Raw genomic sequence first — 176051 nt, forward strand, 5'->3', positions numbered from 1 at the left:
CCTTTTTTTGTCGATTGGATGGGGAGCCTTAGGGATATGCTTGTCGAGCATGCAAAAGGTTCAGAATTTCTATCCGGTCAGTTACCCGATAGACCACGACGTAGTTGGGGTGGACAACAATTTCCCGGGTCCCGGTGACTCGGTCAAATCGATAAAGATAGGGGTGTCGAGGTAGGGCCGAGGTAGCCACTTCGATGGCTGCGTTCAGTTGACTGGCCGCAATGGCGTTGCGGTCAGCGATGTAGTTCAGGGTTTGCCAGAGTTGAGTGCGAGCTTCAGGTCGCCAGTCAACCCGCACTGTTTTTGTTGAGTTTCGATTCGATGAGGGCGCGCATCTCGGCCATCACCAGCTCGTGGGGGATATTGGGCCGTGGATCATCCATCGAGGCCTGCACCTGGGCCCGGAACCAGCGATCGTAGCTGGCGGCCTGCTCTGGGGTTTCGAAGTCTGAAACGATGGGGAAAAGTTCGGCGCTCATAATGACCTCCATGATCAATGTGAAGCAGTCTAAGGGGGATGGGGCTCGCTGTCGTCACTGGCAAGACGAAGTACCCAGTATCCCGAAGCGCTGGCGGGAAAGATGTCGGACGTTTCCTTTGCCCATAAGGGAAAAACGACGGACGTTGTCATCGGATTCGCCCACAACACCGTCCCCCGTGTAGGAGCTGTCGCAGGCTGCGATCTTGCTTTCAAAAAACAAAGTCAAAAGATCGCAGCCTGCGGCAGCTCCTACAGGGGACAACAACGATCAGAAGGCGTAGGGGATGCTGACTTTTGCCCAGAGCATCTCGCCTTCGGGGCGGTTCTCCACGTCAAACTCCTTGGCCCAGCGAATCTCTGCGCTGGCGTACTTGAGAAAGGTGAAGTGCAACGCCGGACCAATCGCGAACACTTGTCCGCGTACGCCGTCGTCCACGTCCTGGCCGGCAAACTGCACGGTGTGGCCGTACTGCTTGTCGTCAGTGGTCTGCTTGAGGTAGTAGCCGTTGAGACCGAGCATCAGGTCGTCGGTGATCTTGTAGCTGGCCGAGTAATCGAAGTGGAAGATCTGCCCGGACTTGTAGTCGGTGTCCTTGTTCTTCTCGTTGAAGCTGTAGGTGGTCTTCATCGACACTTCGGTTTTGTCGGTCGGCAGCCAGGTGAACGAGAACAGCGGCTTGTAGGTGTAGAAGTTGTTGCTGGTGTTGGCCAGCCGATCGACGCTGTACTCGCCGGTGGGCACGGTGATTTCCACGGCGGCGGCGAGGGTCAGGTTCTTGCCCATGTCCCACAGGATGATCGGCGCGATGGTGGTATCGCCCATGCCTTCGCGGGTATCGCTGAGGCCGTAAACCGAGACTTCCTGCTTGAGCCAGGGCTGGGCGATGTAGCCGGCCAGGCGACCGCCCAGTACCCGCACCGGGCTCAGGTAATCGAGGCGCGGAATGACCGCAGTGGATTCGATTTCGACATTCGGCACTTTGCCGCCCAACGAGCTGATGTTGAGCTTCGTCGCTTTGTAATGGTTGTAGTAGAGGTTGAACGCGACCATGTTCTGCGGAAGGCTGTCGACTTCCAGCGGCAACATGAAGAAACCGTCGGTGCCGGTGCCGATGTTGTCGACGCCGGCCTCGGTGGCCAGGGCTGGCAACGTCAGGGCGCAACCCGCCATGAAAAGGGCGAGCGGCAAGAAGGAGGGCGCACGGTTCGGGCTCATAACTGTCCTCATTATTATTGTGATTGGGACCTGGCACCGGTCGCACGGGGCGCCGGTACGATAGAAATAAGCGTTTGGCGTACATTGGGGCAGGGTATTGGCGGACATCGAGGGGGGCTTCTGCGGACAGTCCGCGTCCCCTGTGCTAACGTCCTTCGACATAACCGGTTACAAAAATAACAATCAAGCGTGATCCGGAATGTCAGCCCCCATGAACGTAAAAGTCCAAGACCCGACCTTCGAACTGGCGCTGGTGTCGCCGTTCCTCCTGCAAACCCTCGCCGAAGTCGTGCACAACAAGGGCATCGACCCGCAAAGCCTGTGCCGTGGCCTGGGTTTCACGCTTGAAGATCTGCAGGATCCGGCGCAACGGATTTCCTATCGCCAGGCCGTGGCGATGATTCAGCGCGCGCTCAAAGTGCTGCCCAATCAGGGCCTCGGTCTGTGGGTGGGCGCACAGAATGTGCTGGGTACGCTGGGGCTGCTCGGGCATGTGTTGTCGCTGTGCAAGACCTTGCGCGATGCCTTCGCTCTGGGGATCCGCCACCAGCACACTTCTGGCGGGATTGTGGTGTCCAGTGTCGATGTGGTGGGCGGGCAGGTGCACCTCGATGCCGAGTGCCGCTTGCCGTTCGCCGACGTGCAGGTGTTCGCGGTCGAAGAGTTTTTCGCCAGCCTGCTGGTGTACGGTCGGGCATTGGCCGGCAGCGAATTCAAGCCGATCGCCGTGGAATTCGTGCACGCCGCGCCGGATTATCTGAGCGAATACCAGCGCCTGCTCGGGCCAGATGTGCGCTTCGGCTGCCTGCACAACCGCATGCTGATCGACGCGCAATGGCTGGACGTGAACCTGCCCAATCATCATTCCCTGGCGCTGCGTCAGGCCGTTGCCTTGCTGGAGCTGGAAGCTGCGCAGGTGCACCAGAAACTCGATCTGATTCAGGCGGTGGAACGGGCGATTGCCCGGGACCTGAGCCGGGGCAGCCACATCGAAAAGATCGCCGGCGACCTGAACATGAGCAGCCGCACCTTGCGCCGGCGCCTGACCGAGCACGCACTGACCTTTGAGGCGCTGCTGGAACAGGTGCGCCAGGCGCGGACGATGAGTCTGCTGGCCAATCCGGACATGCCGATCGAGCGCATCACCGAAGAAGTCGGCTACAGCGACGTGCGCAGTTTTCGTCGGGCGTTCAAGCGCTGGACGGGAATGAGCCCGAGTGCGTGGCGGCAGGAGAGCGCCGTTAGCCTTTGAAGATCAAAAAATCGCAGCCTGCGGCAGCTCCTGCACCGATCCCTGTAGGAGCTGCCGAAGGCTGCGATCTTTTGACTTTCAGAGCCCCCACAAATCCTCCGGCTACAGGTAAACTCCCGCGCACTTTCCCAAGGAGTTCACATGAGTTACTACCAGCCGGGCATTCTCGCCACCCCAGTTCCTGCGCAAGCACGTCACCTGTTTTTCGCCCTTGAATCGGTAGAAGCATTGCCGCAGGCGATCGACAACCTGCTGAACCTGGTGGACGGCAAGTCGGCGGTGGTCGGTTTCGGTGAATCCCTGGCCAAGGCCCTGAACGTGCAGATCGACGGCCTGCGCAGCTTCCCGGCCATGACCGGCGTCGGCGTGGAAAACCCGTCGACCCAGCACGCGCTGTGGGTCTGGCTGCACGGTGTCGACCGCGGCGAACTGCTCAACCGCTGCGCAGCCTTCGAAGCCGCACTGGCCCCGGCCCTGCGTCTGGTGCAGGCCCAGGAAGCCTTCCGCCACAAGGACGGCCACGACCTGACCGGTTACGAAGACGGCACTGAAAACCCGCACGACGAAGCCGCCATCGCAGCCGCGTTGCTGGGCGAGGGCGCCGAAGGGCTGGTCGGCGGCAGCTTCGCCGCGATTCAGCAGTGGCAGCACGACCTCAAGGGCTTCCATCAGCTGTCCGCCGAAGACAAGGACAGCATCATGGGCCGTCGCCTGAGCGACAACGAAGAGATCGACGACGCGCCAGTTTCCGCCCACGTCAAACGTACCGCCCAGGAAAGCTTCGCCCCTGAAGCCTTCGTCGTGCGCCGTTCGATGCCGTGGATCGAAGGCGATCGCGCCGGCCTGATGTTCCTCGCGTTCGGTTTTTCGCTGGATGCCTTCGAGGCACAACTGCGCCGTATGAGCGGTCTGGAAGACGGCATCACTGACGGTCTGTACCGCATCAGCCGGCCGATCACCGGCGGCTATTACTGGTGCCCGCCGCTGAAAGACGGCCACCTCGACCTGCGCGCTCTGCGTATTGGCTGAGGCTTTTCAAGCAAACGGAGGGGATGACCATGGACGTGGTGCGTTGGGGCATGATCGGTTGCGGCAGCGTCGCTGAGCGCAAGAGTGGGCCGGCCTTCTACAAGGCGCCGGGTTCGGCGCTGGTGGCGGTGATGGGGCGGCGCCTCGAAGCCGTCAGCGATTATGCGGCGCGCCATGGCATCGCCCGGGTTTATACCGATGTCGATGCGTTGATCAACGACCCCGAAGTCGACGCGGTGTACATCGCCACGCCGCCCGACAGTCACCACGCCTACAGCCTGAAAGTCGCCGCCGCTGGCAAGCATTGCTGCGTCGAGAAACCGATGGCGCTCAACGCCGGGCAAAGCCGCGAGATGCAGCAGGCGTTTGCCGATGCCGGTCTGCACCTGTTCGTCTCCTATTACCGCCGTTCGTTGCCGCGTTTTGCGCAAGTGCGGCACTGGCTGGCGCAGGGCCGCATCGGTGAAGTGCGACACCTGAGCTGGACGTTGACCAAGGCACCGTCAGCGGCGGATCTGGACGGCAGCGCCAACTGGCGAACCGACCCGAGCGTGGCCGGCGGTGGTTACTTCGCCGACCTCGCCAGCCATGGTTTTGACCTGTTTCAGTACCTGCTTGGCGATATCGTCGAAGTTGCCGGATTCACCGCGCGACAGGCCGGTCTGTATGCCGCCGAAGATGCCGTCAGCGCCAGTTGGCGGTTCGCCTCCGGGGCGCTGGGCATGGGCTGCTGGAGCTTTGTCGCGGATCGCCGCGAGGACCGGGTCGAGATCATCGGCAGCCAGGGGCGGATCGGCTTTTCGGTGTTTGACGAGCATCCGGTGCAGCTGTTCGCCGATGAACAGATCAGCCTGGACATCCCGCATCACGAGCATATTCAGTGGCATCACGTGCTGGGCATGAATGCGCATATTCGTGCTGAGTCAAATCATCCCGCAGTCGCCGAACAAGCCCTCAAGACCGACTGGGTCATGGACCAGATCCTCAAACGCCACTAGCGCACAGTTCCTGTGTAGGCGTGAGCCGGCTCGCGATAGCGGTATGTCAGGTGCAAATCAGGTGTCTGACACTCCGCTATCGCGAGCAGGGCTCACTCCTACAAGGAGATTTGTGCTGTCCGGGTTATTGCGCGGCCGTCATGGAAGGCCGGCAACCCTGAAAAATATCCAGCCCCGGCTGATACAGCGAGGTCTTCACCTCGAACAACCCCAGCACCGAGTGGAACAGGTTGTCATGGCTCAGATCTGCCTGGTCGGCCTTGCCTTGCAGACAACCCCGATCGATCCCTTCATGGGTCAGCGTGGAGTCTCCAAACCACATCATCATCGGCACATGGGTCTGCGCCTCGGGCGCCAGCGCATACGGCGCCGCGTGCAGGTACAGGCCGTTTTCGCCCAGTGATTCGCCGTGGTCGGAGACATACACCATCGAAGTATCGAGGGTGTCCTGATTGCGCTTGAGCAACTCGATCACCTTGGCGAGGAAGTGGTCGGTGTAGAGGATCGTGTTGTCGTACACGTTCACCAGCTCATCGCGGCTGCAACTGCCCAACTGGTTGGTGTGGCAGATCGGGGTGAAACGCTCCATGGTTTTCGGGTAGCGCTCGTAGTATTCCGGGCCATGGCTGCCGTCGGCGTGCAGGACAATGATTGCGTGGCCCTTGAGGCTGTCGATGTAGTTCTGCAGGTCGGCCAGCAGCGCTTCATCGAGGCAGTTGCTGCCGTCGCAGAACGGCCCCGGCTGGTTCTTCGCGATGTCGCGGTGCGGCACGCGCAGGCAGGTGCCCTTGCAGTCGCTGTTGTTGTCCAGCCACAGCACCTGCACGCCGGCGCGTTGCAGGATGTCGAGCAGGCCTTCGTAGGTTTTGCCTTTCTTGTCGCTGTAGTCCTCTCGCGGGAACATCGAGAACATGCACGGCACCGACACCGCCGTGGACGTGCCGCAGGAATGCACCCGAGTGAAGTTGAGGATGTCCAGCTTGCTCAGTTCGGGATTGGTCTCGCGTGCATAGCCATTCAGCGAGAAGTGATCGGCGCGGGCGGTTTCGCCAACCACAAAGACCATCAGCGACTTCTTCTCGCGGCTGGCGGCCTTCGCGCTCATCACCGCGTCTTCACCGATGGCCTGCACCACGAAGTGCTTTTTGATGCCCAGGCGTTGCTTGGTGTACTTGCTGATGGCGTAGATGTAGTTGGTCGGGTTGATGAAGTGGGTGAGCTTGTCTTCTTCACGGAAGATCGGCGCGTAGGTCGAATAGAACGCGCCCACCGAGGCACCGATCACCAGCACGCAGGCGGCGATCACCAGCACCTTGTTGAGCAGGCCGCGAAAGAACGGCCGATAACTCACCGGCCAACGCCAGATCAGCACCGCCGGCAGCACGCCGAGCAGCAGCACGTAGGCCAGCAGTTTGCCGTTGAACAGCGCGGCGGCTTCGCCCGGGTTGGTTTCGAACACGTTCTGGATCATCACCGTGTCGATGGTGATCCCGTATTCATTCATGAAATACGCGGCGCAGGCCGAGAGCAGGGCGACCACGGTCAGCGCCGGTTTCAGGGTCCAGCGAAACGACACCAGGGTCAGCAACAGCGTAATGGCGGCCCACAGAAACAACCCGAACGAGGCAAAAAACGCCAGTTTGTGCGCGCCTTGCAGGGTGATCAGCGTACCCAGTGCCTTCCAGGTCGCCAGGTTGTACAGCGCCACCAGTGCCAGGGAAAACAGCAGCACCAGACGGGTTGAAGTGATGGACGATAAACGCAGTCCTTTGCCCAAAGCCATTGCAGACATTCCTCTACTCGATAGAAAACACGCGCGATAACGCGCGTAACTGTAGAAGAACAATAGTAAAAATTTTGTAAACATCCTGTAACAACTACAGCCGCACCCACGCATTCCCCTGTAGGCGCTGCCGAAGGCTCGGGCCGACTGGCGGTGCTTGTCAGTAAAATTCCACAGGAGTACAAATGTACTCCATGACCAATCTCACTCCCCGCCGTACCGCCATCCTGACCTTTATCCGCGAACGCATCGCCGAACACGGTCAGCCCCCAAGCCTCGCTGAAATCAGCGAGGCTTTTGGTTTTGCCTCGCGCAGCGTGGCGCGCAAGCATGTGCTGGCGCTCACCGAAGCCGGGTTTATCGAGGTCAATCCGCATCAGGCCAGGGGCATTCGTCTGCTTGGGCAACCGGCGCGACCGGAGCTGCTCGATATTCCCGTGCTCGGCCGGGTCGCCGCCGGTGCGCCGATCGGCGCCGATGCCGACATCCATAGCCGCTTGATGCTCGACCCGGCGCTGTTCTCCCGCCCGCCCGACTATATGCTGCGGGTGCAGGGCGACTCGATGATCGAGGACGGCATTCTCGACGGTGATCTGGTGGGGGTGAAGCGCAATCCCGAGGCGTTCAACGGGCAGATCGTGGTGGCGCGGCTCGACGGTGAAGTGACGATCAAACGCTTCGAGCGTGTCGGCGCGACGGTGCGCCTGCTGCCGCGCAACCCGGCGTACCAGCCGATTGTCGTGCGCGACGATCAGGACCTGGCCATCGAAGGGGTGTTCTGCGGTCTGGTGAGGCAAGGCTGATGGGCGCCGTCGTTGCACTCGATACGCTGTTCAATGGCGGCCAGGTCTGGAAGGGCCGGCCTGCGCCCCCGGCTGCCAGCCCGCAACCCACGGGGCATGCCGCGCTCGATGCGGCATTGCCCAGCGGCGGCTGGCCGGAAGCGGCGCTGAGCGAAATCCTTCTGGCCGGCCCCGGGGTTGGCGAACTGCAACTGGTCTGGCCGACCCTGGCGCGGTTGTCGGCGGCGGGCGAGCGCATCGTGCTGGTGGCGCCACCGTTCGTGCCGTACCCGCAGGCGTGGGAGAACGCCGGGATCGATCTGCGTCAGTTGTCGGTGATCCAGGCCAGCGAACGCGAGGCCTTGTGGGCGGCGGAACAATGCCTGCGCTCGGGCAGTTGCGGCGCGGTGCTGTGCTGGCCGCACAAGGCCGATGACCGCGCGTTGCGGCGCCTGCAAGTGGCGGCGGAAACCGGCCAGACCCTGGCCTTTGCCTGGCGCCCGCTGAGCGAGGCGGTCAACCCGTCGCCGGCGGCGCTGCGCATTGCCATCGACGCCAAACCTGCCCAGTTGCGCGTGCTCAAATGCCGGGGTGGACTGGCGCGCACGGCGCCGATTGCGTTTGCCGTGGGGCACTGAGGTCGTCATGCGCTGGGTCTGTATTCTATTCCCGCAATTGGCGCTCGACGCGGTGCTGCGTCAGCGTCCCGATCCCGATGAACCGTTGGTGCTGCTCAGCGGCCCGGCCCAGCGCCGGGTGCTGCAAGCGGTGAATGCCCCGGCGCGTCAGCTCGGCCTGCGCGCTGGCCAGTCGATGACTGCCGCGCAGGCTTTGAGCAAAGGTTTTGCCACCGCCGACTACGACCTCGCCGAGGTCGAGCACTGGCAGCAGTTTCTTGCGGCGTGGGCCTATCGGTTCAGCGCGCAGGTCAGCGTGCATTACCCGCGTACCGTGGTGTTCGAGATTGAATCCAGCCTGGGCCTGTTCGGCTCCTGGGCGCAGTTCGAAGCGCGGCTGCGCAAGGAACTGACCGAACTGGGGTTCCGGCATCGCATCGTCGCCGCACCGAATCCGGTGGCGGCGCGCGTGCTGGCCAACGCCTACGACGGTCTGGTGGTGCCCGACGGTGAGGCCTTGCAACATCACCTCGGGCAGTTGCCCGTCGACCGCGTCGGGCTGGAGCCGCCAGTCGCTACGGCGCTGGCGCGCATGGGCCTGCGCAATCTGAGCCAGGTGCAGAGTCTGCCGCGTCAGGCCCTGGCCCGGCGTTTCGAAGCGTCGATGCTCAAACACCTCGATACCCTGTTCGGCGCACGCCCACTGGCCTTGGCGTTCTATCTGCCGCCGGATCGCTTCGATGTGCGCATCGAGCTGAATTTCGACGTGCAATCCCATCAGGCCTTGCTGTTCCCGTTACGCCGGTTGACCGGTGATCTGTCGGCGTTCCTCTGCGGACGCGACAGTGGCGTGCAGCGTTTCGACCTGCACCTGGAGCACGCCGGGCTGCCGGACAGCGTGATCAAGGTCGGCCTGCTCAGCGCCGAGCGCGATCCGGCGATGCTCTTCGAACTGGCCCGGGGGCGACTGGAACAGGTGCAGGTCGAGGCGCCGGTGCGTGGTTTGCGCCTGCGCGCCGAAGATCTGCCGAGTTTCGTGCCGCAGTTTCAGGAGCTGTTCGATGAGCGTCCGCAACAGACCTTGCCCTGGGAGCAATTGCGCGAGCGCCTGCGCGCACGGCTCGGCGATGACGCGGTGCAGGGCCTGCGCTTCCAGGCCGACCATCGCCCGGAATGTGCGTGGCAGAACGGCGTCGACAAGCAGCGCTGCAGCGGGTTGCCGAGCGTTCAGCGCCCGGGCTGGCTGCTCGGCGAACCGCAAAGCGTGCCGGAAGGCTCGGCGCGAATTCTCATGGGCCCGGAGCGCATCGAGTCCGGCTGGTGGGACGGCGACGATGTGCGCCGCGATTACTACCTGATCCAGAACCGCGCCGGTCAGCAGGGCTGGGCCTATCGGGCCGTGGGCGAGGGCGGTCCGTTGTGGCTGCAGGGCTGGTTTGCATGAACGACGGCTATGCCGAGTTGCACTGCCTGTCGAACTTCAGTTTCCAGCGCGGTGCCTCCAGTGCCCTTGAACTGTTCCAGCGGGCGAAAAAACACGCTTACCAGGCGCTGGCGATCACCGACGAGTGCACGCTGGCCGGGATCGTCCGTGCCTGGCAGGCGGCGAAATCGGTTGAACTGCCGCTGATCATCGGCAGCGAAATCCGCATCGACAACGGCCCGAAACTGGTGCTGCTGGTGGAGAACCTCGCGGGTTATCAGGCCTTGTGCGGCTTGATCACTCAAGCTCGACGGCGTGCGCAGAAAGGCCAGTATCAGGTAATGCGCGAGGATTTCAGCGAGCCGTTGCCAGGGTTGCTCACGCTGTGGGTGCCGGACACCGTGGATGACGTGGAGGAGGGCCGCTGGCTGAAACAGACCTTCGGTGCGCGGCTGTATCTGGCAGTGCAGTTGCATCGTGGGCAGGACGACCAGCGCCGGTTGGCGGCGCTGCTGAATCTGGCGGAGCAACTGCAGATTACCGCCGTGGCCAGCGGTGATGTGCACATGCACGCCCGTGGCCGGCGAGCCTTGCAGGACACCATGACCGCGATCCGTCATCACGTCCCGGTGGCCGAGGCCGGGTTGCGCCTGCACCCCAACGGCGAGCGCCATCTGCGCAGCCTCGATGTATTGCGCGAACTGTATCCGCCGGCGTTGCTCGACGCGTCGGTGCAACTGGCGCGGCGCTGCACTTTCGATCTGGGTGAGTTGTGCTATCAGTATCCGAAAGAGCTGGTGCCCGAAGGGCATACCGGTAGTTCGTGGTTGCGCCAGTTGACTAAAGAGGGCATCGCCTGGCGCTGGAAAAAAGGCGCGCCCTTCAAAGTGCTGAGGCAGATCAACAAAGAGCTGAAACTGATCGCCGAACTCGGCTACGAAAGCTACTTCCTCACCGTGCATGACGTGGTGCGCTTCGCCCGCGAGCAAAAAATCCTCTGTCAGGGCCGGGGTTCGGCAGCCAACTCGGCGGTGTGTTTTGCCTTGGGCATCACTGAGATCGACCCGGACCGCACCACGCTGCTGTTCGAACGCTTCATGTCGAAAGAGCGCAACGAGCCGCCGGACATCGACGTCGACTTCGAGCACGAACGCCGCGAAGAAGTCCTGCAATACGTGTTCCGCCGTTATGGTCGCCGGCGTGCGGCGCTGACGGCGGTGGTCAGCACCTATCACGCCGCCGGTGCGGTACGCGACGTGGCCAAGGCCCTCGGCCTGCCGCCGGATCAGATCAATGCGCTGGCCGATTGCTGCGGTCACTGGAGCGATGAAACGCCACCGCTGGCGCGCTTGCTCGAAGGCGGGTTCGACCCCGACAGCCCGGTGCTGCGTCGGGTGCTGAGCCTGACCGGGCAACTGATCGGTTTCCCCCGGCACCTGTCGCAACACCCTGGCGGTTTCGTGATTTCCGAGCAGCCGCTGGACACGCTGGTGCCGGTGGAAAACGCTGCCATGGCCGAGCGCACGATCATTCAGTGGGACAAGGACGACCTCGACGCGGTCGGGCTGCTCAAGGTCGATATCCTCGCCCTCGGCATGCTCAGCGCGATCCGCCGTTGCTTCGACTTGCTGCGCCGTCATCGCCATCGGGATCTGAGCCTGGCGACGATACCGGCCGAAGACAAACCGACCTACGAGATGATCAGCCGCGCCGACACCATCGGTGTGTTCCAGATCGAATCACGGGCGCAGATGTCGATGCTGCCGCGCCTGAAACCGGCGAAGTTCTACGATCTGGTGATCGAGGTCGCCATCGTTCGTCCGGGGCCGATCCAGGGCGGGATGGTCCATCCGTACCTGCGCCGCCGGAACAAGGAAGAAGAGGAAACCTATCCTTCGGAAAAGCTCAAAGTGGTATTGGAGCGCACCCTCGGCGTGCCGCTGTTTCAGGAACAGGTGATGCAGATCGCCATCGTCGCCGCCGACTACAGCCCCGGCGAGGCCGATCAGTTGCGCCGCTCCATGGCCGCATGGAAACGCCACGGCGGGCTGGAACCGCACAAGGAACGCCTCGCCGCCGGCATGAAGAAAAACGGCTACACCCCGGAATTCGCCGCGCAGATCTTCGAGCAGATCAAGGGTTTCGGCAGCTACGGCTTTCCCGAATCCCACGCCGCCAGTTTCGCCTTGCTGACCTACGCCAGTTGCTGGCTCAAGTGCCACGAACCGGCGGCGTTCGCCTGTGCGCTGATCAACAGCTGGCCGATGGGTTTCTACAGCCCGGATCAGATCCTTCAGGACGCGCGCCGCCATCAATTGCAGATCCGTCCGGTGGACGTGCGCGCCAGCGACTGGGATTGCAGCCTGGAACCGATCAGTGGTGCGCAACCGGCGATCCGCATGGGCCTGCGGATGATCAAGGGGTTTCGCGAGGACGATGCCCGGCGCATCGAAGCGGCGCGGGCACGGGGCGCGTTTGTCGATGTCGCCGACCTGGGCGAGCGGGCTGCGCTCGACAGTCGGGCCCAGGCGTTGCTTGCCGATTCCGGGGCGTTGCGCGGGATGGCCGGGCATCGGCATCGCGCCCGCTGGGAAGTGGCCGGGGTACAGAAACAACTGGGCCTGTTTGCCGGGTTGCCGAGTCAGGAAGAGCCCGATGTGCTGCTGCCCAAACCCAGTGTCGGTGAAGACCTGCAGGCCGACTACGCGACGCTCGGCACCACGCTGGGGCCGCATCCATTGGCGCTGCTGCGTGGCGAACTCAAGGCCCGGCGCTGCCGCAGTTCGCAGGAGCTGATGGACGTCGAGCACGGGCGACCGGTGAGCATCGCCGGGCTGGTCACCGGCCGGCAACGACCGGGCACTGCCAGCGGCGTGACCTTCGTCACCCTGGAAGATGAATTCGGCAACGTCAACGTGGTGGTCTGGCGTGATCTGGCTGAACGGCAGCGCCAGGTGCTGGTCGGCTCGCAACTGCTCAAGGTCGATGGCCGCTGGGAGCGTGAAGGCGACGTCCGGCACCTGATCGCCGGGCGGCTGAGCGACCTGAGTTCGCTGCTCGATGGCATTCGCGTGCAGAGCCGCGACTTTCATTAACACCAATCCCCTGTAGGAGCTGCCGAAGGCTGCGATCTTTTGACTTTGATTTTATAAAACAAGGTCAAAAGATCGCAGCCTTCGGCAGCTCCTACAGGGTGGGGGCGGCAGCCAATTCATTGGCGTCAAAAATTCCTGTCACGAATGATGGCACTTTGTCATAATGCCGCCCCTTTTCCCGCTCCCCACCGCGTTGCCGTGCCGGGATACACCGTTTTTTCAGAAGGAATGCACAGTGAGAATGATCTCCCGGATGTTGGTCTCAGGCGTTGCAATTGCCGTGCTTGGCACCCTCGCCAGCTCCCTTGCCGGCTGCGCCACCGAAAGCTCCCGCGCACTGCCGGTGGCCAAGGTCGAGAGCGCCACTCAGGTCTGGACCGGGGCTCGCGTGCCGATGGCGGTGGGCAAGTTCGACAACCGCTCCAGCTACATGCGCGGGATCTTCTCCGACGGCGTCGATCGCCTCGGCGGTCAGGCCAAGACCATCCTGATCACCCACCTGCAGCAGACCAACCGTTTCTCCGTACTGGATCGCGACAACATGGGCGAGATCCAGCAGGAAGCGGCGATCAAGGGCCAGACCCAGCGTCTCAAAGGCGCCGATTACGTGGTCACCGGTGACGTCACCGAATTCGGCCGCAAGGAAACCGGCGACCACCAGCTGTTCGGCATTCTCGGCCGTGGCAAAACCCAGGTCGCCTACGCCAAGGTCAATCTGAACATCGTCAACATCAGCACGTCCGAAGTGGTCTATTCGACCCAGGGCGCCGGCGAATACGCCTTGTCCAACCGCGAAATCATCGGCTTTGGCGGCACCGCTGCGTACGACTCCACCCTCAACGGCAAAGTCCTCGATCTGGCCATGCGCGAGGCGATCAATCGTCTGGTTGATGGCATGAACGCCGGTGCCTGGAAACCGGGTAACTGATCGCGATTGATTGCAAGGAGCAATACCCCATGAACTTGACTTTGTCGCGGTCGTTGCTGGCCCTGACGCTGGCCGCCAGCGCCTTGCTGGCCGGTTGCAGCAGCCCGAAAACCCTGTACCAGTGGGAAGACTACCAACCGCAGGTCTACGAATACTTCAAAGGCGAAGAGCCGAAAGAAGCCCAGGCCGAAGTGCTGGAGCGTGACCTGCAGAAGATCCGTTCCACTGGCAAGGCCGTGCCGCCGGGCTACCACGCACACCTGGGCCTGCTGTACCTGAGCATGGGCAAGGACGATCAGATGGTGCAGCAGTTGCGCACCGAGAAAGCGCTGTTTCCCGAGTCCGGCCCGTACATGGATTTTCTGCTTAAAAACGCCAAGACCGGAGACGCCCAATGATCTCGCGCACCCTGAAACTGTTGGCCGTCGGTCTGGCTCTGACCGTGCTCGGCGGTTGCGTTGCGCCGAAAACCGTCGACTATTCGGCGTACAAACAGGCGCGCCCGAAGACCATTCTGGTGCTGCCGCCGCTGAACACCTCGCCCGACGTGAAAGCTTCGTACAGCCTGTTGTCGCAAGTGACGTTTCCATTGGCCGAGGCCGGTTACTACGTGCTGCCGATCACCCTGGTGGACGAAACCTTCCGCCAGAACGGCCTGACCACGCCGGATGACATCCATCAGGCACCGGCCAACAAACTCAAGGAAATCTTTGGCGCCGACGCTGCGTTGTACATCACCGTGACCGAGTACGGTACGCGGTACATGGTCATCAGCAGCGAAACCGCGGTGACCGCCACCGCCAGACTGGTGGACCTGAAGTCCGGCACCACGCTGTGGACCGGTTCGGCGCGTGCGTCGAGCGAAGAGGGTGGCAACAACAGCGGTGGCGGCCTGGTCGGCATGCTGATCACTGCCGCGGTGAAGCAGGTCATCAACAGTTCGACCGACGCCGGTTACCCGATTGCCGGTGTGGCGAGCAATCGACTGTTGTCGGCGGGTCAGCACGCCGGCCTGTTGTACGGCCCGCGCTCGCCGAAGTACGGCACTGACTGAAGATCAAAAGATCGCAGCCTTCGGCAGCTCCTACAGGGCAATGCATTCCAAAATGTAGGAGCTGCCGAAGGCTGCGATCTTTTTTGCTTATTTGGATATAGCCCAAAACCGCTCGCCCCCCCGGCGCTTGCAACGAGCGCACCGACCAGGCTCCATTTGCATCATCACGGGCCTCTCGTTCACTTGATCCCATTCAACTGGCAATCCAGACCCTGCATCTCGACGCCGAAGGCGATATCCTGCGCCACACTTATGTGCACAAATGGCGCATAACGCTGGAACACCGTGTGTGCCCGAGGCTAAAGGAGTGTTCGAATGACCGAGAAGAAACTGGAAACCACGGTCGACCGCGTCTACCAAGGGGTTTACCAGGCGATCAGCAAGCGTTCGTTGCGTCCGGGGATGAAGCTGGGCGAAGCCTCGCTGGCCGAACTGTTCAATGTCAGCCGCACGTCGGTACGTGCCGCGCTCAAGCAACTGGAAGCCGAGGGACTGGTCACCACCGAACCCAACAAAGGCGCGTCGGTGTCGTTGCCCGGCAACGAAGAGATTCGCTCGCTGTTCGAAACCCGACGACTGATCGAGATCGGTATTGTCACTGAGCTGTGCCGACGCAAGGACACGGCAGCCATGCAGGACTTGCGCGAGCATCTGCTGCTGGAAAACGAGGCCCGCGCGGCGGGCGATCACCAGCGACTGATTCATCTGCTCGGTGAGTTCCACATCAAACTGGCGCGCAGCCTGAACAATCCGGTGCTGCTCGACTGGTTCCAGAAACTGATTTCCCGTGCCTCGCTGTACGTCGCCGCGCTGGATGACGACAGCCATGAAGCCTGCCGCGACAATGAGCATCTACGCCTGATCGAGCATATCGAAGCGGGCGACCAGAGCGCCGCCATCGAGCTGACCTGCACGCATTTGAACGGTATCGAAAAGGCCATTCTCGACGTCGCCGCGAAGATGAAAACTGGCTACCATCCGCTCAAACACCTGATCGGGGTCTGATCCGGGCCCGCTGTGAAATCGGCTATACCTCTAATGAAACCAATAAGCTTGGCGACGCTCGAAACAGACGGGCGTCGCGTCGTTCTGGCGTCGCGATGTATCGGGCAAACATCACAGGACACCGAGTCAATCGATGCAGTTTTTATCCGATAGCCACGGTTGTGACGGCTGGAAAGGCGAGATGGCCGGGCGCATTTGCGCGTTCGACTGGCGCCAGACCGAACTCGGCCCGCTCGATACCTGGCCTGCCAGCCTGTGCAGCGCCGTGCAATTGATGCTGGCCTCACCGTTGCCGATGGTCATGCTCTGGGGCCGCGCCGGCTACATGATTTACAACGACGCCTACTCGCAGTTCGCCGGTGGCCGCCATCCGTACCTGTTGGGCGCGCCGGTGGAACTGGGCTGGCCGGAAGTCGCCGACTTCAACCGGCACGTGGTCGACACCTGCCTGGCGGGTGGCACCTTGTCCTACCGCAACAAGGAACTGGTGCTGTTGCGCGATGGCGTGCCCGAAGACGTCTGGATGGATTTGTATTACAGCCCGGTGGCCAACGATGACGGCGTGCCGGCCGGGGTGATGGCAATGGTGGTGGAAACCACCGAGTTCATGCACTCCGAACGCTTGCGCCAGGCCGCTGAAGATGCGTATCGGGCGGACAACGAACGGGTGCGCCTGGCGCTGAATGCCGGGGCCTTGCTCGGCTCGTTTGTCTGGGACGTGAAGAACAATGTGTTGTCGGCCGACGAGCGTTTCGCCCGGACGTTTTCGTATCCACCGGATCAGGACCTGAGCAACCTGTCGCAGTCCTTCACCGAATCGCGGATCCACCCGGACGATCTGGCGTGGGTCCAGGATCGGGTCAATCATTCGTTGCAGACAGGCGAGCCGTATAACGCCGAGTACCGCGTATTGCGCGCGGACGGCAGTTATCTGTGGGTACTCGCCAGTGGTGCGTGCGAGTTCGATGAACACGGTGAGCCGTTTCGTTTCCCCGGCGTGTTGATCGACATCCATGAACGCAAGAGCGCCGAAGAATCCCTGCTCAAATTCACCCGCAACCTGGAACAGCGCGTGGCCGATGAAGTGGACGCGCGGCTGGCCGCCGAAGAGCAGTTGCGCCAGTCGCAGAAGCTTGAAGCCATCGGCGGACTCACCGGCGGCGTGGCCCATGACTTCAATAACCTGTTGCAGGTGATCGCTGGCAACCTGCATTTGCTGGCGCGGCATGAGCCGGGCAATGCCAACGTGCAACGTCGGGTCAACGCCTCGCTGGCAGCGGTCGAACGCGGGGCCAAGCTGTCGTCGCAACTGCTCGCATTCGCCAGGCGTCAACCGTTGTCGCCGGCGGTGTGCGATCCACGGCAGATCTTCGATGGCGTGGGTGAGTTGCTGCAGCGTGCGCTGGGTGAAACCATCCAGATCGACGTGCAATTGCCGCAAGAACCGTGGCACATCAACGTCGACCGCAATCAACTGGAAAACGCCATTCTCAACCTGGCGATCAACGCCCGGGACGCGATGAAGGGCGAGGGCACCATTGTCCTCAGCGCCCTCAACACGCGGCTGGACAGCACCTTTTGCGCCGGCAAAGGCATTGTCGCCGGTGATTTCGTGCGTGTGGCGGTCAGCGATACCGGCGCCGGCATCCCGCCGCAAATGCTCGAGCAGGTGTTCGAACCGTTCTTCACCACCAAGGCCGACGGCCAAGGCACCGGGCTTGGCTTGAGCATGGTGTTCGGCTTCGTCAAACAAAGTGGCGGGCATGTCGAGATCGACAGCACCCTGGGCGAAGGCACGCGCGTGCAGTTGTATTTTCCGCGCAGCCTGCGTCCGCTCCTTGATGAGGCGCCGAGTCTCGACAAGCAGCAGGGCGGCGGCCACGAAACCATTCTGGTGGTCGAGGACAACGACGCGGTGCGCGCCTCGGCCGTGGAGCTGCTGCGCGAAGAAGGTTACCGCGTGCTGACCGCCGGCAATGGCGACGTGGCGATGCAGATGCTGCTGGAAGGCACCGAAGTGGATCTGATTTTCACCGACGTGGTCATGCCGGGGCTGATCAAAAGTTCTGATCTGGCAGCCTGGGCCAAGGTGCAGGCGCCACCGGTGGCGGTGCTGTTCACCTCCGGCCACACCCGCGACATCATCTCGCGCAACCACCAGTTGAGCCCGGACACGCACTTGCTGGGCAAGCCGTACGGCCCGGAAGCGTTGTTGCAAATGATCCGGTCGGTGCTCAGTGCCTAGCTGGCTAATTCCCAAGTCCCTGTGGCGAGGGAGCTTGCTCCCGCTCGGCTGCGCAGCAGTCGTAAATCCGGGAACCGCGGTTTACCTGCCGGGTTGATTCGTCCGGATTTGGGGCCGCTTCGCAGCCCAGCGGGAGCAAGCTCCCTCGCCACAGGTTTTGTGTTCGACTCACATTTTCTGATCAAGGCCCGCCAATGACTGCCAAACGCACCTCCAAAGCACCCGCCGGCATGGTTCGCGTGCGTGGCGCCCGTGAACACAATCTGAAGAACGTCGACGTCGACATTCCTCGTGATGCGCTGGTGGTGTTCACCGGGGTGTCCGGTTCGGGCAAGTCGTCGCTGGCGTTTTCGACGCTGTATGCCGAAGCCCAGCGACGCTATTTCGAATCGGTGGCGCCGTATGCGCGGCGGCTGATCGATCAGGTCGGCGTGCCGGATGTCGATTCCATCGAAGGTTTGCCGCCGGCCGTGGCCTTGCAACAGCAGCGCGGCACGCCGAGCACGCGTTCGTCGGTGGGCAGCGTGACCACATTGTCGAGCCTGATCCGCATGCTCTATTCGCGGGCCGGCAGTTATCCGCCGGGGCAGCCGATGCTGTACGCCGAGGATTTCTCGCCGAACACCCCGCAGGGCGCCTGCCCTGAGTGCCACGGCCTCGGACGGGTCTATGAGGTCACCGAAGCACTGATGGTGCCCGACCCGAACCTGACCATCCGCCAACGCGCCGTGGCCTCCTGGCCGCTGGCGTGGCAGGGGCAGAATCTGCGCGACATCCTGGTGACCATGGGTATCGACGTCGACATCCCCTGGAAGAAACTGCCGAAAAAACAGCGCGACTGGATTCTGTTCACCGAAGAAACCCCGACCGTGCCGGTGTACGCCGGGCTGACGCCGGAAGAAACCCGCGTCGCCCTCAAGCGCAAAATGGAGCCGAGTTATCAGGGCACCTTCACCGGCGCCCGGCGCTACATCCTGCACACCTTCACTCATTCGCAAAGCGCGTTGATGAAGAAGCGGGTTTCGCAGTTCATGCTCGGCAGCCCGTGCCCGTTGTGCGACGGCAAGCGCCTCAAGCGCGAGGCGCTGTCGGTGAGGTTCGCCGGTTACGACATCGGTGAGCTGTCGCAGATGCCGTTGCTGCAGGTAGCCGAAGTATTGAAACCCGTGGCAGCGGCAGCGTATCTGGAACACGCCGAAGATACCGGCGAAACCCTGAGTCACGCGCAAACCCGTGAGGCTCGCCAGCAACGCGTCGCCCACGGTGCCAGCGGTCATGTCAGCGCGCCGGATGTACGCCATACGCCGAACCTGTCGCTGGAGAAGCGTCTGGCGGCGCAGCGCATTGCCGAGGATCTGCTGGAGCGAGTCAGCACCCTGACTGAGCTGGGCCTGGGTTATCTGGCGCTGGAGCGCAGCACGCCGACGCTGTCGTCCGGCGAGCTGCAACGTTTGCGTCTGGCAACGCAATTGGGTTCGCAGCTGTTCGGCGTGATTTACGTGCTCGACGAACCGTCCGCCGGCCTGCATCCGGCTGATGGCGAGGCGCTGTTCGAGGCCTTGCAGCGGCTGAAGGCCGACGGCAACACGCTGTTTGTGGTCGAGCATGATCTGGAAACCATGCGCCGCGCCGACTGGCTGATCGATGTCGGCCCGGCGGCGGGCGAGAAGGGTGGCCGGGTGCTGTACAGCGGTCCGCCGGCAGGGCTGGCCGAGATCGACGAATCGCAGACCCGGGCCTACCTGTTTGCCGAAGCCCGAGGCACCTCGCGCACCGCACGCCAGCCGCGCGGCTGGCTGCAACTCGATGGCATCAGCCGCAATAACCTGAACAACCTCAGCGCCGAATTTCCCTTGGGCTGCTTCACCTCGGTGACTGGGGTTTCCGGCTCCGGCAAGTCGAGTCTGGTCAGTCAGGCGCTGCTGGAACTGGTGGGCGCGCAGCTGGGGCGGCCAGCGGTTGAGCAGGAGCCTGAAGAGCTCAGCCTCGAAGACGACGCACCGCAGGCCAGCAGTGGCCAGGTGACGGCGGGGCTGGAATCGATCAAGCGGCTGGTGCAGGTGGATCAGAAACCGATTGGCCGTACGCCGCGTTCGAACCTGGCGACCTACACCGGGCTGTTCGACAACGTGCGCAAACTGTTCGCTGCCACCGCCGAAGCGCGGGCGGCGGGGTACGACGCCGGGCAGTTCTCCTTCAACGTCGCCAAGGGCCGTTGCCCGACCTGCGAGGGTGAGGGTTTTGTCAGCGTTGAATTGCTGTTCATGCCCAGTGTGTACGCGCCGTGCCCGACCTGCCATGGCGCGCGGTACAACCCGCAGACGTTGGCGATTCAGTGGCAAGGCTTGAGCATCGCGCAGGTGTTGCAACTGACAGTGGACGAGGCGGTTGAGGTGTTCGCCGAACAGCCGGGGATTCACCGCTCACTGCAAGTGCTGCGTGACATCGGCCTGGGCTATCTGCGGCTCGGACAACCGGCCACCGAGCTGTCCGGTGGCGAGGCGCAGCGCATCAAACTGGCCACCGAGCTGCAACGCAATCAGCGCGGCGCGACGTTGTACGTGCTGGATGAACCGACCACTGGATTGCACCCGCGGGATGTCGACCGGTTGCTGGAGCAACTGGACAACCTGGTCACGGCGGGGCACACGGTGATCGTCGTCGAGCATGAAATGCGCGTGGTGGCGCAGAGCGATTGGGTGATCGACATCGGCCCGGGGGCCGGGGATCAGGGCGGCAAAATTGTCGCCGCCGGCACACCGCAGAAAGTCGCCGCGAGCAAGAAGAGCCGCACGGCGCCGTTTCTGGCCCGGGCCTTGAGCCGATAACTGCGGTGTCCCGAACGGCCCTTTCGCGAGCAGGCTCACTCCTACATGTTTATGGGTGTATTCAGAAGATGAGTACACCGTAATCCCCTGTAGGCGTGAGCCTGCTCGCGATAGCGGAGTATCAGCAAAGCAGGAGTTGGCTGACTTGACGCCATCGCGAGCAGGCTCACTCCCACACGTTTATGGCTGTATTCAGAAGATGAGTACACCGTAATCCCCTGTAGAAGTGAGCCTGCTCGCGATAGCGGAGTATCAGCGAAGCAGGAGTTGGCTGACCTGACGCCATCGCGAGCAGGCTCACTCCTACACGTTTATGGGTGTATTCAGAAGATGAGTACACCGTAATCCTCTGTAGGCGTGAGCCTGCTCGCGATAGCGGAGTATCAGCAAAGCAGGAGTTGGCTGACCTGACGCCATCGCGAGCAGGCTCACTCCTACAGGGTCTGGAGTCGACTCATCTTCTGAAAACTGTCGCGTGTTCGAAACCAGCGATGTTTTGAACGTTGGCGCTACCCAGGCTTCGAATCTTCAAGGCCGGCCGGTTTCAGTCGCGCCGGTAGTGAAAAACGAGGTGGTTATGAACGACCAAACGAAGCAGCAACAGACCGATGGCGATCAGGCACAAAGTGCCGATCCGGCGGTGGATCAGAAGAACAAGCATACCGACAATGACAATGACTTCAGCCCGGGCTTCAAACCGCAGCCTGATCGTGCAAAGCCGGGTGAGGAGACGGACGCCGATATTGACACGGACGGGGGCTAGTCCACGGTAGAAACGATAAGGCCGCATTCAATGAATGCGGCCTTTTTGGTGCGCCGTTACTTGCCTGGATGCTTGGCCTGCAGCTCTTTGGCGGCCGTCAGGTGTTTTTCCAGCGCCGGCAGCATTTTCTGCGCGAAGGCTTTCAGCTCGGTAGCGCCCTTGGTCTTGTCGTCGGTCACGGTGTTGGCTTCTTTCTTGAACAGTTCGATGGTTTCTTCGTGGGCCTTGACCTGGTTGTTGGCGTAGGCCGCGTCGAAGGACTCATCGCGCATGTCGAGAATCTTTTCCTTGGCCTGTTTGACCAGGGTGGTGGTGTCCGGGACCTCGATGTCATTGGCCTTGGCAATGCTGGCCAGTTCGTCGTTGGCCTTGCCATGGTCGGTGATCATCATGTTGGCGAACGCCTTGATGTCGGCCGACTGGCTTTTCTCCAGAGCGAGGCGGCTGGTCTCGATCTCCGAGATGCCACCGGCAGCGGCGTTGTCGACAAAACTGTTCGAGGTGGCGGCGAAGGCACTGCCCATACCACTGCTCAAAGCGACAGCCAATACGAGATGACGCAGGTTGAATCCGTCCATTGGTGTTTCTCCACTCAGGTTTTTGTTGACGTTATTCAATGGAGGGAGCGACGCGGGTAAAGGTTTGATCGCGTTTACGACAGGGCGACGAACGGCCACCGCTGGTCTGACAGGTGGTCGACAGAACGGCCTAACCAAGGCCATTCTGATACTCGCTGACGCAATCGGTCGCGTCGGCTGCCGATCAACTGACGGAGGTGTTCCATGCCGGTTCCCCATGACCTGTTTCAGGACTTGAGCTGCACGAAGGAAGAGATCCAGCAAAAACGCACCCAGGATCCACGACTGGATTCACTGATCAACAAGTATTCCCAGGCTGACGCTGAGGTGGTCAAGGCCGAAACGGCCACCTCGGACGCCCCCAGCGACGACGCACTCAAAAAACTCAAAGAGAAGCGTCTGAAGGTCAAGGACGAAATTGTCAGCCATTTGCAGGCTCCGTCCTGATCGTCGGGTGATCCGCCGACCCACGGTTGCGGATTGATTGGAACGACAGCCACCACCGGCACCTCGAATGTTCAGAGTCTTCATTCAGCGACTCTTTACGAGGTGCCTTATGAACAAACCCAGATTCCCCAGTGAAGAGCAGGGCGCATTCGACCCGGTTCCAACGCATCCGGAGCCCAACAGCCCGGCCCACACCACGACGCGGCCTGAAGAACCGGACGAGGATCTTCCCGAAGACGAAGATCCCGACAAGTTCGACAGGTCCGGAAACTGACAGATCGCTTTCGCGAGCAGGCTCGCTCCCACAGTTGAAATGCAATCCTCCGTAGGAGTGAGCTTGCTCGCGAAGAGGCCAGCACAGTCGATATCGTCATCGCCTGACGCACCGCGTTCGCGAGCAAGCTCGCTCCCACATTTGCCAGGCATCACTTCAACGCATCCGCCAACGGCAACCGCGCCATGTGCGAAGCCTTCAACGAACCCAGATACAACCAGTCTCCATACTCGCGCGCCGTGGTGATCGGCGAGTAATTGCCGCTGCTGGCATCCTGCAGATTGGCGATCACCTTGCCCTCCAGATCCAGCCCCAGCACAAACCCGCGTTTCTCCACCGGTTTGGGCAGCACGGTCAGTGCCCGCACGATCATCTTGCGCAGCAACGGATGCCCGGCGGTGCCATCGAGCAAGGCGTTGCGTGGCGCGTAGAGCGCGACCCAGAAGCGGTTGCTGCCATTGAACGCGAGGTTGTCTGGCAGGCCCGGCAGGTTGTCGATGAACAGGTCGTGGGTTCCTGCCTTGGGGCCGCTCAGCCAGTAGCGACTGATGCGATAGGCGCCGGTTTCATTGACCAGCACATAGGCGTCATCCGGGCCGAGGGTCACGCCGTTGGCGAACTGCAGCTTGTCCAGCAGCACGCTGGTCTTGCCGGTCTGAAAGTCGTAGCGCAGCAAACGCCCGTCGCCACCGTGCTCGATGATCGCCTCACCGTCATGGCCGTAGCCCCAGCGGCTGCTGGCATCGCTGAAATAGGCATAATGCCCGGGCTTGTCGATGGCCACATCGTCGGTGAAGCCGAACGGCACACCGTTGGCTTCCGTGGTCAGGGCGGTCAGTCGCCCTTGGGCGTCGAGTGACAGCAAGCCCTTGACCCCGTCGGCGATCACCAGCAAACCGTTGGGATGCCGCGCCAGACCGAGAGGGCGGCCGCCAGTGTCGCTCAGAACTTTGCGCGTCTTGCCGTCGAGGCTGGTGCGGATCAGCCGGCCGTCATGCAGGCCGGTGATCAGGAAGTCGCCTTCCAGCAGCAGTGCTTCCGGGCCATCGATGTCGCCCGGACCGACCTGTTCGACAGCCTTTAGCCGCTGGTTTTCGGCGTACAGCCCTTCGCTCAACGACGGTGCCGGTGGCGGCTTCCAGGCCACCGGTTGCACCTTGGTCGGCATCAGCAGCAGAAACGCGATGATGAGGATGACCAGCAGCAACAGCAGTCGCTTCATGAGTGATGCCCCGTCAGCGCCAGGTGTTTGAGCGTCATGTCGCGCAGGGCCTGCATCGACGTGGCGGACTCACGCTCGATGCGCCGCTTCAACAGCAACAGATTGGCAACACGCATGCCCAATCCGTCGAACCGATAATCCAGCGTGCGCACAAATCGCGTGCCGTCGGACTCGGCTGTGCATTCGTAGGTCAGCAGCAACGACAAACCATTATCGCCCTGCGCTCGTGCGCACCAGCGCCGACCGGGCAGATACTCGGTGACTTCCCAGCTCAAGTGACCGGCGCGCCCGCCGGCATGAATGTCTTCTTCGAAGCGCGCGCCGGCATGCAGCGGGCCTTGCGGGCCGTCGATCTTCAGTGACGACGGGTGCCATTCGGGCCAGTGGCTGACGCTGGCGGCGTAGCGAAGCACGGCGATCGGTTCGCCGGCGATGTCGATCTGGTGCTGCATGCGGGTCATGGGCGCTCTCGAATAACGCAACGGGGTGGGTTGCGGCTCCCAGTACAGGGTGCCGAACAGGTAGTCCATCAGCGGAAAAACGATATTGAAATTGCGCTCCTGCATGCGCTCGCGGCGGTGATGCAGTTCGTGCAGATGGCGCATCTGGTGGATCCACGGCAGGCGGGTCAGCGGATTGTTCGGCGGCAGATGCTCACAGGCGTGAAACACCTCGTAGGTCAGATAACCCAGGACCATGCAGCCGCCGAACAGGCCGGCAACGTTGGCGTTGACCTGCGCAAGCAGCCACCACAGCGGCAGCGTGATCAGCAGCGTATGCACGACGACCAGCCAGGCCGGAAACAGGATCACCCGCCAGTCGCGGGCGCCGTCATAGGTCATGTGGCCGGGGGTGAAAAAGCTGTGGTGGTCACCGGCATGCCGCGCATAGAACAGTTTGGCGAAGGTCTTTTTGTGGTGGCCGAGATGGCGATGGACCATGTACACGCCGAAATTGAAGAACAGCAGGGTCAATGGCACGGTCAGCCATTCCAGCGCCTGCACCTGCTGCACGCGGCTCCAGAACGCGCCGATCGCCAGCACGCCGAACAGCAGCACGAACGTTCCGTGCAGCCACGGGTTGTACAGCGGATGGATGGCCGCACGGTAGCGGCTGCGAAATGCCTCGGTGGTCTGCCTCACTGCGTTCACCTGTGGGTATTGTTGTTATACCCGGCAGATTAGCCGATCCGGCCGTTTGTGCAGGCCGCCGCTTGAGGTCACTTGCGCCATGCTCCGGTGTAACGCGGCCGATTCAGCTCAACGGGTTCCAGCGTTGCGACCAGTCGTCATCGGTCGCGATCACCTGCCGCAGCAGATCGAAGGCCTGCTGCAGCGTGGCCGAGTCACGTTCGCGGGCGTACACCAGATAGGTCGGGTAGCCGAACTCCGGGGCCTTGGTCACCGCTTCGAGCGCGCCGGTTTCCAGATAGCTGCGCACCACGCGCGTGCGGAAGTAGCCGCTGCCGCCGTGCTCGAGGATGTATTGCAGGGCCAATGGGCCGAGGTTGAAGCTCAGCGCGGCCTTGGCTTTGTCCGGCAGGGCGGCGTCGTGCTGCCGCCGGAAGTCCGGACCCCAGTCGATGTAGACATAGGGATCGGGGCGGTTCGGGGCGCGCACCAGAATCAGTTTTTCTTCCAGCACCTGCTCGACTTGCAGGCCGGGCCAGTATTCCGGCTGATAGACCAGCGCGGCATCGAGCACGCCGAGCTCGAGTTGGCGCAGCAGGTTTTCGCCGTCGCGGATCTCCATGCGCAGGGCATGTCCGGGGATTTTTTCGCGCAGTTCAGCCGCCCAACTGAGCATCAACGGGTTACACAGGCTGACTTCACCGCCGATGTGCAGCACGTTGTGATAACCGTCCAGCAGCGGCAGGTCTCGCCGCGCCGCTTCCCAGGTCTGCACCAGTTGATTGGCGTAGACCACGAAGGCTTCGCCATTGGCCGTCAACTTTGCCCCGGCGCGGTTGCGCACGAACAGCGTACTGCCCAGCTGACTTTCGAGTTTCTGCACCCGGGCGGTGATCGCCGTTTGCGTGACGAACAGCTTCTGTGCCGCCGCAGCCAGGCTACCGTGGCGGACGATTTCCAGAAAAGTGCGGGCGAGGTCAATGTCCATGGGCGGGCCGGGGTCTGAGGGGCTGACATTGTAAGTGCCGGCTCGACACCGCGTCATCGTTCATCGCGAGCAGGCTCACTCCTACAGGGTTCTGCAGTGGACATGGATTTTGCGAACGACACAAATCCCTGTAGGAGTGAGCCTGCTCGCGATGGCGGTCAGTCTGTCAAACCATTGTTGCCTGACACACCGCTTTCGCGGGCAAGCCCGGCTCCCACAGTGCTTGGTGGTGGACATGGATTTTGCGAACGACGCAAATCCCTGTAGGAGTGAGCCTGCTCGCGATGGCAGTCTGCCTGTCAAACCATTGTTGCCTGACACACCGCTTTCGCGGGCAAGCCCGGCTCCCACAGGGTTTGGCGGTGGACATGGGTTTTGCGAACGACGCAAATCCCTGTAGGAGTGAGCCTGCTCGCGAAGAGGCCCGCCCGGTCACCTCACATTCAGCCCGCCAACTCAACCTTGCGCACCCGCGCCCAGTCCGCCACCAGCCGCGCCGGCGTGCCGCAGGCTTTGCGCTTGTAGACGAAGTGACTGCACTTCTCGGCGAACTGGTTGCGGTTGTAGAGCATGTCTTCCTGCATTTCCTGCAGTTCGCTGTCCCGGCATTGCTGAATCAGCACCTGATCAACCCGCAACTTGCGTTCCCGCACGGCGACATAGGTCGGATCGGTCAGTGCCGCGTTGGCCCGTTGCAGCAGCCACAGCGAGAACTCGTCCGGGCAGCGCGGGCCGATTTCCTGGACCATGCCCAGTTGCAGCGCCTGCGTGGCGCTGACCGGCAGACAGGCCTGAGTCAGTTGCTCGGCCATCGCCGGGCCGACCGCACGGGGCAGGCTGTAGGTCCAGTATTCGGAGCCATACAGGCCCATGCTCTTGTAATGCGGATTGAGCACAATATCGGCCCGGGCAAACACAATGTCGGCGGCCAGCGCCAGCATCACGCCGCCGGCCCCGGCATTGCCGGTCACGCCGCTGACCACCAGTTGTCGCGCACTGAGCAGCTCGGCGCAGACATCGTCGATCGCCTGAATGTTCGCCCAGGCCTCGGCGCCCGGGTCCTGTGCGGCCTGAATCACGTTCAGGTGCACACCGTTGGAAAAGCTGCCGCGTCCACCCTTGATCAACAGCACGCGGGTGTCACGGGACTTGGCCCAGCGCAGCGCTTCGACCAAGCGCTGGCACTGTTCGGTGCTCATCGCGCCGTTGTAGAACTCGAACGTCAGTTCACCGACATACCCGGATTCGCGATAGCGGATCGGCTGATACGCCTCGTCGTTGAACGGCTCGCTGGCGATCGACCAGTCGAGGGTCGGCACGCCGGCCAATTGCCCGGCCAGCACATGCCGCGCCGGTTGTTTGAAGGTTTCTTCGCCGGGTTGCGGTTTGCGCCGCAGCGAACCGATCCACAAACTGTGATCGCCGGTGGCGACCAGCACCGCATCGTCATGCACCGCGAGGATCTTGCCGGGAATGCCGGTGCGCTGATCGGGGTGCGCGTCGTACACGTAATACTGCCCGCCGACCAGACTCGCCAACACCCCGGGCTGGCCGTCGGCGGCGTCGATGCAGCGTTTGATAAAGCGCGAACAGTCGTGCCAGCTGAAGGTGCGGTCGGCCTGTTTCATGTTCGGTTGCAGGCGGCCACGAACTTTGCGGTCGGTGTAATCCAGTGCGACGGGAACAAAGCCTTCCATGAATTTCTCGACCACTTCGCGAATGCAGCGAATCGCTGCATCGCTGACCCGGCCGTTGTACAGCTCGGACTTGCGCAAGCCCGGTGGCAGGTTGAATTCGCAGGTGGCCCAGACCGGGCCGGCGTCCATTTCTTCCACCGCTTGCAGGGCGGTCACCCCCCAACTCGTCAGTTCGTTGGTGATCGCCCAGTCCAGCGCACTCGCGCCACGGTCGCCGACGATGCCTGGGTGAATGATCACCACCGGACGCCGGGCATTGCTCCACAGTGCGTGGGGGACGCGGTCCTTGAGGAACGGGCAGATCACCAGATCGGCGCCGCTGTGTTCGATTTGTTCGCACACCGAGGCTTCGTCGGTGAACACCACGACGCTGGGCGAGTGCCCGGCCTGGCGTAGTTCCAGCCAGGCACGTTGGGTCAGGCCGTTGAAGGCCGAGGACAGCAGAATAATCTTGAGTGATCGCATGGTTTTCTTCCCTGAAAAGTCAGCCGCAGGCTCCCGGTGAACCGTCCTTGGCGTTCGATGGAGCGGGCAGATTAGTGAGTGCTTCAGGGCTGGCCACTGACCGGGGTCAACGTTGTGTCAGTCAATATTTCTGCGGCGACGGAACGCCTTATTCTCAATGGTTTGCTTATCCTGATTTTTTATTGCTTCAAATGTAGGCACGGCCTGACTTACTTGTTCATCAGTCACGACCTGGCGGTGGTGCGGGCGCTGGCCCATGACTTGATTGTGATGAAGGAGGGTGAGGTGGTGGCGCGAGGTGAGACCCGCGAGCTGTTCAGCGCTGCGCAACACCCTTATAGGCAAGAGTTGCTGGCCGCGTCATTCGCCGGTTGATGACCTTCACCAGTGGCGTGTCAGGCAACAATGATATTGCCAGAGCTGACGCCTTCGCGAGCAAGCTCGCTCCCACAGGGGGATTGGGTTGTGTCGGGATTTCCGGGTTGCCGCCGGATCCAGGGTGGGAGCGAGCTTGCTCGCGAAAGCAATCAGGGCGTCAGCGAATTCCTTGATGCCTGAACGCAAAAATCCCGCCACCAGGGCGGGATTTTCTTCAAACCGGACGACGTCTTACGACGGGAACAGCTCGGACAGTTTCATCGACAGCATCATGTCGCCTTCAACGCGCAGCTTGCCGCCCATGAACGCCTGCATGCCGTCGGTTTCACCGCTGACGATACCTTTCAGGGTTTCGCTGTCCATGATCAGTGTGCAGTTGGCATCCGGGTTTTCGCCTTCCTGGATGTTGCAAGTGCCATCCTTGACGATCAGCGCGTAGTGCTTGTCTTCGTCGGTGATGTTGAAACCGAAGACCAGATCCAGACCGGCAGCGGCGGCTGGGTTGAACTTGGCTTGCATCGCTTTTACGGCATCAGCTACGGAGGTCATGGTTCGATCCTTTCTTGGGTAATAGGAGCTGGGTGGTTACAGCAAGGGTCACAGTAATCCGGGACTCAGCGGAAAGTGATGAGTTCCGGAGCCTTCAGCAGTTGCAGATGTGCATGACTGTTGAAGGAAGCCAAAGCCACCTCGCGACCGCGGAACTTCAGCTGGTTGAGCGAGGTGTTGACGATTTGCCAATTCAGTTCGAACGCCTGCCTGGCAGGCATTTGGGTAATCAGATGGAGCAGGGCGGTGATAGTGCCGCCGGAGGTGAACACGGCGATTTTCTGGTTGCCGTCGGCCTGTTCGAGGAGGCGGTGCAGCCCGCCCTGAACCCGCTCGACGAAACCCAGCCAGCTTTCCAGCCCCGGAGTGTCGTAGGTGCCAGCCAGCCAGCGCTCGATGACCAGAGCGAAAATGCGCTGGAACTCGGCGCGGTTCTGCGCCGCGTTGCGCAGGATGTCGATGGCTTCCGGTTCGTCCGTGAGCATGGCGGGGATCAGGGCGCGGATGACCGCGTCGGCATCGAATTCGTTGAACGCGGCGTCGGTTTCCAGAGCCGGTACCGGCAGACCTTTGGCGGTGAATTGCTCCAGCGCACTGGTGGCCGTGTGCTGCTGACGGCGCAGGTCGCCGCAGAGGCAGCGATCGAAACGGATCCCCAGTTCGGCGAGGTGCTGGCCGAGGATTTCTGCCTGACGCACACCGATCGGCGACAGGACGTCATAGTCGTCTGCACCAAAGGAGGCCTGGCCATGTCGAATCAGATAGATGCTGCCCACGTCCGCGTCATCCCGGTACGTTGAAGGTTTGGCGAGGTTATGAGGATGACGGAGTGCTGTCAATGAAAAAACATACGCTTGTTTGAAATGCTTGTTACAGGCCTGTTGCCAGAGGTTTCACGGCTGGCCGACGAGGCGGCGCATGGGTATGCTGGAACCATCCCGCGCGTGTTTTGCATCCGTGCATTGTTTTAAGGAGTCTCTGTGGAGTTTTTCACCGAATACGCCAGTTTCCTGGCCAAGACTGTAACCCTGGTGGTCGCCATTCTGGTGGTGCTGGCCAGTTTTGCGGCATTGCGCAGCAAGGGCCGACGCAAGTCGTCGGGACAGTTGCAGGTCAGCAAGCTCAATGATTTCTATAAAGGCTTGCGTGAACGCCTGGAGCAGACGCTGCTCGACAAGGATCAGCTCAAGGCACTGCGCAAGGGGCAGGCCAAATCGGAAAAAACCGAGAAGAAGCAGAAGAACAAACCCGAGACCAAATCCCGGGTGTTCGTGCTGGATTTCGACGGTGACATCAAGGCCTCGGCCACCGAGAGCCTGCGCCACGAAATCACTGCACTGCTGACCCTCGCCACGCCAAAGGATGAAGTGGTGCTGCGCCTGGAAAGCGGCGGCGGCATGGTACACAGCTACGGTCTGGCGTCGTCGCAACTGGCGCGTGTCCGCGAGGCTGGCGTGCCGTTGACCGTATGCATCGACAAGGTCGCGGCCAGCGGCGGCTACATGATGGCGTGCATCGGCGAGAAGATCATCAGCGCACCGTTCGCGATTCTCGGTTCGATCGGTGTGGTCGCACAGCTGCCCAACGTCAACCGTCTGCTGAAGAAGCACGACATCGATTTCGAAGTACTGACCGCCGGTGAGTACAAGCGTACCCTGACCGTGTTTGGCGAAAACACCGAGAAGGGCCGGGAGAAGTTCCAGGAAGACCTGGACATCACCCATCAGTTGTTCAAGAACTTCGTTTCCCGCTATCGCCCACAACTGGCCATCGATGAAGTGGCCACCGGTGAAGTCTGGCTCGGCGTTGCGGCGCTGGACAAACAACTGGTCGACGAACTCAAGACCAGCGACGAATACCTGGCCGACCGGGCGAAGAAAGCCGAGGTCTACCACCTGCATTACGCCGAACGCAAAAGCCTGCAGGAACGCATCGGCATGGCCGCCAGCGGCTCGGTGGATCGCGTGTTGTTGAACTGGTGGAGTCGCTTGACCCAGCAACGTTTCTGGTAAACGACTTAAAAAAGGCCCTTCATTGTTCTGCAATGAAGGGTCTTTTTTTTGGGGTGGTATATATGTACTTTTTAAGTTTGAAATGTTGATTGTGTTACCGAAGTTTTGATCTGTTATTCGCGCTTTTATAAAAGAAGATGCTCGTTAAGCTGAACGTTCCTTTCAGTAATCGAGATAATCATGTCTTCTTTGCCTGACGCAAAAACGATAGCCGTTCCAACCTCTGAACAAAAAGGCATCTTTTTTGATTTGATCAAAAAGAATGCACCTCCCTGGCTGCTGGCCGCCTCGGAAGCGTTGCGCCGTGAACTCTACAACAGCCTCATTACCAGTCATCGCACGCGCAGTACGGCGGGCGTGCTCCTGAAAAAACTGCAGTCGCCGGAGCAGTTCTGCGCGCCCTTGCTGGCCAAGGCCATGTCCGACAAGCTGTCCAGTCCGCTGGACGTGACCGGCGTGGTGTTTCAGCACGTGCGTTCGACATCGAGCCTGTTGGGGTTGCGCAGAAAACTGGTTCTACCGATCAATCGGGACCTGCTGGCCGCCGCGTGCGAGAACTTCGAATCCAGCGAAACCGAGGCGGATAACTACAGCGATACTTCACTGATATATATCCCGGAGAAACTAACCGGTGGTACTGCATCGGTGTTGCCAATACAACCCCATGAATTTGCGCAGTTGTGCCGGACACTGGATCTGGGCAAACAATATCAGGCTCATCTCCAGTCGGTATTTGAACCCAAGGCCGAATCGAGCAACGTGCGTAACAAATGCGTTGCCCATGTGCGAAGTTGTTTTGATGTGGATCGGCATATTGCGCTGATGAAAAAGCATATCAGCGCGCCGGTTCACCAAATGTTGAAGTCCGTGAAGGACGGCGACAGCTCGATCAAACTGGGGAAAAACACCCTGGGGTATCAGAGTCTGGAAATGTTCGATATGACCCTGCATGGCCCATTGTTCATCGGGCCTGTCAGTGAGCACACCGACGATGATTATCGCTGCGTCGTTTACCTGCCGGGTGATCCGCTGCACCCGCTGAAAGAATACGCCTCGTTCACCGACTTCGAAGTCGAGTTGAGCAAGCGCCTGAAGAATCCGGCATTCAAGGCGTTTTTCATGGAATTCCTGAAGATGAGCGATCGGGCGGTCTTTCAACAGGAACTGAACATTCGCTTTTACCCAAGTGGCAGTTCACCACTGCCCAGTACCGCCATCTACGTGACGTTGACTGGCGTCGATGTCGAGGGGGACCCCTTTGCTCTGATCCACCGTCAGCGGGTTGCGCAGACCCTGGCAAATGCCCGGCTTCTTGTGGTTCCCACAGACGATGAAGACGAGAAAACACGCCTCGCGCGCCTGGAAACCTACAAGGAAATCGGCATCGATCTGCTGTTGGTCGCGGCGTCGTTTCTGCCTGGGGTGGGTGAAGTGCTGTTGACAGTGGGGGCTATACAGCTCCTGTCGCACGTGTACGAAGGCATCGCAAGCTGGACCCGTGGCGAGCAGGAGCAGGCCACGGATCACCTGTTCGATGTCATCGAAAACATCATTCTGATGGCCGCTTTCGCAGCCGGTGCGAAAGCCGTCGGGGCAACCTATAAAACCGTCAGGTCGTCGGCATTCGTCGAGCGTTTGATCGCGGTCAATCCGGGTGGCGCGCGCCTGCGTCTGTGGAAGCCCGATTTGAAGGCCTATCACCAGCGTCGTCGGTTACCGAAAGGGTTGCCCGTCGACGAGCGCGGATTGCGTTGGCTCGAAGGGCAGGCTTACGTCAACCTCGATGCCGATCAGTACGCGGTGCGTCAGAAACCTGAGACCGAACTGTGGGAAGTGTTGCCACCGAAGGAGGCGGCAGAAGGCTATCGACCGTTGCTCGAAACCAATGGTTGCGGCGCCTGGCGTTATGACTCGGAACGGGTGCAGGCTTGGGGGCGGCTGACCTTGTTCCGGCGCTTCGGCTACGCCAGCGAAGCGATTCCGGACGCTACGGCGACGCGCATACTGGCGGTCAGTGGGCTTGAAGACAGCGTGTTGCGTCAGGTGCATATCGATCAGGTGCAGACCCCGGCATTGTTGGTCGATACCACACGACGTTTCATGGCAGACGCCGCGGTCAGGGAATTTATCGGACAGTTGCAAGCCCCGACTTCTGCGGCGTTGGCCGACCCGGATCTGCAATTGCATTTGCTTGTCGCTGCAGCGAAATGGCCGTCTGACAGCGCGATCAGTGTCGTCAATGCGCTGGATCGACAGGTCAGCCGTTATGGCCCGGAAACAGCCAGGAGCGTGATCCGGCTGACTGAGAACGCGCTGCACAAAGGTCAATTGCACAGCTCGCTGCTGTCGGGGCTTGAGCGCCATCAGCGAGAAAACCTGCTCGGTACGGCTTCCACGGACGCGATAGTGCAAGCACGGGAACTGACGCGGATCGTTGCCGAACAGGCTGAAACAGCACGCCCCGGGCTGTTTCGACGGGTCTACCAGCGTAGCGAAGTGCCAAGCCATCCACGGGTCTCGGTATTGATGGAAAACTTTACCGATTTGCCCGCCAGTGTGGCCGAGGAACTGGTGAACAACGCCTTCAGTGGCGAATGGCGCGAGCTGGATGCGAAACGCGTGCCTTTGCGGCTGGCGGAGGAAGCCCGGCGTTATCAGAAGATGATCCGTGTGTGTCGCGCTTACGAAGGTCTGTATCTCGACGGGACGGGAGGGCAGTACACCAATCGGCTGGTGCTCGATGCACTCGAACACCTCCCGGGCTGGCCGGGCTCTGCGTTCGTGCAAATACTGGAATGGACCGATATCCATGGTTCGGCGGCCGCGATTGGATCGGCGAAAGCGAGCGAACGGACGGTGGTCAGCCTGTTCGCGGATCGAATTGACGTGATTCAGGGAACCGACGCAGCGCTCGTCACCTTCCCCCAACGCACCCGCGAACATTATTTCCAGGCGCTTTGGGAGGGGCTCTCGACGCAATGCAAGACGGCGTTGGGCGTACAAGCGGAAAACGGTGCCGCCACCCTGCAGGAGAAGATTACGCAACTGGCGCTGGAGCGGCGGGCGATCTTCGCGCCGACCATGGGCGCGCGTCTGGGGGAACTGTCACCGATGGGGCTGGCCGAGCGTCCTGTTGTCGTGTCCGGTACGGTCTCTGGCGAGGTCAGCAATGTCATGGTGCGGCGGGCTCAGGAACTTTATCCCATGCACACCCCGGTGCAGATTCAGCGCGTGCTGGATGCCCTGGGCACGGACGAGGTCGAGGCGCTGATGAAGCTCGAAGTGCTGCGGCTGGAATTTTTCGGTCTCAGAGAGACCTTGAGCCGCTGGGTCAGCCGTCAGACCTGGCACCTGACCGCCGATGGCACGCGGCAGTCGACACCACGGGCCAGCAAGCTGCGCGCCATGCAGGCGATCATTCGCAGCTGGCGCAAGGAGCCGGGGAACGTTGCTTCAGACAGAGGGTTATACGGCACATTGCGATTCGCACCCGAGCCGTTGGGGGAACTGCCGCTGATCGTCGCCGATTTCAGCCATGTCGGGCGAGTGATCATGGAGGGGGTCATGCCGCATGCCGGGCTGAGCGCGTTTCTGCGTAACTTCAGTCAGCTGCGCAGCCTGTCGCTGAGTGACAATCAGCTCAGCCAACTGCCGGAGTCTCTGGAGCGGATACGCTGGCTGACGCATCTGGACCTGAGCAGCAACCGTCTACTGTCCTCCGAGGCATCACTTGCCCAATTGGGGCGAATGAAAGACCTGCGCGTGCTGCATCTCGATTTCAACCCGAACCTGGCGCAGGTTCCCGATCTCGGTGCGCTAGCGCATCTCGAACAGTTGACCGTGCGCGGCAGCAGAATTGCACACTGGCCACAGTACCTTTCCGGGCTGCGCCGATTGCAAATGCTGGATCTGCGCGACAACCGGATAGAAACCCTTCCGGCGCAGGCGTTCGACACGGCCCGCGCGCACCAGATGATTCGGTTGCACGGCAATCCGTTGTCCCCCGAGACGCTGAAGAAGATTGCGACGTATCAGCAAACCCTCGGTGCCCGTTTCGGCGTGACGGCAATGGCGGCGCGGAAATCTTCAGTGGAGGCTGTGGCCCAGGAAAATCAAAGTGTGCAGTGGCTGGCTGATGAAAGCGCCAGTGTGGCGTCGTCCCGGCGCGAGGTATGGGACGCATTGCGAGCGTCGCCCAATTCCGCTGATTTTTTCCATGTGCTGTCGCAACTGGTGCACACCGCAGACTTCACTCGCGTTTATCCGCACTTGCGTCAGCGTGTCTGGGATGTTGTGGACGCGGCTGCCGGCAATGAGCGTCTGCGTCGTTCATTGTTCAGTGTTGCGCGCAGCGCCAGGGTCAGTGTCGACGGGTACAGCGCATTGTTCAGTGAAATGGAGGTACTGGTCTTGTGTGCCCGGGCGAGGGAGGCGGCCACCGCAGGTGGACAGGCGCTGGAAGAGCAACTGGTGAGTCTGCTCAAGGGCTTGTTCCGTTTGCACGAAGTGGAAAGCCTGGCCCTGGCGGACATCAGCGCGCGTTTTCATACCGCGCCCATGGACTACGATCAGGCGCTGGAAATCAGTCTGGCCTACCGGGTGGGTCTGGCGCAACGCCTGAGCCTGCCGGCGCAACCCCGGACGCTGACCAACCCGTTGAGTGTCGAGGTGTCAAAGACCGCACTGGATCAGGCCTGGCAACAAGTGGTCAAGACCCAAAGCAGCGGCGCCTTGCATGACTGGAGCATGGCTCAGGCGTTCTGGATCGAATATCTGGAGTCGGCCCACGGTGAGCGGTTTTCGGTCGTGAGCGAACAGACGGCGCAGGCGATGGCTCGACTGGAAGGGCAGATCGAACTGACGCGGGAGGCGGCCTCGGCGCAAATGAATGCCATCCTCGACAACTTCAATAACCAGCGACGGGAATTGATCGGCGAACTGACAGGTCAGGCGTTGGCACGCCATGTCGATCCGCAGGTGTCGACGACGCCAGTGGCTGAGAAGGCTTGAAGGTCAAAGAGGCGCTGGCGTTAAGCGGCAGCCAGGAATGAACAACGCCTTGAGCCCGATTGCAGGCTCAAGGCGTTTTTCGATCAGCGGCGACGGAACAGCGGCAGCGGTTCGTCGGTGGCGGCCTGATAGGTGACCGAGAAGTCCTTCAGGCTTTCCAGTGCGTCGTACGGGTCTTTGTCGGCGCGCAAGGCGAACGCATCGAAACCGCAACGGCGCATGTAGAACAACTGGTCACGCAGCACATCACCAATTGCCCGCAGTTCGCCTTTGAAACCGTAACGGTCACGCAGCAGGCGTGCGTTGGAGTAATTGCGGCCATCGGTGAACGCCGGGAAGTTCAGGGCAATCACCTGGAACTGCGCGACGTCGTCACCGATTTCCTCGGCTTCTTCATCGGCGTCCAGCCACACACCCAGACCGCCGTCGCGGGCTTTCAGGGCGTGGGCATGATCACGCCACAGGGCCAGCGGCACGATCAGGTCGTCACAGTTGGAAATACCGTCGAGGGTCGCGTCCTTGGGCAGCAGGTGCCAGGTTTCGTCGACAACCTCGTTGTTCTTAATGATTCGCTGCATAGACGCGTTCCTTGAAGAGGTCGATGCCAATACGCTGGTAGGTGTCGATGAAGCGCTCGTCTTCGGTACGTTGTTCAACGTACACGTCGATCAGCTTCGAGATCACGTCCGGCATGTCGTCCTGAGCGAAGGACGGGCCGAGGATCTTGCCCAGGCTGGCGTCACGGCTGGCGCTGCCGCCGAGGGACACCTGGTAGAACTCTTCACCTTTCTTGTCCACCCCGAGGATGCCGATGTGGCCGACGTGGTGGTGACCACAGGCGTTCATGCAACCGGAGATGTTCAGGTCCAGTTCACCGATGTCGAACAGGTAATCCAGGTCGTCGAAACGGCGCTGGATCGATTCGGCGATCGGGATCGATTTGGCGTTGGCCAGCGAGCAGAAGTCACCGCCCGGGCAGCAGATGATGTCGGTCAGCAGGCCGATGTTCGGCGTGGCGAAACCGCCTTCGCGCAACTCGCCCCACAGGGTGAACAACTGGCTCTGCTCGACGTCGGCGAGAATGATGTTCTGCTCGTGGGAGGTGCGCAGTTGACCGAAGCTGTAGCGCTCGGCCAGGTCGGCGACGGCGTCGAGCTGCTTGTCGGTGATGTCGCCCGGGGCAACGCCGGTCGGCTTCAGCGACAGGGTCACGGCCACATAACCCGGCTTCTTGTGCGCCAGGGTGTTGCGGCTGCGCCAGCGGGCGAAACCCGGATGTTCTTTATCGAGTGCGGCCAACGCGGCAGTCTGGTTATCCAGCGCCTTGTAGTCCGGGTCGACGAAGTGCTTGGCAACGCGATGCAGTTCGGCTTCGGTCAGGGTGGTCTGGCCGCCGCGCAGGTGTTCCATTTCCGCATCGACTTTCTGCGCAAAGACTTCCGGCGTCAGTGCCTTGACGAGGATCTTGATCCGCGCCTTGTATTTGTTGTCGCGACGGCCATAGCGGTTGTAGACCCGCAGGATGGCGTCGAGGTAGCTCAGCAGGTCCTGCCACGGCAGGAACTCGTTGATGAACGCACCGACCACCGGGGTACGGCCCAGGCCGCCGCCGACCAACACGCGGAAACCCAGTTCGCCGGCTTCGTTGTGCACCGGCTCCAGGCCGATATCGTGGACTTCAATGGCTGCCCGGTCAGCGGTCGAACCGTTGACGGCGATCTTGAATTTACGTGGCAGGTAGGCGAATTCCGGGTGGAAGGTGGTCCACTGACGGACGATTTCGCACCATGGACGCGGGTCGATCAGCTCGTCGGCCGCGACACCGGCGAACTGGTCGGTGGTGACGTTGCGCAGGCAGTTGCCGCTGGTCTGGATCGCGTGCATTTGCACGGTGGCCAGTTCCGCGAGGATGTCCGGGATGTCTTCCACCGCCGGCCAGTTGAACTGCACGTTCTGCCGGGTACTGATGTGGGCGTAGCCCTTGTCGTAGTCACGGGCAATCTTGGCCATCATGCGCACCTGACGGGAAGTCAGTTGGCCGTAAGGCACCGCCACACGCAACATCGGCGCGAAACGCTGGATGTACAGGCCATTTTGCAGGCGCAGGGGGCGGAATTCTTCTTCGCTCAGCTCACCTGCCAGATAGCGTCGGGTCTGATCACGGAACTGCTTGACGCGGTCCTCGATGATCCGCTGATCGTACTCGTCGTATACGTACATATAAGTCCTGTTCTCAGGCTTTGGGCTACTCGGAAAACGCTGCGTTTTCGCTTGCTGGAGTCCGATGGTGCCTCTGCAATTACGCGCGCACGGCCGCGCACTCCCTAACGGAGCCGGGGCAATATACCTGTTTGCAGTTATGCGCAAAAGTGATGTTTGAGTATATGTAAAGAACCAAATCGCCTAACGAGAATAGTTGTTGGTTAACCCACATTTGTCGCGGGGACAATCATCGTCTTAACTGTGATCGAGTCTTTCTGCAATCACCGATAAAACCGACAAGAGGCGATGCAATGAGCAACCCGACCAAGGCAAGAAAAAGCGATAGCAGTGTCGATGCGTGGGCCATTTTGTTCCTGATCATTCTCGTTGTAGGGACGGCGGTATTCTGGGTCAGTCATCAGTAAACGACCAATCCGGGTCCGCTTCCGACGATTGTCGGACAAAAAACGGGATCAGGCGTCAATAGCCGCTGATTCGGGGGCTATAATGCGCGGCCATTTTTCCTTGGGCCCGGATCATTCATGTTGAAGTTTTTTCACCTCAGCCTCCTGCTGCTCGGCACGGTTTTCGGACCCGTGGCACGGGCGGAGTCGGTGCTGTTCCTCAATCCGGGTACCACTCAGGAAGCCTTCTGGGTCAGTTACTCGCAATTCATGCAAGCGGCGGCTCGGGACCTGGGTGTCGATTTGCAGATTCTGTATGCCCAGCGCCAGCCCGAACTCACCGTGGCTCAGGCGCGAGTCGCCCTGCAAGGGCCGCATCGTCCCGATTACCTGGTGTTCGTCAACGAACAGTACATTGCGCCCCAGATCCTGCGGCTGGCCGAAGGCAGCGGGGTCAAGCTGTTCATGGTCAACGCAGTGCTGACCGCTGATCAGCAGGCGCTGGTCGGGGAGCGGCCCGATCGTATCGGCAGTCTGGTGCCCAACGACGAGGAGGGCGGCTACCTGATGATGAAGGAGCTGATTCGCCTGCATCCTGCGGTGGCGCGAGGCGAGCAGATCGAGGTACTGGCGTTCTCCGGCCTGAAAATCACGCCGTCGGCGCAGCTGCGCGAACGCGGCATGCAGCGAGCCTTGGCCGAACATCCTCAGGTGCGACTGCGGCAACTGGTCTACAGCGGCTGGACACAGCAGCGCGCCTACGAACAGGCGCGGCAACTGCTCAGCCGATACCCGAAGGTGTCGCTGGTGTGGTCGGCCAATGATGAAATGGCGTTCGGCGCGATGCGCGCGTTTGCCGAAGCGGGCAAGGTCCCGGGCAAGGATGTGTTGTTCAGTGCGGTCAACACCTCGCCCGAGGCGCTGCAGGCGGTGGTCGATGGACGCCTGAGCGCGCTGGTGGGCGGCCACTTCACCCTTGGCGGCTGGGCGCTGGTGGAATTGCACGACTACGATCAGGGCGTCGATCTGGCCCGGTATGGCGGACGTGATCGCCAGTTGCCGCTGTTGCAACTGATCGACAGGAATCAGGCCCGGCAGATGCTCGCCATGGGCTCGTCGCTCGGTTATGGCGTGAATTTTCGCAAACTGTCAGCCAAGGGCCGTCCGGCCACGTATCGCTACCCGTTCTTCCTGCAGACCCTGATGCACTGAACACCGTCAGACGCCGGCGAAATGCAGCACCAGTTTGACGATGGCAAACAGTGTCAGGGCAAACACGGCGGTGAACCCGATCCCCAGAATCACAAAGTGGCTGGGCTTGCCATGCGTGAAGTCCCTTGCCCGATTCTTTCCGCTCTGCACCCCGAACGCCGCCGCCAACACGCTGTGCAGCATCTGCCAGAAGCTCGGCGGTTTGTTGTCGACTGGATCGTCCATAAATCCCCCGTCTGTAAGGTATGTCCCGAAAGCATAGCCAATTCGCGGGTTTGTGCCGGGGCAGCCGGCGGTTTGCTGACGTGATTGGTAACAACCTGCCGTCGATGCGATAACTATGTACCGCAGATCGGCGGCGCGGACATGGTGTTCTGTTTTCCCATTTTTCGGAGAGACAGGATGTCCACTCAACCCCCTCGCAAGCCCTTGAGCGTTGAAGACGCGATACGCGCCAATGCCAGCCTCCATAGCCCGCTCCTGGCTCAGACGACGCCGGCCTGGCTGGTTGATGCCACCCCGGCCAGGCGCGCGGCCATGAAGGCCGCAGATACGCAGTTGCCCGGTTGGTACCAGGCACTTCCTGCCAACCAGCAACGGACCCTGCAGGCGCAAATCTGCGCCGGATTTGTCACCCAGTCGACGCTGGATAAAACCATGGCGGGCCTTGAAAACATCGAGGTCTTCGCCGAGGCGTTGCTGGTCAAGGCGCTGAAAGAGCAATTCAACGTTGAGGTCGACGTCAACAAAACCTTGTTATGCCTGCGCCATCCGCTGGAAATCGGTGTGCTGGAAATCGAGCTGTCGTCGTTTGAAGTGTTGAAGCTGCCCCTGCTGCAGGCCGCGCTGCACAACTTCGAAGCCGCAGAGTGCAAGGACGGTGCATATCATCATCAGTCCGGGTTCGTGCAGGAAACCTCGACCCCCGGCACCTTTCAGGCGGTCGAACCGGGGATGACCGTCGGCCAGTTTCTCTCGCTCTGTCGCACGCTCGACGTCGGCGCCCGTTATCAGGAGCGGCTGCAGGCGTTTTTCGAGTCGACGGCTGCATTGCGCGAGCAATTCATCGCCAGCCAGAAAGCCGCGTTGCGTGCCGCTGCCGAACTGGCCTTGCTGAAAAAGGACATCGAACCTGACGACTACAGCATGATCCTGTCGGTGGTCGACGGTGAGATCCATCCGCGATTGGGCGGCAAACCGGTGTGGTTTCGTGATCTGAGCCTGATGAAAAGAAGGATGACGGGCTGTGTCGTTTTCAGTATCAGTGAGCGCTATCGCTACACCAGCGAGTTCATCGTCTACATTCCGCACGATCCCGAACAGCCGCTCAAGCGCTGCAGCGGGGCGCAGATGCAGGAGATGCTCAAGAGCAAGTTCACCGCTACCGACAGCACGCCCGGCACCGGCGAGACAACCGCCTATCAGCGCTTTTTCAGTCAGTTCGTGGCTTATGCCGACCGGCCTTATTACTTCAGCCAGTTCAGCGAACCCACGGCGGATTCTCCGCCTGATCCGTTGCATTCGATCTGGGTCAAAGTCGCGCAGATGATTCCGCCGATTTCTACCGTGGCAGGGATCAAGGAGTTGCCCCCCGAGACACAAGGCAAGCGCCAGCCGGTGGCCGATCCTTACCTCAATCCATTCGGCATCACCCGCGCAGGCGTGGCCGGGATCTGGGCAGCCAACACCGATCTGTGGCAATACCTCTACGAGCAACACCACGCGAAGCTGTTGGCCGATGCCCGCGCTCACGCCGTGCCGACGGCGGATGCCGATGCCAAGGCGCGGGCAGAAAAGCTTGGCCATCTGCTGGAGTTCGGCATGTTCGCCTTTAATCTGGTGTCGATGTTCGTCCCGGTACTGGGCGAGATCATGATGGCGGTCATGGCCGGGCAACTGCTTTATGAGTCGTTCGAGGGGGCGATCGAGTGGTCCGAGAACGATCGCCGCGCAGCCAAGGCGCATCTGGTCGATGTGGCGCAAAACCTGGCGTTGATCGGGGTGATGGCCGGCGTCGGCAAGGGCCTCGGCAAACTGAGTGCGATCAAGGCCGAGCCCGTGATCGAAGGGCTGGAGCAGGTCAAGCGGCCTGATGGCAGCACCCGACTGTGGCAACCTGACCTGACGGCTTATGAAAGTGATGTCACGCTTGCCGCAACCTCTGTTCCCGATGCCCAAGGCATTCACCGGCTGAACGGCAATACCTACATTCGGTTGCACACCCGGGTTTACCAGACGCTCTTCGATCAACGTCTGCACAAGTGGCGCATTCTGCATCCGCGTGAGGCGGCAGCCTATCAACCGATTCTCGAACACAACCGCCTCGGCGCCTGGCGCCATTCTCTGGAGCGTCCGCTGGCGTGGGACCGCTTGACCCTGCTGCGGCGCATAGGGCATTCGACCGAGGCCTTCTCCGATGAACAATTGCTGCACATTGCCGAGGTCAGTGGCATCGGTGATGACGCCTTGCGCCAGATGCATCTGGACAACGCACCGGCCCCTTTGCCGTTAGCCGATGCCCTGCGCCTGTTTGAGACTGAGCAGGGCGTTGCGCGAATCATCGATCAGGTCGAGCGCGCGACGCCTCTTGATGAGCAATACCTGCTGACGCTGCCATTGCTGACCGAGATGCCACGCTGGCCGGCCGGGCGCGTGCTGGAGGTTTTCGAAGGCCCGGACCTTTCAGGCGCCAGTGTGCGCTATGGCGCTGAATCGCAGTTGCCGGGTGACAGTGCCAAGGCACCGATCCGCCTGAGCCGCGCCGATGTGCTGGGCGGTCAGATGCCTGCACGCATTCTGGCAAGCCTGGAGGAGTCGGAAATCATCAGACTGTTGGGGGCCGAGCCGGCTCGGGTGGTTGAGTCCAGGCCGCAGGAGTTCGGCAAGCAGTTGACCGACTTCCTGAAAACACACCAGCCGGCCATGTTCGAAAGGCTTTACGCCGAACCGGCGACCACAGATCCACGTATCGCTCTCCTGCAAAGGGCGACCCCGGGACTGGGCAGCGACGCGGCGACCCGGGTGCTGCTGCAGGCGAATGCCGAGGAGCTTGCCCGCCTCGAGTCATCGCCGCACGTCCCGTTGAGGTTGCTGGAGACATCACGCGATTACGCCCGGCAGAGGCAATTCGATCACGCCCTGAGCGGTCTGCACATGGAAAACCTCGGCGCAAGCCAGAGCAAGTGGCTGGCGCTGCGTGCGTTGGAAAAACTGCCCGGGTGGTCGGACGATATGCGTCTGGAGCTGCGAGAGGGTGGTGTCCACGGGCCGTTGCTCGACAGCATCGGCAGTGAACATGCCAGTCAGCTGAAGTATCTGGTCAAGCAGGGACCTTCCTATCAGGCGTTCAATGAGCATGGCGAGGCGCTCAACGGCATCGCGCGTCAGGGCGACAACTTTTTCGATTCGATCATGCACGCATTACCCGATGAGTCCCGCCAGGCACTCGGCTTTGCCGATGTGGGGGAGAGTGCAGGTTTACGCCGGGCAGTGCTCGACCATGTCATGCGCAACCGTACCGAATTGAAGCGTCTGGCAGACAAGCGTCATGGCGCCTCCAAGGGGTTCAAGCCGCCGGTTCGTGTGGCGGGAGGCAGGTTGGGTTATTACGCCAGCGGTCGTGGTCAGGGCGTCAATCCGTTGCTGGTCACCCGTGTGCAGGATGTCTATCCAGCGCTCACCGATCAACAGGCCGGCGGGTTTATCCTCAAGCAGATGGCGGCGGGGAAGAGCGATGCGCAGATCTACGAGCTGTTGCAACGGCGCCTGCGCGAATGGCAGGCGCTGGAGTCAACCCTCGCCGAATGGGAAGGAGGGGCGGCACCCGAGCCGATGCTGGTGTCGCTGATCGGTGGCAAGTCGAGTGTCGTGCGCAACCTCAAACAGTCCTGGCGCAGTGCGCCGCTGAGCGAGTATCAATCGGCAGCCGCGCGTCTGGACATCGTCTGTGACGAGCCGTTGCCCGCGTTGCCGGCAGACTTTTCCCATGTGCGGGAGTTGAGCGTCAGAGGGCGTTGTATCACCGATGCCAATGCCGATGCGCTGCTGGGTGCCTTTCCCGAATTGCAAACGTTACGCGTCAATGCGACCGGCGGATCATTCAGCAACCTCCCTGCTGCCTTGCAGCAGATGCCACAGCTGACAGATTTGACGATTTACAGCGCGACACCGTTAGCAACCGACATGCCACAGCGCCTGGGCCAACTGACCCGACTCGAAGCATTGACGGTGTGTTCGGCCGGTTATCAGCCGATCACCTTCGACGTCAGCCGGATGCGTCGTCTGCGCAAGCTGGAAATCGCTGCCTACTCATTGCTGGAGTGGCCGACCGGCGCACTGGAACTGCCCGATCTCGAGCGCCTGAATCTCAGGGACACGGGGGTCAGCACCTTACCCCAAGGCATGCTGCAGGGGCATGGAAAACTCTGGTCAGGGCTGTCGCTGGACTGGTCGCGCTTCTCGCGCGAGTCTTTCAAGGGCGCGTACGAATACGTCAAGACCCACCCCGAACACCTGATCGATCAAGAGATGATGCTCAGAGACTATTGCAAGGGGGAGCTGAGGCGTTTGGGTGAGGGCGTGAATGAATCGCTGGAGAGCATGCAGAACCGCTTTTTTCAACAGTGGACCGATGCCCATCAGCGGTTCACCGCGATCGAGGCCTTGAGCGAGCAATATGCAGCGCTGGAAGCGCAGTTGTACGAGTGGTCGCACCAACTGTCGCCTACCCAGGAAAACCTGCTGGAGAGCATTCACCGTTCGAACGCCGCGAATGCCCTGAGAACCAACTGGCGCAAGGGCCTGTTCAAACGTTATGGCTCGTCGATCAGTGCCTCGACCGTGGACTTGTCGGGGCTGATGCTCACGGAGCTTCCTGCGTTACCGGCCGGCACGTTTTCACATGTGCGCAGCTTGCTCCTGCACGGCCAGCGAGCCAGTGCCGTGCAGGTGAGGCGATTTGTCAGCGCCTTCAGCGAGGTACAAACCCTTGACCTGAGCGACAACGGATTGCGCGAATGTCCGATTGAACCCGGTGAGCTGCCCCGGCTTTCCCGGCTTAATCTCGCAGACAACCGGCTGACCGAGTGGCTGCCGATGCAACAGACCCTGGAGACGTTGCCGGCGCTTGAGTATCTGGATTTGCACAACAATCCACTGACCGAGCTTGAGGTCAGCGGCCTGACGCGTTTGAAGGCATTGAGCCTGCGGGATACGCATTTGCAAGCCTGGCCCCAAGGCGCAGAAGGCCTGCGGCAGTTGACCTGGGTGGATTTGCGCAACAGCAAGATCTCTACGCTGCCAGGGACATTTCTGCACAGCACAGCGTTGATCCATACCAACCTGGCAGGGACGCCGTTGACTCCGGACACGGTTGCAGCACTGCAAGTGGCGCGACGTCGAATCGAGTTCGAGATCGGCTTGCCGGACGGTGCGTTGCAGGCGTTTGCTCAAGAGCCTGTCCCGTCCCGCTTCCCGCCCTCCGAAGACGGGCTGTCGGTGGCCCGGCATCTGCTGCCATTGCCACAGGCCCCGGTCGGCGAAGGGTCTGCGTTGATGATCAAGCAACTGCAGCGCATGCAGCCGGGGTTCTCCGACGCGCAAGCGTTGCAGGCTATTGAGCAACTGCAACTGAGCGGGTTGTCGCAGGCTGAGGTCGGCCAGCGGATCGCCGCCTGGAACCAGACCTTTGAGACGCTGGTACGCAGCCTCAATGGCTGGTTGTATACCCGCGAGACTCAGGGCCCCGGCTGGATGATCTCCTCGCAAAATCGCAGTCTGGCCGCTTGGCGCATCCTCAGTTGCTGGCGGGCGCGACTGCCCGGCGCAATTGAATCGACGCATGTCGTGCTGGACCTCAACGGCTTGCAGTTGGGCGATTTGCCGACGCTGCCGGAAGATTTCGCGCATGTCACCTCCGTGAACCTGACGGGCGCGAGAGTGACGGCCGACGGCTCCAACGGGTTCCTCGGTGCTTTCGCCCAGGCGCGGGCTTTGGTGCTTAACGGCAATGAACTGGAAACCTTGCCCGAAGCGGTCAGGCGCATGACTGGGCTTGAGCGACTGGAGTTGTCCAGCAACCGTTTCTATAACCCGGAACCCTTGTACGAAGCCCTGTCCGGTCATGCGCGCCTGACCTGGCTGGATCTGAGCTACAACAACCTCGAATCGTTCGAGGTCAACTACTTCGAACAACTGGAGGCGCTCGATCTGAGCAGCAACAATCTGATCGATTGGCCAGCCGGGGCACTCAATGCCGAGCATCTGCAGACACTGAACCTGAGCCGCAACGACATCACGACGATTCCCGAAGGAGCGTTTGACGGTAGCCATGAGTTGCTGCTGGACGGTATCGACCTGACCGACAATTACTATCTCTCGGAAGATAGCCTCGAGCGACTTCGAGCCTATCAGGCCGCAAGCGGGCGCGAACGGGTTCTGGGTTTTTCGCAAGCTGAACTTGCAGAAATGGAAGATGATCTTGCCGGCGGACTGACCGAAACGACCGACAGCATCGAGTCGGATGAGATACTTCCTGGCGAGCAGGCGCATGCGCAACAAAAAGCGCCATGGCTGGCTAACCTCGCACCGGACGAGATGATTGCCCGCGACAAACTCTGGGATCAACTGGCCGCAGAGCCGGAGAGCGGCGCGTTCTTTCATTTGCTTGAGCGGTTGCAGGATTCGCGGGAATTTCGAGTGGCAAACGCTGACCTGACCCGACGGGTCTGGGTGGTCATGGAGGCTGCGGCCAGCAATACCGAACTCAGAGAGATCATCTTCGCCAGCTCCACGACCCACGGCACCTGCGTCGACGGACGTATCCTGACGTTCAGTGGTCTGGAGAGCAAAGTGTTCATCCACAATGTCTTGCTCGACCTCCCGGAACGCGGTGCCACGGTTCGGGGTAAAGCCTTGCTGACGTTGTCGCGGCAACTCTTCCGGCTGGACAGGGTAGACGAACTGGCAAGAGCCGCCTCCGCACGCAGCGGCTTCGACGAAGCGGAGGTGCGCCTGGGCTACCGTATCGGTTTGACGGGCGGTTGGGAGGATGGACTGGAACTCCCCGGGCAGCCGAAGAACATGTCGTTCGCCTCTGGTGTCACCCCGCAACAGCTGCTCAACGCTCGAGCCGAGGTGGTTACCGCCGAACGCTCTGACAGGTTTCTTGAATACCTTATCCAGCGTGATTACTGGATGGATTTTCTCAAGGAACAACAGCCTGACGCGATCCGGGAGCTGGACGAAACGTCATTGTCGGAGGAGGGCGGGGAAGAAGGATTATCTGCCGATGATCCAGAGTATGTGACCCGGTTGTTCGACCACATGGCAGCGCGTAACGCCAGGTTGATCGAACTGTCGCGCCAGGAGGTCGAGCTCATCGGCTCAGCTGCCGACAACGAGCCCGTCCCCGGTTCGTCAAAACACCTGACAGGTGCTTGACGCTTAACGACCGCTCAACCTGCGCCGCCGGTTTGCCCGGCGGCGCAGATTATCGATCGGCGCCCGGTCAGTTGTCGTAACCCAGGTTCGGCGCCAGCCAACGCTCGGTCACGCTCAGGTCCTGGCCTTTGCGCGAGGTGTAGCTTTGCACTTGGTCCTTGTCGATCTTGCCCACGGCAAAGTATTGCGCCTGCGGATGGGCGAAATACCAACCGCTGACCGCTGCCGCCGGGAACATCGCGTAGTGTTCGGTGAGGAACACGCCGCTGCGGCCAGCGCGCATTTCGCTGGCTTCAGGGTCGAGCAGGGTGAACAGCGTGGCTTTTTCGGTGTGATCCGGGCAGGCCGGGTAGCCCGGTGCCGGACGAATACCGGTGTACTGCTCTTTGATCAGTGCTTCGTTGTCCAGCACTTCGTCCTTGGCATAGCCCCAGTGTTCCTTACGCACCTGCTGGTGCAGCCACTCGGCGCAAGCCTCGGCCAGACGGTCGGCGAGGGCCTTGACCATGATCGAGTTGTAGTCGTCGCCAGCGTCCTGATACGCCTTGGCCACTTCTTCGGCGCCGATGCCGGCGGTGGTGATGAAACCACCAACGTAGTCGGTCACTTCGCTGTCCTTCGGCGCGACGAAATCGGCCAGCGAGAAGTTCGGCTTGCCGTCGGTCTTGATGATCTGCTGACGCAGGTGATGCAGGCGCGCCATTGGCTTGCCGTCATCGCCGTACAGTTCGATGTCGTCGTCATGCACCTGGTTGGCCGGCCAGAAGCCGAACACCGCACGGGCGCTGATCAACTTCTCGTCGATCAGCTTGGTGAGCATCTCGCGGGCGTCCTTGTACAGCGCGGTGGCGGCTTCACCGACCACTTCGTCTTCAAGGATGCGCGGGAACTTGCCGGCCAGGTCCCAGGAGATGAAGAACGGCGTCCAGTCGATGTACTCGGCCAGAACGTTGAGGTCGATATTGTCCAGCACCCGGGTGCCGGTGAAGGTCGGTTTGACCGGGGTGTAACCGGCCCAGTCGAACTGCGGCTTCTTGGCAATCGCCGCCGCGTAGCTCAGGCGTTCGGTGCGGGCGCTGCGGTTGGCGGTGCGCTCGCGTACATCGACGTAATCGGCACGGGTCTTCTCGACGAAACCGGCCTTCAGCTCCTTGGACAGCAACTGCGTCGCCACGCCCACGGCACGCGAGGCGTCGGTGACGTAGACCACGGCGTCGTTGCTGTACTTCGGCTCGATCTTCACCGCGGTGTGCGCCTTGGATGTGGTCGCGCCACCGATCATCAGCGGCAGGTGGAAATCCTGACGCTGCATTTCGCGGGCAACGTGGACCATTTCGTCCAGCGACGGCGTGATCAGGCCGGACAGGCCGATGATGTCGCACTTCTGCTCTTTGGCGACCTGGAGGATTTTTTCCGCCGGGACCATCACACCCAGGTCAACGATGTCGTAGCCGTTACAGCCCAGCACCACGCCGACGATGTTCTTGCCGATGTCGTGCACGTCGCCTTTCACCGTAGCCATGAGGATCTTGCCCTTGGCTTCCGGCTTGTCGCCTTTTTCCAGCTCGATGAACGGGATCAGGTGCGCCACGGCTTGCTTCATCACGCGAGCGGATTTCACCACCTGTGGCAGGAACATTTTGCCGGCGCCGAACAGGTCGCCGACGATGTTCATGCCGGCCATCAGCGGCCCTTCGATGACTTCGATCGGGCGGCTGAACGACTGGCGCGACTCTTCGGTGTCTTCAACGATGTGGGTGGTGATGCCTTTGACCAGCGCATGTTCCAGACGCTTGTTGACGTCCCAGCTGCGCCACTCTTCGGTCTCGGCTTCCTTGACGCTGCCGTCGCCCTTGTACTTGTCGGCGATGGCGAGGAGGGCGTCGGTGCCTTCCGGCGTGCGGTTGAGGATCACGTCTTCAACGGCGTCACGCAGTTCCTGCGGGATCTGGTCGTAGATCTCCAGCTGACCGGCGTTGACGATGCCCATGGTCAGGCCGGCGCGGATTGCGTACAGCAGGAACACCGAGTGAATCGCCTCACGCACCGGGTTGTTGCCCCGGAACGAGAACGACACGTTGGACACACCACCGGAGCTCAGCGCGTACGGCAGCTCGTCACGGATGTAGGCACAGGCGTTGATGAAGTCCACCGCGTAGTTGTTGTGTTCTTCAATGCCGGTGGCGACGGCGAAGATGTTCGGGTCGAAGATGATGTCTTCCGGCGGGAAGCCGACGTCGTTGACCAGAATGTCGTAGGAGCGTTTGCAGATCTCTTTCTTGCGCGCTTCGGTGTCGGCCTGGCCGGCTTCGTCGAACGCCATCACCACCACCGCCGCGCCGTAGCGTTTGCACAGCTTGGCGTGGTGGATGAACTGCTCGACGCCTTCTTTCATGCTGATCGAGTTGACGATGCCCTTGCCCTGAATGCACTTCAGACCGGCTTCGATCACTTCCCATTTCGAGGAGTCGATCATGATCGGCACGCGGGAGATGTCCGGCTCACCGGCGATCAGATTGAGGAAGGTCACCATGGCCTTCTTCGAATCGAGCATCCCTTCGTCCATGTTGATGTCGATCACCTGCGCGCCGGCTTCGACCTGCTGCAGGGCGACTTCCAGGGCTTCGGTGTAGTTGTCTTCACGGATCAGCCGGGCGAATTTGGCGGAACCGGTGATGTTGGTCCGCTCGCCGACGTTGACGAACAGCGAGCTGCGATCGATGGTGAACGGTTCCAGACCCGAGAGGCGGCAGGCCTTGGGAATGTCCGGAATCTGCCGCGGCGCGTAACCGGCCACGGCGTTGGCGATGGCTTCGATGTGGCCCGGGGTGGTGCCGCAGCAACCGCCGACGATGTTCAGGAAACCGCTCTGGGCGAACTCTTCGATGACCTTGGCGGTTTGCGCCGGCAGCTCGTCGTACTCGCCGAATTCGTTCGGCAGGCCGGCGTTCGGGTGTGCCGAAACGTGGGTGCTGGCCTTGTCCGACAGCTCTTCCAGGTACGGGCGCAGTTCACGGGCGCCAAGGGCGCAGTTCAGGCCGACGGAAATCGGTTTGGCGTGGGCCACGGAGTTCCAGAACGCTTCGGTGGTCTGGCCCGACAGGGTGCGGCCGGAGGCGTCGGTGATGGTCCCGGAGATCATGATCGGCAGCTCGAAGCCCAACGCTTCGAACACCCCTTGCACGGCGAAGATCGCCGCTTTGGCGTTGAGGGTGTCGAAAATGGTTTCGATCAGGATCAGGTCGACGCCGCCCTCGATCAGGCCTTTGGTGGCCTCGGTGTAGTTCTCCACCAGTTCATCGAAGGTAACGTTGCGGTAGCCAGGGTTGTTGACGTCAGGCGACAGCGAGCAGGTGCGGCTGGTAGGGCCGAGCACGCCGGCGACGAAACGCGGCTTGGCCGGGTTCTCGGCGGTTTTGGCGTCGGCCACCTTGCGCGCCAGGCGTGCGCCCTCTACGTTTAATTCGTACGCCAGCGCTTCCATGCCATAGTCGGCCATGGAAATGCGCGTGGCGTTGAAGGTGTTGGTTTCCAGAATGTCGGCGCCGGCATCCAGGTAGGCTTTCTCGATGCCACCAATCACATCCGGACGGGTGATCACCAACAGGTCGTTGTTGCCTTTGACGTCACTCGGCCAGTCAGCGAAGCGTTTGCCACGATAATCCTGCTCTTCGAGCTTGTAGCTCTGGATCATCGTGCCCATGCCGCCGTCGAGAATCAGGATGCGCTCTTTGAGGGCTTGCTTGAGAGCTTGAAGGCGGACGCTGCGATCGGACATTTGGACTACTCGAAAAGACCATTACGAAGGGCCGGGATCATAACAAACCTGTGCGCTTTTAGAGCATGTGACGCTTTTTCATGAATATCGCTCATGTTGGTACGAGTGTCATACTGTAGAATCGCCGCGTTTTTTCCAGGATCGGGATCAAAGGCATGTCGTACCGCGTCATCAGCATTTTCTTGCTGTTCTTAAGCTGGGGCGCCATTGCGCAGGAGTCCACGATCTCGCCTCCGATTTCCTACAGCCGGGACATTCAACCGATCTTCACCGAGAAGTGCGTGGCCTGCCATGCGTGCTACGACTCCGCCTGTCAGCTCAATCTGGGCAGCGGCGAAGGTGCTGACCGTGGCGCCAGCAAGATGCCGGTCTACGACGGTGAACGCCCCCGGGCCGCGCCCACCACTCGACTGTTCTATGACGCCTTTGGTAAACGCGCCTGGCAGCAGAAGGGCTTCTATTCGGTGCTCGACGCCCAAGGCAGCCAGGCGGCGCTCATGGCCCGTATGCTGGAACTGGGCCACAAGACCCCGTTGACGCCCAACGCCAGGCTCCCCGACGAGATCGTGCTGGGCCTCAATCGCGAAACGATGTGTCCCATGCCTGCCGAATTCGAAGGCTACGCCGCTACGCATCCGAAAGAAGGCATGCCGCTGGCCGTCACCGGCCTGACCGATCAGCAATACCAGACCCTTCAACGCTGGCTGGCGTCCGGTGCGCCGATCGACGCGCAAGGCCTGGCGCCGAGTGCCAAAGAAGCCGTGCAGGTCATCCAGTGGGAAAACCTGCTCAACACCCCGGGGGCGCGGGAAAGTCTGGTCGGACGCTGGTTGTTCGAACACTGGTTCCTCGCGCACATCTACTTTAAGGACGGCGAGCCGGGGCATTACTTCCAGTGGGTGCGCTCGCGCACGCCGACGGGCCAGCCGATCGACCTGATCGCCACCCGTCGCCCGAATGACGACCCGGGCACCCAGATCTACTACCGCTTGTGGCCGGTGCAAGGGGTGATCGTGCACAAGACCCACATCACCTATCCGCTGAGCGCGGCGAAGATGGCGCGGGTCAAGAGCCTGTTCTACAGCGGCAACTGGCAGGTCAATGCGCTGCCGGGTTACGGGCCGCAGAGCCGGGCCAACCCGTTTGCCACGTTCGAGGCGATTCCGGCCCAGGCGCGTTACCAGTTCATGCTCGATAACGCCGAATACTTCGTCCGCACATTCATTCGCGGGCCGGTGTGCCGTGGGCAGATCGCGACCGACGTGATCCGCGACAACTTCTGGGCGCTGTTCCAGGCCCCGGAACACGACCTGTACATCACCGACCCCAACTATCGTGGCCAGGCCACGCCGTTGCTGGCGATGCCGGGGCAGAACGACGATGTCGGCAGTGTGCTGAGCCTGTGGCACAACTACCGCAACAAACGTAACGAATACGAGGCCCTGCGCCGCGACAGCTACGCCGAAATCCCGGCCCCGAGCTGGTCGACCCTGTGGGCCGGCAACGACAATGCGCTGCTGAGCATCTTTCGCCACTTCGACAGCGCCTCGGTGACCAAAGGCCTGATCGGCGAGGTGCCACAGACGATGTGGCTGTTCGACTATCCGCTGCTGGAGCGCACCTATTACCAGTTGGCGGTCAACTTCGATGTGTTCGGCAACGTCTCTCATCAAGCGCAGACCCGCCTGTATTTCGACCTGATTCGCAACGGCGCCGAACAGAATTTCCTGCGCCTGATGCCGGCCGACTCCCGCGAGGATTACCTCGACGATTGGTACCAGAGCAGCGGCCAGTTCAAGATGTGGCTCGATTACGAGGCCATCGATGACGACAAGCCGACCGGACTGAAACTGGACCCGAAGAATCCGAAGCACGACTTCGCCATGCAGTTGCTGACGCGTTATGGCGACCTTAATGCGAATCCTGATCCGATCAACCGTTGCGATGGCGCCTATTGCTCGCGACCGAACATCGATCCGGCGCTGCAAAATGCCGAGCAGGCGCTCAGTCGCCTGACCTCGCGCCCGGCCGCCGGTTTGAAAGTGATCGACCAGTTGCCGGAAGCCACCATGCTGCGCATTGAAACCCGCAGTGGCAAACGCGAGATGTACAGCCTGCTGCGCAATCGTGCGCACAGCAACGTGGCGTTCCTGTTGGGCGAATCGCTGCGTTATCAGCCGGGGCTGGACACCTTGACCATCTATCCGGGCGTACTCAGCAGTTACCCCAACTTCATGTTCAACATTCCGGCTGAGCAGGTACCGGATTTTGTCGACGCGATGGAAAACGCGAAGGATGCCGACCGCTTCGAGAAAATCGTCGAACGCTGGGGAATTCGCCGCAGTCATCCGCAATTCTGGTTCTATTTCCACGACCTGAGCCAATACATCCACGAAACCGATCCGGTGGAAGAGGGCGTACTGGACATGAACCGCTACGAGAATCTTTGATCGTTTGAGAGTGACCTGCTGTCCCAAACTCTAACAACACCGCAAAACCCTGTAGGAGCTGTCGAGTGCAACGAGGCTGCGATCTTTTGATCTTTTACCAACAAGATCAAAAGATCGCAGCGTGCCGCAGCTCCTACAGGTGGGTGGTGGTGGTTCGAGAGATGTGGTCAGGAGCCCTCAATGTTGATTTCAGTGCAGGCCCTGCGGGCGCTCGCCGCGTGGACGGTGGTCTGTCACCACTTCATGCAGATTTTCTTCGACTTCAAGGCGCGCGGCCCGGGACCCTGAATGTCGGCTGGACCCTCAATTACGAAATGCTGTTCTACGTGCTGTTCGCCTGTGCGCTGGTGTTTCGGCGCGCTGGCCATCGGCGTGGGGTCGTGGTTGAGCTACGAATGGGTGGAAAAACGCAGCTATCAGTGGCTTAAAGCGCGGATCGATCGCGAATCTGCGGGTCCATCGGTCGTCGAGCTTTCCCGACAAAAATACTAGGACTTTGTGCGGCGCGATGATTGGCGTAAACTGCGCCCAAGCCTGCGAGGAGTTTCCATGACCGCTATTACCATTACCGACGCCGCCCACGATTACCTGGCCGATCTGCTCTCCAAGCAGAACACCCCGGGCATCGGCATCCGCGTCTTCATCACCCAGCCTGGCACCCAGTACGCCGAAACCTGCATTGCCTACTGCAAGCCGGGCGAAGAAAAACCCGAAGATACCGCGCTGGGGCTGAAAAGCTTCACCGCTTATATCGACTCGTTCAGCGAAGCGTTCCTCGACGATGCTGTCGTCGACTACGCCACCGACCGCATGGGCGGCCAGCTGACCATCAAGGCGCCAAACGCCAAAGTACCGATGGTCAACGCCGACAGCCCGGTCAACGAGCGCATCAACTATTACCTGCAAACCGAGATCAACCCGGGGCTGGCCAGCCACGGCGGTCAGGTCAGCCTGATCGATGTGGTTGAAGACGGCATTGCCGTGCTGCAATTCGGCGGCGGTTGCCAGGGCTGCGGCCAGGCCGACGTGACCCTGAAGGAAGGCATCGAGCGCACCTTGCTCGAGCGCATTCCAGAGCTCAAGGGTGTGCGCGACGTGACCGACCACACGCAGAAAGAAAACGCCTACTACTAAGTAAGGTGTTCACTGCGGACATGAAAAACGGCGCCCCGTGAGCGCCGTTTTTTTATGGGTGAAGCAAAAGATCGCAGCCTTCGGCAGCTCCTACAGGGATACACATTCCAATGTAGGAGCTGCCGAAGGCTGCGATCTTTTGACTTTTAGGGTCTGTAGAGATGCGCATGCCCCGCGCGATACAGCGATGACTCGCTGAACACCTCACTGCCCAGCACCCGACCCACCAGAATCAACGCCGTACGCCGAAACCCCTTGGCCTCAACCTTTTCGGCAATATCCTCCAGCGTTCCCACTACCCAATCCTGATCCGGCCACGTCGCCCGGTGAATCACCGCAATCGGGCAATCCGCGCCGTAATGCGGTAACAGTTCGGTGATGATCTTCTGCAGATGATTGACCCCCAGATGAATCGCCATGGTCGCGCCGTGCTGCGCCAGATTGCCGAGTTCCTCGCCTGCCGGCATCGCGGTCTTGTCGGCATAGCGGGTCAGAATCACGCTCTGCGAAATGTCCGGCAGCGTCAACTCGGCGCCGAGCAACGCCGCGCAGGCGGCTGTGGCGGTGACGCCGGGGATGATTTCAAACGCAATATTCAACTCGCGCAGATAACGAATCTGCTCGCCAATCGCGCCATACAGGCTCGGATCACCCGAGTGCACTCGCGCCACATCCTGCCCCTTGGCGTGGGCGGTTGTGATCAATTCGATGATCTGCTCCAGGTGCAACTCGGCGCTGTTGATCACGGTTTCGGCCTGATGTCCCTCGAGCACGGCGGCCGGGACCAGCGAGCCTGCGTAGATGATCACCGGACAGCTGCGGATCAGCCGCTGGCCTTTGACAGTGATCAGTTCCGGGTCGCCGGGGCCGGCGCCGATGAAGTAGACGGTCATGAAGACATCCTGTGAAAAACGGGGCAGGGCAAGGCTTCAGATGAAGATTGCTCATGATCAAAGAGGGGGATTATCGGGATTTTACGCAGCGCCGGCCAATGCCAACGTGGCCTGAGCGTATTTTTGCCGGGAAATCAGCAGTTTTGCCGGTGCCTGAATCAGTTGTTCCGCGAGCGCCAGCGCGGCACTTTCCGCCACGCCGTAGCAGCCGGTGCGCTCGTAGGCGATCTGTGAATGATGGCTCAGACGTTGCTGATAACTGGCCAGTTCTTCACTGCTGAAATACAGCAGCGGCAGCGCCAGTTGCGCGGCGAGTTCCTGCAGACCCGGTTCGTCGCGTTTCAAGTCGATACTGGCCAAGGCCCTGACGGCTTCCAGTTCGATGCGATGCGCCTGTAAGACCTGGTCGAGCAACGCGCGCAGGGTGCTGACCGGGCAGCCGCGCTGGCAGCCCAGGCCGACCACGAAGGTCGGCGCTGCGCTGTCAGCGGTCATGCGTGGTATTGACCATCGCTTTTGCGGCGGAACAACCAGGCACTGATCAGGCCCAAGGCCAGCCAGAACGCCACGTTGGTCAACTGCGAGGCGATTTTGAACTGGGCTTCCAACGCTTGCGGGGCGAGCATCGAATGCACTTCCGGTTGCGGAGCACCGATCACGTGCGGCACGGCCAGGATCGCCACGCCCAGCAGCTTCATCAGCCACTGCCGGCTGAACACGATCAGGGCCAGGCCGACAGCGGTAGAGGCGGCCGTACCGATCCACCACGTTTGCCGCGACGCCAGATCGGCCGCGGCGGTGCCCGGCAGTTCCGGCGGCAGACCCAGGGTTGGCGCGAGCACGAAGGTCGCGTAACCGGCCAGACCCCAGAGCAGTCCCTGTGAGGTTTTGGTCGGGGCGCGCAGGGTATACAGGCCCGCAAGCATCAGCGCGAAACCGACTGCCACCACCAGATTGCCACCGGTGGTCGAAACCACGCGCTGCCAGCCATCTTCCGGCTCCCAGGCTTCGGCATCGTGGGTGTGTGCAGCCACGCCAGCGGTGTGTTCATGAACCTGGGCCACAGGTTCCGACTTTTCGAAGGTTTCGGCCTGCAGAATCAGCGGCGAGACCCAGAAGCTTTGCAGCAACGTCAGCAGCAGGGCGGCCAACAGGCCGGTGAAACCTGCGGTTTGCGCAATACGCTTGATCATGTCGGCAGGTCTCAGTGGCACGGGAACGCGGCGCTGTGGCGGGTATCGTGGGCGGCGTTGTGCACCGCTTCGATGTGCGAGAAGCCGGCGAACCAGACGAGGGTGGCACCGAGGATCGAGGCGAAGATCGCCGCCGTCAGGCGCTGGCTCAAAGTGGCGGTGCTGGAGAGTTGGTCAGTATTGCTGCCGGTGCTGCTGATGATCGACATGGCGCTTCCCTCTGGAGTGTCAGCGGGTGAATAGAGCGCATGAAAACCCCTGCGAGTCGGGCACGCAGAGGTTCGAACAGCGCCCGCCCACCGCGGGTTTGTTAGGTTCAGCGACGCAAGTGCGCACTGTGTGTTGCGGGCCGGTCTCCGGGCTCACGAGGGGTTGGCGTCAGGCCGACCTGCAAGCGTCACCTTCCCATGCCGTACCGGCACAGTGGATCTGACGCTTCGCTCGCTTACCGTTGCGGGGGCAGCACCGGACTGACATGGCTTTGAGTAAAGCACATGATTCACCGGTTTCCCGTTTCACCCTGTGAAGGGCACCCGTAACAAGTTGTGTAGGAGAGCATGGGTTGGGGAATTTAGTCAATTTTGTGGGCATATCCGTTGCTGCGGTAACGGCCTCCTAAGGTTCCGCCCTTACCGCGGGTCACTTTTGGCAAACGCCAGCGATGGCCGCCTGACAGCCGACCAATTTCCAGCTGAATACGCCTACTTCTGTGTAGGAGCTGCCGAAGGCTGCGATCTTTTGATCGGCTTCGGCTTCGGCGTTTGGAAAAGGTGACTCGCTGTAAGAGCGAAACCGCCAGCGGCAACACCCGCAGCAACGGATATGCCCTAAATCCCATCAAACCCCAAACCCTTGACCCGGCGTTTGGAAAAATTGACCGCCGTAAGGGCGGAACCCTAAGTAGCCGTTACCGCAGCAACGGATATACCCCCCAATCCAAACATTGACCCATCCCCACACCATGCGTAGCCTTGCACATTCGAGGTTCTTCGGCCGTTGCCGAAGCTAAGAAGGGAACGCGGTCAAAGCCGCGGCTGCCCCCGCAACTGTGAACGGTGATGTTCGCTGCCACGCCACTGCCAGCCCTGCCAAGGTGCCAGCGGGAAGGCGCAGCGAATGCCGGGCCCAAGGCCTGAACACCGTCAGCCAGGAGACCTGCCTCGTGACAGATTTCTCACTACAACCGGGCGGGGTGATCCGGTGGCGAACTCTTCCGCGCGCACGCTCGCAGCGGATCTCGTCCCGTATGCCCGCCACCTTGCCAAAGGGCATCCGATGAAAACACTGGCCAAACTCCCTGTCACCATCGTTACCGGTTTCCTCGGCTCGGGCAAAACCACCTTGCTGCGACACATGCTCGACAACGCTCAGGGCCGCCGCATCGCGGTGATCGTCAACGAGTTCGGCGAGCTGGGCATCGACGGTGAAATCCTCAAGCAATGCACCATCGGCTGCACCGAAGAAGAGGCCACCGGCCGTGTCTACGAACTGGCCAACGGCTGCCTGTGCTGCACGGTGCAGGAAGAGTTCTTCCCGGTGATGCGCGAACTGGTCGCCCGTCGCGGCGATCTCGACCACATCCTTATCGAAACCTCTGGCCTGGCCCTGCCAAAACCGCTGGTACAAGCTTTCCAGTGGCCGGAAATCCGCAGCGCCTGCACCGTTGACGCGGTGATCACCGTGGTCGACAGCCCGGCCGTAGCCGCCGGCACCTTCGCCGCGTTCCCCGATCAAGTCGACGCCCAGCGCAAACTCGACCCGAACCTCGATCACGAGTCGCCGCTGCACGAACTGTTCGCCGATCAACTGGCCAGCGCCGACCTGGTGATCCTCAACAAGGCCGACCAGACCAGCCCGGAAGACCTGGCTCGCGTACGTCTGGAAGTCGCTGAAGAACTGCCGCCCGCGGTAAAAGTCATCGAAGCCAGCAACGGCCGTCTGCCGCTGGACGTGCTGATCGGCCTTGGCGCCGGTTCCGAAGAACACATCGACAGCCGCCATAGCCATCACGATCACCACCACGACGGTGATGACGATCACGATGACCACGATCACGACGCCTTCGATTCGATCTCCATCGAACTGCCGCAAGCTGACGAAAGCCTGCTGCTCGACGCGCTGACGCAACTGGTGGTGCAGCACGGCATTCTGCGGGTGAAGGGCTTCGCGGCGATTCCGAACAAGCCGATGCGTCTGTTGATTCAAGGCGTGGGCACGCGTTTCGACAAGCACTTCGACCGCCAGTGGGGCGCCGATGAAGCGCGCGTCACCCGTCTGGTGCTGATCGGTCAGGAACTCGACGCCGCGCAACTCGAAGCGCAACTGCGCGCTGCGCTCAGCGTTTAAGCCATGCACCTGCTCAGGACCCAGCCCGGCGGTTTCGTGTCGGATGACAACATTGCCGACCTTGGACAAACCCCCGCCGAGCTGGTGATCCTGTGCAGCGGCGACTCCAGCCTGGCGCTGCTCGCCGAAGCCGCGCAGCAGTTGCCCGAGGACTATCCGAGCCTGCGTCTGGCCAATCCGATGCAGGTGCAGAATCACGCCTCGGTCGATCTGTACGTCGATGAGGTGCTGCGTCACGCCAAGGTGATCCTGATTTCGCTGCACGGTGGCATCGCCTATTGGCGGTACGGCGTCGAGCGTTTGGTCGAACTGTCCGAGCGCGGCGTGCAGGTGATTCTGGTGCCGGGCGATGATCGCCCCGACCCGGAACTCAGCGACCTGAGCACCGTGCCCGCCGAAGATCGCGACCGCCTCTGGCAGTTCCTGCGTCAGGGTGGCATGGGCAATGCGCTGGACTTCTTCAACTGTCTGGCCAACCGCTGGCTGGCGCGTGACTATGCCTGGGGCGAGCCGCAAGCGCTGCCGCGCACGGCGATTTACCACCCACAGAAAAACACCGCCGCGCTGAGCGACTGGCAAGCCGAATGGCTGCCCGATCAACCGGTCGCGGCGGTGTTGTTTTATCGCTCGCATTTGCAGGCGGCCAACACTGCGTTCATCGATGTGTTCTGCCAGCGCTTGCAGGCGGCGGGGCTCAATCCGCTGCCAATCGCGGTCGCCAGTCTGAAAGAGCCGGGCTGCCTGAGTGTGGTCGAGAATTGGCTGGATGAAGTCGAAGCGGCGGTGATTCTCAACACCACCGGGTTCGCCCAATCCAGCCCGGAAGCGCCGCATCTGCGGCCGTTTCGGCGCAATATTCCAGTGATTCAGGCGATCTGCGCCCAGGACAACGAACCCGGTTGGCGCGCCAGCGAGCAGGGCCTGGGGCCACGAGACCTGGCGATGCACATCGCCTTGCCGGAGCTTGACGGGCGCATCATCAGTCGGCCGATCAGCTTCAAGGACCTGGCCTGGCGCAGCGAGCGCAGTCAGTCGGATGTGGTCTGCTACCGGGCGCAACCCGAGCGCATGGATTTCGTCGCCGAACTCGCCCGGCGCTGGAGCGATCTGGCGCGGGTGCCGAATGCGGAAAAACGCATCGCGCTGATCCTCGCCAATTACCCGACCCGCGACGGTCGCATCGGTAATGGCGTCGGTCTCGACACGCCGGCGGCGGCGTTGAATATCTTGCGTGCGTTGCAGGCTGAAGGCTTTCCGTTAACGGCTGAGTTGCCGGGCAGCGGCACCGCGCTGATCCAGCAATTGCTCGGCGGTGTCAGCAATGACCTCGACAGCATCGACCTGCGCCCGTGCCAGCAAAGCCTGGCGATGGATGCTTATCTGGCGATGTTCAATGCGCTGCCGGAGGCCAATCGCGCGGCGGTGCTGGAACGTTGGGGGGCTGCGCAAAACGACCCGATGTGCCGTGACGGGCGGATGATGATCGCCGGTCTGCGCTTTGGCCTGGCCTTCGTCGGCATTCAACCGGCGCGCGGTTATCAGGTCGATCCGAGTGCGGTGTATCACGACCCGGATCTGGTGCCGCCCCACGGTTATCTGGCGTTCTATTTCTGGCTGCGCAACACCTACGGCGCCCACGCGGTGATTCACGTCGGCAAGCACGGCAACCTCGAATGGCTGCCGGGCAAGGGCGTCGGGCTCTCGGAAACCTGCTGGCCGGACGCGCTGCTCGGGCCGTTGCCGAACATCTATCCGTTTATCGTCAACGACCCGGGCGAGGGCGCCCAGGCTAAACGGCGCACCCAAGCGGTGATCATCGACCACCTGATGCCGCCGCTGACCCGCGCCGAAACCTACGGACCGCTGCGCAATCTGGAGCTGCTGGCCGACGAATATTACGAAGCCCAACTGCTCGACCCACGCCGTGCCCGCGAGCTGCAGCGCGACATCCTGCAACTGGTGCGTGAGACGCAGATCGACCGCGAACTGCAACTCGACGCCGGCCTGGACAGCGACGCCGACGCGGCGATCTGGCTGCCGCGGCTGGACACCTATCTGTGTGATCTGAAGGAATCGCAGATTCGCGATGGTCTGCACATTTTCGGCGAGTCACCGACCGGGCGTTTGCGCATCGACACGTTGCTGGCGTTGCTGCGCATTCCGCGCGGCGATGGCAAGGGCGCGCAGTCGAGCCTGCTGCGGGCGTTGGCGAGGGCGTTTGAACTGGGGTTTGATCCGCTCGATTGCGCGCTCGCTGATCCCTGGAACGGCCCGCGCCCCGATGAACTGCAATCACTCAGTGACGAAATCTGGCGCACCGCCGGCGATACCCGCGAACGCCTCGAACTGTTCGCCACCGACCTTATCTCCCAAACACTGCAAATCCCCTGTGGGAGCGAGCTTGCTCGCGAAGGCGGCGTGTCAGCCAACACTGCATTGCCTGACCTGACGCCATCGCGAGCAGGCTCACTCCTACAGGGACCGAGTTGGGCCGAAGTGAGTGCAATCATTGAAAACTTGCGCGAAGTCGTCGCCCCACGCCTCGACGCCTGCGGCCCCGCCGAAATGCGCGGTCTGCTCGACGCCCTGAACGGCCGCTTCGTCCCCGCCGGCCCCAGCGGCGCCCCTAGCCGTGGCCGCCTCGACGTGCTGCCCTCCGGGCGCAACTTCTACTCGGTGGACGTGCGCAACCTGCCGACCACTACCGCATGGCGCATCGGTTTCCAGTCCGCCACGCTGATTCTTGAACGGCACCTGCAGGACCATGGCGATCACCTGCGCCAACTCGGCCTGTCGGTGTGGGGCACCGCGACCATGCGCACCGGTGGCGACGACATCGCCCAGGCCATGGCCTTGATGGGCGTGCGTCCGGTATGGGCCACCGGCAGTCAGCGGGTCGATGACTTCGAGATTCTGCCGCTGAGTCTGCTGGACCGGCCACGGGTCGATGTCACGCTGCGGGTCTCGGGGTTCTTCCGCGACGCCTTTGCCAACCTGATCCGCCTGTTCGACGCCGCCGTGCAAGCGGTGGCGGCGCTGGACGAACCGGATGACCTCAATCCGCTGGCGGCGAAAGTGCGCGTCGAGCGCGAGGCGTTGCGGCAATCGGGGCTGGATGAAGACGCGGCGCGACGCCAGGCCGGCTGGCGGATCTTCGGGGCCAAACCCGGAGCGTACGGAGCGGGCGTGCAGGGCGCTATCGACGGGCGTCTGTGGCAGAGCCGCGAGGATCTGGCCGAGGTCTACCTGAACTGGGGCGCCTACGCTTACGGCGGTGCGGACGAAGGCACCGCCGCCCGTGAGCAGTTCGTCCAGCGCCTGAGCCAGGTGCAGGCCGTGCTGCAAAACCAGGACAACCGCGAGCATGACCTGCTCGATTCCAACGACTACTACCAGTTTCAGGGTGGCATGCTCGCGGCGGTGGAAACCCTGCGCGGGGAGGCGGCGGCCAGTTATCACGGCGATCACAGCCAACCGGATCTGCCGAAAATCCGCACCCTCAAAGAAGAACTGAACCGGGTGATCCGCTCGCGGGCGGCCAATCCGAAATGGATCGACGGGGTCAAACGCCACGGCTACAAAGGCGCGTTCGAACTGGCGGCGACGGTCGACAACCTGTTTGCCTTCGATGCCACCACGCAACTGATCGACGATCATCAGTATGCGTTGCTGGCCGATGCCTATTTGCTCGACCCGGCGACCCGCGACTTTGTCCGCGAGCACAATCCACATGCCCTGCGCGACATGACCGAGCGCATGCTGGAAGCGCAACAGCGCGGTATGTGGCAGGCACCCGGCGTGTATAAAGAAGCACTGGAAAACCTGCTGCTGGATATAGAAGAAGACACCTGACACACCGCGATCCCCTGTAGGAGTGAGCCTGCTCGCGATAGCGGTGGGTCAGCAAACAAATATATTGACTGATACACCGCTATCGCGAGCAGGCTCAGTCCTACAGTTAAAGCAGATCACCGACCATGACCGAGTATTGAAGATGACCGACACCCCGCATTTCCCGCTCTCCGCCGTGGTCGGCGCCGATGACCTGAAACTCGCCCTGTACCTCACCGCCATTGACCCGAAAATCGGTGGCGTGCTGATCGAAGGCCCGCGTGGCATGGCCAAGTCGACCCTGGCCCGTGGCCTCGCCGATCTGCTGGCGAGTGGTCAGTTCGTCACGCTGCCGCTGGGCGCCACTGAAGAGCGTCTGGTCGGCACGCTCGATCTCGACGCCGCGTTGAGTGAAGGGCGTGCGCAGTTTTCCCCCGGCGTGCTGGCCAAGGCCGACGGCGGCGTGCTGTACGTCGATGAAGTGAATCTGCTGCCCGATCATCTGGTGGATCTACTGCTCGATGTGGCGGCCAGCGGCACCAACCTGATCGAGCGCGACGGCATTTCCCATCGGCATTCGGCACGGTTCGTGTTGATCGGCACGATGAACCCGGAAGAGGGTGAATTGCGTCCGCAACTGCTGGACCGTTTTGGCCTGAACGTCGCCCTCAGCGGTCACACTGCGCCGGCCGAACGCGGGCAGATCATCCGCCGCCGCCTGGATTTCGACAGCGAGCCGCAGGCGTTCTGCGCGCAGTGGGAAGCACAGCAGCAAGCCCTGCGTGAACGTTGCGAGCGGGCGCGTAATGCCTTGCCGGGCATCCCGCTGGACGACGACGCGTTGGCGCTGATCACCGAGCGCTGCTTTGCGGCCGGCGTCGATGGCTTGCGTGCCGATCTGGTCTGGCTGCGCGCTGCCAGGGCCCATGCGGCATGGCGCGGCGCCGAAGCGATTGCCGAGCAAGACATCGACGCGGTGGCGGAATTCGCCCTGCGTCACCGCCGTCGTGAATCGTCTTCGTCCAGCCCTCAGCCCCCCGCGCAGAACCCGGCCAATACCCAGGCCGAACCGAGCGAAGGGCAGGGACAGTGGGGCGATATGCCGGCTCCGGCGCTCGCCACCGGTGCCCGCCGTGAAGTGCCGAGCTGGCCAAAAAAGTAACCGGCATTCGTCCCCGATCCGACGCGGGGGCGAATGCCAGACCCCGCGCCGGACGACTCGACCACGGACGCCAGGGCAAGCGTCACGCCGCGCGCAGCGGCTCGGTGAACTGGTCGGGGACGCTGCTTAACGGTCGGCCGCGGACACGGGAAGATTTGCAGTTCCAACTGCGCACGCGTTCCCCCCATGAACTGTGGCTGGTGATCGTCGACGCGTCGGCCTCGACCCGTCGGCATCAGGCGCTGAGCGATGCCAAGGGCTTGCTCACGCAACTGTTCGACGACGCTTATCGACAGCGCGCCCGTCTGGCATTGCTGACCGCCAGTGGCAGCGCGCCGAAGTGGCAGGTGCAGGGTTTGAAGGCTTCGAGCGGCTTGCGCACCTGGCTGGAGGCGTTGGGCGCAGGGGGCGGCACGCCGTTGGTGGCGGCGCTGGCTCAAGCGCAGCAATGGCTGCTGCAGCGGAAAAAGCGTTTTCCGGCTGAACAGCAGCGCTTGCTGGTGGTGACGGATGGGCGCTTGAAAGCCTTACCGCCGATGCCGCCGCTGGAATGCCCGGGGCTGTTGATCGACATTGAGCGTGGGCCGATCCGCTTGGCACGGGCGCGGGAGTTAGCCGCGGCGTTGCATGCGGAATATCGGCATATTGATGATCTGATTTCGCTCTAAAATCTGTGTGTTTGAACAGTCGCTTTCGCGAGCAAGCTCGCTCCCACAAGACGTGTGACCGCCGCGCGATCTGTGGGAGCAAGCTTGCTCGCGAAGATATCACCTCGGTTTAAGCGGCTAGCACCAAAACCTCAGCGCTGCTCTATGCTCCAGTCCAATCACAAGGAGTGAATCATGCGGGTACTGGTCGCCAATCCCCAGGACGATTTTCGCGTCAAAGCTTACGCCGGCACCAACGGCGTGTTGCTGGCCATGGATCTGGCTGAATCGCGGCGCAAAGGCTTGCTCGGTTTTGCCATCGAGAAGCAGCAGGGCGACAAACCCTGGCTGTTCCTGTTCAACAGCCTGACGTTTCCCGGCAAGGCGCACACCTTCCCCCAATACCACGCCACGCCCAGCGATAAAGCGCCGTTGCAGAAATTCCGCTGGGCCGATTACGCGGTCTATCCGGGCACGACTTTGCACTATCGCGTGCACCTGGCCTACGGCACGGCGGACGCGCCGCAACTGGGCGAAGCGCTGGAGCTGAGCATTATTTCCGACGACGGCCACCCGGCCAATCAGGGCGTGATCTTCAACCGCGCCGTGGCCGCCAGCCAGGCCTTCCAACGCAAGTTTCCCGACCTCGACGCGCAGATCAGCGCCAACAAGAACCTGCCGATCGAAGCCTGGCCCGACGCAGCGCGCCTGTGGCTGGAGAACGGCTTGCTGGAGCGTTTGCTGGGGTACATCGAGCGTGCGGTGGACGCTCAATGGGCGCTGGATATCGCGATCTACGAGTATCAGTTGCAGGCGATCGTCGATGCGGTAAACGCGGCGTTCGCTCGAGGCGTTCTGGTGCGCGTGCTCTATCACGCCCAAACGGATGATCCCGATACAACCCTGAATGAAGCGAGCCTGGCGCTGTTACCGGCGGCGAACAAACGCGGTAGGGTCACCCACAACATTTTCCACAACAAGTTCATTGTTCTCAGCCGCATCGACGGTGTTGGTCAGCGTCAACCGCAAGCCGTGCTGTGCGGCAGCACCAATTTCACCGCCAATGGCGTGTATCGCCAGGCCAATGTGGTGCATACGCTCGACGACGTGACGATTGCCACACGTTACCTGCAAACCTTCGAAGAGGTCTGGGCGAACCCCGCCGATGTCGGCGCTACGCGCACCTGGATCAGCGCACATAACCCGATGGACCCCACGCAACCGCTGTTCGCCGGGTTCTCGCCACGCAGCGGCGGGGCCGATCTGCGCGAGTTCGTCGAGATCATCGAGGCGGCCCAAAAGGATGTGCTGTTCGTCACGGCATTCAGTTTGCCGGACGCGATTCTCAACGCGCTGCTCGGCAAGCCTCATGACGACATCCTGCGTTACGGCCTGCAGAACACCGCCAGCAGCATCACCGGCTTTCACGCGGACCGAACGGCGGAATTCGCCGCCACGGCTTTGCTCAACACCGGGCTGGAAGGCTGGCTGAAGGAAAACATGAAAGGCCAGAGGGGCAACCTGCTGGTGCACACCAAAGCGGTGGTCACCGACTTCACCACGGATGCGCCGACCATCATCAGCGGCAGCCACAACCTCAGCACCTCGGCCAGTAACGGCAATGACGAGAACTTCCTGATCATTCGTGACGACACCGATCTGGCCGACCGTTATGGCCTGGAATTGCTGCGGTTCTACGAGCATTACCGCTTTCGCTATTTCGCGAAGAAACTGGCGCTGAAGCAGGTGAGTCCGCTGGCAGTGGATGACAGCTGGACCAACGATTACTACGTCGAGGGGGATTTGCGGCAGTTGTCGCGGTTGCGTTTTGCCGGACGCTGACAGCCAACTGTAGGAGCTGCCGCAGGCTGCGATCTTTTGATCTTGACCTTGAAAAAACAAAGTCAAAAGATCGCAGCCTGCGGCAGCTTCTACAGGGGGCAGTGGCCCGTTGATACAGATTTTGAAATGATTTGCCGCTGTAGAAAATGTGCCTTGAGACTGTACGCTCCAAGGCCATTTTTCATTCAGGATTTGCATGAACACCCTCTCGGAGCCTCCCAGTCGTACCTTCTCCTCGCGCCATGGCGCGGTCTTGACGCACTCGCAGCATCCGGTCTTCCGACTCCCGACTATCGTTGACAACGCGGCTCCAGAGCCTTCGCGTTGCGCTTTGCCGTGTCCGGCAGCCTGAATTCACTGAAGAGAGATCAAGACATTTTATGGAATGGTTAGCGGATCCCACGGCCTGGTTAGGCTTGTTGACTCTGATCGTGCTGGAACTGGTGCTGGGTATCGACAACCTGGTGTTCATCGCGATCCTGGCGGACAAACTGCCGCCGCATCAGCGCGACCGTGCGCGGATCATCGGCCTGTCGCTGGCACTGATCATGCGCCTGGGCCTGTTGGCGAGTATTTCCTGGCTGGTCACCCTCACGCAGCCGCTGTTCGAGGTGTTCGGCAAGAGCTTCTCCGGTCGTGACCTGATCATGCTGTTCGGCGGTGTGTTCCTGTTGTTCAAGGCCACCATGGAGCTGCACGAGCGGCTCGAAGGCCATGTCGGCCAGCGCTCGACCAATGCCGCTTACGCGCTGTTCTGGCCGATCGTGGCGCAGATCGTCGTGCTCGACGCGGTGTTTTCGCTGGACGCGGTGATCACGGCGGTCGGCATGGTCGATGAACTGGCGGTGATGATGATCGCGGTGATCATTTCCATCGGTTTGATGATCGTGGCCAGCAAGCCGTTGACCCGTTTCGTCAACGCACACCCGACGGTGATCATGCTGTGCCTGGGCTTTCTGATGATGATCGGCTTCGCCCTGACGGCCGAAGGCCTGGGCTTCCACATCCCGAAAGGCTACCTGTATGCGGCCATTGGTTTCTCGATCCTGATCGAGGTGTTCAACCAGATCGCTCGGGCCCGTCGCAAACGCTCGATGCAAGGCCTGCGGCCAATACGTGAGCGTACGGCCCACGCGGTGATGCGTTTGCTGGGTGGGCGCAAGCTGGCGGTGGAGGAGGTCGGCGAGGAAATCTCCGATCTGCTGGACGACGGCGAGGCGCCGAGTGCGGAACTGTTCGACCGGCGCGAGCGGGTGATGATCAGCGGTGTGCTGCAACTGGCCGAGCGCCCGATCCGCAACCTGATGACGGTGCGTGCCGACGTCGACACCATCGACCTGGCGGACGACGCCGAAGCGATTCGCACGCGCCTGATGCATTCGTCCTACTCGCGCTTGCCGTTGATTCGCAACGGTGCGGTGGATGAACCGCTGGGCTTCGTGCACAAGAAGGAACTGCTCAAGGAGTACCTGGCCGGGAACGAACCGAACCTGGAACATCTGGCGCGCAAGACCATCAACCTGCTCGACAGTTATTCGATCCTCAACGCGCTGGAACAGATGCGCGCAGCCTCGACCCACATTGCCTTCGTGGTCAACGAATTCGGTGATTTTGTCGGCGTGTTGACCATGACCGACATCCTCGAGTCGATTGCCGGCGAGCTACCCGATGCCAGCGAAATCGAAGGCCCGGACGTGATCGAAGAGCAGGGCGGGTTCGTGGTCAGCGGCGCGCTGAACCTGATGCGAGTGCGTGAGCGCACAGGCTTTGGCGTGCCGCCGACCGAGGACTATCAGACCTTGGCCGGATTGGTGATGAGCTTGCTGGATCGGCTGCCGATGATGGGTGATCGTCTGGAATATGAAGGCTGGCAGATGACTGTCAAGGCTGTAGAAGAGCGGCGGGTGACGCGGGTGTTGCTGGTGCGTAATACCGCCTAAACACGAATCTCCCCTGTAGGACCTGCGGCACGCTGCGATCTTTTGATCTTAAAAAACAAAATCAAAAGATCGCAGCGTGCCGCAGCTCCTACATGGATATCGAGTGGTGTCGAAGTGACTGCGCACGCGGGCTGGTGCAAAGGTTACGCAAAGTGCGACGAAGCCAGCCCAGGTCATGCCGTGGTTTTTGCCGCACCACCGGTGCCCTGGTCCTGCCAATATGCCGGGCAAAGTCCGCCGCCAGTGTTTCCTCCGTGCCAATCCCCTTGAGTTTTTTCACCAGCTTGCCGTTCTTGTAGAACAGCACCGTAGGTGTACCGGTGACCAGCGGATGGCGCGGCGACTGGCTGGTGTTGAGCATGTAAATGTTCGCCCGCAGCCGATAGGGCTCGGCCACCTCACGAAACACCGGCCCGGCGAATTCGCAGGCGGGGCAGTGTTCGTTGGCGAAGTACAGGATTACCGGGCGCCAGGTTTTCAGGGCTTTGCGGTAGGTGGCCGGCAGGTCTGAAAGGCGAGTCGTCGAGCGCATGGGAACCTCCTTGAAAAAGCGCTGTTAGCGTTGCTGACGCTAATCCCATGGGCGACTTTCCTCTACTGTCAGAGTTGACAGTAGACCGTGCGCCTTTTCGGTGAGCGCGCACTCAAATGTGGCCTGAGTACCCGAGCGGTGTGGCCCACGGTAGCGCCTGAGAAAACGCACTGCGAGTAACATCTGTCCGACACTTTCCCGCATCCTGTTGATTCCAAAAACATTTCAAACCACTCAGATTCCCTGCGTTTCCTGTGGCACACTTTCTGCTGTCTATTCCGTAGTAACAAACAGAGTTCCGGTATAGCGGAATAAACATCATCCTGGAGTGCTTGCCATGCATCGCCGTCCTTCGTTGTTCAAAGCGTGTGTTTTTGTTCTTGCGGCTTCGTCCGCTGTCATGGGCATGGCCCAGGCAGCCGACAGCAAGCTCGACAGTGTTCTGGCCCGTGGCAAGCTGATTGTCGGCACCGGCAGCACCAACGCGCCGTGGCACTTTCAGGGCGCGGACGGCAAGTTGCAGGGTTTTGATATCGACATCGCCAGGATGGTGGCCAAGGGGCTGTTCAATGACCCGAACAAAGTCGAGTTCGTGGTGCAGTCGTCCGATGCGCGGATTCCCAATCTGCTGACCGACAAGGTCGACATGAGCTGCCAGTTCATCACCGTCACCGCCAGCCGTGCGCAGCAAGTGGCGTTCACCTTGCCGTACTACCGCGAAGGCGTCGGCCTGCTGTTGCCGGCCAACAGCAAGTACAAGGAAATCGAAGACCTGCAGGCGGCCGGTGACAGCGTCACCGTGGCCGTGCTGCAAAACGTCTACGCCGAAGAGCTGGTGCATCAGGCGCTGCCCAAGGCCAAGGTCGATCAGTACGACAGCGTCGACCTGATGTATCAGGCGGTGAACTCCGGCCGCGCCGATGCCGCTGCCACCGATCAGTCGTCGGTCAAATACCTGATGGTGCAGAACCCTGGCCGTTACCGCAGCCCGACCTACGCCTGGAGCCCGCAGACCTACGCCTGCGCGGTCAAACGCGGCGATCAGGACTGGCTGAACTTCGTCAACACCACCCTGCATGAAGCCATGACCGGCGTCGAGTTCCCGACCTATGCGGCCTCGTTCAAGCAATGGTTCGGCGTCGATCTGCCGTCCCCAGCGATCGGTTTCCCAGTCGAATTCAAATGATTCCGTGAGAGCGGGGCGCCTGAATCGCCCCGCTCAAGGTACTGCTGACCATGAACTATCAGTTGAACTTTGCCGCCGTGTGGCGCGATTTCGACACCTTGCTGGCGGGGCTCGGTCTGGGCCTTGAACTGGCTCTGGTGTCGATCGCCATCGGCTGCGTGATCGGCCTGCTGATGGCGTTTGCCTTGCTGTCGAAGCATCGCGCCTTGCGGGTGCTGGCCTCGGTGTACGTCACGGTGGTGCGTAACACGCCGATTCTGGTGTTGATTCTGTTGATCTACTTTGCCTTGCCGAGCCTGGGGATTCGCCTGGACAAGATCCCGTCGTTCATCATCACGCTGTCACTGTATGCCGGGGCCTATCTGACCGAAGTGTTCCGTGGCGGCTTGCTGAGCATCCCCAAGGGCCAGCGTGAAGCCGGGCTGGCGATCGGCCTCGGTGAATGGCAGGTCAAGGCTTACGTCACCGTGCCGGTGATGCTGCGCAATGTGTTGCCGGCGCTGTCGAACAACTTTATCTCGCTGTTCAAGGACACCTCGCTGGCCGCCGCGATCGCGGTGCCGGAGCTGACCTATTACGCGCGCAAGATCAACGTCGAGAGCTACCGGGTGATCGAAACCTGGCTGGTGACCACCGCGTTGTATGTCGCGGCCTGTTACCTCATTGCCATGCTGCTGCGTTACCTCGAGCAGCGTCTGGCGATCCGCCGATAGGAGGCTGCGATGTACCAATCCCCTAGTTGGTTGCATGAGTTGTGGATAGCCCGCGAGACGTTGCTGCAAGGCTTCCTGACCAGTGTGCAGGTGTCGGCGCTGGCGATTCTGTTTGGCACGCTGCTCGGCGTCGTCACCGGTCTGGTGCTGACGTACGGCAGGTTCTGGATGCGCGCGCCGTTCCGCTTTTACGTCGACCTGATTCGCGGCACGCCGGTGTTTGTGCTGGTGCTGGCCTGCTTCTATATGGCACCGGCGCTGGGCTGGCAGATCAGCGCGTTTCAGGCCGGCGCGCTGGGCCTGACGCTGTTCTGCGGCTCGCACGTTGCCGAGATTGTGCGCGGGGCCTTGCAGGCACTGCCACGCGGGCAGATGGAGGCGAGCAAGGCGATCGGCCTGACGTTCTATCAGTCCCTCGGTTACGTGCTGCTGCCCCAGGCGTTGCGGCAGATCCTGCCGACGTGGGTCAACTCGTCCACCGAAATCGTCAAGGCCTCGACCTTGCTCTCGGTGATCGGCGTGGCCGAATTGCTGCTCAGCACCCAACAGATCATCGCCCGGACCTTCATGACCCTGGAGTTCTACCTGTTCGCCGGTTTTCTGTTTTTCGTCATCAACTACGGCATCGAATTACTCGGCCGGCACATTGAAAAGCGGGTGGCCCTGCCATGACTCAAGCTCAAGTTTCCAACGTTGCAAACGGCCAGCCACTGCTGGACATCCGTGGTCTGCACAAACAGTACGGCGCGGTCGAAGTGCTCAAGGGTGTCGACCTGAGCATGCAGCGCGGCAACGTCGTGACGTTGATCGGCTCCAGCGGTTCGGGCAAGACCACACTGCTGCGCTGCGTGAACATGCTCGAAGAGTTCCAGGGCGGGCAGATCCTGCTCGACGGCGAATCCATCGGGTATGACGAGGTCGGTGGCAAACGCGTGCGCCATGCCGAAAAAGTCATCGCCCGCCATCGTGCCATGACCGGCATGGCCTTCCAGCAGTTCAACCTGTTTCCGCACCTGACCGCCTTGCAGAACGTCACCCTGGGCCTGCTCAAGGTGAAGAAGATGCACAAGGACCAAGCCGTGGTGCTGGCCGAAAAATGGCTGGAACGGGTCGGCCTGCTGGAACGGCGCAATCACTTTCCAGGTCAGTTGTCCGGCGGTCAGCAACAGCGCGTGGCGATTGCCCGGGCGATCGCGATGAACCCGAGCCTGATGCTGTTCGACGAAGTCACCTCGGCCCTCGACCCGGAGCTGGTCGGAGAAGTGCTCAACGTGATCAAAGGCCTGGCCGAAGACGGCATGACCATGTTGCTGGTGACCCACGAGATGCGTTTCGCCTTCGAAGTCTCGGACAAGATTGTCTTCATGAATCAGGGGCGCATCGAAGAGCAGGGGCCTCCCAAGGAGCTGTTCGAACGCCCGCAATCGCCGCGCCTGGCTGAGTTTCTCAAGAGCACGCGGTTTTAATTTTTGCTTTTGTCATCAGGAGAAGTACCCATGAGCATTACGCGTTACGGCACCGGCAGCACCGCCGCTGGCGGCCAGCCACGTCCATTCGCTCGCGCCGTTGAAGCGGATGGCTGGCTGCATGTGTCCGGCCAGGTGCCGGCGGTGGATGGCGAGATTATCGTGGGCGGCATCGTCGAGCAGACCCACCAGACCATGAAGAACCTGATCGCGATTCTCGAAGAGGCCGGTTATGGCCTGGAAGACGTGGTGCGTGCCGGGGTGTGGCTGGACGATCCGCGGGATTTCAGCAGTTTCAACAAGGTCTTCGGCGAGTACTTCAAGCCCGAGCATGCGCCTGCACGGGCCTGTGTGCAGGCGAGCATGATGGTCGATTGCAAGGTCGAGATCGACTGCATCGCGTACAAGAAGAAGGCCTGAGTGGCGGTGGCTCTTGTAGGCGCTGCCGAAGGCTGCGATCTTTTGGCTTTTTTGGATACGCCAGACAGGCAGGATCAAAAGATCGCAGCCTGCGGCAGCTCCTACAGGGGAACCATGAGTGGGTACTGACATGAGTGAAGACACCATCAAGCGCCGGGCCCGGGGTCTGGACCGGGCGTTCGATATCCTCGATTTCCTCAAGGAAATCGGCCAGCCGCTGCGTCCAAACGACATCGCCAATGGCATCGGCAGTCCGAAATCCACGGTCTACGAGCTGGTCGCGTCGCTGCTGGAGCGGCGCATTCTGGAGCCGGTGGGCAAGGACGGTCACGTCTATCTCGGTCGCCAGTTGTACTTCCTCGGGCAGGCGCACCTGCGTCATTTCGATCTCAGCCGCGAGGCCGATCACGCCTTGCAGGAGATCGTCAGCCAGACCCGGGAAACCGCGCAGATGTGCCTGCTCAACGGGCGCAAATACACGGTGGCGTTGATGAAGGAGGGCGAGCGGCATTTCCGCATTTCTTCCGACATCGGCGAAAACGCGCCGATCCCGTGGACCGCGTCCGGACGCCTGCTGTTGGCGCACCTGAGTGATCAGCAGATCATCGACCTGATCGACGAAGACGATTACATCCTGCCCGATGGTGAACGCCTGCCGCTGGAACGCTTTCTGGCGGAGATCCGTCAGGCCGGCATCGACGGCTTCTTCTCTTTCGACAGCGTTGCCGACACCTTCACCCATTGCTTCGCCGCACCGGTCAAAGACCCGAGCGGCGTGGCCATCTGCACCTTGTGCATCGTCGCCCCACGGGCCGATGCGAAGAACAATTACGACGACTATCGCCGGGTGCTGATCGAGAGCGCCAACAGCCTCGCCCGGCGTATCAACGAATAACCGCGGCTGCCTGCCGGCCGCGACAGTGAGGAGTTCGACCATGACGACTGCCATCAATTCTGCTGTGGAAAAGGGCGACGCCACCATCGGCGCGCATCTGGTGCGTGATGTCAGCCTGCCGGCGCTGGTGCTGCACCGCGAGGCGCTGGAGCACAACATCCGCTGGATGCAGACATTCGTCAGCGACAGCGGCGCAGAGCTTGCACCCCACGGCAAGACCAGCATGACCCCGGCCCTGTTCAAGCGTCAGCTCGACGCCGGGGCCTGGGGCATCACCCTCGCCAGCGCCACGCAGACCCGCGCCGCGTACGCCCACGGCGTGCGTCGCGTGCTGATGGCCAACCAACTGGTCGGCACGCCGAACATGGCGCTGATTGCCGATCTGCTGGCGGACCCTGCGTTCGATTTCTACTGCATGGTCGATCATCCGGACAACGTCGCCGATCTCGGCGCCTACTTCGCCTCGCGCGGGGTCAAGTTGAACGTGATGATCGAATACGGCGTGGTCGGTGGCCGTTGTGGTTGCCGCAGCGAGAGGGAAGTCATCGAACTGGCCCGGGCGATCAACGCGCAACCGGCGCTGGCCCTGACCGGCATCGAAGGTTACGAAGGGGTGATCCATGGCGATCACGCCGTCAGCGGTATTCGCGAATTTGCCGCGTCGCTGGTGCGGCTGGCGGTGCAGTTGCAGGACAGCGACGCATTTGCGATTGCCAAGCCGATCATCACCGCCTCGGGCTCGGCGTGGTACGACCTGATCGCCGAGTCGTTCGAAGCGCAAAACGCGGGCGGACGCTTCCTCAGCGTGCTGCGCCCGGGCAGTTATGTGGCCCACGACCATGGTATCTACAAGGAGGCGCAATGCTGCGTGCTTGATCGTCGCAGCGATTTGCACGAAGGCCTGCGCCCGGCGCTGGAAGTCTGGGCACATGTGCAATCGCTGCCGGAGCCGGGCTTTGCGGTGATCGCCCTCGGCAAGCGCGACGTGGCATACGATGCCGGCCTGCCAGTGCCGTTGCTGCGCTACAAGGCCGGCGTGTTGCCGGCGGTGGGCGACGATGTGGGGGCGTGCAAAGTGACGGCGGTGATGGACCAGCATGCGTTCATGACCGTGGCGCCGGGTGTTGAACTGCGGGTGGGTGACATCATTTCCTTCGGCACCTCGCACCCGTGCCTGACCTTCGACAAGTGGCGGGTGGGGTTGCTGGTGGATGAGCAGTTGGCGGTAGTCGAGAGTATGGAGACTTGTTTCTAAGGTCCGACACCGAGGCGTGGCCAATCGCGAGCAGGCTCACTCCTACAGTTGAAACGCGTTCCCCTGTAGGAGTGAGCCTGCTCGCGATGAGGGCCGCTCAAACACCACTGAATCAGCAGAGACACCCTAATGACCACCCTCAGCCCCCTGGGCCCGAACACCCCGCGCATCGCCCTGATCGGCGAGTGCATGATCGAACTCCAGCACCGTGCCGACGGCAGCCTGCAGCAAAGCTTCGGCGGTGACACCCTGAACACGGCGGTGTACCTGTCCCGCGCCCTCGGCGATAAAGCGCAAGTCGACTACGTCACCGCGCTGGGCGATGACAGTTTCAGTGACGCGATGTGCCAGAGCTGGGCCGAAGAAGGCATTGGGCTGGAATGGGTGCAGCGTCTGCCCGGTCGCCTGCCGGGCCTGTATTGCATTCAGACCGATGCCAATGGCGAGCGCCGTTTTCTCTACTGGCGCAATGAAGCGGCGGTGCGCGATTGCTTCACCACCCCGGCGGCCGAGCCGATTCTGGCGGCGCTGGCGGATTACGACGTGTTGTATTTCAGCGGCATCACCCTTGCGGTGCTGGGTGCCAAGGGCCGCGAGCGGTTGATCCAGACTTTGATCGAAGCCCGCCAGCGCGATGCGCGGATCGTCTTCGACAACAACTATCGACCGCGTTTGTGGGCGTCACAGGAAGAGGCGCGGGCGGCGTATCGCAGCGTGTTGCCGCATGTCGATCTGGCGTTGCTGACGGTGGATGACGAGCAGGCGCTGTTCCATTTTGCCGACTGCGACGCAGTGTTCGAGGCTTACGCGCAGATCGGTACGCCGGAAGTGGTGCTCAAGCGTGGCGCCGAGGCGTGCCTGATTCGTTGTGATGGCGAGGCGTTCGAAGTGCCGGCGCAGAAGGTCGAGAAGGTCGTGGACACCACGGCGGCGGGGGATTCGTTCAGTGCGGCGTATCTGGCGCGGCGGTTGCTGGGGGGCAGTCCGGCTGAGGCGGCGGAGGCGGGGCATTGGCTGGCGAGCAAGGTGATTCAAGTGCCGGGGGCGTTGATTCCGAAAGAATGAGTGTCCTTGTGGCGAGGGGGCTTGCTCCCGCTCGACTGCGCAGCAGGCGCAAGCCTTATTGGGGCGGCTTCGCCACCCAGCGGGAGCAAGCTCCCTCGCCACAAACGCCCGAAAGCAAAGCCTTCAGTCGCGAAAAAACACCTGCACCAGGTGATACCCGAACTTGCTCTTGATCGGCCCATGTACGGTGCGCAAGGGCTTCTTGAAGATCACCGCATCGATCGCGCCGACCATCTGCCCCGGCCGCACTTCACCCAGATCGCCGCCGCGCTTGCCGGACGGGCAGGTCGAGTATTTCTTCGCCAGCACATCGAACGCTTCGCCCTTGGCAATGCGTTGTTTGAGCTGTTCGGCCTCTTCGGCGGTTTTCACCAGAATGTGGCGGGCTTGGGCTTTCATCGTGCGATACCTGTAACGGGGTGACGGCGGGGCGCGGGATTATGCCTCAAGTGACGGCGTTTGGTTGATCATCGTGCGGATCTTGTTCGCCAGCACATCAATCGAAAACGGTTTGGCGACCATGTCCATGCCGTCCTCGAGAAACCCCTGGCGCTCTGCGGCCTTCTGCGCATAACCGGTCATGAACAACACTTTCAGGCCTGGCCGATGCTGACGGGCGATTTCCGCCAGCTGCCGGCCGTTCATGCCCGGCAAGCCGACGTCGGTCACCAGCAGGTCCACGCGCAGCTCCGATTCCAGCAGCGGCAGGGCGGCGCTGGCATCGGCGGCTTCGTGGGCGAGGTAACCCAGCTCCTTGAGCAGATCGAGCACCAGCATGCGTACCGCCGGGTCATCTTCAACCACCACCACGGTTTCGCCAGAAGTGGCAGTCGGCGCCGCGCTGAGGGTTTCCACGACTGGCCGCTCGGGTTCCAGCAGGTTCAGGCGCGGCAGGTACAGGCGCACGCAGGTGCCCTGATCCGGCAGGCTGTCGAGGCTGACGTGGCCGCCCGACTGCTGGGCGAAACCATAAATCATCGACAGCCCCAGCCCGGTGCCCTGGCCGATCGGTTTGGTGGTGAAGAACGGATCGAAGGCCTTGGCCCGCACCGACGGGGTCATGCCGGTACCGTTGTCGCTGACCGCCAGCATCAGGTAGTCGCCGGCCTTGACCGGTTCGAGGGTGGTGATGTCATTGCCGTCGAGGTAGACGTTGGCGGTTTCGATCAACAGTTCGCCGCCGTTGGGCATGGCGTCCCGGGCGTTGATCACCAGGTTGAGCAGAGCGTTTTCCAGCTGGCTGACGTCGGTGCTGATCGGCCACACCTCTTCGGCCAGCCGCAGCGTGAGGCCGATCGGGTCGCCCTTGGTGCGGCGGATCAAATCTTCCAGCGAATGGATCAGCTCGTTGACGTCGAGGGTCTTGCGGTCCAGTGACTGCCGACGCGAGAACGCCAGCAGGCGATGGGTCAGCGCCGCCGCGCGGTTGGCTGAGGACACGGCCGCTTCGGTAAATCGTCCGATTTCATGGGAGCGACCATCGGCGATGTAGCGCTGCATCAGGTCGAGGCTGCCGATGATCCCGGTGAGCATGTTGTTGAAGTCGTGGGCAATACCCCCAGTGAGCTGGCCGACCGCTTCCATTTTCTGGGCATGGCGCAACGCATCTTCGGCGCGTTCGCGTTCGAACATCTCGTTCTGCAGGCGTTGATTGGCCTGGGCCAGTTGCTCGGTGCGGGCGCTGACCCGCTCCTCCAGGGTTTCATTGAGATTGCGCAGGGCTTCTTCGGTCTTTTTGCGTTCGGTCTCGTCGATCACGAAAATATAGAAACCGTTGACCGCACCATCGGCACCGTGGCGCGGCAGGTAATTCATCAGCGCGTGGCGACTGCTGCCGTCGCGATGCGGGGTATACAGGCTGAACGAGCAGGGCCGCCCGGCCAATGCTTCGGCGATGTACGGCGAGCGCAGGAAGTAGGCTTCTTCGCCGATCACCTCGCGAATGGTCCGGCCATACAGTTCCTGCGGGGTGAGACCGTACCAGTCCAGATAGGCGGCGTTGTTCAGGCGGAAGCGCTCTTCATGGTCGACGTAACTGATGAGGATCGGCATCGCGTTGATGATCAGTTGCAGCTCGGTCTGGCTCTGGCGCAGCGCCTGCTCGGTGTGTTTGCGGTCGGTCAGGTCCAGCGCGGCGCCGAGGAAGCGCACCGGTCGACCGTGGTGATCCTTGTAACAGCGGCCCCGGGCAAACACCCAGCGCAGTTCGCCGTCGGCTCGCAGCAGGCGATATTCCTCGGCGTATTCGGTGCCATGGGTGATGCAGTGTTTGATGCTGCGGGCGATCAGGGCGCGGTCTTCGGGATGCACGCCTTGCAGGTAATCGCTGATCGGCAACTGGCTGGCCAGCCCCGGGTCGATGCCGTGCAGTTGGGCGAAATGGGCGTCGGCGATGAAGCGGTCTTCGCCGATGTCCCAGTCCCAGGTGCCGACCGCATCGGTGGCCGCCAGTGCCAGCTGCAGGCGTTCTTCGCTGTCGCGCTGGGCCTTGAGGCTTTCTTCGGAGCGACGTTGCAGTTCGAGGGCGATGCGCCGGCGCTCGTTGGTTTCAATCGCGGTGACCAGAATGCCGGCCACTTGCGCATTCTCGTCACGGATCGGGCTGTAGGTCAGGTCCAGCCAGAAGTCGGATTCCTTGCCTTCGCGTTGCAGGGTAAATCGCCGTTCACTGTAGGTGCGCACCTGGCCTTGTAGGACAGCTCGATAAATCGGGTCGGTAAAGTCTTGAAGTTCCGGCCATATAAGGTGCGCCGGCTGTCCGAAAGCGTGCGGATGTTTGCTTCCGGCGAGCATTGCAAAGCCGTTGTTGTAGATCTGCGTGAGCTGTGGCCCCCACAACAGCAGCATCGGCATCGGCGAGTGAATCACGATGTCCACCGCGGTGCGCAGGCTCTGTGGCCAGGTGCCGGCAGCGCCCAGCGGAGTACGGCTCCAGTCGGTGCGGGCGATCAAGACTTGGGCGTCATCGGGGGAGGGGGCTACGTTCATCACATCTATCCTGAGCGTCGGTCAGTGCGTCGGCGTCGACTATTCTTGCACTTGCGGTAGACGCCGTATGACCTGTTACGTCACGACACGGGGTCATTTCTGTTCATTGAATGCTTCGCGGGTGCTTTTTGCCATGGAAATCGATGCACTGTTGCTCCGTCTGTCGAGCCAGCACGGCTCCGACCTGTTCCTGTCCACCGGTGCGCCGCCCAGTGCCCGCATCGACGGGGTACTGACGCCGTTCAGCGAGCGGCCGTTCAAGCCCGGAGAGGTCCAGGCCATCGCCCACGCCCTGATGGACGCCGAGCAGCGGCGCGAGTTCGATCGGGACCTGGAGATGAACCTGGCGATTTCACGTACCGGTGTCGGGCGCTTTCGCCTGAACATCTTCAAGCAACGCAACGATGTGTCGATCGTGATTCGCAACGTCAAACTCGATATCCCGCGCTTCGAAGACCTCAAGCTGCCGCCGGTGCTGCTGGACACGGTGATGCTCAAGCAGGGGCTGATCCTGTTCGTCGGCGCCACGGATTCCGGTAAATCCACCTCGCTGGCGGCGCTGATCGATCACCGCAACCGGCACAGCAGCGGGCATATCATCACCATCGAAGACCCGGTGGAGTATATCCATCGCCACCAGCGCTCGATCATCAATCAGCGCGAAGTCGGCGTCGATACCCGCAGTTTCCAGGCAGCGCTGAAAAACACTCTGCGTCAGGCCCCGGACGTGGTGCTGATCGGCGAAATCCGCGACCGCGAAACCATGGAGCATGCCCTGACGTTCGCCGACACCGGGCACCTGGTGCTGTCGACGCTGCACGCGCACAACGCCAACCAGGCGCTGGACCGCATCGTCAATCTGTTCCCCGAAGAGCGCCGCCCGCAGCTGTTGCATGCGCTGGGTAACAATCTCAAGGCGTTTGTCTCGCAACGGCTGGTGCGCACCCTCGACGGCCAGCGGCGGGCGGCGGTCGAAGTGATGTTGGGCACCCCGACCATCGCCGACCTGATCCGGCGCAACGAGTTGGGCGAACTCAAGGGCATCATGGACAAATCGGCCGAGGCCGGCATGCAGACCTTCGACGCGGCGCTGTACGCGCTGGTGGTGGAGGGGGTGATCAGCGAAGACGAGGCGTTCAAGCATGCCGATTCACAGAATAATCTGCGGCTGCGTTTGAAGCTGCATGCCGAGACGGCGCCGTCGCCGGCACCGCCGGCATCGGGCGACTGGGGCCTGATGGATTAACACCTCAGCCTTGTGAGAGCGAGCCTGCTCGCGAATGCAATCTGTCAGTCGATATCAGCGTGACTGACACACCGCTTTCGCGAGCAGGCTCGCTCCCACAAGGGGATGGCGGGTTAATCCGCCAGCTCCGGGCGATTGCGAAACTGCTCCAGCGCTTCAGGATTAGCCAGTGCATCGGTGTTTTTCACCGGCTCACCGTGCACCACATTGCGCACAGCGAGTTCGACCACTTTGCCGCTGATGGTGCGCGGGATGTCAGTGACGGTAACGATTTTCGCCGGCACATGGCGCGGTGTGGTGTTGGCGCGAATCACCTGGCGGATCTGCTGTTGCAGGTGCTCATCCAGCGCCACGCCACCCTGCAGGCGCACGAACAGCACCACGCGCACATCGTCCTGCCATTGCTGCCCGATGGCCACGCTGTCCAGCACCTGCGGGACTTTCTCGACCTGACGATAGATTTCCGCCGTGCCGATGCGCACGCCGCCGGGGTTGAGCACGGCGTCGGAACGGCCGTGAATCAGCATCCCGCCGTGGGGCAATTGCTCGGCGTAATCGCCCTGGGCCCAGACCCCGGGAAACAGGCTGAAATAGGATTTACGCAGCTTTTCGCCATCGTCATCGTGCCAGAGCCCGATGGGCATGGCCGGGAAGTGCCGGGTGCAGACCAGCTCACCTTTCTCGCCGACCACCGCGACGCCCGCGTCATTCCACACCTCGACCGCCATGCCCAGGCTCTTGCCCATGATTTCGCCACGGCGCACGGCCGACATCGGGTTGCCGTTGACGAAACACGACACCACATCGGTGCCGCCCGACATCGACGCCAGGCACACGTCGCGCTTGAAGTCGCGGTAGACGAAGTCGTAGCTCTGCGGCGACAGCGCCGAACCGGTGCAGAGCAACGTCTTGAGGCTACCCAGATCATGACTGTCGGCCGGTTTGACACCGCTGCTTTCCAGCGTTGCGAGGAACTTGGGGCTGGTGCCGAATACGCTGATGCGCTCATCGTCGATCAGGTCGAGCAGGCGTTGGTTATCCGGATGAAACGGCGAGCCGTCATACAGCACCACCGCGCTGCCGACCGCGAGGGCCGAGACCAGCCAGTTCCACATCATCCAGCCGCAGGTGGTGTAGTAGAACAGTCGGTCACCGGGGCCGAGATCGACGTGCAGGCCATGCTCCTTGACATGTTGCAGCAGCACGCCGCCGGTGCTGTGCACGATGCATTTCGGCACGCCGGTGGTGCCGCTGGAATACAGCACGTACAGCGGGTGATTGAACGGCACCGGGACAAAACGCGGTTCGCCACCGGGTTGGTAGAAGTCGTCCCACAACGTCACGTTGGCGCGGGTGTGGTAATCCTCGGCACGGGCCTGGGTGCGGGCATAGGGCACGATGATCAACTGTTGCAGCGACGGCAGTTGCGCGAGGATTTCGTTGACCTTGGTGGTCTGGTCGATGTCTTTGCCAGCGTAACGGTAACCGGCGCAGGTGATCAGCACCTTGGGTTCGATCTGGCCGAAACGGTCGATCACCCCGTGAGTGCCGAAGTCCGGCGACGAGCACGACCAGATCGCGCCCAGGCTGGTGGTCGCGAGCATGGCCACCAGCGTTTGCCAAGTGTTGGGCATGCACGCGGCCACGCGGTCGCCGAGGCCGACACCGGCGGCCTGCAGGCTCGCCTGAAAACCGGCGACCTGCTCGGCCAGTTCGGCCCAGGTCAGTTGTTCACGCTGACCGTTTTCCGCCACGGCAATCACGGCGACAGCATCGTCGCGGCGGCGCAGCAGGTGTTCGGCAAAGTTCAGGGTCGCGCCGGGAAACCATACGGCGCTGGGCATTTGCGCGCCTTCACGCAGAACGGCGTCGGGCTGGGTGTGAAAGCGGATGTCGAAAAAATCGACGATCGCCTGCCAGAACGCCTCGCGTTGTTCGACGCTCCAGCGGTGCAGGTCGGTATAGCTGTTCAGGGCCAGACCATGGCGCTGATTGATGTCGCGGCGGAACTGGTCCATGCGCGATTTGGCGATACGCTCGGCATCGGGTTGCCAGAGGATGTCGGACATTGGTTTGCCTCTTGTTTTGTTGTTCAGCGCACAGCGAAGGTGGTACATCGACCCCTGTAGGAGTGAGCCTGCTCGCGATAGCGGTGTATCAGCCAACATCAATGTTGAATGTAATTCCGCTATCGCGAGCAGGCTCACTCCTACAGGGACGCAGCATTACTGCGCCAACCACCCCCCATCAATGTTCCACGCCGCCCCCCGTACCTGGCTGCCAGCCTCGCTGCACAGAAACAGCACCAGTTCCCCCAGATGCTGCGGCGTGACGAATTCCAGCGACGGTTGTTTCTCGGCTAGCAAATCGTGCTGCGCCTGCTGCGGATCGATCCCTTTGGCGGCACGATCATCGATCTGCTTCTGCACCAGCGGCGTCAGCACCCAGCCCGGACAGATCGCGTTGCAGGTGACGTTGCTGGTGGCGGTCTCCAGGCCGACCACTTTGGTCAAGCCGATCACCCCGTGCTTGGCCGCAACGTACGCGGCTTTGCCGGTCGAGCCCACCTGACCGTGCACCGAGGCAATGTTGACGATCCGCCCCCAGCCCTTGGCGCGCATCCCCGGCAGGCTCAGGCGGGTGCTGTGGAACACCGATGACAGGTTGATCGCGATGATCGAATCCCAGCGCTCCACCGGAAACTCCTCGACAGCGGCGACATGCTGGATCCCGGCGTTGTTGACCAGAATATCGACACCGCCGAACTCGCGCTCGGCGTAAGCGATCATGTCGGCAATCTGTGCCGGATCGCTGACGTCTGCCGGGTGGTGACCGACCTTGCCGCCGAACTGGCCGACCTCGGCGATGACGCTCGACGCATCGCCGAAACCGTTGAGAATCAGGTTGGCGCCGGCCTTGGCCAGGCTCAGGGCGATGCCCAGACCGATGCCGCTGGTGGACCCGGTAACCAGTGCGGTCTTGCCCGAAAGAGTCGTCATGAATACCTCACACAATGCCAGTGGCGTAGAAAGTGCCGATCACTACGAAGACCGCCAGGGTCTTGATCAGCGTAATACAGAAAATGTCTTTATAGGCTTCGCGGTGGGTCAGGCCGGTGACCGCCAGCAGGGTGATCACCGCGCCGTTGTGCGGCAGGGTGTCCATGCCGCCGCTGGCCATGGCGGCCACGCGGTGCAGCACTTCCAGCGGGATGTTCGCCGCATGCGCTGCGGCGATGAACTGCTCGGACATCGCCGCCAGCGCGATGCTCATGCCGCCCGACGCCGAACCGGTAATACCGGCCAGCAGGGTCACGGTAATCGCTTCGTTGACCAGCGGATTGGGGATTTGCTTGAGCCAGTCGGCCAGCACCAGAAAGCCCGGCAACGAGGCGATCACCGCGCCGAAACCGTACTCCGAAGCGGTGTTCATCGCCGCCAGCAACGCGCCGCTGACCGCGCTTTTGCTGCCCTCGGCGAGTTTGCTGCGGATCGCCTTGAAACCGAACGCCAGCACCATCAGGATGCCCACCAGCAACGCTGCTTGCACGGCCCAGATCGCGGTGAGCTTGGCGATTTCCGTGGTCACCGGCGTGGCCATGCCCGGCAGCGCGAGGCTGTGGGTCTTGCCGTACCACTGCGGGATCCACTGGGTGAACAGCAGGTTCATGATGCCCACCGCCAGCAATGGCGACAGGGCGATCCACGGGTTTGGCAGCTTGAGGTTTTCGGCGGTTTCCGGCTCGTTACGCAACTCGGTGCCATAACCTTCGCCGGCGCGCTGGGCCTTGTTGCGTTGGCGTTGCAGGAACAGCATGCCGGCGCAGAATACGAAAATCGTACCGATCACGCCCAGCCACGGCGCCGCCCACGCGGTGGTGTTGAAGAACGTGCTGGGGATGATGTTCTGGATCTGCGGAGTGCCGGGCAGGGCGTCCATGGTGAACGAGAACGCGCCGAGGGCGATAGTCGCCGGGATCAGACGTTTAGGGATATTGCTCTGGCGGAACATCTCGGCGGCAAACGGATACACCGCAAACACCACCACGAACAGCGACACGCCGCCGTAAGTGAGCAGGGCGCAGACCAGCACGATCACCAGCATGGCCTGGCGGGTGCCGAGCAGGCGAATCGCTGCGGCCACGATCGAACGGGAGAACCCTGACAACTCGATCAACTTGCCGAACACGGCGCCGAGCAGGAATACCGGGAAATACAGTTTGATGAAGCCGACCATTTTCTCCATGAACACCCCGGTAAAGGCAGGGGCGACAGCAGAGGGATCAGTGAGCAGGACAGCGCCGAGGGCGGCGATCGGGGCGAAGAGGATGACGCTGTAGCCACGGTAGGCGGCGAGCATCAGCAGCGCGAGGGCTGCCAAGGCAATGATCACACTCATGGTGTGTCTCCAGAGATTGTTATTTTTGTGGGTGTTGCTAGGTAGAAGGGAGCGGAAGCGAGATGCGTGCCATGTTTGTAACGTAATGAAATATAAGGGGTTTGTTGATATTTTCGATCGACTATCCGGAGAAATATCTCGATAGTGAGACTTTTTTGGAGCGAAAAGATCGCAACCTTCGGCAGCTCCTACATGGAATTTCCGTATCTACCCTGTAGGAGCTGCCGAAGGCTGCGATCTTTTGATCTTGAAGTTTAAATCTCACTAATGAGACTAAATCTCCTTATTGAGACTCTGCGATACCCAAGGCCAGCATCTTCTTGTACAGCGTCGACCGCCCCAGCCCCAGGCGAGCCGCCGCCTCCGGTACCTTGCCTGCGCATTGCGCGAGGGCGGTCTGGATCAGTTGCCGGTCAAAACGCTGACGGGCCTGGGCGAATGTCTCGTCGGCCAAGGGCTCCAACGACGGTGCCGAAGGGCGTTCAACCGGGGTGAAGGTGCCGATGGAGCCGCGAATATCCTCTTCGGTGAGGATCAGGTCATCGCTGAGCAGCGCCGCGCGCTCCAGCACGTTGCGCAACTCGCGGATGTTCCCCGGCCATGCATGCTGGCCGAGCAGATCCAGCGCCGCGCGGCTCAGTTCGTGCTGACTGCGTAGCTCTTCGAGGATCGCTTCGCTGAGCGCCGGCAAATCGTCGAGACGTTCGCGCAGCGGCGGAACGTGGATCGGCAGCACATTGAGGCGGTAATACAGGTCGGCGCGGAACTCGCCGCGCTTGATCGCAGCTTGCAGGTCGGTCGAGGTCGCCGCGATCACTCGCACATCGCTCTGAATCACGTCGTTGGAGCCGACCGGTTCGAATTCCTTTTCCTGCAATACCCGCAGCAGTTTGCTTTGCAAAGGCAGCGGCATGTCGCCGATCTCGTCGAGAAACAGCGTGCCGCCCTGAGCGATCTGCAATTTGCCGGTGCGACCCTTGCGGTCGGCGCCGGTAAACGCACCGGGCGCGGTGCCAAAAAACTCGGCCTCAAGCAACGCTTCGGGAATCGCCGCGCTGTTGATGCTGACAAAGGCTTTGTGCGCGCGCGGTGAGGCGCCATGAATCGCTTGGGCCAGCAACTCTTTGCCAGTGCCGGTTTCGCCGAGCAGCAACACCGGCGACTCGGTGCTGGCGCTGCGCCGGGCGCGGCGTTTGACCTCGAGGCTGGCGGTGCTGGTGCCAATGAAATGGGCGAAGTTGTATTTGGTCTGCCGGGCCCGCAGCAGGGAACGGGTCGAAGCCAGTTCTTCCTGCATGCTCAGGTAGCGCTTGAGCATCGGCGACAACGTGCGCAATTCGTCGAACAGGGCAAAACCGATCGCGCCGATCACGCTGCCGGCGTCGTCGTGAATCGGCAGGCGCATCACCACCATCGGCTCTTTCGGCGTGTCCTGCATGTCCAGCAGGATCGGCCGCCCAGTGCGCACCACTTCGCGTAGCAGGCTGCCGGGGATCACGCTTTCACAGGATCGGCCGATGGCTTTTTTCGCCGATTCAAGACCAAAACGCCGGGCATATCGCTCGTTCATCCAGACGATGTTGGCATCCCGATCGACAATTACCGTGCCTTCGCTGGACTGCTCAATGATCTCGAACAGCGAACGGATCGCCAGCGTGCGCACGCGTTGGTAGTCCTTGAGGCTTTCGGTGGTGTTCATCTGACAGATCCTGAATGTGTTTCGGCTGTGGCGACGCCATCGCGAGCAGGCTCACTCCTACATTTGAAATGCGTTCCACTGTAGGAGTGAGCCTGCTCGCGATAGATGCGACTCGGTATCAAGGCATGCGCCTGATTATGCCTACCCCGGATGCGCCGCCGCCAACAGCTCTTTGGTGTAAGGGTGCTGCGGCGAGTCGAACACATCGTGGCTGGCACCGCGCTCGACCACTTTGCCGTCCTTGATCACGATCATGTCGTGGGCCAGCGCCCGCACCACCGCCAGGTCGTGGCTGATGAACAGGTAGGTCAGGCCATGTTTTTCCTGAAGGTCGCGGAGCAGGGCGACCACCTGTTTTTGCACGGTACGGTCGAGGGCTGAGGTCGGCTCGTCGAGCAGGATCAGCGCCGGTTTCAGCACCAGTGCCCGGGCGATGGCGATGCGCTGGCGCTGACCACCGGAAAACTCGTGTGGGTAGCGATGACGGCTTTGCGGGTCGAGGCCGACTTCCTTGAGTACACGGATCACTTGTTCGTCGCACTCTTCGGCGCTGGACTGACAGTGCACCTCCAGCCCTTCGCTGATGATCTGCGCCACCGACATCCGTGGGCTGAGGCTGCCGAACGGATCCTGAAACACCACCTGCATCTGCCGACGCCACGGTCGCAACTGCTTCTGATCGAGACCATCGAGGGCGGTGCCTTGAAAACGGATGCTGCCCTCGGAATCGAGCAACCGCAGAATCGCCTGACCCAAGGTCGATTTGCCCGAACCGGACTCGCCGACAATGCCCAGGGTTTTGCCACGCTGGATATTCAGGCTGATGCCATCCACCGCCCGCAGGTATTGCTTGCGCTGGAACAGCCCGCCACCGACCACGAACTCGACCCGCAGATCATCGACTTCCAGCACGTTCTCGCGCTCGTCCCGGGGCAGGGCTTCACCCTCCGGTTCGGCGTTGAGCAGCACGCAGCTGTAAGGGTGTTTCGGCTCGGTAAACAGGGTTTCGCACGGGGCCTGCTCGACGATCTCGCCAGCCTTCATCACGCACACCCGTTGCGCAATGCTGCGCACCAGATTGAGGTCGTGGCTGATCAGCAGCAGCGACATGCCCAGCCGCTGCTGCAAGGATTTGAGCAGCAGCAGGATCTTGCGCTGCACCGTCACATCGAGCGCGGTGGTCGGTTCGTCGGCAATCAGCAGTTCCGGTTCGCAAGCCAGGGCCATGGCGATCATCACCCGTTGCCGCTGACCGCCGGACAGTTGATGCGGATAGGCCTTGAGGCGCTCCTTGGGTTTCTGAATGCCCACCAGTTCCAGCAGTTCGAGAATGCGCTGTTGCGCCGCTTTGCCGCCCAGGCCGCGATGCACCAGCAGGGTCTCGCCGATCTGCTTCTCGATGGTGTGCAGGGGATTGAGCGAGGTCATCGGCTCCTGAAAAATCATCGCGATGCGGTTGCCGCGCAATTCGCGCAAGACCTTCGGGTCGGTGCCGACCAGCTCCTGGCCGCGATAACGAATGCTGCCGCTGGTTTGCGCATCGCCTTCGGGGAGCAACTGCAGGATCGAGTGCGCGGTCACCGACTTGCCCGAGCCTGATTCACCGACAAGCGCCAGGCATTCGCCGGGGCGGATGTCCAGGCACAGGTTGCGCACCGCTGGCTGGCCATGGAAGGCGACATTGAGGTCGCGGATTTCGATCAGATTATCAGTCATGGTTGCACTTCAGGATCGTGGATCGAACGCGTCGCGTAACGCTTCGCCAATGAACACCAGCAAGGAAAGAATCAGCGCCAGGGTGAAGAACGCCGTCAGCCCGAGCCACGGCGCTTGCAGGTTCTGCTTGCCCTGACCGATCAGCTCGCCCAGCGAGGCACTGCCGGCGGGCATGCCGAAACCGAGGAAGTCGAGGGCGGTGAGGGTGGAAATCGCCCCGGTCAGAATGAACGGCAAATAACTCAGCGTCGCGTTCATCGCATTGGGCAGGATGTGCCGGAAAATCACCTTGCGGTCGCTCAAGCCCAAGGCGCGCGCCGCTTTGACGTATTCCAGGTTACGCCCGCGCAGGAACTCGGCGCGCACCACATCTACCAGCGCCAGCCACGAAAACAGCGCCATGATCCCCAGCAGCCACCAGAAATTCGGCTCGACGAAACCGGACAGGATGATCAGCAGGTACAGCACCGGCAACCCGGTCCAGACTTCCAGCAGGCGTTGCCCGAGCAGGTCGACCCAGCCGCCGTAATAGCCCTGCAGGGCGCCGGCGGCAATGCCGATCAGCGCACTGATGGCGGTCAGCATCAAGGCAAACAGGATCGACACCCGGGCACCGAAAATCACCCGCGCCAGTACATCGCGCGCCTGATCGTCCGTGCCCAGCCAATTGACCTTCGATGGCGGACTCGGCGCAGGCTGGTTGAGGTCATAGTTGGGCGTGTCGTCGCTGAACGGGATCGGCGGAAACAGCAACCAGCCACCGTCCTTGCGGATCAGATTCTGCACATAGTCGCTGCGGTAATCGGCCTGGAACGGCAGTTGCCCGCCAAATTCCTGCTCGGTGTGGCGCTTGAACACCGGGAAGTAGAACTGGCCCTGATAGCTGACGACCAGCGGTTTGTCATTGGCGATCAGTTCACCGCCCAGCGTCACCACAAACAGTCCGATGAACAGCCATAGTGACCACCAGCCACGACGGTTTTTCTTGAATCGCGCAAAACGGCGACGGCCCAGAGGCGAGAGCTTGAACATCAGGCGTTCCTCGCGGCGAAGTCGATACGCGGATCGACCAGGGTGTAGCACAGGTCGCCGATCAGTTTTATCAGGAGGCCGAACAGGGTGAAGATGAACAGCGAACCGAACACCACCGGATAGTCCCGGGAAACTGCCGCTTCGTAACTCATGCGGCCGAGGCCGTCGAGGGAGAAGATCACTTCGATCAGCAGCGAGCCGGCGAAGAACACGCTGATGAACGCTTGCGGAATCCCCGACACCACCAGCAGCATCGCGTTGCGGAACACGTGGCCGTAGAGCACGCGGCGCTCGCTCAGGCCTTTGGCGCGGGCAGTCACCACGTACTGGCGAGTGATTTCATTGAGGAACGAGTTCTTGGTGAGGATCGTCAGCGTGGCGAAACCGCCGATCACCAGCGCCGTTACTGGCAGCACCAGGTGCCAGAAGTAATCGGCGATCTTGCCCAGGGTCGACAGCGATTCGAAGTTGTCGGAAACCAGCCCGCGCACCGGAAACCAGTTCAGCGAGGTGCCGCCGGCAAACACCACGATCAGAAACATCGCGAACAGAAACGCCGGCATCGCGTAGCCGATGATGATCGCGGTGCTGCTCCAGATGTCGAAGTGGCTGCCGTGATGCACCGCCTTGCGAATGCCCAGCGGGATCGACACCAGATAGGTGATCAGCGTCGCCCACAGACCGAGGGAGATGGTCACCGGCATTTTTTCCAGGATCAGGTCGGTGACCGTGGCGCCACGGAAAAAGCTCTTGCCGAAGTCCAGTTGCGCGTAGTTCTTGAGCATCAGCCACAAGCGTTCATGCGCCGGCTTGTCGAAACCGTACTGCTTTTCGATGTCCTTGATCAGTTGCGGATCAAGGCCACGGCTGGCACGCGAGGTGCTGCTCATGGTCTCGCTGGAACTGCCGCCGACACTGGCGCCGCCAATCCCTTGCAAGTGGGCGATGGCCTGTTCGACCGGGCCACCGGGTGCCGCCTGAATGATCACGAAATTGACCAGCAGAATGATCACCAGCGTCGGAATGATCAGCAGCAGCCGCCGCAGAATGTATGCCCACATCAGTGCGGTCCTCCGGGTCTGCCACGGCTGATCTTCTCGGCGGTCATCTGCTGGTTGGTCAACGGGGTGCTGCTGATTTCCCACCAGCTCTCGATGGCTTCGTCATTGCTGGCCTGTATTGCGGGCATGCCAAAACGGTTCCACCAGACGGTAGAGGTGCCCGGCGGGTAATAGTTGGGAATCCAGTAGTAGTTCCATTGCAGCACCCGGTCCAGCGCATGGGCGTAGTGCAGCATGTCGCTCTGGGTCGAGGCGCGGATCAGGCCGTTGATCAACGTGTCGACCGCCGGATTTTTCAGCACCATATAGTTGTTGGCGCCGGGGTCGTTGGCCGAAATCGAGCCGAAGTAATTGAGCAACTCGCCACCCGGAGACGTGGTGACCGGATAACCGGTGACGATCATGTCGTAGTCACGGCTCATCAGGCGATTGACGTATTGCGAGGAGTCGATGCGGCGGATATTGAGGTCGATGCCGATCTGCTTCAGCGTGCGCTTATACGGGAGCAGCAGACGATCCATGCCGTTCTGGCTGACCAGAAAGGTGAAGCTCAATGGCTCACCCTCGGCGTTGACCAGTTGGTCGCCATCGGGTTTCCAGCCGGCCTGTTCGAGCAATTGCAGCGCTTGCAGCTGTTTGTCGCGGATCAAGCCGCTGCCATCGGTTTTCGGCGCCTCGAAGACCTGAGTGAAGACCTCGTCGGGAACCTGCCCGCGCAACGGTTCAAGGATTTTCAGCTCGGCGGCATCCGGCAATTCGCGGGCCGCGAGCGCGGAGTTGGAGAAGTAACTCTGCTGACGGATGTACAGGTTGCGCATCATCTGCCGGTTGCTCCACTCGAAATCCCAGAGCATCGCCAGCGCCTGGCGCACCCGGCGATCCTGGAACATCGGTTTTTGCAGATTGAACACGAAGCCCTGGGCCGATTGCGGGGCTTCGGTGGCGAGGTGGGCCCTCTGCAAACGTCCGTCACTCAGCGCCGGGCTGTCGTAGCCGATCGAGTAGCCGGTCGCGGAAAATTCGCGATTGTAGTCATAGGCACCGCCGCGCAGGACCTGGCGGGCGACATCGGTGTCACCGAAATACTCGATGCTGAAGTGATCGAAGTTGTACAGACCGCGACTGACCGGCAAGTCCTTGCCCCACCAGTCGGGGTTGCGCTCAAAGGTGATGCTGCGGCCGGAATCGACCTTGCCGACCCGGTACGGGCCGCTGCCCAATGGTGGCTCATAGCCGCCGCCACCGGCGAAGTCGCGGGTTTTCCACCAGTGCTCGGGAAACACCGGCAGGGTGGCGATGTCCAGCGGCAAGGTGCGGTTCTCGTTGCTCTTGAAGTCGAAACGCACGGTCAGCGGCGTTTCGATTTCAACGCCTTTGACGTCGGCGAACTGCGTGCGATAGCGCAGGCTGCCCTGGGTCATCAACAGGTCGTAGGTGTAGCGCACGTCTTCGGCGGTGATCGGTGTGCCATCGGCGAAGCGTGCCTTGGGGTTGATGAAGAAACGCAGGGACAGGCCGTCCTCCGAGCGCTCCATCTTTTGCGCCACCAGGCCGTAGACCGTGTAAGGCTCGTCCATCGAGCGCTGGGCCAGCGGCGAATAGAGCATGCCGTCAATCTGGGTGACGCCGATGCCCTTGTCGATATACGGCAGGATGTGATCGAAATGACCGATTTCTATCGCCGAGCGGCGCAGGGTGCCGCCCTTGGGCGCCTGCGGATTGGTGTAGTCGAAGTGGCTGAAGCCGGCCGGGTATTTGGCAGGTTCGCCATAGACGGTCAACGCGTGTTGCGGGGTGGCGTCCACACCAGCGGCGCCCAACAACAGGGCCACGGCAGTGAACAGCAGAGAGGGGAAAGCCAGTCGCATTGTCAGCCTTAAAGCCGGGTGATCGATAAGCGCAATTTGTACGCGAGCGGCGCGTCAGTCGCCAGCCGTATCCTGTAACCGAAACACAACGGCCCACCAAAAGGCGGGCCGTTGGGGCAGCAATCAGGCGACGGATCAGTCCTGGCGGCTGGTGACTTCAAGCAGGTGATAACCGAACTGGGTCTTCACCGGGCCTTGCACGACGTTGATCGGCGCGCTGAATACCACGGTGTCGAATTCCTTGACCATCTGGCCAGGACCGAACGAGCCCAGGTCACCGCCCTGACGGCTGGACGGGCAGGTGGAGTTGGCCTTGGCGACTTCGGCGAAATCAGCACCGCCTTCGATCTGGGCCTTGAGTTCGTTGCACTTGTCTTCGCTGGAAACCAGGATGTGGCGGGCAGTGGCTTTAGCCATGGGGAAACTCTCCAATCTATTTCAGTAAAGTGTGGAGCCTACCGGATTCAGTAAGCGATTTCTCGGCAAAGTTCCGCTCGGTGTTGAGCATGCGCTTACAGCTGCGCGGCCTTCAGGCGCATGGCGTGCTCAACGTAGAGTTCGACGGGATCTGTCCCGCGTGTCCGCAACCCGCCGGGGCGACCCAGGCTGGCAAGGTGATCGAAAGGGTAGTCGGAGCGGATGACGGTGCCCAGGTGTGAGCTGTAGCGGCCGACGAAGCCGTCGTTCTGCCCGGCTTCGACGACAAAATGTCCCGACAATGCCCGGCAAACGGCATGCACCGGGTCAAGTATTTGCGACAGATCGTCTTGCAGCGTGCCGCTCCAGGAATAGTAGTGAACGTCATTGACCCGCGCCGCGCCCTGACCACCCCAGGTCGATGGCAAGCCTTGAGGGTACTTGCTGTTGAATTCAGCGACGCCTGCGGTCGTCAGGGCGTTGAGCGCCGCCACAGCATTGCGTGGCATCGCCGGCTTGCCGCTGAGCAGTGAGAGCAGGTCCGCGAACTGCGTGGCAAGCAGTTCTGCCACCTGCTTCGGGAGGCGTCCCGGAACCAGTGCCATGCGTAATGCATCCGCCAGTTCCGAACCGTGGTTGGGGCCGCTGACCGACGTCACCGAGGCGATTTTCTCCGGCGCCAGCGCAGCGGCGTAACGGCAGGCCAATGCGCCTTGACTATGCCCGATCAGGTTGACCTTGCAGGCGCCGGTGCCGTGCAGCACACGCTCGATCTGCAGGATTAATTGCTGGCCGCGAACTTCGTTGTCATGGGTAGCAGACAGCTGTGGCACAAACACTTGGCCGCCAGCGTCCCGCAGTGCTTGCTTGACATCATGGAAAAGCTCGAAACGACCGATACGGTCAAACCCGAACAGGCCATGGACTAAAAGGATGGGGTAGCGGGTTGTCGCATTCCGTTGCATGTTCCTGCCTCTTTTGCAGATGCTTGTCAGTGGTTGAGGCGTGCCACTGTAAAACAGGCGTGTGGGCCGGCGATGTCTGAAAAATCCTCGGAGTTGTTAGGAAACTGGACTAAAAACTGTGCGAGTTTTCGGTTCTGCTTGAGGGGGTAGTCGGAACATTTGGCAATCTTTTGCCCTGTTTCTCTAGATTCGCAGCCGGATGCCTACGCCTTGCGGTGTGTTTACCCCGGTTTCGCAAGGCTGTGGGCTGACTTCGCGCATTCGCTGGATGGTGTTCAATGGATTTCGTTCGACGCGGCCTTGATGGCGGCGTTCTATCCAAGGAATGGAGCCACGAATGTCTATGTACGACGCCACTACCGAGTCCTCGGCAATGCCGACAGCCAATACGTCCCCCTCGTCGATTGACACCGATGGCGGTGGTCATCTGTGTTTGAAGGTGCACGGAGAAAGTCTCGAACTCAGCTATCGACCCGTCTGCGCACCGGCACCATCTTCGCTCTTGTGCCTGCCTGCTCCGATGCTTGAGGTACTGGAGGAGGGAATGCTCGATCCCTCCTTGAGCAACGCATTCGTCAGGGTTGCGCCTTATCCGGACATGATGTGCGGCGACAGACTGGTCTTGAATTGGCACGGGCTCGATGACGAAGGATTGCCCTACCGGCATGAAGCCTCGCGCTCGGTCAGCGAAGGGCAAGTCGGTCGGGAAATCGTGTTTGCCATAAAGGGTACACACGTCGCTGCGCTGGAAGGCGGTTCGCTGGAGCTTTACTGGACGCTTTACAGCGTCGCCCTGCCTGGGCCGGTGTCATCCAGGCGCCTGCAACTGGATGTGGGTGATCCGGAACCTGAGTTGCTGGCACCAATCATTGAAGAAACGGTGGGTGGGACGCTGGATCCCGCTCGTGTTCCGCAGGGTACGAGCGTTACCGTGCGACCTTATGCACGGATGGCAGCCGGTGACCGGGTCACTCTGTCCTGGCAAGGCGCCGCGCCGGAGTCAGTGTTCAATGATGTGGTGACCGTGGAGCAATTTGCCGTTGGCGAGGCACTGTCGTTCTGGATACACGCTGACAGCATCGCGCCCTATTCCACGCAAGAGGTGACCGTCAGCTACCGGGTCGAATCAATGGCCGCGCAGGTGAGACGCTCCGTGAATTCCCGAGTATTGATCGCACCGTTGCTTCGAGGCGATCTGGCGGCGCCGCAGGTGCTGGAAGCGCAAGACGGCGAACTGGATGCCGCAGACGCGGTGGATGGCGTGACCGTGGTGATCGGCAATGCTCAGGCTGAGGAGGGGGAGTTGGTGTATCTCAAGTGCGATGGGGAGTATTTCAGTCATCGCGATGATCGCGATATCACCGGGGAAACTGCCGGTCAGCCGCTGGTGTTCATTGTGCCTCACCGTTTCTGGCGAGAGCATCGTGAAACCGTGGTGCAGGTGTCGTACTCGGTGGAGCGGCTGGATGACGTCAGTCAGGCTTCCGGCGTTGCCCGCATCCGGGTGCGGGCTTAATCCTGGGTTGATGTTCTGAGTCTTGGTTGAGCCTTTGCGGGATTCTGATTCGCCCGCAAAGGCTGTTCCAAGGTTCAGGCCCGAACCTGTGCCCGAAGACGTTCGGCAGCGCTCGACAGTAACTGTTCCGTTGCGCTGAAGCCCAGGCAACCGTCGGTGACCGATACGCCGTAGCGCAGAGCAGGGCTCAAAGGCTGGCAGCCTTCGAACAGATGCGACTCGATCATCATGCCGATCAAGGAACGATCACCTTGCAAACGCTGTTCGAGCACCTCGTTGAATACGTCGGGTTGGCGCAGAGGGTCCTTGCCGCTGTTGGCGTGGCTGCAGTCGACCATGATTCGGCTCGGAATCTTCAGGCGGGTCAAGTCGGCCTGGACTCGGGCCACGCTGGCGCGATCGAAGTTCGGACCATGATGGCCACCGCGCAGTACCAGGTGAGTGTCGGGGTTACCCGAGGTCTGGATGATCGCCGGGTGCCCATGGCTGTCGACGCCGAAGTGGCGATGCGGGTGCGCTGCCGAACGCATGGCATCGACGGCCACGCTGACTCCACCGTCGGTGCCGTTCTTGAAGCCAACCGGCATGCTCAGGCCGCTGGCCATTTCCCGGTGAATCTGCGATTCGGTGGTGCGTGCGCCGATGGCGACCCAGCCAAGCAGGTCGTCGAAGTAGCCGGCAGCCATTGGCTGCAGCAGTTCGGTAGCAATGGGTAATCCCAGGCGAACCATCTCGAGCATCAATTCACGTGACAGGGTCAGGCCGGCCGCCATGTCATCGCTGCCGTCCAGATGCGGGTCATACGCCAAGCCTTTCCAGCCAACAGTGGTGCGTGGTTTTTCAACGTAGGCGCGCATGACCAGGAGCATTTCGTCGCTGACATCGTGTGCCAGTCGGGAGAGCTTTTCGGCGTATTCGAGCGCGGAGCGCGGGTCATGAATCGAGCAAGGGCCGACGACGACCAGCAGGCGATAGTCTTCGCCATCGAGAATCGCGCGGATCGCCTGGCGGTGGGCGGCGACTTGCTGGGCCAGAGCATTGCTCAACGGCAATTGTTGCTTGAGCTGCAACGAGCTGGGCAGACGCAGGGTCAGCGCTTCGTTGGCAGAATTGAGGGTGGACAGTGGCAGAGCAGAAACAGACGAGTTCATATTCGGGATTCCTGGGCTGGCGGCGGGTTCTTCCCGCGCACTCGGCCCTACTGGGGTGTTCGACAATTGGCCGTATTGGCTGCGTGTGTGTGCTTGCCACCTGTGGGTGACCGATCGGAGGCGGCAGGCTGTCCCGAGCGGAGGCTGGTAAATCGCCAGGCGGTAAAACTGTCGTAACGGTAATAAGTGGCGTAGTTCATGTCGTGATTCCTCAAAGTGTCTGGTGTGTTGCTGAAAAAGTTGGGGCCTGAAAAAACAAAACCCCCGGTCGGGAGGCCGACCGGGGGTTGAGAATTCTCTGGTAGGCGACCCGTTTTCATGGGCGCCGGTGGGTATCAGGCGCGCCAGTGGCTAAACCAATACCCAAAATAAAAGCTGGCTGGAGCGCAAACGTCATTCACCCGGGCAGCCGCAACCGAGCGCAGGGCGCTGGTGGAACGAAGCGGTGAGAGGGCGTTGAACATGATCTGTCTCCGATGAATGCGCCGAGCTTACTAGAGCCCCGTACACCTGAGCAATCAGAAATTGCTATCGCTCATTCAACGCATTACCTATCGCTTGAGTGGTACAGATGTTGTGACACACTGGGTGTTTTGTCAGAAGCCCAAGGATGAATCATGTCGACGTTCACTGTTGCGGCAGCCCAATCGCTTTCCGTTGCCGGTGATCTGGCAGCGAACATTGCCCGTCATTTGCGCTTTATGGCCGTGGCGGCAGAGCAGGGTGTCGATCTTCTGGTGTTCCCGGAACTGTCGCTGACAGGCTACGAAGGCCAGATGGCCGCAGACATGGCAATTGACCCTCAGGATGCGTTGTTGCAGCCATTGCGCGATTGCGCTCGTGAGCTGGGCATCAACGCAGTCGTCGGCATGCCGATTCGTCTGAAGGACAGCTCGCAGGTATTGATCGGTGCTTTGACCCTGGGCAGAGACGGTTCTTTTGAGGTTTACAGCAAACAACACTTGCACGCGGGCGAAGAGCGTTTCTTTTCACCTGGTGCTGGTGGCTCGACCCTGCGTATAGGCAACGACACCGTGGCATTGGCGGTCTGCGCCGACTTTTCCCACGCCAGTCACGCAGCGACGGCCGCCGGTCTGGGAGCCGACCTGTACGCGGCAGGCGTGTTGATCGGCGAAAACGGCTATGGCGTGGACAGTGCGCTGCTGCAAGGCTACGCGCAAAGCCACTCGATGGCGGTGCTGATGGCCAATCATGCCGGGCTCACGGGCGGGTGGCAGTCGGCGGGGCGTAGCGCGGTCTGGTCTGAACGCGGGACGCTGGTGATTGCGGCACCAGGACCTGGCGAATTATTGGTGATTGCCCGCCGTGATGCCGGCAATTGGCAGGGACAGCTGGTTTGCGTCGCGGTGGAGCCATGACCTACCGTTTGCGTCGCGCTGAACCGGGTGATCTGGTGTTTGCCCGAGCGCTGGCGTGTCGGAACATGCTGCGCTATTACATTGACCACGACTTGTTGTGGCAGGACGAGGCGTTCGATGTTGGCTGGTCCGGACGAGACAACTGGCTGATTATGCGTGCTGATGTCCCTATGGGATTTTTCAGCCTCAGCCGGGATCGTCGGGCGCTGTACATCCGCGAGCTGCAAATCGCTGAAGCTTTTCGCGGGCAGGGTGCGGGTTCTTGGGCGATCGATCAGGTTATTGCCGTGGCCCGCACTGAAAGACGTCCGGCGCTGCGTTTGACCGTATTCAAAAATAATCCGGCACAAAGTCTGTATAAGAGAAAAGGCTTGCAGGTGTGCGGTGAGGACGAGTGTTTCCTGAGGATGCAGCTCGATTTCGGTACACCTGTGCTCTGAAACCCACGGCCGGCAAGCCCTCAATGATGAATTGAAACTTTTTAAATGCGGCTTGCCGCTAGGTCTGTCTGGCACTTTTTGCTAAGGTGTCGGGCATCCCAATAAGACCATATCGCGAGGTGTCTGCTTGATTAGGGTGCTAGTGGTCGATGACCATGATCTCGTTCGTACAGGCATTACACGGATGCTGGCCGATATCGATGGCTTGCAGGTGGTTGGCCAGGCCGAATCCGGGGAAGAATCCCTGATCAAGGCCCGTGAGTTGAAACCCGATGTGGTCCTGATGGACGTCAAGATGCCCGGTATCGGTGGTCTTGAAGCCACGCGCAAACTGTTGCGCAGTCATCCGGACATCAAGGTCGTCGCTGTCACGGTGTGTGAGGAAGATCCATTTCCTACACGTCTGTTGCAGGCCGGTGCCGCCGGTTACCTGACCAAGGGCGCGGGTCTGCCGGAAATGGTCCAGGCCATTCGGCTGGTATTTGCCGGCCAGCGTTACATCAGTCCGCAGATTGCCCAGCAACTGGCAATCAAGTCGTTCCAGCCCACCAACGATTCGCCTTTCGATGCGTTGTCCGAACGGGAAATCCAGATCGCGTTGATGATTGTCGGCTGCCAGAAGGTGCAGATCATTTCCGACAAACTCTGCCTGTCGCCGAAAACGGTGAACACCTACCGCTACCGGATCTTCGAAAAGCTGTCGATCAGCAGTGATGTAGAGTTGACGTTGCTGGCTGTGCGCCACGGCATGGTTGATGCCAGCGCCTGACCATGACTGAAACATTCGATTCCAGCGCCTTCCTGGCGACCGTCAGTGGGCGTCCCGGCGTATATCGCATGTTCGACAGCGATGCGCGCCTGTTGTACGTGGGCAAGGCCAAGAACCTCAAGAAGCGCCTTGCCAGCTATTTCCGCAAGACCGGGCTGGCGCCGAAAACTGCCGCACTGGTCGGGCGTATCGCGCAGGTCGAAACGACCATCACCGCCAACGAAACCGAGGCGTTGCTGCTTGAGCAGACCCTGATCAAGGAGTGGCGGCCGCCGTACAACATTCTGTTGCGCGACGATAAGTCCTACCCCTATGTGTTTCTTTCCGACGGTCAATTTCCGCGCCTGAGCATCCACCGCGGCGCGAAGAAGGCCAAGGGCAAGTATTTCGGCCCGTACCCGAGCGCCGGGGCCATTCGCGAAAGCCTCAGCCTGCTGCAAAAGACCTTTTTTGTCCGTCAGTGCGAAGACAGTTACTACAAGAACCGCACGCGCCCGTGCCTTCAATATCAGATCAAACGCTGCAAGGCGCCTTGTGTCGGGCTGGTCGAACCAGAGGTCTATGCCGAGGATGTACGTCATTCGGTGATGTTTCTCGAGGGACGCAGTCACGCGCTGACCAATGAGCTGTCGACGGCGATGGAAGAGGCGGCTATCAACCTCGAATTCGAACGCGCCGCCGAGCTGCGCGACCAGATTGCCTTGCTGCGCCGGGTTCAGGATCAGCAAAGCATGGAAGGCGGCACCGGCGACATCGATGTCATTGCCGCCTTCGTCAACCCGGGTGGCGCCTGCGTTCATTTGATCAGCGTGCGCGGCGGACGGGTACTCGGCAGCAAGAACTTCTTCCCGCAAGTCGGTATTGAAGAGGACGTTGCGGAAGTCATGGCCGCATTTCTGGGACAGTACTTCATCAGCAGTCCGGAGCGCGACCTGCCGAGCGAGTTGATCGTCAACGTGGTCCCTGAAGACGCCACAGCGTTGATCGAAGCCATTCACGAGTTGCGTGGTCGAGAACTGACCATCAGCCACCGGGTGCGTGGCACGCGGGCACGCTGGCAGCAATTGGCGGTCACCAATGCCGAGCAGGCACTGGGCGCGCGTCTGGCCAACCGCCAACACACTGCCGCGCGCTTCGATGCACTGGCTGAAGTGCTGAACCTGGATGAGCCGCCGCAGCGCCTGGAATGCTATGACATCAGTCATTCCAGTGGCGAGGCCACCGTCGCTTCCTGTGTTGTGTTCGGCCCGGAAGGTGCGATCAAATCCGACTATCGTCGCTACAACATTGAGGGCGTCACGGCGGGCGATGACTACGCCGCCATGCATCAGGCGTTGACCCGACGCTTCAGCAAACTGAAGGACGGGGAGGGCAAGTTGCCGGACATCCTGTTGGTGGACGGCGGTAAAGGTCAGCTGTCGATGGCCCGTGATGTGCTGAACGAACTGGCGGTGCCTGATCTCATTCTGTTGGGTGTAGCGAAAGGTGCTACACGCAAGGCCGGCTTCGAAACTTTGTATCTTAATGATGCCGCGCACGAGTTCACTTTGCGCGGCGACTCGCCCGCACTGCACCTGATCCAGCAGATTCGCGACGAAGCCCACCGGTTCGCGATTACCGGACACCGTGCGCGGCGCGGCAAGACCCGCCGCACGTCGACGCTGGAAGGCGTTGCGGGCGTCGGACCGACCCGTCGTCGGGACTTGTTGAAACATTTTGGTGGATTGCAGGAGCTGACTCGTGCAAGCATCGAAGAGATCGCCAAAGCACCGGGGATCAGTAAAAAGCTCGCAGAGTCGATTTATGCAAACCTGCATAGCGAGTAGAATGCCAACTCACCTCGTAGCCAGTTGTGCCGATGAATATCCCTAATCTGATTACCGTTCTACGCGTCCTGCTCATCCCGATCTTCATTTTGCTGTTTTACCTGCCTTACCAGTGGAGTTACATGGCGTCCGCCTCGGTATTCGCCTTTGCGGCGGCGACTGACTGGCTGGATGGCTACCTGGCTCGTCGCCTGGAACAAAGCACGCCGTTCGGCGCCTTCCTTGATCCGGTCGCCGACAAGTTGATGGTGGCGGTGGCATTGGTGCTGCTGGTACAGGAACACGGTAACTTGTGGTTGACGTTGCCTGCTGCAGTCATCATTGGTCGTGAGATCGTCGTATCGGCCTTGCGTGAGTGGATGGCCGAACTCGGTGCTCGCGCGCATGTAGCGGTGTCCAATCTCGGTAAGTGGAAAACTGCCGCGCAGATGCTGGCGCTGGTGATCCTGCTGGCCAATCCCCGTGACTTCAGCTTCTGGGTCTTGCTGGGTTACGCCTTGCTGATGATCTCGGCAGGCCTGACATTGTGGTCGATGGTTCAATACCTGCGGGCTGCCTGGCCGCATCTGAAAACCGACGTTGAAAAGAAATAAAACTTTTTTGAATCAAAGGGTTGACGGGGCTTCTGAAATCTATAGAATGCGCCACACCAAGCGGGAATAGCTCAGTTGGTAGAGCACGACCTTGCCAAGGTCGGGGTCGCGAGTTCGAGTCTCGTTTCCCGCTCCAAGTTTGTACGCGGTTGTTGTTGTGCTACTAAGCAGCGATCGTTTGAGGCCGAGTAGCAAAATGGTTATGCAGTGGATTGCAAATCCACCTACGCCGGTTCGATTCCGACCTCGGCCTCCACTCTTAAAAACCCCGTAGATCAATGATCTACGGGGTTTTTTATTGCCTGCGAAATAAAAAGAGTTCGCATATTTATCGATGTGTTCCGCATGTTTGCGGTTACTTCGTTGGTTTGACGATTGCGCCTACGCGCCGGTAAACCTTTTTTGTCATCTCTTGAGTGGAGTGTCCGAGAAGGGCGCTTGCATCGGCAATGTCGTCAATTTCGCTGGCTGCCTTCGGACGGGTAACGGTCGGCATTGGTCGCGTTTTCGGCTACGGTAATTTTCAACATTCAGGGTGGGCAATCTTTCTATGGGCCCGGTCCAAGTGATGGGCTTGTCAATGGGATAACTGCTAACCAAGGGGCGGGCGGGACTGGGGCTGCCGCTGGGCCATCAACAGGTCCTTTTAGCGGCGGATATGGTGCGCCAGGCTGGTTTGCTGTAGGGGAATACGCATAGATGGCTGCTTATGTGATCATTAAGAATGGTGCATGGGTGAATACAGCAGAATGGGACAGCAAGTCTCAATGGTCACTGCCGGAGGGAATTGTAGCCATCCCCTTCGATGATGGAGTTTATGGCTGGGACGTCAATGGCATTACAACGGTACGACCTGTGAGCAACATTTCTCTTCTCCGGTGGATCCGGAGAAATAATTCGGCCGCGTCTCTATTGGAAAAAAGGCCCAAGATTTACGGGCCTTTTAATTTTTTTTAAATAATTTTAAGTCGGTTCTTTAGTCAGATCTTCCTGTTGCAACATCTTTTCAGTTGGTTTGTTTCCAAGTCGCCTGAACGGGACCTCAATTAGTCTGTGTGCAACCTCGACAAGGGCAATGGTCATTAGAACTCCACCAATAGCAAGAGCAAGAGTGTGCTCTGGAGTTTCTATTAGGGTCCGCGACCCAGCGATGCGGCTGCAGCCTTCTATAACGATGAAAAAAGCAACACTGTGTAGAAGGTATAGTGCATATGAACGGCTTCCAAGCCAAAGTAAGACTCTATTTTTTGCCAAGCTCGGAAACAATAGTCCTTCATTGTAGGAGGCAATCAAAACAAACAGCCCAGAGGCCACCGCTAATAGCCCGACCGAAAAGCTGATGACTTTGCCGCCGGCCAGCAAACTCATGGATACCAACATGACCACGATGAAGGTCCATCGAGCCTTCACATTGCGCATCATGCCCGGTTTTATATGTAGATACAGGTCAGTGTCTTTTATTAGCGCAATCACGACACCGTACAGGATGGGGTCTATTCGCGTTATCCACAACGATGAGAAAATATCTCGTTGAAGGGGGAACTGAATGGCGATTAACAGCAGGCAGACCGGCAGAAGATATTTTCTGAAAAATAGCAGGGTCAACGGAAGGACAATGTAGAACTGCTCTTCAAGTGAAAGCGACCAGTAGTGTGCGTTGATTCCGCACAATGGCGTCACTTCTTTTACGCATTGGTAGGCATGCCAGTTGGCAGAGTAAAAAACAACCGCTACAGCATCGCCCAGGATGCCAATTGCACTACCAAATATCCCAGTGCTGTTCCACGTTAGGGACAAAAATAATACAAATAATAACGCTGCCCAAGATAACGGTATCAGGCGAAAAAAGCGTCTGATGGCAAATGATGTGATTATTTTTATCTTTGGCTCATTCCTGTTTATTTTTATCTGTCGCAATAGTGAAGAAGTTACAACGAATCCGGAGATTGCGAAGAATATATCAACGCCAAACCAGAAGTGTGCATGCTGAAAAACAGGCCACCAATACGCGGATAACCAGGGAAAGAACACAGGTATATGTGCAATCATAACTAGAGTTACAGATATCCCGCGCAGGATCTCTATTTCTCCGTTGATGTTGTGAGACAGGCTTTTCAATTTTGACATCCTTGTCGTTTCATGGGGTGCGGCATAATGCCTCATGATGGGCGTCTCCCCAAGAAAATTATCGCCTGCGAGCAGCATGCTTTCTCACTTTTCTGGCTATTCGTAAAAATGTGTCAGTGCCTTTGCCGTTTATGGATTACAAGAGTTTCTGGAGGCCCCCAAACCAAACACAGCCGCCACTGAACGGCTTTTTCGCTTGGTCAGGTTGAGCGCTGAAACGCTCAATCAAATGACTCAGGCTTCGCGCAGCGGGATCGCCTACGCAATCGTCTTGCCCCGGCGGCACTGGCGACGTGGATCATGCAGCCGTTCGCGCTGCAAGCCTGTCAGGCGTACGTTCAGAAGTTGTCACACTGATGAGGAAAGGAGGGCGCGAAGGGGGGGGCGCCTTTCAGCTTTTTGATTGCGGTGGAAAAGTGCGAGATCTGCCTGTCCTTTGCCATCAGCTCCCAGTTGCTTTTGATTTCGATATCGGTCGCCCGCCGGCTGGCATCATCTGCTTTTGACCGCGCGTCGATGGTCTGTTCCTGAATTTCGCTCTTACATATCTGGAGCTGATGCCGGCAGCTTTCGAGCGGCGTAGGGCAACCGATCCAATTGTCGGTGTCCTCTATGTAGAGGGGATCCACGGGATATCTTGTTGATAGCTGGTTTTATATACAATGATCGAGGTGCGGCCGGCGGACCAGGATGAGGCGGCGATATGCACCGAGCGTTGCAAAACAGTGTTCCGCATCCAAAACCGGTGGCCTCGGATTATGCGGGCTGTAGCCTCTTAAAAATCAGTAGCTTGGGAAACGGAAATAGTGCTAACCTATTGATCTACAGCGATTTATAGATGGATTGCAAATCCGCTACGCCGGTTCGATTCCGAGCTCGACCTCCACTATAAGCAAGCTCCGTAGATCCATGATTTACGGTGCTTTTTTGTTTTCATTGCGCTGCAAGATTTAGTCTTGAAATCAGCCGCTGTGAGCTTGCTTCACCGGGACGTGATGTATATATTTCCCGCTCTGCTTCACAAGGCTCAACACTGTCCGGTTCGCTGGTCGACTGATTTGAGCTGTACACCGCGCTACCGCCCGAATGGCGAAACTGGTAGACGCATGGGACTTAAAATCCCCCGCTCGTAAGGGCGTGCCGGTTCGATTCCGGCTTCGGGCACCATAAATATCAAGGGCTTGCATGATATACCTCATGCAAGCCCTTAGTTCTTTTTTCCGCAATCAAAAAATCTTTTCCGCAATTCGTGACCGTCATTCACTTCGTAGGGGTAACCTTCATCCCCTTGCGCATTCGGATGTACTGTTCTGTCATCCCAACGGTTGTATGTCCTAGCTGGTCCCTAGCTTCTCGGATGCTCCCTGTTGACTCCTCCTTATCCGTCGCCGCTTTTGCTCTTAGGTCGCGCATCTGAAATTCTGCTTTTGGAATTCCGGCTGCTTCCCTGGCGTCATCAAACCGCTTTCTGAGCATGCTGGTCGTCATTGGCTGCCCAGAGTCGATTACTACCAGACGTGTTGATCTGATTTTGTGTCCAGCCTTTCGTGTCATGATTCGATCGATTACGACTTTGAGCTCACCAATGATCTCGATCCTTCGTTTAGCCCCTGTCTTGCCTTGCTGAACGGAGAGCTTTCCGTCTTTTATGTCTCGCTCATCCATCTTCAATGTGTCTGCGATCCTCTGGCCTGTTAGGTAGAACAGGTCCAAGGCGTCCCTCAATGGCTGATCGGCATGCCGGTAGGCTCTGGCAAGTACGTCGTCTTCAACATATATGTCGCGACCGGTTTCTTTATTGCCTTTCACGCCTGAGCAAGGATTTGCCAAGGATGTATAGCCATTCTCGCGAGCAAAGTTCCAGATAGAGCTGAGCAATGCCTTCTCCCGATTCGCGCGAATAGGTGCTGTCTTGCCACGATGACGAAGGTACTGGCTGACATGTTTCGGTTCGATAGCTTCTAGAGGGGCGGGCGGGTCGTTGAAGAACAGAAGAAGGTTTTTGAGTTCGCGCGCGTTGTCTTTTTGGGTGGCGTGGGCTTTTGTGGGAACCACCTCATTCATATAAAGCTCGGCTACGTAAGCAAAGGTAAGTACGGTTTGTGTCAGGGCTTGAGAGACGCGGCTTTTTTCGAGCTTTGCGTACTCTAAGATGGCCAGGCCGTAATCCGTACCTAGCGGGATTTCCTTGCGTGGTTTCCCGCCAGTGTCGTAAAGGTAATAGGTTGTGTTGCCGCGTTTTCTCTCGCGCAGGCGAGGAATGCTCCCCGGCTTTGTTGGTCTTCGTCCCATTCATCCCACCAGGCGCGGCTGCCACGTTGGAGTTTCTGCCGCGTTGGTAGTTGCTCCTGTCAACGCGGACGCAATCACGCAAGGCCAGCCATTGCGCTTGATGGTATGACGAATGCCATTGCGCTTCAGCACCATAATCTGACCGGCTTTAGTTTTGGCTCCGGTCAGTTCGCAGACTTGCTCATGGCTAAGAAATTGAATACTCATGCTGGCTCCTTGCTAGGAAATGCAGAGCGCTTCGAATGCGCTTGCAGTGCGGCCTTGCTGCCCTCGGTTCCTGGATACAGCTGCGCAGCCATTGCAAGCGCCTGTTCGCGCAGCGATCGGGCATCACGCTCAAGCTTCTTGCCGGTAAGAAAGGCGCTGAAGGTCTCGGCGGCGATCCGCAGCAGCTCGCCGATATCGACCAGCGTCTGGTGCTCGGCCGGGCCGAAGAGTGGACCTGCTTCAAATCGTTTGCAGGTGTGTGCCAGGCGCGCGTGATCGGCCCGGATAAACTGCAGGGAGGCCTGAAGCTCGCGGATGGTTTTGGCGCTTGCGGCGCGCTGGATGTCTTCACCCTCGCGCAGGCCTGTCTCCAGGCCATCGCTGCGGCCCATGATGTAACCGCCCCAGAGCAGCAGGGCGGCCAGAACTATCAGGGTGACGAGTGCACCGATTTGTATTGGGGTCATCATGTGGTGTGCTCCTGGGATTGTCGTTGGCTGGTGGTGACAGCCGTCAGTGGTGTGGGGGCAACAGGGCGTTGGCCGTCCTGCTGTCGCTGCATGTCTTCATCCGCTTTGTAGGCGCGGATATCGATCAGCGAGGCGACGTGGCGGATGTGCGCGTACTTCAGCGCCTTGCGGCTGGTGTCCAGCGTGGTGATCGGAAGCTGGATCCGGCCGCTGTTGATCTCCGTCACGAACGACTGCTCGTTGAGATTGCGAAAGTACTGCTCGCGGACTTTTTCCAGCGGGATCAGGACGTCACCGAAGATTCGATAGAGCAGTTCGACGGTGGCCGATTCGGGCGCCGGATGCAGGCGAAGCGGATTCTGTGCAGCGTTACTCATGGACTTGTCGAGCCTCCTTGCGTTGTTGTCGTGCCGGGTGGTTCCAGGCGTTCAGGCAGTGGCGTCTGGTCAGCTCGCGCAGATGTTCGGGCACTTCGAGGAGCGCGGCGTTGCGCTCCTCGCGTGTGCGCATGGCAACGATCTGGCGGGCGTACTCCCTAGGCCACGTCACGGCGATCTGCCGGGATGGCAGGAAGATCGATGTCCAACTGCTCGGCCAGCCAGCGGATACCGGGCTGCTTCACCCGAGTCGACTGGCTGTACTGCATTCCGTGTTTCTCGTCATACCAGGGACTGTCCTTGACTCGCAGGTACGCTTTGTCGCGCTTCGGGTCCGCCGGCAGGTTTCCCTTGAGCAAACCTTTTTCTCGCATGAGAGCGATAAGTTTGGGGCGAGTGAGGCCGAGTTGAGCGGCTGCTTGGGCGAGGGTGCGTTCCATAACGTCCTCCTTATGCTGCGTGCGCAGCTGGAGTGGCCGCTGCAGCAAGGTGGTTGATGGACTCAATGAGCTTTGCGTAGATCTCGGCATCGGAGCCGTACAAGGTGAAGCAGCGCGTATGCGGGTTCTTGTTGCCGATGCTCAAGATAGCGGTGACGCCGCGGCGCGAATGGGTGCGATGCAGCGCCACATGCAGGGGAAGTTCAAAACCCATTTCGAGGCTAAGCACGCCGCCGGTGTGCACCAGTTCGAACACACGCTGCTTGTCCTGGACAATAAAATGGCCGTATTGACGATCGACATGCGGGAGATGCACCAGGTCGCTGGAGTTGCTCGCGTCGAACGGACCGTTGGCAATCTCCTCAATAAAGTCGGCCAGTTTAAGGTGCATCTTCTTGTCGTTCTGCAGGGTCAGCGTGTGGCGTTCGCTGCCCAGCTCGACGACAAAAGTGCTTTCCACTGTGCCGCGCTCAGCCTTGAGACGGAATGCCAGGCATTCACGCTTCGGCGCTGTGCGCAGGACGTGGTTGAAGGTCTCGGTCAGGTTGACCTGGGCGTTGAGCAACTGCAGGGTGCGGTTGTCGATCTTGTACTTGATCATGCTGCGTGCCCTCCACCGTTCGGATCGATAGGAGAGGGCTGGCAGGACTTGGCGACAAGCTTTGGTTTGCTGTTATGAATGACGACCAGACAGCCCGTGGCGAGCTGCAGCTGTTCGATCAGTTTGCGATTGCTGACGCATGCAGGATGGACATGTAGGGATGCGGTGGCGCGCATGGTGATGCCTCACTGTGGCTGGAGAGTGAGGCAAGTAAACAATCTGTTTGGTTTTTGGTCAACACATTTTGTTTGGTGTCAGATCAGAGAGGGGCCTTTCAATGGACGTATTGATGACCACCAAAATATGCGGCCAAGAATAACCACCCGCTGAGCCATGATCTGATCGAAGTCATAGTCTTCGTCAGCGTATTCCTGTGAATTGAAGCTCCTCATCTTGATGCCGTTGGCAGTACGTTGAAGAAATTTAATCCGAAAATGCCCGTCGTGGTCGATTGCGTACATTTCGCCGTCAACGATTCGTGTCATTCCCGTATCAATGCCGACTGTCGCTCCCGAAAGAATCAGTGGGTGATTACTGTTCCCGCTGTTGGTGGCAAATACAGCGTTTGAGGGATCTACTCCGCAAGTCCTCATCGTAGCTCGTGAAAAACGAAGCTTTGGCCCAGCGATCTCCTGCACCTCTGTACGCGCAACCTTTCCAGGTCCAGAGGATAACTCCACTTCCTTGTACAACCTTAGCTCCACCTCGTCATTGTCTATTGGTGTTTCTGAATCCCAAGGAGCCATTGGCTCCAGCACGTAAAGCGGCGAATCGTTAGCAGCCGGGCGTAATGGGTTTCGCTCAGTGCTCTTGGTCCGCATTGGTACATCTTTCCCTTCTAGCCACTCGCGCTCCACGACAAGTGTCAGCGCAACTTCGCCGACCATATACGCGGGGACGCCCCTAGCTTTCCAGTTCGTGATGTTCTGGTCGTTCTCGAGATCGAGAATTCGAGCGAGCTGGGCCCCCGTCAATCCGGAGTTTTCGAGCGCTTCACGGAAGCGTTGGCCTTTGAGGTTTTGCGTTTGTTTACTCATAAACAGAATGTTACAGCGCTTGCATTCAGATGATAACAAACGTATTGTTTGGTCTTGCCGCTCAAATTGTTTGGTATGGATAACGTCATGAGTACACCTGCTCAGATATTCGATTTAGTACTGCAGGTTGCTGAGGCCTCCGGCAAAAGCCCTTCCCAGCTTTCGCGAGAGTGCAAAATCAGCCCTCAGAGATTCTTCAATTGGCGTCGGCGAGGTATTCCAGTCGCACAGGTTCGACATCTATCGAAAGCACTTTCTGGAGCGCTGCTACCTCATCAGCTTAGGCCGGATTTACCCGAGATATTCCCAGCCGAATCCGACGCTGAAATACAAGCTGCATAGAAAAAAGGCGACCCAAGGGTCGCCCAGTTTCTCCCGACAGCATCACCACAATGCAGTCGGGTCGCGATGTCAGAAGGCGAGCACACCACATGCCGCCGACTTTCACCGCGTTTCCAAGGCTCGGAAGCCTTGGTGTTGCTGCCGTTCTTACCACAGAGATGGCAGCTGTTGCGCCAGGGGTGAACAACGGATTGTTCGCCCCGGCACGGTGCCGGTGTTGGTCTTACGAACCTAGCCGGCTTTGGGCCTCTCCAGACCACGCGGCAAATGTATCACCAACTTCTGTCGCGCGGCACTGGCAACTTTTAGGATTAATGCCATGAGCCGAATTGCTCTCAGTTCTCTGGAACGGGCGCAGCGGGAAATCCTGCCGCTCGATTTAGCGCTGTACCACGCCGCTCGCGATTACCCGGGTGGCGCTGCTGCCATCGCTGCCACGACCGGTCGCAACCCGACCACGTTGCAGCACAAGCTGTCGCCGACCCACCCGAGTCACTCCATCAACGTTCAGGAATTCGGTGAGATCCTCGAACTGACCAAGGATCGCCGAATTCTCGATGCGGTGCATGCGCTGGTCGGTGACACGATCTGGCAGGAGCTGGCCGACACCTACACCAACGACATGCCTGAGACGCTCACCACTGGTATCGCCGAATACTTCCGCCAGGTCGCTGATCTGGCCGAGACCTGGGCCAAGAGCATCGGCGACGGCGTGGTGACTGATCAGGAACTGGCCGCGATTCGCCTGCAGGTGTTCCGGGGCATTCAAGGGCTGCTCGGGTTGTTCAACCGCGCCACCTACGTCAACCAGACGACGCGAGGTGCTGACCGTGGCTGACATCGCCGATTTCGCCAACGATCTGGTGCAGGAACGCATCGATCAGGCCATGGCGGCGCGCAGCGCTGCCAAGGCCGAAAGCGCTGCTCATTCCTTGCTGTTCTGTGAAGCCTGTGACGACCCGATTCCGGAAGCACGCCGACTGGCCCAGCCGGGTTGCTCGCAGTGCATCAGCTGTCAGTCCCTCTCTGAGCGGGGGATTCAGCATGCTCGATGAGGTATTGGGCCAATTCGCCGATTACGGTCTGGAGCCAGCGCAACCGCTGGTGTTTGGCAAGCTGACCCGCTGCAAGACATCGCAGGACAAGGGCAAGGAAAAGAACGGCTGGTACGTCGTCCACGAGCAGCGCACGGAGAAGGGCGACACCCTGATCTTCGGCGCCTTCGGTGACTGGCGTTCGGGCGAGACGCAGAAGATCAAGGTCAAGGCCGGCCGCATGTCCCCCGAGGAGCGCGAAGTGATGCGCGCTCGCCAGGAAGAAGCCAAGCGCCGCGCCGCCGAAATCGCGAATAACGCTGCGCGGCGGGCCGCGAAAAGAGCGCAAGGTTTGTTCGAGCGTATGCCGACCACCGGGCGCAGCGACTACCTGGATCGCAAACAAATCGTCGGCATCAACGTGCGTTACGCGCCACGCACCGGCGCCGTGTTGGTCCCAATGAAGAACGCCCGCGATCAGATCATGGGTCTGCAGGTGATCTTCCCGAACAAACAGGAAGACACCGGCCGCGACAAATCCTACTGGCCTTACGGGATGGCGAAGGAGGGCACCTTCCACCTGCTCGGTCCGCACCCGGTACCGGGCGAACCGGTGCTGGTGTGTGAGGGTTACGCCACCGGCGCCAGCCTGCACATGGCGACCTCGCTCGCGGTAGCCGTGGCCTTCGATGCGGGCAACCTGTTGGCCGTGTGCAAGGTCATGCGCGAACGCTTTGCCGGCTGCCCACTGATCATCTGTCGCGACGATGACTGGAAGACCACCAAGCCCAACGGCGATGCGTGGAACCCGGGTGAGGAGAAGGCCAGCAACGCCGCGTTGATCGTCGGTGCCCAAGTCGTCGCACCGATCTTCTCGATTGAGCGTCACGACAAGTGGACCGACTTCAACGATCTGCACGTCGCCGAAGGCCTCGACGCGGTTCGCCGACAAGTCCTCGCGGTGGTCCGCCCACCGGCAGCCGGTGGCTGGAAAGATCAGCTCGCTCGCAGTGAAAGTGGCGCACTGATCGCGCACATGCAGAACGTCGAACTGATCCTGGCTCACGACGTGCGCTGGGCCGGGGTGATCAGCTACTGCGCTTTCAGCTCGAAGATCGTCAAGCTGCGTGCGGCGCCTTATGGCGGTGGCACCGGGGAGTGGGCCGACATCGATGATGTGCGCGTGATGAAGTGGCTCGCGCAGCAGTACAACCTGCGCGTGAAGTCTTCGCAGGTGATCGAGGCCGTCAGCGTCGTCGCTCACGACCACGCGTTTCACCCGGTGCGCGAGTACCTGAAAAAACTGGAATGGGATCGCGTGCCGCGCCTGGAGCGTTGGCTGACGGATGTCATGGGGGTGAAGGCAACCGACTACACCTCTAAGGTCGGCAAGCGCTGGATGATCTCGGCCGTGGCGCGGGTGATGAAGCCCGGCTGTAAAGCTGACTCGGTGATGATCCTCGAAGGCGTACAAGGCGCCGGTAAGTCGACCGCGATGAGCGTGCTCGGCGGTGAGTGGTTTATGGATACGCCGTTTGCCCTCGGTGACAAGGACGGCTTCCAGGCGATCCGCGGTAAGTGGATCGTCGAGCTGGGCGAACTGGACAGCTTCAACAAGGCCGAGAGCACCAAGGCCAAGCAGTTCTTCTCAGCGTCGACCGACACCTACCGCGAAAGCTATGGCCGCAGAACCCTGGACGTGCCACGCCAGTGTGTGTTCGTCGGTACCACCAACCAGGACGAGTATCTCAAGGACGCCACCGGCAACCGCCGCTATTGGCCGGTGGCCTGTACCAAGGTCGACGTGGCGTTGCTGCGCGAGATCCGCGACCAACTGTGGGCCGAAGCGATGTTCTGTTTTGAGGCCGGCGATCTCTGGTGGGTAACGCGAGAGGAAGCGCCGATGTTCAGCGAGGAACAGGACGAACGCTTTGTAGTGGACGAATGGGAAACGCCCATCCTGACCTGGCTCGAAGAGTCGCAAATCGGCGAGACCACCACCGGCAGTGAGGTAATGAGTCAGGCGCTCAAGCTCGATCCCGGTCATTGGGGCAAACCGGAGCAGATGCGCGTGGGTGCGATCCTACATCGACTGGGCTGGCGACGGTTCCGTTTGGGCGCCCTGAGCAAGAGCGGCCAGCGGCCTTGGGCGTACAAGAAACCGGAGGGTTGGGGCAGGGCGCCTGCGCTGGAACAACCTGAGTTCGAGGAGCCGTGCTTCGATGATTAAGGCGATCGATATGGCCCTCAAGCAATGGGCGCAGGAGCTGCATAGCGATGAGGTGGCCGCCGGTTACTCGGGCGGCAACATGGTCGCGATGATGATGGAAAGCGGTGGCCAGCTTGTGCGCGGAAGGCGCGGGAGCAGGGTGCCGCTGGAGGCCTCCCTGGACATCGAGCGCATCGTCAAGAAACGCCTTGATCCCGAGTTGATGACGGTAGTCCAGGTGCATTACTTCCAGCCTGATGCGCCTCTGACTGCGCGTCTGGCTGAGAGTGGCTGCACACGCAACCTCTACTACCAGCGCCTGCATGACGCTCACATCGTGGTTGAGCACTTCCTCCTGGGGGAAGCGGCTTGATCGTGGGCATTACTCTGGCTCACGCCGTCCCACTGGCCTGCCTCCGTCCCACTGCTTTTTGCGGTGGTGGGACGGGCGCAGGCCACGTCGTTGTTGGGCTGTCCCACCGTCCCACCTTTTTCATGCCTCCCGCCCGTGTATGCGTAGCGGGCATCAATGCGCGTGTTCACGCGCACGCGTGTTTTTAAATATTCTCTCTATACACGAGAAAAGAGAGATAAAAGTAGGACGGTGGGGCAAAGCCCCAATCTGCGGGGCTTTCAGACGTCCCACCTTGTTTTGGAGAGGTGGGACGCATGGGACGCCGCTAAAACACCAGAAGCAAAAGCCAGCCGGGTTGAGATATTCACCGACATTCGCCAGCCGTTCACCGGGCGTCACCCACACATTCACCGGATGGCATTAAAACGGTCTTGCTGCCACCAGAATCGACCTGTAAAAAGGGGCCATCTTCGATGGGTGCGACCGCAAAGCGCGGCAGGCCACCCACTACCTGACCCGGCCATTGCGCCGGGTCTTTTTGTTTAAGGGGCAGGGGCAGTGACGAACGAGCAACAGGCACTGGCAGAGATGCCGATCTGGTTGGTGATTGCCCTGTCCTTGGTGGGCGGCGTGTCCGGCGAGATGTGGCGCGCTGACAAGGACGGGGCGAGAGGCTGGGCATTGTTGCGCCGCCTCGCACTTCGGTCCGGTGCCTGCATCGTCTGCGGCGTGTCAGCGATGATGTTGCTGTTTGGCGCGGGCCTGTCGATCTGGACAGCGGGTGCCTTGGGTTGCCTGACCGCGATGGCCGGCGCCGATGTCGCCATCGGCTTGTACGAACGCTGGGTGGCCAAGCGGCTGGACCTGAGCGAGGCCGAACCGAAAGCATGAGCCGGGCAGGCCGGGTAGGGCGCCGATTTTTACGGGTCCTCCCCAAGGGCCGCCCCCTACACGGGTTAGCGAACTCGCGGAATCTCTCTAGCTGAAACCTTCGCAGGGATGTCCGTCTTTTCAAAGGAGTGGCTAAAGGGCAATCATGTCTGCGATCTGGTAACCAAGATTTGTGACTTGATAGATTTCGCCTTTGTAGCCCTGACCGACGATAAGGCCTTCGTTCGAGAGTTCGAGAATCGCTTGTTCCCATTTGGCTACTTCTCGGCGGTCTCTCTTTTCGGCGACGAGATTCTTACCGTTTGTTTGGACGTCTGTACCTTCCATGTATTCGACATGAATGATTGTCCCATGAGCGTCCAGGCTAGCTTCCTTCAACAGAATTTGAGCTTCATCAGAAAGCTTCGGGATCTGCGTTTGAGATTCGGAGATTTCGCTTGAGCTATGGCTTTCCAATTTGTTGAAGATTGGATGCTCGTTGACCTTAAGCTGGAGGTGTCGATAAAGCTTTGTTCGAAAGTCCGCGAGACTGTCGTAGCTCTGATAGAGCCCTCGACTTTGGCAATCGGTTTTGAATTTCTTAACTGCTGCGGCCTGCTCAAGCTCAACGGAGTCGAAGACCACTGGTTGAGATGAAAAATACAACATTGCTGGCTTGCCTGACTGAATGTGTTTTTCGAGCTCTTCGACGGTGCCACTCGCGTAGTCTTCGGTTGGCGTACCAATCCTCGTCCAAAACACGCCTATCAGCAGGTCACATTTCTCTAGGATTTGCTCATTGATGATAGCTTGAGGGGAGTTGCCCATTTCTGGAGAGGAGTGAGACTCCCAGCCAATGGGAAGCAAAACGATCTTCCGTGTATTGGAATGAACTGCGTTCCACTCATAAATGACGTCGCGCACAATCGCGCGCTCGGAGGCTACATCACCTGGTGAGGCAATCATCACGTTGAACGCTTCTGCGGCATAGCTCATTGCACATCCTCAGAAAGGGGGCGGGGTGTTAAAGCTGAAGGTGATCGCACCAAGGCATGGCCATCAAGGCGCGTCTCAGCACTGAAAGCGATCGCGTATGTGCTGGTTGTAGTAGGCGCCTTTGGACACAGCTGCCATCAAGCCATTGTGTATGGTTGATGGGACACCGCAGAAGTCGTAGGAGTGGCCTTGTTCAAAGCGGATCCTCATTCGTCTCGTTGCAGGATCGTAGCCAACGGCGGTCATCGCACTGGAACGCACAGCAATCATTTCCATGACTTCTCACCTTCTGACTGATCGTCCACAGAGACTAGTCGAACGAGGCGGATCTGCTGGCCAGGCCACCGAAAAGGCGCCGGGGACCCTGAGGACTTTCAAAGGGCACGGGGTCGGAAACCCGCGGGATCTTGTTAGTGGCTGGGTTGGAAAGTTAGTTGACCCCAGTTGACTGGTTGACCAGTTGACCGGGCTTGGAAATAGGAGGCTTCATGGCATTTTTAACACGTAAGGAATACGGTGAGCTCAAGGGGTGGTCCAAGCAATACATCAGCAAATTGATACTCAATAATCGACTGGTGCTGGATGAAGCGGGCCGGATCGATGTCGATGCCAGCGAACAGTTTCTGGAGGTGACGCGGGATCCGAGTAAGGCCGGCGTCAGCGCTCGACACCAGCAGGAACGGCTCCAGCGTGACGTCTACAGCCACGTCACATTAAAATCCGAACCGACTAACACGGCTGCGCCGCCGCCCGTTGATTCGGCCCAGGGGCACTCTCCGGACTTTCAGAAAGCACGAGCGCATCGCGAGCATTACCTGGCGCGAATGGCGGAGATGGAGTTTCGCAAGGCGCAGGGTGAACTGGTCGAGATCAGCTTCGTGCAGAAGGCTGCGTATGAAACCGCGCGTTCGCTCAATCAATCGCTGATGAGCCTGTCGCCGCAATTGGCGCCGCAGCTGGCCGCGCTGTCGGATCCATGGGAGGTGGAGCGGCAACTGACCGCTGCGCTGCGCCAACGGCTTAACGAGGCGGCTCAGGTGTCTAGCGATGACTTTGGCGTCGTATTGAGCGAATGCTGAGGATATCCCTTGCTTAGGATTTGTTATGGTTTGTGGAAAGGTGTGCTTCTTATGTTTGGCCATCTTGAAATGCAGTCATGACCTGGCACCATCAAAACTTCAGCCGTTGATGTGTTGGGGGGCTTTTTTGAAAGTGCGCAACTTCTTGCGCACTTGTTCCGCATATTTGGCTCAATAAATCGCTACAGCCCAAGTAGATCGTGGTCTCCAGCCAAGTGCGCAACTTCTTGCACACCACTGCGCAACTTCTTGCGCACTTTTCGATTATTTTCTGCGGATTTATCCCAGCCTCCGCAAGGAAAACGCTCGCAAGCCCGGTTTATAAGGCTCGAAAAAAGTTGGCATGTAATTTGATGGCAAGTGGCCGCCTCTTAGGTGATTTCACCTATGACTCATCCACTGATCCAGCAAGGAGCACCTCCCATGGCAACACCAGCGTACATGTCGGTTACCGGCGAAAAACAAGGCCTGATCACTGCAGGCGCATTCACCGCTGACTCCGTTGGCAACACCTACCAGGAAGGTCACGAAGACCAGGTCATGGTTCAGGCGTTCAGCCACGACGTGATCATCCCGCGTGACCCGCAATCCGGTCAGCCAACCGGTCAGCGCGTTCACAAGCCAGTTGTAATCACCAAGGTCTACGACAAGGCTTCGCCTCTGCTGCAAGCCGCTCTGACCTCCGGCGAGCGCATGAGCGAAATCGTTATCCAGTGGTTCCGTACTTCGGCTCAAGGTACTCAAGAGCACTACTACACCACCAAACTGGAAGACGCGATCATCGTCGCCATCAACAACAAAATGCACAACTGCCAGGATCCAGGCAACTCGCACTTCACCCACCTGGAAGAAGTGCAGTTCACCTACCGCAAAATCACCTGGACCCACGAAGTCTCGGGTACTTCGGGTTCCGATGACTGGCGTGCTCCAGTCGTTTAATCGCGGCTGATGGTTGTACCGTCTCGGCCAGCGCTGCTGGCCGAGATCATGAATTTCAAAAGATTTTTTTGCCGCCAGATCCTTAGCGATCTGGCGCGTATCGCAGCACTGCGTAAGGGACAAGGGAATGTTCTCACCGGCCAACCAGCCTCATTTCAATCTGACCATCGATGGCGCGGACAGCGACTTTCAGGTGCTGTCGTTCACCGGTCGGGAAGCCCTCAACACCCCCTTCCAATTCGAGCTGGAACTGGTCAGCGAAAAGGCCTCGATCAACCTCGAAAGCCTGCTGCACAAACTGGCGTTTCTTCAGCTGTCGCCGAGCGGCACCGGGATTCACGGGCTGATCTACAGCATCGCCCAGGGCGAGGCGGGCAAGCGCCTGACCCGCTACAAGATTTCGCTGCGCCCGCAGCTTTCGTACCTCGCGCACCGTTTCAACCAGCGCATTTTCCAGCAGATGACCGTGCAGCAAATCATCAGCCAGGTGCTGGAAGAACACGGCATCCTCGCCAGCGACTACCACTTCCAGCTGAGCGCGATCTATCCCGAGCGCGTCTACTGCACGCAGTACGACGAAAGTGACCTGCATTTCGTCCAGCGCCTGTGCGAAGAGGAGGGGATTCACTACCACTTCCAGCACACGTCCAGCGGCCACAAGCTGACCTTCGGCGATGACCAGACGGTGTTCCCGAAACTGGCGCCCGTGGCCTACCAACAGGACTCCGGGCTGGTCGCCGATCAACCGGTGGTCAAGCGTTTCGGCCTGCGTCTGGCGACCCGCACCAGCCGCACCACGCGCCGCGATTACGACTTCGTCAAACCGAAGATCGAGCTGGAAAGCGACGCCAAGAGCAACGCCCAGCCGGATCTGGAAGATTACGATTACCCGGGGCGTTTCGTTGATCGCGAGCGCGGCAAACACCTGGCCAACCGTGCACTGGAACGCCATCGCACGGACTATCGACTGGCCGAGGGCAACAGCGATCAGCCGATTCTGGTCAGCGGGCATTTTCTCGCCCTGACCGAACACGCCAACCCGACGTGGAACGACCTGTGGCTGCTCACCGAGATCTTCCACGAAGGCAAACAGCCGCAAGTGCTCGAAGAGTCGGTGACCAGCGACACCACCGACAACAAGGACGATTTCCACCAGGGCTATCGCAACCGCTTCAATGCCATCCCGTGGGACGTGCCTTACCGTCCACCGCTGAATCACCCTAAACCGAAAGTCCTCGGTACTCAAAGTGCGGTGGTTTGTGGCCCTGAAGGCGAAGAGATTTACTGCGACCAGTACGGCCGGGTGAAGGTGCAGTTTTTCTGGGATCGCGAAGGCCAGCACGACGACAAGACCACCTGCTGGATGCGCGTGGCCTCCAGTTGGGCCGCCGAAACCTTTGGTTCGATCAACATTCCTCGGGTCGGCATGGAAGTGCTGATCACCTTCCTCGAAGGCGACCCCGACCAGCCGCTGATCACTGGTTGCCTGTACCACGGCGCCAACCTGCCGCCGTACAAACTGCCGGACTTCAAGACCCTGGCCACGGTTAAGAGCAAGGAATACAAGGGCAGCCGCGCCAACGAACTGCGCATCGACGACACCACCAGCGAAATCAGCATTGCGCTGCGCAGTGACCACGGCGCCAGTGCGATCAACCTTGGTTACCTGACCCATCCACGTCCTTCAGGTGGGCAGCCGCGCGGTGAAGGTTTTGAGTTAAGAACCGACCGTCACGGCGCCGTGCGTGCCGGTGCCGGCCTGCTGATCACCACCGAACCGCGTCCGAACGAATCCAAGCACCACAAGGATCTGCCGGAAACCGCTGAACGCCTCGCCACGGCCAGCGATCAGCAGGACGGTTTTGCCGTTCAGGCCAAAGAGCTTCAGGCCCAAGAGGCCGGCGATCAGGACGACGTCGCCAAAGCGTTGCACGCGCAGCATCAAGGCGTGCTCGGCTCGGGACCGGCGAACCTCACCGCCAACGAATTCCCCGAATTCACCGAGCCGCACCTGGTGCTCGCCAGTCCGGCCGGCATCGCCCTGACCACACCGCGCTCCAGCCACATCGCCACCGGCGAACACCTGGCGCTGAGCAGCACCGGGCACACCAGTTTCTCCATTGGCAAACGCCTGTTGGCCAGTGCCAGCCGTGGCATGCGCCTGTTCGTGCAGAGCATGGGCTGGCGTCTGGTGGCGGCCTCCGGCGACATCGACGTCAAGGCGCTCAAGGACAGCATCAACCTGCTGGCCAAACTCAACATCACCGCCAATGCCGACCGCATCACCATCACCGCCAAGACCGAACTGGTGATCCAGGGCGGCGGCAGCGCCACGACCTACAACGCCGGCGGCATCACCCACGCCACCAGCGGCCCGTACACCGCGCACGCGGCGAACTTCGCCTACACCGGCGCGAAAAGTCTGGCCGGCGTGTTCCCGGAACCGCCGAAACCGGGCAAGGGCAACCTGGAGTTGTTCAACCAATACGCCGGGCGTCAGGGCATCAAGGAAGGCGATTACGAAGTGATCGACGCCTTGGGCAAAAGCATCAAGGGCAAACTCGACGCCAAGGGTTTTGCCAGCGTCGCCGGCGCCGCCCCGGGCCCGGCGCGCGTGCTGTTCGGCAAGGATCCGGCGGACACCTGGAGCGACGGCAGCTACATCGGCAAACCGGAATGGCCGTTGAATTCGCCGGGGGCTGATGACGTACCGAGTCAGGTGCAGGCGATGGTGGCGCAGGCGCTGCCGAGCAAGAACTGGGACATGTTGGAGAAGGGCAAGGAATTGGCACAGACAGGTATGGGTGCAATGCAGACCGCGCAAGGTGCGATGCAAACGGCGCAGCAGGTGAAAGGCGCCGTGCAGGGCGGGGTGGCCGGGCTGCCGAAACTGGCGAATGCGGCAATGCCGAGTGCGTCGGGGATCCTCGGAGCGGCGAGCAAGGCGGGCAAGTTGCCGAGTCTGCCGGCGCCGACGCTTCCTAAAACTTCCTTGAAAACCCCGGGCCTGCTGGCGGGTGAGATGCTGTCATGACCACTGAAACTGCTGTTGTAAAACGTGAACCTCAGGTTGCGATCGTTCCCCTGAATGCCATCGACATTCAGGACGTCGCCAGCGGTGCGGCGACCTTCGATGCCTGGCTGCAATCGGCCAGTGGCGGGGTGGTCACCCTCGACCGGATCAAGAACGTCGCCGGCGCATTACCCGTGGTGGGCAACATCATGGCGCTGGTCGATGCGCTGGGTGACATCGTCACGCTGTCGAACGCACAGAAGCGCGACCTGCTCGCGTGGGCCAGTCTGGGCATCAACCTGATCGGTGTTTTGCCGCTGCCACCGGCGATGGCGGCAGCCCGGATGACCCTGCGTCCGACGCTGTTTCTGGTGCGTCAGGAGATGAGGGCCAGCAGCAAGTTGTTGCTCAGCACCTCCGTGATCGAGGTGCTGGTAGGTCACCTGAACGCCTCGATTATCGGCACGCTGGATGATTTTGTTGAACAGGCCAAAGGCAAGCTGCCGGGCATTCTGGCGGACGCCGGCAAGCTGGGTGAAGACGTTGTCAACGAGATTGCCAAAGGCCTCGAGACGGTGGCCAATGGCAAGCTTGATGCCAAGGGCGACCTAAACGCGGCTGGCGCACAAGCGAGTGCGGCGGTCGATCAATTCAAGAATGATCCCCTTGCATCGTTCGGCAACATCTTCGGCGCCGCGTGCAGCGCTTATAAGGCTGCAGGCAAAGGCTTGGCCAACAGTGCGGCCGATCACCTGCTGCCCGATGAGGTGAAGAAGCGGGTTGCCACGGAAACCGCGAAACTGCGGGCGATGGGTCCGGAGCTGCGCACCCAGTTGAGCAAGCTGGACGATGAGTCCGTTCAGAACTCCATCGGTTGGTTGCTGCTGATTCTTTCCAGCGCCGTGACGTTGTGGCGCAAGCGCAATGCCCATGGCCAGAACGCCGCCGTCCATCCGGAGAAGACCGGACAGGCGAAGCGTACGGCATCTGAGGGGCAGTTGGCCGCCCACGGCCAACAGGCACCGGCGAAAGGCGCGCCCAATCCAAAGAAAGGCCCTTGTGAATGTGCCACGAACTTCAGCATCAATTTCGCCTTGGGTTCGGAAAGCTTCAGCCATACCGATTTCAGCCTGCCCGGCCCCTTCCCGATCGAGTGGACCCGAACTTACAACTCACGCCTCGACGCCTACGATCAGAGCGAACTCGGGGCCCGTTGGATCAGCGAGTTCACCACGCGTTTCGACTGCGTGGACGATGGCCTGACCTTCTACGGCGCCGACGGCCGTGACCACAGCTATTCGCTGCCCAAAGTCGGTCTGTTTCATTACGACGCCATCGAAAATATCACCCTCGTTCGTGCCAGCGAAGATCAGCTATTGCTGTGCCACGGTTTCGAACGCAAGGAAACCTACGTCCGCCGTGGCCAGCGCTATGTACTGACCAACATTTCGCTGCGCAACGGCGCCGGGATCATGCTGCATTACGAGCATCGGCACGGCGAACAATCGGTGCTCTCGGATCTGATCACCTATCAGGAAAACGACACCAGCAAGGTGCACTTGCACCTCGGCACAATGATCGACAATCACGGCCGGTTTATCGGTCTCTGGCAAATCGTTGACGGCGAACCGCAGCGACAGCTCTGCGCCTACCAATACGACGCCTATGGCGATCTGACTCAGGCGCAGGACGAGAACGGCGCAGTCTGGTCGTATCAGTTCCAGCATCACCTGATCACCCGCTACACCGACCGCACCGGGCGCGGCATGAATCTGCAGTGGGACGGCCCTGGCGCCAAGGCCAGAGCCATCCGCGAATGGGCGGACGACGGCAGCTTCGACTCGCGCCTGGAGTGGGACGAAAACATCCGTTTGACCTACGTCACCGACGCCCTCGGCAACGAGACTTGGCACTACTACGACATCCTTGGCTACACCTACCGCATCCGTTACGCGGATGAGCGTTCGGAATGGTTCTTCCGCGACGAAGCCAAGAACATCGTTCGCCGCGTGAATGCCGATGGCAGCACCGATCGCTACAGCTACGATGAACGCAGCAACTTGCTCGAACACATCCGCGCCGATCACACGGTGATACATTACGCCTACGATGATCAGGACATGCTGATCAAGATCAGCGACGCCGAGGGTGGTCAGTGGCAACGCGCCTATGACGACCAAGGCAACCTGGTCGAAGCGCTCGATCCGCTGGGCAACAAAACCGAATACGCCTACAACAAATCCGGTCAGCCCACCGCGATCAAGGACGCCAACGGCAACGAAAAGACGTTGGATTACAACGACGCCGGGCAACTGGTCGAGTACGTCGACTGCTCAGGCAAGACCAGCGCCTGGGAATACAACGAACTGGGGCAGATGATCTGCTTCACCGACGCTGCCGGGAACGCCACCGAATACGAATACAAGGCCGGCCAACTGGTGCTGGTCAAGCACCCGGACAAGACTGAAGAGCGCTTTGAACGCGACGCTGAAGGCCGGCTGCTGACGCATGTCGACGGTCTCGATCGCTGCACCACCTGGAGCTACAGCGCGGCCGGTTTGATCGCCGAACGTGTCGATGCCGCCGAGCAAACCCTGCGCTATCGCTGGGACCGCCTCGGACGGTTAACGGCCCTGGAAAACGAAAACGAACAACGCGCGCACTTCCACTACGACCCGGTTGGTCGACTGCTGGAGGAGAGCGGATTTGACGGCCGTAGTACGCATTATCAGTACGACCCTCTCACCGGTCGCCTCGCCCAATCAGTCAATGGCAAACGCATCATCTCATTGAACTTCGACCCGATGGGCCGTTTGACCGAGCGTCGCGCCACCCTGGGCGACCAATCGCAAAGCGAAACCTTTGCCTACGATGGCAACGGCAACATGGTGCTGGCCGACAACGCCGACAGCCGACTGCAATGGTTCCACGACCCAGCCGGCAATCTGCTGCGCGAACACCAACATTACCTCGGACTGGAAAAGCCCACCGTCGCGATCTGGCAGCACGAGTACGACGTGCTCAATCAACGTGTTGCCACCGTTCGCCCCGACGGCCACCGCGTCAGTTGGCTCACTTACGGCAGCGGCCACCTGCTGGGCATGCGCCTGGACGAGCATGAGCTGATCGGTTACGAACGCGACGACCTGCACCGCGAAATCGCCCGCCATCAAGGCAATCACCTGCTGCAAACTCAAAGCTGGGACCCGGCCGGACGCTTGCAGGAGCAACTGCTGGGGCGCAGCGATGACAAAAGCACTCTGCTCAAGCGCGAATACAAATACGACGCTGCCGGCCAACTGACTGACATCAACGACAGTCGTCGCGGCCCGCTCGCCTATCGTTACGATCCCGTCGGCCGACTGCTCAGCGCCGTGACGCGTCAAGGCGTTGAAACGTTCGCCTTCGACCCGGCCGGTAACCTGCTGGATGACAAGACTGCAGAAATCCGTCGCCCACTGGATCTGACGCCACCGCGCAGCAAACTGGTCGACAACCTGCTGCGCGAATACGCCGGCACCCACTACGACTACGACGAACGCGGTAATCAGATCCAGCGCTGGCACAACGGTCAGCGTAGCGATATGCGTTGGGACCTGTTTGATCGACTGGTGCATTTCGAAGATCCGCGCCTGAGTGTGGATTTCGCTTACGACGCACTGGGACGCCGCCTGCACAAAAACTCCCGCGCGCACTACAAACAGCGGCCGGAAGCCGGTTCCCTCTGGAACAGAAACGAGCACGCCCGCAAACAGCGTGAACTTGGCTGCGGTTTTACGCTTTACGGATGGGACGGCGACAACCTCGCGTGGGAAAGCAGTCTGGCGCAGGGCGATGGCGAGCCGGGTCGCACGGTGCACTACGTCTTCGAACCGGGGACTTTCATACCCGTCGCTCAAGCTGTGCGACACGCGCCGATCAACCTCATGGGCCAGCCGGATTACAGCGGTGAATACAGCTTTGATGAGGATCCACTGTGGAATCACAAAGCCACGGCATTACCGTTTGATGCGTTGGCCTGGTACCAGTGCGATCACCTAGGAACACCGCAGGAACTGACGGACTCACAAGGCAATATGGCGTGGACCGCGCAGTACAAGGCCTGGGGGCAGGTGACGGAGCAGCGTTCAGAATGGGCGCGGCAGCATGGTGTGACGAACCCGATCAGGTTCCAGGGGCAGTATCACGATCATGAGACAGGGCTGCACTACAATCGGTATCGGTACTATGATCCGAAGATCGGTCGGTTTATTTCGCATGACCCGATCAGTTATTTTGGAGGCATAAACCTTTATCAATATGCTTCTAACCCAGTGAGCTGGATTGACCCTCTGGGACTCAATCGCTTCAAACCTAAGACCTTGACGACGGGCAGTGTGTTTAGAGGTGGATCCGGTACGGCGAGCAGCATGACACCGCGTCCGAACAAAGATGATGTTCGTAAAGGAAGTAACGCTCCGGGTTTGTCAGCCGATATGTCAGTGGACAACATGGGGCCTGGAAAATATGTTGAACTTGATGTTGAAGCGCTTTGCTCTTGTGGTTTTGATGTAATTAATGACAAAGAGAGCGGGCATGTGACTATTCGTCCATCTGACGATCCTGATGACTCAAAACTGAAAGCATGGGCAAATACCCGTGGAGCAGAATCCAATCACGCCCTGACTGACGGTGTGTTGAAATCAATAAGCCGCAAAGGGGTGAAGTAATGACTGAAAAACTAAAATGCGTTGATCTTCTTCAGGGTTTTTTAGACAGGGTTTATGGACAGGCGTCGAGAGAACAGGGCAGTGTATTAAGTAGAAACTGTGGTCATTACGATTATGCGGGTGAAAAATTCTCTGTATATGTTACGGTTTTTCCCGAGGAAGTTGAGCTTGTTTTTGAAGGTGAGCAAGCAGAGGGCGGAAGTTTTGTTGTGAGTCTGGATATATGTACTCCTGAAGGGGAAATACTGAAGGGCAAGGTGGTGTCTGCAAAAGGCGGTTGTGACGAAATCAGGAAAGCTTTGGAGCGTTCAGAGGCCTTGGTACTTGCAGAATTTTTGAGGTTTCTCAACGGATGAAGTCAATGCATGCTTGGTTCCAATAATTGGGACGGATTTATTTTTGCAATGAGTTATGAATGCAAGCTGGTGTCCGACGACACCACTTCAGCTGAAAACGTTTCATTTTATGGCGATCACTTCTGATCAAGGAAATGCAAAGTGAAAGACGTCATTCGCTTGGGCGACTCCACCACTCACGGTGGTAAGGTCCTTGAAGCGTTCTCCCGGACCGACCTCAACGGCAAGCCGATTGCTGGGGTCGGGCACAAGGTCAGTTGTCCGCTGTGCAAGGGGATTTTCCCGATTGCCGAGGGCAGCAGCACCTACACCGTCGATGGCGTGCCCATCGCGCTCGACGGCATGAAAACCGCCTGTGGCGCTGCGCTGATTGCCAGCGGCCCGAAAGGCGCAGTGATCAGTTGATCATCTGATTTCATCTTTGGCCCATTGCCTCGGTATGCGACTAACTGTCTCATTCCGAGTTGAAAATGCGCCTCTCCTGCATCATTGATCGACTCTCTGAGTTTGGCTTGAGGGGCGGCTTTCGGCCAGAAGCGGTCATTCATACGCGTCTACCAAGTTGGCATTCAGAACGGCGCGACAGGCTAGAACCCACTATTCAGTGCAGTCGTCCTGTAAATCGCTCTTCAGGGAATCCGGCAGCTAAAACGGCTTCGGCTTTTATCAGCGTGCCATCGAAATCTGCCGGCTTATCCAGCCCTATATCCGTGCGCTGGTGCAGTAAAGCGTTTCATAACCAGGTCCCGCTAACACCGGGCAAGTGGTCTGAATACACGGGGAGTCGATCACGCTGTCAACTCTGCCGTCAGTCGCGTAACGCACGACTCTGCTACCGCCCCATTCCGCATTCCAGAGAAAACCCTGCGCATCAATACAAGAACCGTCTGGAGCACCCTGACCTTTGACTGTAGTGAATACACTCTGGTTTTCTAGCGACGGGTAATCGCAGCAGAAAATGCATCCTTGCAGGGAGTCCGCGTAATACATGGTGGAACCTCCCGGGCTAAAACAGATGCTGTTCGGGATCGCCACTTCGGGAAGGTCCAGCGTTTCAGTCTTGAGCGTCGCGGCATTGAACCGGTGAAATCGCCCTATAGTTTGCACCGGCTCACCGGCATCCATAGTGCTAAACACAAAGTTGCCCATACGGTCGCAGCGGCCATCACTGATCGGGGTTCCGGGTACTCCAGGCGTGATGGTAATTTTGGTGAAGCGACCAGTACTCAGGTTGTAATAACCCAGGCAGGAGGCCAATCCCATTAGCAATACGTCTGCATTTGTCGTAAGGGCGAACGACCCCAGCGGCTCCGGCACTCGCCAGCGCTGTACTTCACCGCTTACGGGGTCCAGAGCAAGCAGTTCGCAACCTGGGATATCGGTCCAGAACAGGCGTTCGGTTCTTTCACACCAGATAGGGCACTCGCCAAGAAGACTGGTGGTGCCGGTTAGGGTTTTAAACATGGTTGCGTCCTACGAAACAGGACGGGACAAACAAGGCTGTCAGTTGGAGAAAAGCGCTGACCACCTGTCACCGAACAGGGCGATGGCCAGGCCTGCGAGCATCACCATTGCCCCGGCCAACTTGACGAGAGACACCGGCCTTTCCAATGCCCCCATCAAGCCGAAGTGATCGATAACCAGTGACGAAATAATCTGCCCGGCGATAGCGAGGCCCAGCAGGGCTGACAGACCGATTTTTGGCGCAAGCACCACATAACTAAGCAAGGCACCGGCACCCAGCAGACCGCCCGGCAGGCTCCACCAGGGCTGGGCAGGTATAGCCGCCAGTGAGGCCACTATCCCGCCACGTATCAATGAAAAGATGCCCAGGCATACCGCACCGGCAGTAAAAGAGAACAGCGCCGCCGCTACGGAATCTCCACCCACACCTTTAGCGAGTTGACCATTCAGCGTGGTCTGCAGGGTAATGCCAAGCCCCGCGGCGATGGCCAGCAGGTAGTAAGCTGCGTTCATTTCGCGCCTCCTTACTTGGCTGACTCAAGCGGTATGAATGTCTCGGCAAAAATATCCGGCTGGTAGCCTGCGGCAGCAAACAGATGCTCACGGGATTCGTCGATTGCTGCACGCAGCCTTTCGCTGTCCACGCCCAGCACCTTGCCGCCGCGCTTGACGATGCGACCGCCAATGATGACCGTGTCGACATTGCTGCGTTCGGCCGCGTGTACAACGGTGCCGAATGCGTTGCCTGACGGGTAAAGGTTGATGTCCTGCGCGTTGATAAGGATCAGGTCGGCCTGTTTGCCGGGGGCCAGGGTGCCGACTTTGTCCTGCAATCCGGCACAGGTGGCGCCGTCGAGAGTGGCGGCTTTGAGCAGGCCATGAGCAGGCAGGGTCACCGGATGATGTTCTGCGCCGCAGCAGCGCTGCTGGTGCATGCCCATGACGCGCTGCAGGTAGAACGCCACCCGCATCTCCATGAACATGTCACCGCTGTAGGAGGTTTCGTTATCGACACTCAGCCCCGGGCTGATGCCGTGACGCTTGGCCGACTGCATGGCGAACATTCCATCTTCAATGCCGTAGTGGGCATCTGAACGCGGGCATACGTTGACCCGTACGCCAGCCTCGCGAAGGATTTTCCAGCCGGCGTCCGGCAGCGCTGTGCAGTGGTTGAAGATGTTATCGGGGCGCAGCAGACCCTCGCGATGCAAACCCTCCAACTCAGCAGCCATCTCCCCGCCGAAAAATTCGGTAATGATCGGCAGCCCCAAACGCCGGGCTTCAGCCCACAGCTCAGGTTCCAGCTGCGCCATCACCGCCAGCGAGAGCAGTGGGTTGTCGCAGTTCTTGACGTATTTTTCCTGCAGGCGCTCCAGGTTGCCGGGCCAGTGGGCTTTGTCCCACTCACCGGAAACTGGCGCACCGGAGGCGTGTACAGACCGGATACCAGCATCGAGCAGCGCCTCGACCGCAGCATCGGAGTGCGCGCCGGTGCGGCTGTTGTGCGAGTTGTCGACCACGGTGGTGATGCCGGCATCGATGCAGCCCAATGCAGTCAGCAGGTTGCCGATATACATGTCAGCCGGGCGATAGTATTTGGCGAACGAGAAGTGCGTGGCGTTGCAGTAGTCTTCCAGGGTTTCGGCATTCGGATTGATTCGACGCAGTTGCCCTTCCCAGGAGTGACGGTGCGTATCGACCATGCCCGGCATGGCAATCATGCCGGATGCCTCGATAACCATAGCGTCGCCGGCCTCAAAGTTTTCACCTATGGCCGTGATGGTGCTGCCTTCGATAAGGATATCGCCGCGCGCCAGATTGCCGATATCGCCATCCATGCTCAGCACAGTGGCGCCGCGGATAAGGGTGCGGGCGGCCGGAGCGGCCGGGGCTTGGACGATGCTGCGGTTATATTCAGTCATGTTCTGTACACCTCTTCAAAGTTCGTTGGAAGCAATGTACGCAATGCGATACTACGGGAAAAAGATGGTTAAACTGTTTTTATTATTCAATATTTACGAATAATAAAGACTTCCCCCCGATCACTGCTTTGAGGCTGCTAACAGTCATGGACCGTATTCAAGCGATGCAGGTTTTCGTACGTGTGGCTGAAGCAGGAAGCTTTATCCAGGCGGCGCAGACGCTCTCTCTGCCACCCTCGACAGTTACCAGCAGCGTTAAAAATCTTGAGAAGTACTTGCAGGTGCGTCTGCTGAACAGAACAACGCGGCGGGTCAGCCTGACGCCTGAGGGCGCTCAATATCTGGCGCAATGCAGAGAAATATTGGAGCTGATCGAACACACAGAGATCAGCCTGACGGATTCCGTAAAACGGCCACAGGGGCGTTTGCGTGTCGATATGCCGGGTGGCATTGCACACTTCATCGTCATGCCAAACCTGCAAGACTTTTACAGGCGCTACCCGGACATCTACCTGATGATAGGCGTCAACGATCGGCAGGTTGATCTGGTGCAAGAGGGTGTCGATTGCGTCATTCGTACAGGCGAGCTCGATGACTCAACGCTCGTTGCGCGCCCCCTCGGCCGGTTTCGCTGGGTGACCTGTGCATCTGCCGCCTATCTCGAAGAGAACGGTACTCCGCAAACTCCGCAAGATTTGTCTCACCACCGGGCCATACATTACTTCTCGGGCCGCGCAAGGCAAGCAGGTGAAATGCGCTTTGCCCGTGGCACCGAAAAAATCTCAGTCCCGGTGAACGGCACAGCGGCTGTCAACGAGACTGGGCTTTACATCAAAATGTGCCTTGAAGGCTTCGGGCTGGTGCAGCTCGCCGAGAACGTGGTCAGCGAGCATCTGCGAGAAGGGCGGCTGGTCGAAGTGCTTGCTGACTGGCAGCCCGCATCGGTTCCTGTACACCTGCTATACCCGCATCAGCGCTTTCTATCGCCAGCTGTGAGCGCATTCGCTGACTGGATTGCCGGGCTTGTTCGCGACGATGATTCAGCAGGTTCAAGTTGAACGTTGCGCCCGGCCAGCATGCCAGTGAATGCGCCGGCTACGGAGATTGCGGCTGTGATCAGCAGCGGTGCTGTCCAGCCACCGGTCCAGTCGTGCAGTTGGCCCAGCAGCAAGGGGCCTGCGGCTGCCATCAGGTAGCCGACGCACTGCGCCATTCCTGAAAGTGCCGCCGTGTCACCGGCATTTTTTGTGCGCAAGCCGATGAAGGTCAGGCCGAGCATCATGCTGGCACCAGAGCCGAAGCCCAGGAACGCGGCCCACAACATGGCGTAGTCTGGCGCGTAAATGAGCCCGATCAGGGATGAGGCGGTTAACAGGCTGACGGTAGCGGCTGCCAGTTTCTGGTCTTTGAGACGGCGAAGCGTGGCCGCCAGAATCAAGCCGGGAATGGCCGTGGTCAGTTGAAGCGTGCCGTGTACCGTGCCTGCTTGCACCGGGGATATGCCATGGTCCATCAGAATAGTCGGCAGCCAGCCGACGGCGACATAAAAAGGCATCGCGTTCAGCCCCATGAACAGTGTGACCTGCCATGCCAGCGGCGAACGCCAGACGGCCACGGTTGGCGCTTGTTTCAAACCGGACAGATTTAGGTGTTCGTGTTTTTTCAACTGCGGCAGCCACACCACCAGCGCCAACAACGGGGCTGCGACCAACAAACTCAGGGCAATCGGCCATCCCCATGATTGGGTCAGCGGAATTATTACGGCTGAACCGACAGCGCCCGCTGCGCCCATCGTGATGGAATAAGCACCGGTCATGGACGCCATTTTCGTCGAGAAGTCGCGTTTGATAAGGCCGGGCAGCAGCACGTTGCCCAGGGCGATCCCAGTGCCTATCAATATCGTACCGGCGTACAACGCCCACGCGCTGCCTGCGGAGCGGAGCAGGATGCCCGCTGAAATGACCAACAGTGCACCGAAAAGCGTGCGCTCGATGCCGAACCTGCGGGCGACCGATGCGCTGAGCGGGGAGAAGGCTGCAAAGGCAAGTAATGGCAGTGAAGTAAGCAGGCCTAGAGCTGAGGCGCTCAAACCAAAATCATTCTGGATCAGCGGCAAAACGGGCGCGATGCTGGTAAAGGGAACGCGCAGGTTCACGGCGATAAGCAGAATGCCTGCGACGAGCGCGATGGCATGCCACTTGTTTTTTGTATCTGACATATTCTTTATCTGTCCTCTTAAAAGAAGACAACTGTAGAGAACTTCAGAACTGTCTAATATAGATATCAAGACACCTGATAACTAAATTATGCCAAGCTCAAAAAATGTCGTTTCCTCGCCGGAAGATTTCGATTCAGACCTTTTCGCCCAGGCAGCGATTGCCCTCAAGGTTGCGCCTGACCTCAATGATTCGGGTGCCCGTCCGCATGATCATCGCAAAGGCCAGCTGATCCTGTCTTTGCATGGCGCAGTGAGCTGTGAGGTGCAAAATGCACTCTGGCTTGTCCCTCCCCAGCACGCCGTATGGATCCCGGGCGGCATGCCGCACAGTTGCCGAGTGACCGAAAACGCCCGGACCTGCTTTCTGTTCGTTGAGCCCGGTGCGGCAGCCATGCCTGAAGAATGCTGCACGGTTGCCCTTACGCCCCTTGTTCGGGAGATGATCCTGCATCTCGCTGAACAGGAACCTGCTTACGATTCCGAGGGCAAGACAGCGCGGCTGGTTGCAGTGCTGCTTGAGCAGCTTTCCGATGCTCCGCTGAAAGAGCTGCATTTGCCGATATCAGACCACCCCAAGATCAAACAAATCGCGGATACGCTTTTCTCCGATCCAGGCGACCGAACCACGTTGCGCGAGTGGGCCACTCGGCTTGCAACCAGTGAACGAACGCTGGCCAGGCTTGTAGAAAGCACGACCGGGCTGAGCTTCGGACGCTGGCGTCAACAATTGCATTTGATGATCGCACTGAGTCATTTGGCGGAGGGGGTATCCGTGCAACGTGTGGCGGGCATCCTGGGATATGACTCTGTTAATGCATTCATCACGATGTTCAAGAAAGCACTGGGTAAACCGCCTACTCAGTATTTTTCCTCTCTGCGCTAGTGCTCTGCTGGCTGATACAAAGCGCCGAGGCTGTAGAACGATCTGTCTGCTATTGGCCGATAGCTGTCGCTCCTGACCGTCCGCATTCGGCCAGAATCTGACATTGCCGGCGAAAACCCGCATGTCTATGAGAGGGGCAGTGGGGCAGCCATTCGTCAGCAGGACGAAAAGCCCCTCCTTGACAGGCAACTTATCTGGGCAAATACTCGGCGCAAGATTCATATAGATGACTAGATAATAAGGTGAATAAAGTCGATGAATTCTTTATCCAGTGATGCCCGACTGCCGCTGTACCAACGCCTGCGTGACCAATTGGCTGAGCAGATCGCCAATAATCGCTGGCGTCCGGGGGAGGCGATCCCTACTGAAGCGGCGCTGTCTGCGGAATACCAACTGTCCACCGGTACGGTGCGCAAAGCTATTGATGCGTTGGTCAGTGAGGGCATTCTGGAGCGTCAGCAAGGGCGAGGGACGTTCATTCGCCGGGCGCAGTTTCAATCCTCATTGTTCCGTTTCTTCCGATTCCAGACTGTTTCCGGTGAGCGCCAGGTCCCTGAGAGTCGCATCCTCTCGATCGAGCCCGTTGCTGCACCTTCGGCCGTAGCGCAAGCGCTGGGGTTGCCCGCTGATGCGCCGGTCATTCGTATTGTCCGTGTGCGTCTGCTCGATGTTAAGCCGGTGCTCGCCGAAGAAATCTGGTTGCCCCGCCAGCGGTTTCAGGCGCTGCTGGAGATCGACCTCAGTCGCGAAGGGCCGCTGCTGTATCCGATCTACGAAGAAGTGTGCGGACAGGTTGTTGCATCGGCCGAAGAAACGCTGACCGCTGAATCGGTGAATGACGTGCATGCCCGATTGCTGCAGGTAGCGGTCAACAGTCCGGTGATCGTGATCGAGCGTTTGGCCCGCGATTACGCGGGTAGCCCGCTGGAATGGCGTCGCTCGCGCGGCCATGCGGAGCACTTCCGCTACAGCGTGGATATTCGCTGACGCCTGCCTGCGTAGCGGAGCGTTCTGCGGCGGCTAGATCGCCGCCCGATTTCTGTTTGTTTGCCAAAGCTGACCCTGTCGCGGTGCGGTTGGCTGTCGGCTGCCTTGCGTAACACCTATAAGGATAAGAATCATGTTCAGCTGGTATCGCCAAGTCACTCCTCGGGAGCGCAAAACGTTTTGGGCCTGCTTCGGCGGATGGTCGCTCGACGCGTTGGAAGTACAAATGTTCGGTCTGGCGATTCCGGCGCTGATCGCCGCGTTCGCGCTGACAAAGGGTGATGCCGGATTGATCAGCGGCGTTACCCTCGTCACCTCGGCACTCGGTGGCTGGGTGGGTGGGACGTTGTCTGACCGCTATGGCCGTGTGCGCACGTTGCAGTTGATGATTTTGTGGTTCTCGTTCTTCACCTTTCTCTCGGCCTTCGTCACGGGCTTCAATCAGCTGTTGGTGGTCAAAGCGCTGCAGGGTTTCGGGATTGGCGGGGAGTGGGCGGCCGGCGCGGTGCTGATGGCCGAGACAATCAATCCGCACTATCGCGGCAAGGTCATGGGCACTGTGCAAAGTGCCTGGGCGGTGGGTTGGGGCCTGGCGGTCGGGGTGTTCACGCTGATCTACACCTGGGTGCCACAGGACATGGCCTGGCGTGTGATGTTCCTTGTCGGGTTGCTGCCGTCGTTCCTGATCATCTGGGTGCGTCGTAACGTTGAGGAGCCGGACAGCTTCCAGCGTCTGCAAAAAGACAACGCCATCCCGCAGAGTTTCTTCAAGTCGCTCGCCGGCATTTTTCGCCCGGAACTGATTCGCGTGACCCTGTTTGGGGGGCTACTGGGACTGGGCGCGCACGGTGGCTATCACGCGGTAATGACCTGGTTGCCGACCTTCCTCAAAACCGAGCGCAATCTGTCTGTGCTGAACTCGGGCGGCTATCTGGCGGTGATCATCATCGCCTTCTGGTGTGGTTGTGTGGCCAGCGGCTATTTGATCGATCGCATTGGCCGTCGTAAAAACATTGTGCTGTTTGCCTTGTGCTGCGTGGTCACGGTGCAGTGCTACGTATTTTTGCCGCTGACCAATACGCAGATGCTGTTCCTGGGGTTCCCGTTGGGGTTCTTCGCCGCCGGTATTCCGGCCAGTCTGGGAGCGCTCTTCACCGAACTTTACCCTGCCGATGTACGCGGCGCCGGCGTTGGCTTTTGCTACAACTTTGGCCGGGTGCTGTCCGCTGTATTTCCATTCCTGGTCGGGCACATGAGTGACTCCATGTCGCTGGGTTCGGCGATTGGTATCGATGCAGGGATCGCCTACGGCGTGGCGGTGCTTGCCGCACTTTGCCTGCCTGAAACCCGGGGCAGGGACCTTGAAGCCAATGCCACCTCCGTTTCGGCCGGTATCAACGGCAATCAACGCGCTCGGGCGTGATGATCCTAACCTTCAGTAGATAAAACCCATGTCAGATACCCGCTCCAAGTCGATCACCGGCATCGACTCCCATGCCCATGTGTTCGACCGTGATCTGCATCTGATCGGTGCACGGCGCTACACCCCTGAGTACGACGCCACGCTTGGCCAGTACCTTGAGCATTTGCAAACGCATGGTCTGAGTCACGGTGTATTGGTGCAACCCAGTTTCCTTGGCACCGACAATAGCTACCTGTTGGCGGCGTTGAAGCAAGCGCCGCAGCAGTTGCGCGGTGTGGTGGTGCTGGAGCCAAGCGTCAGACGTTCTACCTTGAATGACATGGCTCGAGTGGGCGTGGTCGGCGTGCGCTTGAACCTGATCGGCAAGGCGTTACCTGATTTTCGTGACAGTGCCTGGCAAGGGTTTTTCAGCGATATCGCTGATCTCGACTGGCATGTCGAGTTGCACCGGGAAGTCAAGGATCTGCCGGGCCTGATCCAGCAATTGACGCCGTTCGGCGTGAAGTTGGTGATCGATCACTTTGGGCGGCCGGACGCGAATGCGGGGATCGATCAGCCCGGGTTTGGCGAGTTGCTTGAGGCCGGATCTAAAAGTCCGATCTGGATCAAGGTATCGGGAATCTATCGTTTGGGAGGTACGCCACAACAGAACATTGATTTCGCTCGAAGGGCATTACCGTTGCTGGAACAAAGCTTCGGCCTGCATCAGTTGGTATGGGGCAGTGACTGGCCGCATACGCAGCATGAGCAAAGCATCGGTTTCGCCACCGTCGTCGACCAGTTGCAAGCCTTGGAACTTTCGGCGCAAGCCAGCGACTCGCTGCTGGTGCAAGCGCCTCGAAGGTTATTCGGTTTTTAAAAAGTCGAACGCTGAAACTCATCCGTTGCAGATGCCATTCATTTCACCCACTTACAAGAATTTGGGCACCAGCCCAACCGAGAACCTTTCATGACTCCCTTAGATATAGATCTGTTACTGACCGCATTGATCAGCGTCCTGGTGCTGGTAGCGCTGATCGTCTCGCGCCTCAAAATGCACCCGCTGCTGGCTTTGCTGGTAGTTTCCGTCGGCGTAGGCTTTGCAACCGGTATGGAGCCAGATGGCATCGTCTCCCACTTGGTCACCGGCGCCGGCAAGACACTGGGGGCAGTGGGGGTGGTCATCGCGCTGGGGGCGATGCTCGGCAAAATTCTTGCTGACGCCGGCGTCACCGAGCAGATTGCTGCGGTCATCCTCAAGCGCACATCGGATCGGATGATTCCGTGGGCGATGATGATGGTCGCGTTTGTGATTGGCATTCCGATGTTTTTCGAGGTCGGCCTGGTGATCATGCTGCCGCTGATCTTCAGCGTGGCGCGCAAACTGGAAAGTCAGGCGCGCTTCAAGGGTTCAGCGTATGTCTATGTCGGTGTTCCGGTGATTGCCGCACTGGCCGCCATGCACGGTATGGTCCCGCCGCACCCTGGCCCGTTGACTGCCATCGCCGCGCTGAAAACCTCGGTCGGGCCGACCATGCTCTATGGTTTCCTGGCGGCTATCCCGGCCATGATTTTAGGCGGCCCACTGTATGGCGCATTCATTTCCCCGCGCATGAGCACTCGGCCAGATCAGGTGTTGCTGGATCAGTTCACCTTGGCTGAAAAAACCGACGATAAACCAAGCCCCAGCGTATACCTTGGCGTGCTGGCAGCCTTGCTGCCGGCGATCCTGATGCTGATCCATGCCGTCGCCGAGATGGTATTGGCCAAGGACAATGCGCTGCTGAAAATGGCCGGTTTCCTCGGCAATCCGCTGATAGCGATGCTGCTGGGCGTGCTGTTCGCCGGGGCCAGTCTGGTACTCGCGCGCGGCGGCGATGCGGGGCAATTGCGAGAATCGCTGGGCAAGAGCCTCAAGCCAATCGCCTCGATCATCATGATCATCGCCGGCGGCGGTGCCTTTCAGGAACTGCTGACCAGCGCCAAGGTGGGCGATGCGATTGTGCACCTGACTCAGCAGTCGGCGTTCCCTCCGCTGATCCTCGGTTGGTTGATCGCCATGTTGCTTTCGGTATCTACCGGTTCCGCCACGGTAGGTATCGTGGGGGCTGCCGGCTTGCTGGCGCCGCTTGCCGGTGCTGATCCCAGCCTCAACCTGCCGCTGCTGGCCTTGTCAATTGGCTGCGGCTCGCTGTTCTTTAACTACGCCAACCATGCAGGTTTCTGGATGGTGAAGGAATCCTTTGGCATGACGATGGGCGAAGCCACCAAGACTATTTCGGTGGTGCAATCGATCGTCGCCGTAGTCGGTTTGATTGTGGTGTTGCTGTTGAACGTGGTCGTGTAATGACCTGAGGCGGCGTCAATCAGGACGCCGCCATCTGTGAACCCCCTTATTGGCCGTCGATCAGGTGCGGCAGTTGCAGCGGATTGGACTCGCGCAGTACCTCACCTACCGCTTTTGGCCGAATGAAGGCGGTCGTGAGCGGCAGCTATTGGCAGAAAGTTGCCTGTTGAAGACAGCCACATCTCACATCATGTCAAGGTCGAACAAGTGATGCCGGAAGAGTAGGGTTGCGGAAATGACCGAAAAGATGCGGAAACGATCAAGAAAGGGATGGCCAAGAGATGCGAGTTTCAGAAACGACAAAGCCCTGAATAATCAGGGCTTTGTCGTACATAAGATGGCGGAGGCGATGGGATTCGAACTCATGGACCTGTTACAGTCGACGGTTTTCAAGACCTTTAATAATTCGACTAATTTCAATGAGTTATGAGCCGCAGTGTTCCGCTTTGATTGCCTGCAATGTTCCTCAGAACGGCCGCAACGGGCAAAAGAGGTCGTTCACGGGAGGCAGCTATCGACGCACAGCAGTAATCTGAACCGCATTGATCTAAAGCAATGCCTCCTGCCCATCCTAAAATCGTGATGGCAGTTCATTTCCGGCCTGGGCATCCGAAAAGACCTCATCTGGATCTGCCTGACACCAATATCTGAAAAGTAGGCGAGGCTCGATATTTCCGAAAAATTGATCCACGATTCTCTCGGGGCGCACGACCCATTTAGGTTCTGGCCATTGCTGGGCTAAAACACCTAATGGTTTGCCAGATGAATAAACAACCCAAGTGGCCTTGCCTCCACTGATACGAGGTAGGTAGTCCATATCTTGTATCACTTCGATCAAGGTGCGCAGTGTTGCTGATTGATCGAGTGTGACCGATATTGCATGACTTTCCAGATCATCTCCCGCATGAACGCTATCTCGATCAATGGCAACTACCAACATGACTGCTCCTTTTAGTGGTGTGCTTTCACCAGATCGATCAGCGTAGAGACATCAGCGGCTAACTGTCGAGTGCGCTTCTAGCCGAAACCTGCCGTACCAAGCTACCGTTTTCGGCCAGAAGCGGACATCCGGGAACGACTGCTTCCGGCCAAATGCAGCCACACAGCCTTAACGACGCAACGGTCGCGGCTATTGAGAAAGCGGAAGTAGCGATTTCGCACCGCCCCGGGTCCGAATCGGTCGCTGCATTCGATCGCGCGGTACAGGTCGTCTCGGACGAGTTCTTGGTGATCATGAGGGCTGCGTCCTCGATTGGCAGAACACGGGCCGTAGGCGCTGACTCACTGGTAGGCTGTCTCGAGAAAATCGACGCGCTAGAATGTCATTTAACGTAGAACCGCTTACGGTGACAAAGTCTTATGAAGTCAAGAATCGGCCCAAACGGGGTGCATCTTTTCGATCGCCTTTCAGGTCTGAATGTCCTGCTAGACGAGTTGCGCCCGAAAGAGGCGATTTGGTCAACGTCCCCCCGCCAGGTATCCATTGCTCTAACAAATGTTTGCGACCTTCACTGCGCGTACTGCTACGCGCCGAAGCACAAGGCGTCGCTGCATACTGACCAGGTGCTCAGCTGGTTGAAGGAACTGGATACTGAGGGGTGCCTCGGCATCGGATTTGGCGGCGGCGAACCCACGCTGCATCCTGACTTCGTCGACATATGCAAACGGGTTGCGGGAGAAACTCAGCTCGCGGTCACATTCACGACTCATGGTCATCGCCTGACGCCACAGCTGGTCGAGCGCCTCAAGGGCTCGATCCACTTCGCACGCATTAGCGTTGACGGGGTAGGTCGCACCTATGAAGAACAGCGCGGGAAGCAGTTTGCCAGCCTGCTCCGAGGTATGGATTCGATTGCGACCTTGTCGCCCTTTGGGATCAACGTCGTGGTCAACGAGCGAACGGTTGCAGAACTTGACGCGATAAGCGAGCTCGCGCAAAAGGTTGGAGCTAGCGAATTGCTGTTGCTACCTCAGCAAGCAACCACCGCAGTCGCAAGCATGGATGGGTTGGTCTGCCGAGCACTTCAGGACTGGGTTTCCAGCTACGGAGGCAGGGTTCGCCTTGCGGTCAGTGAGGCGGGTGCGTCAGGACTGCCTACGTGCGACCCTCTGCCCGATGAGCGTGGCCTTCAGGCCTATGCGCACATAGACGCGTCCGGCATGCTTCGCGCTAGTTCTTACTCACCTGCCGGTGCGAAGATTGGAGACGCCGGCGTTCTGTCGGCGCTTCAGCGACTGAGAAATACCTTCGAGATTAAACGCGAGACGCAATCATGAAGATTTGGAACGGATACGGGTCTGAGCATTCGATGAACTTGGTTCTCATTGGGAGGTTCAAGCGAGTGCAAGACGCAGAGAAGGTCGAGAAGGACATTGACAGTCTCAGCGCTCAGGCCTCGAAAGATGACAGCCACTCCATCACTTTTGGTGAGCCAGAGGATCAGAGATTTTCAGATGACATGCTCTCGTTGCTGCGCAGCCTGAACCTCAACACCTTGGGGCCAACTGATCTCGGCCAGCTGGCATCTGAGCATTATCTCACGCGAGAGGGCGATCGAATCACTGTCACGACTGACGAGGCTGAGGTGTCCGCGTTCGTGAAGATCTTTATCGAGGCTGGGGCAAAGGTCGAAGTTTTCTCGGCTCACGACTACCCGTCCGATTCCGCCGACGTTAGCTGACAGGGAAAATACTGATGCCTGAAGCAAATTGGGATGTATTCAGCGAGCTACCCGGAGCAGCGGATGAAAACTTCGAGAAGCTTTGCCGCTCTCTGGTGCGCCGACACTACAGTCGCTTCGGTCGCTTCAAGCAACTCGCAAACCAGCCTGGCGTGGAGTTCCACCTCCAGCTGACGGAGTCTTGTGATCTCGGAGCGCCGCCACGGTGGATTGGTTGGCAATGCAAATGGTATCAGCTGGCGAACGGACAAGACTTGGGAGCCACGCGCCGCAACAATATCATCGAGGGCATGGAGAAGACGCGAAAGCATGTCCAAGGCGTGACCGATTGGAAGCTTTGGACATACCACACCCTGACAAAGGGAGACCAAGAGTGGTTCTTCGCGCTTGAGAAAGACCGCTTCCCCGAGTTGAAGTTGGAGCTGTTGACGGCAACCGATATTGACGAGCTCTTGGTTGGGCCGGGAGCGCTACTTCGAGAAACCTACTTCGGCGAGCTCGTTCTGACGCCTGCGCTACTTGCTGAGCAGTACAGGCTCGCTGCGGCTCCGTTCAAGCGCCGATATCAGCCAGAAGTTCATGTTGTCGTTGGAGCAGAGGAGAAGGTACTCAGGCGTCTGGGCGGCCAGAGCGCGTGGGAATCACTGAAGAAGCTCTCAAGTGCTCTCAAGAGGAATTGTACGGACATTGCTTCGCTGACAGGGCAAGTCAAAGATGAAATAAAGGCTGAAGTCGAATCGCTCTTGGCTCGAGCCACTGGACTGGCTGACCTGCTTGATAGCCTGCACGAGGCGCTTGGCAAGGGCGACTTCGACGCTTTACAACAAATGCTGGCGTCGAATCCTTCGCAGCCGGTGCGCTATGACAGGCTGCTCTCGAAGCTGCGTGGGGCGCGTTCAGACGGAGCTCCTTTAGCCGCGAATCTGGTTGCGGACATCCACGCAGTTTCGTCGGCACTGCGCAGTCTGGATCGGTCGATCGGCGCTCGAGCCGTCGCCGTGCTTGCGGCTGCCGGCGAAGGAAAGTCCGAGCTTGCCGTCAAGGTGACGCAGGCGGACGGAGAATTCCCCGGTGGTGTTTTGCTGCTGGGCAAGAATCTCCATGCAGGCCAGGGACTTGACGATCTAGTGTCTGCCTTCAAGATTTCTGGAAGGCCGGCGGAGAGCTTCGACCGACTGGTTGAGGCAGTAGATGCGGCGGGTCAGCGCGCGGGCAAGCGTATCCCTATTGTCATTGACGGTCTAAATGAAGCGGAAGACCCGAGAAGTTGGAGGGATGAACTCTGCAGGGCGGATGAGCTTCTTAGGGACTTTCCCTACGTACTGCTGGTTGTCACTCTGCGCAATGAGTTCACGCAGATGTGTCTGCCAGAGGAGTTTCCTAAAGTTGAGCACAACGGGTTCCAGGAAGATCCGCAGACGGCTATCGATAAGTACTTTAAGTACTACAAGATCGACGCCACCGACGCGGATCTGCCAATTGAGTTCTTGCAGCATCCTTTGACGCTGAGAATCTTCTGCGAGGTGGCAAACCCTCGACGCCAGCACATTGTCGGCGTGGAGGCTTTACCCAGTTCGCTTGCAAGCCTGTTTGAAGTGCACTTCAATAAGGTCGCCGAACGAGTTGCTGAGCTTTCACCGGCGGCGCATCGCATCTATCAGGAGGAAGTGCAAGATGCGCTGCTGACGATCGCGGGTCTCCTCTGGGGGGGTAACGCGAGAAGCGTGGAGTTCCAAGCTGCACGAACGGCTGTTCGAGACGTGGGCCGTTGGGACGCCAGCGTTATTCGCGCGCTGGAGTCCGAAGGCATCCTCGTTCGAACGACTTCTGAAGACGGTGGCCAAGGAATCGCGTTCTCATACGATCTGATGGCCGGGCATATGATGGCACGGTATCTCCTCGCCAGGCCGTCCTTGGTGCAGTGGCTGCAAAGCGATGAAGGACGCACTCAATTCCAATTCCGTGAGGCTGGATCGCATACCTTCGCCTATGACGTGTTCCAGGCTCTGGTTGGCCTGTATCCGCAACGCCTTGGCAGGCGCCAGCTTTGGCAAGAATTGTCGGACGAGAACCTTGTCATGAACGCTCTGTTGTTGACAGCGCAATCAGACCCAAGGCAAATCGGGCGGGAAACGGTGGAACGGTTCGCGCGCGCAATGCAGGAGTCGAAGCAGTTCGCACGGATGGCCTTCAAAAGACTTTGGAGCACCAGGGCAGCGCGAGCGCATCCGTTTGACATGGACTTCTTGCACGGCGTGCTCTTGGCCATGCCCAATACGCAGCGCGATCTTTTCTGGTCGGAGTGGGTTCGCGAGCGGTCTAAAGATGTTGAAGACGATTTCAAATTCCTGTCGACTAAATGGAAGTCGGGTAGCCTAGACGAACGAGAGATTCGGCGGGCGCGCTGGGTGATGTGGACGCTAACGTCGACGTCCAGAAGCCTGAGAGACGTGGCCACCAAGACCCTGTACGAATTCGCCGCCAAGCGGCCCGGGGAGTTTTTCCGGCTGGCAGTGGAGGCAATCGCCATTTCAGATCCATACGTCCCCGAGCGGATGTTCGCCGCGGCCTACGGTACGGTGCTGACCAATTGGTGGGATACTAATGCTGTGGAGATGCGTGAGGCACTGCCGAGAGTTGCTCGTGAGATCTATCAAGCGATGTTCGCGCCTGGCGCGACGCATCCCACCTGGCATGCTCTATATCAGCAGTACTGCCTGGGAACCATTGCCATCGCGAGGACGGTTGATCCGGCTTGCTTGTCTGAGGACGAGGCAGCTCATCTCGTTCCACCGTTTGACCATCTACCCAGTCCGTTCGAGAACATGCCACATTATGACCCGGCGGTGATCGAACGTGCGAAGCGCGCGGCGATTAGAATGGACTTTGGCAACTACACGATGGGGAGACTGATTCCAGGTCGGTCGAACTACGACGACCGCAATCCAGAGTACCAACGGGTACTACCGGCAATCGTTTCGCGAATGCTGGTGCTTGGCTATGACCCCGAGAAATTCGAAGCTGTTGATCGGCAAATGGACTCCGGTCCTCGTATGGGAAATGACAAGAACAAGGTCGACAGATACGGGAAGAAGTACGGCTGGATTGCTTACTTCGAGATGTGGGGGGTGCGGTACGCGCGGGGCCTCCTTGCCGAAGAACGCAGCGCTCGTCCCTCAGATGTGGACATCGACCCGACGTTCCCGCTTGAGGCCGCGAGCATTGACCTGCCGCTTCCAGACTTGTTCGGCAGTCAGCCTACGGATGCTGGCGACTGGATAGTGAGAGGTCCGCAACCAGACTACCGTGGCATCCTCGAATTAGCGGAGATTGATGGCATGACGGGGCCATGGGTCGTACTTGACGGGTTCCTCGAACAGAACGCCCCCGCTGATGACAGACAGGTCTTCACCTTTCTCCGAGGTGTACTCGTGGACAGCGGAGAAGTCGACCGCCTGTGCACGTTGTTCACTGGCCTCGAGTACCCCGGCAATGACGCCATTCCGAGCGAGCCAAGCTACTACTACACCTATGCGGGTGAGATGCCTTTCTCTTCGATTCCGGGACTGCCTGTCACTGACGAGCAAGAGGGTGACCGCGTCGAATACATGGTGTCCGCTGATAGGTGGTCAAACAATGGCATCGCGGTCGACATCCCAGTGCAGAAGTACAACTGGGAGAGCTACCACAGCGTGGTGAACCAGAACAGCGGTGCATGCCTGCCCGCTAAACAGCTCTGTCAGGCTTTGAGTCTCAGGTACTGCGCCAACAAATGGGACCTGCACGATGCTGCAGGCGTGGCGTCCCTGTACCGAGAAGTCGGTGAGTATGGCTCGCAGGCCAGTGGCTTTTTTAGCTATCTGCGTCGCGACCTTCTTGATAGCTACTTGACGCAGTCCGGCAAGGCGCTGGTATGGCTAATGTGGGGAGAGCGTGGCTTCCATCACCGGTCAGTAGAGGCGCACAACCTGCACGAGTACTACGCGAACCACCAGCATATTCACAAGCTTACTCACATCTATCAGCCTGCTTCGAGCACTCAATCGTAGATCGAATCAGGCGAGTTGGACGCCGCCTTTCTTGGGCGCAGTAGATGTTTTATGTAGGGCAGGGAGCCAGCAGCGTATTCATTACTCGGTGCTGGATGCACCGTTCGACATCCTGAGAAGGTCGCGGCACCTTCAAATCAGCGCCTCGAATGTCCGCTCTCCGGAGCACCATTGCAGGCACAACCGGAGAACGCAGCAAGTGGACTCGCAGGCATTAGCTTTCGAACCGCATCGGACTTCAGTGTCTTACAAGCGGTTAGTCAACCAATTACACGCCGATGACCGCTGGTGACAATCGCGGTCTGTAGGCACACAGACATCTATGGCCGGTTAAAACTAGGTATTGGCTACCTGTGTCTGGCCGAAAGGGGCTTCTTCGTGGCTATGCGTTTGGGACAGTGAGTGTCGCTTCTGGGTCGAAAAGGTCGCTCGGAACGACTGCTTTTGGCCGAAAGCTGCCAGTGGGAAGTTATCGTGATGAATATTTATGCTCGCAGATGTTCTGGAGTTCGAATCTCTCCTTCACCGCCATATTCAGTAAACGCAAACCCCTGATTTTCCTAGAGAAAGTCGGTGGGTTTGTGGTTTTTTGCGTCTGAAAAAAGGCCATATGGGACTGAGATGGGACTGGGGCGCTATTTTGGTGCAAAAATGGCCACCATCGAATGGGTGGCTGACCTTCGCCAGCGATTCTATGAACTAGGCTTCTGCGAACCGAACTCCAAGGAAGGCTGCTATGCCAAATAACTCCGATTCCAACATTGCCACTGCGGATGCGCTCACGTTACTACTGCACAACCAGCATGCGCTTGGGGCGGCGATAGAGGAGGTCACCAAGTGGCTTTCAGAGAATGGCGTAGGGACAGTTGCAGACAACGCGGTCGGGGCCATGGAAACCCTGGATGAAAATGCGAAAGCGATCACAGATGCGATTATGCGACTCCGGCGTTTGTAGGAAGTAGCCTTTCGATTCTGAAGGCACGTTCAGATCGCACGTGCTTTCGGTCGAACGAGGCGCGTAAGCGCTAAGTCAAAAAAATGTGTGCTGATGTGGAGAATGTGCAGGGCGCCAGACGCTTTTGACCGGAACTCGTCCCAAAGCGGAAAGCTGTGAATGGCGGTGCGAATGCTTAGGAAAGACGCATAGGGGCCATTTGCTTGGCTGGCCGTCCATTTGAATTGAATATAGGGGGCGAATTGCGTGAGGGATAAGTCCGCAGTAGGTCGCACGTTAAGCTGACACAAACAACAGGCAGAAAAAAACCGTCTATAAAAGACGGTTTTTTTGTGCGAACTGAATTGGACGTTCGGTTCGCTGCTTCGCTGAAAGCGTCGACGAATAGATCATAAATTACGGTCTAGATAATGCGCAATGGTTGCCGCAATACATTCATAAACAAAACTCACGCTTATTCGAAAGCTTTCTCGAGAAGTCTTAAGCGCTAGGTTCAACCGTGACGCGGACCAGAATCGTGAAAATCACCCTGATAACAGTCGTTTTGCACATCTTTTTATACTTCTTTAAGAAATTCTAGGTCGCCTGTTGTGGCTCAAGTCAAGTCCTTTCCGTCCATCCGAAAATTTATTTCAAATAATCGTTAAAGGGCCTTTTTTCTGTCGCACGTTTTGGAGTATTACGTTGGCTAAGGGGACTTATCCCCCAGGTCCCTTCACTACGTCTGGAAAACGTGCCGGGAAGGAAGGGCTGAAAAACACCTGGCTCGCTGAAAGCGTCGACAACTTTCAGTAACCGTCACCTTGCCCGGTAAGGGTGACGTTTGCCAGGCTTCTTTGAGGAAGCCGCCTATGCGCCTTTTCAAATTTGTTCGCCGTTCGTTCCTTGGCCTTTTTGCCTTGTTACGGGTTGTGCAGGCTTATCGCGCCTTCACATGGCTACGCGATCATTACGATAACCTCTAACAAATTGACCCCGCTTCGGCGGGGTTTTTTTGTGCTCAATTTTATACATGACTTCCATTATTAGAGATATCAACGCTCGTCCACCGCCTTGGGCCTTTATCCATAATTCCAGCCTATGTTCAATCGGCCCCCACACCTGGCTCAGGTGTGGGGGCCTTTTTTTGTGGTCGTGGAAGCCGGTCCCCCCAGGGCTGGTCTACCATTCCCTCTATATCTGGTTGATCTCTGGACGTGGGAGTCCGCATGACTGATGCATTGGCGGCACTGAAACTGCCGAACGCAGTGGAGGTGCAAACCCTGAAACTGCTACACCAAATTGAACTGGCACACACGGCTGACGACCTGTTTCGCACCAGTGATCGTGCCGAAGGTTTCGTGCTGGGCCTGGAGACGGTCAAGGTGCTGAACGCGGCCAGTATCGAAGGTTTGTATAAGACCTTCGAGGCAGCGGCCACGGCGCGGCGTCAGGAGCACGAGCAGTGATCGGCGAAGGTATTCACGAAGACGTGTTGCGCGCCCTGGTCGAACAACACGCGGTGCGCGAATGCCTGGTGGCCAGGATCAACGGCGGCCCAGAATGGGGCCTGTCGATTCGCCTGGGCGGCAGCGGCGCACGCTGGGTGCCGGTGCGCTCGCGACGTGAGTCAATGCGCACCTGGGCCAGCTTGACCGCCGTGGGACGTTTTGCCGAAGGCGTGGGCCTCAGCGGATTCAGTGTAGAGCTGTAACCGGTACTAGCTTCAAGGCCATTTCTACAGACCTACATCCGACTGCCTTTGCTTGAAATACGGGCTTCCGGCGGCCCGAATTCTTTCCGCAATTTGTTTTGAGGTCCTGGTTTCACTACCCTAAAACGAACAGAGAATTTGTGTGATGCGGAAAAATCTTCACCATAAAGTTATGATTTAGAAGGAAAAAATAATGGACTTAAAATCCCCCGCTCGTAAGGGCGTGCCGGTTCGATTCCGGCTTCGGGCACCATCTAAAATCAAGGGTTTGCTGGCGAAAGCTGATGCAAACCCTTGTTTGTTTCTGGGTCGCAATTTTTGACAGTGGTCCGCAACTCACTTCGTTTTCAGGCGCAGTTTCCGGCGATTCTTGATCCCGATTTGTCTGATCGGGACCCTGGCAGGCTGTAGCTGGTCAGTGCACCACTGACGGTTGGGTAGCGATCGAGACGGTGAGGGTCACGACAATCAGCACGACGAGTACCCAGAACAGCACCATGACTGTCAGCATGACGACCTTCAGGCTTTGATAAAGCCGACGCAGCCAATGACCTTCGGGTTTTGCTTGTGAGCGGGTTCTGAGTACGCCTTTCAAATAGAAACCGATGAGGGCAAGCAGTGCGCCATCAATGAATAGCGCGGGCAGGCCGGCTTCGGGGAAAATGCTGCCCCACCGATAGAATGACGACCGGCTCAGGAACACCAGATAACACATGAGGCTGCCGTAGGGGATGGCTCTCCACCATTTACCGGCCAGCGCTCCGACCATCAGGCACATAATCACCATGAACGGGTTGAAGAGAATATTGATCATCCACTCCAGTACGTTGGGAAAGTAGCCCGGGGAATGGATGCTGCGCCAGATGTGTTCCAACATTGTTCAGGTTCCTGCCTTCTATGGAGTAAGGGGTGCTTCCGTGCCGCTGCAAGGTATCGGCGCATTGTCGGGTTACATAAGTCCTGTGGTGTAAATCAGGGGGGCGGTTATGTTTTTCATTCGGCGTGAAGCCGAACGGAGCACTCAAAACCGTTGGTCAGTTCTCAATGCAATCCGACTGGCAAGGGACTACGTTTGTGGTCTGGTCGATAACGTCGTGGGAGATATCAAGCAGTCATTGAAGCGATAATCCGAGTTAGACCCAGCGACGCCGATTTCAGGATGGATCTTGATCAAGGCGCGGTGCATCGCCCAGGCGATGGGTATCCAGACTTCCAGTCTGTAACGCAAAACCCGCCACCTTCAGCGTGTTAAGGAGAACACAGATGGCAATCAACCCAACACTCTCGACATCAGATAAAACCGCTCTCGTCAAAGCCGAGGTGTACCGTTGGTACAATCTCTTCTTTCCGTGGTCGCGCGGCGTCTCTTCCCAATCGGAAGGCGCCATCAAGCCCTTGTACGATGCGCTGTCGAGCGAGTTCCGAGTGGTGCTCACCGACGGTCAGATCATGAGTCGGGCGGACTACTGGGAGCGACTTTGGGGTCTGTATGGCAAACGTGCCGGAAGCCCTGAATCGCACATCACCAATCTCTCGATCACACCGCTTCCTGGGGATTTCTTCCTGGCGGTATTCGATCTCGTCAAAGATGGAATTACCAAAAAGAAAGTCGATTCGGCGCTGATGCGCGTCGACCAGAACTCTCCATCGGGAATTTCATGGATTTATGTCCATGAAAGCGAGCACGAGAGAGCGCTGGCATAAGTCGCTCACTTCCCATCCTCACGGCTACAAGGCCCGGATGTTCGTAACGTTGAAGAAAAGACCAAGCCCAGCCTCGCGCTGGGCTTTTTCGCTTCTGCGGTCCAGACAGAACATGAAAAGCCCGGACGTATCCGGGCTTTTCAGGGCAAACCTTCAGCGCGAATCGACGTCTTCTGCAGTCCGGGCGTTTGATCTTTCCTTGCGCCTGCGAAGCCAACTGAGGAACGCGTGTACCGGGTGCAGAAATGCCGCAATCACGCACAGCAGCATGATGATGAAAATGGCAATCAGCGGGAGGCTTTCGTGCGAGAACATGGTGGGGTACTCCTGTAGTCACTATGTCGTAACCCGCAGGCTAGACGCATTGAGCCATGCTTGCGATGAACGTATGTTCATCTTTTGGCGTTTGAACTGTGCTACGGCGGGCTGGCCAAAATGATCGATTCAGGATGTGCGCAAGCAGGGTCTGCGCAGTCATCCGGGGATCTTTTTGCGATACAGGAGGATGGTGTAAATGCGGTAAATCGGAGACGTTCGGCGCAGGCCTTTGATCGAGGCCAACGCCGCGCGTGGAGTGCTTTATCAGCCGCGCTTCGGCAGCTTCCAGTTCGGGCGAATGAAATGGCAGGTGTAGCCATTCGGGATCCGCTCCAGGTAGTCCTGGTGCTCAGGTTCCGCTTCCCAGAATGGCCCGGCCGGTGCGATTTCGGTGACCACACGGCCCGGCCACAGACCGGAAGCGTCGACATCGGCAGCGGTGTCTTCAGCGATGTCGCGTTGCTGCTCGTTGAGGTAATAGATTGCCGAACGATAGCTGGGGCCACGGTCATTACCTTGACGGTTGGGCGTGCTCGGGTCGTGGATCTGGAAGAAGAATTCGAGGATCTGCCGGTAGCTGATCACGGCCGGATCAAAGACGATCTCGATGGCTTCGGCGTGGTTGCCGTGATTGCGGTAGGTGGCATTCGGTACATCACCGCCGCTGTAGCCGACTCGGGTGTGCCGCACGCCGGGATAGCGTCGCAGCAGGTCTTGCATGCCCCAGAAGCAGCCGCCGGCGAGAATGGCGGTTTCGGTTTGTCCGGTCATGATCTGTGCTTCCTCTCGGTGACAGTGGGTATAGCCAGTGTTATGAGGGCGCGTCGGCCAATTCCAAGGCTGCCCAGACGATCCAGCGTCTCCAGACATAAAAGCCCCGGCGGTTTAGACCAGGGCTTCAAGGGGGCTGACTGGGAGTCCGGCTCAGTTCAGGCTCGGGTGACTGTAAAAAACGGTGTTGAACTGTCTGTGACGACTCTAGACAAACGCCTGCCCGTAAAAGCCCCGTGGCAGGCGCTGCGGCCCAGCCAGTGCGGTCAATCGTTCGATCCATTCCGAGCGCCAGTTCGAGGCACCGTGATCGGCTTTGGCATGGCGAGCGACGCGGCGTGCGGCGTTGCGCTGGGTCTTGCGCGCTTCTTTATAGGCTTCGGTGTTGCGGCAGCTGCGGCATTTGACGCGGTTGAGTTCCTGGCTCGAGGCAAGGTTGCTGCCCTTGTGACCACAAGCCAGATGTCCGTCTGTTTTGAAATGGATAACCATGAACCCTCTCCTGGGTGACGTGTACAGGTTATGACCTCCCACGACCCGGGGCGTTCGGTGCATCGGCCAGGTGGTACGCCGGCTGACTGTCGTTTATCGCTGCAATCATCTGAAACGAGGCAGTGGCCGTTCGACCGGTTGCAGCGCAGACAGGGTGCTGCGGATCAGCGGCGTGTCTTTTTCGATGTCGTTCAGGCGATCACGGATGCGCAGGGCGGTCGGGTGCCCGCCTTGGTGATCGACCCAGTCGGCGATCTCCTTGCAGGCCGCAGCAAGGCGCGCCTGACGGGAGTCGAGCAGGGTGAGGAGGGTGGTGATGGACTCTTTTTCGGACATGGAACACCTCCGTTCAGACAAACCGTTGAGAGGCAGCAAGAAGCCCGCGGGCTGCGAGCACTGCGCCGTTGGGGCGCTGGTCCGTCAGCTGAATTGAGTATAGACCCGGCCTGCCCTTGTATCAGCCGCTGGACTGGCGTGCCGGCAGTGGCGTGCTGGCGGCATTGAGCCGGCGACATTCGCGTCGGGCCTCTTCCTCAAGGTCGTAGCCATCACCGATGAAGCCACCAGTGCGGGTGTCGTTGATTCGATACCAACTGCTGGCCTCGGCGGGTTCCTGCAGGCTTTCTCCGGCGCGGCGACCGTGAATGATGATCTTGTTGCAGCGCTTCACGACAAAAATGTCTTCCATGGCGTCACCACAGCGAATAGGTGTCAGATCAACTATAGAAGCCTTGGCCAATCGTGCAAAAAATAGACAGTCAGTTCGTCGGTTGCAACCGCCAATCCCCATGATGCCAATCCAGGCGATGCGTCGGTTTCAAGGCCTGCAGAAAGTCCGGGTCGTGGGAAACCGCGACAATCGCCCCGGGAAACGTCTGCAATGCCTGTTCGAAAGCCTGTACCGAAGCCAGGTCCAGATGATTGCTCGGCTCATCAAGCAGCAACAATTGCGCGGGCGTCTGGCGCCACAACGCCACCGCCAGCGCTGCTTTCAAGCGTTCGCCGCCGCTCAGTGATGCGCTCGGTCGGGTGACCCGTTGCGCGTCCAGTTGCAGGTGCGCCAGATGGCTGCGCAATTCGCTTTCACTCAACGGACTCTGTAGCGCAATCAGTTGGTCGATGACGCTGAGGTGGTCGTCCAGCAATTTTAGCTGCTGGTCCAGATAGGCCACCGGAACATGGGTGGTGCATTCGCCGCTGACGGGGCGCAGTTCGCCGGCGAGCAGTTGGAGCAAGGTCGATTTGCCGCAGCCATTGGGACCATTGACCGCAACGCGCACGGGGCCGCTCAGCGTCAGATTGAACGCCTGTGTGCGCAGCCATGGCAGGCGCACGTCAATCAAGGTGCAGACATTGCGCGACGTGGGCACTGCGCTGCCGGGCAGGTTCATCATCACTGCATCGTCCGGGAGCACCTTGGCGTAGGCGTCACGCACCCGTGCGTCGAGTTCCGACTTGCGCTGCTGATGACCATGACGCACATGCCCCATGATCTGCCGTGCGGCGCCTTTGAGGCTGGCGCGTTCGAAGCCCGAGACATTGGCGGTTTTCGCGTTGCGCAAGGAGCGGGCGGCATGGCGCTGAATGGTGTCGTGCTCGCTTTTCAGGCGCTGCTGTTCACGGCGGCGTTCGGTTCGGCTTTGATCGAGCGTCGCTTGCGCCGCCGCCTGATGGATCTGCCGCTGCTGCTGATACGTGGAAAAGTTGCCACCGAACACCGTGGCGCCCGATGGCGTCAGTTCGACGATACGCTGCATGCGCTCAAGCAATTGCCGGTCATGGCTGACGACGATCAATCCGCCGCGCCAGCGTTGCAGCTCACTCATCAGCCAGCGCCGGCCGGCGGCGTCCAGATGATTGGTCGGCTCATCCAGCACCAGCAGGCGCGCCGGACTCAGGAAGGCGCCGATCAGCGCCAGTCGGGCTTGTTGGCCACCGCTCAGCGACTGAGTCAAATCCGAGGGGACAATGTCCGGCAGGCCGGCGTCATTCAGCCATTGGCGCAGACGTTCGGGCAGATCCCAGCGTTCGCCAAGGGTGTCGAAATCTTCCTCCGATGCCTCGCCCCGCTGCAGGCGTTGCAGTGCGCGAAGGGCGGCAGCGGTGCCGGTGGCGTCGGCCACGGTCTGCCCCGGTTCGACGATGAAGGTTTGCGCCACATAGGCCACGGTGACCGCACAAGTGACGCTGCCGGCAGTGGGTTGCAAGCGCCCGGCAATCAGCCGGGCCAGCACACTTTTACCGACGCCATTGCGCCCGACGATCGCGGTGTGCAGGTGATCGAATTGCAGATTCAGGTCGTTGAAAATCGTCTCGCCATTGGCGAACCGAAAAGCTGTTTGATTCAGGGAGACGAGGGCAGGCGTACGCGAGACGTGAGTCATCGGCACCTCCGAAAAATGTCGTGAGCAGTGACAGGCGCGATTCAGCGCGTGCCGCGATTACATTTTCAGAAGGCTGGATTGTTCACTGTCTGCGGTTGTCCTGAAGAGGGGAAAGGTGGCTAGCCTAGATCAGCTGTCCGCCTCGATCAAGGCGTCTTCATCATTTGCTCCAGAAACATCGCCAGCGCCACCTCCTCGGAACGCAGGCCCTTGCGCACTCGCGGGCGTGGCAGTTCGGCCAGCGCACCCAGCATGAAACGCTCGACCACTGCCGGATGGATGTAGCACTTGCGGCACACCGCCGGAGTGTTGCCCAGCTGTTTGGCCACGTTCTTGACCATGTCGACCACATGCCGTTTGGCCTCGGCTTCCGATTCCCATTGCAGCTCGCGCAACACCGCCAGGGCCAGCGCGCTGCCGGCCCAGGTGCGGTAATCCTTGGCGGTGAAGTCGGCGCCGGTGAGGGTTTGCAGGTAGGCGTTGACGTCGTGCGAGCTGATGGTGTGTCGCTCGCCTTTTTCGTCCAGGTACTGGAACAGATTCTGCCCGGGAATCTCCAGGCAACGCTTGATGATTCGCGCCAGGCGCCGGTCCTTGACGGTGATCTGATGCTCGATGCCGCTCTTGCCGCGGAACTGGAACAGGATCGCGCTGCCGTTGACCTCGACATGCCGGCTGCGCAGGGTGGTCAGGCCGTAGGAGCGGTTGTCCCGCGCGTACTGACTGTTGCCGACGCGGATCAGCGTGGCGTCGAGCAGCGTGATGACAGTGGCCATGACCTTGTCGCGGCTGAAGCCCGGTGCGGCCAGCAGGGTTTCGAGCTGTTTGCGCAACTTTGGCAGCGCCAGGCCGAATTCCCGCAGGCGCGAGTATTTATCGGCGTCGCGCACCTCCCGCCAGCGCGGGTGATATCGATACTGCTTGCGGCCCCGGGCATCGCGGCCGGTGGCTTGCAAATGGCCGCGCGGGTCGGCGCAGATCCACACGTCGGTGTAGGCCGGTGGCACCGCCAATGAGTTGATCCGCTTGATCTCGTCGGGCTCGGTGATGCGCTGGCCGGCCGGATCGAAATAGGCGAATTTACCGCGCAGTTTTTTGCGGGTGAGGCCGGGTTGGGTGTCATCGACGTAATGCAGATCGGGTGGGAGCACGTCGGCTGGCGCAGTGTCGGGCATGGCGGAGGTCCTTGGCGGTCATTCGCTTTGTTACAGCGATTGACCGCGCGCCGTTGCCGTCGTGCCAACGGATTCAGGCCAGGACTGCGACGGCCTTGATCTGCGCCCACAAATGCTGGCCCGGGTGGATACCGAGCTGATCCCGGGAGAAACGTGTGATCCGCGCCAACAGCGGCGTGCCACCGGCGTCCAGTCGAATCAGCACATGCGCGGTGTTGTCCGCCGGCTGCTCGCTGACCACGGTGACCGGCAACCGATTGAGGATGCTGCTGGCCTCGCTGTTGTGCTGACTCAGGCTGATGTCCCGGGCGTGCACCTTGGCGCGCAGGGTCTGGCCGACGACCATCGGCGCGTGCGTCACGCGCAGGTTCATTTCAGTGGCCGGCAGTTGCAGGCTGAGCAACTGATAATCGGCGTCGTAGGCACTGACCTGGCCTTCGATGATCACCCCGGCGTCGTCGCCCATCGCCATTGGCAGGTCAAGGCGCGCGAGGGTTTCGCCAATCGGGCCGCTGGCCAAGGCCTTGCCGTCGCTGAGCAACACCAGATGATCGGCCAGCCGAGCGACTTCATCCTGAGCGTGGCTGACATACAGCACTGGAATGTCCAGCTCATCGTGCAGTCGCTGCAGGTACGGCAGGATTTCGTTTTTGCGCTGGCTGTCGAGGGCGGCCAATGGCTCATCCATCAGCAGCAGCCTGGGGCTGGTCAACAGTGCCCGGGCGATTCCGACTCGCTGGCGTTCGCCGCCGGACAGATGCTGCGGATGACGCTCCAGCAAATGGCCGATCCCCAGCAGTTCGGTGGCTTGCGCCATGTCGACCCGACGCTGGGCCTTGGCGATGCGTTTGAGGCCGAACTGCAGGTTGGCCAGCACCGACAGGTGCGCAAACAGGCTGGCCTCCTGGAACACATAACCCAGCGCACGTTTGTGCGGCGGGACAAAAATCCGTCGTTCGCTGTCCTGCCAGACTTCGTCGTTGACCCGGATAAAACCCTGCTGGGCGCGTTCAAGGCCGGCGATGCAACGCAAACAGGTGGTTTTGCCCGAGCCGGAATGACCATACAGCGCGGTCACGCCACGCCCCGGCAAGTGCAAGTCGACATCCAGGCTGAACCCCGGATAAGTGATGTTCATACGTGCATCAATCATTGATCAGCTCCAGCCCGCGCGAGTCTTGCGGCTGGAGTACAGCACCAGCAACACCAGAAACGAAAACACCAGCATGGCCCCGGCCAGCCAGTGGGCCTGGGCGTATTCCATGGCCTCGACATGGTCGTAGATCTGCACCGAGACCACCCGGGTCTTGTCGGGAATATTGCCGCCGATCATCAGCACCACACCGAATTCGCCGACGGTGTGCGCGAAACCGAGGATCGCCGCTGTGACAAAACCGGGGCGCGCCAGCGGCAGTATCACGCTGAAAAAAGTGTCCCACGGATTGGCGCGCAAGGTTGCGGCTACTTCCAGCGGGCGGGTGCCGATCGCGGAGAACGCGTTTTGCAACGGTTGCACCACAAACGGCATGGAATAGATCACCGAGCCGATCACCAGCCCGGTGAAGCTGAACGTCAGGGTGCCCAGGCCCAGCCACTGGGTGAACTGCCCGAGAACGCCATTGGGCCCCATCATCAGCAGCAGATAGAAACCGATCACGGTCGGTGGCAGCACCAGGGGCAGGGCGACGATTGCCCCGATCGGCCCGCGCAGCCACGAACGGCTGCGCGACAGCCACAAGGCAATCGGCGTGCCGACGACCAGCAAGATGGCGGTGGTCAGGGACGCCAGTTTCAGGGTCAGCCAGATCGCCGCGAAGTCGGCACTTGAGAGCGACATTTAGCGTTGGTAGCCGTAGGACTTGATGACCGCAGCGGCTTTCGGGCCTTTGAGGTACTCAACCAGCGCTTTGGCGGCGGCGCTGTCCTTGCCTTTGTTCAGAATCACCGCGTCTTGTTTGATCGGGTCGTGCAGGCTGGCTGGAACGATCCACGCCGAACCGCCGGTGACCTTGCCGTCCTTGTAGATCTGCGACAGCGCAACGAAGCCCAGTTCGGCGTTGCCGGTGGACACGAACTGGTACGCCTGGGTGATGTTCTGGCCTTCGACGATCTTGGCTTTGGTCGCTTCCGTCAGCTTGAGTTTTTCCAGCACCTGAGTGGCGGCCAGACCGTACGGCGCGGCTTTCGGGTTGGCGATCGACAGGTGCTGGTATTCGTTCTTCTTCAGCACGTCACCTTTGGCATCGACATAACCTTCTTTCGCCGACCACAGTGCCAGTGTGCCGATGGCGTAGGTGAAGCGCGAGCCTTTGACGGTGTCGCCTTCTTTTTCCAGTTTTTGCGGGGTGGTGTCGTCAGCCGAGAGGAACACTTCGAACGGCGCGCCGTTCTTGATCTGGGTGTAGAACTGGCCGGTGGCTCCGTAGGCGGCGACCAGTTTGTGCCCGGTGTCTTTCTCGAAATCAGCTGCAATCGCCTGGATCGGAGCGCTGAAGTTAGCGGCAACCGCCACTTGTACTTCATCAGCCTGAGCGGCGCCCAAGGTGAACACTGCCAGCAAAGAGGCCAGGCAGGTGGGGGCAAAACGTGAGGCACGAATGGTCATGTAACAGCTCCGTTATTGGCGAGTGCAGAAGGCAGTTATTGCTGGAAGTGGACTGCCCGATACGAGAGTTAACGCTATATAGCGAAATATATAGCGAAATGCCGCTAAACAGGAAGTGCTGACGAAGACAGGGTGAGGCTGTGCCATGCCTCGCCCTGTGGCAGATCAGCGGCGGACCCGTTTTGCCAGGGCGCCTTCCGCCAGTTGCCGGGTCAGTTCGGCGCTGTCCAGTTCCTTGCCCAGTGGAAATGCCTGACCGGCCCAGAGGTTACTGAACTGCGCTTCGCTTTTGGCGCGCAACGGCATCAATGCGCCACCGGCCAGCGGGAACGCCGGAGCTTTGTCCGACATCGGCCCAATTTCGCGCATCACCCGATTGAGAATGCCCCGAGCCGGGCGCCCGGTGAACAGGTTGGTCACGGCGGTTTCGCTTGCCTTGGCGCTGCGAAGCGCCTGGCGATGGGAGGCGCTGACTTTCGCTTCTGGCGTGAACAGATACGCGGTGCCGACCTGCACCGCCGATGCACCGAGCATCAATGCCGCCGCCACCCCCCGGGCATCGGCAATCGCGCCGGCAGCAATCACCGGCACGTTGACCGCATCGGCGATCTGCGGCACCAGGGCAAAGGTGCCGACCTGACTGCTCAAGTCATCGCTGAGAAACATCCCGCGGTGCCCGCCAGCCTCGTAACCCATGGCGATAATTGCATCGCAACCATTCTGCTCAAGCCACACTGCTTCATCGACGGTGGTGGCAGACGAGAGGATTTTCGCGCCAGTGGCCTTGACCCGATCCAGCAGGGATTTCTCCGGCAGGCCGAAGTGAAAACTCACCACTGGCGGGCGAAATTCTTCCAGCACGGCGCACGCCGCCGCATCGAATGGCGCGCGGTTGGAAACCGGTGTCGGCGCATCGAAGTCGACGCCCAGTTCGTGGTAGTACGGTTCCAGCAGATCCTTCCAGTCCCGCGCGCGTTGTTCATCGGCGGCTGGTGGCTGATGGCAGAAGAAATTGACGTTGAACGGTTTGCGGGTCTGTTCACGAATGGTCTTCAGTTCTTCGCGCAGTTGCTCGGTGCTCAGCATCGCCGCCGGCATCGAACCCAACCCGCCCGCGTTGCACACGGCGATCACCATGGCTGAGGTCGTGGCGCCGGCCATGGGGGCCTGGATGATCGGCAATTCGATGCCAAGCAGGTCAAGGATGCGGGTGTCAGGCCATTGACTCATGGAAGCGGTTCTCCGAACGATGAAACGAGGCAGGGACGGCAGAGCCGGTTTTTTAACAGTAAAACCGGACCCAGGGCCAGCCCGATTTTTCCGCGCATGGACAGTCGCCCGCCGTCAGCGTCAGTGGGGACCGCCCCCGCTTCACAATTACCTGGCGGATGTGCGAGTTGGCGCAAAGTCGGGTGGGGCAATGTGTTGCTTTGTGTTATTTCAAGGCGCGAGGATTTGAATCCATTGAGTGAGAGGCAGCCATGTTCAACGGCATTTTGATCGACAAAGACGACAACGGTTACCACGCCAGCCTGCAACCGATCAGCGAAGCGCAGTTACCTGAAGGCAACGTGACGGTGAAGGTCGCGTACAGCACGCTGAACTTCAAGGATGGTCTGGCGATTACCGGCAGCAGTCCGGTGGTGCGCAAGTTTCCGATGGTGCCGGGGATCGACCTGGCGGGCACGGTCGAGGTCAGCTCGCATCCCGACTACAAGGCCGGTGACCAGGTGCTGCTCAATGGCTGGGGCGTGGGCGAGAGTCACTGGGGCGGGTTGGCGCAAAAGGCGCGGCTCAATGGCGACTGGCTGATTCCTTTGCCCAAGGCCTTTACTGCCGCGCAAGCAATGGCCATCGGCACCGCCGGCTACACGGCGATGCTGTGCATTCTGGCGCTGGAGCGTAACGGCGTCACCGCCGATCAAGGCGAAGTGCTGGTGACCGGCGCCAATGGCGGGGTGGGCAGTTTCGCCATCGCGCTGCTCAGCAAGCTGGGCTATCGCGTGGTGGCGTCCACCGGCCGGGTGTCCGAGCATGAGTACCTGAAGCAACTGGGCGCCAGCGAAATCATCGATCGCGTCACCCTGTCAGAGCCGGGCAAGCCGCTGGCCAAGGAACGCTGGGCCGGCGTGATCGATTCGGTCGGCAGTCACACGCTGGCCAACGCCTGCGCCAGTACCCGTGCCGAAGGGACCGTGGCGGCCTGCGGTCTGGCCCAGGGCATGGATTTCCCGGCATCGGTGGCGCCGTTCATTCTGCGCGGCGTGACCCTGGCCGGGATCAACAGCGTGACCCAACCCAAGGCACGGCGGATAGAGGCCTGGGAGCGTCTGGCCAAGGACCTGAACTTCGCGTTGTTGCCCTTGATCAGCCACGAAATCGCCCTGAGCGAAGCTATCGACGCGGCGCCGAAACTGCTCGCCGGACAGCTGCGCGGCAGGGTTGTGGTCGACGTCAATCGCTGACACAGTGAGTGCCATTGCGGCCCATCGTGGCCGCACTTCTATGACAGGGAGCGGTATTTTCGATGGACTTGAAACGACAGCCAATCGACGCTTTCACCGTGGCCGGCCTGCGCGTGCGTACCACCAATGCCGCGGAGCACCAAGCCGCGACCGCGAAGATCGGTCCGATGTGGGGCCAGTTTTTCAGCGAAGAACAAGCCGAGAGCATTCCCGGCAAGATCCCTGGCTCAGCGATTTATGGTGTGTATTCGGCGTACGAGTCCGATGCCTCGGGGGCGTTCGATGTCACCGCGGGTGTTGCGGTGAATGCGCGGGGAAAAGGTTACGAAGCGGTGCAGATCGAAGCGGGCGAGTACCTGGTGTTCGAAGCGCAGGGCACGTTGCCTGAGGCGGTCATTGCAACCTGGGGGCGGATCTGGACATTCTTTGAAGCCAACCCGCAGATTCAGCGCCGCTACGCCACCGACTTCGAGGCCTATACCGGCCCCGAATCTGTGTCGGTCCATATCGGCGTTCGCTAAGGTTGGGTTTCACGTTCCAGCAACTGGCGCTTGCGCTCCACGCCCCAGCGATACCCCGAGAGATTGCCATCGCTGCGCACCACGCGATGGCACGGAATCGCCACCGCCAGACGGTTGGCGCCGCACGCCTGCGCCACGGCGCGCATGGAGGTCGGCGCACCGATGCGTTGGGCGATCTCGGCGTAGCTTGCGGTGCGGCCAGCCGGGATCTCCCGCAGCGCTTGCCACACCCGCTCCTGAAACGCGGTGCCGCGCACGTCCAGTGGCAAGTCGAGACCCAGCGCGGGCGCCTCGATGAAGCCCACCACTTTGGCGATCAACTGTTCGAACCCGGCGTCGGCGCCAATCAAGTTGGCCTGGCGAAACTGATCCTGCAGATCGCACACCAGTTGATGCGGATCGTCGCCCAACAGAATCGCGCACACGCCGCGCTCACTCTGAGCCACCAGAATCGCCCCGAGCGAGCATTGGCCGACGGCAAAATGTATGTCGTTGTTGCGCCCGGCGGCGCGATAGTCACCGGGTTTCATGCCCAATACCTTGTCGGCCGATTCGTAAAAGCGGCTGTTGGAGTTGAACCCGGCGTCGTACAGCGCAGCGGTCACCGAACCGCCGTCCGCCAGTCGTTCACGCACCCTGCGCGAGCGGTGCGCCGCCGCATAACCCTTGGGCGTCAGGCCGGTTGCAGCCTTGAACACTCGGTGAAAATGGAAAGGACTGAGGCCGGCGGCTTCGGCGAGTTCGTTGAGCGCCGGCGCGGTTTCGCAGCTTTCGATCTGCCGACAGGCCAGCGCCACGGTCGCGGCGTGTTGGGCGGCGACGTCAGTCTGATCCTTGCGGGTGCGTTTGCTCGGGCGATAACCCGCAGCCTCGGCGGCTTCGGCGCTGTCGAAAAACTCGACGTTCTGCGGCTTGGGCAACCGCGAGAGGCTGCTGGGGCGGCAATAGATGCCGGTGGTTTTCACCGCATAGACAAACTGCCCGTCGGCCTGTGGGTCCCGTGCAACGACGGCAGCCCAGCGTGGATCGGTTTCAACGTTGATGATCGGCGAAAGCTTTTTCATGGCGAGTAGTCCGTTGACCTGTTTGATTCAGGTTAACCAGCGGCGATGTTGGCAACACTCCGCGCCTTGCGGTCAAATTTTTCAGCTTACCCGGCGACGCGAAAGGTCAGGTTGATCCGTCGTTCGCCCAGCGCTGGATGCCGGCCAGGCTTGATCGGCAGCACGCCGTGAAAACGCAAGCGATCGACGCCGCCCCAGACCACCATGTCGCCATGCAGCAGGGGAATGCGCTGGCTCTTGTCGCTGCGGGCAAAACCACCGAACAGGAACATCGCTGGCAAGCCCAGGGACAGAGAAACGATCGGTGCTGCGTAGGCATGTTCGTCTTTGTCCTGATGCAAAGACATCTTGGCCCCGGGGACATATTGGTTGATCAGGCAGGAATCTGCGTTGAAGTCGGCAAATCCTGCGCGTTGCGCCGCGGCTTGCGCCAGTTCGGACAGCACCTGCGGCATTGCCGGCCAAGGCCTGCCGCTCAGTGGGTCCACGGTGCTGTAGCGATAACCGCTGCGATCGGTGATCCAGCCCAGCGCCCCGCAACTGCTGGTGCCCACCGACATGCTGAAGCCGCCCGGGGTGACCATGTGGCGTACGGGCGCTGCGGCGAGAATGGTATCCAGCACCGGCAACACCTGATCGACAACCGGCAGGGCGAAGCCGCGCAACACCCACGACTGTTCGCCGATCTGCTCGGCACGGGGTTGTTGCGCGGGTTCGTGGTCGGCGAACAGGTCGAAGGTGGTCGGTTGCATGCTGCTCATGTGGCGTCGTGGAAGATGATGCCTAGGGTATGCCGATTTCCGCTGTGCAGGCGACTGACGCCATGACGCATGGTCACCCGATAGTCGCCGCGCGTGCCTCTGACCGGGCGCTGGTTCACCGCGAAGATCAGCGCATCGCCTTGTTGCAGGTCCACCACGTGCGGGCGCGATTGCATGCGCGGGCGCTGCTCGGTCAGGACGAATTCGCCGCCGGTAAAGTCTCGCCCAGGCGCTGACAGAAGAATCGCCACTTGCAGTGGGAAAACCAGTTCTCCGTACAGATCCTGATGCAGGCAGTTGTAGTCCTGAGGGCCGTACTGCAACAACAGCGGCGTCGGCCGCAACTGACCGGCATCGCGGCAGCGCTGAAGAAGCTCGGCATGTGTCGCCGGAAAACCTGCGGGCAAACTCATGCGTTCGTACCAACGGTTGGCCAACGGCACCAGGCGCGGATACAGCGCGTTGCGCAGGCGCTCGATTGTCGTCGGCAGGGGATAGCGAAAGTACTTGTATTCCCCTCGACCGAAACCGTGGCGGGCCATGACGACCTGCGAGCGAAACGGTTCGGTCTGCGGATACAGGGCACTCAGGCGCTCACAGGTCTGGGGCGAGAGCAGCGCGCGGATGATGGCGTGGCCTCGCTCATCCAGTTGCTGTTCGAGGCTGGCCCAATCGAGCGCATCCAGCCGTGACGGGGACATTGACATGCTGACTCCTGAACGCTTGGTCGAGGCTGTCAGTCTGCGCAGGTCCTGGCGGCAGAACACTCCGCCGCTTGCGGTCGAATCCGGGGTGTTGCGTTACAGGGCTTTGCTGACGGCGATGTCGCTGATCACGTCGTCAGACTGGCCGTGGATGGCGTCCAGCGCCGCCTTGGCCTCTTCCACGGTGCCTTGCTCCAGTTGCGCGAACTCGAAGCGGCGCTCGCCGTTGAGTTTGTATTTGATGACGTATTTGGTCGTTTGGGCCACGGTCGTGCTTACCTTTTGCGTTGGGGGCGACTCAGCTCAGTTTGGAGCTGGAGCGGCGGATGATCTTGATCGAATGGGTCAGGGTCGGTTTGCGCGTGACGCTGATGGCGCGGCGGTTGACGGTGTCGATGGTGATGTTCCAGAAACCGGTGCTCGGCGCGGTGATGCGCGCAGGAAACGTGTCGAAAGCGCCGCCATGGTAGGTGTGGCGTCCGCCGTTTTTGAACGCGCGGAAGTTGGCGTCGTTCATCAGGCGAATGTTGCAGGTTTGCGAGCATTGGATGACGACGATGTCGTCTTCATTGAGGTGCTCGCGCTGGTGAATGAATTTCATGGGCGCCTCCAAAAGGGCTTTTTCTACTAAATCAAAACGATAGCATGTGCGATTGGCGCAGTTTATCAGCCCGGACGGGTTATTATCCCGCCGTCGAGCGCCGCTTCGACAATTTAAAACAGTTATTCGCGATTCGATGCGGGTTTAATGGAGTGAGCCTCGGAGAAAAATGGCATTACTGCTGTCCGACGGTCTTTATGGGAGGTGTTTGTATGAAGTGGGGTGTGGTGTGTCTGCCGTTGATATTGGCTGTGGGTGGTTGCGCGAGTGTTTCCGAAATCAATGAAACGTTGCCGACCATGAGCGTGATTTCCGGCAAGAAACCCCATGAGTATGCTCAGTGCCTGGCGGACAAGCTTGCCAACAGTCGTGGCGCGCTGCAGATGCAGCCGCACAAGGAGGGTGTTCGAGTGATTGTTCCCGGGAAATTTTCCACCGGCGCGGCCGCCGTGTTTGACATCGAAGATCGCTCCGGCGGCAGCAGCATCAAGCTGCATGAGCGCATGTCCAATGTGCCGATTCGTCCTCGTGATGTGCAAAACGCCGCCAATGCCTGTATTTCCGGCTGATAGACTAATAGTTATCAGCACCAATGCCGTCACAGCCATGCTGTGGCGGCATTTTCATTTCTGGAGTCGCGCATGAAGCGAGAGCAAGTACGGGAGCGCCACGCAGAAGGCCTGATTTCTGCCACGCATGTGATTCAGAACCCGGCCAATTCGGGGGAGTGGATCGTGTTTTTCAAGAAGAGCGCCGGGCGCAGCTATTTTCTGGTGGACGATAACGACGAAGTCGAATCCTTCACCCGACTTGACGACCTGATCGAGGTCGTACGCGCACTCGGGATCAAATTCGCCGAGATTCACATGTAGGGTCTATTTGCAGACCACCACCACGCTGCGGTTTTTGTAGTTGCCGACATCGACCCCCAGGGTCTTGTCGCTTTCCTTCGGCGCCGGCGTGCCATCGGTACCGACAATGCGATACCCGGTGCCGGCGCAAGAGGCATCGGCTTTTTCGTAGCAGGTCGCCCAGGAGTTGGCCTCGCCGGAGCAGTCGATGGTCAGGCCCTGTTCGCCGTTGTTCAGGTAGGTGGTTTGCGAGGTGGCACAGCCACCGAGGGCCAATACCGCGATCAGCGGCAGCAATCTGTTCATGTTCATAGGTGTGTCGTCTTCAGCGAGGGAGGGGCTAAACGCTCTGACAGCGCCGCAGTGAAAAGGTTATAGCGATTGGCCACTTGTTTGCACGGATCTTTCGCGTCGCCATTAAAAAGCCCTGCGCAGGGGCAGGGCTCGGTCCGTGTCGCAGTCGATCAGTCCTGATCTTTGCCGCGGCGTTTGGACGATGCCGGGGTGTCGGTGAACACCGAGGCTACATCAGTCGCCAACTGCTCGCTGTCGAAAGGTCCGGCAATGTGTTCGCCATTGGTCGTGGTCAGATTCCACTTGCCGTCTTTCTTGTCGATCACATACCCGTTGATGATTTTTACCGCGGCCATCTATCTGTCTCGTTCGCTGGTTCAAAGGCGCCATGATACCGACAAATGCTCACATTGGGGGGCGATGAGCGTATGGTGATGCAGCGCCTCTGCGCCTTTGAGCTACTCTGATTTCGCCGCTCGAAGATGGCAACGGAACTATCGGCGAGAATATTTCTCTATGTTGGCATCGGTTAGCCAGTGCGGGGCATTGTAAGGTGCACGCCGCCTGATTAGACTGCGCCGAAACTCGTACACACAGCCCTTTCAAGGACTTATATGATCAAGAAATGCTTGTTCCCAGCAGCCGGTTACGGTACTCGCTTCCTGCCAGCGACTAAAGCCATGCCCAAAGAAATGCTGCCGGTGGTAAACAAGCCACTGATCCAGTACGGCGTTGAAGAAGCTCTGGACGCTGGCCTTACAGAAATCTCCATTGTGACCGGTCGTGGCAAGCGCGCGCTGGAAGACCACTTCGACATCAGCTACGAGCTGGAAAACCAGATCAAGGGCACCGACAAGGAAAAATACCTGGTCGGCATCCGCAAGCTGCTGGACGAGTGCTCGTTCTCCTACACCCGTCAGACCGAAATGAAAGGCCTGGGCCACGCGATCCTGACCGGTCGCCCGCTGATCGGTGACGAACCGTTCGCCGTGGTACTGGCGGACGACCTGTGCGTCAACCTCGAAGGCGACGGCGTCCTGACCCAGATGGTCAAACTGTACAAGCAGTTCCGCTGCTCGATCATCGCTATTCAAGAAGTCGACCCGCAGGAAACCAGCAAGTACGGTGTGATCGCCGGCGAGATGATCCGCGACGACATCTACCGCGTACACAGCATGGTCGAGAAGCCAAAGCCGGAAGACGCGCCGTCGAACCTGGCGATCATCGGCCGTTACATCCTGACTCCGGACATCTTCGACCTGATCGAACAGACCGAGCCGGGTAAGGGCGGTGAAATCCAGATCACCGACGCCCTGATGAAGCAGGCCCAGAACGGCTGCGTCATGGCTTACAAGTTCAAGGGCAAGCGTTTTGACTGCGGTGGCGCTGAAGGCTACATCGAAGCAACCAACTTCTGCTTCGAGAACTTCTACAAGACTGGCAAGGCTTACTGATAACGCCGGATCTGCAACGCAAAGGGTGTGAGAACAGCCTTTGCGCAGCACCCACAAACGCCCCGACCTGTTCGGGGCGTTTGCTTTTGTGCAGGAAAAACCCTTGAGCCTGGCAGCGCGATTTAGTGACGCTCTCTGAGCGCGCTGGCTGCTTGTTTGAGGGGGAGGGGATGGTCGAGCAGCCGTTGCCGTCCCGATTCCTTTCAAGCGGCACAGCAGGGGCTTGCACAAGCGAGCAACCTGTCCGCCCAGAACGAAAAAAGCTCCATATCTTTCGATACGGAGCTTTTTCTTTATGCGTTACGCCGATTGCGAACGTTTGAAGCCGGCGTGTTTTACACGGTTATTGCTGCACGACATTCGCAGCGCCCGGGTCGACTTTCTTCGGCTTCATCAGGCTGAAGTCGATCAAGGACCGTTGTTCGCGTTCGTACGGGTTGCCGATCAGCAGCGGGCGCGGCTTGAAGCTGTCGCTGACCAGGCTCTTGCTGCGGTCCAGTTCATCGAAACTCAAGCCGGCCATGTCTGCCCAGGTGTGAATCAGGTGCGAGCTGCTGTACGGTCGCTGCAGATCGGCGGCGAAGTTCCAGGCATGGTCCTCGCGCCATTTCGGCGAGGCCCAGGCCATGAACGGGATGGTGTACATCGGCGCCGTCGGCTTGTTCTCGTTACGGCCCAGGGTGTTGTGGCCGACCGAGTCGAACACGTCTTCGCCGTGGTCGGAGAGATACAGCAGGAAACCGTTCGGATCGGACTTGGCGTAGTCCTTGATCAGGCTCGATACCACGAAATCGTTGTACAGCACGGCGTTGTCGTAGCTGTTGTAGGTCGGCACCTGATCGTCACGCACACCGGCCGGGACGCCATCGCGATCCTGGAACTTGTCGAACGTTGGCGGATAACGGTACTGGTAGCTCATGTGAGTACCGAGCAGGTGCACGACGATCAGCTTGCGCGGTGCCGGGTCGGTCAACGCCTTGTTGAACGGCTCGATCACGTCGCCATCGTATTGCGCGGCGTTCTGGTTGCGGTTGTTGTTCAGGTATACCTGCTCGTCGGCTTGTTCGGAGAACGTCGTGAGCATGGTGTTGCGCTTGGTCATGGTCTGCTGGTTGGTGATCCAGAACGTCTTGTAACCGGCCTGTTTCATCATGCTGACCAGCGACGGCGTGGACAGGTACAGGTCCGGATTTTCTTCGTCGGCGAAGGTCAGGACCTGCTGCAGCGCTTCAATGGTGTAAGGGCGCGGGGTGATGACGTTGTCGAACACCGCGAGCTGATCCTTGAGCTTGTCCAGTTCCGGCGTGGTCTTGCGCGGATAGCCGTACAGGCTCATACGCTGACGGTTGGTCGATTCACCGATCACCAGCACCAGAGTCGAAGGTTTGTCGGCGTCGGCAGCCTTGAGGTTGTGCAGCGGCGGCACTTTGCTCGTGCTGTGCAGCATGTCCTGCATGCCGGCCAGGGTGTCGAGGTAACGATGGTAAGCCACGGCCATTTGCCAAGGCACGGCAGGCTCGATGCGGTCTTCGAACTTCTCGAAGCCGCCGGCGAAACTGCCGGTGCGCTGGGTCTGTTTGATCAGCGGGTAGCCGACCACGGCGATGATGATCGCGATTGCAGCAACGAATGCGCGGCCACGGGGCATGTATACCGGGCGCAGGCGGGTCCACAGGAAGTAGGCGAACACGGTATGGGCGAGGAACGCCGGAATCATCCACCAGGCAAAGTATTGGGTCATGTACTCGCCGGCTTCAGAGACGTTCGACTCGAACATGATGAAGATGACGCTTTGCGAGAATTCCTGCTGATAGATGAAGAAATAACCCAGGCTGGCCATCGAGCAGGCCCACAGGACTACGCCGATCAGTGCGGCCAGCAGTTTGGTACGTTTGGGAAACGCCAGCATCGGGGCGAGCCAGAGCGCACTCATCACGAAGGCCTGACGGAATCCGCTGAAACCGGAGGTGCCGGTCAGTTGGATCAGCAGTTGGGTGATACCCGAGAAATACCAGAAGAACGCGAAAAGCCAGAGAACCCCAGCCCAGTCGAAACCTGTCGCAGTCGTTTTGCTGCGTTTGAACAATGCCATTCAGCACTCCAGCTCATCGTCACTAACCACCGCCGGAACGCTTCATGAAACCGACGAACGGAAGCCGCGCGCAAACGCACGGCCAGAATGGGCGCGAGTATTACGAACAGAATGTGAAAACTTCGTTAGTTGCTGATTGCTGGCAGGGGAGGATCATGCCGGGAACGACAGGCGCCGTTCCCGAAACTGGCGGGCAGGTCAGGCGTGCGGGTTGCGCTGGACAACCGGCAAGGGTTTGGGCTGAGCGCCCTGGGTCAGCGAGCGCAGCTGCGCCAGCTCCTGCTTCAACTGGTCGCGCTCGTCTTTCAACTGACGCAATTCATCGCGACGGATCGTGACGTACAGGGTTTGTGGCGGCATTGCTGTGTGTACTGTGCCCATTGCTCACCTCGCAAATGGCGTGTCTCAACTGCAAATCGTCCCCGGTCCGGGGCTACTGACTTGCTATCGGCGCCAATTTTGATTTCTTTTGCCCGTGAATGGAACTTTTTTATTTTTCATGGTCGGTGTGTCTTCGGCACGTTTCCCGACGTTATCAGTCTGGATCGGGCACAATGCCCGGAAACTTCGGCCCGACGCTCTGGACTAACCTCCATTAGTCGCGTTGGGCTATAACCAATGTCACCTATTTATTTGTAGTAAGGAGCATCAGCACATGCAACTCGGGATTATTGGACTGGGCCGCATGGGCGGCAATATTGCGCGGCGCCTGATGCTCAACGGGCACACCACCGTTGTTTACGACCGCAATACCGCCTTTGTCGATACCCTGACCGCCGAGGGCGCCACGGGCGTTGCCGACTTGCCAGCACTGGTCGCCGGCCTGGCCAAGCCACGCGCCGTATGGGTCATGCTGCCGGCCGGCGCACCGACCGAAGACACCATTGAAACCCTGAGCAACCTGCTGGAAGCCGGCGACACCATCATCGATGGTGGCAACACCAACTATAAGGATGACATTCGCCGGGCCAGGACGCTGGCCGAGAAGGGCCTGCATTACATCGACGTCGGCACCTCCGGCGGCGTCTGGGGCCTGGAGCGCGGCTATTGCATGATGATCGGCGGCGACGCCGAGACCGTGAACCGTCTCGACCCGCTGTTCGCCGCACTGGCGCCGGGCATGGGCGAGATTCCGCGCACCAAGGATCGCAAGTCCGAGGATCACCGCGCCGAGCACGGCTACATCCACGCCGGTCCTGCCGGTGCCGGGCACTTCGTGAAGATGATTCACAACGGCATCGAGTACGGCATGATGGCGGCCTTCGCCGAAGGCTTCGACATCCTCAAGACCAAGTCCAGCGAGCGTCTGCCGGAAGATCAGCGTTTCGACCTGAACGTCGCTGACATCGCCGAAGTGTGGCGTCGTGGCAGCGTGGTGTCGTCCTGGCTGCTCGACCTGACGGCTGATGCGCTGGCGAGCGATCCGAAGCTCGACGGCTTCTCCGGTTCGGTGGCCGACAGCGGCGAAGGCCAATGGACCATCGAAGCGGCCATGGAGCAAGCGGTGCCGGTACCGGTGCTGTCGAACTCGCTGTTCTCGCGCTACCGCTCGCGCGGCCAGGGCACCTTTGGCGACAAGATTCTTTCGGCCCAGCGCTTCGGCTTCGGCGGCCACGTGGAGACACCGAAGAAATGACCCATACGATCCGCAGAAAATCCAAGGCAGAATCCGCACCACCGACCACGCTGTTTTTGTTCGGTGCTCACGGCGACCTGGTCAAGCGCTTGCTGATGCCGGCGCTGTACAACCTCAGTCGCGACGGCTTGCTTGACGAAAATCTGCGGATCGTCGGCGTTGATCACAACGCCATTACCGATGAAGCCTTCGCGCAAAAACTCGAAGACTTCATCCGTACCGAAGTGGCGGCGAAGGTCGGCAAGGGCGATCAGATGCTTGATCCGGCCTTGTGGGCCAAGCTCGCCAAAGGTATCAGCTACGTCCAGGGCGACTTCCTGGACGACAGCACTTATTCCGCGCTGGCGGCGAAAATCGCCGACAGCGGCACTGGCAATGCGGTGTTCTACCTGGCCACCGCGCCGCGTTTCTTCAGTGAAGTGGTGCGCCGTCTTGGCGCCGCCAGACTGCTGGAAGAAACCCCCGAAGCGTTCAGAAGGGTGGTGATCGAGAAGCCGTTCGGCTCCGATCTGCACACGGCCGAAGCGTTGAACGCCTGTTTGCTCAAGGTCATGTCCGAGAAGCAGATCTATCGGATCGACCATTACCTGGGCAAGGAAACCGTGCAGAACATTCTGGTCAGCCGGTTCTCCAACAGCCTGTTCGAAGCGTTCTGGAACAACCATTACATCGACCACGTGCAAATCACCGCCGCCGAAACCGTCGGCGTCGAAACCCGTGGCAGTTTTTACGAGCACACCGGTGCGCTACGCGACATGGTGCCCAATCACCTGTTCCAGTTGCTGGCGATGGTCGCCATGGAACCGCCGGCCGCGTTCGGCGCTGATGCCGTGCGTGGCGAGAAGGCCAAAGTGGTCGGCGCGATCCGTCCATGGACCGTCGAAGAGGCGCGGGCCAACTCGGTACGCGGCCAGTACAGCGCTGGCGAACTCGATGGCAAACCGTTGGCCGGCTATCGCCAGGAAGCCAACGTGTCGCCCGACAGCAACACTGAAACCTACGTCGCGCTGAAGGTCATGATCGACAACTGGCGCTGGGTCGGCGTTCCGTTCTATTTGCGCACCGGCAAGCGCATGAGCGTGCGTGACACCGAAATCGTCATCTGCTTCAAACCGGCACCGTACGCGCAATTCCGTGACACCGAGGTCGACGAGCTGCAACCTACCTATCTGCGCATCCAGATCCAGCCCAACGAAGGCATGTGGTTCGACCTGCTGGCCAAACGGCCGGGGCCGGCGCTGAACATGGCCAACATCGAACTGGGCTTCGCCTACAAAGACTTTTTCGAGATGCAGCCGTCCACCGGCTATGAAACGCTGATCTACGACTGCCTGACCGGCGACCAGACGCTGTTCCAGCGCGCCGACAATATCGAGAACGGCTGGCGCGCGGTGCAACCGTTCCTCGACGCCTGGCAGCAGGACGCGAGCGTGCAGACCTACGCCGCCGGTGAAGACGGCCCGCAGGCGGCCAATGATCTGCTGACTCGCGACGGTCGCGTCTGGCATGGCCTGGGATGAGTGACTCGATCCGCTTTCTGCTCAGCGACATGGACGGCACGCTGTTGCTGCCCGATCACAGCCTGAGTCAGCGCACCATCGACGCCGTTCGCTCGCTGCGCGAGGCCGGCGTGTTGTTCAGCCTGGCGACCGGTCGCCCGCCCAAAGCCATGTTGCAGCAGATCGAAGCCCTGGGCGTCGACCTGCCGACCGCCGCCTTCAATGGCGGCACCATCGTCAACCCGGATGGCAGCCTGCTGGTGGCGCATTACCTGCCCGCGACGACGGCGTTGATTGCCCTGGCGTTGTTCGCCGATCAACCGGAGGTCGAAATCTGGGTGTTCAGCGGTGGCGACTGGTTGCTCAAGGATCCGCACGGGCCGATGGTGCCGCGCGAACAGCACGGCCTCGGTTATCCGCCGGTGGTGGTCGAGAGTTTCGAACCGTATCTGGAGCGCATCGACAAAATCGTCGCCACCAGCAACAACACGGATCTGCTGATCGAGCTTGAGGCGCGCCTGCTGCCCGAGGTCAACGGCATGGCACAGGTTTCGCGCTCGCAACCGGTGTACCTGGACGTGACGGCGCTGGAAGCCAACAAGGGCACCGCGCTGGCGACCATTGCCGCGCATCTTGGCATCCCGCTGAAACAGACGGCGGCGATTGGCGATGGCGGCAACGACCCGGCCATGTTCCATTGCGCGGGACTGTCGATTGCCATGGGGCAGGCGGAAGAGACGGTGAAGCGTCAGGCCGATGTGATTACCGGGCCAAACACTGAAGATGGTGTGGCCGAGGCGATTGAAAAGTACATCCTCCCGCGCTGAACAAACGCAAAAACAACTGTAGGAGTGAGCCTGCTCGCGATGACGGTGTGTCAGGCAACATATGAGGTGCCTGACACACCGCATTCGCGAGCAGGCTCACTCCTACAGATTATTCGGTGTGATTACAGCCAGTAGCTCACCGCATACCAGCCCAGCAGCCCCATCACCACGGTGTACGGCACCGCCATCCACACCATCCGCCCGTACGACAGGCGCACCAGCGGGGCGATTGCCGACGTTAGCAGGAACAGGAACGCCGCCTGACCATTGGGCGTCGCCACGCTCGGCAGGTTGGTGCCGGTGTTGATCGCGATCGCCAGCGTCTCGAAGTGCTCGCGGCTCATGTGCCCGGACAGGAAGGCCTGTTTCACTTCGGTGATGTAGATCGTGGCGACGAACACGTTGTCGCTGATCGCCGAGAGCAAGCCGTTGGCAATAAACAGCATGCCCGGCTGCTGATCTGCCGGCAGCGCCAGCACCCACTGAATCAGCGGGGCGAACAGCTGTTGATCGTGAATCACCGCGACCACGGCAAAGAACACTACCAGCAGCGCGGTAAACGGCATGGCGTCCTTGAACGCGCTGCCCAGACGATGCTCGTCGGTGATCCCGGTAAACGCGGTGATCAGCACAATCACCATCAAGCCGATCAGGCCGACTTCCGCCACGTGAAACGCCAGGCAACCGATCAGAATCAATGCGGCGGCACCTTGCACCAACAGTGCAGCGCGTTGCCGCGCCGTGCGCTCGGCGTTGTCTTCGGCTGCGTAATTGGCCAGCACTGCACGCACGTTGTCCGGCAACAGCGTGCCGTAACCGAACCAGCGCAGTTTCTCCAGCAACACACACGTCAGCAGGCCCGCTGCCAGAACCGGCAGCGACACCGGTGCGACTTTCTGGAAGAACTCGCCAAAATGCCAGCCCATCTCATGGCCGATCAACAGGTTCTGCGGCTCACCGACCAGAGTGCATACGCCGCCCAGCGCGGTGCCGACTGCGCCGTGCATCAGCAGGCTGCGCAAAAAAGCGCGAAATTGTTCCAGGTCGTTGTGATGCAGGGTCGGCAGGTTCTGGTCATCGCCAAATTCGCTGTCCTGACGCGGATCGTTGCCTGAGGCGACGCGGTGATACACCGAGTAGAAGCCGACGGCCGCGCTGATGATCACCGCGGTCACGGTCAAGGCATCGAGAAACGCCGACAGGAAGGCCGACAGAAAGCAGAACATCAGCGCCAGAATCGCCTTGGAACGAACGCCCAGCAGCAGCCGCGAGAACAGAAACAGCAGCAGGTCCTTCATGAAGTAGATGCCGGCGACCATGAACATCAGCAACAGGATCACCGGGAAGTTGTGCACCAGCTCATCGTACAGCGCCTGCGGCGTGGTCATCTTCAGCAGCAGGGCCTCGATCAGCAACAAGCCGCCGGGCATCAACGGATAGCACTTGAGGGCCATGGCCAGGGTGAAAATGAACTCGATCACCAGCAGCCAGCCGGCGGCAACCGGGCCAGCCGTGAACAACACAAGGGCATTGAGGATCAGGAAGCCGACGATAGTCGCCTTGTACCAGCGGGGCGAATGCCCGAGGAAATTGTGCGCGAACGCCTGGGCCAGTGAACCGGACATCGGTTGCTCCTTATATTCAGAAGCGCGCAAATTGCCGGATGTGACGGGCAAGTTCAAGGTGTTACTGGATATATCTCGCATTCTTTGGACAGAAGTCTCGCGCAACGAGGGCGCTGACGATGAAAGCCCACCGAGCCGTGACTCGGCGGGCCTTCATTGTTAATGCGAGGGATGATTATCAAAGTTTTGACGAAACGACCCGGATGAAATAAGGGTCGGATATCTTGCCCTTATCGGATACGGTCCTCAATGCATGGACCCCTTCTCGGAGTTCCTCAATCGTTACTTGATAGACACCGTTCTGATTTGCGCGGAAGCGAACCAGATTTCCGCGATAGTCGGCAATCCAGCCTGTTTCGTCCGGGTGTGCCGTACCGACCAATGTTATCGTTCTATCAGTGGTGGAGCCGTGCTGTTCAATCAACTGATAATTTTCTTGGCCGATAACAAACTGAGCGCTGAGGGGGACCGGTAATTTGATCAGGACACGCCACGGATTTGATAGCTCACCGTCTTCTCCCCGAACGATGAACTCATGGCTGCCTGTTTGCAGTTCTTTGACGTGGGCACTCCAATGTCGGATTACATCGACGTTGAGTGTCTGGATAACCTTTCCGTTATCGAGAAGGTCCACTGTCTGATTAGCGGTGCCCCTACCCACAAAGTGCAATTCATCATGCAATGTGGCCCCGCCGGGTTCGATGTTTTCACCGTCAGGCCCGCTCACGTATTCGATTGACGCTGTTTCCCGCACATCCACAAAGATAGCCCATGGTGGTGACACTTCCCCATTGCTGGTGTGCGCGCTGTAGATGTGATACCCCCATTCCTGATTGGGAAGGGTAACGAAAAAGTTACCGATGTCGTCAACCGGGAAGAAATCATCATGAGCCGGATTGCCTCGATCAAATATTTGCACGCGTTGATCGGGATAGGCATGTCCCTTAAAAGATAATACGTCGCTCAGGGTAGTGCCATCGTGTGGAATTTCGTTACCTTGGCCATCGCTGACACCGATAATAGCTGTGTAGATCCGGTGCTCGCGCTTGTTCGGGGGTTGAACCAACGTACCTTGTTCATTCAGTTTGACTTGATCGTTCATATCAAAATTCCTTTTTCAGGTAGACGCACAGCGATCTGCGCGGCTCTTTATCTGAACGGCGATCAAGGGGGGTGTCTACTGTCAGAAATTACAGGTATGAAGGTATTCCCGACCAACGGTGAATGCTGTTTGCACTTGTTTTCCTATCGATTGAGATACCGCCCCACCATCGCACGGTAATTGCCTTCCAGCGAATAGCCGCCGACAACGATCGCGCCGTCCGCTTGTAAGGCCAGCGAATTGGCGGTATCGAGGCTGCGCCCCAGACGCGTGCGCAGCCAGCCGTGACCGTTGCCAAACGCTTCGTCAAGTTGGCCGTCGGGCAGGTAGCGCGCGACGATGAAATCCGCCTCGATACCGCCAATCGTCGCGCCCACGGCGATGATTCGGCCATCGGCCATGCAGTGGGCCGCGCTCCATTGGCAGCCGCTGGGGCCGATTTCCAGCAGGTGCGGGTGGCCGACGTTGTTGCGCAGCTCCGGGCGCCCGTTGGGGTGCAGGCTCAGCGCCATGCAGCGGATAGGATCGCGACTGCTGCCAAAGCAGTGCAGATGCTCCATCGATACGAGAACCTGACTGACCATCGCGCTTTGCCCGTGGGCCTTGAAGGCGAGGAAGCCGTCCACGGCGAAGCGCTCGTCCAGACGGCCGTCGGGTAGATAGCGCGCCACCAGCCCCTCTTGGGGGAAGCCGATGGAGCCCGCGACGACAATGCGCCCGTCGTCCTGCAGCAACAGGCTGTTGATCCAGGTATTGAGTAACAGATGGCGAATCATCACGAAGCCGCGACCATTGAAGCTTGCATCGAGCGCGCCGTTTGGGGTCAGGCGAATCAGCATGCCAGCATGGTCCGCGAGTTCGAAGTGGTGATTGGCGATCAGCAGAATGTGCCCGTCGTCCTGCACCGCAAAGTCACAGGCTTCGGCCCCCGGCACGCCGGGCGGTAGCCAGGGATCGCGTGAACCGATCGACAGATCGCCGGGCAGGCGCACGACTTGTCGACCGTTGTCGCCAAACGTCGGGTCAGGTGATCCGTCTGTGTTGAACCGTGCGAGGGCGGGCAACGTGCGGTGGGCATTTTCATAATGCAGGCCGGCCAGCAGAATTCGCCCGTCGGCCAACACCTGCACTTTGGCGCCCATGGCTTCGAAGCCGGAAGCGAACTCGCCAATCACACTGCCATGAACACCGAAACCGAGATCGGCAGAACCGTCGGGGAGCATTCGCGCCAGCCCGAAACGGCTACCGTTGGCAGTGCCGACCTTGGCGGCCACCAACACCCGGCCTTGTGGGTCGAGGGCCAAGCCTTGGGTCATGCTGGAGACGCTGCCGGCGAAATACACTTGGGCAATGCCGGAGTGGGCAAACCCTCTGTCGAGTTGTCCGGCGTTAGTCGTTGGTGGCGGGAGCGCTAAAGCGTTCTCGGTAATCATGCATGCCTCTCCTTGCAAGTTGACCGTGCCCGGCGGGGCGGGTAACTGCATGAGCGAAACATTCAATCCCTGAATACGCCGAAGTACAACTGACATAACTAACAGGCGGAGGGTCGCACTGTGCCAGAACAGTGTCTTTTTGAACCAAATGAAAGCGTGACAAGCAGTGGCGCCCGACGCTTTAAAAGAAGTTGTACAAAAGTACGGGAGGTCGCGGCAGCGGATAACTAATGAAGAAGTGGGCGGATGACATTGAAGTCATCCGCATTACCCTCTGATCAATCAGGCATCGACCACGATTGCAGCAGGTGACCTTCTTTGCTCAGTTCGGTGCGCGCCTGTAGCAGCAGTTGCTCGAGTTGCGCCGGATCGGAGTAGGCGCTGCTCGGAATCTGCTTGCGGCCGATATGCGAGTTGGTACGGTCGATGACGGTCAGGTTAAGTACACCGTTACCGTCTTGTGGGGCCCAGGCCACGCACTGAAAGGGTTTGAACGCGTGGTTGGCAATCAAAAGAGCTTCGTTGATACGGAGCGGGGCGGTCATGGGGTCTTCTCTCTAAGGTGCCCAATCAAGTGATGTGCCGTCGGTTGGGCTTACCGTTCGGCTGGTTACTTGTACTGATGCACGCAACCCCGTGACAGGTCACACACGATACAAAGAAATTTCAACTTTCTTTTTTATGCTCAGCGTACCGACAGTTTTTTGAAAGCCAGGTGAAAGATTCAACTCGATAGCTGACTAATAAACTCGCTTCTTATAACGCGTTAGCTTGTACACCTATAAGCAATCGATACAAGGCCCTGTCAATTTCTTGCTAGTGTTACAGTCGGGTCTGCCAAATGATTGTTTTTACAATAATTTCCTTAAATTTGGCGCCAAGGAAAAGTCATGATCGAAGCGCCAGCGTTACGACGATTATTGGTAGTCGACCCCTGTGACGACTGTCACCGCCTGCTACCCGGTTTGCGCGCGGCAGGGTGGGATGTCGACAGTTGTACGTTGGAAAATGCCGCCGATCGGACTTGCGATGTCGGACTGCTGCGTTTGCAACCTTTTCACCTTGAACGCCCCGAGGCGGTCAAGGAACTGATCAGCCGCAGTGGCACCGAGTGGATCGCGGTGTTGAACCAGGAAGTCCTGCGCCTGCAAAACGTTGGTGACTTCGTCTGCGAATGGTTTTTCGATTTCCATACCTTGCCGTTCGACGTCTCGCGGGTTCAAGTGACCCTTGGCCGGGCATTCGGCATGGCACGTTTGCGCGGGCAGGGGACGATTCACATCGATCAGCCGGAGCACGAATTGCTCGGCGACAGCAAGCCGATCCGCGAGCTGCGCAAGTTGTTGAGCAAACTGGCGCCCACCGAATCTCCCGTACTCATTCGTGGTGAAAGCGGCACCGGTAAAGAGCTGGTCGCCCGCACGCTGCACCGCCAATCCCAGCGGCATAACAAGCCGTTTGTCGCAATCAATTGCGGGGCGATTCCCGAGCACTTGATCCAGTCCGAACTGTTCGGCCACGAAAAAGGCGCCTTCACCGGTGCGCATCAGCGCAAGGTCGGGCGTATCGAGGCGGCCAACGGTGGCACGTTGTTTCTCGATGAAATTGGCGATCTGCCGCTGGAATTGCAGGCCAACCTGCTGCGATTCCTTCAGGAAAAACACATCGAACGTGTCGGCGGCAGCCAGCCGATTCCGGTCGATGTGCGGGTGCTGGCGGCCACCCACGTCGATCTGGAGGCGGCCATCGAGAAAAAGCGTTTTCGTGAAGACCTGTACTACCGGCTCAATGTGCTGCAAGTGGTGACCGCACCATTGCGCGAGCGCCACGGTGACCTGGCGATGCTGGCCAACCATTTCTCCCACTTCTATAGCCACGAAACCGGCCGCCGTCCACGCAGCTTCAGCGAGGATGCGCTGATTGCCATGGGCAAGCACGATTGGCCGGGCAATGTGCGTGAGCTGGCCAACCGGGTGCGACGTGGTCTGGTGCTGGCCGAGGGCCGGCAGATCGAGGCCCGTGATCTGGGATTGATCAGCCAGCACTCGATTTCTACGCCGATGGGCACACTGGAAGATTACAAGACCCGCGCCGAACGCCAGGCATTGTGCGATGTATTGAACCGCCACAGCGATAACCTCAGTGTGGCGGCGAAGGTGCTGGGGGTGTCCCGGCCGACGTTCTATCGGTTGTTGCACAAACATCAGATTCGCTAGGTATCAAAGATTAAAAGATCGCAGCCTTCGGCAGCGCCTACAGGTGTAATCCCGGTAGGCGCTGCCGAAGGCGGCGATCGTTTG

151 protein-coding genes, 3 tRNA genes, 2 pseudogenes and 2 riboswitches are annotated in these 176051 nt (G+C 59.9%); of the genes and pseudogenes, 80 read left to right on the forward strand and 76 right to left on the reverse strand.

Annotated elements, in window-relative coordinates; translation table 11 throughout:
- Window positions 1-28: 28 nt before the first annotated feature.
- The 3 genes from NN484_RS09340 to NN484_RS09350 form a co-directional block, all read right to left on the reverse strand.
- Complete coding sequence (locus tag NN484_RS09340; protein WP_274658959.1) at window positions 29-298, reverse strand: type II toxin-antitoxin system RelE/ParE family toxin; 270 nt, start codon at window positions 296-298, stop codon at window positions 29-31.
- Window positions 288-479 (reverse strand): type II toxin-antitoxin system RelB family antitoxin, encoded by a 192-nt coding sequence (relB, locus tag NN484_RS09345; RefSeq protein WP_127652498.1) that lies wholly within the window; start codon window positions 477-479, stop codon window positions 288-290. The genes NN484_RS09340 and relB overlap by 11 nt, the downstream gene beginning before the upstream one ends.
- A 270-nt stretch (window positions 480-749) precedes the next feature.
- Window positions 750-1652 carry a SphA family protein gene (locus NN484_RS09350; RefSeq protein ID WP_414892321.1) on the reverse strand — a complete coding sequence of 301 codons (903 nt, stop codon included), beginning with the start codon at window positions 1650-1652 and terminating at the stop codon, window positions 750-752.
- A 256-nt stretch (window positions 1653-1908) separates the two neighbouring features.
- Between NN484_RS09350 and NN484_RS09355 the strand changes: the two genes are divergently transcribed.
- From NN484_RS09355 to NN484_RS09365, 3 genes are all read left to right on the forward strand, one after another.
- Complete coding sequence (locus tag NN484_RS09355; RefSeq protein WP_215499813.1) at window positions 1909-2949, forward strand: AraC family transcriptional regulator; 1041 nt, start codon at window positions 1909-1911, stop codon at window positions 2947-2949.
- A gap of 141 nt (window positions 2950-3090) precedes the next feature.
- Window positions 3091-3978, forward strand: a complete 888-nt coding sequence (locus NN484_RS09360; protein WP_215499815.1) for a Dyp-type peroxidase — start codon at window positions 3091-3093, stop codon at window positions 3976-3978.
- A gap of 29 nt (window positions 3979-4007) precedes the next feature.
- Window positions 4008-4976 carry a Gfo/Idh/MocA family protein gene (locus NN484_RS09365; RefSeq protein WP_274658960.1) on the forward strand — a complete coding sequence of 323 codons (969 nt, stop codon included), beginning with the start codon at window positions 4008-4010 and terminating at the stop codon, window positions 4974-4976.
- A gap of 124 nt (window positions 4977-5100) precedes the next feature.
- Here NN484_RS09365 and NN484_RS09370 read toward each other — a convergent pair whose 3' ends face one another.
- Window positions 5101-6759, reverse strand: coding sequence for a phosphoethanolamine transferase (locus NN484_RS09370; RefSeq protein ID WP_274658961.1), 1659 nt, complete (start codon window positions 6757-6759; stop codon window positions 5101-5103).
- A gap of 185 nt (window positions 6760-6944) precedes the next feature.
- Between NN484_RS09370 and lexA the strand changes: the two genes are divergently transcribed.
- From lexA to NN484_RS09425, 11 genes are all read left to right on the forward strand, one after another.
- A complete protein-coding gene (gene lexA / locus NN484_RS09375; RefSeq protein ID WP_274658962.1) occupies window positions 6945-7562 on the forward strand; it encodes a transcriptional repressor LexA in 618 nt (205 codons plus the stop codon).
- The gene (gene imuA, locus NN484_RS09380) at window positions 7562-8179 is read left to right on the forward strand and encodes a translesion DNA synthesis-associated protein ImuA (protein ID WP_215499823.1); all 618 of its coding nucleotides are present in this window, start codon (window positions 7562-7564) and stop codon (window positions 8177-8179) included. Before lexA ends, imuA begins: the two co-directional genes overlap by 1 nt.
- A gap of 7 nt (window positions 8180-8186) precedes the next feature.
- Window positions 8187-9602 carry a Y-family DNA polymerase gene (locus NN484_RS09385; protein ID WP_127652490.1) on the forward strand — a complete coding sequence of 472 codons (1416 nt, stop codon included), beginning with the start codon at window positions 8187-8189 and terminating at the stop codon, window positions 9600-9602.
- The gene (locus NN484_RS09390; protein WP_274658963.1) at window positions 9578-12676 is read left to right on the forward strand and encodes an error-prone DNA polymerase; all 3099 of its coding nucleotides are present in this window, start codon (window positions 9578-9580) and stop codon (window positions 12674-12676) included. The genes NN484_RS09385 and NN484_RS09390 overlap by 25 nt, the downstream gene beginning before the upstream one ends.
- Window positions 12677-12917: 241 nt before the next feature.
- Window positions 12918-13604, forward strand: a complete 687-nt coding sequence (locus tag NN484_RS09395; protein WP_162276313.1) for a CsgG/HfaB family protein — start codon at window positions 12918-12920, stop codon at window positions 13602-13604.
- Window positions 13605-13633: 29 nt separating this feature from the next.
- Complete coding sequence (locus NN484_RS09400) at window positions 13634-14002, forward strand: DUF4810 domain-containing protein (protein WP_127652488.1); 369 nt, start codon at window positions 13634-13636, stop codon at window positions 14000-14002.
- Window positions 13999-14658, forward strand: coding sequence for a DUF799 domain-containing protein (locus tag NN484_RS09405; protein ID WP_215499827.1), 660 nt, complete (start codon window positions 13999-14001; stop codon window positions 14656-14658). The genes NN484_RS09400 and NN484_RS09405 overlap by 4 nt, the downstream gene beginning before the upstream one ends.
- Window positions 14659-14973: 315 nt before the next feature.
- Entirely contained in the window at window positions 14974-15663 is a 690-nt protein-coding gene (locus NN484_RS09410) for a GntR family transcriptional regulator (protein WP_127652486.1), read from the forward strand.
- A gap of 133 nt (window positions 15664-15796) precedes the next feature.
- Window positions 15797-17908, forward strand: coding sequence for a hybrid sensor histidine kinase/response regulator (locus NN484_RS09415; protein WP_215499829.1), 2112 nt, complete (start codon window positions 15797-15799; stop codon window positions 17906-17908).
- Between the two features lie 194 nt (window positions 17909-18102).
- On the forward strand, window positions 18103-20736 hold the full coding sequence (locus tag NN484_RS09420; RefSeq protein WP_274658964.1) for an excinuclease ABC subunit UvrA: 2634 nt from the start codon (window positions 18103-18105) through the stop codon (window positions 20734-20736).
- Between the two features lie 475 nt (window positions 20737-21211).
- The gene (locus NN484_RS09425) at window positions 21212-21499 is read left to right on the forward strand and encodes a hypothetical protein (RefSeq protein WP_274658965.1); all 288 of its coding nucleotides are present in this window, start codon (window positions 21212-21214) and stop codon (window positions 21497-21499) included.
- Window positions 21500-21555: 56 nt separating this feature from the next.
- Here the strand turns inward: NN484_RS09425 and NN484_RS09430 are convergent, their stop codons facing one another.
- Window positions 21556-22077, reverse strand: coding sequence for a DUF4142 domain-containing protein (locus tag NN484_RS09430; protein ID WP_215499832.1), 522 nt, complete (start codon window positions 22075-22077; stop codon window positions 21556-21558).
- 204 nt (window positions 22078-22281) lie between these two features.
- Between NN484_RS09430 and NN484_RS09435 the strand changes: the two genes are divergently transcribed.
- Window positions 22282-22524: a DUF465 domain-containing protein gene (locus tag NN484_RS09435; protein WP_127652680.1), complete on the forward strand. Its 243-nt coding sequence runs from the start codon at window positions 22282-22284 to the stop codon at window positions 22522-22524.
- A 109-nt stretch (window positions 22525-22633) separates the two neighbouring features.
- Window positions 22634-22798, forward strand: a complete 165-nt coding sequence (locus NN484_RS09440; protein ID WP_164747930.1) for a hypothetical protein — start codon at window positions 22634-22636, stop codon at window positions 22796-22798.
- 151 nt (window positions 22799-22949) lie between these two features.
- On the opposite strand, the gene NN484_RS09445 is transcribed toward NN484_RS09440, so the two are convergent.
- The 4 genes from NN484_RS09445 to NN484_RS09460 all read right to left on the reverse strand — a co-directional run bounded on the left by NN484_RS09445 (window position 22950) and on the right by NN484_RS09460 (window position 28300).
- Complete coding sequence (locus NN484_RS09445; RefSeq protein ID WP_127652679.1) at window positions 22950-24020, reverse strand: SMP-30/gluconolactonase/LRE family protein; 1071 nt, start codon at window positions 24018-24020, stop codon at window positions 22950-22952.
- Window positions 24017-25162 carry a sterol desaturase/SRPBCC family protein gene (locus NN484_RS09450; protein ID WP_127652678.1) on the reverse strand — a complete coding sequence of 382 codons (1146 nt, stop codon included), beginning with the start codon at window positions 25160-25162 and terminating at the stop codon, window positions 24017-24019. Before NN484_RS09450 ends, NN484_RS09445 begins: the two co-directional genes overlap by 4 nt.
- A gap of 112 nt (window positions 25163-25274) precedes the next feature.
- Window positions 25275-26138, reverse strand: a complete 864-nt coding sequence (locus tag NN484_RS09455; RefSeq protein WP_045122483.1) for a LysR family transcriptional regulator — start codon at window positions 26136-26138, stop codon at window positions 25275-25277.
- Window positions 26139-26581: 443 nt separating this feature from the next.
- Entirely contained in the window at window positions 26582-28300 is a 1719-nt protein-coding gene (locus NN484_RS09460) for a hydrogenase maturation protein (protein ID WP_274658966.1), read from the reverse strand.
- A gap of 195 nt (window positions 28301-28495) precedes the next feature.
- Between NN484_RS09460 and NN484_RS09465 the strand changes: the two are divergent.
- Window positions 28496-28675, forward strand: a pseudogene (locus NN484_RS09465) (microcin ABC transporter ATP-binding protein); the annotation flags it as partial.
- A gap of 234 nt (window positions 28676-28909) precedes the next feature.
- Here the strand turns inward: NN484_RS09465 and NN484_RS09470 are convergent.
- A complete protein-coding gene (locus NN484_RS09470) occupies window positions 28910-29227 on the reverse strand; it encodes an SCP2 sterol-binding domain-containing protein (RefSeq protein WP_127647735.1) in 318 nt (105 codons plus the stop codon).
- A 65-nt stretch (window positions 29228-29292) separates the two neighbouring features.
- Complete coding sequence (locus tag NN484_RS09475) at window positions 29293-30003, reverse strand: histidine phosphatase family protein (protein WP_215499836.1); 711 nt, start codon at window positions 30001-30003, stop codon at window positions 29293-29295.
- A gap of 204 nt (window positions 30004-30207) precedes the next feature.
- Here NN484_RS09475 and sohB point away from each other — a divergent pair, with 204 nt between their 5' ends.
- Together sohB and NN484_RS09485 are read left to right on the forward strand one after the other, a co-directional pair.
- Complete coding sequence (gene sohB / locus NN484_RS09480) at window positions 30208-31239, forward strand: protease SohB (RefSeq protein WP_215499838.1); 1032 nt, start codon at window positions 30208-30210, stop codon at window positions 31237-31239.
- 249 nt (window positions 31240-31488) lie between these two features.
- Window positions 31489-36249 carry an NEL-type E3 ubiquitin ligase domain-containing protein gene (locus NN484_RS09485; RefSeq protein ID WP_274658967.1) on the forward strand — a complete coding sequence of 1587 codons (4761 nt, stop codon included), beginning with the start codon at window positions 31489-31491 and terminating at the stop codon, window positions 36247-36249.
- Window positions 36250-36332: 83 nt separating this feature from the next.
- On the opposite strand, the gene NN484_RS09490 is transcribed toward NN484_RS09485, so the two are convergent.
- Window positions 36333-36827, reverse strand: a complete 495-nt coding sequence (locus NN484_RS09490) for a DUF934 domain-containing protein (protein WP_047598609.1) — start codon at window positions 36825-36827, stop codon at window positions 36333-36335.
- On the reverse strand, window positions 36811-38469 hold the full coding sequence (locus NN484_RS09495) for a nitrite/sulfite reductase (protein ID WP_215499842.1): 1659 nt from the start codon (window positions 38467-38469) through the stop codon (window positions 36811-36813). Before NN484_RS09495 ends, NN484_RS09490 begins: the two co-directional genes overlap by 17 nt.
- A gap of 524 nt (window positions 38470-38993) precedes the next feature.
- Here NN484_RS09495 and NN484_RS09500 point away from each other — a divergent pair.
- Complete coding sequence (locus tag NN484_RS09500) at window positions 38994-40067, forward strand: ABC transporter substrate-binding protein (protein ID WP_274658968.1); 1074 nt, start codon at window positions 38994-38996, stop codon at window positions 40065-40067.
- Window positions 40068-40073: 6 nt separating this feature from the next.
- Here NN484_RS09500 and NN484_RS09505 read toward each other — a convergent pair whose 3' ends face one another.
- Window positions 40074-40292, reverse strand: a complete 219-nt coding sequence (locus NN484_RS09505) for a DUF2970 domain-containing protein (RefSeq protein ID WP_127647729.1) — start codon at window positions 40290-40292, stop codon at window positions 40074-40076.
- Window positions 40293-40469: 177 nt separating this feature from the next.
- Here NN484_RS09505 and NN484_RS09510 point away from each other — a divergent pair, with 177 nt between their 5' ends.
- Window positions 40470-47507, forward strand: a complete 7038-nt coding sequence (locus NN484_RS09510) for an NEL-type E3 ubiquitin ligase domain-containing protein (RefSeq protein ID WP_274658969.1) — start codon at window positions 40470-40472, stop codon at window positions 47505-47507.
- A gap of 67 nt (window positions 47508-47574) precedes the next feature.
- Here NN484_RS09510 and metH read toward each other — a convergent pair whose 3' ends face one another.
- Window positions 47575-51285: a methionine synthase gene (metH, locus tag NN484_RS09515; protein WP_215499847.1), complete on the reverse strand. Its 3711-nt coding sequence runs from the start codon at window positions 51283-51285 to the stop codon at window positions 47575-47577.
- A gap of 155 nt (window positions 51286-51440) precedes the next feature.
- On the opposite strand from metH, the gene NN484_RS09520 reads away from it, so the two are divergent.
- Both NN484_RS09520 and nfuA read left to right on the forward strand, forming a co-directional pair.
- Window positions 51441-53735 carry a fatty acid cis/trans isomerase gene (locus NN484_RS09520; RefSeq protein WP_127647726.1) on the forward strand — a complete coding sequence of 765 codons (2295 nt, stop codon included), beginning with the start codon at window positions 51441-51443 and terminating at the stop codon, window positions 53733-53735.
- 549 nt (window positions 53736-54284) lie between these two features.
- Complete coding sequence (gene nfuA, locus NN484_RS09525; RefSeq protein ID WP_003225494.1) at window positions 54285-54869, forward strand: Fe-S biogenesis protein NfuA; 585 nt, start codon at window positions 54285-54287, stop codon at window positions 54867-54869.
- Between the two features lie 146 nt (window positions 54870-55015).
- Here nfuA and cobM read toward each other — a convergent pair whose 3' ends face one another.
- From cobM to NN484_RS09545, 4 genes are all read right to left on the reverse strand, one after another.
- A complete protein-coding gene (gene cobM, locus NN484_RS09530; protein ID WP_274658970.1) occupies window positions 55016-55762 on the reverse strand; it encodes a precorrin-4 C(11)-methyltransferase in 747 nt (248 codons plus the stop codon).
- An 81-nt stretch (window positions 55763-55843) separates the two neighbouring features.
- The gene (locus NN484_RS09535; protein WP_127647723.1) at window positions 55844-56257 is read right to left on the reverse strand and encodes a cobalamin biosynthesis protein; all 414 of its coding nucleotides are present in this window, start codon (window positions 56255-56257) and stop codon (window positions 55844-55846) included.
- The gene (locus tag NN484_RS09540; RefSeq protein ID WP_274658971.1) at window positions 56254-56955 is read right to left on the reverse strand and encodes a CbtA family protein; all 702 of its coding nucleotides are present in this window, start codon (window positions 56953-56955) and stop codon (window positions 56254-56256) included. Before NN484_RS09540 ends, NN484_RS09535 begins: the two co-directional genes overlap by 4 nt.
- 11 nt (window positions 56956-56966) lie before the next feature.
- Entirely contained in the window at window positions 56967-57164 is a 198-nt protein-coding gene (locus NN484_RS09545) for a CbtB domain-containing protein (protein WP_274658972.1), read from the reverse strand.
- A 121-nt stretch (window positions 57165-57285) separates the two neighbouring features.
- Window positions 57286-57507: riboswitch (cobalamin riboswitch) on the reverse strand.
- Between the two features lie 413 nt (window positions 57508-57920).
- A riboswitch (cobalamin riboswitch) is annotated at window positions 57921-58132 on the forward strand.
- A 98-nt stretch (window positions 58133-58230) separates the two neighbouring features.
- Between NN484_RS09545 and cobW the strand changes: the two genes are divergently transcribed.
- The 6 genes from cobW (at window position 58231) to NN484_RS09575 (ending at window position 68723) form a co-directional block, all read left to right on the forward strand.
- Window positions 58231-59301: a cobalamin biosynthesis protein CobW gene (cobW, locus tag NN484_RS09550; RefSeq protein WP_127647718.1), complete on the forward strand. Its 1071-nt coding sequence runs from the start codon at window positions 58231-58233 to the stop codon at window positions 59299-59301.
- 3 nt (window positions 59302-59304) lie between these two features.
- A complete protein-coding gene (cobN, locus tag NN484_RS09555) occupies window positions 59305-63153 on the forward strand; it encodes a cobaltochelatase subunit CobN (RefSeq protein ID WP_274658973.1) in 3849 nt (1282 codons plus the stop codon).
- 142 nt (window positions 63154-63295) lie between these two features.
- Window positions 63296-64294 (forward strand): magnesium chelatase ATPase subunit I, encoded by a 999-nt coding sequence (locus tag NN484_RS09560; protein ID WP_274658974.1) that lies wholly within the window; start codon window positions 63296-63298, stop codon window positions 64292-64294.
- The gene (locus NN484_RS09565) at window positions 64279-64962 is read left to right on the forward strand and encodes a vWA domain-containing protein (protein ID WP_343228795.1); all 684 of its coding nucleotides are present in this window, start codon (window positions 64279-64281) and stop codon (window positions 64960-64962) included. The genes NN484_RS09560 and NN484_RS09565 overlap by 16 nt, the downstream gene beginning before the upstream one ends.
- 174 nt (window positions 64963-65136) lie before the next feature.
- Window positions 65137-66783 (forward strand): phospholipase D-like domain-containing protein, encoded by a 1647-nt coding sequence (locus NN484_RS09570; protein WP_274658975.1) that lies wholly within the window; start codon window positions 65137-65139, stop codon window positions 66781-66783.
- Window positions 66784-67163: 380 nt separating this feature from the next.
- Window positions 67164-68723 (forward strand): TerC family protein, encoded by a 1560-nt coding sequence (locus NN484_RS09575; RefSeq protein ID WP_274658976.1) that lies wholly within the window; start codon window positions 67164-67166, stop codon window positions 68721-68723.
- 88 nt (window positions 68724-68811) lie between these two features.
- On the opposite strand, the gene NN484_RS09580 is transcribed toward NN484_RS09575, so the two are convergent.
- The gene (locus NN484_RS09580; protein WP_274658977.1) at window positions 68812-69255 is read right to left on the reverse strand and encodes a thioredoxin family protein; all 444 of its coding nucleotides are present in this window, start codon (window positions 69253-69255) and stop codon (window positions 68812-68814) included.
- A 337-nt stretch (window positions 69256-69592) separates the two neighbouring features.
- On the opposite strand from NN484_RS09580, the gene NN484_RS09585 reads away from it, so the two are divergent.
- The 8 genes from NN484_RS09585 (at window position 69593) to kdgK (ending at window position 76255) form a co-directional block, all read left to right on the forward strand.
- Entirely contained in the window at window positions 69593-70441 is an 849-nt protein-coding gene (locus NN484_RS09585; protein ID WP_047294802.1) for a transporter substrate-binding protein, read from the forward strand.
- 50 nt (window positions 70442-70491) lie between these two features.
- A complete protein-coding gene (locus NN484_RS09590) occupies window positions 70492-71154 on the forward strand; it encodes an amino acid ABC transporter permease (protein WP_003225455.1) in 663 nt (220 codons plus the stop codon).
- A gap of 9 nt (window positions 71155-71163) precedes the next feature.
- Complete coding sequence (locus tag NN484_RS09595; protein ID WP_127647711.1) at window positions 71164-71826, forward strand: amino acid ABC transporter permease; 663 nt, start codon at window positions 71164-71166, stop codon at window positions 71824-71826.
- Window positions 71823-72620 carry an amino acid ABC transporter ATP-binding protein gene (locus tag NN484_RS09600; RefSeq protein ID WP_215499867.1) on the forward strand — a complete coding sequence of 266 codons (798 nt, stop codon included), beginning with the start codon at window positions 71823-71825 and terminating at the stop codon, window positions 72618-72620. Before NN484_RS09595 ends, NN484_RS09600 begins: the two co-directional genes overlap by 4 nt.
- A 30-nt stretch (window positions 72621-72650) precedes the next feature.
- Window positions 72651-73040 (forward strand): RidA family protein, encoded by a 390-nt coding sequence (locus NN484_RS09605; protein WP_007912330.1) that lies wholly within the window; start codon window positions 72651-72653, stop codon window positions 73038-73040.
- Between the two features lie 130 nt (window positions 73041-73170).
- Entirely contained in the window at window positions 73171-73935 is a 765-nt protein-coding gene (locus tag NN484_RS09610; RefSeq protein WP_127647709.1) for an IclR family transcriptional regulator, read from the forward strand.
- 40 nt (window positions 73936-73975) lie between these two features.
- On the forward strand, window positions 73976-75190 hold the full coding sequence (locus NN484_RS09615) for an amino acid deaminase (protein ID WP_274658978.1): 1215 nt from the start codon (window positions 73976-73978) through the stop codon (window positions 75188-75190).
- Between the two features lie 129 nt (window positions 75191-75319).
- Complete coding sequence (gene kdgK / locus NN484_RS09620) at window positions 75320-76255, forward strand: 2-dehydro-3-deoxygluconokinase (RefSeq protein ID WP_127647707.1); 936 nt, start codon at window positions 75320-75322, stop codon at window positions 76253-76255.
- 123 nt (window positions 76256-76378) lie between these two features.
- Here the strand turns inward: kdgK and NN484_RS09625 are convergent, their stop codons facing one another.
- Both NN484_RS09625 and NN484_RS09630 read right to left on the reverse strand, forming a co-directional pair.
- Window positions 76379-76654 (reverse strand): peptidylprolyl isomerase, encoded by a 276-nt coding sequence (locus NN484_RS09625; protein WP_003225447.1) that lies wholly within the window; start codon window positions 76652-76654, stop codon window positions 76379-76381.
- A gap of 39 nt (window positions 76655-76693) precedes the next feature.
- Entirely contained in the window at window positions 76694-79243 is a 2550-nt protein-coding gene (locus NN484_RS09630; RefSeq protein ID WP_274658979.1) for a PAS domain-containing hybrid sensor histidine kinase/response regulator, read from the reverse strand.
- Between the two features lie 133 nt (window positions 79244-79376).
- Here NN484_RS09630 and NN484_RS09635 point away from each other — a divergent pair, with 133 nt between their 5' ends.
- Window positions 79377-80489 carry a PilT/PilU family type 4a pilus ATPase gene (locus NN484_RS09635; protein WP_274658980.1) on the forward strand — a complete coding sequence of 371 codons (1113 nt, stop codon included), beginning with the start codon at window positions 79377-79379 and terminating at the stop codon, window positions 80487-80489.
- Window positions 80490-80602: 113 nt separating this feature from the next.
- Here NN484_RS09635 and NN484_RS09640 read toward each other — a convergent pair whose 3' ends face one another.
- From NN484_RS09640 to NN484_RS09685, 10 genes are all read right to left on the reverse strand, one after another.
- Window positions 80603-82558 (reverse strand): acetoacetate--CoA ligase, encoded by a 1956-nt coding sequence (locus tag NN484_RS09640; protein WP_274658981.1) that lies wholly within the window; start codon window positions 82556-82558, stop codon window positions 80603-80605.
- Window positions 82559-82714: 156 nt separating this feature from the next.
- Window positions 82715-83488 carry a 3-hydroxybutyrate dehydrogenase gene (gene hbdH / locus NN484_RS09645; RefSeq protein ID WP_274658982.1) on the reverse strand — a complete coding sequence of 258 codons (774 nt, stop codon included), beginning with the start codon at window positions 83486-83488 and terminating at the stop codon, window positions 82715-82717.
- Between the two features lie 7 nt (window positions 83489-83495).
- A complete protein-coding gene (locus NN484_RS09650) occupies window positions 83496-84887 on the reverse strand; it encodes a GntP family permease (RefSeq protein WP_274658983.1) in 1392 nt (463 codons plus the stop codon).
- Window positions 84888-85170: 283 nt separating this feature from the next.
- Entirely contained in the window at window positions 85171-86586 is a 1416-nt protein-coding gene (locus NN484_RS09655; protein WP_274658984.1) for a sigma-54 interaction domain-containing protein, read from the reverse strand.
- Between the two features lie 141 nt (window positions 86587-86727).
- A complete protein-coding gene (locus NN484_RS09660; RefSeq protein ID WP_127647701.1) occupies window positions 86728-88302 on the reverse strand; it encodes an ABC transporter ATP-binding protein in 1575 nt (524 codons plus the stop codon).
- Window positions 88303-88311: 9 nt separating this feature from the next.
- Window positions 88312-89334 carry an ABC transporter permease gene (locus NN484_RS09665; protein WP_274658985.1) on the reverse strand — a complete coding sequence of 341 codons (1023 nt, stop codon included), beginning with the start codon at window positions 89332-89334 and terminating at the stop codon, window positions 88312-88314.
- A complete protein-coding gene (locus NN484_RS09670) occupies window positions 89334-90395 on the reverse strand; it encodes a microcin C ABC transporter permease YejB (protein ID WP_003225430.1) in 1062 nt (353 codons plus the stop codon). The genes NN484_RS09665 and NN484_RS09670 overlap by 1 nt, the downstream gene beginning before the upstream one ends.
- Window positions 90395-92263 (reverse strand): extracellular solute-binding protein, encoded by a 1869-nt coding sequence (locus tag NN484_RS09675; RefSeq protein WP_215499883.1) that lies wholly within the window; start codon window positions 92261-92263, stop codon window positions 90395-90397. Before NN484_RS09675 ends, NN484_RS09670 begins: the two co-directional genes overlap by 1 nt.
- Window positions 92264-92398: 135 nt before the next feature.
- Complete coding sequence (locus NN484_RS09680; RefSeq protein WP_007912303.1) at window positions 92399-92680, reverse strand: peptidylprolyl isomerase; 282 nt, start codon at window positions 92678-92680, stop codon at window positions 92399-92401.
- A gap of 95 nt (window positions 92681-92775) precedes the next feature.
- Window positions 92776-93645 carry an esterase/lipase family protein gene (locus NN484_RS09685; RefSeq protein ID WP_274658986.1) on the reverse strand — a complete coding sequence of 290 codons (870 nt, stop codon included), beginning with the start codon at window positions 93643-93645 and terminating at the stop codon, window positions 92776-92778.
- 337 nt (window positions 93646-93982) lie between these two features.
- Between NN484_RS09685 and NN484_RS09690 the strand changes: the two genes are divergently transcribed.
- Entirely contained in the window at window positions 93983-95161 is a 1179-nt protein-coding gene (locus NN484_RS09690) for a hypothetical protein (protein WP_274658987.1), read from the forward strand.
- Between the two features lie 74 nt (window positions 95162-95235).
- Here the strand turns inward: NN484_RS09690 and NN484_RS09695 are convergent, their stop codons facing one another.
- Complete coding sequence (locus tag NN484_RS09695; protein WP_274658988.1) at window positions 95236-96312, reverse strand: 3-deoxy-7-phosphoheptulonate synthase; 1077 nt, start codon at window positions 96310-96312, stop codon at window positions 95236-95238.
- Window positions 96313-96929: 617 nt separating this feature from the next.
- On the opposite strand from NN484_RS09695, the gene NN484_RS09700 reads away from it, so the two are divergent.
- The 7 genes from NN484_RS09700 to NN484_RS09730 all read left to right on the forward strand — a co-directional run bounded on the left by NN484_RS09700 (window position 96930) and on the right by NN484_RS09730 (window position 101575).
- A complete protein-coding gene (locus tag NN484_RS09700) occupies window positions 96930-97691 on the forward strand; it encodes a carbon-nitrogen hydrolase family protein (protein ID WP_215499892.1) in 762 nt (253 codons plus the stop codon).
- Window positions 97688-98131: a GNAT family N-acetyltransferase gene (locus NN484_RS09705; RefSeq protein ID WP_274658989.1), complete on the forward strand. Its 444-nt coding sequence runs from the start codon at window positions 97688-97690 to the stop codon at window positions 98129-98131. The genes NN484_RS09700 and NN484_RS09705 overlap by 4 nt, the downstream gene beginning before the upstream one ends.
- Before the next feature lie 127 nt (window positions 98132-98258).
- Window positions 98259-98900, forward strand: a complete 642-nt coding sequence (gene gacA / locus NN484_RS09710; protein WP_024012761.1) for a response regulator transcription factor GacA — start codon at window positions 98259-98261, stop codon at window positions 98898-98900.
- A gap of 2 nt (window positions 98901-98902) precedes the next feature.
- Entirely contained in the window at window positions 98903-100726 is a 1824-nt protein-coding gene (gene uvrC, locus NN484_RS09715) for an excinuclease ABC subunit UvrC (protein ID WP_215499896.1), read from the forward strand.
- Window positions 100727-100758: 32 nt separating this feature from the next.
- Window positions 100759-101319, forward strand: coding sequence for a CDP-diacylglycerol--glycerol-3-phosphate 3-phosphatidyltransferase (pgsA, locus tag NN484_RS09720; RefSeq protein ID WP_003225417.1), 561 nt, complete (start codon window positions 100759-100761; stop codon window positions 101317-101319).
- Between the two features lie 60 nt (window positions 101320-101379).
- Window positions 101380-101455: transfer RNA gene (locus tag NN484_RS09725), tRNA-Gly, on the forward strand.
- 46 nt (window positions 101456-101501) lie between these two features.
- Window positions 101502-101575, forward strand: a tRNA-Cys gene (locus NN484_RS09730).
- Window positions 101576-101674: 99 nt separating this feature from the next.
- On the opposite strand, the pseudogene NN484_RS09735 reads toward NN484_RS09730, so the two are convergent.
- The 3 genes and pseudogenes from NN484_RS09735 to NN484_RS09745 form a co-directional block, all read right to left on the reverse strand.
- Window positions 101675-101800, reverse strand: a pseudogene (locus tag NN484_RS09735) (integrase); the annotation flags it as partial.
- A gap of 482 nt (window positions 101801-102282) precedes the next feature.
- A complete protein-coding gene (locus NN484_RS09740; RefSeq protein WP_274658990.1) occupies window positions 102283-103524 on the reverse strand; it encodes an acyltransferase family protein in 1242 nt (413 codons plus the stop codon).
- A gap of 260 nt (window positions 103525-103784) precedes the next feature.
- Window positions 103785-104075 (reverse strand): hypothetical protein, encoded by a 291-nt coding sequence (locus tag NN484_RS09745; RefSeq protein WP_274658991.1) that lies wholly within the window; start codon window positions 104073-104075, stop codon window positions 103785-103787.
- A 451-nt stretch (window positions 104076-104526) separates the two neighbouring features.
- On the opposite strand from NN484_RS09745, the gene NN484_RS09750 reads away from it, so the two are divergent.
- Window positions 104527-104613, forward strand: a tRNA-Leu gene (locus NN484_RS09750).
- 93 nt (window positions 104614-104706) lie between these two features.
- Here NN484_RS09750 and NN484_RS09755 read toward each other — a convergent pair.
- The 8 genes from NN484_RS09755 to NN484_RS09790 form a co-directional block, all read right to left on the reverse strand.
- Window positions 104707-105738: a site-specific integrase gene (locus NN484_RS09755; RefSeq protein WP_056785472.1), complete on the reverse strand. Its 1032-nt coding sequence runs from the start codon at window positions 105736-105738 to the stop codon at window positions 104707-104709.
- Window positions 105739-105945, reverse strand: coding sequence for a DUF4224 domain-containing protein (locus NN484_RS09760; protein ID WP_008080161.1), 207 nt, complete (start codon window positions 105943-105945; stop codon window positions 105739-105741).
- Entirely contained in the window at window positions 105942-106415 is a 474-nt protein-coding gene (locus NN484_RS09765; RefSeq protein ID WP_274658992.1) for a hypothetical protein, read from the reverse strand. The genes NN484_RS09760 and NN484_RS09765 overlap by 4 nt, the downstream gene beginning before the upstream one ends.
- The gene (locus tag NN484_RS09770; protein ID WP_274658993.1) at window positions 106412-106792 is read right to left on the reverse strand and encodes a pyocin activator PrtN family protein; all 381 of its coding nucleotides are present in this window, start codon (window positions 106790-106792) and stop codon (window positions 106412-106414) included. Before NN484_RS09770 ends, NN484_RS09765 begins: the two co-directional genes overlap by 4 nt.
- Entirely contained in the window at window positions 106785-106964 is a 180-nt protein-coding gene (locus tag NN484_RS09775) for a hypothetical protein (protein WP_127646153.1), read from the reverse strand. The genes NN484_RS09770 and NN484_RS09775 overlap by 8 nt, the downstream gene beginning before the upstream one ends.
- Window positions 106951-107232 carry a phage antirepressor KilAC domain-containing protein gene (locus NN484_RS09780; RefSeq protein ID WP_274658994.1) on the reverse strand — a complete coding sequence of 94 codons (282 nt, stop codon included), beginning with the start codon at window positions 107230-107232 and terminating at the stop codon, window positions 106951-106953. The genes NN484_RS09775 and NN484_RS09780 overlap by 14 nt, the downstream gene beginning before the upstream one ends.
- A gap of 10 nt (window positions 107233-107242) precedes the next feature.
- Complete coding sequence (locus tag NN484_RS09785) at window positions 107243-107833, reverse strand: hypothetical protein (RefSeq protein ID WP_274658995.1); 591 nt, start codon at window positions 107831-107833, stop codon at window positions 107243-107245.
- 254 nt (window positions 107834-108087) lie between these two features.
- On the reverse strand, window positions 108088-108870 hold the full coding sequence (locus NN484_RS09790; RefSeq protein WP_047598497.1) for a S24 family peptidase: 783 nt from the start codon (window positions 108868-108870) through the stop codon (window positions 108088-108090).
- A 661-nt stretch (window positions 108871-109531) separates the two neighbouring features.
- On the opposite strand from NN484_RS09790, the gene NN484_RS09795 reads away from it, so the two are divergent.
- The 5 genes from NN484_RS09795 to NN484_RS09815 all read left to right on the forward strand — a co-directional run bounded on the left by NN484_RS09795 (window position 109532) and on the right by NN484_RS09815 (window position 113701).
- Window positions 109532-110050 (forward strand): phage regulatory CII family protein, encoded by a 519-nt coding sequence (locus tag NN484_RS09795; protein WP_274658996.1) that lies wholly within the window; start codon window positions 109532-109534, stop codon window positions 110048-110050.
- Window positions 110043-110267 (forward strand): TraR/DksA family transcriptional regulator, encoded by a 225-nt coding sequence (locus tag NN484_RS09800; protein ID WP_008080171.1) that lies wholly within the window; start codon window positions 110043-110045, stop codon window positions 110265-110267. Before NN484_RS09795 ends, NN484_RS09800 begins: the two co-directional genes overlap by 8 nt.
- Window positions 110257-112476 carry a VapE domain-containing protein gene (locus tag NN484_RS09805; protein WP_274658997.1) on the forward strand — a complete coding sequence of 740 codons (2220 nt, stop codon included), beginning with the start codon at window positions 110257-110259 and terminating at the stop codon, window positions 112474-112476. Before NN484_RS09800 ends, NN484_RS09805 begins: the two co-directional genes overlap by 11 nt.
- Window positions 112469-112828 carry a PA0613 family protein gene (locus NN484_RS09810; RefSeq protein ID WP_047301475.1) on the forward strand — a complete coding sequence of 120 codons (360 nt, stop codon included), beginning with the start codon at window positions 112469-112471 and terminating at the stop codon, window positions 112826-112828. The genes NN484_RS09805 and NN484_RS09810 overlap by 8 nt, the downstream gene beginning before the upstream one ends.
- Before the next feature lie 540 nt (window positions 112829-113368).
- Window positions 113369-113701: a phage holin family protein gene (locus NN484_RS09815; RefSeq protein WP_008080174.1), complete on the forward strand. Its 333-nt coding sequence runs from the start codon at window positions 113369-113371 to the stop codon at window positions 113699-113701.
- Between the two features lie 132 nt (window positions 113702-113833).
- On the opposite strand, the gene NN484_RS09820 is transcribed toward NN484_RS09815, so the two are convergent.
- Both NN484_RS09820 and NN484_RS09825 read right to left on the reverse strand, forming a co-directional pair.
- Window positions 113834-114676 (reverse strand): DUF4062 domain-containing protein, encoded by an 843-nt coding sequence (locus NN484_RS09820; RefSeq protein ID WP_192351857.1) that lies wholly within the window; start codon window positions 114674-114676, stop codon window positions 113834-113836.
- A gap of 75 nt (window positions 114677-114751) precedes the next feature.
- Window positions 114752-114952, reverse strand: a complete 201-nt coding sequence (locus tag NN484_RS09825) for a KTSC domain-containing protein (RefSeq protein WP_192351858.1) — start codon at window positions 114950-114952, stop codon at window positions 114752-114754.
- A gap of 212 nt (window positions 114953-115164) precedes the next feature.
- Here NN484_RS09825 and NN484_RS09830 point away from each other — a divergent pair, with 212 nt between their 5' ends.
- The 6 genes from NN484_RS09830 (at window position 115165) to NN484_RS09855 (ending at window position 125177) form a co-directional block, all read left to right on the forward strand.
- Complete coding sequence (locus NN484_RS09830; RefSeq protein ID WP_274658998.1) at window positions 115165-115755, forward strand: terminase small subunit; 591 nt, start codon at window positions 115165-115167, stop codon at window positions 115753-115755.
- A 423-nt stretch (window positions 115756-116178) separates the two neighbouring features.
- Complete coding sequence (locus NN484_RS09835) at window positions 116179-116694, forward strand: Hcp family type VI secretion system effector (protein WP_007919523.1); 516 nt, start codon at window positions 116179-116181, stop codon at window positions 116692-116694.
- A gap of 127 nt (window positions 116695-116821) precedes the next feature.
- Window positions 116822-119728 carry a type VI secretion system Vgr family protein gene (locus NN484_RS09840; RefSeq protein ID WP_274658999.1) on the forward strand — a complete coding sequence of 969 codons (2907 nt, stop codon included), beginning with the start codon at window positions 116822-116824 and terminating at the stop codon, window positions 119726-119728.
- The gene (locus NN484_RS09845) at window positions 119725-124416 is read left to right on the forward strand and encodes an RHS repeat-associated core domain-containing protein (protein ID WP_274659000.1); all 4692 of its coding nucleotides are present in this window, start codon (window positions 119725-119727) and stop codon (window positions 124414-124416) included. Before NN484_RS09840 ends, NN484_RS09845 begins: the two co-directional genes overlap by 4 nt.
- The gene (locus NN484_RS09850) at window positions 124416-124772 is read left to right on the forward strand and encodes a hypothetical protein (protein WP_274659001.1); all 357 of its coding nucleotides are present in this window, start codon (window positions 124416-124418) and stop codon (window positions 124770-124772) included. The genes NN484_RS09845 and NN484_RS09850 overlap by 1 nt, the downstream gene beginning before the upstream one ends.
- Window positions 124773-124913: 141 nt before the next feature.
- On the forward strand, window positions 124914-125177 hold the full coding sequence (locus NN484_RS09855) for a PAAR domain-containing protein (protein WP_274659002.1): 264 nt from the start codon (window positions 124914-124916) through the stop codon (window positions 125175-125177).
- A 297-nt stretch (window positions 125178-125474) separates the two neighbouring features.
- Here NN484_RS09855 and NN484_RS09860 read toward each other — a convergent pair whose 3' ends face one another.
- The 3 genes from NN484_RS09860 to NN484_RS09870 are packed head-to-tail and all read right to left on the reverse strand — an operon-like array spanning window position 125475 to window position 128158.
- Window positions 125475-126236: an SMP-30/gluconolactonase/LRE family protein gene (locus NN484_RS09860; protein ID WP_274659003.1), complete on the reverse strand. Its 762-nt coding sequence runs from the start codon at window positions 126234-126236 to the stop codon at window positions 125475-125477.
- Window positions 126237-126275: 39 nt separating this feature from the next.
- Window positions 126276-126749, reverse strand: a complete 474-nt coding sequence (locus tag NN484_RS09865; protein WP_274659004.1) for a DMT family transporter — start codon at window positions 126747-126749, stop codon at window positions 126276-126278.
- Window positions 126750-126760: 11 nt separating this feature from the next.
- Window positions 126761-128158 (reverse strand): amidohydrolase family protein, encoded by a 1398-nt coding sequence (locus NN484_RS09870; protein ID WP_274659005.1) that lies wholly within the window; start codon window positions 128156-128158, stop codon window positions 126761-126763.
- 146 nt (window positions 128159-128304) lie between these two features.
- Between NN484_RS09870 and NN484_RS09875 the strand changes: the two genes are divergently transcribed.
- On the forward strand, window positions 128305-129216 hold the full coding sequence (locus NN484_RS09875; RefSeq protein WP_274659006.1) for a LysR family transcriptional regulator: 912 nt from the start codon (window positions 128305-128307) through the stop codon (window positions 129214-129216).
- Here the strand turns inward: NN484_RS09875 and NN484_RS09880 are convergent.
- Window positions 129129-130376, reverse strand: coding sequence for an MFS transporter (locus NN484_RS09880; RefSeq protein WP_274659007.1), 1248 nt, complete (start codon window positions 130374-130376; stop codon window positions 129129-129131). The two genes, NN484_RS09875 and NN484_RS09880, sit on opposite strands and share 88 nt — an antisense overlap.
- 88 nt (window positions 130377-130464) lie before the next feature.
- Between NN484_RS09880 and NN484_RS09885 the strand changes: the two genes are divergently transcribed.
- The 5 genes from NN484_RS09885 to NN484_RS09905 all read left to right on the forward strand — a co-directional run bounded on the left by NN484_RS09885 (window position 130465) and on the right by NN484_RS09905 (window position 135995).
- Window positions 130465-131259, forward strand: coding sequence for an AraC family transcriptional regulator (locus NN484_RS09885; protein WP_274659008.1), 795 nt, complete (start codon window positions 130465-130467; stop codon window positions 131257-131259).
- Between the two features lie 255 nt (window positions 131260-131514).
- Window positions 131515-132246 carry a GntR family transcriptional regulator gene (locus tag NN484_RS09890; RefSeq protein ID WP_047294081.1) on the forward strand — a complete coding sequence of 244 codons (732 nt, stop codon included), beginning with the start codon at window positions 131515-131517 and terminating at the stop codon, window positions 132244-132246.
- A 133-nt stretch (window positions 132247-132379) separates the two neighbouring features.
- Window positions 132380-133669, forward strand: a complete 1290-nt coding sequence (locus tag NN484_RS09895) for an MFS transporter (RefSeq protein ID WP_274659009.1) — start codon at window positions 132380-132382, stop codon at window positions 133667-133669.
- A 28-nt stretch (window positions 133670-133697) separates the two neighbouring features.
- Window positions 133698-134528, forward strand: coding sequence for an amidohydrolase family protein (locus NN484_RS09900; protein WP_274659010.1), 831 nt, complete (start codon window positions 133698-133700; stop codon window positions 134526-134528).
- Between the two features lie 90 nt (window positions 134529-134618).
- Window positions 134619-135995 (forward strand): GntP family permease, encoded by a 1377-nt coding sequence (locus NN484_RS09905; RefSeq protein ID WP_274659011.1) that lies wholly within the window; start codon window positions 134619-134621, stop codon window positions 135993-135995.
- Between the two features lie 571 nt (window positions 135996-136566).
- Here NN484_RS09905 and NN484_RS09910 read toward each other — a convergent pair.
- Complete coding sequence (locus NN484_RS09910) at window positions 136567-136935, reverse strand: hypothetical protein (RefSeq protein ID WP_274659012.1); 369 nt, start codon at window positions 136933-136935, stop codon at window positions 136567-136569.
- A gap of 419 nt (window positions 136936-137354) precedes the next feature.
- Between NN484_RS09910 and NN484_RS09915 the strand changes: the two genes are divergently transcribed.
- From NN484_RS09915 to NN484_RS09940, 6 genes are all read left to right on the forward strand, one after another.
- On the forward strand, window positions 137355-138272 hold the full coding sequence (locus NN484_RS09915; protein WP_274659013.1) for a radical SAM protein: 918 nt from the start codon (window positions 137355-137357) through the stop codon (window positions 138270-138272).
- Window positions 138269-138676: a DUF6375 family protein gene (locus NN484_RS09920; protein WP_274659014.1), complete on the forward strand. Its 408-nt coding sequence runs from the start codon at window positions 138269-138271 to the stop codon at window positions 138674-138676. The genes NN484_RS09915 and NN484_RS09920 overlap by 4 nt, the downstream gene beginning before the upstream one ends.
- A gap of 14 nt (window positions 138677-138690) precedes the next feature.
- Window positions 138691-142725, forward strand: coding sequence for an NACHT domain-containing protein (locus tag NN484_RS09925; RefSeq protein ID WP_274659015.1), 4035 nt, complete (start codon window positions 138691-138693; stop codon window positions 142723-142725).
- 736 nt (window positions 142726-143461) lie between these two features.
- A complete protein-coding gene (locus tag NN484_RS09930) occupies window positions 143462-143680 on the forward strand; it encodes a hypothetical protein (RefSeq protein WP_274659016.1) in 219 nt (72 codons plus the stop codon).
- A 1208-nt stretch (window positions 143681-144888) separates the two neighbouring features.
- Window positions 144889-145128 (forward strand): hypothetical protein, encoded by a 240-nt coding sequence (locus NN484_RS09935; RefSeq protein ID WP_274659017.1) that lies wholly within the window; start codon window positions 144889-144891, stop codon window positions 145126-145128.
- Complete coding sequence (locus NN484_RS09940; protein ID WP_274659018.1) at window positions 145125-145373, forward strand: hypothetical protein; 249 nt, start codon at window positions 145125-145127, stop codon at window positions 145371-145373. Before NN484_RS09935 ends, NN484_RS09940 begins: the two co-directional genes overlap by 4 nt.
- 415 nt (window positions 145374-145788) lie before the next feature.
- On the opposite strand, the gene NN484_RS09945 is transcribed toward NN484_RS09940, so the two are convergent.
- A complete protein-coding gene (locus NN484_RS09945) occupies window positions 145789-146250 on the reverse strand; it encodes a hypothetical protein (protein WP_274659019.1) in 462 nt (153 codons plus the stop codon).
- A 386-nt stretch (window positions 146251-146636) separates the two neighbouring features.
- Between NN484_RS09945 and NN484_RS09950 the strand changes: the two genes are divergently transcribed.
- Window positions 146637-147077 carry a hypothetical protein gene (locus tag NN484_RS09950; protein ID WP_127647685.1) on the forward strand — a complete coding sequence of 147 codons (441 nt, stop codon included), beginning with the start codon at window positions 146637-146639 and terminating at the stop codon, window positions 147075-147077.
- Between the two features lie 153 nt (window positions 147078-147230).
- On the opposite strand, the gene NN484_RS09955 is transcribed toward NN484_RS09950, so the two are convergent.
- The 11 genes from NN484_RS09955 to NN484_RS10005 form a co-directional block, all read right to left on the reverse strand.
- Complete coding sequence (locus tag NN484_RS09955) at window positions 147231-147392, reverse strand: hypothetical protein (protein ID WP_274659020.1); 162 nt, start codon at window positions 147390-147392, stop codon at window positions 147231-147233.
- A 267-nt stretch (window positions 147393-147659) separates the two neighbouring features.
- Complete coding sequence (gene msrA / locus NN484_RS09960; RefSeq protein ID WP_215499981.1) at window positions 147660-148166, reverse strand: peptide-methionine (S)-S-oxide reductase MsrA; 507 nt, start codon at window positions 148164-148166, stop codon at window positions 147660-147662.
- Between the two features lie 207 nt (window positions 148167-148373).
- Entirely contained in the window at window positions 148374-148658 is a 285-nt protein-coding gene (locus tag NN484_RS09965) for a hypothetical protein (RefSeq protein WP_127647683.1), read from the reverse strand.
- Between the two features lie 105 nt (window positions 148659-148763).
- Window positions 148764-148994, reverse strand: coding sequence for a hypothetical protein (locus tag NN484_RS09970; RefSeq protein WP_127647682.1), 231 nt, complete (start codon window positions 148992-148994; stop codon window positions 148764-148766).
- Window positions 148995-149115: 121 nt separating this feature from the next.
- Window positions 149116-149346, reverse strand: a complete 231-nt coding sequence (locus tag NN484_RS09975; protein ID WP_127647681.1) for a hypothetical protein — start codon at window positions 149344-149346, stop codon at window positions 149116-149118.
- 70 nt (window positions 149347-149416) lie between these two features.
- Window positions 149417-151042, reverse strand: a complete 1626-nt coding sequence (locus tag NN484_RS09980) for an ABC-F family ATP-binding cassette domain-containing protein (RefSeq protein ID WP_274659021.1) — start codon at window positions 151040-151042, stop codon at window positions 149417-149419.
- Between the two features lie 146 nt (window positions 151043-151188).
- Complete coding sequence (locus tag NN484_RS09985) at window positions 151189-152217, reverse strand: DNA topoisomerase IB (RefSeq protein WP_274659022.1); 1029 nt, start codon at window positions 152215-152217, stop codon at window positions 151189-151191.
- Window positions 152218-152290: 73 nt separating this feature from the next.
- Window positions 152291-153370: a molybdenum ABC transporter ATP-binding protein gene (gene modC / locus NN484_RS09990; protein WP_274659023.1), complete on the reverse strand. Its 1080-nt coding sequence runs from the start codon at window positions 153368-153370 to the stop codon at window positions 152291-152293.
- A 3-nt stretch (window positions 153371-153373) separates the two neighbouring features.
- Complete coding sequence (gene modB / locus NN484_RS09995; RefSeq protein WP_215499985.1) at window positions 153374-154054, reverse strand: molybdate ABC transporter permease subunit; 681 nt, start codon at window positions 154052-154054, stop codon at window positions 153374-153376.
- A complete protein-coding gene (modA, locus tag NN484_RS10000) occupies window positions 154055-154822 on the reverse strand; it encodes a molybdate ABC transporter substrate-binding protein (RefSeq protein WP_274659024.1) in 768 nt (255 codons plus the stop codon).
- Window positions 154823-154987: 165 nt separating this feature from the next.
- On the reverse strand, window positions 154988-156052 hold the full coding sequence (locus NN484_RS10005) for an NAD(P)H-dependent flavin oxidoreductase (protein ID WP_215499986.1): 1065 nt from the start codon (window positions 156050-156052) through the stop codon (window positions 154988-154990).
- 251 nt (window positions 156053-156303) lie between these two features.
- On the opposite strand from NN484_RS10005, the gene acuI reads away from it, so the two are divergent.
- Both acuI and NN484_RS10015 read left to right on the forward strand, forming a co-directional pair.
- Window positions 156304-157287, forward strand: coding sequence for an acrylyl-CoA reductase (NADPH) (acuI, locus tag NN484_RS10010; protein WP_274659025.1), 984 nt, complete (start codon window positions 156304-156306; stop codon window positions 157285-157287).
- A 62-nt stretch (window positions 157288-157349) separates the two neighbouring features.
- Window positions 157350-157808, forward strand: a complete 459-nt coding sequence (locus tag NN484_RS10015) for a GyrI-like domain-containing protein (protein WP_274659026.1) — start codon at window positions 157350-157352, stop codon at window positions 157806-157808.
- Here the strand turns inward: NN484_RS10015 and ada are convergent.
- The 5 genes from ada to NN484_RS10040 form a co-directional block, all read right to left on the reverse strand.
- Window positions 157805-158872, reverse strand: coding sequence for a bifunctional DNA-binding transcriptional regulator/O6-methylguanine-DNA methyltransferase Ada (ada, locus tag NN484_RS10020; protein ID WP_215499989.1), 1068 nt, complete (start codon window positions 158870-158872; stop codon window positions 157805-157807). The genes NN484_RS10015 and ada overlap by 4 nt on opposite strands.
- Window positions 158873-158958: 86 nt before the next feature.
- Window positions 158959-159624 carry a DNA oxidative demethylase AlkB gene (alkB, locus tag NN484_RS10025; protein WP_274659287.1) on the reverse strand — a complete coding sequence of 222 codons (666 nt, stop codon included), beginning with the start codon at window positions 159622-159624 and terminating at the stop codon, window positions 158959-158961.
- 5 nt (window positions 159625-159629) lie between these two features.
- Window positions 159630-160334, reverse strand: a complete 705-nt coding sequence (locus NN484_RS10030; RefSeq protein ID WP_425518807.1) for a 2OG-Fe(II) oxygenase — start codon at window positions 160332-160334, stop codon at window positions 159630-159632.
- A gap of 99 nt (window positions 160335-160433) precedes the next feature.
- On the reverse strand, window positions 160434-160604 hold the full coding sequence (locus NN484_RS10035; RefSeq protein ID WP_164747815.1) for a hypothetical protein: 171 nt from the start codon (window positions 160602-160604) through the stop codon (window positions 160434-160436).
- Between the two features lie 31 nt (window positions 160605-160635).
- Window positions 160636-160938 carry a DUF1883 domain-containing protein gene (locus NN484_RS10040; RefSeq protein ID WP_024164475.1) on the reverse strand — a complete coding sequence of 101 codons (303 nt, stop codon included), beginning with the start codon at window positions 160936-160938 and terminating at the stop codon, window positions 160636-160638.
- Between the two features lie 212 nt (window positions 160939-161150).
- Here NN484_RS10040 and NN484_RS10045 point away from each other — a divergent pair, with 212 nt between their 5' ends.
- Both NN484_RS10045 and NN484_RS10050 read left to right on the forward strand, forming a co-directional pair.
- A complete protein-coding gene (locus NN484_RS10045) occupies window positions 161151-161507 on the forward strand; it encodes a hypothetical protein (RefSeq protein ID WP_127647755.1) in 357 nt (118 codons plus the stop codon).
- 72 nt (window positions 161508-161579) lie between these two features.
- Entirely contained in the window at window positions 161580-161810 is a 231-nt protein-coding gene (locus NN484_RS10050; RefSeq protein WP_274659028.1) for a hypothetical protein, read from the forward strand.
- A 3-nt stretch (window positions 161811-161813) separates the two neighbouring features.
- Here the strand turns inward: NN484_RS10050 and NN484_RS10055 are convergent, their stop codons facing one another.
- The gene (locus tag NN484_RS10055; protein WP_003225390.1) at window positions 161814-162101 is read right to left on the reverse strand and encodes a hypothetical protein; all 288 of its coding nucleotides are present in this window, start codon (window positions 162099-162101) and stop codon (window positions 161814-161816) included.
- Window positions 162102-162253: 152 nt separating this feature from the next.
- Window positions 162254-162439, reverse strand: a complete 186-nt coding sequence (locus NN484_RS10060) for a hypothetical protein (protein ID WP_007964653.1) — start codon at window positions 162437-162439, stop codon at window positions 162254-162256.
- Between the two features lie 258 nt (window positions 162440-162697).
- Between NN484_RS10060 and galU the strand changes: the two genes are divergently transcribed.
- Entirely contained in the window at window positions 162698-163537 is an 840-nt protein-coding gene (gene galU / locus NN484_RS10065) for a UTP--glucose-1-phosphate uridylyltransferase GalU (protein ID WP_007912230.1), read from the forward strand.
- Window positions 163538-163880: 343 nt separating this feature from the next.
- Here galU and NN484_RS10070 read toward each other — a convergent pair whose 3' ends face one another.
- Together NN484_RS10070 and NN484_RS10075 are read right to left on the reverse strand one after the other, a co-directional pair.
- Window positions 163881-165629, reverse strand: coding sequence for a phosphoethanolamine transferase CptA (locus NN484_RS10070; protein WP_274659029.1), 1749 nt, complete (start codon window positions 165627-165629; stop codon window positions 163881-163883).
- A 198-nt stretch (window positions 165630-165827) separates the two neighbouring features.
- The gene (locus tag NN484_RS10075) at window positions 165828-166010 is read right to left on the reverse strand and encodes a DUF6026 family protein (RefSeq protein ID WP_003225385.1); all 183 of its coding nucleotides are present in this window, start codon (window positions 166008-166010) and stop codon (window positions 165828-165830) included.
- A gap of 274 nt (window positions 166011-166284) precedes the next feature.
- On the opposite strand from NN484_RS10075, the gene gnd reads away from it, so the two are divergent.
- The 3 genes from gnd to NN484_RS10090 are packed head-to-tail and all read left to right on the forward strand — an operon-like array spanning window position 166285 to window position 169591.
- On the forward strand, window positions 166285-167265 hold the full coding sequence (gene gnd, locus NN484_RS10080; RefSeq protein ID WP_127647668.1) for a phosphogluconate dehydrogenase (NAD(+)-dependent, decarboxylating): 981 nt from the start codon (window positions 166285-166287) through the stop codon (window positions 167263-167265).
- Window positions 167262-168785 carry a glucose-6-phosphate dehydrogenase gene (zwf, locus tag NN484_RS10085; RefSeq protein ID WP_274659030.1) on the forward strand — a complete coding sequence of 508 codons (1524 nt, stop codon included), beginning with the start codon at window positions 167262-167264 and terminating at the stop codon, window positions 168783-168785. The genes gnd and zwf overlap by 4 nt, the downstream gene beginning before the upstream one ends.
- Window positions 168782-169591, forward strand: a complete 810-nt coding sequence (locus NN484_RS10090) for an HAD family hydrolase (protein WP_274659031.1) — start codon at window positions 168782-168784, stop codon at window positions 169589-169591. Before zwf ends, NN484_RS10090 begins: the two co-directional genes overlap by 4 nt.
- A 122-nt stretch (window positions 169592-169713) precedes the next feature.
- On the opposite strand, the gene nhaB is transcribed toward NN484_RS10090, so the two are convergent.
- From nhaB to NN484_RS10110, 4 genes are all read right to left on the reverse strand, one after another.
- Window positions 169714-171216: a sodium/proton antiporter NhaB gene (gene nhaB / locus NN484_RS10095; protein WP_274659032.1), complete on the reverse strand. Its 1503-nt coding sequence runs from the start codon at window positions 171214-171216 to the stop codon at window positions 169714-169716.
- A gap of 178 nt (window positions 171217-171394) precedes the next feature.
- Window positions 171395-172318 carry a hypothetical protein gene (locus NN484_RS10100; protein ID WP_215499995.1) on the reverse strand — a complete coding sequence of 308 codons (924 nt, stop codon included), beginning with the start codon at window positions 172316-172318 and terminating at the stop codon, window positions 171395-171397.
- 143 nt (window positions 172319-172461) lie between these two features.
- Window positions 172462-173751: an NHL repeat-containing protein gene (locus NN484_RS10105; protein WP_274659033.1), complete on the reverse strand. Its 1290-nt coding sequence runs from the start codon at window positions 173749-173751 to the stop codon at window positions 172462-172464.
- A 278-nt stretch (window positions 173752-174029) separates the two neighbouring features.
- The gene (locus NN484_RS10110) at window positions 174030-174296 is read right to left on the reverse strand and encodes a hypothetical protein (RefSeq protein ID WP_127647662.1); all 267 of its coding nucleotides are present in this window, start codon (window positions 174294-174296) and stop codon (window positions 174030-174032) included.
- A gap of 345 nt (window positions 174297-174641) precedes the next feature.
- Between NN484_RS10110 and NN484_RS10115 the strand changes: the two genes are divergently transcribed.
- Window positions 174642-175967, forward strand: coding sequence for a sigma-54 dependent transcriptional regulator (locus tag NN484_RS10115; RefSeq protein WP_215499999.1), 1326 nt, complete (start codon window positions 174642-174644; stop codon window positions 175965-175967).
- Window positions 175968-176051: the final 84 nt, after the last annotated feature.

The organism is Pseudomonas serboccidentalis, from assembly GCF_028830055.1.
Classification (GTDB): Bacteria; Pseudomonadota; Gammaproteobacteria; order Pseudomonadales; family Pseudomonadaceae; genus Aquipseudomonas; species Aquipseudomonas serboccidentalis.

Coding starts and splice junctions, on each gene's coding strand:
- NN484_RS09640 (WP_274658981.1), bottom strand. CDS start 82,558: ATGTCCGACATCCTCTGGCAACCCGATGCCGAGCGTATCGCCAAATCG.
- NN484_RS09445 (WP_127652679.1), bottom strand. CDS start 24,020: ATGAAGCGACTGCTGTTGCTGCTGGTCATCCTCATCATCGCGTTTCTG.
- NN484_RS10070 (WP_274659029.1), bottom strand. CDS start 165,629: ATGGCATTGTTCAAACGCAGCAAAACGACTGCGACAGGTTTCGACTGG.
- NN484_RS09950 (WP_127647685.1), top strand. CDS start 146,637: ATGGCAATCAACCCAACACTCTCGACATCAGATAAAACCGCTCTCGTC.
- NN484_RS09885 (WP_274659008.1), top strand. CDS start 130,465: ATGCCAAGCTCAAAAAATGTCGTTTCCTCGCCGGAAGATTTCGATTCA.
- NN484_RS09575 (WP_274658976.1), top strand. CDS start 67,164: ATGGAATGGTTAGCGGATCCCACGGCCTGGTTAGGCTTGTTGACTCTG.
- NN484_RS09415 (WP_215499829.1), top strand. CDS start 15,797: ATGCAGTTTTTATCCGATAGCCACGGTTGTGACGGCTGGAAAGGCGAG.
- NN484_RS10030 (WP_425518807.1), bottom strand. CDS start 160,334: ATGTCCCCGTCACGGCTGGATGCGCTCGATTGGGCCAGCCTCGAACAG.
- NN484_RS09410 (WP_127652486.1), top strand. CDS start 14,974: ATGACCGAGAAGAAACTGGAAACCACGGTCGACCGCGTCTACCAAGGG.
- NN484_RS09590 (WP_003225455.1), top strand. CDS start 70,492: ATGAACTATCAGTTGAACTTTGCCGCCGTGTGGCGCGATTTCGACACC.
- imuA (WP_215499823.1), top strand. CDS start 7,562: ATGGGCGCCGTCGTTGCACTCGATACGCTGTTCAATGGCGGCCAGGTC.
- NN484_RS09675 (WP_215499883.1), bottom strand. CDS start 92,263: ATGCGACTGGCTTTCCCCTCTCTGCTGTTCACTGCCGTGGCCCTGTTG.
- NN484_RS09395 (WP_162276313.1), top strand. CDS start 12,918: ATGATCTCCCGGATGTTGGTCTCAGGCGTTGCAATTGCCGTGCTTGGC.
- NN484_RS10110 (WP_127647662.1), bottom strand. CDS start 174,296: ATGACCGCCCCGCTCCGTATCAACGAAGCTCTTTTGATTGCCAACCAC.
- NN484_RS10105 (WP_274659033.1), bottom strand. CDS start 173,751: ATGATTACCGAGAACGCTTTAGCGCTCCCGCCACCAACGACTAACGCC.
- NN484_RS09840 (WP_274658999.1), top strand. CDS start 116,822: ATGTTCTCACCGGCCAACCAGCCTCATTTCAATCTGACCATCGATGGC.
- NN484_RS09500 (WP_274658968.1), top strand. CDS start 38,994: ATGTTGAAGTTTTTTCACCTCAGCCTCCTGCTGCTCGGCACGGTTTTC.
- NN484_RS09765 (WP_274658992.1), bottom strand. CDS start 106,415: ATGATGACCCCAATACAAATCGGTGCACTCGTCACCCTGATAGTTCTG.
- NN484_RS09600 (WP_215499867.1), top strand. CDS start 71,823: ATGACTCAAGCTCAAGTTTCCAACGTTGCAAACGGCCAGCCACTGCTG.
- NN484_RS09965 (WP_127647683.1), bottom strand. CDS start 148,658: ATGGTTATCCATTTCAAAACAGACGGACATCTGGCTTGTGGTCACAAG.
- uvrC (WP_215499896.1), top strand. CDS start 98,903: ATGACTGAAACATTCGATTCCAGCGCCTTCCTGGCGACCGTCAGTGGG.
- gnd (WP_127647668.1), top strand. CDS start 166,285: ATGCAACTCGGGATTATTGGACTGGGCCGCATGGGCGGCAATATTGCG.
- NN484_RS09580 (WP_274658977.1), bottom strand. CDS start 69,255: ATGCGCTCGACGACTCGCCTTTCAGACCTGCCGGCCACCTACCGCAAA.
- NN484_RS09755 (WP_056785472.1), bottom strand. CDS start 105,738: ATGGGACGAAGACCAACAAAGCCGGGGAGCATTCCTCGCCTGCGCGAG.
- cobN (WP_274658973.1), top strand. CDS start 59,305: ATGCACCTGCTCAGGACCCAGCCCGGCGGTTTCGTGTCGGATGACAAC.
- metH (WP_215499847.1), bottom strand. CDS start 51,285: ATGTCCGATCGCAGCGTCCGCCTTCAAGCTCTCAAGCAAGCCCTCAAA.
- NN484_RS09665 (WP_274658985.1), bottom strand. CDS start 89,334: ATGTTCAAGCTCTCGCCTCTGGGCCGTCGCCGTTTTGCGCGATTCAAG.
- NN484_RS09635 (WP_274658980.1), top strand. CDS start 79,377: ATGGAAATCGATGCACTGTTGCTCCGTCTGTCGAGCCAGCACGGCTCC.
- kdgK (WP_127647707.1), top strand. CDS start 75,320: ATGACCACCCTCAGCCCCCTGGGCCCGAACACCCCGCGCATCGCCCTG.
- NN484_RS09850 (WP_274659001.1), top strand. CDS start 124,416: ATGACTGAAAAACTAAAATGCGTTGATCTTCTTCAGGGTTTTTTAGAC.
- NN484_RS09430 (WP_215499832.1), bottom strand. CDS start 22,077: ATGGACGGATTCAACCTGCGTCATCTCGTATTGGCTGTCGCTTTGAGC.
- NN484_RS09845 (WP_274659000.1), top strand. CDS start 119,725: ATGACCACTGAAACTGCTGTTGTAAAACGTGAACCTCAGGTTGCGATC.
- msrA (WP_215499981.1), bottom strand. CDS start 148,166: ATGACCGGACAAACCGAAACCGCCATTCTCGCCGGCGGCTGCTTCTGG.
- NN484_RS09505 (WP_127647729.1), bottom strand. CDS start 40,292: ATGGACGATCCAGTCGACAACAAACCGCCGAGCTTCTGGCAGATGCTG.
- NN484_RS10075 (WP_003225385.1), bottom strand. CDS start 166,010: ATGGGCACAGTACACACAGCAATGCCGCCACAAACCCTGTACGTCACG.
- acuI (WP_274659025.1), top strand. CDS start 156,304: ATGTTCAACGGCATTTTGATCGACAAAGACGACAACGGTTACCACGCC.
- NN484_RS09805 (WP_274658997.1), top strand. CDS start 110,257: ATGCTCGATGAGGTATTGGGCCAATTCGCCGATTACGGTCTGGAGCCA.
- NN484_RS09910 (WP_274659012.1), bottom strand. CDS start 136,935: ATGTTGGTAGTTGCCATTGATCGAGATAGCGTTCATGCGGGAGATGAT.
- NN484_RS09510 (WP_274658969.1), top strand. CDS start 40,470: ATGTCCACTCAACCCCCTCGCAAGCCCTTGAGCGTTGAAGACGCGATA.
- NN484_RS09895 (WP_274659009.1), top strand. CDS start 132,380: ATGTTCAGCTGGTATCGCCAAGTCACTCCTCGGGAGCGCAAAACGTTT.
- NN484_RS09605 (WP_007912330.1), top strand. CDS start 72,651: ATGAGCATTACGCGTTACGGCACCGGCAGCACCGCCGCTGGCGGCCAG.
- NN484_RS09915 (WP_274659013.1), top strand. CDS start 137,355: ATGAAGTCAAGAATCGGCCCAAACGGGGTGCATCTTTTCGATCGCCTT.
- NN484_RS09900 (WP_274659010.1), top strand. CDS start 133,698: ATGTCAGATACCCGCTCCAAGTCGATCACCGGCATCGACTCCCATGCC.
- NN484_RS09890 (WP_047294081.1), top strand. CDS start 131,515: ATGAATTCTTTATCCAGTGATGCCCGACTGCCGCTGTACCAACGCCTG.
- NN484_RS09955 (WP_274659020.1), bottom strand. CDS start 147,392: ATGTTCTCGCACGAAAGCCTCCCGCTGATTGCCATTTTCATCATCATG.
- NN484_RS09795 (WP_274658996.1), top strand. CDS start 109,532: ATGAGCCGAATTGCTCTCAGTTCTCTGGAACGGGCGCAGCGGGAAATC.
- cobM (WP_274658970.1), bottom strand. CDS start 55,762: ATGACCGTCTACTTCATCGGCGCCGGCCCCGGCGACCCGGAACTGATC.
- NN484_RS09690 (WP_274658987.1), top strand. CDS start 93,983: ATGTCTATGTACGACGCCACTACCGAGTCCTCGGCAATGCCGACAGCC.
- NN484_RS09680 (WP_007912303.1), bottom strand. CDS start 92,680: ATGGCTAAAGCCACTGCCCGCCACATCCTGGTTTCCAGCGAAGACAAG.
- NN484_RS10090 (WP_274659031.1), top strand. CDS start 168,782: ATGAGTGACTCGATCCGCTTTCTGCTCAGCGACATGGACGGCACGCTG.
- NN484_RS09595 (WP_127647711.1), top strand. CDS start 71,164: ATGTACCAATCCCCTAGTTGGTTGCATGAGTTGTGGATAGCCCGCGAG.
- zwf (WP_274659030.1), top strand. CDS start 167,262: ATGACCCATACGATCCGCAGAAAATCCAAGGCAGAATCCGCACCACCG.
- NN484_RS09350 (WP_414892321.1), bottom strand. CDS start 1,652: ATGGCGGGTTGCGCCCTGACGTTGCCAGCCCTGGCCACCGAGGCCGGC.
- NN484_RS09740 (WP_274658990.1), bottom strand. CDS start 103,524: ATGCTGCTCGCAGGCGATAATTTTCTTGGGGAGACGCCCATCATGAGG.
- NN484_RS10050 (WP_274659028.1), top strand. CDS start 161,580: ATGAAGCGAGAGCAAGTACGGGAGCGCCACGCAGAAGGCCTGATTTCT.
- NN484_RS09825 (WP_192351858.1), bottom strand. CDS start 114,952: ATGGAAATGATTGCTGTGCGTTCCAGTGCGATGACCGCCGTTGGCTAC.
- NN484_RS09625 (WP_003225447.1), bottom strand. CDS start 76,654: ATGAAAGCCCAAGCCCGCCACATTCTGGTGAAAACCGCCGAAGAGGCC.
- NN484_RS09985 (WP_274659022.1), bottom strand. CDS start 152,217: ATGCCCGACACTGCGCCAGCCGACGTGCTCCCACCCGATCTGCATTAC.
- NN484_RS09355 (WP_215499813.1), top strand. CDS start 1,909: ATGAACGTAAAAGTCCAAGACCCGACCTTCGAACTGGCGCTGGTGTCG.
- NN484_RS09585 (WP_047294802.1), top strand. CDS start 69,593: ATGCATCGCCGTCCTTCGTTGTTCAAAGCGTGTGTTTTTGTTCTTGCG.
- NN484_RS09830 (WP_274658998.1), top strand. CDS start 115,165: ATGGCATTTTTAACACGTAAGGAATACGGTGAGCTCAAGGGGTGGTCC.
- NN484_RS09870 (WP_274659005.1), bottom strand. CDS start 128,158: ATGACTGAATATAACCGCAGCATCGTCCAAGCCCCGGCCGCTCCGGCC.
- NN484_RS09650 (WP_274658983.1), bottom strand. CDS start 84,887: ATGAGTGTGATCATTGCCTTGGCAGCCCTCGCGCTGCTGATGCTCGCC.
- NN484_RS09945 (WP_274659019.1), bottom strand. CDS start 146,250: ATGTTGGAACACATCTGGCGCAGCATCCATTCCCCGGGCTACTTTCCC.
- NN484_RS09520 (WP_127647726.1), top strand. CDS start 51,441: ATGTCGTACCGCGTCATCAGCATTTTCTTGCTGTTCTTAAGCTGGGGC.
- NN484_RS09970 (WP_127647682.1), bottom strand. CDS start 148,994: ATGTCCGAAAAAGAGTCCATCACCACCCTCCTCACCCTGCTCGACTCC.
- NN484_RS09440 (WP_164747930.1), top strand. CDS start 22,634: ATGAACAAACCCAGATTCCCCAGTGAAGAGCAGGGCGCATTCGACCCG.
- modA (WP_274659024.1), bottom strand. CDS start 154,822: ATGACCATTCGTGCCTCACGTTTTGCCCCCACCTGCCTGGCCTCTTTG.
- NN484_RS09470 (WP_127647735.1), bottom strand. CDS start 29,227: ATGACCTCCGTAGCTGATGCCGTAAAAGCGATGCAAGCCAAGTTCAAC.
- NN484_RS09610 (WP_127647709.1), top strand. CDS start 73,171: ATGAGTGAAGACACCATCAAGCGCCGGGCCCGGGGTCTGGACCGGGCG.
- NN484_RS09385 (WP_127652490.1), top strand. CDS start 8,187: ATGCGCTGGGTCTGTATTCTATTCCCGCAATTGGCGCTCGACGCGGTG.
- NN484_RS09860 (WP_274659003.1), bottom strand. CDS start 126,236: ATGTTTAAAACCCTAACCGGCACCACCAGTCTTCTTGGCGAGTGCCCT.
- cobW (WP_127647718.1), top strand. CDS start 58,231: ATGAAAACACTGGCCAAACTCCCTGTCACCATCGTTACCGGTTTCCTC.
- NN484_RS09655 (WP_274658984.1), bottom strand. CDS start 86,586: ATGAACACCACCGAAAGCCTCAAGGACTACCAACGCGTGCGCACGCTG.
- hbdH (WP_274658982.1), bottom strand. CDS start 83,488: ATGACGACTCTTTCGGGCAAGACCGCACTGGTTACCGGGTCCACCAGC.
- NN484_RS09685 (WP_274658986.1), bottom strand. CDS start 93,645: ATGCAACGGAATGCGACAACCCGCTACCCCATCCTTTTAGTCCATGGC.
- NN484_RS09920 (WP_274659014.1), top strand. CDS start 138,269: ATGAAGATTTGGAACGGATACGGGTCTGAGCATTCGATGAACTTGGTT.
- NN484_RS09810 (WP_047301475.1), top strand. CDS start 112,469: ATGATTAAGGCGATCGATATGGCCCTCAAGCAATGGGCGCAGGAGCTG.
- NN484_RS09540 (WP_274658971.1), bottom strand. CDS start 56,955: ATGATCAAGCGTATTGCGCAAACCGCAGGTTTCACCGGCCTGTTGGCC.
- NN484_RS09700 (WP_215499892.1), top strand. CDS start 96,930: ATGTCGACGTTCACTGTTGCGGCAGCCCAATCGCTTTCCGTTGCCGGT.
- NN484_RS09790 (WP_047598497.1), bottom strand. CDS start 108,870: ATGAGTAAACAAACGCAAAACCTCAAAGGCCAACGCTTCCGTGAAGCG.
- NN484_RS09865 (WP_274659004.1), bottom strand. CDS start 126,749: ATGAACGCAGCTTACTACCTGCTGGCCATCGCCGCGGGGCTTGGCATT.
- NN484_RS09405 (WP_215499827.1), top strand. CDS start 13,999: ATGATCTCGCGCACCCTGAAACTGTTGGCCGTCGGTCTGGCTCTGACC.
- NN484_RS09705 (WP_274658989.1), top strand. CDS start 97,688: ATGACCTACCGTTTGCGTCGCGCTGAACCGGGTGATCTGGTGTTTGCC.
- NN484_RS09670 (WP_003225430.1), bottom strand. CDS start 90,395: ATGTGGGCATACATTCTGCGGCGGCTGCTGCTGATCATTCCGACGCTG.
- NN484_RS10045 (WP_127647755.1), top strand. CDS start 161,151: ATGAAGTGGGGTGTGGTGTGTCTGCCGTTGATATTGGCTGTGGGTGGT.
- NN484_RS09660 (WP_127647701.1), bottom strand. CDS start 88,302: ATGACTGATAATCTGATCGAAATCCGCGACCTCAATGTCGCCTTCCAT.
- NN484_RS09780 (WP_274658994.1), bottom strand. CDS start 107,232: ATGGAACGCACCCTCGCCCAAGCAGCCGCTCAACTCGGCCTCACTCGC.
- nfuA (WP_003225494.1), top strand. CDS start 54,285: ATGACCGCTATTACCATTACCGACGCCGCCCACGATTACCTGGCCGAT.
- NN484_RS09370 (WP_274658961.1), bottom strand. CDS start 6,759: ATGGCTTTGGGCAAAGGACTGCGTTTATCGTCCATCACTTCAACCCGT.
- NN484_RS09935 (WP_274659017.1), top strand. CDS start 144,889: ATGACTGATGCATTGGCGGCACTGAAACTGCCGAACGCAGTGGAGGTG.
- NN484_RS10055 (WP_003225390.1), bottom strand. CDS start 162,101: ATGAACATGAACAGATTGCTGCCGCTGATCGCGGTATTGGCCCTCGGT.
- NN484_RS09905 (WP_274659011.1), top strand. CDS start 134,619: ATGACTCCCTTAGATATAGATCTGTTACTGACCGCATTGATCAGCGTC.
- modC (WP_274659023.1), bottom strand. CDS start 153,370: ATGATTGATGCACGTATGAACATCACTTATCCGGGGTTCAGCCTGGAT.
- NN484_RS09880 (WP_274659007.1), bottom strand. CDS start 130,376: ATGTCAGATACAAAAAACAAGTGGCATGCCATCGCGCTCGTCGCAGGC.
- NN484_RS10060 (WP_007964653.1), bottom strand. CDS start 162,439: ATGGCCGCGGTAAAAATCATCAACGGGTATGTGATCGACAAGAAAGAC.
- NN484_RS09560 (WP_274658974.1), top strand. CDS start 63,296: ATGACCGACACCCCGCATTTCCCGCTCTCCGCCGTGGTCGGCGCCGAT.
- NN484_RS09980 (WP_274659021.1), bottom strand. CDS start 151,042: ATGACTCACGTCTCGCGTACGCCTGCCCTCGTCTCCCTGAATCAAACA.
- NN484_RS09615 (WP_274658978.1), top strand. CDS start 73,976: ATGACGACTGCCATCAATTCTGCTGTGGAAAAGGGCGACGCCACCATC.
- NN484_RS09360 (WP_215499815.1), top strand. CDS start 3,091: ATGAGTTACTACCAGCCGGGCATTCTCGCCACCCCAGTTCCTGCGCAA.
- NN484_RS09630 (WP_274658979.1), bottom strand. CDS start 79,243: ATGAACGTAGCCCCCTCCCCCGATGACGCCCAAGTCTTGATCGCCCGC.
- NN484_RS09760 (WP_008080161.1), bottom strand. CDS start 105,945: ATGAGTATTCAATTTCTTAGCCATGAGCAAGTCTGCGAACTGACCGGA.
- NN484_RS09495 (WP_215499842.1), bottom strand. CDS start 38,469: ATGTACGTATACGACGAGTACGATCAGCGGATCATCGAGGACCGCGTC.
- NN484_RS10005 (WP_215499986.1), bottom strand. CDS start 156,052: ATGAGTCAATGGCCTGACACCCGCATCCTTGACCTGCTTGGCATCGAA.
- NN484_RS09365 (WP_274658960.1), top strand. CDS start 4,008: ATGGACGTGGTGCGTTGGGGCATGATCGGTTGCGGCAGCGTCGCTGAG.
- NN484_RS09930 (WP_274659016.1), top strand. CDS start 143,462: ATGCCAAATAACTCCGATTCCAACATTGCCACTGCGGATGCGCTCACG.
- lexA (WP_274658962.1), top strand. CDS start 6,945: ATGTACTCCATGACCAATCTCACTCCCCGCCGTACCGCCATCCTGACC.
- galU (WP_007912230.1), top strand. CDS start 162,698: ATGATCAAGAAATGCTTGTTCCCAGCAGCCGGTTACGGTACTCGCTTC.
- ada (WP_215499989.1), bottom strand. CDS start 158,872: ATGAAAAAGCTTTCGCCGATCATCAACGTTGAAACCGATCCACGCTGG.
- NN484_RS09820 (WP_192351857.1), bottom strand. CDS start 114,676: ATGAGCTATGCCGCAGAAGCGTTCAACGTGATGATTGCCTCACCAGGT.
- NN484_RS09925 (WP_274659015.1), top strand. CDS start 138,691: ATGCCTGAAGCAAATTGGGATGTATTCAGCGAGCTACCCGGAGCAGCG.
- NN484_RS09420 (WP_274658964.1), top strand. CDS start 18,103: ATGACTGCCAAACGCACCTCCAAAGCACCCGCCGGCATGGTTCGCGTG.
- nhaB (WP_274659032.1), bottom strand. CDS start 171,216: ATGTCCGGTTCACTGGCCCAGGCGTTCGCGCACAATTTCCTCGGGCAT.
- NN484_RS09535 (WP_127647723.1), bottom strand. CDS start 56,257: ATGACCGCTGACAGCGCAGCGCCGACCTTCGTGGTCGGCCTGGGCTGC.
- NN484_RS09975 (WP_127647681.1), bottom strand. CDS start 149,346: ATGGAAGACATTTTTGTCGTGAAGCGCTGCAACAAGATCATCATTCAC.
- relB (WP_127652498.1), bottom strand. CDS start 479: ATGAGCGCCGAACTTTTCCCCATCGTTTCAGACTTCGAAACCCCAGAG.
- NN484_RS09490 (WP_047598609.1), bottom strand. CDS start 36,827: ATGCAGCGAATCATTAAGAACAACGAGGTTGTCGACGAAACCTGGCAC.
- pgsA (WP_003225417.1), top strand. CDS start 100,759: ATGAATATCCCTAATCTGATTACCGTTCTACGCGTCCTGCTCATCCCG.
- NN484_RS09400 (WP_127652488.1), top strand. CDS start 13,634: ATGAACTTGACTTTGTCGCGGTCGTTGCTGGCCCTGACGCTGGCCGCC.
- NN484_RS09770 (WP_274658993.1), bottom strand. CDS start 106,792: ATGAGTAACGCTGCACAGAATCCGCTTCGCCTGCATCCGGCGCCCGAA.
- NN484_RS10015 (WP_274659026.1), top strand. CDS start 157,350: ATGGACTTGAAACGACAGCCAATCGACGCTTTCACCGTGGCCGGCCTG.
- NN484_RS09695 (WP_274658988.1), bottom strand. CDS start 96,312: ATGAACTCGTCTGTTTCTGCTCTGCCACTGTCCACCCTCAATTCTGCC.
- NN484_RS09460 (WP_274658966.1), bottom strand. CDS start 28,300: ATGCGATCACTCAAGATTATTCTGCTGTCCTCGGCCTTCAACGGCCTG.
- NN484_RS09835 (WP_007919523.1), top strand. CDS start 116,179: ATGGCAACACCAGCGTACATGTCGGTTACCGGCGAAAAACAAGGCCTG.
- modB (WP_215499985.1), bottom strand. CDS start 154,054: ATGTCGCTCTCAAGTGCCGACTTCGCGGCGATCTGGCTGACCCTGAAA.
- NN484_RS10115 (WP_215499999.1), top strand. CDS start 174,642: ATGATCGAAGCGCCAGCGTTACGACGATTATTGGTAGTCGACCCCTGT.
- NN484_RS09875 (WP_274659006.1), top strand. CDS start 128,305: ATGGACCGTATTCAAGCGATGCAGGTTTTCGTACGTGTGGCTGAAGCA.
- NN484_RS09570 (WP_274658975.1), top strand. CDS start 65,137: ATGCGGGTACTGGTCGCCAATCCCCAGGACGATTTTCGCGTCAAAGCT.
- NN484_RS09785 (WP_274658995.1), bottom strand. CDS start 107,833: ATGATCAAGTACAAGATCGACAACCGCACCCTGCAGTTGCTCAACGCC.
- NN484_RS09435 (WP_127652680.1), top strand. CDS start 22,282: ATGCCGGTTCCCCATGACCTGTTTCAGGACTTGAGCTGCACGAAGGAA.
- NN484_RS09545 (WP_274658972.1), bottom strand. CDS start 57,164: ATGTCGATCATCAGCAGCACCGGCAGCAATACTGACCAACTCTCCAGC.
- NN484_RS10040 (WP_024164475.1), bottom strand. CDS start 160,938: ATGAAATTCATTCACCAGCGCGAGCACCTCAATGAAGACGACATCGTC.
- NN484_RS09455 (WP_045122483.1), bottom strand. CDS start 26,138: ATGGACATTGACCTCGCCCGCACTTTTCTGGAAATCGTCCGCCACGGT.
- NN484_RS10100 (WP_215499995.1), bottom strand. CDS start 172,318: ATGAACGATCAAGTCAAACTGAATGAACAAGGTACGTTGGTTCAACCC.
- alkB (WP_274659287.1), bottom strand. CDS start 159,624: ATGCAACCGACCACCTTCGACCTGTTCGCCGACCACGAACCCGCGCAA.